The sequence below is a fragment of the Kutzneria buriramensis genome (genome assembly GCF_003387475.1).
In the GTDB taxonomy this organism is placed as follows: Bacteria; Actinomycetota; Actinomycetes; order Mycobacteriales; family Pseudonocardiaceae; genus Kutzneria; species Kutzneria buriramensis.
In genome coordinates this window covers 1-230,686 of the sequence record NZ_QUNO01000015.1, presented here as the reverse complement: position 1 = coordinate 230,686, position 230,686 = coordinate 1, and the positions used below count along the sequence as shown (strand labels likewise).

The window sequence follows — 230,686 nt, the reverse complement described above, 5'->3', positions numbered from 1 at the left end:
ATGATGACGCCCTCGTCCTTGCGGATGGTCACGCCGCCGACCTCGATGTCGTCGGTGGCCACCCGGGAGGTCGCGCTCTCCACGATGCTGAAGTAGCGCAGCATCTCCTCGATCGCCGCCGGCAGCAGCGACGGGTCGGCCACCACCTGCGCCTTCTGCCCCGGGTTCTCCAGCAGCGCCACCGTGCCCAGCGAGATCATGTTCGCGGTGGTCTCGTGGCCGGCGATCAGCAGCAGGATCGCGGTGCCGACGATCTCGTCGTGCGTCATCACCGGGTTCTCCCGGTTGCGCGCGATGAGCCGGCCGATCACGTCGTCGGTGGGCTCGCCCTGCTCCTTCTCGGTGACCAGGGCCTCCAGGAAGTCGTTGAGCTTGTCGGCGGACGCCCGGCGCTCCTCCGGCGCGGTCCTGCGGCTGATCAGCTTGCGCGTCCACTCGTGGAAGCCGTGCCGCTGCTCGTAGGGCACGCCCAGCAGCTCGCAGATCACCAGCGAGGGCACGGCCAGCGACACGTGCTCCACCAGGTCGGCCGGCTGGGGCGCGGCCAGCAGGTCGTCCACGCACCGGTCGACGATCTCCTGGACGCGGGGGCGCAGCGCGGCGATCCGGCGCACGGAGAACTCGCTGATCAGCATCTTGCGGTGGGGGCCGTGCTCGGGCGCGTCCAGGCCGATCATGGACCGGCGGATGCTGAGGCGGCTGTTCTGCTGGAACGCCTTGCGCTGCTCGGTGGTCAGCGCCAGCGGGAACGCCGGATGCGTGCGGTCGGAGCTCATCCGCGGGTCGGCCAGCACCTGACGGCTCAGCTCGTGCCCGGTGACCAGCCACGCAAGCTGCCCGTCGGGCATCCGGACCCGGCTGACCGGCGCCTCCTGGCGGATCTCCTTGTACTCGGCCGGCGGGTGCATCGGGCACTCGCGTGCCATCGGGAAGGACGGCAGGTCGGTGTCAAGCATGTCGGTCATGTGGACCACTCCCCAGGTACGGTTGCCTGCTACAACCAACGTACCCGAAGCGGAGGAAAATCGTCCACATAAATCGTCACAGCCAGTCGGCGCTCCGTGACCAGGTGAGAAGATTGTCCAGTTCGCCGTCCACGGGATAGCGGGTGTCGGTGGCCGCGTACGCGCCCCGGTAGAACAGCAGCGGCTGACCGTCCCGGCACTCGCCGAGCTCGGTCACCCGGCCGACGACCACGTGGTGGTCGCCGGCGTCGTGCACGTCCTCGACCTTGCAGTCGATCCAGGTCAGCACGCCGTCGAGCACCGGACAGCCGGCCGGCGACGGCCGCCAGCCGGTGCCGCTGAACCGGTCCGCGCCGCGCGTGCCGAACAGCTTCGACACCTCGCGCTGGTCCTCGGCCAGCACGTTCACGCAGAACAGGCCGGATTCCCTGATGGCGGGCCAGGTTCCGGAGCGCTGGTCGGGGCAGAACAGCACCAGCGGCGGGTCCAGCGACAGCGCCGCGAACGACTGGCAGGCGAAGCCCACCGGCACGCCGTCGGCGACGGTCGTGACAACCGTCACACCGGTGCAGAAGTGGCCGAGGACGTGCCGGAAGCGGTCCATCTACCGGTTGCCGACCGTGAAGTCGTGCCCCCACAGGCTGACCGCCGTGCTCTCCCGGGCGATCCAGCTCTCGTCCTCCACCTGCCGGCCCTCGGTGCCGAACTCGACGTCGAAGCCGCCGGGGGTCTTCATGTAGAAGCTCAGCATCAGGTCGTTGACGTGCCGGCCCAGCGTCGCCGACATCGGCACCTTGCGCCGCGCCGCCCGGTCCATCGCCAGGCCCACGTCGTCGGCGTTGCCGACCTCGATCATCAGGTGCACGATGCCGCTCGGCGTGGGCATGGGCAGGAACGCCAGGCTGTGGTGGCGGGGGTTGCAGCCGAAGAACCGCAGCCACGCCGGCGCGCCGTCGGCCGGGCGGCCGACCAGCTGCGGCGGCAGGCGCATCGAGTCCCGCAGCTTGAAGCCCAGCACGTCCCGGTAGAAGCGCAGCGCCTCCTCGTCGTCACGGGTGCTCAGCACCACGTGCCCCAGACCCTGTTCTCCCGTCACGAAGGTGTGCCCGTACGGGCTGACCACGCGCCGGTGTTGCAGGGCCGCGCCGTGGAAGACCTCCAGCGTGTTGCCGGACGGATCCTCGAAGCGGATCAGGCCGTTGACGCGGCGGTCCGCGAGGTCGGCGTCGCTGGCCTTCTCCACGGCGACGCCGGCGGCGTCGAGCGACGCGGCGACCCCGGCCAGCTCGCCCTCGTTGGCCACCTCCCAGCCGGCCTGGGCCAGCCGGTCCCGCTCGCCGGGGAAGATCACCAGCCGCGCCGGGAAGTCGTCCATCCGCAGGTAGAGGGCCTCGGGGTCGCTGCCCTTGCCCTCGACCATGCCCAGCACCTTCAGCCCGAACTCCCGCCACGCGGCGATGTCCGTCGCCTCGATCCGCAGATACCCCAGGGACCTGATGCCCATGTGTCAGTCCTCGCTCAGGAAGTCGCCTCAAGAAGGAAGTCGATCGCGAGCCGGTTGAACTCGTCGAACTTCTCCAGCTGCGCCCAGTGGCCGCAGCCGCCGAACACGTGCAGCTGCGCCCGGCGGATGACCTTCAGCGCCACGAGCGCGCCGTCCAGGGGGTTGACCCGGTCCTCACGACCCCAGACCAGGAGAACCCGCTGGCGCAGGCGGTGCGCCTCGCGCCAGAGCATGCCCTCCTCGAAGGTGTCCGGCCGCGAGAAGGAGGCGCCCATGGCCGCCATGGCCTTCAGCGAATCCGGTTGGCTGGCCGCCTCGAACCGCTCGTCCACCAGCTCGTCGGTGATCAGCTTCTGGTCGAACACGAGCGTGCGCAGGAACGCCTTGAGCGCTTCCTTCGACGGCGCCATGCCGAACGCGCCGAGCCGCTTCACGCCCTCGGTCGGATCCGGCGCGAACACGTTGAGCCCCAAGCCGCCCGGGGCCATCAGCACGAGCCGGCCGGCCCGGTCGGGATACTTCAGCGCGAACCGCACCGCCGTGCCGCCACCGAGCGAATTCCCCAGCAGGTCGGCCTTGTCCACGTCGAGTTCGTCGAGCAGCGCCTTGAGCGCGTCGGCGCTGTGCGTGAAGTACTGGCCGTGCTCGGTCGGCTTGTCGGACAGGCCGAAGCCGGGCTGGTCGGGGGCGATCACCCGGAAGTGCTTGGCGAACACCGGGACGTTGCGGCCGAAGTTGCTCCAGGCCGACGCGCCGGGGCCGCCGCCGTGCAGCAGCACCAGCGGTTTGCCCTCGCCGGCGTCGTGATAGTGCAGCTTGATCGCGGCTTTTTCGGTGTACGTCATAGCATCGCGTCCTGCACCGGGATGCCGAACTCGCCGTTGCCGAACATGGCGAGTGCGCGCTCGGGGTCGTTGATGGCGTGCACGCGGCCGGCGTGGGCGTCGCGCCAGAACCGCTGGATCGGCGTGCCGACGCGCAGCGCCCGGCCGCCGGAGTTCTCGAACAGCAGGTCGATCGCCTCGATCGACCGGCCGGTGCCGCGCACCTGGTCGCGACGGATCCGCAGCCGCAGCGGCAGCGGGATCCGCTCGCCGCGGTTGGCGTGGCCCATCAGCTCGGTCATGTTGTTCTTGAGCTGCAACCAGGCCGCGTCGATCTCGCTGGCGGCGGTGGCGATGCGGACCTTGGCGAACGGGTCCTCATTGGACCGTTCGCCCTTGTAGGAAGCCCTGACCCGGGCCGACATGTGCTCGACGTGCGCCTCGTACGCGCCGGTGGCCATGCCGATGATCGGCGTGGTGATGGCGTAGGAGAACAGGGAGGCGAACGGCAGCTTGTACAGCGGCGCGGTGTTGAGTTCCTGGCCCGGGCACACGCACCTGGACGTGGCGGCGAAGCTCAGCGCGCGGTGCTCGGGCACGAAGGCGCCGTCCACGATGATGTCGTTGCTGCCGGTGCCGCGCAGGCCGACCGTGTCCCAGACGTCCTCGATGACGTAGTCCTTGCGCGGCAACAGGAACGTGCAGAAGTCGACCTGCTTGCCGTCGCCGTCGGTGACGATGCCGCCGAGGAACACCCAGCTGGCGTGGTCGCAGCCGGAGGAGAAGCTCCAGCGCCCGGAGAACTCGTAGCCGCCCTCGACCAGCTTCGCCCGGCCCATCGGCGCGTACGAGGAGGAGATGCGGGCGTCCGGGTCGTCGCCCCAGACGTCGCGCTGCGCCTCGTCCGGGAACAGGCCCAGCTGCCAGGGGTGGATGCCCACCACCGAGCTGACCCAGCCGGTGGAGCCGCACGCCCCGGCGATCAGCCGGACCGTCTCGTAGAAGGTGATCGGATCCGCCTCCAGCCCGCCGTAGCGGGCCGGCTGGAGCAGCTTGAACACCCCCGCCAGCTGCAACGCCTTGATCGACTCGTCCGGCACCCGCCTGCGGTCCTCGGCGTCCTGGGCCCGCTCGCGCAGCGCCGGCAGGACCTCTCGGACCGCCGCGGTCACCTGCTCGCTCATGGGCCCTAGACTAGAACGTGTTCTCGTTTGTGTCGACCGCTGGCGGTAGCCATCCGCCGCCGCAAAACTATAACCTGTTCCAGTAGTCGCCTCTGGAGGTGTGATGGGTACCGACGTCCGCACGATCGAGGCCGGCGCGCCGCCGTCCCGGTTCGCACGGGGCTGGCACTGCCTGGGGCTCGTCGAGCAGTTCGCCGACGGCAAGCCGCACGCGGTGCAGGCGTTCGGCACCAAGCTGGTGGTGTTCCAGGGCTCCGACGGCGAGCTCAGCGTGCTCGACGCCTACTGCCGGCACATGGGTGGGGACCTCACCCAGGGCACGGTCAAGGGCGACGAGGTCGCCTGCCCGTTCCACGACTGGCGGTGGGGCGGCGACGGGCGCTGCAAGTCGATCCCGTACGCCAAGCGGGTGCCGCTGCGGGCCCGCACCCGGTCCTGGACCACCTGCCAGCAGAACAAGCAGCTGTTCGTCTGGCACGACCCGCAGGGCAACCCGCCGCCGCCCGAGCTGGCCATCCCCCGCATCGAGGGCGCCTTCTCGGACGAGTGGAGCGACTGGACCTGGGACTCGGTGCTGATCGAGGGCGCCAACTGCCGCGAGATCGTGGACAACGTGGTGGACATGGCGCACTTCTTCTACGTGCACTTCGCCTTCCCCACGTACTTCAAGAACGTCTTCGACGGGCACACCGCCAGCCAGTACCTGAACTCCAAGGCGCGGCCCGATGTCAGCGTCGGCTCGACCTACTCGGGCACGGACGACCTGGCGACGCGGTCGGAGGCCTCCTACTACGGGCCGTCGTACATGATCGACTACCTGTGGAACGACGTGCGCGGCACCACGGTGGAGACGGTGCTGATCAACTGCCACTACCCGGTCACGCCCAACTCGTTCGTGCTCCAGTGGGGCGCGATCGTGAAGAAGTTCCCGGGCATCGACGACGCCACGGCCAACAAGATCGCCGCCAGGTTCGCCAAGAACACCGGCGTCGGCTTCCTCCAGGACGTGGAGATCTGGAAGAACAAGGCGCGGATCGACAATCCTCTGCTGTGCGAGGAGGACGGGCCGGTGTACCAGCTGCGGCGCTGGTACGAGCAGTTCTACGTGGACGTCGAGGACGTCCAGGACGACATGGTGCGGCGGTTCGAGTTCGAGGTGGACACCACGCGGGCCAACGAGGTGTGGCACGCCGAGGTCGCCGAGAACCTGGCCCGGCGCGGCGGCTGAGCCGTGCGCGAGTCCGCCCGGTACCTGACCGAGGGGCTGCGGCCGCACGTGTGCGACGGCTGCGGCACCACGGTGCTGGTCAAGAAGAACAGCCCCCAGCACACCAGTGTGCAGTGGCAGAGCGACACCTCCGCCTGCCCGCGGCTCGGGCCGCTGGTGGCCGGCTGCTCGGCGCTGCGCGACAGCATCGAGCGGGCCGTGCGGGACGGGACGATCGAGGTGCCCGCCGATGAATGAGATCCGGGTGGCGGAGGTGATCGAGGAGACTCCCGACGCCGTGTCGCTGGTGCTGGACGCCGATTTCCGCTACGAGCCGGGACAGTTCGTCACGTTCCGGCTGCCGAACGGGCTGGAGCGGTGCTACTCGCTGTCCAGTTCCCCTTACACCGGCGAGAAACCCACCGTGACCGTGAAGCGGATGCCGGGCGGTGAGTGCTCCGGGTGGATCTGTTCGTCGGTGGTCGCCGGGACCGTGCTGGAGGCCCGGCCGCCGGCCGGCATGTTCACACCGTCCTCTCTGGACCACGACCTGGTGCTGTTCGCCGGTGGCAGCGGGATCACGCCGGTGATGTCCGTCATCAAGTCGGTGCTGTGCCGCGGCTCGGGGCGGGTGGTCCTGTTCTACGCCAACCGCGATCCGGCCTCGGTGATCTTCGCCGCCGAGCTGCGGCGGTTGGCCGCCGAGCATCCGGAGCGGTTGCAGGTGACGCATTGGCTGGAGTGCCTGCAAGGCATTCCGTCGGCGGCGCAGCTGGCGGCCTGGGTTGCGCCGTTCGCGCGGCGGGAGGCGCTGGTGTGCGGGCCCGGGCCGTTCATGGACGCCGTGCTGGGGGTGCTGCCGACGGCGCGGGTCGAGCGTTTCGACGTCGTACAGGAGGTTGTCGAGGACACCGGCGATTCCTCCACCGTGGAGGTTTCCCTGGACGGCGAGCGCAAGCGTTTGGCGTGGCCGTCGCATCGGCGGCTGCTCGACGTGTTGCTGGAGAGCGGCTTGGACGCGCCGTACTCGTGCCGACAGGGTCAGTGCAGCGCCTGCGCGTGCCGGGTGGTGCGCGGCGAGGTTCGGCTGCTGCACAACGAGGTCCTGGACTCCGACGACCTCGCCGACGGGTACGCCCTGGCCTGCCAGGCGCTTCCCGTGACCGACGAGGTGGAGATCACGTACGAGGACTGACCTTCAGCTGTGTCGCCTGGCCTCCGCCAGCAACTCCACCTGCTTGAACCAGTCGCCGCCGGCGAAGCTCACCACCAGTTCCTCCGCGCCGGCCGCGAAATGGCCCGCCATCCGGTCCGCCGCCTCCCGTCCCACCCCCGTGATCGGGATCGACTCCGCCTGCTCCAGCGGCATCTTGAACCCGTTGGCCAGGCTGGAAACCAGCGCCTGGCGGCTCGGCGCGCCGTCGCCGAGCGAGGCCACCACGCCGGTGGTGATGCCGGGGGCCTTGCGGCCGCGCTGCTCCGCTCCCTCGTGCAGGATCGTGCGCACCGCCGCCACCGACGTCGGCGTCACCATCGACGGGAACCACGCGTCGCCGTACTCGAGGGTGCGCCGGATCGCCACCCGGCCCGCGCCGCCCACGATCACCGGCGGCATCGGCGATCCCGGCGCCAGCGTGATCGTCGGCGTGCCCGGCAGGTGCGTCAGCTTCGTCGGCTTGCCCGTGACCAGGCCCGGCAGCACCGCCAGCGCCGCGTCCGTCAACCGGCCCCGGTCGCCCTGCGGCACGCCCACCGCCTGCCAGGAGGAGACGCCGTGCGGGGTGCCGCCCGAGCCCACGCCCAGCAGCACGCGGTTGCCGGAGAGCTGTTGGAGGGCCGTGACCTGCTTCGCCACCGCCGCCACCGGCCGTAGCGGCAGGATCAGCACGCCGAAGCCCACGCGGAGCTTCGTCGTCACCGCCGCGGCCGTGGTCAGCACGATCATCGCGTCCAGCATGGGGGTGCCGGAGCCGACCACGATCTGATCGCCGGCCCACACCGCGTCCAGGCCGTGCTCCTCCGCGTGTCGTGCATATGCGACGACATCGCCCGGACTGCCGCCCCGACCCACGGTCGGCAGGAACACACCGACCCGCACGCGGTGATTCTAGCCGGGGCCGTTCAGGTCCAGCCGCATCAGCCAGCGCGGCCGGCGGTCCGAGACCGCCTGCGTGCGCTCGACCCGGCGGAAGCCGGCCGCCTCGAACACCGAGGTCGTGCCGACGTAGGCCGCGGCCTGCTGGATCCGCTCGCCGCCGGGGTCCACCGGGTAGCCCTCGATCGCCGGCGCGCCCTGCTCCCGCGCGTACTCGACGGCGCCCCGGAGCAGGGCGTGCGTGACGCCGCGGCGGCGGTATCCCGGGCGGACCACGAAGCAGACGACGCTCCACACCGGTCGGTCGTCCAGCTGCCGAATCGTGCGCGAGCGCACCAACCGGGCGTACCGGTCCCGCGGGGACACCCCGCACCAGCCGGCCACCTGGCCATCCACGTACGCCAGCACACCCGGCGCCGGCTGGTGGCCGCAGAGGTCGCGCACCCAGTCCGCCCGGCGCTCGCCCAGCAACGCGCCGTTGTCGCGGGCGGCGAGCCGGTAGGACAGGCACCAGCAGGCACGGTCGTTGCCGCCCGGGTTCAGCACCGCGGCCACGTCCTCGAACCGGCTCGCGTCCGCGGGCCGCACTTCCGTCGACATGCGGCCACGCTAGCGCTTGGCCGTCACCGCCACCGTCACGTAGGGCAGGGTGAATCCGTCGCCGAGCGCGGGCGCCACGCCGGCCAGCACCTCCGCGCGCCTGTCGTCGGACAGCGCCGTCATGCCGCCGTGCGTGGACAACAACTCCAGCCATTCGTCCCGGGTGTAGTGGCACTCCCAGTCGTAGCGCCACTGCTCCGGCTCGTCGAAGCCGGCCTGTCGCATGGCGTCCGCGGTCAGGTCGAACTGCCGCTGGTAGAGCTCCAGCATCGTCTTGCCGGTGTCGAAGTCGAACGGCGCGTCGGGGACGGCTCGCTTGTAGACGGTCGCGAAGGCCTGCGCGATCGGCTTCGGCAGGTCGAACACGTGCCAGAACGTCGCCAGCCGGCCACCGGGTTCGAGCACCTCGGCGGCCTTCCGCGCGCCTGCGACGGCATCCACCCAGTGCCAGGCGGTGCCCGAGACCACCCCGTCGAAGCGGCGGCCGCACGGTTTCCAGTCCTCGAACCTGGAGACCTCCGTCTCGACGCCGGAGGTGCGGGCGAACTCGGCCATCCTGGCGTCCGGCTCGACGCCCAGGACCGTGCAGCCGAGGGCCTGGAACTGCCGGGCCTCGATGCCCGTGCCGGCACCGACGTTCAGCAGCCTCGGGCCGGGGCTGCCCTGGGCGATCCGCGCGATCAGGTCGTCGGGGTAGGGCGGGCGGTTGCGGTCGTAGCGGACCGGGTCGACGCCGAACGACTCCGCGACCGAACGTGGCGTAATGGGCATGCGCCCACTCTAATGGGCACTCGCCCACTTGGATAGGGTTCCGTGCGTGCCTACCGGCGTGCATATCCAGGACGCTCGCGCGCAGCTGTTCGACGCCGCCGAGCGCGTGCTGCTGCGCGAGGGGCCGCACGCGCTGACCAGCCGCGCCGTGACCACCGAGGCCGGGGTCGCGAAGGGGGTGCTGCACCGGCACTTCCCCGACTTCGACGGGTTTCTCACCGAGCTCGTGCTGGACCGCATCGCGCGGCTGCCGTCGCTCGGCCCGGAGCCCGGTGTCGGCGAGATCGTCGACAACCTGACCGAGTTCCTGAGCGCGGTGTTCACGTCCGTCGCCGTGTCGATCGTCGCGCTGATCACCTTCCGTGACGACCTGCGGCGGCGGCTGCGGGCGGTGCGCGGGCCGGGTGTTCCCCTCGCCTCCGAGGCCGGCGCGCTGCTCCGGCAGTATTTGCGGGACGAGCGCGAGCTCGGCCGGCTCGCCGCCGACGCCGACATCGACACCGTGGCCCCGACGTTGATCGGCGCCGGGCACCTGATCTTCGCCGACCGCGAGTCCGGGCCGCCGTCGGAGGATGCCGTGCGGCGGATGGTCCGTACGGTGCTGGCCGGTGCGACTACCGACCGCTGAGCCGGCGCACCAGATCCGCCGCCTTGCCGAGATCCGCCAGCTCCTGCGCCGACATCGAGGGGTTCGTCTCGCGGAGTCTGACCGCCGCCGGCAACTCGGTGGTGATGTCCAGCCTGGGCGCGAAGACTCGCAGCAGGTCGTGTGCGAGGTCGGCCAGGTCCGTGCCGCCGACCGACACCTGGGCGAGGATCAGCGCCGAGATCGCCGGGTCCAGGCCGGGCGGCCCCTCGGTGCAGTTGCTCCAGTCGATGAGGACCGGGCCGTTCGGGCTGAGGATGACGTTGTCGGGGTGTAGGTCCAGGTGAAGGATGTCGGCCTGGCGCAAGCGTGTGTGCAGCGTGGTCATGATCTCGGCGGCGGTGGTGACGTCGAGGTCTTCGGTGAGCAGGGCGGTGAGCATGCTCGGGCCCTCGACGCGCTCCATGACCAGGTCACGGCCGGCGGCATGGTGCACCGCCGGCACCGGAAAGCCCTGCGCCGCCAGGCGAATCATCACCTCCGCCTCCCGTTCGACGCCCCGGTCGTCGCGGCTGCGCCGCAGCACCCGGTTGTCGCCGATGTCGAAGACATCGGCCTCGCGGCCCGAGGCAAGAAGTTCCACGACGTGGATGGTATGGGGTCGCAGCTCGCCGCCACCGCGATTTTGTGGCGCCGGGATCACTGACCCAGGAGCTTGAGCACCTCGGCGACGGGCAGGTCGAGGTCCTTGGCGGGGTCCCAGTGGGCCATCACGGCGGCGGAGCCGGCGGCGAGGTCCGCGGGTAGGCCGGCGGCGCGGAGGGTGGCGGCGGCTTCGAGCATCTCGGGGGCCCAGCGCCAGCCCCGGGCGGCCATGGACGGGTAGGACTCGACCTGCAACAGCGGGCGGGCGTGGAGGCGGCCGGCCTCCTCCAGGAGCACGTCGCCGACGCCGTGGGCGGCGGCGAGGGCGTGCGACACGGCGGCGAGGGCCCAGGTGGTCTTCTGGTACGTGGCGTAGGCGATCTTCAACGCGGAGGCGACGCCGACGTCACCGGGGAGGACGACGACGTCGAGGGCGGTGCCGGCGAACAGCTCGGGCACGCCGGTGGCGTCGCCGGAGAGGCACAGGCGGGTGGTGCCGGGCTGGGACGGCGGGCCGCCGATGATGCCGCCGTCGACGACGCGGGCGCCCGGCAGCGAAGCCGCGATCCGTTGCGAGCGCTCGGGGGCGATGGCGTTGGCCTCGACGTAGACGCCGTCAAAGCCGGCTACCTCATGTGCAACGTCCTCGGCGAACGCGGGCGGGCAGATGGACAGCACGACCGAGGATTCGGCCAGGGCGGAGGCAAGATCCGGGCGCTCGACCAGGCCGGCTTCGGCGGCCCGGCGGCGGGTCGCCGCGCTGCGGCCGGCGCCGACCCAGAGCACGGTGGCCCCGGCGGACACGGCCTGCCGGCCGACGGCGGCGCCCATCGCGCCGGGGTGCAGCAAGGTGACGACGGTCATGCACCAAGTCTTACCGGCCGCGAAGCTCCAGCGCGATGTCGATGAGCTGGTCCTCCTGCCCACCGACGAGCCGCCGCTGCCCGGCGCGCACGAGGATCTCCGGGCCCGAGACGCCGTAGCGCTCGGCCTGACGGTACGCATGGCGCAGGAAGCTGGAGTACACGCCGGCATAGCCCATGAGCAGGGCCATCCGGTCGAGCTGGCACTCCTGGTCCATCACCGGCGCCACGACGTCCTCGGCGGCGTCGAGCATCTTGAAGAAGTCGATGCCGGTGTCGATGCCGAGCTTGTCGCAGACGCCGACGAACGCCTCGACAGGAGTGTTGCCGGCCCCCGCGCCGAATCGCCGTGCGCTGCCGTCGATCTGACGAGCGCCGGCCCGCACGGCGATGATCGAGTTGGCGACGCCGAGGCCGAGGTTCTCGTGGCCGTGGAACCCGACCTGGGCGTCCTCGCCCAGCTCGGCGACCAGCGCCGACACCCGGTCGCCGACCTGGTCCATGATCAGCGCCCCGGCGGAGTCCACCACGTACACGCACTGGCAGCCGGCGTCGGCCATGATCCGGGCCTGCTGGGCCAGCTTCTCCGGCGGCTGGGAGTGGGCCATCATCAGGAATCCGACGGTCTCCAGCCCCCTCTCCCGCGCCAACCCGAAGTGCTGCACGGAGATGTCCGCCTCGGTGCAATGCGTCGCAATGCGGCAGATCTGCGCGCCGTTGTCGGCGGAGACCAGGATGTCGTCCTTGACGCCGACGCCGGGCAGCATCAGGAACGCGATGCGGGCGCGGGACGCCGTGGCGACGGCGGTCTTGATCAGCTCCTGTTCGGGCGTGTGGCTGAAGCCGTAGGTGAACGACGAGCCGCCGAGCCCGTCGCCGTGGGTCACCTCGATCACCGGGACGCCGGCATCGTCAAGCGCGCCAACGATGTTGCGCACATCGTCCACGGTGAACTGGTGCCGCTTGGCGTGCGAACCGTCGCGCAGCGAGGTGTCGGTGACACGGACGTCCATCGCTCAGCCCTTCGCCAGTTGCTCGCCGACGCGCGTCGCCGCGGCGGTCATGATGTCCAGATTCCCGGAGTACGACGGGAGGAAGTCGCCGGCGCCCTCGACCTCGATGAACACGCACACCCTCGCCATGCCGCCGGTGGCGGCGGACGGCGGGTCGAACTGCGGCTCGTCGAGCAGCCGGTAGCCGGGCACGTAGCCGGCGACCTCGTTGACCATGTCCCGGATCGACACCGCGACCAGCTCGGTGTCGGCGTCCTCGGGAATGGCGCAGAAGATGGTGTCCCGCATGACCATCGGCGGCTCGGCCGGGTTCAGCACGATGATCGCCTTGCCGCGTGCGGCCCCGCCGATCACCTCGATGCCGTGGCTGGTGGTGCGGGTGAACTCGTCGATGTTGGCCCGGGTGCCGGGGCCGGCCGACCGGGACGACACGGTGGCGACGATTTCCGCGTAGCTGACGGGAACCGCGCGCGAGACGGCCTTGACGATCGGGATGGTCGCCTGCCCGCCGCAGGTGATCAGATTGACGTTGGGGGCGGTCAGGTGTTCACCGAGATTGACCGGCGGCACGACGTACGGGCCGACGGCGGCGGGCGTCAGGTCGATCGCCTTGATCCCGGCGGCCTCGTAGCGCGGCGCGTTGGCACGGTGCACGGCGGCGGAGGTCGCCTCGAACACCAGGTCCGGCAGCTCGTCCTGGGCGAGCAGCCAGTCCACGCCGTCGACCGACGTCCGCAGGCCGTGTTCCCGCGCCTGCGCCAGGCCCTCGCTCGCCGGGTCGATCCCGACCATCCACTGCGGATCGACCAGGTCCGAGCGGAGCAGCTTGTACATCAGGTCGGTGCCGATGTTGCCGGAGCCGACGATCGCGGCCGTGGCCGTCACTGCGCACCTCCGTTGAAGTTCAGGGAAACCATGCCCAGGCCGGTGAAGTCGGCCTGGAAGCGATCACCCGCGCGGGCGTCGATGGCCTTGGTGCACGAGCCGGGCAGCACGATGTTGCCGGCGCGCAGGCGCACGCCGAAGTCGGCGACCTTGCGCGCCAGCCACGCGACCGCGATGACGGGATTGCCCAGCACGGCGTCGGATCTGCCCTCGGCGACCACTTCCCCGTTGCGCCGCAGGGACGCCTCGATCTTGCGGAGGTCCAGCGCGCCCGGCGGCACCCGGGCCGGACCGAGCACGAAGCCGGCCGAGGAGGCGTTGTCGGCGATGGTGTCGGCCAGCCCGATCTTCCAGTCGGCGATCCGGCTGTCGATGAGCTCGATCGCCGGCGCGAGCGCGGCGGTGGCGGCGAGCACGTCGTCCTCGGTGCAGCCGGCGCCGGGCAGGTCCGCGCCGAGCACGAAGCCGACCTCGACCTCGACCCGCGGCTGGCAGTACTTCCGCGCCGGCACCGAATGCCGCGAGTCCAGGGCCATGTCGTCGAGCAGGTGCCCGTAGTCGGGCTCGTCCACGCCCATCATCTGCTGCATGACCGGCGAGGACAGCCCGACCTTGTGGCCGAGCACCGGCCGGCCGCGGCGGCGGATGTTGAGCAGCTGGATCTCGTACGCGTCGACGACGTCGATCTCCGGCCAGACCGCGGTGAGCGGCGGGATCGGGGCCCGGTCCCGCTCGGCGGCACGCAGCCGGTCGGCCGCGTCGAGGCGCTGGTCAGCGCTGAGCACCGGACCTCCTCACGGCGGCGACGTGCCGCCCGGCGCGTCGCCCTGAGTAGACGCAGTCGGCCAGGGACAGGCCGCTGACATAGGAGTTGGAGCAGATGCCGACGGCGTTGCGGCCGGCGGCGTAGAGCCCGGGGACCGGTGTGCCGGCGTCCGAGAGCACCGCGCCGGTGTCCTCGTCGACGACCAGGCCGCCGAGCGTGAGCATCGGGCACGGGTAGCCGACGCTGCGCTTGACCGACACATCGATCAGCGAAAACGGCGGTGCGCCGTCGAAATCCTTGATGGTGACGCCGGTTCGTCGCGACAGCTCGTCCAGGCTTCCGGCGGTCGTGCGGGCGCGGGCGAACAGGTAGTGGGTCTGCAGCCGCTGGAACCATGTTGTCTGGGACGGGATCTGCCGTTTCGCCTCGGCCAGCGTCGGCCCGTCGACGAGCAGCCAGCCCTTGCCGCCGTGCTCGGTGATCATGGCGTGGCCGACCGCGGCGCCGTAGCGGTTGAGGTCGCAGATCTCGTCGCCGCTCTCGTTGATCAGCCGGCCCTTCATCAGGGCGCTCGGCGGTGTGACGAAGCGCCAGGCCGACACGTGGTCGAGCTTGTCGGTGGCGCCGCCGACCTCTGCGCCGAGGCGGATGCCGCTGCCGTCGTCGCCGAGGGTGCCGAGCGGGAGACCGCGCCGATAGGCGGGCGCGTGTTCCTTCATCATCACGGGGTTCGCGACGAAACCGCCGGCACAGAGGATCACGCCCTCGCTGGCGTTGACGGTGATCTCCGTGCCGTGCCTGGCCTCGATGCGGCGGATCGACCGGTGCAGGCGTCGCCGCAGCGACGGCACGTACAGGCCGGGTTTGGCGGCGAGCCTGCCGAGGAACCGGTGCAGCCGCGCCGGAAAGCCGGTCAGCTGCCGGCAGACCACGCCCACCACCCGGCCGTTCGGGTCGGTGATCAGCCGCTGCGCGGTGGTCCGGCGCAGGATCCGTACGCCGCGGTCGATCGCCGCGCGCTCCAGCCGGTGGAACAGCAGCTTGCCGGAGGTGCCCCGGCCGGCGGTGCGGTGGCCGCGCGGGGCCGGATTGTCGTACAGCGTCTCGCTGCCGGAGTAGTACAGGTAGTGCCGGTTGGTCGGATAGGACGTCTTGTACGGGCAGACGCTGGCCGCGAACGGCACGCCCTTGTCCTGGAGCCAGGCCAGCATGTCGGGGCTGCCGTCGCAGAAGGCGCGCAGGGTCTGGGCCGTGACGGCGTCGCCGACCTCGTGCGCGAGGTAGTCGTACATGGCGTCGGTCGTGTCCGCGATGCCGGCTTTGGCCTGCTGGGCGGTGCCGCCGCCGGCGTAGACCACGCCGCCGGACAGCGCGGTCGCCCCGCCGCCGTCGAACCGGTCGAGCACGACCACGTCCGCCCCGGCCTCGGCGGCCTCGATCGCGGCGCACGCGCCGGCCGCCCCGAACCCGACCACCACGACCCCGGCGAGCACCCGACCTCCCGAGTAGAACGTGTTTCAGTTTCTACGTCCCCAACCATAGCGTTCCCGGCGTTGTTGTCTATAACCTGTTCTACATGCCCGAGTTCGACACCGTTGTCGTAGGCAGCGGGGCAGCCGGCATGACCGCCGCGCTGACCGCGGCCGCGCGCGGCCTGAGCGCCGTCGTGCTGGAGAAGGCCGACCGGTTCGGCGGCTCGACCGCCCGCTCCGGCGGCGGCATCTGGATCCCCAACAACGAGGTGATCGCCCGCGACGGCGTGCGCGACAACGCCGACGACGCCCGCGCCTACCTGGCGTCGATCGTCGCCGGCCGCTCGTCCGCCGAACGGCAGCGCGCCTACCTCGACCACGGGCCGGCGATGCTGTCGTTCGTGCTGGCCAACACCCCGCTGCGGCTGCGCTGGGTGACCGGGTACAGCGACTACTACCCCGAACGCCCGGGCGGGCGGCCGCGCGGGCGTTCCGTCGAGCCGCGCCCGTTCGACGGGAACCGGCTCGGCGAGGACCTCCGGCTGCTGGAGAAGCCGTACCTGCCGAGCCCGCTGCCGATCACCCAGGCCGACTACAAATGGCTGACGCTGATCGCCCGCAACGTGCGCGGGCCCGTCCGCGCGGCCCGGGTCGGTGCGCGCGGGATGATCGGACGCCTGCGCGGGCAGCGGCTGTTGACCATGGGGCAAGCGCTTGCGGCCGGGCTGTGGGTGGGGCTCCGGCAGGCCGGCGTGACCGTGGAGCTCGGCACGCCGATGGTGTCGCTGCTGACGGAGGACGACCGGGTCGTCGGCGTCGTCACGCCGTCGGGCACCTACCGCGCGCGCTACGGGGTGCTGCTGGCCAGCGGTGGCTTCGAGAACAACGCTGCCATGCGGTCGAAGTGGCAGGACATCGGTACGGAGTGGACGGTCGGCGCGGCGGCCAACGAGGGCGACGGCATCCTGGCCGGGCAGGAGCTCGGCGCGGACGTCGACCTGATGGACGACGCCTGGTGGGGGCCGTCGATCCCGCTCAACCGCGGGCCGTACTTCTGCCTGTCGGAACGCACATTGCCCGGCTGCATCCTGGTCAACGGCGAGGGCGAGCGCTTCGTCAACGAGGCCGCGCCGTACGTGGACGCCGTGCATGCCATGCGGGACACCGGAAGCGTGCCGGCCTGGCTGATCTCCGACCAGCGCTACCGCGACCGCTACGTCTTCGCCGGCATCCCGCCCCGGCGGCCCCTGCCGGGCCGCTGGTACAAGCACGGGGCCGTGTACAAGGCGGAGTCGTTGGCGGAGCTGGCAGCCGCGATCGGCATGCCGCCGGCGGCCCTGCGCGACACCGTCGCCACCTTCAACGGCTACGCCCGAACCGGCAAGGACCTGGACTTCGGCCGCGGCGACAGCGCGTACGACCACTACTACGGGGATCCGCGCGTCCGCCCCAATCCCAGCCTCGCCGAGCTGGTCAAGCCGCCGTTCTACGCGGTCCGGATCGTGCCCGGCGACCTCGGCACCAAGGGCGGCCTGTGCACCGATGTCTCCGGACGGGTGCTGCGACCGGACGGTTCCGTGATCCACGGCCTGTACGCCGCCGGCAACGCCAGCGCGTCCGTGATGGGTCACACCTACGCCGGCCCCGGCGCTACCATCGGTCCGGCCATGACCTTCGGTTACCTTGCGGCGCTTGCCATGTCCGCGGTGAAGGAGCAGCCCGGTGTCCATTGATCCCGAGATCGCCGTCGGCGCGTCGCTGGGCAGCCGCGAGTTCGAGTGGTCGGCGTCGGACGTCATCCTCTACCACCTCGCCCTAGGGGCGACTGAATTGAAGTACGCCTTCGAGCCGCAGCTGACAGTGCTGCCGACGTTCGGCATCGTCGCACCGACGTTCCACGCCAGCGAGCCGCCGGCCGTGGTGTTCCCCGGCATCGACATCGACCTCAAGGACACCCTCCACGGTTCGCAGCAGATCACCGCCCACCGCCCGCTGCCGGTGAACGGCAAGGCGCGCATCACCGGCCGGATCGCCGACGTCTACGACAAGGGCTCCGCCGCCGTGATCGTCACCGAGTACGACGTCGACGACCTCGACGGCACTCCCCTCTACACCACGCGTTCCGAGATCTTCGCCCGCGGCCACGGCGGTTTCGGCGGCCAGCGCGGACCGTCGGCTCGGAGCACGCCTCTGGAGGGGTCACCCGACGCCGTGCTCGTCACGGAAACCCTGCCGCAGCAGGCGTTGTGGTACCAGCTCTGCGGCGACCGCAATCCCCTGCACGTCGACCCGGCCTTCGCCGAGCGCGCCGGCTTCCCCCGGCCCATCCTGCACGGCCTGTGCACGTACGGGATGGTGTACCGGTCCATTGTGGACCATCTCGGCTCGACGGTGCCCTCCTACCAGGCCCGGTTCGCCGGGGTGGTGTTCCCCGGCGACACGTTGCACACCAAGCTGTGGGGTGAGCGGTTCGAGACGTACGTGGATGATCGGTTGGTGCTCACCGGAAGCGTGGGATCAGCAGCGGCGCCAGCGTGATCAGGCCCAGGGCGATCGGCAGCATTCCGCTCAGCCCGTTGAGGAAATGGTCGACGCTGGAGTTGCTGCCACTGTTCGAGGCGACAATGAGCGTGGTTGCCGCGACCGCGGCCATCGCCACGGCACGGACCCGGTCAAGAGGCCGCCCGAAGAACTCCACGACGGCCGCGACCAGCCAGAACAGCACAGCCGGGGCGAACATGTGCACGCTGAAGACCCAGATCCCGGCCAGGAGGCCCAGGCCGCACAGCCCCCACACGCAACGCCGCCGAATGGCGCCGATGTCGGTCCGGAACGACTCGATCAGGCGGAGCACCGCGTAGGCCAGGATCCCGTAGCCGAACCACGAATTGGTCGGCGCGGTGCCGCCGACCACGGTGAATCCCAGCACGAGGCCGACGATCGCGTAGAGGACCGCCACCGGCGCCTGCCCCGGCCACAGCTGCCCCGTGAACCGGCCCGGATCCGGCGGTTCCGTCACCGGTTCCCGGCTCGGCCGGCGGGGCGGAGGAGTCGGGGTCGGCGCGGATCGCGGCGCTGACACCCTGCTGGCGACCACCGGGATCGTGAGGTCTCCGGCGATGCTCGTCAGCCGGATCTCGCCGCGCAGCGCGACTCCGGGCGGCACCGACACCTCCAGGCCGTCCGGCACCGGCCGGACCTGGATCCGCGGATCGGTGATCTTCCAGGACCCGGACCGGGTGATCGGCGGGCCGTCCAGCCGGACCAGGCAGGTCGGGGTCTGCTCGGTCAACTCGATCATCCTGGTCGACGGGACCAGCACCAGTTCCCGCAACGCCGCCCGGGCCGGCTCGGACACCTGCGGCAGGTCGCCGCCGGCGATCCGCTCCAGCTCCCGCCGAGCCACCGCGGCCAGCTGGACGTCTTTGCCCAGCAACAGTTCCCGCAGCCCGCTGACCGCCCCGAGGCGGGTGAAGACGTTCGGCTCCGCGAGTGCGGCGAGCAGTTCGTCGGGCAGTCGGCGGCGTCGTCGGCTGCGGGCCAGGAACAGGTCGCCGGACATCTCGACGTTCTTGGTCGGTGTCTGCGCCGGATTGCGTTCGCGGACCCGGTCGAAGACGTAGTCGTACAGCTCGTCCAGCGAGATCAGGCCGTCGCCGTCGAGGTCCGCCTCGCCGGTTCTCAGACCCTCCACCAGCGCCGACGTGAACACCGACGGCGTCGGGGAGTTGTCGTCGGCGAGCTCGTCGCCCTCGAACGCGTACTCCATCGCGCTGGACGCCGTGATCACGGCCCGCCCGCGACCGACCGGAAAGCTGTCCATGACTGGGATGTCGCCGGCCGCGCGCACCCGCACACCCTTGGCGAACGCGCCGCCGTAACAGCAGTCCAGCAGCACAACGATCGACCTGGACCGGCTCATCCGCAGGCAGTGCTGAACGAAATCGGCCGAGATCGCCGTCGACGCCAGGCGCTGCGGACGAGTGTCGCGCGCAGTGAAATACAGGTCGCCGGACTCGCTCTTCAAGCCGTGGCAAGACAAGTGCAGCAACAACAAGTCACTTGGCTGCCGATCGGCGAAGAAGTCCTCGACACGGGACCGAACCTCGTGCGCGCTGCCGTCCCGCAGCACGTCGACGGCGAAACCGCCGATCCCCGGATCTTGCAACACGCCGGCCAGGGCGGTCGCGTCGGCCGCCGCGGAGCGGAGATCGCGCAGGCCGTCGTGCTCGTACGCACCGGTGGCGATGATCAGTGCGTCCCGCCGATCGGCCATGGCCGCGTCCTCCAGTTCGGGGCATCCGAACAGGAATCGACCGAACCGCCCGGAACGTTAGCCCGCCGCGACCAGGACGGCGAGGTCCGCCGGCAGCATGTCCTTCGCGTGCGCGGGGCGCGGCGCGAGTGGCAGCCGGCGCAGCGCGACCGGCACCGACTCGAGGCCGAGCCGCACCGCGACGGCGATGCGGTGGTTGCCGTCGAGGGTGGCGAACTCCTCGTTGAAGGCCAGGTCGAGCGGCGTCAGGATGCCGTTACGACCGATGTCGACGGTCAGTTCGTCCAGGTGCCGCGGCGTGTCGACGACCCATGCCGGGGCGCCGATGAACTCGCGGTCGACGGCCCGGTAGCGCACGACCAGGGCGGTCGGCAGTTCGATCATCAACGGTCCCTGGTCAGCACGAGACCGCTGGTCGGGACGCCGGTGCCGGCGGTGACGACCACGTTCTCCACGCCCCGGACCTGGTTGACCGAGTTGCCCCGGATCTGGCGGACAGCCTCCGCGATGCCGTTCATGCCGTGAATATAGGCCTCGCCGAGCTGGCCGCCATGCGGATTCAGCGGCAGCGTGCCGGTGAGCCCGATCCGGCCGTCGGCGATGAACTCCTTGGCCTCGCCACGGCCGCAGAAACCGAGTTCCTCCAGCTGGATCAGCACGTAGGGGGTGAAGTGGTCGTAGAGCACGGCGACGTCGATCTCGTCGGGACCGAAGCCGGCCTGCCGCCACAGCTGCCGGCCGACGAGTCCCATCTCGGGCAGCCGGCTCATCTCGTCCCGGAAGTAGCTGGTCATCACGTACTGGTCGGCGGAGCTGCCCTGCGCCGCGCCGGCGATGACCGCCGCCGGCTGAGCGAGATCACGGGCCCTGGCCAAGCTGGTCACGACGATCGCCACCGCGCCGTCGCTCTCCTGGCAGCAGTCGAGCAGGTGCAGCGGCTCGGTGATCCACCGGCTGGCCTGATGCTCCTCCAGGGTGATCGGCCGCCGGTGGAACCACGCCTTGGGGTTGGTGGCGGCGTGATCGCGCATGGTCACGGCCACGCGGCCGAAATCCTCGCTGGTGGCGCCGAATTCGTGCATGTACCGCCGGGCGACCATGGCGACGGTCGACGCGGGGGTGCCGAGGCCCATCGGATAGGACCAGCTGTTGTCCACCCCGGACGAAGTCGGATTCGTGGCCGCGGCCGAGGAGAACTGGCCGAAGCGGTGGCCCGAACGCTCGTTGAAGGCCCGGTAGCAGACGACGACCTCGGCGATGCCGGTCTCGACGGCCATGGCGGCGTGCTGAACGGTCGCGCAGGCCGCGCCGCCGCCGTAGTTGATGCGGCTGAAGAAAGTCAGCTCCGGCACGCCGAGCTCCCGCGCCACGGCGATCTCGGCGTTGCTGTCCATGGTGAACGACACGAGCCCGTCCACATCGGACGGTTTGAGGCCGGCCTCGGCCAGCGCCGCCGACACGGCCTCCACTGCGAGCCGGAGCTCGCTGCGGCCGGACTCCTTGGAGAACTCGGTCGCGCCGATGCCGACCAGCGCCGCGCTCATGGCAGCACCACCCGGACCGTGCCGGTGACGTGGTTGCCGATGCTGTTCCGGCCGACCACTTCGACTGTCGCCTCGGATCCCTCCTGCTCGGTGACATGGCCGCTGAAGGTCAGCGTCTCGCCGGCGTAGCACGGGACCCCGAGCTTGATGGCGACGCTGCGCACGAATGCGTCCGGGCCGGCCCAGTCGGTGACGAACCGCTGCACCAAGCCGGTGGTGGTGAGGATGTTGAGGAAGATGTCCTTGGAGCCGCGCTGCACGGCCTTGTCCCGGTCGTGGTGCACGTCCTGGAAGTCCCGCGTCGCCAGGGCGGTGCTGATCACGAACGTAGGCGTGACGTCGAGGACGAGCTCGGGCAGCTGCGTCGTCATCGGACCTCCCAGGCCGGCAGGGTGAACTCGCCGGACGGCACGAACCGCACCCGCACCGGCATCCCGATCTTGACCTGCTCGGGGTCGACGTCCAGCAGCTCGCCGAGCATGCGCACGCCCTCCTCCAGCTCCACCAGGGCGATCACGAACGGAGTGCGCTTTCCCGGCACCTGCGGATGATGGTGCACGACGTAGCTGTACACCTCGCCCAGTCCACCTGAGACGATGAACGTGGGGTCCAAGGCGTTGCAGCGCGGGCACATCGGTCCGGGTGGGTGCCGCAGAGCACCGCACGCGGCGCACTTCTGGATCCGGAGCTCGCCGATTTTCGTCCCGACCCAGAAGAACTCGGTGTCCTTGCTGACCATCGGCGTGACGGCGGCCCTGGCGACGGGCTTCGGCCTGAACTTCAGGATCCGGAACATCATCTCGGCCACGGGCTCGTCGCCGACGCGCCAGATGCTGCGGGTGGTGACGAACCACCCCTCGCCCAGCGCCGTCTGCTTCGGGCCGACGACCTCCTCCAGCCGGCTGGTCACCGCGACCCGCTCGCCCGGCTTGAGGTGCCGGTGATAGGTCTGCTCGCTGTTGGTCGCCACCACCGAGGTGTACCCCTCGGCGTCGAGCACCTCGCTCATCCGCCCCAGCGGATCGTCGTCGGGGTTGGGGTGCAGGCCGCGCATGGTCCACACCTGCACCATCGCCGGCGGCGCGACGGCCGGATACGCGGGGTTGTCGTCCCCCAACGCCTCCGTCCAGTTGTTGATCATCGCCTCGTTCACGGGATCGCGGGCGACGCGCGGGGTGCACTCGCCCTGCGCGGCCATCTCCCGGGCCACGGCGCTGATTCCCTTGGGGGCGGTCATCGCGGCACCCGCGGCAGGCCGAGCCCGGCGGTGGCGATCAGTTCCCGCTGCACCTCGTCCACGCCTCCTCCGAAGGTCAGCACCAGGTTCCGCTTGGCCTGCACGTCCAGCCAGCGCACCAGCTCCGCGGTGTCCTTGTCGGCCGGGTCGCCGTGGCGGCCGACGATCTCCTCCAGCTCGGCGGTGATCGTCTGGGTGCGGCCGGACGCGAACACCTTCGTCGCCGACGCGTCGGCGATCCGGTCCAGGCCGGTCGACTCGGAGCCGGCGACCTGCCAGTTCAGCAGCTCGTTGACGCGGACCACGGCCCGCACCCGGGCGAGTGTGGTGGCAACGTCCACATGGGACAGCAGGTCGTGTTTGGCCGCCCACTCGTGCACGTGGTCGTGCAGGGCGGCCATCCGGCCGGCGGGGCCGAGCATGACTCGCTCGTGGTTGAGCTGCGTGGTGATCAGCCGCCAGCCGGCGTGCTCCTCGCCGACCAAACGGGTCACCGGCACCCGGACATCGTTGTAGTAGCTGGCGTTCACGTGGTGCGCGCCGTCGCAGGTGATGATCGGCGTCCACGAGAAGCCGGGGTCGGCGGTGTCCACGATCAGGATGGAGATGCCCTTGTGCTTGGGCGCCTCGGGATCGGTGCGACAGGCCAGCCAGACGAAGTCGGCGTCGTGCGCGCCGGTGGTAAAGATCTTCTGCCCGTTGACGACGTAGTGGTCGCCGTCGCGGACCGCCTTGGTACGCAACGAGGCCAGGTCGGTGCCGGCGCCGGGCTCGGTGTAGCCGATGGCGAAATGCAGTTCGCCGGCGAGGATCCGGGGCAGGAAGTAGGACTTCTGCTCGTCGGTGCCGAACGCCTGCAGCGTCGGGCCGACGGTCTGCAATGTCACGTACGGCAGCGGGACATCCGCCCGCGCGGCCTCGTTGACGAAGATCTGCTGCTCTATCTCGCCGAAGCCGCGGCCGCCGTACTCGACGGGCCAGCCGACGCCGAGCCAGCCGTCGCGGCCCATCCGCCGCACGACGTCCCGGTACACCTCGCCGTGCCGGACCGTCAGCATCACCTCGCGCTCGGCCGGCGTCAGCACGCCGGAGAAGTAGGCGCGCAGCTCGTCGCGGAGTTTCCGCTGCTCGGCGGTCAGTTCGATATGCACAGCGCCTCCAGCCGGTGCCGGGCGCCGCCGATCGAGCGCACCAGGTCCTTGGCGAGCGAGTAGTAGCGGTGCAGCGGGTAGGTGACGTCCAGGCCGAGGCCTCCGTGCAGATGGTGGCAGGTCCTGATGGCCGGCAACAGCTCCTCGGCGACCCAGTGCGCGGCGATGTCCACATCGGACTCGAGGCCCTCGGCGAGCTGCCAGCACGCGGACCAGGTGGCCAGGTGCAGGGTTCGCGCCGAGATGTAGACGTCGGCGATCTGCTGCGCGACGGCCTGGAACGTCGCCAGCGGGCGGCCGAACTGCTCCCGGGTGGCGACGTGCTTGCGGGTCAGCTCCAGCGCGGCGGCGAGCAGGCCGTCGGCGGTCGCGCAGGCGCCGGCGAGGGCGAGTTTGTGCAGGTCGGCCAGCCCGTCGAAGGTCCGCTCGTACGGCACGTCGACCAGGTGCAGGCTGAATTCGGGGCTGCCGCTGGAAGTGGGGGCGGGGTTTAGCGTGACGCCGGGTGAGGCCGGGTCGACGAGTGCGACGGCGGCACCCTCGTCGGTGGTCACCGGCACGAGGATCCGGTACGCCCCTTCGGCTTCCGGCACCCCGATCTTCACCCCGTTGATCACGCCGCCACGGGCCGTGGCGCGCGGCCGCGCCGTCATCGGGTCGGACGGTTCGTGCAGGGCGGCCGTGACACGGCTGCCCGCCGGCACCTCGATGCCGTGCCGGGCCAGCGGCAGCACGCCCAGCGCGAGCCCGGGCAGCGGCACGGCGGCACGGCCGGCCTCGGCCAGCACCACCATCGCGCTCAGCACGTCCATCTCGGGAGTGACCAGGGTCTCCCAGGCCGCGCCGGCCGCGTCCCGGAACACGTCGGCGGCTACCTCGCGCAGGGTGACCCGCGTGTCGTCGAGTGTGAAGTCCACCCACACCCCCTCAACTGGAACGTGTTCTAGTTCTAGCGCAGTGTCAGGCCCGCGGCAAGCCCAGCAGCCGCTCCCCGGCCAGTGTGAGCAGCACCTGCTCGGTGCCGCCGGCGATGCTCAGGCAGCGGGTCAGCAGGAACTCGTGGCTGTGCTCGCCGGCGATCGCGCCGAGCGGGCCGTCCAGGTCCAACGCCGTCTCCGCGACTCGTTGCCGGTGCCGCACGCCGACCAGTTTGCGCACGCTGGAGGCGGCGCCGGGGTCGAGGTCGGCCAGCCGCTGGAGGGTGGCCCGCAGGTCGAGCAGGGACACCGCCAGCCCGTCGGCGACCAGCGCGCCGATCCGCTCGTCGGGCTCGGCCGAGGCCAGAACACGTTCCACTTCCTCGCCGATGGACGAGCCGCGGCTCATCGCCACCCGCTCGTTGGCCAGGGTGGTCCGAGCGAGCTTCCAGCCTCCGTCGACCGGGCCGACGACGTGCGAGTCCGGCACGAAGACGCCGTCCAGGAAGACCTCGTTGAACACGGCGTCGCCGGTGATCTCGCGCAGCGGCCGGATGTCGATGCCGGGGGTGCGCATGTCCACCAGGAAGTACGTGATGCCACGGTGTTTGGGCACGTCAGGGTTGGTGCGGGCGAGGCAGATCGCCCAGTCCGCCTCGCGGGCCACCGACGTCCACACCTTCTGGCCGGTGATCCGCCAGCCGCCCTCGACGCGTTCCGCCCTCGTCCGCAGCGAGGCCAGGTCGGAGCCGGCGCCGGGCTCGCTGAACAGCTGGCACCAGGCGATCTCGCCGCGCAGGGTCGGCAGCGCGAACTGCTCGCGCTGGGCGTCGCTGCCGTGCGCGAGGATCGTCGGCACCGCCCACCAGCCGATCACCAGGTCGGGTCGTTTCACGCCGGCCGCGTCGAGCTCCTCGTCGATGATCAGTTGCTCGGTCGGGGTGGCGTCGAGGCCGTAGGGACGGGGCCAGTGCGGGGCGAGAAAACCGCTGTCGGCCAGCTGTCTGCGCTGGTCATCGGCCTGGGCGATGGCCTGGGCCCGAGCCCTGATCGACGTGCGGTCAGCGTCGATGGGCAGGGTGAGCGTGCGGCGTCGACCGGCCTTGGCGAGTTCGGCGACGCGGCGGCGCCAGTGGGCGGTGCCGCCGAGGAGTTGGCGCGTGGAGACGGCGCGGCGCAGGTAGCGGTGGGCGTCGTGTTCCCAGGTGAAGCCGATGCCGCCGAGAACCTGGATGCAGTCCTTGGCATTCTCGACGGCGGCGTCGAGGGCGATCGCCGCGGCCGTGGCGGCGGCCAGCGGGAACTCGTCGGGCTCCTGGTCGTAGGCACGGGCAGCGTCCCAGGCGACGGCGGCGGCACGCTCCGACCGGCACAGCATCTCGACGCACAGGTGCTTGACCGCCTGGAAGGCGCCGATGGGTTGGCCGAACTGGGTGCGGATCTTGGCGTACGCGACGGCCGTGCGCAGGCACCAGTCGGCGATGCCGGCGGCCTCGGCCGCGGCCAGCGCGGCGAGGATGTCCTCGACCGGCAGTGGTCCCAGTCGCTGATCGTCGCCGATCGTGCCCGGCGCCGGGAAACCGATGGGGCGCCCCAGGTCCACCGGGTCGGCGGGGGTGATCTCGACATCCTGCCGCAGCGCCCAGTCGTCACCGATCTTGACCAGCAGGTTTCCGGATTCTCCACTGGCAACGGGTCCACAGTGGACACCGACGGCGGCGGTGCCGTTGGCGATGGCCGGCAGCAGCTTGGCGGCCAGCGGGTGGTCGGGGACTCTGGCCAGGACGAGGCCCGCGGCGAGGGTGGTGAGCACGGGGCCGGGGGCGAGCAGCTCGGCCGCCGCCTCGACGGCCACGGCCAGGTCGGCGACCGGGTTGGCCAGGCCGCCGACGGATTCCGGCAGGGCCAGCCCGAACAGGCCGAGTCCGGCCAGGTCGTCCCAGGCCGGACCGGCCTCGAGCACGGCGTCGCGGAGTTGTCGCCCAGCGCTGTCGATGACCATCGCCATCGGCCGATAATAGAACGTGTTTCAGTTACGTGGACTGCTCCGGGCGGGCGACGGGCGTCCGGGTGACCGCCCCGGACCGGCCGCCCATCGTGTGACCTGGCACTAACGTGAAAATGAAACACGTTCCGATCGTGTAAGTTGTGGGCGACAACGAGCACAGCAGGGGGCCTTGATGGCTGCGACGCCACGCCAGATCGCCGAGGAGGAACTCGGCTCGTCGGCCCAGCGGGACCGGCGGCGGCGGATCATCGACGCCACGATCGCGCTGGCCTCCAAGGGCGGCTTCGAGGCCGTCCAGATGCGGGCCGTCGCCGAGCGGGCGGACGTCGCCCTCGGCACGCTCTACCGGTATTTCCCGTCCAAGATCCACCTGTTGGTGTCCGGGCTGGGGGCACAGCTGGAGCGGGCGCTCGACCGCATGCGGCGGGCGCCGATCCCCGGCGACACGCGCGGCGACCGGATGCTGTACGTGCTGAGCCGGATCACCCGGGGCATGCAGCGCGACCCGCACCTGACCGAGGCGATGACGCGGGCGTTCATGTTCGCGGACACGTCAGCCGCCGCCGAGGTGGACCTCGTGGCCCGGCAGATCGAGGAGCTGTTCACCCTCGCGCTGGGCAAGGAGGAGCCGTCCGAGGAGGACAAGGCGGTCGCACGGGTGATCGGCGACGTGTGGCTATCCAACCTGGTGGCGTGGGTGACCCGCCGGGCGTCGGCCACCGATGTGACCAACCGGCTGGAGTTGACGGTCCGGCTGCTGATGCGGGACTAGCCTCGACGGGGTGACGCGCACGCTGCTCCGCTCCGCCGCCTATCTCGACGTCGCCGCCGGCGAGATCGTCCACGACGACGTGCTGATCGACGGGGACGTGATCGGCTCCGGCGCCGAGGCCGACGAGACCGTCGACTGCCGGGGAATGCTGCTGGTCCCCGGCTTCATCGACTGCCACACGCATGTCGCGCTGACCGAGGTGCTGTCCGCCAACTGGCTGGACTTGCCGCGCTCGGCCCGGGCGCTGTCGGCGGTTCCGGTGCTGCGCACGCTGCTGAGCCTCGGCGTCACCACCGTGCGCGACGCGTGGGGCGCGGACGCCGGGCTGCGGCTGGCGGTCGAGCGTGGCTGGATCGACGGGCCGCAGCTGCTGATCTCGCTGCGCCAGGTCTGCACGACCGGCGGCATCGGCGACCACTACTCCGTGGCCAGCGGCCCGGTCGGCGGCTACGCCGAGCCGTCCATGCCCGACCCGGTGTTCGACGGGGCCGACGGCGCGCGGGCGGCGGTGCGCCGCATGGTGCGGGCCGGCGCGGACTGGATCAAGGCCGCGATCACCGGGTCCATCGCCGCCGGCACCGGCGTGCACGACGTCCAGTTCACCCCGGACGAAATGCGCGCCCTCGTGGAGGAAGCCGCCGCCCGCGGCCGGGACGTCATGGTGCACGCCCACGGCGCTCGCGGCGCGGAACTCGCCGCCAGCTGCGGCGCCCGGAGCATCGAACACGGCGTGTACCTGGACGAGCAGGCCGTCGAAGCCATGGCTGTCAACGGAACCTTCTACGTGCCAACGCTTTCGTGCAGCAAGATCCCCGAGCACCGGCGGTCGGTGCGGCTGGCCGTCGATGCCGGCGTGCCGATCGCCATGGGCACCGACAATCCCGTCACACCCCATTCCACCGTCCTGGACGAGATCTCGCTGCTGGCCGAGGTCGGTCTCGGCGCCGTCGGCGCGCTGCGGGCGGCCACCATCAACGCCGCGCAGCTGCTGCGCCTGCCCGACCGCGGCGAGATCGCCGTCGGCAAGCGCGCCGACCTCGTCCTGCTCGACGGCGACGACCTCGACGTCTCTCACCTCGCCGACCGGGTCAAGGCCGTGTGGCACAACGGAAAGAGGTACCGCTGACGATGGCGACGATCAAGGACATAGTCCTCGACTGCCGGCATCCCGCCTCGCTGGCCCGGTTCTGGGCCGCGGCGCTCGACGGCCACAGCGTCGCCCCGTACGACGAGGCCGAGCTGGAGCGCCTGCGCGCCAAGGGTATTGACGACCCGGAGGACGATCCGACCGTCCTGCTCAACGGCACGCCCCGCATCTGGTTCCAGCAGGTGCCGGAGGCCAAGGCCGTCAAGAACCGCATGCACCTCGACCTCAACGCCGACGACCCCGAGCGGGAGCTGGTTCGCCTGACCGGACTCGGCGCGACCGTCATCGAGCGCCTCGAACACTGGGTCCAGCTCGCCGATCCCGAGGGCAACGAGTTCTGCCTCATGACCGGCTGAAGAACCGCCACATGGTGTGCGTCGCGCCCGGTGCCCACCGATGTCCCATGCCCGCAACGGAAATCAGCTCCACCCGCAGGCCATCCGGGCACGACGCCACCGATGTCGTAGACGTGCCGGCCGTGGACACTGTCGGCGGCGGACACTTGTCCACCGCGCGCCACTGGGCATCCAGCGCCGGCGCAGACGGGCCGTCGATGCTCGCGACACCGTCGCCGACGCCGCCGTCGTAGGGGACGTTGTGGTCCGCGGTGCCGTGAATGTGTATCACCGACAACGGTTTCGGCGACGGGCAGTCCCCCAGCTGCGTCGCCGACCCGGGGCCGATCGCCGCGAAAATCGTTGTGTGGCAGGCCAGTGTGTACGCCATGATCCCGCCGTTGCTCATTCCGCTGGCGTACACCTTGTGCGGATCCACCGGTGCCGTACGGGAAATCGCCGTCACCATCGCCGTGATGAACCCGACGTCGTCCACCCCGTCGCGCGCCGGCACGCCGCAGCACCCGCCGCCCGTGTTCCACGCCCGATCCACGCCGTCCGGGTAGGCGACCAGGAAGTGCCCGGCGTCCGCCTCCGCGTCCCAGCCGTACGTCTTCTCCGCCTGCTCCCCGGTGCCGAAACCGCCGTGCAGGAACACCACCAGCGGCGCCGGATCCGCCAGATCCGCCGGCCGGTACAGGTGGTACGTCCGGTCTCCGATCGAGTACTGCGTGGAGCCGGACGGCTGCTGACACGCCGTCAGCAGGCAGGACATCAGCACAACCACCATCAGCCGGATCACCATGCCCGGTAGTACAGCGAGTCAACGTCAACGGCAGCCCCGGAGCAATGTTCGGGAACGGTAAATCACCCGAAGAGCGCGGTCAGTTCCCGTACGAGGTCGTCCGGGCGTTCCTCGGCGAGGCGGCGCCCCGCGCCTGCGGGTTCTGGTGAAAGCCGACCCCGATCCACGCCGCCTCGTCGCCGCCGTGGATGCCGAGCTGATGTCCCTCGCGGCGGTCCGTTGGCGCTACCGCGCCCACCGTCTCATCGCCGGCGCGGTCCCGACGAGGCACTCGATGTCCGCCGGGAAGCCCGCGAGGGCGTACGCCGTCAGGCGCAGGTTCCCTTCTAGGCACACCAGTTCGTCCCGCCTCTCGCCGACCAGGATCAGCGGCGGAAACCCGCTTCTGGCGTCGGCCGCCTCCAGGAACGGTTCGTTGGGCACCTCGAACGCCCTCAGCCCAGCCCTGATCCGTTTCGCCGCGTCTGTCGGCCGGCGACTGCCACCCGACAGTTCGATCCAGTACGAGTAGTCGATGTAGCGCACGCCGCTGGCCTCTTCGTTCGACAACAGCGCCCTGATCCACGTGACGCCCGTCGGGAAGTTCTCGAACAGGTCGCGGTTCTCCCCGTATCCCCGCGTCGCCGCCAGCAGAGCGCGCCGCGCCCGGTTCGCCCCCTCATCGGCGAGGTCCGGCCGCGCCAGCAACCGTTCCTCCCCTACCGCCAGGTGGGATCGCAGCTTCGGCCCGAACCGCCGGCTCGCCAGCTCCCCGCGCAGGAAACAGGCGACCATCTCGTCCTCGCTGCTCGCACCCAGCACCCGCATGCCCGTCATCCTAGGAATGCCGGCGATCTACCCCAGCACCTGCCGCGCCACCCCGGCAACCGCCGCCCGCAGCCCCGCGAGGTCGTGATCCACCAACTCACCGCCCCGCTTCACCACGCGCCCATCCACCAACACCGTGTGAACGTCCCCCACCCCACCCGTCGCCACGATCCCGCCGGCGACCATCTCCGACGACAGGTGTCCGAACCCCGACAGCAACACCACATCCGCGCGCCTCCCCACCTCCAGCGAGCCCGTCACCGCACCGAGCCCGATCGCCCGAGCCCCGTCCGCGCTCGCCGCCCGCAACAGAGAACCCGCCTCCAACTCCGCACCCCGCAACCGTTCCAGCCACAACGCGGCCCGCATCTGCTCGAACATGTCCGCCGACGAATTGATCACCACATCGACCCCCAGCGCCGGCGCGCCCCCGGCCGCCAGGAACCGGCCGTAGACCGCCGGCCCATGCCCCATCATCGACTCGACCGCCGGCGTCACGGTCAGCCCGCAACCGGCATCGGCCAGCATCTTCAACTCGTCGTCCGCACACACGTTGCCGTGCACGAAATGCAGATCCGGCCCCAGCAACCCGGCGTCGTACAGCCGCGCAACCGGCCCGGCAGACGTCACATGCATCGTGGTCGGCAACCCCAACCCCCGCGCAACCTCGATGTCCCGGGCATTGTCCTCAAGGGGCAGGCTCGGCCCGAACGACGCGACCGCCCCGGTGACGAGCCCGGCGGGCGAGAACCCGCCGGCCTCATCCACCCCAACACCGAGAACCGCCCGGATCCCGGACTCAACCAGCGCCTCGACCTCCACCGAGGCCGCGCCGAAGTGGCCCCAGTCGACCACGGTCGTCACACCGGCGTTCAACGCCTCCACCGCACCCAGCAGCACCGCCGCACGAACGTCGTCCGGCGACAGCGAAGCCATCCGCGGCAGCACATCGGCCAGGAACGCCCCCAGCGTCAGGTCCGCTCCGGTCCCCCGCATCGGCGCCTGCACGAGATGCCGATGGGTGTCCACAAACCCGGGCAGCACAACCAGACCCGAGGCGTCGATCACCGAATCCCCGGAGAACGACCCCACCCCCGCGATCGCCCCGTCCGAGATCAGCACGTCGGCCACCCCGACCCCGACCACATGCCCGCCCTTGATCACCAGCACCGCGGAACTCCTCTCACTTGAAAGCTTTCACAAAAGCTATATCGAAAGCTTTTCGGACGCAAGCTACCCTGAGTGACATGCGGGACGTGGTCGACGGCATCCTGGACTCCTGGCGCGGCCAGCTGCCCGAGATCGCCGGCATCGAGCTGGAGCTGAGCAAGCGCGCGGGCCGCCTGCACACGCTGCTGTCCAACGCCACCACCGCCCAGCTGTCCCGGTTCGGCCTCACCAAGGCGGAGTACGACGTGCTGGCGGTGCTGCGCGCCAGCGGCGAGCCGTTCCGGCTGCGCCCCACCGACCTCGCCGCCCGCCTGCTGCTCTCCTCGGGCGGCACCAGCAACGTGCTCCGCAGGCTCACGACCGAGGGCCTGATCACCCGCGAGGCCGACCCGTCCGACGCCCGCAGCACCTGGGTCCAGCTCACGAAACACGGTGTCGACACCGCCGAAGCCGCGGTCCTGGCCAGCACCGAGGCCCAACGCGCGCTGCTCAAGGACGTGCCGCCGAAGACCGCACGGGCCGCCGCCGACGTGCTCCGAGACCTGCTGCTGGCGCTCGGCGACCGCCCCTGATTCGCATCCGACCCGACCGACAGGGCACGATCAAACCACCATGACGCTCACCGACCAGCTGCCCGGCGACAACGACCCGGACGCACTCTACGAAGCCTTCTCCGCCTGGGCCGACGGGCAGGGCCTGTCCCTGTACCCGCACCAGCAGGAGGCGCTGATCGAGGTCGTCTCCGGCTCGAACGTCATCCTCAGCACCCCGACCGGCTCCGGCAAGAGCCTGGTCGCCGCCGGCGCGCACTTCGCCGCACTGGCCAACGGCGTGCGGACGTTCTACACGGCGCCGATCAAGGCGCTGGTGTCGGAGAAGTTCTTCGCGCTGTGCGAGACCTTCGGCGCGGACAAGGTCGGCATGCTCACCGGCGACGCCAGCGTCAACGAGACCGCGCCGATCATCTGCTGCACGGCGGAGATCCTCGCCAACATCGCGCTGCGCGACGGCGCCGACGCCGACGTCGGCCAGGTCGTGATGGACGAGTTCCACTTCTACTCCGAGCCGGACCGCGGCTGGGCCTGGCAGGTGCCCCTGCTGGAGCTGCCGAGGGCGCAGTTCGTGCTGATGTCGGCCACGCTCGGCGACGTCACCCGGTTCGAGAAGGACCTGACCCGCCGCACCGGCCGCGCCACCGCGGTGGTCAAGAACGCCGAACGGCCGGTGCCGCTGCACTTCAGCTACGTGCTGACGCCGCTCCAGGAGACGCTGGAGGAGCTGCTCCAGACCAAGCAGGCGCCGGTCTACGTCGTGCACTTCACCCAGGCCGCGGCGATCGAGCGCGCGCAGGCGCTGATGAGCATCAACGTGTCGACCCGCGCCGAGAAGGACGCGATCGCCGAGCTGATCGGCCGGTTCCGGTTCAGCTCCGGGTTCGGCAAGACGCTGTCCCGGCTGGTCCGGCACGGCATCGGCGTGCACCACGCCGGCATGCTGCCCAAGTACCGCCGGCTGGTGGAACGCCTGGCCCAGGCCGGCCTGCTGAAGATCATCTGCGGCACGGACACCCTCGGCGTCGGCATCAACGTGCCGATCCGGACCGTGCTGTTCACGGCCCTGTCCAAGTACGACGGGGTGCGCACCCGCCACCTCAAGGCCCGCGAGTTCCACCAGATCGCCGGCCGGGCCGGCCGCGCCGGCTACGACACCGTCGGCATGGTGGTCGTGCAGGCGCCCGAACACGTCGTGGAGAACGAGAAGGCGCTGGCGAAGGCCGGCGACGACCCGAAGAAGCGGCGCAAGGTGGTGCGCAAGAAGCCGCCGGAGGGCTTCGTGTCCTGGGGCGAGGCGACGTTCACCCGCCTGGTCGAGGCCGAGCCGGAGCCGCTGACCTCCAGCTTCCAGGTCAGCCACTCCATGCTGCTCAACGTGATCGGCCGGCCCGGCGACGCGTTCCAGGCGATGCGGCACCTGCTGGAGGACAACCACGAGGACCGCAAGTCGCAGATCCGCCTGATCCGGCGGGCCATCGCGATGTACCGGGCGCTGCTGGCGGCCGGCGTCGTGGAGAAGCTGGACGAGCCCGACGAGCAGGGCCGCACCATCCGGATCACCGTCGACCTCCAGCTGGACTTCGCGCTCAACCAGCCGCTGTCGCCGCTGGCCCTGGCCTCGGTGGACCTGCTGGACCGCGACTCCCCCACGTACGCGCTGGACGTGGTGTCGATCATCGAGGCGACCCTGGACGACCCCCGCCAGGTGCTGTCCGCGCAGCAGTTCAAGGCGCGCGGCGAGGCCGTGAACGCGATGAAGGCCGACGGCATCGAGTACGACGAGCGGATGGCGCTGCTGGAGGACGTCACCTACCCGAAGCCGCTGGAGGAGCTGCTGCTCGCCGCGTACGACGCGTACCGGCGCGGCCATCCCTGGGTGCTCGACCACCACCTGTCGCCCAAGGCGGTGGTCCGCGACATGTTCGAGCGGGCCATGACCTTCACCGAGTACGTCGGCTTCTACCAGCTGGCCCGGTCCGAGGGCCTGGTGCTGCGGTACCTGGCCGACGCGTTCAAGGCGCTGCGCCAGACCGTGCCCGACGAGGCCAAGACCGAGGAGCTCACCGACCTGGTGGAGTGGCTCGGGGAACTGGTCCGGCAGGTCGACTCCAGCCTCATCGACGAGTGGGAGAAGCTGGCCAACCCCGAGGACGAGCTGGTCGCGAAGCCCCTGGACGAGCGGCCACCGGCCGTCACCACCAACGAGCGGGCGTTCCGGGTGCTGGTGCGCAACGCCATGTTCCGACGGGTGGAGCTGGCGGCGCTGCGCCGCTACTACGACCTGGGCGAGCTGGACGCCGAGTACGGCTGGGACGCGCAGTCCTGGCAGGAGGCGATGGAGCCGTACTTCGAGGAGTACGACCGGCTCGGCACCGGGCCGAACGCGCGCGGGCCGCAGCTGATCCAGATCGAGAAGGAACCGGAGCGCTGGCTGGTCCGGCAGGTGTTCGACGACCCCGAAGGCGACCACGACTGGGGCATCACCGCCGAGGTCGACCTGCTCGGCTCCGACGAGTCCGGCACGGCGGCGATCACGGTGACCGATGTCGGCCCTCTGACGACGGCCTGACCACCGACCTCCGACATCGGCCCCGTCCCGAACACCTCCTGACGTCCGCCTGTAGCTCGGACGTCCACCTGAAGGAGGCTCCGGCGCCCACCCGACGCGTCGGAACCTCCTTCAGGGCGCTCCCGACCGACCCTCCCGACCGGTCAGGAGATCGCGGCGTCGACCCGGCGCTCGATGAGCTCGAGCACGCGCTCCGGGTCGAGCCCCGGTTGGACGGCGGCCAATGCCTTGACCGCCTCCAGGGCGGCGGTGGCCATCGCCTCGGCCCGGCCGGCCCGGACGGTCGACCGCACCAGCCACTCCGGGAAGGAGTAGGTCTCCTGGCTGGTCGGGTCGCTCGGGTCGTGCTCCGGGTTGACCAGGCGCCAGCCGTTCAGCGCGCTGATCATCGTGGCCGGCAGGGCCTGGACCGATTCGTCGAGTCCCGCCACGGCCCGCGCCACGTCGTGCGATGCCATCCTTCGCCCTCTTTCCCCTCACCCCGTGTTGTGCCCAGTCCCCCCGGGCACGGCAATGGTGCTGCCTCACGCGTGGTCACGACATCCGGGAAACCCCGTACATCCGGAAGTAGGGATGTAGACTCAGTATTTGATACCCTGAATATGTGACACCCGAAGCAGTCGAACCGGGCATGGTGCTGGCCCGCCTGGCCAGGGTCGCCGAGCGCGCCCTGCTGAGCGTGGAGCTGACACTGCCGCAGTACCGGATGCTGTCGGTGCTGACGAAGGCGAGCCCGGCGACGCCGTCGAAGGTGGCGTGGATGCTGTCGGTCAAGCCGGCCACCGTCACCGCGGTGATGGACGGCCTGGTCGCGGGCGGGTACGTCCGGCGCGAGCCGGATCCGACCGACCGGCGCAAGGTCACGCACGTGGTCACCGAAGCGGGCCGGCACCTGCTGGCCGCGGCGAACGACGCGATCCGCGGGCACCTGGCCGGGCTGGCCGCGTTCCTCGACGAGGAGCAGGCCGGGCAGGCCATGGCGGCGCTGTCGCTGTGGCACGAGGCGCTGGGGCGCGCGAGACAAGCCGAATGGGCCGCCCGCGAGGGCGCGCAGAGGGGGGAATGCAGGTGAGCAAGACCTATCCGCCGCCGACCGCCGCGATCGATCCCGATCCGGACCGGTCCTGGCTGCGACGGGCGTGGCCGCTGGTCCAGGCGCACAAGTGGATGTTCGGCACCGCACTGACCTGCTCGGCGGTCAGCCTGCTGGTGGCCGTGCAGGTGCCGAAGCTGATCCAGGACTCGCTGGACAACTCCATCGTCACCCACCGGGAGCCGCTGTCGGGGTACCTGTGGTGGCTGGTCGGGCTGACGGCCGTCATGCTGGTCGCCGGGTTCTTCGCGCGGCAACTGCTGTTCCGCACCGCGTACAAGATCGAGTACGACCTGCGCAACATCATGTACGAGCACCTGACCGGGCTGTCGTTCCCGTTCTACGACCGGGTGCAGACCGGGCAGCTGATCTCCCGCGCCAACTCCGACATCCGCTCGGTGCAGATGTACCTGGCGTTCGCGCCGTTCATGCTGGTGCAGTGCGGCATCTCGCTGGTGTCGTTCGCGTACATGCTGGCCATCAACGTGCCGCTGGCGATCGTGGCGATGCTGCCGATGCCGCTGGTGTTCCTGACCAGCCGGCGCATGCAGCGGTCGATGTTCCCGGTGTCGTGGCTGATCCAGGCCCGGCTGGCGGACGTCGCGACCGTGGTGGACGAGAACATCAACGGCGTCCGCGTGGTCAAGTCGTTCGCGGCCGAACGGCGCCAGCTGTCGCTGCTCCAGAAGGCCGCGGTCAAGGTTCGGTGGGCGTACGTCAAGGACGCCGACCTGCGGGCGCGGTGGACGCCGGCGGTGCAGAACCTGCCCCGCGTCGGCATGGCGATCGTGCTGCTGTTCGGCGGATACCTTGCCATTCAAGGGAGTCTGGGCGTCGGCGCGATCCTGGCGTTCAACTCCTACCTGCTGATGCTCCAGGTGCCGTTCCAGATGCTCGGCATGCTGATCATGATGGGCCAGCGGGCGTCGGCCTCGGCCAAGCGCCTGTACGAGGTGCTGGACGAGCAGCCGGAGATCGTGGACGCCCCGGACGCGGTGGAGCTCACCGAGGCGCAGGGCGACGTCGAGTTCCGGGACGTCCGGTTCGGCTACGGCGACGGACCCGATGTGCTGGAAGGGTTCTCGCTGCGGCTGGACAGCGGCGAGACGGTGGCGCTGGTCGGCCGGACCGGCAGCGGAAAGTCCACTGTGGCCAGGCTGCTGCCGCGTTTCTACGACGTGCGCGAGGGTTCCGTCACGATCGACGGGCACGACGTTCGGTCGCTGACGCTGCACAGCCTCCGCGACGACGTCGGCATCGTGTTGGACGAGCCGTTCCTGTTCTCGGCGTCCGTGCGGGACAACATCGCCTACGGGCGGCCGGACGCGGACATCACCGACATCGAGCGGGTGGCCCGGCTGGCCGGGGCGCACGAGTTCATCACCGAGCTGTCCGAGGGCTACGACACGGTGATCGGCGAGCGCGGCTACACGCTGTCCGGCGGGCAGCGGCAGCGCATCGCGATCGCCCGGACGCTGCTGGTCAATCCGCCGGTACTGGTGCTCGACGACGCCACCAGCGCCATCGACGTCCAGGTGGAGCAGGAGATCCACGCCGGGCTGCGCACGCTGTTCGCCGGCCGGACGACGTTGATCATCGCGCACCGGCTGTCCACGATCAGCCTGGCCGACCGGGTGGTGCTGCTGGACGGCGGGCGGATCGTCGCCGACGGCACGCACGCGGAACTGCTGGAGAGCACGCCGCTCTACGCCGAGGTGCTGGCGCAGGCGGACGAATTCTCCAAAGAAATTGACACAGCGGAACTGGGGGGTGTGGCGCGATGACGTTTCCCGGAGGAGGTGGCGGCGGCCCGTTCGGCGCCGCGCGGGGCGGCGCGGCCGGGCTGCCGTTCGCGGGTGTCCCGCCGGAGATGCAGGCCGGCGTGGACAAGCTGGTCAAGACCGAGCCGGAGCACCCCGAGCCCGAGGTCGTGTTCGACCACGGCCGGCCCGATCCCGACGGCGCCCGCCTGAGCCTGCGGCGGCTGGTGCGGCCGTACCTGGGCATGACGCTGCTGGCCGGCGTGCTGGTGGTCGTCGAGGCGCTGTCGTTGCAGGCCGGGCCGAAGCTCACCCAGCTCGGCATCGACAACGGCATCATCGCCAAGAACTACGGCGTGCTGGTGCTGGTCGCGGCGGTGTACCTGGCCAGCCTGCTGATCACCGGGTTCGCGCAGGCGGCGCGGGTGAAGGTGACCGGCCGGATCGCGGCGTGGGTCATGAACGACCTGCGGGTGCGGGTGTTCACCCAGTTGCAGCGGCTGTCGCTGGACTACTACACCGGCGAGAAGGCCGGCGTGATCATGACCCGGATGACCAGCGACATCGAGAACCTGCAACAGCTTCTCCAGGACGGCCTGGTGCAGTTCGCCATCCAGGGCCTGACCATGGTCGTGGTGACGGTGGTGCTGTTCACCTTCGACGTGCGGCTGGCGCTGATCACCGTGGTGCTGGTGGTGCCGATCCTGACCGTGATGTCGCTGTGGTTCCACCGCGCGTCCAGCAAGGGCTACGTGCGGGTGCGGGACGCCATCGCCAACGTGCTCGCCGACCTCTCCGAGAGCCTCCAGGGTGTTCGCATCGTCACCGCGCACAACCGGCAGCGGCACAACACCAAGCACCACCGGCAGGTCACCGGCGAGTACTACGAGACGAATGTCCAAACCGGACGGATCAACTCGATCTACGGACCAGGGACCCAGGTCGTCGGCGTCGCCGGGCAGCTCGCGCTGCTGGCGATCGGCGCCGGCATGGTCGCCGACGGGCAGTTGACCATCGGCGAGCTGGTGGCGTTCCTGCTCTACCTGGGGGCGTTCTTCCAGCCCATCCAGCAGCTGGTGCAGCTGTACAGCACGTACCAGCAGGGGCAGTCGTCCATCACCAAGCTGAAGGCGTTGCTGGGCATGGCTCCCGACGTGCGCGAGGGCGCCCAGGCCGTCGACCTGCCGCCGGTCGAGGGCGAGATCACCTTCGCCGACGTCACCTTCGGCTACCTTCCCGGCAATCCGGTGATCTCCGATGTGTCGCTGGACATCCGCGCCGGCGAGACCGTGGCGTTCGTCGGGCCCACCGGGGCCGGCAAGTCGACGCTGGCCAAGCTGGTCACCCGGTTCTACGACCCGACCGCCGGCCGGGTGCTCATCGACGGGCACGATCTGCGGGACGTGCGGATCGAGTCGCTGCGGCGACAGCTCGGCGTCGTGCCGCAGGAGCCCTTCCTGTTCGCCGGGCCGCTCCGGGACAACATCCGGTTCGCCAGCCCCGACGCGTCCGACGACCAGGTGTGGGAGGCGCTGCGGGCCGTCGGCCTCGTCGAGGTGGTGGAGCGGATGCCGCAGGGGCTCGACACCGTCGTCCAGGAGCGGGGCCAGTCCCTCTCCTCCGGCGAACGGCAGCTGGTCGCCCTGGCCCGCGCTTTCCTGGCCCAGCCCCGGGTCCTGGTGCTGGACGAGGCGACGTCCAATCTGGACCTCCAGTCCGAGACCAAGATCGAGGACGCGCTGGACGTGCTGTTGGAGGGCCGGACCGCGATCCTCATCGCGCACCGGCTGTCCACCGCCATGAAGGCCGACCGGATCGTGGTCGTCGACGAGGGCCGGATCGTCGAGGTCGGGTCGCACGACGAACTCGTTGCGGCGGGCGGGAAGTACACCCAGATGTACGCCACCTGGACCAGCCAGACCGTCGACGCCCACTGATGAACCCCCGCGAGTCGCGCTCACGGACACACCGAAATGCGGCGTCAGGCAGAAACGAGCCTGAGGTCTCAGATCTGCCTGAGAACGTGTTTCGGCGTGAAGCTGGGCGTGACTCGCGGAGGTTCCGGTGTGACGGGTCTAATCGTCGTCGGCGTAGTCGGCTCGGGGTTGCTTCACGGTCAGGCCGCCGGTGTGCGGCAGCGGCACGTGTTCCTCCGGCGGCGTCGGCAATGCTTCGACGCATGTCGTCGAGCACGCGTTCACCAGCAGCGGCAGCACATCGGTCGCCACCCGCAACGAGATCCACACCTGGTGGACCCGCTCGATCGGGCCGTCGCACACGCTGCACGCGGCGGTCACGTGCTCGGTGCCGTCCAACTCGGGGAACGGTGGTCTGATCTTGAAGTTCCCGTACAGCGATCTCGTGCTCACCGTGCTTCTGACCAGGTTCGGGCAACGCGTGATCTCGTACGGGAACCAGTGCAGCCGGTGTGAGGTGTACGGGACGAACTCCACCAGGCCGGCCATCGCCCCGATCGCCGGCGGCACCGAGACCAGGTTGCTGCGGTAGATGGTCAACTTTCGCACCGCCGTCAGCTTGGCGATGGTCGGCGGCAGCGTGATCACCTGCCGGCGCTGCTCCGGGGTCATCTGCCGTAGCGGAGCGAACTCGGTCCGGCCGTCCGCGGCGGCTTCATCGATGAGCGCCAGCAGCCGGAGCCAGCCTTCCGCCTCGGTGTCCTGGCGCTCCCGGTGGAACCGCACCTTCCTCGGCGGCCGCACGTCACCCTGGTAGAAGCACTCGCAACGGTCCATCACCGACGTCATCGCCGCCCCCCATGGCTTGTTGGCGGTCATTGTGCCGAAAGGATTGGACAGGACCGACCTCGGCCCGCTAGCGTTCCGGCCGCCGTGAACCACTCAGGGAGGTGAGACCCATGTACGCAGGACACAGGTGGGTGCTCCCCCTCATCGTCGCGGCCGGGGGTATGGCGTAAAGGTCGCCGGGAGCGCCTAAGCCCTCCCGAAAGGCGATGCGCCATGAACACCTTGCGCTTCACCACCCAGACGTCGTCGAACGGCGTCCGCGAACGCGATTTCACCGTCGGCGACGTTCCCGGCGTGCTCTGGTCCCCCGAATCCGGCCCCGATCACGCGCCGGTCGTGCTGATGGGTCACGGCGGCGGTCTGCACAAGAAAACCCCCGCGCTCAAGGCCCGTGCCGTCGAGGCCGTCACCACTTGGGGCTTCACGGTCGTCGCCATCGACGCCCCCGGTCACGGCGAACGCCCACGTTCTCCCGAAGACGACCAAGCCCGCGACGACATGCGCCAAGCCATGACAACCGGCGACGTCAAGGGTTTCAAGTCGGTCAGCATCGACTACACCCTTTCCCTGGCCGAACGTGCCGTGCCGGAATGGCGGGCGACCCTCGATGCCCTCCAGCACCTGCCGGAGATCGGCGCCGAAACGCCGATCGCCTACGGTGGCGGCATTTCCATGGGCACCGCCATCGGCATGCCCCTCACCGCGACGGACCCCCGGATCAGCGCCGCGATCTTCGGCGGCGGATTCTTCGTGTACCCCGAACTGCTCGAAGCCGCTCGGCGGATCACCGTCCCCATTCAGTTCCTGCTGCCGTGGGACGACGAGTACGTCGACCGCAGCGACACGCTCGGCCTGTTCGACGCCTTCGCCTCCACCGAGAAGACGTTGCACGCCAAACCCGGCGACCACCGCCGGATCCGCTGGACCGGCGTGGACCAGGAATTCCTCCCCCGCCACCTCGGCGTGATCTGACCCTGCGGAGCACCTGGGGGTACTCGGAATCGCCCCTTGGGGCAATTCCGGGTACGCCCGACAAACCGTTCGGAGTAGGCAAAATCGGATGCCCTACACTGCGGCCGTCCGTACGCTGGCGCCACTCGTGATGATGGCTGACAAACGGTTTGTGGTGTGTCCTGATGAGACAGATCGGCGATGGCCGCTACGTGCCGGTGCGCGAACTCGGGCGCGGCGGCATGGGTGTGGTGTGGCTGGCGGAGGATCGCCTGCTGGGGCGCGAGGTCGCGGTCAAGGAGCTGACCGTCTCGGGCAGCCCGGAACGTGTCGTGCGGGAGGCGCGGACGGCGAGCCGGCTGCGGGATCCGGGCGTGGTCACGGTGTACGACCTGCTGATGGACGGCGGCCAGACCTACATCGTGATGGAGTTCGTCGACGCGCCGACGCTGGCCGACCTGGTCGGGCGGGACGGGCCGATGTCGGCGTCGCGGGCGGCCCGGCTGGGCGGGGAGCTGCTGTCGGCGCTGGAGGCGGCGCACGAGGCGGGGATCGTCCACCGGGATGTCAAGCCCGGCAACGTCATGGTGCCGCCGAAGGGCACGGCCAAGCTGACGGACTTCGGCATCGCGCAGTCCTTCGAGGACCCGCGGCTGACGTCCACCGGCGTGCTGATCGGCTCCCCGCCGTACATGTCGCCGGAGCGCCTGTCCGGCGGCGAGCCGGCGGCGGCCTGGGACCTGTGGGCCCTCGGCGCGACCCTGTTCTTCGCGGTCGAGGGCTACGACGCGTACCAGCGCGCGACGAACACCGCGACCATGCTCGCGGTGTTGAACGAACGTGCCGAGGTCACGCAGTGCCGGGGCCCGCTGGCCGAGGTGATCACGGGCCTGATGGAGCCGGATCCGGCGCAGCGGCTGACCGCCGCGGCGGCGCGTCGGCTCCTCGACCAGGCCGCCGGAACGACCCGCCCGAAGCCGACCGCCGCGTTACCCGACCCGGGCAACCCGAGGCCAACGGCCGTCGCCGCCGAGCCGGGCCAGCCGAACCCGACGGCGGTCTACACGTCAGACCCCAGCCAACCGAAACCGACCGCGATCTACATGTCCGAGCCTGGCCAGCCGAACCCGACCGCCGGCTACGAACCGGGCTCCTTCACGCCCGATCCGAGCCAACCGAACCCGTTCGCCCCCGGCTCGAACCCCTTCGCACCGGGCGCGGACCCGTACGCCAATCACCCCCACCGCGAGCGGGTCATGGCGCAGCAGGCGCAGGCGATGGCCCGGTTCCGCCGCCTGCGGACGTTGACCAGGATCGCCATGGTCGCGGGCGTGGTCATCATGGTGGCCGCGCTCGTGCCGGTGATCATGAGCGCCATCGACATGAACGCCGCGTTCAACCAGCCGATCATCACGCCCGGCGCGACCACGCCGAACGCCACCGCGACGACCACCACCCGCACCACGACGCCGGCGGTCATCGCGGCGATGCAGCAGCCGATCCTGACCTACGGCGCGGGCGGCGACATCACCTCCGACACGGTCCCTTCCCGCAACGCGGCCTGTTACGCCTGGACCCCGACCAAGGGGAAACCGGCGCCGAAGACCTTCGACTACGTCGACTGCGACGCGCCGCACGGGGTGCAGTCCATCGACTACGGCATCATCACGCCGGAGGCGGACGCCCCGTACCCGACGCCGGAGCAGATGACCTCGCGGGCGGTGGCGCTGTGCACCAAGCAGTTCCTGTCGCGGGTAACCGTCGCCGACAAGGAGCGGTCGCTGCGCTACTGGGTGCTGGTGCCGTCGCCGGCGGCCTGGTCCTCGCCGGAGCACGCCTTCGGGGAGCGGTCGTACTGGTGCGTCGCCGGCAAGGCCGACGGCACCGATCTGACCCGGTCCATCGAGGAATAGATGTGCCCGAAACGCGCATTCGGTGTGTCCGACAGCGCGACTCGCGGGGATGGCTAGGGTGTCCGGGGTGACGAGCATGTCCCGTTGGTCGGACGAGAACGGTGGCCTGGACTTCGGGCTGCTGGCGCTGCGGCTGCTGGTGGCGGTGGTGATGGGGGCGCACGGGCTGATGCAGGTGTTCGGCCTGTTCGGCGGCCCGGGCATGGCGAAGTTCGGCTCGCTGCTCCAGGGCTACGGGTTCACCCGCAACATCGAGTTCCTGACCTGGCTGACCGGGGTCACCGAGGTGGCCGGCTCGGCGCTGCTGGTGATCGGCCTGTTCACGCCGCTGGCGGCGGCCGGCCTGCTGGGCGTGGGCATCAGCGCGGTGCGGGCCAAGTGGGCCGGCGGCTTCTCCGACGGCGCCGGCTTCGAGCTGGAGCTGACGCTGACGGTGATCGCCTTCGCGCTGCTGCTGACCGGCCCCGGCTGGTACGCGCTGGACCGGCACACGGCGTGGCGGCGCAAGCCGCTGGGCTTCGCGATCGGCGGGATAATCCTGGCCGCAGGCGGGGCGGTGGCGGTCGCGTCGCTCTTCTGACGGCGAAGCCCGACAGAATGGGCCCCATGGATGATCAGCTGGTAGAGCTGGCCGACGCCCACGGGGTCGCCACCTGGTACGAGGGCAGCGAGCGCCGCCGCATCGACGTCGAGCCGGACGTGGTGGTGGCGGTGCTGGCCAAGCTCGGTGTCGCGGCGGACTCGCCGGCGGCGATCAGCCAGGCCCTGGCCGAGGTTCGCGCCGACGACCTGCCGCCGACGATCGTGCTGCGCACCGGCCGGACCCGGAAGCTGCCGGCGCAGGCGACCGTCCGCACCGAGGACGGCGACACCCTCGACATCGGCGACGAGATCCCGGGCGACCTGCCGCTGGGCTGGCACACGCTGATCGCCGACGGCCGCGAGATCACACTGGTCGTCGCCCCGGCGAGCCTGCCGGAGCCGCCGCGGACCTGGGGCTGGGCGCTCCAGATGTACGCGATGCACTCGCGGGACTCCTGGGGCGTGGGCGACCTCGCCGACCTCAGCGACTTCGTCACCTGGTCGAGGGACACCGGGGCGGGGGTCGTGTTGCTGAACCCGATGCACGCGGTGGCGCCCGTGCACCCGGTCCAGCCCTCCCCCTACTCCCCCTCCAGCCGCCGCCACACCAACCCCGTCTACCTGCGGGTCACCGCCACGAATGCGTACCTCGACGCGGACGACGCCACGAAGGCGGCCGTGGACGCGCTCCGGCCGGACCGGACGACCGAGCTCATCGACTACGACCAGGTCTGGGACGCCAAGATCGCGGCGCTGGAGCTGCTGAAGCCGGAGACCATCCGGGAGGGTGACGACTTCGCCCTGTACTGCGCCCTCGCCGAGGTGCACGGCGCGGACTACCGCGAGTGGCCCGAGGAGCTGCGCCATCCCGACAACCCTGCGGTCCGCGAGCAGGCCGACCCGGCCCGGGTGTCCTTCCACGCCTGGCTCCAGGAGCTCTGCGACGAGCAGCTGGCAACCGCGCGCCGGGCGGCCGAGGACATGACCATCGGCATCGTGCACGACCTCCCGGTCGGCGTCGATCCGGGCGGCGCGGACGCCTGGGCGTTGCAGGACGTCCTCGCCCCGGGCGTGACGGTCGGCGCGCCGCCGGACGCGTTCAACCAGCAGGGCCAGAACTGGTCGCTGCCGCCGTGGCAGCCGCGCAAGCTGGCCGAGGCCGGCTACCAGCCGTACCGACGGCTGCTCCAGGCGGTGTTCCGGCACTCGCACGGCCTGCGCATCGACCACATCGCCGGCCTGTGGCGGCTGTGGTGGATCCCGTCGGGCGACGCCCGCCGGGGCACCTACGTCCGCTACGACGCCGAGGCGATGACCGGCATCCTCGCCCTGGAGGCGCACCGCGCCGGGGCGGCGGTGATCGGCGAGGACCTCGGCACGGTCGAACCCGTTGTCACGGAAACGTTGCACGCCAACAACATGCTGTCCTCGGCGGTGCTCTGGTTCGAACGGGACGAGCACGGCAACCTGCGCCCGCCGCAGGACTGGCCGGAGCGGGCGACGGCGAGCGTCAGCACCCACGACCTGCCGACGGCGGCCGGATTCCTCCGCAGCGAGCACGTGCGGGTCCGGGCCGAGCTGGGTGTCCTCGCCGATGACGTGGACGCCGAGTACGCCAACGCCGCCAAGGAGCGCCGCGAGCTGCTGGAGATGCTGAACCTCGACGAGTCCGCCGCCGAGGAGGACGTGATCGTCGCGATGCACGCGCTGCTCGCCGGCACCCCCTGCCGGCTGGTGCTGGCGTCCCCGTACGACGTGATCGGCGAGACCCGTCAGCCCAATCTGCCGGGCACCGTCGACGAGTACCCCAACTGGCGGATCCCGTTCCCGGTCGATCTCGCGGCGTTCACGGCCGACCCCCGTGTGTCACGGGCCGTGAGCACGATGCGCGATCGCTGACCCCACATCTGCCCTGCATTAGTTGCCCGGGATCCCCAGTTCTGTTGATTGTTACCGGTACCGGTCCATACCATGCGGAGTTAACACAATGTAACAACGGCGAAGGGGCGGCCATGTCTGTTGCCCAGCAAGCAGTTCCGCGGCCCCCGGCGGTCCACCGCCCGTCGTTGCACTGGTTCCTGAGCGAACCGGTGCGCGGGGCGATGACGTTCGGCGCGCTCCCCTTCGCCATCCCGGTGCTGCGCCGCGCGCCGCGAGGCGACGGCCACGGCGTGCTCCTGTTGCCCGGCCTGCTGGCCGACGACGCGAGCAACCAGCCGCTGCGCCGGTACCTCGCCGCGCTCGGCTACGCCACCCGCGGCTGGGGCCTCGGCCGCAACATCGGCCCGACCGACGCCGTGCTCGACGGCATGCCGCTGCTGCTGCGGCGGCTGGCCGCCGAGACCGGCGGCCCGGTGTCGGTGATCGGCTGGAGCCTCGGCGGCATCTATGCCCGTGAACTCGCCCGCGACCACCCGGAGCTGGTACGCCAGGTGATCACCATGGGCAGCCCGTTCGCGCTGGTCGACCCGCGGCAGAGCCGGGCGGAATCCGCTTTCCGCCGCGGCTCCCGCAAGCATGCGAGCCCCGAGCGGGTGCCCGGCCGCGAGCGGCTCGGCCTGCCGATTCCGGTGCCCTCCACCGCGATCTACTCCCGCTGCGACGGCATCGTCGACTGGCGGGCGTGCATGCAGACACCCGGCGCCGACCGGGAGAACATCGAGGTCACCTGCGGTCATCTCGGCTTCGGCGTGGACCCGGCGACGCTGTGGTCCATCGCCGACCGCCTGGCCCAGCCGGTCGAACGCTGGCGGCCGTTCCGGCCGACCGGCTGGGCGCGCGCCTTCTACCCGGCCGCGCGATGAAGGCGGCGCCGTGGACGTTCGCCGAGCCGTGGGGCGCGAGCGGCTGGGTCAGCGACCTCGGCGGCCCGGTGCACTGGATCGACTTCGGCGGCGAGGGCGACGGCGCACCGATCGTGTTCGTGCACGGGCTCGGCGGCTCGCACCTGAACTGGGCGCTGGTCGGCACGGCGCTGGCCAAGGGCCGCCGGGCGGTGGCGCTGGACCTGCGCGGCTTCGGCATGACGCCGGGCGCCCCGCGCAGCACGTCGATCCGGTCCAACGTGAGCCTGGTCGACGCCTTCATACGGGAAGTCGTCGGCGGGCCGGCGGTGCTCGTCGGCAACTCGATGGGCGGCGTGATCTCCGTGCTGCAGGCGCACAACAGCCCGCACAGCGTCGCCGGCCTGGTGCTGGTCGACCCCGCGCTGCCGCCGGCGACGATCCGCCCGGACCTGCGGGTGGCGGCCATGTTCATGACGTACATGACGCCCGGCATCGGCGAGCTGTACATGCGGTTCGCGCAGAACCGGCTGTCCTCGCGGCAACTGGTGCGGCGCATGAACGAGCTCTGCTTCGCGGATCCGAGCCGGCTCGACCCGAAGCTGATGGACGCCTCGGTCGCGCTGACCGACCAGCGCCGCGAGATCCCGCGCAAGGAGGAGTCCTTCCTGGGCGCGACCCGTTCGCTCATGCGGTTCCTGGCGCGGCCGGACCGCTACCGCGACATCATGGCGGGCCTCAAACCACCGGTGCTGCTGATCAGCGGCGACGCCGACCGACTCGTGCCGATCACCCTCGCCCGCGCCGTCGCCAAGGCCAATCCTCACTGGGACACGGCGTTCATGACCGATGTCGGCCACACGCCACAGCTGGAAACACCCGCGGCGGTCGTCAACGCCGTGACGGACTGGCTCGCCCGGACCCCGACCACCGCCGGAAAGTGAGGGTGTCATGCAGCAACTCACCGGACTCGACGCCGCCTTCCTCGCCCTGGAGACGACCAACTCGACCGGCCACGTCGGCGGTGTCTGCCTGCTCGACCCGGCCGACGCCCCGAAGCCGCTGGACCTGGCGTTGCTCACGGACACGCTGGCCCAGCGGCTGCCGCTGGTGCCGGTGCTGCGCCGCAAGCTGCTGGAGGTGCCGCTCGGGCTGGACCAGCCGTACTGGATCGACGACCCCGACTTCGACATCGAGTACCACATCCGCGAGGTCGGGCTGCCGACGCCGGGATCGCAGGCGCAGCTGACCGAGCAGCTGGCCCGGCTGCACGCCCGCCCGCTGGACCGGCGGCGGCCGCTGTGGGAGATGTACCTGATCAGCGGGCTGGCCGACGGCATGGTCGCCGTCTACACCAAGGTGCACCACGCGGCGATCGACGGCGTGTCCGGCGCCGAGCTGCTGACCGTGCTGCTCGACCTGTCGCCCGAGGGCCGGAAGCTGCCGCCCGCCGAGGACTTCGTCGCCGCCAAGCCGCCCGGCTCGCTGACGCTGATGGCCCGGGCCGCCGCCCGGCTGGCCTGGCGGCCGGTGCAGACCGTGCAGCTGGCCGGCGAGTTCGTGAAGAAGGTGCCGTCGATGGCGCCGCTGGTGAGCCCGTTCATCGGCGAGATCCTCGGGCTCAACCGGGGCGACGGCAGCGTCATCCCGACCACGCTGGGCCTGGCGCCGAGCACCCCGTTCAACAAGAAGATCACCCCGCACCGCCGGGTCGCGTTCCGCAGCGTCAGCCTGGCCGACGTCAAGACGGTCAAGAACGCCTTCGGCACCTCGGTCAACGACGTCGTGATGGCGATGTGCGCCGGGGCGCTGCGGCACTGGCTGATCGACCACGACGCGCTGCCGGCGAGCGCGCTGAACGCGATGATCCCGGTGTCGGTGCGGGACGAGGCGGCCAAGGGCAAGCTGGGCAACCGGGTGTCGGCGATGCTGGCCGCGCTGCCGACCAATCTGGACGACCCGGAGCAGCGGCTGGCCGTGGTGCACGAGGCGACGAAGATCGCCAAGGCGCAGCAGGCGGTCATCCCCCAGGGCCTGGTCGACGACATCTCCGACTTCGCGCCGCCGGCGCTGACCGCCCGCGCCGCGCGGGTCGTGTTCGCCACCGGCATGATGCACCGGCTGCCGCCGTTCAACATCACCATCTCCAACGTGCCCGGGCCGAACGTGCCGGTGTACCTGGCCGGGGCGCGGATGCTGGCGCAGTACCCGCTGTCGGTGATCCTCGACGGGCAGGGGCTCAACATCACCCTGGTCGGCTACCTCGGCCAGCTGCACTTCGGCCTGGTCGCGTGCCGCGAGCTGGTGCCGGACATCGACACCCTGGCGGGGTATCTGATCGACGAGCTGAACCTGCTGCTGAAGGCGGCCGCCGCGAAGGGGTGAGCGCTTCTCAAGGCCGCCTGCCGCCGTTTCCGAGGTCGCGGGCGGGTGCTCTTTGTTGACACCCCCTCTCCCAGCTCCTAGCCTCCGATAGAAAGGCTTTTCTACCAGCTGGGAGGTGTGCGGTGGCGCGGAGGACCGTCGGCGTGGCGATGAACGGGGTGACCGGGCGGATGGGCTACAACCAGCATCTGCTCCGCTCCGTGCTGGCCATCCGCCAGCAGGGCGGCGTCGCCGTCGCCGACGGCACGGTGATCTGGCCGGAACCGGTGCTCATCGGCCGCAACGAGGACCGGATCCGGGCCATCGCCGAGCGCCACGGCATCGAGCGCTGGACCACGGACGTGGGCAAGGCGCTGGCCGAACCGGACGTCGAGGTCTACTTCGACGCCCAGGTGACCTCCGCCCGGCGCGAGGGCGTGCTCGCGGCGATCGCCGCCGGCAAGCACGTCTACTGCGAGAAGCCGACCGCCGAGTCGCTGGAGGACGCCCTCGACCTGGCCCGGACCGCGGCGACCGCCGGCGTGAAAACCGGTGTGGTGCAGGACAAACTGTTCCTGCCGGGCCTGCGCAAGCTGAAGCGCCTGATGGACGGCGGCTTCTTCGGGCGGGTGCTGTCCGTGCGCGGCGAGTTCGGCTACTGGGTGTTCGAGGGCGACTGGCAGCCGGCGCAGCGCCCGTCCTGGAACTACCGCGCCGAGGACGGCGGCGGCATCGTGCTCGACATGTTCTGCCACTGGCAGTACGTGTTGCGGGACATCTTCGGCCCCGTCCGCTCCGTGCAAGCGCTTACCGCGACCCACATCCCCGAACGGGTCGACGAGCACGGCAACGCCTACGCCGCCACCGCCGACGACGCCGCGTACGGGATTTTCGAGCTGGACGGCGGAATCGTGGCGCAGATCAACTCCTCCTGGGCCACACGCGTCAACCGGGACGAGCTCGTCGAGTTCCATGTGGACGGAACCGAGGGCAGCGCCGTGGCCGGGCTGCGGCACTGCCGCGTGCAGCACCGGTCGATCACGCCGAAGGCGGTGTGGAACCCGGATCTCCCGTCGCCGGTGGACTTCCGCGCGCAGTGGCAGGAGGTCCCGGACAACACCGAGTTCGACAACGGCTTCAAGGAGCAGTGGGAGTTGTTCTTGCGGCACGTGGTGCTGGACGAACCGTGGCAGTGGGACCTTCTCGCCGGCGCGCGGGGCGTGCAGCTGGCGGAGTTGGGCCTGCGGTCGGCGGCCGAGGGCCGGCGCGTCGAGGTGCCGGAGCTGACGCTGTGAGCAGCCGGACGTTCTTCGCCGCCGCGCACGTCGTCGCCGACCCCGACGACAACAACAAGGTCGACTGGGACAGCACGCTGGCGTTCCGCCGACACCTGTGGCGACTGGGCTTCGGCGTCGCCGAGGCGATGGACACCGCGCAGCGCGGCATGGGCCTGGACTGGACGACCGCGGCCGAGTTGATCCGGCGCAGCGCCGCCGAGGCGTGCGGGGAGGGCGGCGTGATCGCCGCCGGCGCGGGCACCGACCAGCTGACCGGCGAGGTCGTCAAACTGGACCAGGTCATCGACGCGTACACCGAGCAGCTGGCGGTGGTGGAGGCCGCGGGCGCGCAGCCGATCCTGATGGCCAGCCGGCACATGGCGGCGCTGGCACAGGACGCCGACGACTACCGCGAGGTGTACGGACGGCTGCTGTCGCAGCTGTGGGACAAGGCGATCCTGCACTGGCTCGGCCCCATGTTCGACCCGGCGCTGACCGGGTACTGGGGCAGCGAGGACCTGGACGAGGCCACCGAGACGTTACTGTCGGTGATCGAGGCCAACGCCGACCGCATCGACGGCGTGAAGATCTCGCTGCTGGACGCCAAGCGCGAGATCGCCCTGCGCCGACGGCTGCCGGCGGGCGTGCGCTGCTACACCGGCGACGACTTCAACTACCCGCGGCTGATCGCCGGCGACGAGCACGGTCACAGCGACGCGCTGCTGGGCGTCTTCGATCCCCTCGCGGTCGTCGCCAAGCAGGCGCTGGATCGGCTGGACGCCGGCGACACCGAGGGGTTCCTGGCGCGGTTGGAGCCGACGGTTCCGTTGGCGCGGCACGTGTTCGAGGCCCCGACCCGGTACTACAAGACCGGCGTGGTGTTCCTGGCCTGGCTGGCCGGCCACCAGGACCACTTCAGCATGATCGGCGGGCTGGAGACGGCGCGTTCCCGCGAGCACCTGCTCCGATGCTACGAACTGGCCGCCGAGCTGGACCTGTTCGCCGATCCGGAGCTCGCCGCGAGTCGGGCGGCCCTGCTGTGAGCGACCTGGCGCGGCTGTCCATCAACTCCGAGACGATCAAGCAGTGGTCGCTGGAGGAGCTGGTCGCCGGGTGCGTCGAGGCCGGTGTGCCGGGCATCGCGCCGTGGCGGGAGCCGGTTCAGGAGTACGGCGTGGAGCGCGCCGCATGGCTGATCCGGGACGCCGGGCTGACCGTGACCAGCCTGTGCCGGGGCGGCTTCTACACAGCGGCCGAGCCCGTCCAGCGACGTGCCGCGCTGGACGACAACCTGCGGGCCATCGACGAGGCGGCGGCGCTGAACTGCCCGGTGCTCGTGCTGGTCAGCGGCGGTCTCGGAGCCGACGACCGGGACCTGGTGGGCGCGCGGCGGCGGGTCGCGGACGCGCTGGCGGAGCTCGCGCCGTATGCCGGCGAACGGGGCGTGCAGCTGGCGATCGAGCCGCTGCACCCGATGTACTGCTCCGACCGCTGCGTGGTCTCGACGCTGGCGCAGGCACTGGACCTCGCCGAGCCGTTCCCGGCCGAGCAGGTGGGCGTCGTGGTCGACACGTACCACTCCTGGTGGGACCCGGAGCTGGACGTCCAGGTGCGGCGGGCCGGCGAGACCGGGCGGCTGGCGCTGTTCCAGGTGGCGGACTGGGTCACGCCGCTGCCCGAAGGCGTACTGCTGGGGCGTGGCCAGCTCGGCGACGGCCACGTGCCGCTGCGCGAGATCCGCGAGCTGGTGGATTCCACCGGCCACGACGGGCCCGTGGAGGTGGAAATCTTCAACCCCGCGCTGTGGGCTCGCAACGGGGCCGAGGTGCTGACCGAGGTCATCCAGCGCTACCGTGATCACCTGGTCTAACAGGACGAAAACCCGGGAGTCCGCATGCCCGTCACGCTGGTCGAGGTGGCCGCCCGCGCCGGCGTGTCGCCGGCCACGGTGTCCCGCGTGCTCAACGGCAACTACCCGGTCGCGGAGAGCACGCGCCAGCGGGTGCAGCAGGCCGTCCGCGAGCTGGACTACGTGGTCAACGCGCACGCCCGGGCGCTGCTGCACAGCACCAGCGGCATCGTCGGCGTGGTCCTCAACGACGCCTCCGACCCGTTCTTCGCGGGCATCGCGCGGGGCATCCAGGGCGCGGCGGCGGAGACCAGCCGGCTGTCGGTCATCTGCAACTCCGAGGGCGACCCCGAGCAGGAGTTCGCGTTCCTGGAGCTGCTGCGCGGGCACCGGGCCGACGCGGTGATCCTGGTCGGCGCGGCCCCCGAGGACCCCGAGTACCTGGCCGAGGCCACCGCGCGGGCCAAGGGCATGCTCAGCCACGGCACCCGGCTGGTGCTGTGCGGGCGGCCCGCGCCCGGCGAGGACGCGCCCGGCGCCGTCGTGGAGATCGACAACGCCGGCGGGTCGGCGGCGATCACCCGGCACCTGCTCGACCTCGGCCACCGGCGCATCGCGTACATCACCGGCCCGGACGGCCGGACCACCACCACGTCCCGGCTGGCCGGCTTCCGGTCGGCGCTGGCCGAGGCCGGCGTCGAGCTCGCGCCGGACCTGGTGGTGCACGGGGACTTCAGCCGGGAGGCCGGGCGGGCGGGGGTCGAGCGGCTGCTCGCCGCCGACGCCGACTTCACGGCCGTGCTGGCGGCGAACGACCTGGTCGCGGCCGGCGCGGTGCACGCGCTGCGGGCGGCCGGGCGGCGGGTGCCGGACGACGTGTCCGTCGCCGGCTACGACGACCTGCCGACCGCCGTGGACGTGTGGCCGAACCTGACCACGGTGCACGTGCCGCTGGAGGAGATCGGGCGCAAGGCCGTGGAGCTGGCGTTCGGCCCGTCCGATCAGGACTCCGTCGTCACAGTGCCAACTGCTCTGGTTCCTCGGGAGTCGACGGCCGCGCCAGCAGCAGGCTGAGCACCACCAGCAGCACGACGACCACCGCGGTCGCCGGCACCGCCCACGGCGTCAGCGGCGTGAGCACGATCAGGACCACCGCCGCCAGATGCGCGGCGTCCAGGGCGTGTTCGTGGCGGGGCCGCACCTGCAGCGCCCAGGCGCCGAGCACGTAGACGGCGACCGGCACGGCGATGGCCCAGCCGATGTGGTCGTGCGCCTCGACGGCCTCCTCCAGGCCCGCGCCGACGGCCGCCGCCGAGGCGAACACCGCGAAGTGGCTGTAGCCCCAGATGAGCGAGGTCCGCAGCGAGGTCAGCAGGTAGTGGGCGGGGCGGTCGAAGTACAGCCACCACATGCCGAACACGATCAGCAGCCCGCTGGCGGCCAGCACGGCAAGGTCGCCGAACTTGGTGCCGGAGTCCAGGGCCGCCTGGGTGGCCGTGGTCGCGGCCAGCACCGACTCGCCCAGCACGATCAGCGTGAACAGGCTGTAGCGCTCCATGATGTGGTGCGGGTGCCAGCTGGTCGGCGTCGTGTGCTCCGCCCACGGCGGGATGGCCAGTTCCAGCAGGACGAACACGCCGAACATCCACACCGGCAACAGCGGCAGGCACACCCAGAGCAGCTGCACCCCGAAGATGCCGCCGGCGTAGCGCAGCGCCGTCCGCCGGCGCTCCGGGTCGGACCTGGCGGCACGCAGCCACTGGCTGACCATGGCCAGCCGCATCACGACGTAGCCGACGATCACGATCCGGAAGTCGTCGCCGAACGCCCTCGGCACGCCGGCCGCCATGATCAGCACGCCGGTGATCTGCACCAGCGTGGTCGCCCGGTAGACGCCGTCGTCGGTGTCGTAGGCGGTGGCGAACCAGGTGAAGTTCATCCACGCCCACCAGATGCCGAAGAAGATCATCACGTAGTGCAGCACCCCGTTGGCGGGGTGGGCGCTGCCCAGCGCGTGGTGCAGCTGCGCCGCCGCCTGCGAGACGGCGACGACGAAGCAGAGGTCGAAGAGCAGCTCGAGCGGGGTCGACACCCGGTGCACCTCGTGCATGCCCCGGGCCCGCATCGGCCGGTACCACGTAGTCACGGACATACTCTCGCTCACCGACACGATTCGGGCACCCTCACCCCCGCGAGTCGCGCGCTCGGGCACCCCGAATGTGCTTTTCGGACACGCTCAGGTGGTGGCGGCGCGGACGCCGAGCGCCACCAGGACGACCGACGTGACGCGGCGGGTCCACCGGCGGAAGGCGTCGGTGGTGGGGATCCGGCGCAGGACGAAGGCCCAGAGGGACAGCCAGGTGATCGCCAGCAGGGCGTGCGCGGTGACCAGCACGTAGATCTGGCCGGCGAGATTCTCTTGCGGGGCAACGAACTGAGGCACCAGGGTGAGGTAGATGGAGGCGGCCTTGGGGTTCAGCACGTTGGCCAGCAGCGCCCGCGTGTAGGTGGGGTCGGTGCGGGCCCTGGCGACGCGAGAGCCGGTGGCGAACCACGTCCACAAACCGAGGCCCACGAGGTACACGGCGCCGACGACCCGCACCACGGCGAAGGCCTCGCTGGATTCCATGACCAGCGCCGACAATCCCAACACGGCGAGCGTGGCGTGCACGTACAGCCCGGTCACGGTGCCGAGGATGACGGGCACGGCCCGTCGCCGGCCGCCCTGGATCAGCAGGGCGACGCTCGCGCCGGGCGTGGCCGTGATGGGAAAGACCGCCGCGAGGAACCCCAGCACGGCGTACGGATGGATCACGCGACCCGGAAGTGCGTGATGATCCGGGAGTCGTCGATCACGTGGAAGGCGACGCCCGGCGGCTGGTCCCAGTTGCGGATGTCGCCGCCCTCCCACGGCATGCGCAGCGCGTAGGTCACGGCCGGCGCGATGACGAGCGGCCGGCCGGCGAACGTCGAGGCGGCGGCGGTGTGGGCGTGCCCGGTGAGCACGGCGATCACCTGCGGATGCGCCGCCACCAGCGCCTCGAGCCGGTCCGGCGAGTGCAGCAGGATCTTGTCCAGGGACGGCTCGTGGATCCGAACCGGCGGGTGGTGAAGGGCGATCAGCGTCGGCGAGGGATCCCGCAGCTGCTCCTCCAGCCACGCGATGGTCTCGTCGTCGACGTAACCGTGTCCCTGGGCCGGCACGGTCCCGTCCACCAACAGGACGGTGACGCCGGCGACGCGGTGCCGGCGGTTGATCGGGCCGCCGACCGGTTCCTCGTCGAGCAACGCCTTGCGGTACGGCCCGCGCACGTCGTGGTTGCCCGGGCACGGCAGCACCGGCACCGACATGGTGGCGAACAGCCGCGCGGCCTCCTCGTATTCCGCCTCCGTCCCGTGGTCGGCGATGTCGCCGGTGACGAGCACCGCGTCCACCGGCCGGGCGAGCCCGTTCAGGTAGCCCACCACCCGCCGCGCGCGGTCGGTGGCACGTACGGTGCCGTCCAGATGTAGATCGCTGATCTGCGCGAACAGTGCCGTCATGCCATCCTCCTCCGTGCCCGACGCATTGTCCGTTGTGAACAATGTGGCGGGAGGTCTTGTTCGGACCCGTTTTTACCACCGTAGGTGCGCAGACACCGGTGGTGATCGCCGCTACGCTGCGGCCCATGACCGCTTCCTCCCTGCCGGAGACGGATCCTGTCGCCGCGCGGCGCCCCCAGTACCTCGCCGACATCGAGGCCGGGCTGGACCGCTTCTACGAACCCCGCCGCGACGACTGCGCCTGGTGCGGCGGCGGCAACCTGGCCACCCGCCTGCGCACCGTGGACCTGTTGCAGCACAAGCCGGGCCGGTTCGAGCTGTCCGAGTGCCAGGACTGCCATCACGTCTTCCAGAACCCCCGGCTGAGCCTCGCCGGCCTGGAGTTCTACTACCGCGACTGCTACGACGGCCTCGGCGAGAAGCAGATGGCGGCCATGTTCGAGGGCAACACGGCCGGCCTGAAGGACCGCGCGTCGCTGCTGACCAAGCACCACGCGCCCAAGCGCTGGCTGGACGTCGGCACCGGGCACGGGCACTTCTGCAAGGCGGCCGCGGAAGTGTTGCCGGACACGGAGTTCCACGGCCTGGACATGAGCGCGGGCGTGGAGCTGGCCCAGGAGCACGGCTGGATCAGCAAGGGGTTCCGGGGGAACTTCCCGGAAATGACCGGCGAACTGGCCGGCAACTACGACGTGATCAGCATGTTCCACTATCTGGAGCACACGCTGGACCCGAAGGCTGAGCTGTCCGCCGCAGCGGCGGTGCTGCCGCCCGGCGGGCACCTGGTGATCGAGCTGCCGGACCCGGAGTCGCGCTGGGGCCGGATCCTCGGCCGGTACTGGATGCCGTGGCTGCAACCGCAGCATTTGAACATGATGCCGATCGGCAACCTCAAGAAGGCCGCCGAGGAACTGGGTTTCACCGTGCTGGACGAGCAGCGGGCCGAGCCGCACGGCTCGATGGACATGGTGGCGGCGCTGGCGCTGTGGGCGAACTGGGTGGTCAAGGGCAACGACGTGCCGTGGCAGCCGAAGCCGCCGAGCGCGCTGCGCAAGCTGGTCCGCAAGCTGAGCATGGTGATCTCGGTGCCGCTGCTGGTGCTCGCGTTCATCGCCGACAAGCTGCACGCGCCGTACGGGCGCAAACACGGCTACTCCAACGCCTATCGCGTGCTGCTCACCCGGAACTGATCAGTCCGGTGCGGACGGCGTGCAGCGCCGCCTGGGTGCGGTCCTGCACGCCGAGCTTGGCCAGGATGGCGCTGACGTGCGTCTTCACCGTCTTCTCGGACAGCACCAGCGACCTGGCGATCTCCCGGTTGGACCGGCCACGGGCCAGCTCGGCGAGCACCTCGCGCTCGCGGCCGGTGAGGTGCACGCCGTGCGGCTGCGCCTCGCCGGCGGCCAGCAGCCGTGCGACATCGGGGTGCAGCAACACATGTCCGGCGTGCACCGCCCGGATCGCCGCCGCCAGGGCCGGCGGATCCACGTCCTTGTAGACGTACCCGGCGGCGCCCGCGCGGACCGCCGGCAGCACGGCGGTCGGGTCGGTGAAGCTGGTGATCACCAACACCCTCGCGGCGCTGCCGTTCGCCCGAAGGCCTCGCAGCGCCTCCACTCCCCCGCTGCCGGGCATCTTCAGGTCCAGCAGCACCACATCCGGTTCCAGCTCGGCCACGGCGTCCACACAGGACTCGCCGTCGGCGGCCTCGCCGACGACGGCGATGTCGTCCTGGAGGTCCAGGAAGGTGCGCAGTCCCTGGCGCACCACCGGATGGTCGTCCACCACAAGGACTTTGATCGGGTCACCCACCGGTCGCCACCTCCACCCGCACCGTCGTGCCGCCGCCGGGAGTCGAGGTGACGACCAGCCGGCCGCCGACCGACCGCGCCCGCTCCCGCATCGACGACAGCCCCAGCTTGCGCGCGGCCTGCTCGGACCGTTCCGGCTCGAAGCCGACGCCGTCGTCCCGGACCTGCAACGCCACCTGACCGCCCCGTTCGGACAGGTCGATCTCCACCCGGCTCGGATCCCCGTGCCGCAACGCGTTGTGCAACGCCTCCTGCGCGATCCGGTACAGGGCCTCGCGTCGCGCGGACGTCAGCTTCGACACCGGGCAGCCGACGAACACCACCTCGGCGTCGTGCACCCGGTCCAGCAGCTCGGCCTGCTTGCGCAAGGCGGCGTCCAGGCCGTCGCCGGAGAGATCGACCGGCAGCAGGCCGACCACCACCGCCCGCAGCTCGGCGCTGACCTCGGACGCCAGCCTTCGCACGGTGTCCAGCTCGGCGGCGGCCCGCTCGGCGTCGCGGTCGACCAGGGCCGCCGCCGCGTCGGCGGTCAGGCGCAGCGAGAACAGCTTCTGTGTCACGGCGTCGTGCAGCTCGCGCGCGATCCGGTTTCTTTCCTCCACAATGGACAGCTCCCGGCTGCGCTCGTAGAGGCGGGCGTTGACGATCGCGATGGCCGCGTGCGCGGCCAGCAGCCGCAGCATCTCCTCGTCCTCGGCGCTGAAGCCGCCTGGCGTGTTCTTGTTGGCCAGGAACAGTTCGCCGAGGATCTCGTCGCCGTCGGTGATCGGCATGCCGAGGAAGTCGGTGAGCACGGGGTGCGCCGCCGGCCACCACTCGAACTGCGGGTGCCGGCGGATGTCGTTCAGCCGCACCGGGTTCGGGTCGCGCAGCAGCACGCCGAGCAGCCCGTGCTGGCGCGGCACCGGGCCGATCGCCTTCCACTGCTCGTCGCTGATGCCGTCGGCCAGGAACTCGGCGAACGACCCGTTCTCGTCCGGCACGCCCAGCGCCGCGTAGCGGGCGTCGAGCAGCCGCCGCGCCGCCGTCAGGATGGTCTGGAGCACCTCGCGCACCGACCGCCGCGCGGTCACGGCGAGCACCGCCGCGCTCAGTTCGCGCAGCTCACCCCGGTCGCACGTGCCCATGTACGCACCGTACCCACATCCGCGCCGGCGCGGATCGGGCGGCGGTCCTAGGTCCAAGGTCGTAGGCCGGCCGGGTCCCGAGCCCGATGGTTCGGCCGCGCCCGCCGCCTAGCGTCGATGACGAGCGGAAACGACGTTTCGAGGAGGTGGCGGGGATGCCCGTCGCGATCATCACCGGCGCGTCCCGGGGCCTGGGCCTCGCGCTGGCCCACGGCCTGTCCGACGCCGGCTGGAGCCTGGTCCTCGACGCCAGGGGGGCCGAGGACCTGGCGGCCGCCGCCGAGCAGCTGCCGGGGCCGGTGCGCGCGGTGGCCGGCGACATCACCGACGCCGGCCACCGCGCCGACCTGGTGGCCGCCGCGGCCGAGCTCGGCGGCCCGGACCTGCTGGTCAACAACGCCGGCGTGCTGGGCCCGAGCCCGCTGCCGGCGCTGTCCGACTTCCCGCTGGACGGGCTGCGCGAGGTGTACGAGGTGAACGTGCTGGCCCAGCTGGCGCTGACCCAGGAGGCGCTGCCGGCGCTGGTGGACCGGGACGGCGCGGTCGTGTTCGTGACGTCCGACGCCGCCGTCGAACCGTATCCCGGGTGGGGTGGGTACGGCTCGGCCAAGGCCGCGCTGGAGCAGATCGGCAAGGTGCTGGCGGCGGAGGTGCCCGCGCTGCGGGTGTGGGTCGTCGACCCCGGCGACCTGCGCACGAAGATGCACCAGGACGCGTTTCCCGGCGAGGACATCAGCGACCGGCAGCTGCCGGAGGCCGTGGTGCCGGCGTACGTGAAGCTGCTGACCGAGCGGCCGGAGTCCGGCCGGGTCCGGCTGTGACACCGATCGCGCTGTGGTTGCCGTACGAGGTCGAGGACCTCCAGGCGGCGACCGAGTTCTACACAGTCCGACTCGGGCTGTCCGAAGTGGATCGATTCGAGGGCGGGGTCGTGCTGCGGGCCGCCGACGGCGCGTACGTGGAGCTGGCCGCGGCGGGCTCGCCGCGGCCGGCGCCGCTGGCGTTCGAGCTGGCCACCGATGCCGAGGTGGACGCCGCCTTCGCGGGGCTGCACGGCGTCGAGGTGTTGCGCGGGCCGGGCCGCTATCCCCGGGGCCACTACGGCTTCGAGGTGCGCGGCCCGGCGGGGGCGACCGTGATGATCTGGAGTGAGCGATGACTGCGACCGTGGAATTCACGCTGCCGACCGAGCTGGAGGCGCACGAGCCGCCGGAGGCCCGGGGGCTGGCGCGGGACGGCGTGCGGCTGATGGTGGGCCGCCGTGCGTCCGGGGAGATCAGCCACCACCGGTTCGACGAGCTGCCGACGCTGTTGACGCCGGGCGATGTGCTGGTGGTCAACACCTCGGCGACGCTGCCGGCGGCCGTGCCGGTGGTGAACGCCGACCTGCGGCTGCACGTGTCGACGCAGCAACCCGACGGCAGCTGGCTGGTCGAGCTGCGCACCGCCGACGGCCCGTACGGGAACGCCGTCGCCGGCCAGCGGTACGAACTTCCCGGCGACGCCTCGGTGACGCTGCTGGAGCCGTACTCGCGGGGTCGACTGTGGACGGCGCTGTTCGACGTTGCCTCGGTGCCGCAGTACCTCCTGAACCACGGCGTGCCCATTCGCTACGGCTACGTGCCACGGGCGTGGTCCTTGCCTTACTACCAAACGGTTTTCGCCACCCATCCCGGCAGCGCGGAGATGCCCAGCGCGGGCCGACCGTTCACCGACCGGATCGTCACGCGGCTGGTGTCGGCCGGCATCCAGTTCGCGCCGATCCTGCTGCACACCGGCGTCGCGTCACCGGAGGCACACGAACGTCCCTACCCGGAGCGGTTTTCCGTGTCGGCGACGACCGCCCGCGTCGTCAACCAGGCGCGCGCGGCCGGCAACCGGATCATCGGCATCGGCACCACCGCCGTGCGGGCGCTGGAAAGCGCCGTCGAGGGCGACCGGGTGGTGCCGGCGAAGGGCTGGACCGAGCTGGTGATCACGCCGGAACGGGGCGTGCGCGTGATCGACGGACTGCTCACCGGCTTCCACGAGCCGATGGCCTCGCACCTGGACATGCTGGCCGCGATCGCCGACGAGCCGCTGCTGCTGGCCTGCTACACGGAGGCGGTCCGGGCCGGCTACCTGTGGCACGAGTTCGGCGATGTGAACCTGCTGCTGCCGTAGCCCGCGCGTGACCGTCTCGGTCACACGCCGTGATCAGGCGGTCGCCGCACTGCTCACCACCGGCCGCCACCACGTCGTCGCGAAGGGTGACACCGGCATCGATCCAACGACCAGACTGGTGACGGTCGGTGATCGGACGGTATCCCCACGGCGACTTGGTGAACTGGATCTCACTGGACGATCCGGCCCTCACCGACGCCGCCGTCCAGATCGACGCCGTGTCGCCGAATCCCCTGCGCCACAGGGACTTCACCGCTCGGCCGCCGGCGGCCCAAATGCCCGACCGGATCGCCACTCCGCCGGCCCGTCACGTCTTCCGACACCCCGAACCGGATACGGCACTACGCCGTTTGCACGGTCGCAAGTAGGGTTGCCCGGTGCGAGTAAGCAGCGAAGGAACGGAGACCGTGGTCCTCGCCGTGGCCGGCGAGGTGGATCTGGGCACCGCGCCGAGTCTCGAGGAGGCCGTCACCGCGGCTGTCGAGTCCGTCGGCGCCAAGGCGGTCAGAATCGACCTGGCCGAGGTCTCCTTCATGGACTCGACCGGCCTGCGGGTACTGCTGTCCGGCCGCCAGCACGCCGAGCGGCTCGGCATCGGCTTCACCGTCGCCAATCCACGCCCGCACCTGCTCAAGGTGATGCGGGTGACCGGCATCGACGGCCTGCTCGGCGTGTCCTGACTCACCCCGCCAGGTCGTCCAGCGCGGCCACCACGACATTCCAGGCAATACGGACGAAGTCCTCGTCGGGCCGGTAGCCGTCCATGTGCTGCCGGCGCGGGTGCACGAGGTTGCGGTGGCCGCGCAGCACGTGCGCGTAGTCGACCACGTCCCGGGCGATCCAGCCCCGCTCGCCGGCCAGGTCGATCAGCGCCTCCGATGACGGGGAGGTCGACCACGCTCAGGGGTAGAGCCAGCAGATGCCGTAGCTGAAGCCCTGTTCGGGACGGTCGAAGCGGGCGTGGACCTCGTCGGCGCGGTCGAGGGGAAGGATGGGTCCGTCGGGAACGCCGTGGTGCGGGAGGGTGCGGGGGAAGGCCCGCTCGGTCTGCCAGACGGCGACGGGCCGGCGCGCGGCGGAGAAGCGGACGCGGGTCTCGAACAGGGTGCAGCTGACCAGCGGGCTGAAGACGTAGTGGTCGGAGATGGGCAGCCCGTCCCGGACCTGGAAGACGATCGAGTACGTGTGCGACTCGTTGCGGGCGAGCGGTCGCGGCAGTTCGAGGATGTACCGGAAATGGCTGGTGCCCTGGCGGTTCTGGGCGACGATGCGGGCGCCGTGCTGGATGTCGGCGTGCACGTCGCGGTCGACGTCGGCGCCGTCGGGAGGCCGCGGCACGCTGAAGCGGGCCACAATGCGGTCGAGGCCGTCGCGGGTGGCGACGATGGTGCGCTCCTCGATGACCTCGGGGGCGGGACGATCCAGGCGCACGAGCACCCGTAGCTGACGGACGGCCCACCCGCGTTCCGGATCGGACGGATCGACGCGCCGGGCGATGACCTGGGCCAGCTTGACGAAGGCGTCGTCGATGCGCCGCCGGGCGGTGCGCTCGGACCAGTGGAACTCGCTCGCCAGCAGCTCGGTCCGGGCGGACAGCTTGGCGGCGTAGCGATCCCGGTCCAACGCAAGGGCCACCAGGACGACTCTGCGTTCCTCCGCAAGGAGATCCGCCTCGGGAATCTGCGCGACGGCGGCGTCGACGAGCCGCCGGATCTCGGGGTTCGGGCAGTCTGGCGGGATGTCGGCCCACCGCGCGACGGCGGGTCCGATCAAGCTGTGCACGGCCGGCCGGTGCAGCCCCCGCCCCCGCCGCAGCACCAGGAACTCACCGGTCAGATCGGTCTCGTACCGCGTCATGCCCCCTCCATGACGAATGGCCGGCCCCGACCGGGATCGGCCAGGAATTGGCCAGTTCCGGCGCGGAGGCCACGCGACCATCCACCCGGACAGGCTATCCGGATGGCCGAGGAGATGGTCGGTGTCGGCAGCGCACACTCCCGTCGTCCCGCTGGGCGACCTCGATGAGCTGCGCGAACTCGCCCGCGGCGGGCGGCTGGGCGCGCAGCTGTCCAGCCCGGCCAATGCTAGGCAGGCAAGGCTGTTCGCGACGTTGTATTCACTCGTGTGGCCGATCGTCTTCGACCGGCTGACCAGACCGCTGGAACTGCGCCGCGGCCACCGCCGGTGCGCCAGCCGGGTGACGCAGCTGTCCCCGGACTGCGTGGACGGTTTCCATGACGACGTGGAGGCGGTGGTGGACGGCGTGCGGCGCCGGGCGACGGTGCCGATCAACGACCTGGAGGCGTGGATCGCCGGCATGGCAAGGGCGGCGACGGTCGACGGCTACCGCCGACGGCGCGGTCAGCTCGGGGCGCCGCAGCGGCCGAGGGTGCCGGGGTGGCTCTCGGAACGGCTGCGGCACGACCCGTGGCTGACCGCGCTCTCCTTGCACATCATGGAATGGGTGGGCGTTCCGATGACGGCGGGCCACCAGCTCTGGCCGCTGGACAGCTGGGCGGACCGCCGTGCGCACGTGACGGGAGACTGGGCGGGCAGCACGCCGGAGGCGACCGCGTGGGACGTGGAGCGGGTGCTCGCGGCGATGCGCACGCGGCCGCTGTGGTACGAGAGGAACGTCGAACAACCGTTGGGGCGCAAGCAGACGCCGGCGCCCATGCACCCGGTGTCGACGCCGCTGGCGCTGGCCCCGGAGCGGGACGAGGAGGGCGTGGCGGAGTGGGCGGTGTGGGCCATCTGCCGCCGCGTGGACGCCGGCGAGGACGTCCGAGAGGTGGCGGCGGACGTCGTGCGCCGGGCGTTCCACGGCCGGCTATCCGCCCTCCGACTGGCCCGGATCGTCGACGCTGTCGTCGAGATCCTCGGCTGATGCGGCGTCGGCCAGCTCCCGGCGGAACAGATCCAGCAGCAGCTGGCATTGCCCGGCGGACACCGGCTGTGCTCGTCTGGTCATCAGCTTCCTGTCCCTCCCACGACGACGTCGCCGGTCACTGACGGACGTGACGGGCGCACAGCGAAAGGAGGTGGGGCCCATGCGGTTGCTGGCGGCTCCGCTGCACGTCCGGGTGTCGTTCTCGGCGATCCTGCGCATCCGGGACGACGAGGGGATCGTGCTGTTCGAGGCACGCTCGCGACCGGGGGCGTTCACCCCGCCCGGCGGCGTGTTCAAGTACTACGGGCCGGCGGCGGATGTGTTGGAGGCGCTGGATTTCCGCGGTGACCGGTGGACCGATCGGGAGTCCGACATGCGCCGGGACCTGCGCGGCCTGCTGCCGGCGCGCTCGGTGCCGGGCTTCCTGCGCTGGTTCGAGAGCGGCGCCTACCGCGAGGACGCCGAGGAGTGCCTTCGCCGCGAGCTCACCGAGGAGCTGACGGAGGTCGGTTTTCCCGATCTGGCGGCGGATGTGCGATATGTGAGCTTTGCTCACCTGCGCACGGAGATCGAGGGGCCGGATCCGGTGCCGGGCAAGCCGTACCGCCAGCTGCGCCGGTTCGAGTTCCACGACCTGGTGTGCGCCAACCAGCGTTCGGTGCGATTACGGGACCGGATCATCGCGCTGGCGGCGGATCCCCGCGTGCACACGGTGTTGGCCGCCGGCGCGGAGGACATCCTGCACGGCCGCGCCGGCCGGGCGCTGATCGCGCCGCACACCGCGTACCTCACCGGGGGCGCCCGCACCCGGTCCGACATCCCGTCGCTGCGATGACCCCGAACCTGGCGACGGTGGCCTGCCTGCCGGTCACCGTCGCCGACGACACGGCGGCGCTGTCGGTGGTGCTCACGCCGGGGCCGCCCGAGCCGGGCTGGCACCGGATCGTGACGCACGTTCGGGGCCAGCTCTCGCCTTCCGTACCCGTCGCCGACCTGTCCGGCCCCTCGCTGAGCGCGGTCGCCGGCATCGGCGAGTCGACCTTCGGCTGGACGCTCGGCCGGTTCGACGGCCCGGCGCTACCGACGGAAGCCGTTGCGCTGCAGGCATTCCTGCCGATCGAGTCGTCGCCGCGGGAGCTCGATCTGACGGTCCGCGTGGACATGTCCTTCGCCCGCAAGGGTTTGCGCCGGCGGATCGATCACCACCGCGCGCCGGCACCGTGGCGATTCCGTGTGGTGGTGCCGTCCCGGCGCAGCGCCGCCGCGGACAAGCCGCGCGTGCGCTTGTGTCTGGCGGCGGACATCGAGCGCTACAGCCGGTTCGGCAATCCGGAGGCGATGCTGGCGCAGGAACGGCTGCTCATCGTGATGCGGCGCGCCCGGGCGCACGCGGGTGTGGACGAGTCGGCCGTGCTCACGGAGGGCGCCGGCGACAGCCAGTTCGCGATCCTGCCGGAGGGCCTGGACGAGACCCGGGTGGTGCCGCTGCTGATCGAGGGGCTGGCGCAGGCGCTGCGGGACGTCAACCGCGACCTGGACGACCACCATCGGCTGCGGATCAGGATGGCGATGGACCGCGGGCTGCTCACGCCCAGCGTCAACGGCTGGGTCGGCTCGTCCACGATCGCCGTGCACCGGCTGCTCGACTCGCCGGCGCTGCGGACCGCGCTGGCGGCCGACCGCGGCGTGGACCACGCCGTGATGGTGTCGCGGACATTGTTCCAGGACGTCATTCGGCACGGCTATCACGGGCTCACGCCCGGCGCCTTCGCCGAAATGGACGTGGATATTCCGGGAAAGGGATTCAGCGAGCGGGCTTGGCTGCACGTGCCGCGCTGAAGACGCTCGCCGACCGGATAGGCCCCGGTCGGCGAGCTCAGCGAGGCGTGTGCGGCGATCAGGCGCGGGCGACGCCGGCGATCCACACGATGACGTGGCTCTCCATGGTTTTCCCCTCCCTCGTCATTCGAATCGGAAATCCGATCCGAATTCAGAATGGGCGGGAAGGGGCGGGAACTCAGCGCCGCGTGGCACACCGCGAACGTGCCATGTGGCTCACACGCGGGCCAGCGACCGCAGCACCTCCGGGCGGCTGACCACGATGCGCCGGCGGCCGGTGCTGACCACGCCGCGGCTACGCAGCATCGCCATCGCGCGGGCCACCGCCCGTCGGGAGGCCCCGAGCTGTTTGGCCAATTCCTCCTGCGTGAACGGCGTGTCGATCACGACCCCCTCGGGCGTCTGCCTACCCCGCTCGGCCATCAGGCGGGCCAGGTGCGCGGCCAGGCGGTGACCGACGTCCAGTTCCACGGCCCCGACGCGGGCCTTCTCCGCCTGCCGCAGCCGCACCGCCAGCGTCTTGATCAGCGCCATGGCGATCTCGGGCCGTTCGCGCAGGCAGGCCTGGAACCGAGCGGCCGTCAGCTGCGCCACCGTCGTCGGCTCGATGCTGCGAACCGAGGCCGACCGCTCCCACCCGTGCAGCGCCGCCAGATCCCCCAACACATCCCCCGGCCCGCGCAGCGCGTAGACCAGCTCCCGGCCGTCGTCCAACAGCGTCGACACCCGCACCCAGCCCGACACGATCACGTGCAGGAAGTCCGACGGATCCTCCTCGCGGATCAGGACCTCGTCCGCCGCGAACGACCGCTTCAGGCCGGCATCGAGCAGGTAGGTCCGGTCGGCCGGGCCCAGGTAGGCGAGGAGGCTGCCGTCGACGTCCATGGCTACGCGGCCTGGGGCCAGGCAAGCACGGTCAGGGTGGGCCATTGCCGACGCCAGCGGGCGGTCTTCGCCTCGTACACGTCACGAGGAGCCAGCACCGGGTTCGGACGCACGACGAGGTTGAACGCATCCGAAAGGCCGTGCGGCGCATAGACCCGCCACCGCCCACCGGAGTCGACCCGGATGCCGATGCAGCAGGTGGTGGCGGCGAACGAGTCGATGGCGGCTTCGGTCGAGTCGTACGGCTGGCAGGGCACGCCGAACTTCTGCTCGTACCACAGGTGCACGCGCGCCTCGTTGCGGATCTCGACCTCGGCCGGGATGTCGGCGAACGCCGTGCGGCCGGCCTGGATGACGGTGTCCTCGGCCTCCCAGGACAGGTCGGCGCCGTCGAAGTAGAACAGGTCGTAGTCCAGGATGCCGTCGGTGGCGGGGCGGCCGGTGACCACGTTCCACACGGTCTGGAACACGCAGCCGGCGGTCAGGTACCAGCCGGGCAGATTCAGCTCGGCGGCGCGGGCCAGCACGTCGGTCAGGGCGGTGTTGTGGCTGAGGATCTCGCGCAGCGCATCGACCTGCTCGTCGACGGGCAGTCGGCTGATCGGCATGCCGGTTGTCTACCAGCTGCCGGCCGCGCGGGCACGCACAAACGCCGAAACGGTTGGCCCGCATGGCTGCGGGCCAACCGCTCCCTCGGATCAGCGCTTCAGGTACACGCAGGTGATGTGGAAGGTGGCCCCGTAGTCGTGGAAGTACGACACCAGGCTGTACCCCTGGGCGACCAGGGACGCATTCGTGAAGCGGCAGGCGGCATGCAGGTCGAGCGGATACAGGGTGTTGCCCGACCGGCAACGCCAGCCGCCGACGTTCTTGTAGGCGACGTAAGCGTCCTGGTACCCCAGCGACCGGCAGTAGTCGCCGATGCGGTTCAGGTCGGTGCCGACCCCGTAGCTGTTGGCGTTGAGCGCGGAGCAGTTGCCGTTGCCGGCGTAGGTGACGTTGAACCCGGCGGCCCCCAGGTCCCGGAACTGCCAGCGGCAGGCGCCGAACAGGTCCAGCGGGGTCCAGTACTGGCCGCCGCCGTAGTAGCACACCCACGGGTTGGACTGGCCGTTGTCGGAGACCTCCGCGCCCTGGTAGCCGAGCGCGATGCAGTACTCGTTCAGCATCATGCCGCCCAACGGGGCATTCACCGTCGCGGGAGCGGCCGGCGCGGCGTCGGCGATCGGCTCGACGCCGAAGACCGTGAGGCCGAGTCCGAGTGCCATCAGGGCGAGCCGGGCAAGGGTGCGTCTCATCGAGGATCTGCTCCTTCGGTTGGACCGTCGGCGGCCAGCCTGGTGGGCGACACCGTTGCGCAGGCGCGATTCCGAACACCGCCGTACAACGGCGAACACGCGCCCGGTGATCACGAACACAGAACAGGTACGGGCAATACCTCTTTTGGCTAGCGTTGCCCCGTGCACCTCAGCCGAGCCACCGACATCGCCTTGCGGATCCTGATGTTGGCGGCCGCCCAGCGCCGGCAGTTGACGATCGACGAGCTCGCGGCGGCACTCGACGTGCCGCGCAACCACGTCGCCAAGGTCGTCCAGCGACTGCAGCGCCCCGGCTGGCTGACCACGACGCGCGGACGCGGCGGCGGCATCACGCTGCCCGACGCCACCCTGGGGGCCTCCGTCGGTCGCATCGTCCGCGACTTCGAGGGAGTCGCCGAGGTCGTCGACTGCGACACTCCGCCCTGCCCGCTGCGCGCCGCCTGCCGGCTGCGCGGCGCGCTGCGGAACGCCCAGGAGGCCTTCTTCGCCTCCCTCGACGACGTCGTGCTCCAGGACCTGATCGCGCCGCCCACGGGCACCACTCTGCTTACTCTGACCTAGGGGTACGACGATGCTCTCCTCGTCATCGACCACGATCGTGGCCGCGACGCTGCCTGCCGTCCGCACGGCGGCCGTCGACATCAGCACATCCTTCTACGCCGCCATGTTCGCCGAGCACCCGGCGCTGCTCGACGTGTTCAACCGGGGCAGCCAGGCCAACGGCGACCAGCAGAAGGCCCTGGCCGGCGCGGTGATCGCGTACGCGCAGAGCCTCGTCGGCGACGGTGTACCCGTCGACCCGGTGGTGCGGCGGATCGCGCACAAGCACGCTTCCCTGGGCATCCGTCCCGAGCAGTACACGATCGTCGGGCGGCACCTGCTGGCGGCCGTGGCGCGTGTCCTCGGCCCCGCGGTGACACCGGAGGTGGAAGTCGCCTGGGACGAGGTCTTCTGGCTGTTCGCGGTCCGGCTCATCGCCGCCGAAACCCGCCTCTACCAAGAGAAAGGCGTCGACCCGGCCCAGCCCCACGCGCCGTGGCGGGTGGTCGGCAAGTACGACGAGGCACACGAGGCGGTTTCCCTGCTGCTGGCGCCGGAATCCGGCGCTGTGCCCGAGCACCGGCCCGGCCAGTACGTCACCGTCACCGTCGATCTCCCTGGTGCGGGAAGGCAGTCACGCCAGTACACGATTTCCCACGCCGCCGGGCACTCGGCGCTGCGGATCACCGTACGTCCGGCGCGCGGGACCGGCGGCGCGCCGGACGGGCTCGTGTCCTGTCACATCGCGGATCGCCTCAACGTCGGCGACACCGTCGGCGTGAGCCGGCCGTTCGGCGATCTCACGCTCGACGAGGAGATGACGCCCCTGCTCCTCGTCAGCGCCGGCATCGGCATCACGCCGATGGCGGCGATGATCGAGCACCTGGGCAGGGAGCAGCCGCTGCGGCCGGCCGTGGCCGTCCACGCCGAACGCGACCCTGGCCGGCACGCGCTGTCCGGGCACATGACCCGACACGGCGCTCGGCTGCATTCGTTCGAGCACATCAGGTTCTACGAGTACGAGGCCGGCCCGACCTCGCGCGCCGGCCTCGTGCGGCCGGACGAGATCCCGCTCGCGGCCGGCGCGGCCGCCTACCTGTGCGGCCCGCTGCCGTTCATGCGAGACGTCCGCGCCTCCTTACTGCGCCGTGGCATGCCGGCCGACCGCGTGCACTTCGAGGTGTTCGGCGCGGACCTGTGGTCCACCGACGCCGACCGCCTGCCGAGCGGCGACCCGACGCCCATCGGCTGACAGCCGCGCCGGTTCCACAGGTGGTCGTCGAAGCCGTCGGCTCCCGCACCCACCGACGTCGATTGCCTTCAGGCATGCTGCCGGCAGCATGCCTGAAGGCACTGGTCACACGTTGGGAAGGGGGACCCGCGGCATGAACGGAACGGTGGACGTGGTCTTCAAGGAGCTGACGTCGGACGATGTCCCGCTGCTGAGGTCCGATCTGCTGCCGCTGCTGCGCCGCTTGCGGCCGGCCATGAGCGACGAGCTGTTCGCCGAGCTGGTGACCGACGGCTTCGAACAGGGATTGCGCTACCTGGTCGCCTACTCGCCATCCGGGCTGCCGCTGGCTGCGGCGGGCTACCGGATACTGGTCACCAGCCGTGGACGCGTCCTGTTCGTCGATGACCTGGTCACCGCCGAGGAGTCCCGGTCGCGGGGCTTCGGCGCCCGCGTGGTGGACGAGCTGACGGAGGTGGGACGCCGCGCCGGTTGCGACCGCATGGAGCTCGACTCCGGCGTCGTCAACACCGCGGCCCACCGCTTCTACCTCCGCCACCGGTTCGACATCAGCGCCTTCCACTTCGCCCGGCCGATCGCACCGTGAGGAACACCGTCGCACAACGCCGGACATCCACGGACGCCCTCGAACCAGCCGGGAGTGACAACCGCACGTCAGGCGGTCACTCCGCGCCGTCGAGGTGCAGGGACTCGCCGTTGAAGATGCCCAGCTCCTCGGCATAGAACTCCAGGCCGACACCGTTGGGGTCGCGGACGTAGATGCTGTCCTCGACGCCGCGGTCGGGGCCGAGGTAGTCGATGCCCTCGGCGTCGAGCTTGGCCTTGATGGCGGCGAAGTGCTCGGCGTCGACGGACAGCGCCAGGTGCTGGACGGCGCCGATGGTCTCGATGTAGTCGGGCTGCTCGTGGCCGGGGAAGTCGAAGAAGCCCAGCAGATTGCGGTTGCCCAGGTCGAAGAAGAAGTGGCTGGAGCCGGCGTAGTCGCGGTTCTCCACCAGCTCGACCAGCGGGAAGCCGAGGAACTCCTGGTAGAAGCGGATGGTCGTCTCGACGTCCTTGGCGACCAGGGCCAGGTGGTGCACGCCCCGGACCGGGGTGGCGGGCCGCTCCCCGACGGGCCGCAGGTACTTGTCCTTGAGCTCGGCGCGGCGGGCCCGCACGGCCTCCAGCTCGGCGCCTTCCGGTTGCGGCATGACGGTCTCCTCTCGGGTCCCCACCACTATAGTTGAACGCTCAATGACTTGCTAGCCCCGAACGGCCTCGATGAACGCCCGGACCTTGCCGTGGTCCTTGATGCCCTTGGACGCCTCCACGCCGGAGCTGACGTCGACGGCGAGGGTCCGGCAGAGCGGCCGCAGCGCGGCGATGCCGTCCGCGACGTTGTCGGGGGTGAGCCCGCCGGACAGCACGAGGTGCGCGTCGGGCGCGGCCGGCAGCAGCGACCAGTCGAAGGTGCGCCCGCCGCCGCCGTAACCGGGGACGTGAGCATCCAACAGAATCGCCTTGGCCCGGTCGAAACGCTTCGAGAAACCGATCAGGTCGAACGGCGGGCCGTCCGGATCCAGCGGAATGCGGGCCGCCCGCAGGAAAGCGCTGTGCCCCTGCCGCGAGGAGGCCCAGCACTCCTCGGGCGTCTCGTCGCCGTGGAACTGAAGCAGCGCGCCGGGAATCGCCGACGCGGCGGCGATCACGTCGTCGGCTGGCGTGTTCACGAACAGCAGCACCGGCGTGACGAACGCCGGCAGCCGCGCGGCCAGCTCGGCGGCTCGTTGCGGCGTCACGTATCGGGCGCTGGGCGGGTAGAAGACGAAGCCGATGGCGTCGGCCCCCGCCTCGACGACCGCGTCCACGTCCTCGGGCCTGGTCAGACCGCAGATCTTCACGGGCGTTCTGGTCCCCATGTGTCCGCACCGTACACGCCCTCGCGGCCTTCCCCCATTCGAGTTCACCCCGCTAACGGACTCGTCCCGGCGGCGAACTAAACGCCATGACGGCATGCCCGAAGTGCGACCGGGACAACGCCCCCACCGCTCGGTTCTGCGGAAAGTGCGGCACGCCGCTCGCGCCGCCATCGCTGGAGCCGCAGACGATTCCGCATCCCGTACCGCCGCCGGTCGCCCCGCAACAGTCACGCCATCGGTCACAGGGCAGCCTGCTGGTGCCGATCGTCGCGACGGCCGCTGCGGTCACGCTCATCGCCACCGGCGTCGTCGTGTTCGTGTTGCCGCACTTCACAAACGAGGCCACGCCGACGGTCACGGTCGGCGCGCCGCCGCTGTCGTCGACGGCTCCCAGAACGACCACCACGGAGCCCACCACCACGACCGAGCCGACGACCACCACCACGACGGGGCCGGCCACCGTGGCGGACCTCCAGGCGCAGGCGGCCGCCGACCACGCGACGGCGGAATCCCTTGTCGGACAGTGGGCGCCGCAGATCTCGTCCAAGCGGCCCGGCCTGGTGGTGAACGGCGTGAGCTACGACTACCCCAGCATCATGGCCGACTTCCAGACGCTGCGCGCCCGCTACCCGAAGTCGATCCTGCTGTACTCCGGCGACTACACCAACTACAGCGGCCGCGACTTCTGGGTCACCATGGACGCGGACGCCTTCCCCACCGCCGCGCAGGCCAACGCCTGGTGCGACCAGCAGGGCTTCGGTGAGAAGGACTGCTACGCCAGCCGCCTGGAGCACACCGGCGGCCCGGACGGCAACTCCCAGCTCCGCTAGGGCGAACTCAGGCCAGGAACGTGGCGATGAGCTTGGTGATCTCCATGACGGGCTCGCTGAGCACACCGACCACGGCGGCGATGCGCTGCCACGCCCCGCGCACGACCTCCTTGTCCGGACGGGAGGCGCGCAGCTGCGCCTCGATCGCGTCCAGGCGCTCCCGCACCTCGTCGCGGCCGCTGCCCGGCGCGTCGCGCAGCAACGCGTCCCTCTGGTCGACCAGCGCGTCCAGCAACGGATTCACGGAGCTGTTGAAGCTGACGACGTTCCCGCTGCCGATCGCGCTGCCGGTCATGCTGGTGTTCTTGACCTCGTACGTGTCGCCCACCGTCATCGTCCCTTCGTGTTGATGGTGTTCCCGGTGCCGATCGCGGAGTTCTGCAACGTGGTGTTCTGGAGGTTGTAGTTGTTGACCACGGGGTCGGCCAGCTTCATGAACTCCACCGCCGAGTAGCCGCGCTCCTGGAGGTACTCCCCCACCGCGCGGAACAGCGTGGAGTCCAGGATCCGCACGTACCGCTTGACGTCCACGTCCTGGAAGTAGCTCTGCACCCGGTCGGCCTGGGCGAACTCGCGCAGGCTGCGGTCGGCGCCGTACTTGGCCGGCACGACCTCGTGCAGGCCCTGGTCCAACGGCCGGAACCGGCGGAACACCGACGCCAGCCGCCGCACGATCGTCCCCGGCAACACGAACAGCTCCACGACCGTCGCGTTGATGGGGCTCAGCCACGGATCCCGGTACTCGTCGATCTCGCGGAACTCCGGCGCGATCGGCAGCAGCGCGAAGAACCGCCACTCCAGGTACAGCATCTTCTGGTCGGTGCCGGCGTGCAGGTAGCAGGACGTGGTGAGGTCCCGGTCCCACGCTTCCACGCGGTAGCAACGGTAGTAGCGCGCCCACTCCACGGCGGCGTCGGCCAGCGACCGCGCCTGCTCCACCGAGATCTGCGACGCCGGCGCGTGGTGGAGGTCGGCCAGGATCTCCGGCGCGATCCGGTGGTCGATCACCAGCCGGTCGGCGGCCAGCAGCACCTGCTCGCGCGTGGTCAGGTCCTCCAACCGGCGGCCGGGGCCGAGCGTCGAGGTGGCGCGCAGCCGGTCGATCGCGGCGGCGACGTGCTCGTGCAACCCGTTGACGTCGATGGGATCCGGCTCGACGTCCTTTTTGGATGGTTCGAGGGCCATCGCGATCAGCTGGTCGTACACGGGCACGCCCGCGCCGATGAACGGCGAGAAACCCCGGTGCACCACCACGTCCGCCCGCTCGACGTCCTCGTCCACGCGCCCGACGGCCACCTCGACCCGGTTCAGCGGGAGGTGGAAGGCGGCCAGCCCCATGCCGCGCAGCCGGCGCTCCCACTCGTGCCGGCTGGACCGGCCGTCGGGAATGAACTCGTTGCGGCTGAACCGTTCGTGCACCAGGTAGTGCTCCGCGAACTTGTCCACGGCGACCACCGCGACGATCAGCAGCAGCACGATGACCGTCAGGATCAGTGCCACGCTGAGGAAACCGCCCGACGACGACGGCGGTGCCGTCGGGGCGGTGTCGTAGAGGCCGCCGCTGCCTGAGGAACTCGATCCGCCGAGGCCGGAGGACGACAGGACCGAGTAGAAGCTGACCACGCCGATGATCGTCAGCACGATGCCCACGCCGAGCACCACGGCGAGGCCGATGAGGACGTTGCGGGCGGTCAGCCGGGAACGCCCCAGCAGCAACGCCAAGGCGAGCCCGAACACCAGCCACGCCCCGAACACGAGCGGGTTGGTGAACAGCAGCGCGGTCAGCAACAGCAGCAGCACGCCGTCGCGGAGCCGCCGACGCGTCAGCGCGGCGACCGATTCCCGGAGCACGGCGGTCGTGTCCACACCGGGCGCCGGCGGAATCGCGCGCAGCGGCTCCACCAGGAACTCGCGGATCGCTTCGTTGGCGTAGTCCTCACTCAGCTGCGCGGCCGCGCACAGGTAGCGCGTGGTGTTGTCGCGCTGCACCAGCGAGGCCCCGCAGCCCTGGCAGTACTTGTCACCGGCCGGATTCACCGTGGCGCAGCGCCAACAGTGCTGGTTCCGTTCGGTGATCCCCGCAGCCATGGCCGCTCCCTCCGGGCCTGTGTCTCGCCCAGAGATCGCGGTCACGGCCGCGAGGTGTTAGCCCATGTCACTCGTTCGCGGCAACGCTCGCGTAGCCGACCTGGGCCGCGATCCAGTCCGCCACCACGTCGACCCTGGTCGTGGTCTCGGGCGTGGTGTGCGGGCAGTCCGGTCCGTCGCTCTCCACCGACACCAGCACGCCGGCCGTCAGACCGGCCGGCACGAAGTACGGCGCGCCCGAGTCGTAGAGGCAGGCGCTCGTGTCGGCGGCCGGCGACACGCCGTGCACCTCGAGCATCGGGTCGGCGACCGTGCTCACGGCGACCTGGCCGTAGGTCATGTGCGTGCCCGGCGTCGGGTTGACGGAGTCGGTCGCGCCCCAGCCGGCCAGGTCCAGCTTCTGCCCGACCCTCGGCTTGTGCCGGTTCACCAGCAGCGGCGCCACGTCGGTGACCGGGCTGGCCAGCTTGGCCAACGCGATGTCGCCCTTCGGCGCCTGCCGCACCTCGGTGACGGCCACCGTGTGGCCGCCGCTCTCGGCGAGGTCGACCTTGCCGAGCGTCGCGGTGGTCGGATACGGCACGGGGCCGCTCACCGGATTGCGGTTGACGTCGTGGAAACAATGGCCGGCGGTGATGACCCACTGGGGCGCGATCAGCGAGCCGGAACACGCGCTCGACCGGGTCGTGCCGTCCGGATTCGGGATATCCGTCATGGTGAACTTCACGGTGAACGGAAACGCGCCGGGAGGGGCGTTGTGGCCGTCGGCCACCGCGTTCGCGGGGGCGGCGGCCAGCAGCCCGGCGGTCACCGAGGCCGCGGCGGCGGCGACCGCCGCGACGACTCTGCGCTTGTGCGCCACGAGAACTGGTCCAATCTCACGGGAATGTCGACCCCATCCGGCGGAATCGACACCGCCGGACGGGCGTTTCGCACGCTAGGAACACAACACAATAGTCACAAGGGACTCGGGCGGGTGACCATCGATGCGTGCCCGGAATGCCGTCGACCTAAGATCCCCGCAGAGACCGTGGCGGGAAGGGTGGCAGGGTTGCGGGTGCTGCTGGTCGAGGACGACGACGGTGACGCCGTGCTGGTCACCGCGCTGCTCGACGAGGTGGGCGCGCCGGTCGACGTGACCAGGGTGCGCACGGCGCGCGAGGCGGTGGCAGTGCTGCCGGGCTTCGACTGCGTGCTGCTGGACCTGGGGCTGCCCGACGCCAGCGGGCTGGACGGCCTGCGCCGCATCCTGGAGCGGGCCGGGCAGGCGGCGGTGCTGGTGCTGACCGGCCACGACGACGAGGAGCGCGGCATCCAGGCGCTCGCCGTCGGGGCGCAGGACTACCTGGTCAAGGGCCAGGTCGACGGCTCGCTGCTGCTGCGCGGGATCCGGTACGCGATCGAGCGCCGCCGCGCCGAGGACACGCACCGCCAGCTGCGCGAGGAGCGGCTGCTGGCGCAGGAGACGGCCCGGCTGGAGCGCGGCCTGCTGCCGTCGCCGCTGCTCACCGAGAACTCGCCGCGGCTGACCTCCCGCTACCGGCCCGGCCAGCGGCGGATGCAGCTCGGCGGCGACTTCTTCGACGCCGTCACCGGCGCGGACGGCTCGCTGCACGTGGTGATCGGCGACGTCTGCGGGCACGGGCCGGACGAGGCGGCGCTGGGCGTGTGCCTGCGGATCGCGTGGCGGACGCTGGTGCTGGCCGGGCTGCCCGACGAGCAGGTGCTGAACACGTTGCAGGAGCTGCTGATCCACGAGCGCCACCGGGAGGGGATCTTCACCACCCTGTGCATGGCGACGATCCAGCCGGACCAGGCGGCGGCCGCGGTGTACCTGGCCGGGCATCCGTCGCCGATCCTGATCGACGACGGCGGCCCGCGGCCGCTGCCGCGGGACCGGGCCGGCCTGCCGCTGGGCGTGCTCAGCGACGCCAAGTGGTCGGCGCTGGAGCTGGCGCTGTCGCCGGGCTGGTCGCTGCTGCTGTACACGGACGGCCTGATCGAGGGGCGGATCGGCGCGGGCTCGGACCGGCTGGAGACCGAGGGCCTGGTCGAGCTGGTGGCCCGCTGCGACCGGCCGAACCTGGTGCGCGAGCTGGTGGCGGCCGTGGAGCGCACGACCGTCGGCGACCTGGACGACGATCTGGCGCTGGTGCTGCTCGAAGACACCAGGTGAGGCTCGCGCTGCGTCCGCCGGCCGGCTGCCCGATGCTGGAGAGATCATGGACGAGCGAATGAGGCCGGGCTGGCCGCTGCGGCGCTGGTACCTGGCCGTGGTCGTGGTGATGTTGCTGGTGGTGGGGGCGGCCGTCGGTGTCGGGGCGTGGGCGCTGCACCGCCTGGACAACGCCCGCGCGCTGGTCGTGGACCAGGTCGACCCGGCGTCGCGGCAGGCGCTGACGCTGTCGACCGCGCTGGTCGACGAGGAGACCGGCGTGCGCGGGTACGTGCTGACCGGCCAGCAGGACTTCCTCCAGCCGTACCAGGACGGTCGGCAGCAGGAGGCGCAGGCCGTCGAGGCGCTGCGCGGGCTCCAGACCGGCGACCTGGCCTCGGCCAACGCCGCCCTGGACGACGTGCAGCGGGCCGCCGACCAGTGGCGGACCCAGTACGCCGAGCCCGCGTTGAAGCACGCCAGCGCCGGCGACATCGACCGCGGCAAGACCCTGTTCGACCAGGTCCGGGCGTCGTTGACGGCGCAGCAGGCGCGGCTGGCGGCCGCCCGCGCGGACGGCCGGACCGTGCTCGCCGACGCGTACGACAACCTCATCGTGGTCGGCATCGTCGTGGCGGTCGTGCTGTTGGCGCTGATCATCGTGCTGGCGCTGCTCGCCCACTACGGCATGGTGCGGCCGGTGTCGCGGCTGGCCACCGAGGTGCGGCTGGTCGCCGACGGCCAGTTCCAGCGGCCGGTGACCGGCAGCGGGCCACGGGAGATCGTCAGCCTCGGCGCCGACGTCGACCAGATGCGGCTGCACATCGTCGACGAGCTGGACACGTTGCAGCAGGTGCACGACGAGTTGGAACGGTCCAACCGCGAGCTGGAGCAGTTCGCCTACGTCGCCTCGCACGACCTCCAGGAGCCGCTGCGCAAGGTCGCCAGCTTCTGCCAGCTGCTGGAGCGGCGGTACAAGGGGCAGCTGGACGAGCGGGCCGACCAGTACATCGGGTTCGCGGTCGACGGCGCCAAGCGCATGCAGGTGCTGATCAACGACCTGCTGGCGTTCTCGCGGGTCGGACGGCTGACCCGCGAGCAGGTGGTCATCGACTGCGACGAGGTGCTGCGGCAGGCGCTGGCCAACCTCGCCACGATCATCGAGGAGTCCGGCGCGGAGGTCGACGCCGGGCCGCTGCCGTCCGTGCGCGGCGAGCCCGCGCTGCTCACCGCCGTGTTCCAGAACCTGGTCGGAAACGCCGTCAAGTTCCGCGGCGACGAGCCGCCGCGGGTGACGCTGTGGGCGGTCCGCGACGGGGACTTCTGGACGTTCACCTGCGCCGACAACGGCATCGGGATCGAGCCGGAGTACGCTGAGCGCGTCTTCGTGATCTTCCAGCGGCTGCATCCGAAGGACGCGTACCCGGGCACCGGCATCGGCCTGGCGATGTGCCGCAAGATCATCGAGTACCACGGCGGACGGATCTGGCTGGACACCGACGCCGACCGGGGCACCACGTTCCGGTTCACCCTGCCGGTCGTCGAGGAGGAACAGTGACCAAGGAGGAGGGTCGGTGACCGAATCGTTCGTCGACGTCATCGACGTGCTGCTGGTCGAGGACGACCCGGGCGACGTGCTGATGACCCGCGAGGCGTTCGAGCACCACAAGCTGCGCAACAAGCTGCACGTGGTAGCCGACGGCGTGGAGGCGCTCCAGTTCCTGCGCCGCGAGGGCGAGCACGCCGACGCGCCGCGGCCCGGGCTGGTGCTGCTCGACCTCAACCTGCCGCGCAAGGACGGCCGCGAGGTGCTCGCCGAGATCAAGTCGGACGAGTCGCTGCGCAGCATCCCGGTGGTGGTGCTGACCACGTCCGAGGCGGAGGAGGACATCCTGCGCAGCTACTCGCTGCACGCCAACGCGTACATCACCAAGCCGGTGGACTTCGACCGGTTCATCGAGGTGATCCGCCAAATCGACGACTTCTTCGTCACGGTCGTCAAGCTGCCCCGCTGACGTCCTCGGGCGGTGATCAGCGCCAACTGGGCAGCCACAGCTCGGCCTGCCACCGGGCGGCGCTGATCGGGTCGCCGTTCAGGATCGGCCACAGCCAGACGAAGTCGGCCACCACCAGTCCGGTGTAGACGGCGACGAGCAGCAGGCCGGTGCCGCGGCGTTCGCTGCCGGCCTTCGCCCGGCCGAGGACGTCGCCGCAGGCCAGCACCAGCCCCAGCACCAGGAACGGCGCGAGCGGGGTGACGTAGAAGAAGTACATCTGCCGGTCGATGTCCACGAACCAGGGCAGCAGGCCGGCCATGTACCCGACCATCACCGCCGCGTGCCGCCAGTCGAACCTCACGAAGGCCCGCCACAGCGACCAGCCGATCATCGGGAACGCCAGCCACCACATCGCCGGCGTGCCGATCAGCATCTGCGCGCTGAGGCCGCCGCCGGTGTTGCTCTGGTAGAAGAAGAGTTGTGGCCGCAGACCCATCGGCCACGTCCAGGGCTTCGATTCCCACGCGTTGGGCGGCACACCCGGCGCGCCGGTGATGAGGTTCTCGTGGAAGTGCAGGACATTGGCTTCGTAGAACAGGAACGAGCTGAGCGCGGAGTCCCTGGTGTGCCGGTCCACGCCCGTCTCGCTGCCGAACCACGCCCACCAGTCGGCGACGTAGACCAGGACCGGAATCGCCGCCAGCGACCACAATGCCGGCAGCACGTCCCTTACGATCGCGCCCAGCCACGGTCGTTCCACCCCGGCGGCGCGGCGCGCGGTGGCGTCCCAGATCACCGACAACAGTCCGAACGCGACGACGTAGTACAGGCCGTTCCACTTCACGCCGGCGGCCAGTCCCAGTGATATTCCGGCCGCGAACCGCCACCAGCGGAACCCGAGTCGCGGTCCCCACCGGGATTCGTCGGCCCAGCCTTCCGTCACCGCTGTGGCCAACCGGTTTCTCGTCGCGTCCCGGTCGACCAGCAGGCAGGCGAAGGCGATCAGCACGAAGAGGGCGACGAAGACGTCCAGCAGAGCCATCCTCGCCATCACGTGGCTGACCCCGTCGCAGATCAGCAGAATCCCCGCCAGCGCGCCCAGCATCGTCGAGCGGGTCAGGCGGCGGGCGATCCGGACGATGAGGAGGATGCAGACGGTGCCCGCGATCGCCGACGAGAACCGCCAGCCCCAGCCGTCGTAGCCGAACAGCCACTCCCCGACCGCGATCAGGTACTTGCCCACCGGCGGGTGCACGATGAACTCGTAGCCGGGATTGTCCTCGTAACCGCCGTTGCGCGGCATCTGCCACGCTTCCGGCGCGTAGTACTTCTCGTCGAAGTCGGGGGTGCCCAGGTCGGTCGGCCGGCCCAGGTCCCAGAACCGGATCAGGCCGCCCAGCAGCGTGATGCCGATCGTCACGTACCAGCCGCGGGCCGTGTCGGTGGGTCGCCACACCGCCAGCCGCTCCAGCGGCCCGGCGGCGGAAGGTCGCTGGAGCGGCGGGACCTCGCCGACGTCCACCACTGCTGCCATGACCCCGATCATGGCGTAGGCGGCGTGAACCCGAGGTCAGAGCGCCGGCTCAGGCCGCCCGACGGGCCGGCACGGAAGGCGAGTCGGGCTCGGTTTCACGGAGGGCGGCGTCCATCTCCTCCTGCTCCCGGTACACCCGCTCCAGCACGTCGCCGATGTCGTGGAATATGTCGGTCATGGTCCCAGGGTGAGCGGCCGTTCTTCACGTCTTCTCCACACGGACTCGACGCCTCTGACGTGCCGCCCAGCCGTCTGCCCGAAACCGACATTCGGTGTGTCCCTGAGCGCGACTCGCGGGGGTGAGGTCAGGCGGGGGAGCCTATGGAGCGGGAGAAGCGGGTGGGGTCGGCGACGGGGCCGGTGGCGGCGCGGAGTTTGGCGGCGTCCTCGAGGTGGGTGAGCTGGTCGCCGCCGCCGATCTCGCCGAGCAGGACTCGGTTGTCGTGCACGCCGAGCACCTGGAAGCGGGTGCCGGGGAGGAAGACGATGGGCTCCAGCTCCGGCTCCAGGTAGCCGGTGCGCCGGCCGCTGTCGGACCAGACGATGAACTCGGCGTCGCCGGGCAGGGCGACCTCGGTGGCGGTGACGGCGTTGAGGAAGCTGACCTCGGTGAGGATCGCCCCGGCGCGGTGGGTGTCGGGGTCCAGCGACCCGCCGCAGAAGGCGACGCCCTCGTACACCGGCAGCCGTTGCAGGCCGGAGATCACGCAGCTGAGGAACGGCAGCAGCGCGTCGACGTCGCCGGACAGCAGCGCCTCGTCGGCCTTGCGCTCCCCCGCCGACAGGTAGACCAGCACCGCCACCAGGTCCGTGACGACGGACTGGAGCTCGCCCTCCCGCAGCTCGGGGTGCTGGATCAGCAGCCGCAGCACCCGGCTGGCGTAGGCGTCGTACTGGTCGCCGAGGGTCCGCCGCATCCAGCCCCGGTGCTCGTCCATGGCGGTCTCGGCGGCCACCAGGGTGTCGAGCAGGGTGTCGACGTCGATGCCGGGATCGACGAGGAACGGCTCGATCCGCGCGGGCACGGGCGGCGGCTCGACGGGCGTCCACTTCTCGGCCGGGGCGGCCTGCCCCAGCTCCAGCTGACGGCGCAGCAGCACCATGGTCGGCAGGTCGTCGTCGATGTCGTAGTTGACGTCGGCCTCGGCCGGCGCCTCCACCGACACAGCGACCGGTTCAACCGGCTCGGGCTCGGGTTCGGGCTTGGCCGGGGCCTCGCCGAACACGAGCCGCACCACCCGCTGCGTGTCGGCGTCCAGACCGGCGAACAATCGCGCGCCGGCGACGCTGACCTCGTCGATGACGGGCTCCCCCGGCACACCGACGGTCAGCCGCGCCCACTCGGGGTCGACGGGCAGCGCCCGCACCGAGGCGGCCTCGGCCGGCGCGGGCCCGGCGGCGCGGACCCACAGCCCGGAGGCGACGGCCTCGACGACCACGGTCGGCGTCAGCTCCCACAGCCCCGGCCGCAGCGGCTTCATCCCGGCGATGGGCGGCCGCGCGGACACCACCTCGGGCGCCTTGCCGGGCCGGTACCGCAGCTCGATGGCGTACGCGCGCCAGGTCGCCCGGCCGTCGCCGGCGACGATGCTGACCTCGATGCCCCGCTCGGTGGTCACCGGCAGCCCGTTGAAGGCGATCACCGGCCGGCCGATGGTCTCGGCGGCGAACCGCCCCAGGTCGACCCCGAACGACGCGAAGCGCACCCGGCGGCGGATCTCCTCGGGCAGCGCCTCCCACAGGGCCCGCAGGTCGGCGGCCGGCAGCGCGGGCTCCTCGGGTCCGCCGAGGATGACCGTCAGCACGTCCATCCGCACCGGCACGCCGAACGCCAGCGTGGAGTGCCGGCGGGTGGCGGCGGTCGGGGTGGCGTGCAGCCACAGCCCGGTCGGCACGGGTTCGGCGACGGTGCCGGCCCCGGCCCGCCAGGGCGCCGTCGTCATGAACGACTCCCACTCCGGGGAGGGGAACCGCGCGCCCATGGCCTCGCTGGGCTGGTCGGGCTGGAACCGCCGCCAGGAGCCGGTGGCGTGCGCGTTGGCGACGAACGTGGAGCCGCCGGGGATGGGCACGAGGGTGCCGTCGGGGGCGATGACCTCGGCCTTGAGCTGCTCGGACAGCCACTGCGCGGCGATGGTGCGCGCGGGCGCGCCGGCGACGGCGCTGCCCACGCCGGACACCGCCAGCCGCACCGGACCGCGGCCGCGCAGCGCCTGGACGAGGGCGTTCCAGTAGGTGCCGTCGCCGTCGGGCGGGAAGTCGACCACGACCACGGTGCGCCCCGGGTCGCCGGGCATCGCGCCGGCCAGCGCCATCGCCTGCCAGCCGGGGCCGGGCGGCGCGGACACGACCAGGGCCGAGGCGACCTGCCGGGTCTGGAACTCCACGACCGGCTGCCGCGTCTCGGCGACCGGGCGCTGCGGCGCGGGCTGCTTGGCCTTGCGCGACTTCAACCAGTTGATCATGAGGTCGGCAGCTCACCGGGGTCGGAGGACAGGCGCACGCCCCCGATACTGCCAGGTCCACACCGCACGACTCACCCGGCAGGATGAATTGCCGCGTCGGCAACCATCGCCGCCGGCAGTCGCGTCGACGTGCTCGCGCCGGGGTTGACCAGGGCGTCCACCTCGTGCTTGGCGAGCAGGCCGGCCAGTTCCTCGGCGTTCACCACCCGCCACGCCTCCGCCCGCACCCGGGCGCGATGCCCGGGCGCGGTCGTTACCAGCAGGGACGGCGCGTCGTCCGGGCCGGGGGCGATCAGCGGCCGCTGGTGCTCGTCCAGCGCCACCCCGAACTCCGACTCGCGGATCACCGCGAACAGGGCGTCCGGATCCGCCTCGGTGCGCAGCGCGGCGTCGACCGCGTCGGTGGCCGACTCCGGTGTCGGGGGCTCGTAGTCGGGGTTGGGCTCGAACCGGCAGACGGCGCCGTCGACCAGCAGCCAGCCGCCGACCACCGCCTCGGCCGGCGGGTTCTGCCCGTCCGCCGCCGGCTCCCACGCCGGGTCGACCAGGAACACCCACTGGTCACTGGGCATCGGCCTCAATCCCCTCGGTATTCACCTCGGCGAAGCCTAGCCCGAGGCGCTTCATGTCCTGGGCGACCGCGGCGGCAGCCGCCGCATTGCCGCCCTGCGCCCAGGCTCTTGCCACACCCTCCATCACGTGCGAGAGCGTGAGCCCGGCCGTCACCGCGTCACCCGCCTGGCGCAGGAGCTTGGTCACCGCCCCGGCCTTCTCCAGCAGCCGCATGGCGTGCGGCATCGCGGCCGCGAACCTGCCGGCCGCCTCCTCGCCCTCCAGGGACCGGGTCGCGTCGACGGCGTCCTTGGCCGCGTCCACGACCAGCCGGCTCGTCTCCTCGTGCGCACCGTGGTCGGCGAGCGTGGCCGCCAGCCCGTCGGCGTCCACCGTCGCATGAGACGTCGCGAGGTCGGGGATCGGTTCCAGCAGATGCGGGCTGAGTTCCGGCGGCGCCGGCCGGGTCTCGACGTCCTCGTGGTGCTCGGGTGGCGCCGGCCGGTGGTCGGCCGGGGTGCCGTCGAGGTTGATCTGGCCGCGGAGGAAGGCGTCGAAGTCGAAGTCGTCGGCCAGCGCCGGGCCGGTGTGGTCGGCCGGGTCGAGCGCGTCCACGTGGTGCGACGAGCCGGCGCCGGCCGAGCCGGCGGGCGGCTCGGTGGCGGCGAAGTGCTGCGCCCAGCCCTGGTAGTCGAAGTCGTCGTGTGCCGGTGGGGCGAGGACCTGCTCGGACAGCCACTGTGAGAGGTCGAAGTCGGCCGGGGCGTGCGGCTGGACCGGGGCGGCGTGCGGCAGCACGGCCTCCGCCGGCGTCGGGCCGAGCAGGTCGGCCAGCCAGTCGTCGCCGCCGTGCAGCAGGGCCGGGTCGAACAGCGCCGGGAAGATGCCGTTCAGCTCGCCCAGCCGGTCCGGCAGGGCCAGCAGCAGCCCGACGCTGTGGTTCAGGTTCTGTTCCCGTTCCAGGAAGCCCAGCGCCTGCGGGTTGCCCTCGGCCAGCCGGCGCAACTCGGCCAGCGTCTCGTCCTGGGTCAGGCCGCGGCCGAGCACGTCGAGCACGCCGCGCTGGAGCTGCCGCTCCATGTCCGCGAACGTGTGGTCCACCATCAGGTGTTCGTTCTGGCGCACGGCGTTGTCGGTGGTGCGGATGCCGTCGGGGAAGCCGTTGCCCGGGTGCGGGAAGCCGTACGCGTGCATGTCGGTGATCACGGAGACGGCGCCCAGCGGCAGCCGCTGGGTGCCCTCGGGCGTCCACCACTCGGGGTGGTCGACGCTGTTCTGGTGCAGCAACGCGCTGATCTGCGGCAGCGGCGCGTGCAGCGGCTCGGAGATGCCCGTGACGCCGGTGCGCTCCAGCCAGTCCTGCGCGCTCATCACGCCCTCGCGCATGGCCGGGTCGAACACCGCCCACGACTCGTTGCCGGCCTCGTCGTGCACCCGCACCACCGGCGCCACGTGGTAGCCCCAGTTGACCTCGACCGGGTGCTCCCGGGTCGCGCCGGCGGCGGTCGCCGACCGGATGGACAGCAGCGGGCCCGTCCGCGCCACGAAGATCTTCTGCACCGGCGCGCCGAGCTGCTTGAGCCGCAGCGCCCACAGATGGGCCCGCAGGTAGCAGCCGTCCTCCGGGTGGCCGGTCGGGATCGGCAGGTCGCCGAGGAACTCGTGCTGGAAGGTGGCCCGCTCCAGCTCGCCGAACCACTGGTCGGCCACCCGCCGCGGCACGGCCCGGTTGCTCACGCCGCCGAGCAGGTGGTCGAGGAACGCCTGGTGCGCTGCCGGCATCTGGTGGTGCAGGTCGGCGTCGAGATCCGAGTGGTACATGTCGCGGTACGCGTCGTGCACCGCCCAGGTGGCGCGCGGATCGCGGTTGACGCCGCCGAGCAGCGCCAGCGCCTCCTCGTGCCGACCGTTCTCCAGGTGACCGCGCATCGCCGTCGCCACTCCGACCACCGAGGGGTTCGCGCTGGGGCGGGCGCCGGCGGTGCTCGTGACCCGCACGTCGTGCGCCGGGTCGGCGAACATCGTGTTGCCGTGGCCGAGCAGGTGCAGCGCCTGCTGGTACTCGTCGTCGCTGAGACGCCCGTGCTCGTGGGCGCCGGTCAGTGCCTCGGCCAGCGAGGTGTTGTGCGCCGCATGGAACGCCTGGTCGAGCGCGCGGACCGACCGGTCGTCGCGGCCGTTGCGGTGCAGCTGGTTGAACAGCTCGGGCACGTTGTGGTGGTCCGGGCCCAGCGCCGCGCCGATGGTGCGGGCCATGTCGCCGCGGGCGGCCACCTCCTGTTCCGACGGTTCCTCGTCACGGCGCTGTTCGCCCAGGCCCCAGTCGTGCTCCTCGCCGTGCTGGGTGTCGTCGCTGCCGTCCACGGACATGTCGTCGTCGGAGTCGTGTGGTCGGGTGGGCTCGTCGGCCAGGCGCTCCACGCGCGGGTTCTCGCGGCCCAGGTTCAGGCCGTCGTAGTCGTGGCCGAGCCGGGTGTCGGGCACCGCGACCTGGTCGTGCGAGACCCGCTCCACGTGCCAGAGGTTGCGCGGCTTGAGCTCCACGTCGCCGCCACGCACCTGACCGCCCAGCAGGCCGTTGTCGTTGTGGACGGCGGACTTCCGGCCGTCGTCGAGGAACACTCGGCTCGGGTCGCGGTACTCGTCGCCCGGGCCGAGGTAGTGCAGCACCTCGTGGGCCAGCACGTTCGGGTTCTCGCCGGCCTTCCAGTGTGTCTGGTCGGTCGCCCTGTCGCCGACGTGGACGGTGGAGTGCGCGTCCTTGGCATTGTCCGGGAACTCCAGGCGCAGGTGGAACTGGTCGCCGGAGGGCAGCCGGTAGCCCTTGTTCAGCATCTCGTCGACGGCCCGCCTGGCGTCCGCCTTGGCCTTCGCCACCTGCGCGGGATCGCCGTCCAGGTGCAGTTTGACGGTGTGCTCCTGGACGAAGCGGCCCGGCTCCACCTCGATGCGGCGCAGGTCGTAGCGGACGAGGCCGGTGTAGCGCTGGAACTGCGGCCGACCGTTCGCGCCGATCGTGCTCGACGTCTTCACATCGGCGATCTCGGTGTGCACGGTCCGGGCCATGTCGTCGCGGCGCAGGTTCTCCCACTGCGTCGGGTGCAGCGGCCGCTCGGGCGCGAACCACGGGGCCGTGCGCTCCTGGCTGTGCCGCCAGGACTCGTCGTCGATGACCGGCTTGTTCTGGTTGTGGGCCTCGGGGTTGTAGTCCTGGCCCCGGTTCGGCTGTGTGCCGTTGTCGTGCGCGGGCGCGGGCCGGTTCGGGTCGTTGTCGTTGTCGTGCGCGGGCGCGGGCCGGTTCGGGTCGTTGTCGTGCGCGGGCGCGGGCCGGTTCGGGTCGTTGTCGTTGTCGTGCGCGGGGGCGGGGCGGTTCGGGTCGTCCTCGGCCGGCGGGCGGTTGACGTCGGCGATGGCGTTGTCCCGCGCGCGCCGGGCGTCCCACCACGCGTCCTCGGCGGTCCGCGCGGCCTGGTGGGCCTGCTGCGCCTGCTGCTGCGCGTCCCGTTGCGGCTGCTGGAGCTCGTCGATGCGGCGCTCGATCTCCTGCCGCTCCCGGGTCAGCTCCGCGCCGCGCTGGTGCGCCTGGTCCAGGCCGGTCTGGAGGCGGCTCATCCCGGCCTGGTCGCCGCGGACGCTCGCGTCCCACATGTCGTTGCGCAGCGCGGTGGTGTTGTTGAGGTGCACGGCCTCGTTCTGCCGCACCTGCGCCAGCTCCGTCTGCCGGTCGGCGATCTCCTGCCGCGCGGCCAGGTACGCGTCGTCGATCTTGTGCCGGGCGGTGAGCAGCTCCTTCTCGGCGTCCTTCCACGCCTCCTCGGTCGTCTTGACGCGATCCTGCGCCTGCTTGACGGTGTCGGGCAGGGCGCCGTCGTCGGCCATCCGGATCCGCGCACCGTCCTTGAACACCAGCGACGCGCCGCGGCCATCCTTCTGGAACCGGATCTCCGTGTCGTACACCAGCACCTTGGACCGCCGGTCGCTGGTCGTGGTGGTGGCCGGCGTCGCGGGGTGGGTGTCGCCGGTGGACGGGAAGGTCCGGGTGCTGTCCAGGCCGGACCGCTTCACGTCGGCGCCGCCGAAGTTGGCGTTGACGTCCCGGTGGTGTTCGGGCGTGGCCGGGGTGTCCCGGACCCCGCCGCCACCCCCGGCCACCGTGGCGTTCACCGAGCCGGTGACCGACGTGGACACCTCTGTGTCGATCTTGGACGAGTGGCTGGTCGCGCCGCCGACATCCACCGAGTCGCTGACCGCGACCAGCCGGGGGTTGGTGAGCTTGGCGTACGCCGTCAGGCCCGTGTCCTTCAGGCCGGGCAGCTCCACCGGGCCCTTGAGCATCGCCGGCAGGTTGGCCTTGATCACCTCGGGGGTGAGCGAGGTGTCCAGCGCGTGGCTGCGGGCCGGCCGCAGGTCGCCGGTCAGCGCGTGCGCCTGCGTCCGGAGTTCGCGGATGTCGCCGGTGAAGTCGTCGACGTGCACCTGGGCCGGCAGCTGCTCGCCGTCCCGCTGCCACTGCCTGACCTGCTCCGGCCGCACGTCGTCGGCGCCGAGCGGGCGGAGCACCCTCGGCCCGCCGGTGGCGTGGTCGCCGGCGGTCGACACGTCGTCGGCCAGCTTGCGCACCACGAGCTCGTGCGGATCGACGGCGGAGCGGCCGATCTCCACACCGTTGCGGCGGATCTCCAGGTGGAAGTCGACCGGCAGCCGGTAGCGGGCCTGCGGGCCGCTGGAGGAGCTGGTCTGGGTCGCCGAGACCGTGTCGGTGTGGGTGATCTTGCTGCCGGTGGTGCGGGTGATGGACGCGCCGACGGAGTTGGGCAGCGCGGCGCTGACCGCCTTGTCCTGCGTCTTGGGCATGCCGGTGCCGGTGAACTTGCCGGTCAGGCCGGAGTTCGCCTCCTTGCCCGTCATCGCGGCGTCGTTGGTGGTCGACGTCGACTCGTGCGACAGCGTCGTGCCGTCGTGGGTGACGCCCAGGTAGGTCGGCGCGCCGGTCGGCGTCGCGTGCAGCACGACCTCGTACGTGTCGTGGGAGAAGGTGTTGGCCTTCGGCGCGAGCAGCGACACGCCGCCGTTGAGCGCACTGTCCACAAGGGACCGCACGCCCTCCTGTGAGGACTGCGTGCCGATGCGGCGCAGGTTGCCCATCGAGTCGTCGAGCACCGACTCGGGCAGCAGCTTGCCGCCCAGGTCGCCCAGGTTACGCCGCAGCGACGGGACCAGGGCGGTCAGGTCGCCGGTCGGCTCCACGTGGCCGAAGCCGACGGACGCGTGTGGGCCGCCCAGCGTCGTCGGCGCCGGCAGCACCGGGCGCGGGGCCGCGGCCGGCTGCTGGGCGTCGAGGCCGTGCTCCGGCAGCAGCCCCATGGTCCGGGCCTGCTGCTCGGTGACCCGCACGAACACGCTGTCCGGCAGGTTGACGGTACGGCCGGCGGTGCGGACCTCGGTGTTGTGCAGGACGTTGTTCTGCCGCGACTCCGCCACCACGTGCGCGATGGCGTCCATCTTCACCAGCACCGTGCGGCCATTGCCGGACGTGACGCCATGCTCCACGGAACCGCCGAGCGAATGGCTGGTCTTGGCCGACCACTTCCAGCCGCGCAGCGTGGAACTGGCGCTGAAGGTGGCCGAGCCGTGCGCCGGCGTCACGTTCGGACGGGCCGCGACCGCCTCGCCGACGGTCAGGTCCAGCGAGTGGTCGGTCTGCTTGCTGCCGGTGACGGTGTAGCCGCCGGTCTGGGTGTGCGTGAGGGAGATGTCGTCGGAGACGGCGACGATGCGGGGGTTGCCCAGCTCCATCGTCATGCCGACGGCGCCGACCCGGTCCGCGATGCGGCGGTTGTACTGGAGGCCGTCCACCTGCAGGCCGCGGCGCATCACCTGCGGGTCGCCCTCCAGCACCTCGGGGCTGAAGGCGTGGTGCAGTTCGTCCGCGCTGACCCGGCCGGACAGCGACAGCGCGGTGTCGCCGCCACCGGCCTCGCGCAGCGCGTCGACCGCGGCGGCGTGGATGTGCTCCGCGCCGATGACCGCCTCCACGCGCTGGAACTCCGGCGGTCGCCGCAGGCCGGCGTCCTGGCGCAGCTGCGTGATCGAGCGCGGCGCCGGCTCCGGCGTGGTCACGTGCCGGTCGACGTGCGCGGTCGGCTGGGTGTGGCTGGTCAGGCTCTCCGGCACCAGCACGGTGACCTGGCCGTCGATGTGGTGCGCCGCGCCGCGGTGCACCTCCGGCACGTGGTTGCCCGGCAGGCCCGGCGTGATCCGGCGGACCCAGGAGCGGTTGCGGCTGTGCTCCTCGATGGTGACCTCGTAGCGCAGGTTCGAGTGGAACGCGTGCGCCGTCTTCTCGCCCGAGGTGCCCAGCTTGTCGCCGATCTCCGGGCCGGTGTCGGTCTTCCAGGTGCGGGTGTAGCCGTAGCGGCCGCCGGCCGAGGTGGTCGGCGTGGTCACCGCGCGCGAGTCGGTGACCGGCGTGTTGACCCGGCCCTCCAGCGCGACCGAGCCGCCCTTCTGCGCGGTGTCGGACACGGACAGCTTGGCCTTGCTGGAGCCCGAGCCGCGCACCTGGTGGTCCGCGGCCTTGCCCAGGTGGTCCAGCGGGCCCATGGTCGCCTTCACGGTGACCGTGACGTAGTGGTTGCGGCCGAGGCCCGGCTGCTTGAGCCGGAGCTTCATGCCGCCGGCCAGCATGCTGTTCAGGTTGGACGACAGGTTCTCGTGCGACAGGTGCGTGTCCAGCAGTCGCCGGTTGTTCATCGCCTCGGCGATGTCCGACCGGGAGCGGCCGGCCAGCCGGTCGCTGCCGAACTCCGGCGCCAGGTCCCGCAGTGTCTCGTTGCCGCGCAGCGCGTTCTCCACGTGGTCGCGGACACCGTCGGTGCCGCTGAGGTGGAACACGGAGCCCAGGCCGATGGACTTGCCGGACTCCAGGTACTCCGGCGCGTAGTGCCGCTGGGGCGTCGCCTCGAAGTCGCTGTGCCCGCCCTCGGGCACCTGCAGGCCCGCGTGGCCGGCCTCGATGTCGGACATCCGGATGTGCGCGCTGGCCCCGCCAACCGTGTGCACGTCGTGGCCGATCGCCTGGACGTGCAGGCGGAAACCCATGTTGTACAGGCCGGTCGTGCCCTCGGTGCGCAGCGACGACTTCCACTTGGCGGCGTCGCCGAGCGAGCTGGCCAGGCTGTCGCGCTGCGTGTAGCCGACGGTGAGGCCGCCGCCCGCGCTGACCTTGCTCACCGGGTGCGGCGCCGCGGCGCCGCCGAACGTGCCGCTGATGTCGAAGCCGGACTTGGTCGTCGCGCCCCGGCCGGCGGTCGCCGAGCCCTCGGTGTTCGCGTTGACCTTGTAGCCGCCGACGCTGCCCTCCAGCCGCGCGCCGACCGGCTCGATGCGCATCCGCACCGCGCCGATCCGCGTGCCGTCGGCGCTGACCAGGTCCGGCGAGTAGATCCAGTCCTTGGCCATCGACGGCAGGTTGCTCCGGATGTTGTCCGCGGACAGGAAGTTCAGCAGCTCCTGCCGGCCCGGCGAGCCGATCGCGGTGATCTTGCCGTGCAGGTCGCCGGCGAGGTGCTCGAACGCGCCGCCGACGCCGCTGACCGCCTCCGCGCCGAAGACGTTGAGGTGGTCCGGGCGGACGTCGGTGACGTGGGCGTGCGCCGGCGGCGTGCCGACCGCGTCGGTCGGCAGCGCCAGCGTGACGTCCCGCCGGAACTCCACGTGCCCGGCCGGGTGTGTCGGCGCGCCCTTGGCGTCCGTCAGCGACACGTGGAAGTCGACCTTGGCGTGCATCAGGTCGGCGCCCTCGTGGCTGAGCGAGTGCGACTGCGTGACGCCCGCGCTGGAGTCCAGCGAGATCGTCGGCCGCGCGGAGACGACCTTGCCCGACACGGTGCCGCCGGGGCCCACGACCGAGGACACCGTCACCGAGCCGGACAGGTCGTGGGTGCGGGTCTTGGTGGTGCTGGCCGCGGCCGTGCGGGCCGTCGAGCCCGCGAGATCGAGGGTCTGCTTGGGCACCGTGGTCCGCTGCGCGTCGGTGAAGTCCAGGCGGGCCCTGACGGTCGCCTCGTAGGTCTTGCCGTTGACCTTCACCTCGAACTTGCGGCCGTCGCCCAGGAACGAGCCCAGGTTCTCGGTGATCGCGTGGTGGATCGTGTCCGTGCCGGTCAGGCCGCGGCGCTCCGCCGCCGTCATCGGCAGCTGGTCGTGCACGCTCGTGACGACGTCGTCGGCCAGGTGCTCGGCATCGACCGCACGGCCCAGGCCCAGCGACCGGCTGTCCCGGACGTAGCTCGGCAGCTGCGCCGGATCGACCGGACGCGGCGCGTCGGGATCGGGTTCCGGGTCCTGGCGGTGCTCCTGCACCTCCAGCGGGTGGTCCTCGGGCGTCGCCTGGAGCTGCGGGCGGAACCGCGTGGTGCGCAACGGATGCGGCTCGCGTTCGGACTGCCGTTGTTCCCGCTCGGCCACCCGCTGCTGGCGGCGCTGCTCCGCCTCCTCCCGCGCCCGCCGCTGCTGGTCGGCCAGTTCCTGCTGGCGGCGCTGTTCCTCGGCCTGCCGCTGCTGCTGTTCGGCCTGGTGCTCGCGCTCCAGACGGTCGTGCAGTTCCATCGCCCGGCGCTGGTTCTCCTCGTGCACGTCCATCGGGGCGGGCGCGGGGCGGTGCTCGCTGGGCGCGTTCGAGGGGGCGTGCGTGCCTTCGCCCTCGTGCTCCTGCTCGTGTGGCGTCCATTCCGAGACCAGCTTGTCGAAGAACGCGGCCCGGTTCGGCGCCTCGGCGCGCAGCTTGTCGGGGTCGAGGAAGTAGTACTTGGCCGCCTCGGCCATGTCCTCGTTCAGGTTCGTCGCGCCGTACTTGGTGATCGGCCGCTCGCCCTGGAACTTCGGGAAGCCGTCGTGGTCCCAGTAGCCGGACCGCTCGTTGAACTCCCGCTGGTTGTCCTTGCCCAGCGCCTTGAAGATCCGCTTGGCCCGCTGGCCGGACAACTCGCTGCCCTGCTTGGCGAACACGTCCGGGTGGTCGTGCTCCAGCTGGTCGATGAACGCGGACCGCTTCGGCGCCCGCTCGGCGAAGGCGTCCTTGCCCAACAGGTGCGACTTGATCGCGGCCTCGAAGTCGGCGTCGTGGCTCTTGATGTTGGCGGCGCTCGGCGGCTCGGCGTCGGGGGCGCGGTTCGGTGTCCTGCCGTCCTCGCCCCAGCTGCCGATGTGCTTGCCGTAGTCCTCCAGCGCGTACTTGAGCAGGCCGTGCGACAGCTCGTGCGTCGCGGTGCCCTCGAAATTGCGCGGGCCGGAGCCGAACTCCTTGTTCAGCACGCCCAGCGCGTACAGGTTGACCGTCTTGTGGGACGCGATGTACTCGCCGCCCATGCCCGGGCTGACCTTGTTGTTCTCCAGGCCGAAGTTGGCCGCGCCGAAGTGCTGCACCTCCTGCTCGACGTGCGCGCGGCTGGAGGTGGCCCGCCGGTCGCCGGTGATCGGCGCGTAGTGCTTGAGCGCGTTCTGGATGCCGTGCACCTCGTCGGCGGTGAACGCCCGCTGCTTGACCTTGGCCAGTTCGGTGGCCGGCGCGTTCGGGTTGCTCTCCCGGATCGCGTTCACGCCGTGCTGGCCGTCGTCGGAGATGTGCACGCCGTGCTCGCCGGCGACGTCCGACTTGATCACGGCCAGGTCGTCGCCCGGCTCGTGCATCGGGGCCGGGTGGTGGCCAGAGCCGCTGTGGTCCGACGTGTCGTCGTGGCCGGGCGTGCCGTGGCTGGTGGTGGTCCACGGGTCGGCGACGTCCCGGTGGTTGCCGGTGTGCGCGCTCTCCGGCAGGCCGTGCGAGCCCAGCGGCAGGTCGTGTTGCACCACGCTGGACTGCGCGACGTCCTCGATCGTCTTGAGGTGCTGCGGCGTCAGCTCCGGCGCCTTGGTCAGCACGTCGCGACCCATCGGACCACGCACCGCGGCGTCGTCCACGTTCTTGCGGAAGATCGCGCCGGTGTCCTTGTACTCGTCCTTGAGGCCGAGGTTGTGCAGCACCTCGTGGGTGAGCACTGAGCCGGAGGCCTTGGTGGACCAGCGGGCCTGGTTGGTCTGGTCTCCATTGTGGACGGTCACGTTGCCGTGCACCGGCCCGTCGTGCACGGTCTTGCCGGTCACCGGGTCCTTGGCTCCGAAGTCGGGCCGGATGTGCAACTGGTCGCCGTTCGGCAGCTTGTAGCGGCCGTTGATGTGGTCGTTGATCGTCTTCGTGACCCGGTCCTGCACGGCCTGCACGTCGTGCGGGCCGACGCCCTCACCCTTGGTGTCCAGCCGGACGGTGAACTCCCGCACCCACTTGCCCGGCGAGACCTCCATCCGCCGCGACTCGTAGCCGATGCGCGTCATCCAGCCGTCCAGCAGGTGGTTGCTGCTGCTGCCGGGCTTGCCCGGCTGGAAGTGTTGCTTGGCGCCGGGATCGAACCGCTCCGAGTTGGCCTGGCCGACGGGCGCGTGTCCGCGCAGGTGCTCCCAGTCCTTCGGGGACGCCAGCGACGGGTCCTTCACGGCCGGCGGGTGCTCGATCGGGCCGTCCCCGTGCGGCGCGGCCGCGGCCAGGTGCTCGGCCGACTCGTTGACCGTGGCCGGCCGCGTGGTCTCGCCGAGGTTGAGCCGCTCGCCGTCGGGCGAGATGTTCAGCATCGACCGCACCGACTCCGGCAGCTGCACGTCGTGGTGCTCGCCGTTGATGGTGCGGCGGTCGGTGATCGTGCTGATCTGGTGCGACAGGTCGGGATGCGAGGTCAGGTACGAGATCGCCGCGTGCCAGACCAGGTCCGGGTTCGGGTGCTTGCGCACGGCCGGTTCCACGGCGGTCAGGTGCAGGTCGCCGTCGCGGTTGTGCATGCCGCGCACCAGCGACTGGACCACGTTCTTGGTCAGGTCCAAAGTGGACGCCCGGTCGTACGGCCGCGGCGCCGACGCGCCCTCCGGCGGCGGCTTCAGCCAGCTGCCGTCGCTGTTCATCCGGATGTTGCCGATGCCCGGCAGCTCGGTGTGGCCCTTGTAGCCGATCCGCTTGGCCACCTGGTTGAGCGCCTCGGGGCCGGTGCGCACCATCACCGAATTGCGGTGCACCTTGCCCATCGGCGAGTCGAAGAACTGCTGCCCGAACGAGTTGATGCCCCGCGGCATCATCTCCTGCTGGTTCTTGCCGTAGTTCTCCCGCAGCTGGTCCAGGTAGGCCTGGGCGAACGGGTGCCCCTTGGACATCACGAACGCCGAGTTGCCGGTGCCGTAGCTGGTCTTGTGCACCGCGAAGCCCTTGTCGGACTGGGCGGTCAGGATCAGGTCGTTGACGTTGTGGATGACGTTGTCGCCGTCGGAGTACATGCCGCCGAAGCGGTGCATGATCTCCATCCGCAGGATGTCGCTGGCCGCCGCGTAGCCGGGGCCGACGCCCTTGTTGGCCTCGGAGTTGTAGAACTCCTGCAGCTGCATGGGGTGCTCGCTGTTGAACACCTCGTGCACGTTGACCACGCGGATGTTGTGCTGCTTGGCCCAGTCGGCCATGTCCCGCACGTCGCGCAGCGGGTCGGGCGAGCCGTCGGTCGGCGCGTGGGTGGTCAGCGCCTCGTTGAACTGCTCACGCGGCACGTCGGTCCACAGCACCGGCACCGACGACTCGTGCCAGTTGTCGCCGAACTCGCCGAAGTTCTTGCGGAACGAGGCCTGCGTGCCGGCGTCGCGCAGCGGGCCGCCCAGCCAGATGGAGTGCGTCAGCAGCGGCGTGGTGGTGTGCTTGTCCAGCGGCGGCAGATGCTCGGCCGGCGCCCACGAGTGGAGCTGGTCGTCGCCCCGCTCGTGCGGGATCGTCCAGTCGGAGTTGTCCCACAGGTGCTCGCCGTTCGGGTCCATGTGCTCGTGCTCGAGCTGGTAGCCCTTGGTCATGTCGAGCATTTCCACGAACTGCATCGACTGGCCGGCGGTCAGGTTGCGGTGGTCGTGGCCGGCCATGAACGACGGCGGCTCTTGGGCCTGGTGCAGGCCGAACAGGTCCGGCCCGAGCAGCGGGGCGTGCGCCGAGGCGGGGCCGTGGCCCACGGAGTCGGCGTGCAGGTCGGCGAGCAGCTCGTCCGGCGAGTTGTAGGGCTCGTGCGGCGCGAGCGCCGGCGCCGGGGCCGGCCGGTGCTCGGCCGGGACGTGCTCCTGCGCCGTGTCATGACCGGCCCGGTGATCGATCAGCTGCTGCGTGAAGTCCACGAACTTCTGCAGGTGCTCGGTCGAGTGGCCGCCCTCGCGCGCGTGCTCGATCTGCTGCTGCACATGGTCGTGCACGGTCCGGAGATCGGCGTCGCCGTAGCCCTGCCAGCTGCGCGCGGTCAGGTCGTTCTCCTGCCGCAGCGCGTGCACGGTGATCGCCGTGTCGCGCTCGTTCCTGAGCTGGGTCAGACGGTCCTCGAGGCGCTGCACCTCGCGGTCGGCCGCCTGCCGCCGGTTGGCCTGCTCGTCCGGCCGGAACAGGTCCGACACGGATCGCTGGTCACGCTGGGCCCGCACGTCGGCCAGCCGGTCCTCGACCATCCGCACCCGCTGGTCGACGATGTCGGGCCGGGCCGCGTGCTGCGAGGCGTCGATCATCTTCTGGATCGCGGCCGACCGCTCCGGGTCGCGGGCATGGGTCTGGTGCATGTCGTGCAACGTGCGGCTGTCCAGGCCGTACAGCGAGGCCTCGAACGACCGCAACGGTGTGCCGTGGTGCACCGGGCCGAAACCGCCGGGCACCACCATGTCCAGGTCCGGCGCGGTGGACCGCGTCGGCGGCTCCTGCCGCATGAACGGCTGCGGCCTCGGCTCGACCCGCCGCACGGGCGCCGGTTCGTGGCCCGCCTCGTGGTGATCGGCGCCGTTGCGCGGGGTGTTCAGGTCCTCGTAGCCCCGATCGCGGCCCACCTGTTCGGTGAAGTCCACGAACTTCTGAAGGTGCTCGGTCGGGTGGCCGCCCTCCCGCGCGTGCTCGATCTGTTGCTGCACATGGTCGTGCACGGTCTTCAGGTCGGTCTCGTCGTAGCCCCGCCAGCCGTACGAGGCCGGATCGTCCTCCTCCCGCAGCGCATGGAGGGTGATCGCCGCGTCGCGGTCGCCGCGGAGCTGGGCCAGGCGGTTCTCCAGGAACTGCACCTGGCGGTCGTCCGCCTCCCGACGGGCCTCCCGCTCCTCGCGCGCGGCCTTGGACGTGAACGCGTCGCCGAACCGACCCGGCGCCGACCGCTCGTCGCGGCGGGCCTTGGCGTCGGCCAGGCCCTCCTCGGCGGCCCGCACCCGGCGGTCGAACAGGTCCGGCCGCCCGGCGATCCGGTCGAGGTCGATCATCTTCTGGATCGCGGCCGACCGCTCCGGATCGTGGGCGTGCATCTGCTGCATCTCGGTCAGCGCGTTGTGGTCCAGGCCGTACAGCGACGACTCGAACGACCGCAGCGGCGTCCCCTCGTGCACCGGGGCGAACCCGCCGGGCACGACCATGTCCATGTCCTGGCCCTCGGACCGCGTCGACGGTCCCGGCCGCATGAACGGCTGCGGCTTCGGCTCGGGCGCGGGCGTCGACTCCGGCCCGTGGTTCGGGTGCAGGTCCTCGTAACCCCGGTCCTTGAGCAGGTCCCCGGTGAAGTCCGTGAACTTCTGCAGGTGGTCGGTCGGGTGCCCGCCCTGCCGCGCCGGCTCGATCTGCTGCCGCGCGTGGTCGTGCACGGTCTGCAGATCGGCGTCGCTCATGTCCCGCCAGGCCGGCGCGGTCGGGTCCTCCGGGTGCCGCATCGCCTGTATGGTCAGCGCGGTGGCGCGGTCGTGGTTGACCTCGGCGAGGCGCTCCTCGTGCTGCTGCACCCAGCGGTTGGCCGTCGGCCCGGGGTTGGCCTGCCCGTCGCGGCGGGCCTGCGCGTCGGCCAGGCCCCGCTCGACCGCCCGCACCTGGTTGTCGAAGACCTCGGGCCGCCCGGACTGGCGGTTGAGGTCGATCATCCGCTGGACCGCGGTCGACCGCTCCGGATCCCCGGCGTACGCCTGCCGCAGGTCGCTCAGCGCGTTGTGGTCCAGACCGTACAGCGAGGACTCGAACGACCGCAGCGACCGCTCCTCGTGGACGGCGCCGATGCTGCCGGGCATGAGGTGGTCCACGCCCGGGGTCCCGTTGTGCGGCGACGGATCCTGCCGCATGAACGGCCCCGGCGGCGGCGTCGGCTCGTGGGCCGGGCTGTCGAACATCGAGTGCGCGGGGGCCGAACCCTCGAGCTGGAGGTCCCGCACCTGGTTGTACACCCCGTACAGGCGATCGGTCGGGTGCCCGCCCAGGCGCGCGTCGTGCATCAGGTCGTTGACGTGGTCCTCGACGGCCACCAGATCGTCGTTCGACAGCTTCCGCCAGCCGGGCGCCTTCGGGTCGTCCGGCTGCTGCAGCGCGTACGCCGTGAGGGCGTCGGCGCGCTGCGACTCCAGCCGCCGCACCTCGTCGGCGAGCTCGCGCTGATGCTGTGCGAGCCGCTCCTGGTCCTCGCGGTGCTGCGCCTGCTCCCGCTCGGTCTGCGACTCGTCCGGCCGCACGTCCTGGGCCTGGTAGAGGTCATCGAGCTGCTTGCGCTTCTCGTCGAGCTCGCGCGTGAGGTCGCCCAGGTGGTGTTCGAGACCGCCGTCCTGATAGCGGCTCATCCGCTCGATCTCGTCGGTCCGCTCCTGATTGCCGCGCCACGACTCGGCCTGCTCCCGCAGCTGGTCGGCGCTCATGCCGTGCAGCGAGGCCTTGAACGCCGCGTGGTTCTCCTCCGCGGTGAGGTGCGGGAGGTCGCCGGGCCGATGCGCCTGCCCGTCCGTGAGGCTGCTGTGGCTGATCTGCTGCTGGAACTGGGCGTCACGGCGCTGCTGGCGCTCCGCGAGGCCGTCGGTGAAGCGATCGAACTTCTGGATCCCGTCGTTCAACTTCGAGGCGCCGGCGAAGCGGTCGCGGTAGTCGTCGTGCTCCGTCAGCGACAGCGTGTGTTCGAGCTTGTTCACCAAGTCCTTGGCCTCGCCCATGGCCGCACGGTGCGGGGCGAGATCCTCGGTCGGCCCGAACAGGTTCCGCGCACGGTAGCCGAGGCTCTCGCGCTGCGCGAAGCCGAGCTCGTAGCGCTCCACCGTCTGCTTCGCCTCGTCCAACGCGCTCCGCAGCGCGTCGACGCCCTCCCGGGCGACCTGGACCCAGGCCCGGCGCACCGCCGGCTCGTTCTGCACCCGCTCGTGCAGCTTGCGCAGGTCCGAAGGGTCGAAGCCGGCCCGCTCGGCGTCCGAGATCTGCTTGGCCAGGTGCTCTTCGAGCTGGCCGAGCGCCGGGTGCTTGAACTTCTTCAGCCCGTCGGCGTTGGGGCCGGCCACGTACCGGTCGACAAGGTGCGTCACGCGCGCCTTGTTGTGGTTGGCGTCCAGGTGGGCGATCTGCTGCCTGGCGGTGTTGAGGCGGTGTTCGAGTAGCTGGACCTCCGTCCTGCGCTTGGTCTCGGCCGCTTCCTCGGCGGCGCTGCGCAGCGCCTTGGGCTTCCAGGTGGCCTTGGACTGCGCGTCCTTGAGCCGGCTTTCGAGGTTCGCGGCCCGGTCCTGGAGAACCTTCCTGTACCCCTGCGGACCGTCCGGGTGGGCGGCCGCCTTCTTGAGCAGGTGCGTCTGCTGCGCGACGTCGGACACCGCCCGGTCGTTGCCCTCGAGGACGTCGTCGAAGGTGTGCGCGACCTCGTCGACGGACTTGCCGCTGAGCCACGCCTCCATGCCGTCGAGCATCTCCTGGCGGGTCTGCTCGCCGAGCGCGGAGTAGTGGCCGTCGTGCGACTGGATCTCCACCGGTGGCGCGGTTTCCGGGCCGTGGTGGGTCAGCTCGCCGTTGTGGTCGACGACGACGTGCAGGCCGAGCGCGTCGGCCACGGTGCTGGGCAGGTGCTCGCCGACGTGCGAGTCGTGCCACGACGGGGTCTGCAGGCCCTTGCTGACCAGGTCGGCCGAGGTCGGCAGGGCGCCGTGCTCCTTGACGGAGTTGGCGATGTGGTCCACCAGCTCGTGGTCGCCCGGGCGCAGGGGCTCGTTGTGCAGCGCCGACCGCACGATCGGCCACCGCCGCTGCGAGCCGCCGGCCAGGTCGTCGGCCAGCGCCGACCGCCACTGCTGCATCTTGGCGTCGTGGCTGAGGCCCTGCTGCCGCGGCTCCAGGTCGGGGGCGAACTTCTCCAGCGTGCCCTCGCCGACGTGGTCCGCGGCCCACCGCGAGAGTCCCTGCGCGCTGAGACCCTCGTACTCGAACTGGTGCGGGTTCTGGTTGACCTTGTCCAGCACCGAGTTCGTGGCGGCGTCGAGCGCTTCCCGACTGCCCAACGGCGAGGAGTGCTCGGTTTCCACGTGCTGCATGGCCGAGCTGCGCAGGATCGACTCGACGAGCCCGTTGCCCTCCAGGCTCTGCTGGTGCGCCTGCTTGGGCGGCGCCGGCGGCGCTTCCTCGTGGTGGTTGCCCGAGGGCTCCGGGTCGAAGGCGCCCGGCATGCGGAACTCGTTGCCGTGCTGGGTCATCGGGGCGCTGGTCGAGTGGTGCCCCGCCGCCGGGTCCTCGATGCCGGCCTGCCGGTGCACCTCGTCGATCGCCTGCTGGTGGCCGGCGTCGGCCAATGCGTGCAGGGCGTTCCGGTCGCCGCCCTCCACCTTCTGGACCAGGTGCTCGGTGGCAAGCGCGTTGCCGTTGTGGGCCAGGTGGGACAGCCCGTCCAGGTCGTTGAGGTCCGACAGCGAGCGGATGGCGTCCCGGTTGCCGTTGCCGGCCAGGTCGCGCAGCGCCGTGTTGGCGCCGTCGACGCCCCGGTCGGCCAGGTCGCGCAAGGTGTTGACGTCGCCCGCGTCGCGGACCTGGTGCAGCGCGTTCTGGTCGCCCTGGCCGGCCAGGTGCTTGACGCCCTCGTAGCCGGTGGGCGCCGGGACGTGGTCGCCGCCGTGCTGCAACTGCTGCGTGAAGTCCAGGAAGTTCTGCAGGTGCTCGGTCGGGTGGCCGCCCTGCTGCGCGTGCTCGATCTGCTGCTCGACGTGGCTGCGGACGGCGTCCAGGTCGGAGTCGCTGAAGCTGCGCCAGCCATGGGCGGTCGGGTCGTCCGGCAGCCGCAGCGCGTGCACGGTCAGCGCCGCGTCGCGGTCGTTCCGGAGCTGCGCGATGCGGTCCTCGTAGTACTGCACGCGGCGGTCGTTCTGCGCCTGGCGGGCCGCGTGCTCGTCGATCATCCGCTGGGTCTTGACCGCGTTGGGCACCAGGTCCGATGCCGACCACCGGTCGCGGCGGGCCTGCGCGTCGGCCAGCCCCCGCTCGGCGGTCTGCAGGCGGCGGTCGTAGACGTCCGGCCGCCCGGCGTCGCGGTCCAGGTCCAGCATCCTCTGCACCGCGGCCGAGCGCTCCGGGTCGCGGGAGTACGTCTGCTGCATGTCGTGCAACGAGTTGCGGTCCAGGCCGTACAGCGACGCCTCGAACGACCGCAGCGGCGTCCCCTCGTGCACCGGGCCGAAACCGCCGGGCACCACCATGTCCAGGTCCGGCGCGGCGGACCGCGTCGGCGGCTCCTGCCGCATGAACGGCTGCCGCGGCTCAGGCCGGGGCTGGGGCGCCGGCTCGTGCGGTGCCTGCTCCTGGCCGTGCTCGGACGGCGTCGGCTCCGGCTCGTGTTCCGACGGCGTGGGCTCGTGCTCGGACGGCGTGTGGACCTCGTCGGCCGGGATGTGCGCGCCGCCCTCGTCGCCGATCCGGATGTCCCGCACCGTGCCGTACAGCCGGTCCAGGTGCTCGGGCTCGTACCCGCCGAGGCGCGCGTCGTGGATCAGGCTCTCGACGTGGTCCTCGATGCGCGCGATGTCGTTGGGCGACAAGCGTTCCCAGCCCGGCGCCCGCGGGTCGTCCGGCAGGTGCATGGCGTAGGCCGTCAGCGCCTCGGTCTGGTCGTGCTCCAGCCGGCGCAGCTCCTGGGTGAGGTTCTGCTCGTGCCGCGTCAGTCGCTGCTGCTCGGCCTGCCGCTCCTCCTGGTTGCGGCGCGTCAGGTCGGACTTCCACGCGTCCGGCAGCGCGTCCGTCACCCGCTTCAGGTCGTTGACCTGGCGGTGCGTCTCGTCGATCTCCTTGTGCAGATCGCGGACGTGCTGCTCGATGCCGCCGTCCTTGTTCGCGATCTCCTGGTACCGCTGCATTTCCCGGATCTCGTGCAGCCGGTCCGGGTCGTGCTGGTGCTCGTCGGCCAGGTTCCGCAGCTCGTCCCCGCTCTTGCCGAACAGCGAGGCCTTGAAGGCGGAATGCGCCTGCCGCGGGGTGATCTGCGGCGCGTGGGGGTCGGCGTCGTGCGAGTGGACGCTGGACGCGTCGTCGTGCGGCTGGAACTCCTGGTGCGGCTGGAATTCCTCGTGCGGCGCGTACAGGCCCGAGTCGGAATCGCGCGGCCCGTGCAGGTCCGAACCGGCGTCGTCGTGCGGCGCGTACAGGTCGGAGTTGTTGTCGTGCGACGAGTGCTGGCCGAACTCCTGCTCCGCCTGGGCGTCCCGGACGGTCTGCTCCGCGGCGTAGCGGCGCTGCTGGGCCTCTCGCAGCTGGGCCTCGATCGCATGCCGGCGGTCCGTGGACGCCTGCACGTTCTCCTGGATGCGCTGGATGTTCTGCATCTTCTGGTGCAGGTCGGCCGCGCGGTCGAAGCGGTTGCGGTAGTCGGGGTGGTTGGCCAGCTCCAGGTCGCGGCCGTGCTGGTCGACCAGGTCCTGGGCCTCGCGGATCTTCGCGTCGAAGTCGGTGTGGTCCGGGGTGGCGCCGAACAGCCGGTTCAGGAAGCCGTTGATGCCGGTGTTGGCCGACTTGCCCTCGCGGTAGTTGTCCAGTGCCTCCCGCGCGTCGTCGTAGCTGGACTTCAGCCCGTCGAGGCCGCGCAGCGAGGCCTGGGCCAGCACGCGGCGCACCGCCGGCTCGTTCTGCACGCGGTCCTGCAGCTTCTGCAGCTGCGAGGTGTCGAACCCGGCCCGCTGGGCGTCGGCGATCTGCCGGTTCAGGTGGTCGCCGATCTGGTTGAGGGCGTTGGGCGTGAGGTGCGCGAGCCCGTCGGCCTGCTCACCGGCCACGTACTTGTCGACGACGTGCATCATGCCGAGCTCGGGCCCGGCCGCCTTCAGGTCGGCGATCTGCTTGTCGTTGTCCTTGAGCAGCGCGTCGAGCTGGTCGATGTTGGCCTTGTGCTGGGCCGTCTCGGCCCGCTCCTGGGGCGTCTGCAGCAGGTCGGGCTTCCAGGTGGTGGCCGAGCGCTCCTGGTGGATCCGGTTCTGCAGGTCGGCCGACCGGTCCATCAGGTCGTGCATGTACTCCTGCGGGCCGCCGGGGTGGTTGGCCGCGATCTTGAGCTTCTGCATCCGCTGCGTGAGGTTGTACAGGCCCTCGTCCTGGCGGCCGTGCACGAGGTCGGCGACGTCGTGGCCGACCTGCTCGGTGCTCTTGCCGCCGAGCCAGGCCTTCATGCCGTTGAGCAGTTCCTGCCGGTTGGGCTCGCCCAGCGCGGAGTACTGGTTGTCGTGCGAGCGGATGTCGACCTGCGGCGCGCCGTCCGGCCCGTGGTGGGTCTGCTCGCCGTTCTTGTCGACGACCAGGTGCACGTCCAGCCCGTGCGCCACCGCGTCGGGCAGGTGCTGGCCGACGTGCGAGTCGTGCCACGACGGGGTCTGCAGGCCCTTCGTGACCAGGTCGGCCGACGACGGCAGCGCCCCATGGTCCGTCACCGACTTCGTGACGTGGTCGAGGACCTCGTGGTCCCCCTTGGACATGTTCGGGCCGTCAGCGGCGGCCCGCACGACCTGCCAGCGCTTCGCCGACGGCGCGGCGAGGTCGTTGGCCAGCGCCGAACGCCACTGCTGCACCTTGGCCTCGTTGCTGAGACCGGGCTGGTGCGGCTCCAGGTCCGGCGCGAGCTTCTCCAGCGAACGCTGGTCCACGTGCTGCGAGGCCCAGTTCGAGATGCCCCGCGAGTCCAAGCCCGGGAAGGTGAAGCGGTTCGGGTCCTGCTGGATCTTGTTCAGCACGGTGTCGGTGGCCGACTTCACGTCGCCGCGGCCGACGAACGGCGACGCGTGCTCGACCGGCGCGTGCTGGAACGCCGAACTGCGCAGCACCGACTCGACCAGCCCGATACCGTCCATGTTCGGCTGGTGCGGCTGCATCGGCCGGTTCTCGGGCGCATCGCCGTGGTGTCCGACCGCCGGCTGCGGGTCGAAGGCGCCCGGCACGTGGAAGTTGGTCGACGGGGCGCCGCTCGCGTGGTGCCCGCCGCCCTGGTTGGCGCCGGACTGCTGGTTCAGGTAGTTGATCGCGTCCTGGTGGCCGGCGTTGGCCAGGGCCTGGATGGCCTTGTGGTCGCCGCCGTTGGCCATCTGCAGCAGGTGCTGGCCGGCCTGGTTGTTGCCGTTGCGGGCCAGGTCCGACAGGCCGTCGTGGTCCTTCAGGTTGGCCAGCGAGTTCACGGCGTCGTGGTTGCCGTTGGCCGCCAGCTGCCGCAGCGCGGACCCGGAGTTGGCGACGCCCTTGTTGGCCAGGTCGTTGAGCGTGTTGACGTCGCCCGCGTCCCGGACCAGGTTCAGCGCGTCCTGGTTGCCCTGACCGGCCAGGTGCTTGATGCCGTCGTAGCCGGACATGTTGCCCTGCTCGGCCACGTGCCGCAGGCCGCTGACGTCGTTGCCGTGCACCAGCGCGTCCACCGCCGGCTGGTGCTTGTCGACGGCCAACTGCCGGAGGTTGTCGTAGGCCTGCTGGTGCTTGTGGTTGGCCGCCAGGTCCACCAGCTTCGGCACGTCGTGCTTCTCGGCGACGTGGTTGATGGCCTCGTGGTTGCCCTGGTCGGCGAACTGTTTCACCTTGTCGTAGGCCGGCAGCGAGTTGTTCTTGCTCGCGTCCACCAGGCTCTTGACGTCGCCGTGGTTGCCCAGGTGGTCGACCGCCGGCACGTTTCCTTGCCCGGCAAGGTGTTTGATGCCGTCGTAGCCGGCCTGGTTGCCGAGGCCGTGGATCTTGTCCAGCGCGCTGACGTCGCCGCGGTCGACGAAGCCGCGCACGGCGTCGTTGTTGCCGTGGCCGCCCAGCTGCACCAGCGTGTCGTGCGCGCTGTTGTCGCCGCGCTTGGCGAACGCCTCCAGCGCCGGCACGTTGTTGTCGTGCCCCAGCTGCTTGAGCAGCGACTGGGCCACCTCGTGCGGGCCGGGGCTGCGGTGCGCGAGCTCGTCCAGCACGTCGATCGGCCGGCGGTTGGCCATCGAGCCGTACTGGTTGTTGTCGCCGGCCCGGACCAGCCCGTCCAGCGCGTGCACGTGGCCCTTGTCGGCCAGGTCGACCAGGGCCTGGTGCGCGCCCGGATCGCCGTTGCGGGCCAGGTTCGTCAGCGTGGTCATGGCCTCGCGGTTGCCCTCGTCCGCGAGCTGGGTCAGCGCGTGGCCGTCGCCGTTCGCGGCCCGGTCGTACACCGAGGGGCCGAGGTTGGGCTGCTTGCCGCCGTGCAGGTCCTGCCAGTGGGTGTCCCGGACGATCGCGCCCGAGTGGTCCAGATGCCGTTCCAGCAGCCAGAGTTCGCGCGGGTTGATCGCCGCGTCGGCCCGGTACAGGCCGTTGGTCATCATGCCCTTGTCCGTGTCGGACACGACCCGGTTCTGCACGGGGGCGACGTCGTGCTTGGTCTTCGTCTTCGGGTCGAAGCCCTGGTGCTGCGAGCCGTGCGCCTTGTCCTGGAACACGACCATGTCGTTCTTGTAGTGGTCGTAGAAGCCCAGGGTGTGGCCCAGCTCGTGGGCCAGGGTGTGGTCGGTGTCCTGGGAGGTCCAGCCGAGCTGGTGGGCCCGCGCGCCGTCGGGCAGCCCCTGCACGGTGACGTGCTCGCCGCCGCCCTTGGGCACGAACTCGGCCCGCACGTGCAACTGGTCGCCGCTGGGCAGCCGGTTGCCCTGGTTGTAGAAGCGGTCGACGCCGCGCTGCATGCCCTTCTGGATGTTGTCGACCAGGTGCGGCGGGGTGCCCGGCGGGACGTCGAGGTGCACCTTGACGGTGAACTCCTTGACCCACTTGCCCGGCTCGATCTCCAGCCGCCGCACGTCGTAGGTCGTCGGCGCGAGCTCGGCGTTCAGCGTGATCTTCGGACCCTTCTCCTGGACGATCGTGGCCTTGGGGCCCTCGTCGTCCTTGGGCGGGGTCTTGGTGTTGGCCGCGTCCTTCGCGTCCTTCGCGTCCTTCGGCGTGCTGGTGCCGGCGTCCTTGGGCTGCGGGGTCTTGTCGCCGCCGGTGGTGGTGTCGTCCTTGGCCGCCGGCGGGTCGTCGTACTTCCGCCGGTTCACGTCGGTGATCTCGACCTTGGAGTTGGTCAGGAACGCCGGTCGTTCCACCTTGACCGTCGCCTTGGCGTTCTCGTACGCCGGCGTGCCGCGCAGGTGCGACCACTGGTCGTTGTGCAGCGGGTTCTTCGGGACCATCCAGTCCGCGGTCTGCGCCTCGCTGTGGCGCCAGCTCTCGTCGTCGGAGACGCGTTTGATCGGCTGCTTGATCGGGGCGGTGTCATCGTCCTTGGGCGTGTTGTTCTCGGGGCCCTTGTTCTCCGGGTCCTTCGCCTCCGGAGCCTTGGTCTCCGGAGCCTTGGTCTCCGGAGCCTTGGTCTCCGGGGTCTTGGTCTCCGGGGCCTTCGTGTCGGGGCCCTTGGTCGCCGGCCCCTTCTCCGCCACCGGGGCCGCGGTGGACTCGTGGCTCTTGACGCCGCCGGTGGTCGTCGGCGACTTCGGCTTCGGCGTCACACCGCCGTCGTGCTCGGTCTTCGGCCGCGGCATCGGGTCGTTGGACCGGCCGGCGCCCCGCTCCGACGGCGGCTTGCGGGTCGGGTCCTCGGTGCGGGTCTGCGGGCCGGTGTCGGTCCGGTCGCCGACACGCGGCTTCGGCCCGGAGTCCACCGTCGCGCCACGCTCGTTGTTGCCGCCGCCGCGCGAGTTGCCGGCCGGCGCCTCGTGCGGCTGGCCGCCGCCCATCATCGGCGGCGGGACGGCCTCGTTCTGGTGCGGGGCCGGCGTGTTGTCCTTGGCCGTGACCGGCTCGTCGTGCGGGATCGGCTGCTGGTTCGAGACCTGGCGCGGCGGGTTCTGGGTGGAGTCGTGCGGGGCCGGCTGGTTGGTGGTCGTGTTGTCGTGCGGGACGGCCGTTTCGTGCGGCGCCGTCGGCGCGGCCGGGGTGTGCTCGGCCGACGGAGTGTGCTGGGTGACCGGGGTGTTGTCGGTCACCGGCATGTGTTCGGCCGGCGGAGTGTGCTGGGCCGGCGGGGTGGACTCGGCGGGCGGGGTGTGCTGGACCGGCGGCGCCTGCTGGGTGGCCGGCTCGTGCGTGGTGGTGGTGGTGGTGTTCTCGTGAGTGGTGCTCGGGGTGTTGTCCCGGGGCAGGCCGCTCTCGGTGTTGATCTTCGGGGCGTCGACCTTCGGCGTGTTGTCGACGGTGACCGGACGGTCCGTGCCGCGAGGCGCCGGGGTCGGCGACGACTGTGTGGGGGTGTTGGTCGTCGTGGTGCCACGGCTGGGCGGCGGGGTGTTGCTGACGCCGCGGTCGCCGCCGGTGTTGCTGGTGTTGTTGCCACGGTTGTCGGTGGCCGGGGCGTCGTGCTGCTGACCGCCCATCATCGGCGGCGGCGTGGACTGCTGCTGGGTGTGCGGCTGCTCCTGCGGACCACGGGCCGGGCCACCGGTGTCGGTGCTGGTGGTGCTGGTGGTCCGCGGACCGCCGCCCAGGTTGTGGGCAGCGGTGTCCGTGCCGGTGTTGTGCTGCTGCGTCGACGAATCGTTCTGGTGCTGCTGCACCGGCGGGGCCTGGTGCTGCTCGGCCGGCGGCGGCGAGCTCTGGTGCTGCTCCACCGGAGGCGGAGTGTTCTGGTGCTGCGACACCGGCGGGGCCTCGTGCGACACCGGAGGCGCGCTCTGGTGCGACACCGGCGGCGCAACCTGGTGCTGGGTCGGCGGCGCCTGCTGCACCGGCGGCGCCTGGTGCTGTTCGGCCGGCGGGGCCTGGTGCTCCGCGGGCGGCGTCTGGACGTGCTGCGCCGGCGGCGGCGCGGACGTCTCGGTGCTCTGCTGCACCGGCGGCTGCTCGTGGCTCTGCGGCGGGGTTTCCTGAGTCTGCGGCGGTGGGGTCTGCGAACCCTCGCCACGTGGCGGCGCCTGCTGCGCCGGCGGCGTGTTGGTACGCGAAGGAGGCGGCGTCGCGGACGTGTTGCCCTGGCTGCCACGCGGCGGGGCCTGCGGCGGCGGCGTGGAGTCCTGGGTCTGCTGCACGGGGGGAGGCGGCGCGGCTTCCTCGTGCTGTTGCACCGGCGGCGGAGCGCCCTGGGAGCCCGTGTTCTCCGACGGCGGCGGCGGCACGTTGTTCTGCGAGCCGGAGTTGTGGTCCTGCGAACCGCTCGGCGGCGGCGTCTCGCTCCTGACGTTGGGCGGCGGCCCCTCCAGACCCTCCAGGCCGGAATGGTTCCCGTTGCCGTTGCCGTTGCCGGTGGTGAAGTCGTTGTGGCCACCGGTGAAGCCGTTGCCGTTGCCGGTGTTGAGGTTGTTGCCGCCGCCGGTGTCGAACTTGCCGCCGCCACCGGTCTCCGGCGGCGGCGTGAAGTCGCTGCTGAGATTGGGCTTGTTGAAGTCGCCGGTGTCGAACTTGGGCGTGTTCACGTCGTCGACGTGAATGTCGCCCATGTGCGGCTCGCCGCCGCCGTGCCCGCGCCGCCCACCGCCGCCGAGCGCGCCGGCCAGGCCGGAGGTGAGGCCGAAGCCGAGGTTGGCGTCGTCGTGGTTCATCAGGTTGCTGATCTCGGTCATGCCGAGGCCGGTGGCGCCGCCGGTGAACAGCTGGCCGCCGAACGTGTCGCCGAAACCGGTGGTCTTGAACTTGTTCAGCCCCATGCCGATGCCGCCGCCCAGCGCCCCGCCGATCGCGCCCATCTCGGCGGCGCTGGCGGTGTTGCTCCAGTTCCACGTGAAGTCGTCGCCGTTGAGCTTGGCCTTGATCGCCTGGATGGTCTGGATCGCGACGTCCAGCGCCACCTGCGAGACCACGCCCGTCAGGATCGCCATGGCCAGCCGGCGCAGGATCATCGACACGGTGAGCCGGGTGGCGGCGATGAAGGCGGGGGTCATCGCCTCGCTGGCGCCGAAGGTCCAGAACGCGTTGGCCGCGGCCCACGCCAGCTCCGCCGCCAGCAGCACCAGCTGGCCGATGATCATGTACTTGGAGTACTCGACCTGCTGCGCGGTCTGCGAGGAGAGCTTCGCGACCTGCTTGCCGGCGTCGACCATCGCCGGCAGCTGCTTGTGCATCTGCGTGACGAACTGCTGGAAGGACTCGGCCGGGCGACCGCTCAGGTTGCTCGTGACCAGGTTGAACATCGGCTCGAAGTCGCCGGAGATCTCCTGCACGGACGTGGAGAACTCGGTCCACGCACGGCCGAGCTCGCGCAGCTTGTCCTCGTCGCCCTTGGGCCATTCCTGGCCGGCCAGCAACTTGAACAACCAGTCAAGCTCGGAGGGCATCTCCAGACTCATGGCCTGTCCTTCGGTTCTACGGCGATCACGCGGCCAGGCCCGGTCCGCCGGCGGCGGACCGGGCCCGTGGTCACTGCGCCGGCTCGGCCGGCGTCTCGGGCAGCAGCGGTGTGTACCGCTCGGGTTCCAGCTCCGCGAACCCTTGCGGCTCCGCCGGAATCGCCTGCTCCCGCTCGTACAGGCGGGGCTCCAGCGGCGCCTCCGACCGGACGAACTCGCGCGGCTGCTCCACCGGGGTGCCCTCGTGGACGCTCTCGTAGTGGACCGGCTCGGCCGGCACGGACTCGCGGACCGCCTCGAACCGCGCCGGCTCGGCGGCGATCGTCGGCTGGAGCGGCAGTGCCTCCTCGGTCCGGGCGTACACATGGGTGGGCTGCAACGGCTCGACCGGGATCCCCTCGCGCACCCGCTCGAACGCCTGGGTGGGCTGGAGCGGCGTCACCTCCTGGGCCCGGGCGTACTCGTGGGTGGGCTGGAGCGGCTCCGCCTGGACCCGGTCATACATGTGGGCGGGCTGCAACGGCTCCGCCTGGACCCGGTCATACATGTGGGCGGGCTGCAACGGCTCCGCCTGGACCCGGTCATACATGTGGGCGGGCTGCAACGGCTCCGCCGGGATCCGGTCGTACGCGCGCGTCGGCTCCAAGGGCATGACGTCGTGCATCGGCGTCATCCGGACGTGCTCGGCCGGGATCGCCGGCTCCTCCGGCAGCAGCCGGCCCATCGGCACGCCCTGCCTGGTCCCCTCCATCGGCAGCAACGGCTCCTCGCCGGTGTAGGCCGGCTCGGCCGGCATGTAGCTGGCCGGAATGCCGCGCTCCGCGGGCCGCAAGGCCTCCATCGGCTGTAGCGGCTCGGTGCCGTATTCCCGCGGCCGCAGGGCTTCCATCGGCCGCAACGGCTCGGCCGGCAGGAGTTCGCCCTCCCGCCGTTCCGCGCGCATGAGCGGCTCGGCCGGGACGTCGTCCAGCCGCCGCAGCGTGCCTTCACGCAACGTTCCGCGCTGGAGCGGCTGAAGCGGTTCGCCGTTCTCGTCGGTCGCCGGCACGCCCTCGGTCGGCGCGAGGGCGTCCACGCGCCGCCGCGCCTCCATCGGCGCCAGCCGCCGCTCGGCCCGCATCAGCGGAGCGCCGTCGGCCGCCCGGTACAGCTGCCGCTCGCCGGAGCCCGAACCGTCACCGTAGTTGCCGCCACCGCCACCGGAGTAGTCGCCGGAACCGTCGTACGTGCCGAGGTTGCGCGCCCTCTCCTTGGCGTTGTCGTTGATGTTGTTGTAGCCCTTGATCATCGTGTTGATGCCGGTGGCCACGCCGTGCGTGGCGTCCGTCATCGACGCCATGCCGGTGAGCACCTGGTCCCGGCTCTTCCCGTACTGCTGGAAGAAGTTGTGGCCGTTCTTGTCGTCACCCCAGGGCTTGCCGAGTCCGTCCAACCTGGACTCCAGGTGCTGGGTGATCTGCCCGAGCCGGTCGCCGAGGCTCTTGAGGCCCTCGACGGCCGGGCCCATCGCGTCGGCGTTGACCGAGAAGTCGCTGTCGGACACGGGAACCTCCTCAGTCGTCCATGCCGGGCACGCGGCCGTTGTCCACGTACTCGCGCACCTGGTCGGTCATGATCGGGTCGCGCGGCAGCACCTTGCCCAGGTCGGCGTTGTCGCCGAACATCTTCGACAGGTCCATGCCCATCGGGGCGTTGGCCGTCATCAGCTCGCGCTGCTGCTTGAGCACCTGCGTGCGGGCCGCCGCGAACACCTCGGCGATCACGTTGGCCAGCTCGGCCGGGGCCATGTCCCGGTAGGCGTCGGTCGGGAACTTCAGCTCGAGCAGCTGCCCCTGCGCGCCCAGCGTGACCGACACCGACTTGCGCTGGGAGGTCGCCGTGGCGGTGATCTCCGACATCCTGCGCTGGTGCTCGGCGAGCTGGTCGAGCTGCCGGTGGTAGTCCGCCATCAGCTGTTCGACGGCCTCGTCGTACTGCGACGACATGGTCAGCCCCTCTCCCTCGTCGGGTTGGTCATCCCAGCACCCCCGGCACGTCGGAGCTGCGGCTGTCCCACTGCTCGGACCGGCGGTCGAGCAGGTCCGCGGAGGTGCGCTCGGGCTCCTCCTCTTCCTCGCCGTCGGCCGCGACGTCGGGGTCGGCCTCGGGTTCCGGCTCCGGCTCCGGCATCGCGGCGGAGCTGCGCATCACCGGCTGCTCCACCGCCGCGCCTCCGACGACCTTCTCCGGCCGCCACGTCGCCAGGTGCTGCTGCTCGGCCGGCGCGGGCACGCCGCGCATGTCGCCCTGCACCCACTTGTCGTTGTCCTCGGCCGGCGCGTCGGTCTGGAGGTCCTCGTCCTCTCCGTCGCGCCTACCGCGCCGGCCGAGCAGCCACGGCAGCACGGCGGCCGACGCCGCGCCGCCCGCGTCCCAGGCGGTGAAGTCCTCCGCGCCGGCGCCGTCGTCCACCCTTGCCACACGGTCGGGAGACGCCGCCGGTTCATCCTCGGCCTGGTGGTGTTCGGTGCCACCCGGGTGGACGTGGTGCTGGAGCGGCTGGGCGCCGCCCTGCGGCTGGCCGACGAGGGCATTGTGGTCGGCGAACGTCGATCCGTCCGGGGTCAGCAGGCCGGAGGCGTCGGACCGCTCCCCCTCCTTCGAACCCGGCTGCTGGGCGCCCATGCCCCCCATGCCCGGCATCATCGGCATGCCCGGCATGGCCTGCTGCGGCTGCTGAGCGGCCTCCTGCACGGGCAGGCTCGGATTGTCCACGGAGATGCCGTTGTCGGGCAGGCCGATCGGCGCGGGGTCGCCGGGGAACTGCTCCTGCGGCAGGTCCAGACCGGACAGTCCGCCGGAGCCGCCGGACGCACCCGCGCCGCCGGCCAGCAGCACCGACGGGTCGCCGGCGTTGTCGACCGTGCCGCCCGGGAACAGCATCGGGTTGAGCAGGCCGCTGGCGTCGGACTTGCCGGGCTCCTTGTTCCCCTGGCCGGCGCCGCCCATGCCCCCCATGCCACCGGGCGGCATCATCGGCATGCCGGAACCGGGCCCGCCGGCCGTGCCGCCGCCGGCGAGGCCCTCGGTGCTCAGGCCCGTGACGTCGGAGCCGAGGCCGTTCTCGCCGCCGAGGTTGGCCAGTGCCGGGTCGCTGACGTCGGTGCCGCCGGGGAAGCCCGACAGCGGCAGGTCCGCCCCGCCGCCGCCCGGGAAGGACTCCAGGTTCTTGGCGCCGTCGAGTCCGTCCAAACCGGACAGCCCACCGCCGCCGCCGGACGCGCCGCCGCCCCCGTTGAGCAGGCCCGACGGGTCGACGGCGTCACCCAGGTCGCCCGGGAACTTGATCGGGTTGAGTAGGCCGCTGGCGTCGGACTTGCCGGGCTCCTTGTTCCCCTGGCCGGCGCCGCCCATGCCCCCCATGCCACCGGGCGGCATCATCGGCATGCCGGAACCGGGCCCGCCGGCCGCGCCGCCCAGGCCGCTCGTGGTGGTGTCGCCCAGGCCCGGGAACTCGCTGAGCGGCGGCGCGGTGGACGCCAGGTTGTTGGCCAGGCCGCTGTCGCCGAGCCCGCTGCCGCCGAGCCCGCTGTCGCCAAGTCCGCTGCCGCCGACGCCGCTGTCGCCGAGGCCCGGGAAGCTGCTCACGCCGGGCTTGTCCAGGCCGCTGGTGTCCAGGCCGCTGCCGTCCTTGAACGGGTCGCTGAGGTTGTTCAGCCCGCTGTTGCTGCCGCCGAGGTCGCTGTTGCCGCCGAGGTTGCTCAGGCCGGGGAAGTTCGACAGCGCCGGCGGGGTGAAGCCGTCGGTGGCGCCGCCGTTGGCCCCGTTGTCGCTCAGGCCCGGGAAGTTCGACAGCGGGGGCGGATTGAGGCCGCCGGGGCCGTTCGCGCCGTCGCCGCCGGGAAAGTTGCTCAGGTCGCTCGGGTTGTTGCCGCCCGGGAAGTTGGTCAGGTCGGCCGGGTTGCCGCCGCCGGGGAAGTTGGACAGCGGGGGCGGGGTGAAGTCGCTGCCGCCACCGCCGCCGGCCCCGCCACCACCGGAGCCGTCACCGCCCGGCATGTTGAAGTCCTTGAGGGGCGGTGGCGTGAAGTTGCTGCCACCACCGCCGCCGCCTCCACCACCGCCGGTCGGGTCGAAGTTCGGATTGCTCCCGAACGGATCGTTGCTGCCGAAGGGATTGTTGTCGCCGAACGGATTGGGCCCGTTGCCGAACGGGTTGTTGTCGCCGCCGGGTGGCGGCGGGATGTCGCCGCCGCCGGGTGGCGGGGTGTTGGGCCCCGGGTTGTTGTCGGTGCTGGGCGGCGTGAACCCGTCGTTGTTGACCTGGTAGTGGCTGGACAGGTTGGTGATGACGGTGCGCATGTCGTGCGTCATCGCGTCCACCACCTGCTGGTCCTCGTGCACCATCACGAGGCCGTTGACGACGTGCACGCCGCGGGCGATGGCCTGCTGGGCGTACCAGTGGTCGATGGCGTGGATGGTGTTGATCGCGGTCTCGAGCCGCTGGCCGTTGGCGTAGACCTGGCTGGGAATGTCGTCCGCGGCCACGTCGCCGGCCAGCACCTGGGCGTTGGCCTTGATGTTCTGACCCAACTGGTACATCAGGGTGTTGAACGACTCGGCCGCGGCGCCCTTCCACGGCGCGTCGTCGCCGTAGGACAGCGCGTCGGCCTGGTCCCGGATGCTCTGCGCGACCATCGTGAGCGCGTTCTTCACGTACTCCAGCGTGTTGGCCGCGGTGTACAGCGTCGTCGGGTTGGACAGGCCGGTGTCGGTGGCGTCGCCGTAGTAGCCGACGATCGCCGTCATGATCTTGTGCCAATCCCACGTGGTGAAGTCGTCAGCCGTGCCTTCGCCAGGGTTGTTGTTGTCCTCGCTCGGGTCAGGCATCTCTCATCCGTTTCTCGATCACAGCATGGGACTTGCAGGGGGGAGATCGGCCGTCCGTCCGGTGTGGACGGACGGCCGATCGGTGCTACGAGCCGGAGCCCGAACCGGACCCGTCGCCGAACTTCGAGCCGACCGAGCCGACGGCGGTGATGTCGCCGCTGACGTTGTGGTCGCCGAGGACCCGGCTCAGCTGCTGCCCGGTCATCTTGTTCAGCTCATCGATGTTGTCGTAGTCGCGGGCCAGCTTCAGCACGGCCTCGTGCGTGTCGGTGACCGACTTGACGCACTTCTTGAGCACCGTCTCGAAGCCCGACTGCATCATGCCGTCGCCGGCGTCGCCGGTGAGCATCGTCTTCATGACGTGCCCGGTGTGGAAGTCGCCCGCCGCCACCTTCGGCATCGCCTGCACGAGCGCGAGCGCCTTGTTCAGCGGCTCGATCAGCGTGCCGATGTTGTCCGCGAAGATCTTCATCGAGGGGGTGCTGACCGCCGTGCTGCCGTTGCTGCCGTTACCCTTGCCCGGCACGTTCGGCGGCGTGAGCGACGGCGTTCCCTCCGGATTGGTCGGACCGCCACCGGTCACCGGCGGGACGCTGTTGGGGTCCCAGTTCTGGATGTTCGGCTTCGGCGGCGGAGTGTGCGTGCTCGTCGACTCTCCGTACATGGTGAGCCCCCGTTCACATCTGCCAGGTCTGGGTGCCCCGGCGCTCGCCCTCGACGATGATCTCGTGGATGTGGGTGAGGTCGGTCTGCGCCTTGTTCAGGTGCTGGATCATCTGCTCGTGCGCCTGGTTGTAGCGCTGCTGCACCTGCATGAACTCGTCCTTGGTGGCACCGTCGAAGTTGGCGGTGTGCGCGTTGATCGTCGCCACCAGGCCCTCGCCGACGTCGGTCAGCTCGGTGGCGATCCGCTGGAAGTTGGCGGCGATCTCCGGCGTGGTGTCGAGCTGCATGGAGTAGGTCATTGGTCTTCTCTCTTTCTTGCGCGTCGAGGGGGGAGGGGAAGGATCACAGACCGTGCAGGCCGCCCATGGCGCTGCCCGTGCCGCTCGCCACCGAGCCGATGTTCTCGTGGGTGCTGCTGAACAGGCCGTGGGTGTTGACCATCTTCTCGTGCATCTCCCGCAGCGAGGCCAGCACCTGGTTGGCGCCGTCCTGGAAGTTGCTCATCGCGTCCTGGAACAGCCGGGCCGCGTCGCCCGTCCAGGCCGCCGCCAGCGTGTCGCACTCGGACACGACGTTCTGCAGGTCCGTCTGGACGCTGTCGATGGCCTGTTGCTGGCCCTGCGCCGTCTGGACGAGGCCCGAGAGTTCGACCTTCGAAATCGCCATCGAGTTCACTCCTCACAGCTGGTGGTGCGCTAGGTCACCACGTTGGGTTTCGTTCGGTGTCGCACCGGTTTCACGCCGGCACGGGCACCGCCTTTCGCTCCTCGATCGACGGCCTTGCGCTGTCGAGGTCGGCCGTGGTGACCGTCCTTGAGGTCGAGCCCGCCGCGACCACCGCGGCGAACTGCCGCGCCTCGCGCACGCCGACCGCCGCAAGCCCGGCCGTCAGCGCAGCGACGACGCCTTCCCCCGCCTGCCAACCGTTCTCCGCCCACCAACGGACGACGAGTTCGGCCCTCTCGGCCGGCGAGTAGTCGGTGAGACGCAGGTGCTCGGCGAAACGACCGGCGAGGTCGGTCCGGCCCAGCAACGCGCCGATCAGCTGCTGCTGCCCGGTCAGCAGCAGCACGGTTTCCGTTGGCGCGGCGGCGAGAACCTCCCGCACCGCGGCCACGACACGCCCCTTCTCCGCGTCGGACCGCCGCAGGAACAGCTGGTCGATGTCCACCAGCAGCGCGCCGCCGGCCGACTCCGCGACCGCCGCCCGCACCCGGATCTCCGCCTGCCCGTCGAACGTGCACGGGATCGCCGACAGCGGCAACTCGGTGACCGCGCCGGACGCCAGCAGCCCGAGCTCGGCCAGCGACCGGGCGAACAACCGCGCCATCGTGCGACGGCCGCTGCCCAGCGGGCCGTCGAACACCAGATTGGCCAGCCCACCCAACGGCTGCCGCCGCCGGCTCAGCGCGATCAGACCGCTGAGCCGGGCCAGCAACGCCTCCTTGACCGTGGCCTGTCCGACCAGAGTGGACAGTCGGCGGGCACTCGGGCCGGGCGGCAGGTTGTCCTCGGGGGTGTCGGTGCCGTCGTCGCCCTCGGCCAGCGGGACATCGCTGACGGCGAACCGGCTCAGCTCGTTGTCCGCGCCGCCGGAGATCGCGAGCCGGGACGCCTGCGTCGAGATCATCGACTCGAACAGCTGGCGCGCCACGCGGCCGTTGCCGAACGTCTTGCCCTTCGGCGTCTTGTCGAAGTACCGGTGCAGCGCGTTCAGCACGTCGTCGTCGAGCTCGTAGTAGTGCTTGGCCGCCATGCCCCGCACGATCGTGACGAGCTCGTCGACCGTGTAGTTGGGGAATTCCACGGTCTTGGTGAACCGGGACGCCATACCGGGGTTGGAGGCGAGGAACTGCTCCATCTGGTCGGTGTAGCCGGCCACGATCACCACGATGTCGGACCGGTGGTCCTCCATCAGCTTCATCACCGTGTCCACCGCCTCCTGGCCGAAGTCCGGGCCGGAACCGCCGGACTGGCTGGTCAGCGTGTACGCCTCGTCGATGAACAGCACACCGCCCAAGGCCTTCTCGAACACCTCGGTCGTCTTGATCGCGGTCGCGCCGATGTACTGCGCCACCAGATCGGCCCGCGCCACCTCGATCATGTGGCCCTGACGGAGAATCCCGAGCTCCGCCAACACGGATCCGTACAACCGAGCCACCGTCGTCTTACCGGTGCCGGGCGGGCCGGCGAACACCAGATGCCGGCTCACCGACGGCATCGGCAACCCCAACTGCTCCCGCCGCTGGGCCATCCGGTTCAGGTTGATCAGACCGGTGACCTCGGCCTTCACCGACTCCAGGCCGACCAGGCTGTGCAACTCGGCCAACGGGCCGTCGCCGCGGTGCGCGGCCTGGTCATCGGCCTGCTCCGCCGGGGCGGCTGGCGCGGAGGCCGCGGAGGCCGCGGGCGCGGGCGGCTGCGCGGGCGCGGCCGGCGTCGGCGCAGGCGCGGCGGGGGCCGGCGGCGCGGAGCCGTCGTTGTCGAAGATCTCGCAATTGTCCAATTCGGACATCGCGCTGCCCTGGACGTCGATACCCGGCCCGGAGTTGTGGTGCACGCGGCAGCGGGTCGCCCGCAGCGTGCCGCCGTCCGCGACGACGATGCCGGCGCCGCGGACCTCGGTGACCTCGCTGGCCTCCAGGGTGAGCACACTGCCGGAACCGATCTCGACCGGGCAGCCCTGGGCCGCCGCGGAGCTCACCGTCGCCCGGGCCTGCCCGGTCAGCAGCAGACCCGCGCCGGACGCCGTCCGGACCCGCATCTCGTCGATACGTCCGGTGGACGAGCCCTCCAGCGCGACACCGACGCCGCCGGCAAGCTCGACGACCGCGCGCCGCAGGTCGATGCCGGAGTCGACGACCCGCACTCCCCCGGTCACCGAAAGGCCGTCGACACGGGCCTTTCCGCCGCCGCTCACCAACACCGCCGACTGGTCGGCCTTGGTGACGGTCAGCATCCGGACCGCCGGGTCGGCGGCGGCATCGACCAGCAGGCCGATCGGGCTGTCGGTGATGGTGCAGCTCTCGATCGTCGGCGACGAGCCGCCCGTCACGTGCACGCCCTGACGCGACGCGCCGGAGAACGTGCAGCCATGCAGCGTCGGCTTCGCGCCGTTGGCGATGTGCACGGACTGGCCGCCGGAACCGGAGAACTCGCAGTCGGTCAGCGTCACCTCGCCCGCGCTGGTGAGGTAGGCGTCCAGACTGGCGCTCTCCGTGATGACGACCCGGGTCAGCTCCGCCCGGCCCTCCTGCTCGATCACCACCGCCGGCTTGCCGCTGCCGACGATCCTGGTGTCGGAGACCTGCCCGATGCCGGAACCGTTGACGCACAAGCCGTTGCCCTTGACGTGGTCGAAGACGCAGCCGCGCACCTGCACCCGGCCGCTCTCCGCGACCACCATCGCCGACGACCCGACCTCGGCGATCACCGTCTCCTCGACGGAGCTGTTGCCGACGGAGGTGACGACCACGCCGGCGCCGGTCGGGTTCTGCACCCGGCACTGCCGCATCGCCAGCACGCCGGTCTGCCTGGCCAGCACGGCGGTCCACGCCGCGCCGCCGACCCGGCAGTTGTCCAGCGCCGCCTCGCCGTTGCGGACGTCCAGCACCGGCAGCTCGGCGTCGTCGCCGGTGATGTCCAAACCGGACAGTTGCACCGCGCCGCCGGCGACCACCAGCGTGCTGCCGGTGGCCGAGTGCAGCCGGACCGTGCCCGGGCCGTCCTCGGCGTTGATCGTCACGACGCCGGTGATCGCCAGCGACTCCTCGTACCGCCCCGAGGCGACGTTGACCACCGAGCCGTCGGTGGCCTTGGCCAGCGCCTCGGCGATGGTGCGGAAGGCGCCCGGCACCTGAAGGACCTGGCGGGTCATGCGCTTGTCCTCTCCATCGCGACGGAAAGCAGTCCGGGCGGGGCGCTCGCGGTCGGCCGCGCCGCGTCCGCGCCGGTGACCTGGGCCCAGGCCTGCGCGGCCTGGTCGAGCCCGCCCAGCGCCAGGTCGTCGAACATGCTGCGGCCGGTGTTGACCTGGCCGTCCTCGCCGATCTCGGCGGTGGACAGCTCGCGCAGCAGCACCACCGGGTGCGGCTCGTCGCGGACCTCGAGCACCTTGAAGTTGGTGCCCGGCACGAACAGCACCTGGTCCTCGACGGACGGGTCGATCAGCTGGGTCCGGCGGGCGGTCATGGACCACACCCGGAACTCCACCTCGCCGGCCAGGACCGGCCGGCCCGCCGTGGTGGCCGTCAGGAAGGCCCATTCGCTGACCAGCATCCGATTGCGGTACCAGTCCAGTTCGGACGGTCCGGCCACCGCCCACAGCTGCGTCGCGCCGCGGTAGGACGGCAGCCGCTTCAGGCCGGAGGTGACCACGCGGGCCAGCGGCACGTGCGGGCCGGGGGCCGCCGTGCGGACCGCCTCGTCCACGCCCGCGCTGTCGCCGGTCAGGTAGAGCCGGACGCCGACCAGGTCGGCCAGCACCTCGTCGGCCTGCATGCCCACGCGCAGGCCCGGGACCTGCGACAGCATCCGGGAGACGGTGCTCGCCGCGACGTCGTACTGGGAGCTCAGGGCCTTACGCAGCCAGGCTCGTTCCTCGGTCAGGCCACGGGTCGGCGGCACCGCGCAGGCACCGGAGGCCGGAACCGGCTGCACCGCAACGCTTCGGGCACCGGCTGCCGGCTGCTCCGGCGCCGCCGCCGGGGCGGGCATCGGATCCGGCGCCGGCTCGGGCTCCAGGATCGCCGCCGCGTCGGGCTGCGCAGTGGCGGTCGGCTGTTGCGGGGCCGGCGCCGGGACCGCGATGGCGGCGAAGTCGATGCCGAAGTCCGGCACCGAGGACTCCAGCCGGAGGCCAGTCGGCATGGCCGCCGGCGGCGCGTCCACGGCCGAGGTGACGATCGGCTTCGGGGCCGCGGACTCCGGCAAGGCCTGCACCGCGGCGGCGCCGGCCGATTCGGCGGGCGTGGCCGGCGGCTCGGCGGCGGTGGCGACCGGCCCGGCGGACTCCGCGACGACCGGCACCGGGGCAACCGGCTCGACAACGATCGGCTCGGGGACCACTGGCTCGGCAACGGTAACGATCGGCTCGGCAACGGCAGCCGTGACGATCGGCTCGGGAGCCACCGACTCGGTGACGGCGGCCACCGGAAGGGGCTGGGCCGGCTCGATGGCGGTCGGCTCGACGGCGGCCGGCTTGGCGGCGGTGACGATCGCCGCCGGGGCCTCGACCACCGGCTGGGCCACCACCGGCGACTCCAGCGTCGGCTCTTCGGCGACCGGCTCGGGCTCCTCGTCGAGGGCGCCGCCGGCGAGTCCGATGACCGCGGACTCCAGAACGACGGACGCGGTCGGCGAGTCCAGATAGTCGACGACGTCGGCGTCCACGATCATGTCGGCGGACACCACCACCGTCGCCTCCACCGGACCGGCCGGCAGGGCCGGCAGCGACAGCCGCGGGGCCATCAGCTCGACACCGTGGTCGGCGGGCAGTTCGACGGTCTCCGACGAGGTCCACTGGCCCGGCACGGCCTCCACGACCATGCCGTTGGCCGGCAGCGCCGGCACGTGGTGGCTGTTGGCGATCAGCACGGCGGCCGGCAGCACCCGGAACATCCGGCGCATCGCCGGGTCCATGGTCGCGAGGATCTCCCCGGCCAGCGCCTGCATCCGGTCGCTCACGTGCCGCGACGAGGTGTCGAACACGACGGCGGCGTGCCGCGGGTCGATGGGCGCGGTCCGCACGTGGTCGGCGTTCACGGGGGCCACCGGCGGCCGCAGCCACAGTCCACTCTGGACGATCTCGACGACGGCATCGTTGGCGTACCAGTAAACCCCGGGCGCCAGCTCCGAGGCGCCCGGCACCGGAGACTCGTACTGGAGCAGCTGCGGCGGCAGGATCCGGCCGGCGGCCGCGGCGCGCGGCAGGTACCGCAGCTCACGGGCGAAGGAGCGCCAGCCGAGGCCGCCTTCCGGGGCCACCACGTGCAGAGTGCCTTCGGTGGACGGCATTCCGCCGTAGAAGGTGACAGCCGCGCCGAGCTGGTCGGCGAGCGCCTGCCCCACCGAGGAACGCAGCACCTCGACCGGTCCGTACTGGACGAAGCGAACCTTGTCCCGGCTCTCCGGCGGCACCGAGTGGCAGAACCGGGCGATCTCGCTCATCGGCACCGGCCGCGAGTTCGGCGACCCCAGTACCACGGTCATCATGTCCGACCGCGGCACCAGCCCGGAGATCAGCAGCGCCCGCTGGTCGTCGGCGGACTCCAGCGGCCGGATCCACACGCCGGACGGCAGCGGCTCCACCACGCTGACCGGGCCGGGCTGCCAGATGTGCTCGGTGCCGGGGTAGCTCCAGTCCGGGATCGGGAACCGGCGCGAATCCTGCTGCGGCGCCCGGCCCCGGCGGAACCGGACCCAGCCCACGCCCTGCAGCGCGGAGCTGAACAGCGCGCCGCCGGGCGCCATCACGACGTCGCCGTCGGGCACGAGAACGGGGCAGTTGAGCCGTTCCGCCAGCCACTGGCCGGTCATCACGGCGGCGTCGCGGGAGTGCTTGCCCAGCACCAGCCGGTAGCCGCCGCGGCGGCGGCCCAGGTGTGCGGCGACGGTGTGCCACAGCTCGATCGGCCCGTCCGGCGGCACGTCCGCGACCACCACGGTGTGGTCGGGGTCGTGCGCGATCATGCGGGCGAAGGCCAGCGCGCGAGGGTTGAGGTGTCCCTCGATGTGCAGCAGCAGCGCGTGCCCCGCCTCGACGCAGGCGACCTGCGGCAGCGCCGTGGATTCCGACGCGCCGACCGCCCAGGTGCGCAGCCTTTCGCCCAGCATCATCTCACTGCCCTCCTCGGGTGTTCGCCGTCAGCACGGCCGGTCCCATCACCAGGTCGGGCCCGGACGGCATCGCGTCGAGCACCTCCTTGGGAACGCCGATCGCGTTGCCGCCGATCTGGAGCGGACCGAACGCCTGCTGCGCGACCCGGAACTTCTCGCCGAGGTCGGTGATCAGGTAGTACACGCGGTTCTGCGCCTGCTGCGGCGCGGGCTCGCTGACGGCGATCGCGCCGCGCCCGCCCGGCACGTGCATGGTGGTCCGCCCCGGGGACGGCTTGAGCGGCTCGGTGACCAGCGAGCCTAGGCCGACGGAGTCGCCGACGGACCGCTGCCGCACGCACACCGAGGAGTCGCCGGCGTCGTAGGTCTTGGAGGTGACCATGTTCGGCATGCCCTGCAGCGTCGAGGTGTCCGCGGACTCCGGCAGCTGGGTCAGGCCGGCGGTGCTGATCTCCCGCGGCTGGTGCGCGCCGGGCCGGCTCAGCAGCAGCGCCAGCGCGGTGTCGTTGACCGGCGCGATGCCGTCCTTGCGCAGCACGAACACCTGCGTGTCCGCGCCGACGACGGACTTGAGCAGGTCGCCGATCCGGGTCGGGATGCCCTCCACGGTCGGGCCGGGCTGGCCGGTCCCGTCGATCACCGGCACCTCCAGGGTCTGCCCGGTGTGCAGCTGGTGGATCCAGGACGTCGGCACGAGCGTCGGCGCGGTGTTGCCCAGACCCAGCGCCACCAGCGCGTTGTGCGAGCCGATCGGGTAGATCGTGTTGCGCCACACCACGTAGTTCACGTGGTCCTGGCCCTGCACCAGGAACTTCGCGTCCGTGGGCAGCTGGCCGGTCGGCGTGTTCGGGTCCAGGTCGATCAGCATGGACGGCTGGTTCGCGCCCGGGTCGGCGCACAGCGACCACTGGGCCGGCAGCATGTCCTTGGCCTGCGGCACCGAGTCCGGCGCGCCGGGGATGCCGACCGCGCGGCCGTGCGGCACGCCGTCCAGCGACGCCCGGGAGACCGGGGTGAAGGTGCCGGAGATGTTGCTGCCGGCGAAGAACAGCATCGCCGAGGCGCTGTTCAACGTCGGGTACAGGGTGCCGTTGATGTAGAGGTACCGGTTGCCGGTCTCCTTCTCCACCACGATCGCGCCGGGCTTGCGGTACGCGTCGTTGCCGCCCGGGTTGATCAGGCCGTACACCGCGAACCCGCCGCACAGCAGCACGGCGACCAGCACGCCCCACATCAGCCCGAGCGAGGACCGCCGCAGCGGCGGCTCGCCCCGGCCGGGGTCGCCGGTGGTCAGGGCGCTGGCCAGCCGCGAGGTGACGAACTGGTAGGCCTGAACGTGATCGCGTCGAGTCTGCATCTGCCTCAGCCCGCCAATGCCCGGAAGAAGTGGTAGGCGTCCAGCACGACCAGCAGCAGCGGCACCAGCGCGATCGCCGTCCAGAGCTCGGCGATGTCGGCGACCTGGGCCCAGATGGGCAGCAGCCGGGTCTCCGGCAGCCGCCACGCGCCGATCACCAGCGCGGCCACCACCAGCACCAGGCCGACGAGCAGCCCGATGCGGCCGGTGGGGGCGAGCGAGAAGGTGTAGGCGAGCACGACGGTGGCGATGATCAGCGCGCCGGCCCAGACCGTGGCGCCGCGCTGCCACACCGACAGCAGGGACTTGGCCCGCAGCAGGCAGGCCAGCCCGAACACCAGCGGCAGCACCCAGGCGATCCAACCGTCCACTGTGGTCAGCACGATGCTGTCCACCAGGGCCAGCGCGGACGAGCCGACGACAACGGCGGTGAGGTAGCCGTCCGCGAGCGCGGCACGGGTCGCGATCATCGACGCCGGCGCGGGATCGATGTCCTGCTGGAGTTCCTCGGTGGTACGGGGCAAGGTCGGCACGCGCAGCCGGGCGAGCCGGGCGGCCACGCGCGCGCCGAACGTGGCGAACAGGAACAGCGTCACCGCGACGATGCTGACGGCGCCGGCGGTGTCCGCGGCGGTGCCGGTCCGCAGCACGGAGCCGAGGATCGCACAGATGCCGAGCAGGCCGGCGGTGCCGTAGACGGCAACCCCGCCCCGCGTCGCCGCGGCGAGCGCCCCGGCGACCAGCACCACGCAGACCCCCGCCAGCAGCACCCCGGACGGCTGCGGCGCGAGCAGGTCCACCGTGTCCTGCTGGCCGATCAGGCCCGCGGCCGCGGCGAAGGAGCAGGCCGCGATTCCACCCACATAGGACAGTGGCCCGTCGCCGGTGACGTGGCCGATGGCGACCGCGCCGCCGCCGAGCGCCAGCGTGATCACTCCACAGTAGAGCGCGATCAAGCCGCCGGGGCCGCCGGCCAGGATCGTGGCGACGCCGAGCGCGGCGGCGGCCAGCACGGCGAGGCCGATCAGCGTGCGGCGGGTCGACTCCGGGCGCCAGCGGTCCGGACGCGCCGCGATGGCGTCGCCGACCCCGTCGGCGAGGTCGTCGTAGGTCAGCTCGGGAATCGGCGCCTGCGCCGCCCGCAGGTAGAGCACGTCGCCGTCGTGCAACTCGGCCTGCTCGGGCGTGGCGTCCAGGTTCAGCGGCGGCTCGCCGAGCCGCTGCAGCACCCAGTCCTTGCCCTCCTCCTGGCCGCGGTTGACGTGCCTGGCCAGCACCGGCACCAGCAGCCCGAACGTGGCGGCGCTGGGGATGGCGAGGTCGGCGCGGCCGTCCGGGCCGTGCACGGTGATGCGGCACAGGTCGGCCGGGCCGGATCCGCCGCCGCCCAGGGTGATCGGGTCGAGCGACGCGTCCACGCCGATCGCCTCCGTTGGCCTCATGCTGACGTCGCTCCTGTCGCGGATCCGTGGATGTTCGGACGGTGGTCGGTCATCACGCCATCCCCGTCTGCAGGAGGCGGACGTCGCGGCGGGTCACCAGCTGGGCCCGGCCCGGCGGCAGCTGCCGCGGCTTGGCCTCGCCGAGGAACTTGCCCTCTTCCTTGGGGTAGCTCAGCAGCACGCCCGGGTTGCCCAGCTCCCACATCCGGCGCAGCAGCGGGTCCATCATTGCCCGCATCGCGCCGGACGTGCTGCGCGCGATGATCACGTGCAGGCCGATGTTGGCGCCGTGCGCCAGCAGCGGGATCAGCGGCTGCATCGGGGAGGCCATGCCGCCGCCGGACATGAACAGGTCGTAGTCGTCGACCAGGACGAACAGCTGCGGCCCGGTCCACCAGTCCCGCTTGGCCAGCCGGTCCGGGGTGATCTCCGGGCCGGGCATCCGGCGGGTCATGGACACGCCGGCGTTGCCGATCAGGTCGGTCAGCGCGTCCGGGTCGACGGCGTAGCCGATCCGGTACGGCTCCGGCACCTCCTCGTGCAGCTGGCGCCGGGTGTCGGCGAGCAGGATGCGCGCCTCGGTCGGGCTGTAGCGGGAGATCACCGTGCGGGCGATCAGGCGCAGCATGTTGGTCTTGCCGGTCTCGTTGTCGCCGAAGACCGACAGGTGCGGCGTCTGGTCGAAGTCGTGCCACACCGGGGCCAGCCGCTGCTCGTCGATACCGATGCAGAACTTGGCCTCCTGCGCGGCCGGCAGGTCCGCGATCGGCAGCCGGGTCGGCAGCAGCCGCACCTCCGGCGCGGTCGGGCCGGCCCAGAAGGTCGCGATCTCCTCCACCGCCGCCTTGGTCGCGGTGGTCAGGTCGTCGGTGGCCGACGAGCTGTCGATACGGGGCAGCCCGGCCAGGAAGTGGAACTTGGTGCTGGTCAGGCCGCGGCCGGCCTGTTCCGGCACGCGGGCCGCGACGCGCGCGCCGAGCTCGGACTCCATCGGGTCGCCCAGCCGGAGCTCCAGCTTGGTGCCCAGCACGTCCCGCATCGCGGGGCGGATCTCCGACCACCGGTTGGTCGCGACCACGACGTGCACGCCGAAGGCGAGGCCGCGGGCCGCCAGCTCGGTGATGCGCGGCTCCAGGTCCGGGAAGTCGGCGCGGACCGTGTTCCAGCCGTCCACCATGAGGAAGACGTCGCCGTTGGGGTCCTGGATCGCGCCGCTGGTGCGGCCCTGCCGGTAGGCGATCATGGAGTCGATGCCCATCTGGGCGAAGATCTGCTCGCGGCGTTCCAGCAGCTGGGCCAGTTCCTCGACGGTGCGCAGGATCCGGTCGCGCTCCAGGCGGGTGGCGACCGAGCCGACGTGCGGCAGGCCCGCCGTGGAGACCAGGCCGCCGCCGGCCAGGTCGAGGCAGTAGAACTGGACCTCCTCCGCGGTGTGCGTGAGGGCCAGCGACAGCATCAGGGTCCTCATCAGCGTGGACTTGCCCGACTGCGGCGCGCCGACGAGTCCGATGTGGCCGTTCGCGCCGGACAGGTCCGCCACCAGCAGCTCGCGGATCTGCTCGTACGGGCGGTCGACGATGCCCAGCGGCACGCGCAGCGACCGGGTGGCCGGGTGGTCCAGCGCGGTCATGCCGCGCACCGGGTCCGGCACGATGCCGGGCAGCAGCTCGTCCAGGCTCGGCGACTCCGATAGCGGCGGCAGCCACACCTGGCGGGCCGGCGGGCCCTGGTCCACCAGCCGGTCGATGAGGACGTCCATCAGGCTGTCCTCGCCGTCGCCGGCCGACTCCACGCGCGCCTGTTCGACCTGCGCCGGCTCGTCGTCCTCGGGACGGCGGATGCGGCCGGGCAGGATGCCGAACGGAGCGACCTCGCCCACCGCCTTGGACTGCGCCGCGGGCGAGGTGTCCGGGCCGTCCGGGCACGGGCCGGACACGTAGGCCGCCTTGAACCGCACCAGGTTGGTGGTGTCGATCTTGAGGTAGCCGTGGCCCGGCGCGGAGGGCAGCTCGTACGCGCTCGCGACGCCGATGACGCTGCGGGACTCCATGGCGGAGAAGGTGCGCAGCGCGATCCGGTAGGACAGGTGGCCCTCCACCCGGTGGATGCGGCCCTCGTCCAGGCGCTGCGAGGCCAGCAGCAGGTGCACGCCCAGCGACCGGCCCAACCGTCCGATCTGGACGAACAGGTCCATGAACTCCGGCTTGGACGACAACAGCTCGGAGAACTCGTCGACGACCACGAACAGCACCGGGAACGGCGCCAGCTGGGTGCCGGCCGCGCGGGCCTTCTCGTAGTCGTACAGGGAGGAGTAGCCGTGCTGGCGCAGGAACTCCTGCCGCCGGTTCATCTCGCCCTGCAGCGAGTCCTGCATGCGGTCCACCAGCGGCAGCTCGTCCTGCAGGTTGGTGATGACCGCCGAGGTGTGCGGCAGCTTCTCCATGCCCATGAACGTGGCGCCGCCCTTGAAGTCGACGAGCACCATGTTCAGCACCTCGGACGAGTGCGTCGCCGCCAGGCCGATCACCAGCGTCCGCAGGAACTCCGACTTGCCCGAGCCGGTGGCGCCGATCAGCACGCCGTGCGGGCCCATGCCGCCCTGCGCGGACTCCTTGATGTCGAGCTCGACGACCTCACCGTTCTCGGTGACGCCGACCGGCACGAGCAGCCGGGCCCGCTGGTTGCGCCGCGGCCGCCACTGCTGCTGCACGTCGAAGCCGCGCGCGTCCCGGATGCCCAGCAGCGTGGTCAGGTCGAAGTTGCTCTCCAGCGGCTCGTCGACCAGGTCGACGGTGCCACTGGTGCGCATCGGGGCCAGCAGCCGGGCCACGTTCTCCGCGCCGGCCGGGCTCATCTGGTCGACGGCCGCCTTACCGGTGGACTCGCCGGCCGGGAACTCGACCTCGTCGCCGGAGACGGTCAGCCGCAGCACGTCCGGGCCGCCGTGCATGCCGCCGGTGACGTCCAGCAGCACCAGGTTGCGCAGACCGGTGTCCAGCAGCCGGGAGTGCTCCGGGATCTGCACGCGGTGCGCGACGACGACATGGAACGGCTCGTTCGGGCCGGGCGGCACCGTGCGGTCGAAGTCGGGGCGGTCGGTGACCGACGGGCCCAGCAGGTCCATCAGCACGTCGTGGTCACTGGCGACCATGCGCAGCGGCCCGGCATCGTCGCGGGCGCTCGCGTGGGTCAGGTGCGGCAGCCACTTGCACCAGTCCCACTCGGCGCTGCCCGGCTCGTCGGTGAGCACGGAGATGCGCAGGTCGTCCGGCGAGTGCAGGACGGCCAGCTGGCAGACCATCGCGCGCACCAGCGCCAGCACCGCGCCGGCCTCGCCGGCGAACTCGACGCTGGTGAAGCTGCGCAGGCCGACGGCGATGGGCAGTTCGGACACCGTGCGGTAGGCGCGGATGAAGCGGCGCAGCGCGATCGCGGTCAGCGGCTCCAGGTCCTCGATGGGACGGGTGCGCGGCGGGACGAACTCCAGCGAGGCGCGCTGCGCGCCCAGGCCGATCCGGACCCGACCGAAGTCCTCGTGGCTGGCGCGGCGCTCCCACAGCCGGGGGCCGGAGACCAGCGACCAGAGTGAGGAGGGCTCGGGATTGTCCCAGCGGGTGGCGGCGCGCTGCTCGTCGGCGGCGGCGCGGGCCTGACCGCGCAACTGGGCGAGGTAGCGGAGGTAGTCGCGGCGCTCGGCCCGCATCTTGCGCTTGCGCTCCATACCCTGGCGGCCCAGCTGGGTGACGCTCATGGACACCATGGAGACGCCCATCATCCCGGACATCATGTAGACGGTCGGGGAGCTGCCGGCGATCGAGAACATCATGACCATCGCGGCGGAGCCGAGACCCATCGGCAGGTAGACCATCGCCGAGCCGAAGTCGAGGCTCGCCGGCTCGCCGAGCACGGGCGGCTCGGCCAGCTCCACCTCTCCGGAAGGGAGGGCAGGACCGGCGACGCGCTGCGATCGTTTGACGATCACGATGCTCATCAGTCTAACTCCAGGGCTAGCGGCGGCAAGCTCGTCAAATGCTATGTGAGGCTTTAGCGCACTGTTGTACTTCCGGCACCTACGGCAACCGATGAGTGCCCTAACTTCCCCATGCAGCGCACGTCACAGTAGCGACAGATATGGACTTCTTCCTTGCAGGGTAGGGCGAAGCCGTGAGCAGCCGAAACTTTCGAACGGTTCTTCTTCGCGACCCAGAAGGCACCCAGGAAGAACTTCACAACAATGTCGTACCGTTTCCGTTACGTAGTTTTTTCACTCATCGACGACGCATGCTTCCCACACGGGCGGGCGGCGAAACCGGTTCGCCCATGTGACCTGCTTCACACTCCGACGAGCGTTCGAACCGCAGTCGAGCGCGGCGCCAGACTTCGACGCACACCCGGAGTCCTATGGGTTCGATCGCGCCGGCGGCGCGGCCGACGCGCGATCCTGCCCGGGAAACCGGTCAGGGCTGCACGTTCGGCTCCGGACTTGAGGAAGGCTTGATGGGAGCGCTCCCCCTCTCACCCGTTCCAACCATGGCCAATGTCTATCAACGCCATCTCCACAAACTCTCTACAGCCGTCCAGGGCTGCGAGAGTCCGCAGCTCGAGGCCCGTTTCCCGGTGACCGGGCGGCGCCGCGCCGGCAGTGCGTGCACGTGCACCGGAGGGTTCGCGGCGGTGCGGCGGGACGCCTACTCATGTCAACCGTCCCGCGCGCCGACCGAGTGAAGGGTGGCACTCGTCCGGCGGTCCCCGCCGCCGCGCGGGCCGCCTGTCATGGACGTCATGACGACCGAAATAACCTTTTTACGCGACACCGCCCACGGCGGCGCGGCCGCCCAGCCGTCGACGATCGCCGCCCAGCTCGCCGCATTCGTCGGCGCCGCCCGCAGCAGTGTGCACATCGCCATCTACGACTTCCGGCTCGGCGACGCGCTCGCCAAACCCGTCGTGACGGCACTCACCGACGCCGCCGCGAACGGCGTCGACGTCCGAATTGCCTATGACGCCAGCAAACCCAGCACCGGCTTCGCCGCCCTCGGCGCCGACCCCGCGCCGCCGGGCACCGCCCAGTGGCTTAATTCGCGATTTGGCGGAAGTGGGGTCGCGCTGAGACCGGTCACCACCCCCTCCGGCAAGCTGATGCACGACAAGTACGTCGTGGTCGACAACCGGCGGGTGTGGACCGGATCGACGAACTTCACCGACGACGCGTGGACTCGTCAGGAGAACAACATCCTGCGTTTCACCTCAAGCGCGCTCGCCGCCGCGTACGAGCAGGATTTCGACCAGCTCTGGGAGTCCGGCGACATCCGGCGCACCGGCCTCGACGACCGGGGCACCACCACCATCGGCACCGAGACCGTCGGCTGGTCCTTCGCGCCGGGTGAGGGACCGGCGATGGACGCCGACCTCGTCGGCCTGGTCAGCGGCGTGCGCAACCGGCTCGTCGTCGCGTCCATGGTGATCACCTCGCACGCCCTGTTGGCCGCGCTGGCCAAGGCGGTCAGCACCGGCGTGCACGTGAGCGGCATGTACGACGCCGGGCAGATGGGGCCGATCGCGCACGAGTGGGCGTCGAGCAAGTCCTCGGCGCAGACGCTCGCCGACTGGCAGACCGTCGCCGCCAAGCTGGTCGGCAAGAGGTCGACGCCGTACTCGCCGACCGGGGTGCACGACTTCATGCACCTCAAGGTGTTGGTCAGCGACGACACCGTGGCCACCGGCTCGTACAACTTCAGCGCCAACGCCGAGGGCAACGCCGAGAACCAGTTGCGCCTGACGTCGGGCCGGATCGCCGACAGCTACGCCGCCTTCGTGGCCACCCTGGTCGAGGCCTACTCGGCCGGCTGAGGCGCGGCCGTATGCTGCCACGCCATGGGAGATCCCGACCGCGTGGACGTCGAGCGGACCCGGCGACCGGGGCTCGACCCGGCCTTCGTCGACGAGGAGATCAAGGCCCGGGCCGCCCTGCTGGCGGGTGACTTCTCCCGGTGGGAGCGCGCCGACGGGCACTTCCTGCACGAGGAGCTCACCCGCCACCCCGAGCGCCTGTTCCTGTTCCGGCTCGGCGACGTCCTGCACGTCGGCTACAAGACGATCTCGGATCTCGTCGTCGAGCACGGCATGCCCGGCGTGTTCTGCAGCCGCGTGCACTGGCACAACGTGGTCGGCGTGCTGACGTCCCTGCGCACCTCGGACGCCGACGTGCGGATCGGCTTCCGGCCGCTGGACGAGCCCGGCCGCCGGGCCGCGTTCGACGCGATCACACCGCTCACCGAGCTCGTGCACCCTTTCGCCAAGCAGCGCGAGCCGGGGCAGGAGACGACGAGTTCGGCCGAGGGCTGGCAGATCGACGAGCACGACGCCGTCCTGCTCAACCTCGGCGAGGAGCACATCCGCCGCTACACCCGCGACCTGTTCCGCCCGCGCTTCGCCGACCTCCGGGCCGACGTGCTGGCGTACGATCCGGCCTGCTCGACCGGCCGTTTCCTGGCCGACTTCGCCGACCTGAACCCGGCTCGCATCCGCACCGTCGGCCAGGACCTCAGCCAGCAGATGGTCGACCTCGCCGCCGCGCACGTGGAGCGTGTGCACGTCGGCGACGCGCTGAACCCGGCCGTCGCGCCGCTCAGCGTGGACATCCTGTTCAGCCGCTTCCTCAACTCCGAGGTCGTCTCCACCGCTCAGGCGCGCCAGATCCTGCCCCGGCTGGCCTTCACCCTCAAGCCCGGCGGCACCATGGTGTTGCTGGGCCACAGCCCGCTCCTGCTCGACACCGCCGACCTGCTGGGCGCGGGGCTGCGCGTGCTGCAGACAACCGCCCGCCAGGACGACCACGTGTTCCAGTACTACGTCTGCGAAATGCGCCGCCTGCGCTCCGCCTGAGCGCCGGCGATGTCAGCCCGATCGGGCACCGCGGTTGGCACTAGCGTTGGTTCCCATGGCGGAATCCGACGAGCAGTACGACGCGCTCGGCCAGACCTACGAGCGCGCCAAGCACATCCCGACCGGCCTGGCCGAGCAGGCCACCTTCCTGTCCGCGCTGCCGCCGCTCACCGGCCGGTCCGTGCTGGACGTCGCGTGCGGCACCGGCTTCTACCCGCGCAACTTCGTCGACCTCGGCGCGACCGAGGTGGTCGGGGTCGACTCATCGGCCGAAATGATCGCGTACGCCGAGTACGTCGAGGGCAAGCAGCCGCGTGGGATCGCCTACCGGCGGCTCGACGCCGGCGACCTGCCGGTGCTCGGCCGCTTCGACGTCGTGACGGCGGTATGGCTGCTCGGCTACGCCGAGGATCCCGCCGCCCTGGACCGCATGGTCGCCAACCTCGCGGCGAACCTCGCGCCCGGCGGCACCCTCGCCGTCCTGGTCCCCAATCCCGACGCCGATTTCGACGTGTTGGCGGGGCCGTACGGTCGCTACGGCTACGACGTCGTCCGGACCGGCCCGCTCACGTTCCGGCAGCCGGTGTCGGTGCGGGTCCTCGACGAACCGGCGTTCGCCTTCGACTCGTATTTCTGGCCCGTCGGCGCATTCGACGGCGCGTTGACGCGAGCCGGCCTCACCGATGTCACCCGTGCGCCGACGGTCGTCCCGTCGGACGAACGCGGCGACGAGTTCTGGGCCGATCTCCGCCGCAGCCCCAGTTTCGCGGTATTCACGGCGAAGAGCGATTCCTAGGCCCTGGTGTAGGTCATGCAGTTGGTGGCGTTCCCACCGTCGCCGGGCGCGACTCGCACGCCGCCCGGCGACGTGCACTCGAGGTCGCGGTTGTGCATGCAGTCCATCCGGGAACAGGCGCCGACCTGGGCAACCGCCATCGGCAGGCCGCCCTTGCGGGCCAGCGGAATGAAGGTCGCGCAGTCGGCGTGGCCGTTCTCGCCGCTGACGGTGATCGCGAAGGCGTGGCAGCCGTCGTGGTTGTACGAGCAGCCGGTGACGGTGCATTCGCTGACGGCGGGCATTTCCGTGGTGGTCATGAGCACTCCTCATGGCGTCGTTCGGCGATTCCGACCGTGCCAGCGGATACCCAAGATCGCAACACGAAAACAATTAGGCGAGCCTTAGCTAAACGCCCGAAAAGAGGATTCGCATTCCCACGCCCGAACGAGGAACAGCCCCCGCCCATCCCTGGGGGCCGGCCCCGCACCCAGCCTACAGGCGACCCCCTGCCGATGATCTTGGCAGGGGGTCACCTGTGGATAACTGCGTCAGCTCAGAGCTCTATCCCCAGCAAGGCGTCGACGGCGGTGCGGATCAGGCCCGGGGCCTCGGTGTCCGAACCCCCGTGCGTCAGCGCCTGCTCCGCCCAGGCGTCCACGGCCGCCAGCGCCTTCGGCGTGTCGAGGTCGTCGGACAGGTGGTCACGCAGCCGGGCGACCGTGTCCGAGGCGTCCGGCGCCGACTCCAACGCCACGGCCGAACGCCAGCGAGCGAGCCGGTCCTCGGCGGCGGTCAGCAGGTCGCTCGTCCACGCCCGGTCCTGGCGGTAGTGACCGGCGAACAGCGCCAACCGGATCGCGCCCGGGTCGACGTCGTCGGCCCGCAGCCGCGAGACGAACACCAGGTTGCCCCGGGACTTGGACATCTTCTCGCCGTCGAGGCCGATCATGCCGGCGTGCGCGTAGTGCCGGGCGAACGGGTGCCGGCCGGTCAGCGCCTCGGCGTGGGCGGCGCTGAACTCGTGGTGCGGGAACACCAGGTCGGAGCCGCCGCCCTGGACGTCGAAGCCGTCACCGAGCCGGTTCAGCGCGATGGCGCTGCACTCGATGTGCCAGCCGGGCCGCCCGGCGCCGAGCTCGGAGTCCCACGACGGCTCGCCGGGACGGGCCATCCGCCACAGCAGCGCGTCCAGCGGGTCCCGCTTGCCGACGCGGTCCGGGTCGCCGCCGCGCTCGGCGAAGAAGCCGGTCATCGTCGGGATGTCGTAGTTCGACTCGTATCCGAAGTGCCCGGAGGCGGCGCGGTCGAAGTAGACGTCCGGGTACTCGGCGTCGTCCGCCCGGTACGCGGCGCCGCTGGCCAGCAGCTTGGCGATGGCCTCGACGATCTCCGGGATCGCCTCGACCGCGCCGACGAACTCCCGCGGCGGCAGCACCCGCAGCGCGACCATGTCCTCGCGGAACAGGGCGGTCTCCCGCATGCCGAGCACCACCCAGTCGTCCTGGTCGCGCTCGGCCCGCTCCAGCAGCGGGTCGTCGATGTCGGTGACGTTCTGCACGTAGTGCACCTGGTGGCCGTTGTCCAGCCACTGCCGCTGCACCAGGTCGAACGCCAGGTAGGTGGCGGCGTGCCCGAGGTGGGTGGCGTCGTACGGGGTGATCCCGCAGACGTAGATGGTCGCCGTCTCGCCGGGGGCGGTCGGCCGGACCTGCGCGGTCGAGGTGTCGAACAGCCGCAGGGGCCGGGGCGTGCCGGGAACCCGGGGTACCGGGACTGATGACCAGGTCTGCATGCCTTTGACACTAATCGCGGCAACCGGCCTGGTCAGCAGCGCCCGTCCGACCGGCCCATGTGTGCGTCCAGCATCTGGGACGTGACCGGATCCGGGAATGCCGGCCGGGTCTGGTACAACGCATGCCGTGACTAGCCGTGTGGAGACCGTCGGCGACTTCGACCTGCCGGTGTGGCTGCCGGCGAGCGGGCGGGGCCCCGCCCTCGTGCTGGTCCAGGAGATCTTCGGCCTGGACGACTACCTGCGCTCGGTGGCCACCGAGCTGGCCGCCGCCGGGTACGTGGTCGGGGTGCCCGACCTGTTCTGGCGGACGGATCCGGGCTGGTCGTCGAGCCACGACGAGGCCGGTCTGAACGCCTCGCTGGCGGTGGTCGGCGAGTTCGACCACGAGCTGGGGCTCGCCGACGTCGTCGCCACCCTCGAACACATGCGGTCGCTGCCGGAGGTCACCGGCGGGGCCGGCGCCCTCGGCTTCTGCCTCGGCGGTTGGCTGGCGTACCGGCTGGCGGCCGCGGCCGACCCGGATGTCGTCGTCTCGTTCTACGGCTCGGGGGTCCCCGACCACCTGGACCTGCTGGACGAGATCACCTGCCCGCTCCAGTTCCACTTCGGCGGGCAGGACCCGTACATCCCGCGGGACGCCGTCGCGCGGGTGGAGGCGGCGGTCGCCGGCCGGCCGAACGTCGAGATCCACGTGCAGGAGCAGGCCGGCCACGCCTTCCACAACCACGCCGCCCCCATGTTCCACCACCCCGAAGCCGCCGCCGAGGCCTGGCGCCTGGCAACGGCCTTCCTGAACGCAAATCTCACCCCCGGGGGCAACCGAGAAACCGGGTTGCGTGAGCGGGGATGATCGGGGGCGTGGAAGCGATGGACGAGGGTGCCATTCGGGCATCCTTTGTGAACTGTAGTAAGGGCGAGGCGCGGCGGTTGAGCCTGCCGGCCAAGTTGGCCGACGTCGACTGGGACGACCTGGACTTCCTGGGCTGGCGCGACCCGAAGGCGCCGTCGAACGCCTACCTGGTGCTGCCGCGTGAGGGCCGGCTGGTCGGGCTGGCGATGCGCGCCGCGACGCCGAACGCGAGCCAGTTGAAGCGGTCCCTGTGCGCTCTGTGCATGACCACGCACGCCGCGTCCGACGTGACGCTGTTCGCGGCGCGCCGCACGGGCAACGCGGGCAAGCTCGGCAACACCGTCGGCACCTACATCTGCGCCGACCTGGCGTGCAGCCTGTACCTGCGGGGCAAGCGCAAGCCGTCCACCCCGAACTTCAAGCCGTCGTCCACCGTGGACGAAGACGTCACCCGGATGATGGCCAGCCTGAACAAGTTCGTCGACGAGGTGCTGACGGACAACGCCTGACCCTTGCGACGAGTGGATCAAGGTTCAGCGCGGACTCGGCAACTCCGGCTACCGTCCGCCGCGTGGAGACAATCGACGAACTCGGCCCGGTGCTGAGCACCCACCGCGTGGACAACAGACGCCGCCTGGTGACCGGCTTCTGGGCGCTGGCCATCGGGGTGGTGGTCGGCGCCGCCGGCGTGTTCCTGTTCGGCATCACCGATCCGAGCGACGGTTACGGCCCCAACAAGACGGTCGGCGTCGCGATCGGTGTCGGCCTCTGCGGGCTGGTGATCGGCGTGCTGCAGCTGTCGAAGGCCTGGCGCGGCGGTTCGGACGAGTACTTCGAGGTCCGCGAGCAGGGCCTCGTCCACGCCACGGCCAACCAGGTCCGGGCCTGGCACTGGGACGCCGTCACCAACGTCACGATCGCCGCCCGCCCACGGGAGAACAACCTGTCCCGGGTCCTGGGCACCGGCTTCCGGTGCGTGATCAGCTTCGAGGACGGCAGCAGGACCCGCCTGGACGGCCTGGCCGCGAACACGCCGGCCGTGACCAACGCCCTGCGCGAACACTGCGACCCCGCCCTGTTCACCGACGGCATGAACGGCGTCCGCCGGCTCGGCGCGTGGTGGCTGGCGTTCGCGGCCGTCTTCCTCGGCGCCGGCATCTGGATGGTGCTGACCATCGCCAACTCCAGCTACGAAGAACTCAGCGCCGACGGCTCCACCGCGACCGAGGTCCAGACGGTCAGCGACACCGGCTACCTGTTCCTGGCGGTGGGCCTGCTCGTCTGCTTCGTCGGCCTGATCAGCAGCGTCGCCTTCTACCTCACCGCCCGCAAGCGGTGAGGTAGAAGGAAGTCAGCGCTGGCGACGGTTGCGGAGGTAGTCGCTGACCACCGCCGCACCCAGCCCGTCCAGGTCCGGTGCGATCACCCGGCCGCCGCTGCGGCGGGCCACCACGTCGACGAAGTGCGCCAGCCGCGGGTCGTCGCCGAGCCGGAACACCGTCACCGACGCGCCGAGCTTGGCCAGGTTGTCCACCTCGACCAGGGTCTTGCCCAACGTCCGCTGCATCGGCGGGTAGTTGAACACGGCCTCGCCGTCGGACTCCAGGTGCGCGGTCGGCTCTCCGTCGGTGACGACCAGCACCACCGGCTGCGCGTCGGGATGCCGCCGCACGTGCCGGCCGGCCAGCAGCAGCGCGTGGTGCAGGTTGGTGCCCTGCTCCCACGCGCCCTCCAGCGCCGTCAGCTCGCCGATGTCCACAGTGGACGCGTGCCGCCCGAACGTGATGAGCTGCAACGCATCCGTTCGGAACCGGGTCGAGATCAGCTGGTGCAGCGCCAGCGCGGTGCGCTTCATCGGCAGCCACCGCCCGTCCTGCACCATCGACCACGACGTGTCCACGCACAGCGCGACCGCCGCCCGGGCCCGCTGCTCGGTCTCGGTGATCTCGACGTCCTCGAAGGCCAGCCGCACGCGCCCGCCGCCCGAGGACGCCGTGCGCAGCACGGCATTCCGCACGGTCCGCGACACGTCCCACGGCTCGGTGTCGCCGAATTCCCAGGCCCGCGTGGACCCTGTCGGCTCACCGGCCGCACCGGCCTTGTCGCTGTCCCGCTCGCCACGCCCCCGCAGCTGGTCGACGACCTGCCGCAGCGCCGTCTCGCCGAGCCGCCGCAAGGCCTTGGGCGTCAACCGGAGCGAGCCGTCGGCGGCCCGCTCCAGCAGCCCCTGCTGACGCAGCTCACGCTCCAACTGGGACAGTCGACGGGCGTCCACACCGGACTCCGCGCCGAGCTGCCGGACCAGCGCCTCGGCGTCGATGTCCTCCAGCGAGGCGCCCGGATAGGACTGCGCCAGCTGTTCGGCCAACGCGTCCAGCTCGGCCAGATCCGCCATGGCCTGGGCGCCCTCGCCCAGTCCCATCGGGTTCTTGCCGCGGAAGCGCGCCGAGCCGGTCCAGTCCTCCCCCGGCCGCAGCTGCTGGAGGTGCGCGTCGAGCAGGTCCAGCTGCGCCCCGAGGCCGGCGTCGCCGAAGGCCTGCTGGCCCAGTTGAGCCAACTCCGCCCGCTGCTCGTCGGTCATCGAGTTCAGCATCCGTTGCGCCGCGGCGGATCGCTGCGCCAGCGCGTCGATCAGTTCGTCGGTGTTCTGCGGGTTCTCCGGGAAGAACTGACCGTGTTTCCGCATGAACTCCTGGAACTGCTCGGTCGTGTCCTGCCCCGCCGCGTGCGCGGACAGCAGCGAGTTCAGGTCGGACAGCATGTCCCTGATCCGCTGCACGTCCTCCGGCGTGGCGTTCTCCATCGCCTGCTTCATGCCCTGGAAGCGCTGTTCCAGCATCTCCCGGCCGAGCAGGTCCTGGATCTTCTGGTACGACTCGCGCGCCTGCGTGGACTGCCAGTCGTACTCGGCGAGCTCGGTGACCGCCGCCGCGGTGCCGGACGGCAGCGCGTCCAGCTGCGCCTCCCGGAACCGCGCGTCGTCGGACGGATTCGGGAACAGCTCGCGGCGTTCGGCGGTCAGCGCCTCGTTGAGCAGCCGCTGCACCTCCCGCATGGTGCCGTCCAGGTTGTTGCGGCGCTGGATCTGCGACCGCCGCTCCCAGACCCGGCGCGTCAGGTCGTCGAGGCCGCGCGTGCCCTCGACGCCCCGACGCATCAGCTCACGCAGGGCCGCCTGCGGCGACGAGCCCTCCATCACCTCGCGCCCCAGCTCGTCCAGCGCCGCCCGCAGATCCGGCGGCGCCGCGAGCGGATCCGCACCACCGAGCCACTCGTGGTAGCGGTAACGCCGTGCCGGGGTCGCCATCAGCCGTAGACCGTCATCTCGTCGTCGGCGTCCTTGCCCAGCTGGCGGCTGAGGTACAGGTACTCCAGCGCGAACTCGACCGCCGACGCGATCCAGCCCGCCGGCTGGTCCGCCTTGACGTCCAGGCGCGCCGCGACCTCGTGCAGCACGGGCAGTTCCGGCAGCGCCGCAAGGACCTCGGTGGCCGGCACGCGCTCGCCGGTGGACACCGGGTGCCCCTCGGTGACGGCCTCGGCCAGCGACCGCAGGTTCAGCCCGGCCAGCTTGCCGCGCGCCGTGTCGGCGATGGAGCGGCGCAGCAGGTGCTCCAGGATCTCGTGCTCGCGGCCCTCCTCACCGGACTCGAACTCCAGCTTGCCGCGCAGCACCGCCGGCACCGCCTCCAGGTCGACGGGACGCGCCACGGCCGGCGACTCGCCGGTGAGCGCGGCCCGGCGCAGGGCCGCGGCGGCGACCGTCTCGGCCGCCGCGATGGCGAACCGGGCGGACACGCCGGAGCGCTGGTCGACCGACGCCGACTCGCGCAGGTGCCGCACGAACCGGGCGACGACCTCGACCAGGTGGTCGCCGACCTCGGCGACGAGCTGGGCCTCCTGGCGGATCAGGTCGATCTCGCCGGCGACCTCCAGCGGGTAGTGGGTGCGGACCTCGGCGCCGAACCGGTCCTTGAGCGGCGTGATGATGCGGCCGCGGTTGGTGTAGTCCTCGGGGTTGGCCGTGGCCACGAGCAGCACGTCCAGCGGCAGCCGCAGCGTGTAGCCGCGGACCTGGATGTCGCGCTCCTCCATGACGTTGAGCAGCGCCACCTGGATGCGCTCGGCCAGGTCGGGCAGCTCGTTGATGGCCACGATGCCGCGGTGCGCCCGGGGCACGAGTCCGAAGTGGATGGTCTCCGGGTCGCCGAGGCTGCGGCCCTCGGCCACCTTGACCGGGTCCACGTCGCCGATCAGGTCGCCGACGGAGGTGTCCGGGGTGGCCAGCTTCTCGGTGTAGCGCTGGGACCGGTGCAGCCAGGACACCGGCAGGTCGTCGCCCAGCTCCGCGGCGCGGCGGCGGGAGGCGGGCGTGATCGGGTCGAGCGGGTGCTCGGCGAGCTCGGCGCCGGCGATCACCGGCGTCCACTCGTCCAGCAGCCCGGCGAGCGTGCGCAGCAGGCGGGTCTTGCCCTGGCCGCGCTCGCCGAGCAGCACGACGTCGTGGCCGGCGATGATGGCCCGCTCCAGCTGCGGCAGCACCGTGCGGTCGAAGCCCACGATGCCGGGCCACGGGTCGCGCCCGGCGCGCAGCGCGCCGAGCAGGTTGTCCCGCAGTTCGGCCTTGACGGAGCGGGGCTCGTGGCCGGCGGCGCGCAACTGGCCCACGGTCGTCGGCAGCGAGTGGGGTGGGGTCGGAACAACTGTCACCCTTACGAAGCTAATAGCCGTTGGCAAATAGGTCGACGTGGAGCAACTCCACCGGCAGACTTCGCCAGCATGATCGATCTCGACGCGCTGGCGGCCCGGCTGGCGGACGTGCCCGGCGTGATCGGCGTGGTGCTGGGCGGATCCCGCGCCCGCGGCACCGCCGACGAGCACTCCGACACCGACCTCGGCGTGTACCGGCGGGGCCCGATGGACCTGTCCGCTCTCCGCGAAATCGCCGCCGAGCACCCCGGATCGACCGTCGCCGGGCCCGGCGAGTGGGGTCCGTGGGTGGACGGCGGGGCGTGGCTCAAGACCCCCGGGACCAAGACGGACCTGTTGTGGCGGGATCTGGACCGGGTCGAGGCGGTGTTGGACGAGGCGCTGCGGGGCGTCGTGCGCTGCGAGCAGCAGGTCGGGCATCCGCTGGGGTTCTTCTCGTACGCCTATCTCGCCGAGCTGGCCACCGCGCGTGTGCTGGCGGATCCCGCCGGGGCGCTGACCGACGTCCGGGCGCGGCTGGATCCCTATCCGCGGGAGCTGGCGGCGGCGATCGACCGGGTTTACGGCTTCGAGGCGGGATTCTGCATACAGAACGCAGAAACCCCGGCACTGCGCGGCGACCGGTTCTCCGCCACGGGATTCCTGTTCCGGGCCATCGGGTGCCTCGTGCACGTGCTGCACGCCCGGGCCGGCACGTGGCTGGCGACGGAGAAGAACGCCGTGGCGAGCGCGGCGCGGCTCCCCGGCGTGCCCGGCGACTTCACGGCGCGAGTGGACCGGATCCTGGGGAGCGCGGACGTCCACGAGGCCAAGGCGCTACTCGCCGACTGCGCGATCGGGTAGCGATCAAAGACTGCGTGGTGACGCGAACCGGCCCCACGCTGGACCGCAGGTGACGGGCCCAGGGTGCGCACCAGTGAGTTGCCCTGGGGCGACCGGGGTGCGGGCCGGGCGAAGCTTTCCCCTGTCCGAAACACCGAGAAAGGGCAGGAAAAATGTCCGTCACGCGCTTCCACCTCGTCTCCACGCTCAGCCCCGCCGAGGCCCTGGCCGTGCTCACCGACTTCGGCCCCGACCGCCCCCAGCACTGGCCGTCCATCGACGCCGAGCACTTCACCGTGCACGACCGCGGCGACAACTGGGCCGAGGTGACCGAGGGCACCGCCGCCGCCTGGGAACGTGCCCGGTACGACTGGGACGCCACCAAGGTCACCGTCACCACCCGTGAGTCCAAGCTGTTCGGCGAGGGTGGCGGCTGGGTCATCCAGCTGACGCCGGAGGGCGAGGGCACCCGGGTCGAGGTCGAGCTGACCCGGAACCCCCACAACGTCAAGCAGCGGCTCCTGGCGGCCGCGCTGCCGCTGGTCGGACCGGCGAGCCTGCGCAAGTCGTTCGCCGTGCCGCTCAAGGGCAGGTGAGGAGTGTCAGCGCAGCGCGCCGGCCAACTCCCTTCGCGACCCGATGCCCAGCTTGGTGAACACCTTGCGCAGGTGCCATTCCACCGTGCGGGGACTGAGGAACAGCGTGGCGGCGATCTCCGGGTTGGTCCGGCCGGCGACGGCGAGCCGGGCGATCTGGGCCTCCTGCGGGGTGAGTTCCTCGACGGCGTCGGCGGATCGCTTTCGTACGGTCTCGCCGGTCGCGGTCAGCTCGCGACCGGCACGGTCGGCGAAGCCGGTGGCACCGGCCGCGGTGAAGGCCGCGTGGGCCAACCGCAGCTGGGCACGGGCGTCGACGCGCCGGTTCTCGCGGCGCAGCCACTCGCCGTAGAGGAGCCGAGCCCGCGCGGTGAGCAGCCCGAGGTGGGTGGCGTCGAGGCGCTCGATCGCCTCGGTGTAGCGGTCCTCCGCGGACGTGACGAGCGCGTCGGCGAGGGCCTGCGTGCCCAGGGCCCAGTTGGTGCCGGCGGCGGAGGTGCGTTCGGCGAGGCGATCCCGAGCCGTTGCGGCGACGGCGGTTTCGCCGGCGTGGGCGGCGGCCTCGACCAGCTCGGCCAGCGCCCAGTTGGTGACGCCGAGATCGGCGCGTTCGGCGGCACGCGTCGCCGCCTTGACAGCGGCCGCGTACTGGCCGAGGCCGTTGCACAGCACGGCCCGGGCGTGGCTGGCCACGGCCGCGAGGCGTCCTTCGGCGGCGTCGACCGGCTGGTCCTCACCGCGCAGCGCGGCCAGGATGAGCCCGGCGGCAGGGTCGCCGGCGAGGCCCGTGGCGTCCTGAATGGACTTCGCCTCGTCGAGAAGCGCTGAGGCGTCGGCGAAACGCCCGGCATGGATCAGGACATCGGCACGGAAGGTCAACGCCGACGCCAGAACCGCGAGCGCCCCGGCTCGGCGCGCGGCGTCGACGGCGAGTTCGGTACGGCGATGCCACGCCCCGTCGTCCCACACCTCCTGGGCGACGGGAACGGTCAGCCGAAGCAGGCTCAGATCGTCCTCGGGAACGGGGGACAGCGAGGGCAGCGAGCCGTCGAGGACCCAGGTCGCCAGGCCGGTCAGCAACGCACCGGCCGGTTCGGCGCCGGCCGGCGCCGCCAGTCCGGCCTCGGCCGCCATCCGCGGATCGTCCGTGTCGACGCACTGCAGGGCGGCGCCGAGCGCCCACAGGTAGGTCTCCCGCGCGGCGACCAGGTCCAGTTCCTCCAGCCGACGGGCGGCCGCGAGCAACGGGCCCACCGTGAACGAGATCTGGGCGCGCAGGCGTTCGACCTCGGCCCGCTGCAACGGATCCAGCGGCCCGATCTCGGCGGCGGCCAACAGCTCCGGCACCTTCGCCGGCTCGCCGGCGGCGAACCGGGAACGCGCGGCCGCCAGCGCACGGGCGGCCCTGGCCTTCGGATCGGACGTCAACTCCGCGGCGCGTTCGAGGAACGTCGCCGCCGCGGCGTGCCCGCCCCGCGAACGGGCCCGATCCGCCGACTGCTCCAGCTCGGCGGCGACCTCCTCGTCGAGACCGAGGACGGCGTGGGCACGGTGCCAGGCCCGCCGGTCCGGATCCTGTTGCGGATCGGTGACTTCGGCAAACGCCCGGTGCACGTCGCGGAGCAGCGCCGGCGGCGCGGACCGCCAACTCGCCGACCGCACAAGGGGATGCCGGAACCTCACGCGTGCACCGAGCTGGATAAGGCCCGCCGACTCGGCCGGCACCGCGGCGTCCGGCCCGACGTTCAGGCGCTGAAGTGCCCGCCACAGCAGCGGGACGTCGCCGAGCGGCTCGACCGCGGCGGCCAGCAGCAGCACCCGGGTGTCCTCCGGCAGCACGGCGATGCGCCGCTGGAAACCGTCCTCGATCCGGCTCACCAGTGGCGTCACGCTCTGGCCGCCGAAGCCGAACGCCAGCTCCGCCGGCGTCAGATCGCGCGGAAGTTCCAGCAGCGCCAACGGATTGCCGCGGGTCTCGGCGATGATCCGGCCGCGGACCCGGTCGTCGACCGGCCCCGGCAGCACCGAGTCCAGCAGCGCGCGAGCGTCCACATCGGACAGTCCGTCGACGCGGAGCTCCGGCAGGCCGCCGAGGATCTCCTCGTCGCCGGGGCTGCGGGAGGCGAACACCAGCGCCACCGACTCCGCGTCCAGCCGCCGGGCGACGAAGGTCAGGATCACCTCGGACATCCGGTCCAGCCACTGCACGTCGTCCACCACGCACAGCAGCGGCCGCTCCGCCGCGGACTCCGCGAACAGGCCGAGCACCGCCAGCCCGACCAGCAGCGCGTCCGGCGCGTCGCCGGTCCGGAGCCCGAAGCCGACCGCGAGGGCGTCACGCTGAGGCTCCGGCAGCCGGTCCAGCCGACCCATCAGCGGCGCGCAGAGCTGCTGCAACGTCGAGTAGGCGATCTCGCTCTCCGACTCCACGCCCACCGCCCGGCACACCTGGCCGGCACTGGCGGAGATCAGATGCTCCAGCAGCGCCGTCTTGCCGGCCCCCGCCTCGCCCCGCAGCACCAGCACCCGGCTCCGCCCGCCACGCACGTCCCGCAGCAGCCCGTCCAGCGCCTCGACCTCACGACTCCGACCCCGCAACACCCCAAAACCCTATCCCCCGCGAGTTCGCCCAGAAATGAAACACAGTCAGACAGGGCGATTGCAGGTTTCGGGCAGAAACGAGCCTGGGGTCTCAGATCTGCACGACACCGGAAATGGGTGTGACGCTGGGCGGGATTCGCCGGGGTATGCCTCAGGCTGACATTCGTTCTGGTGCTGGGCGCGACTCGCGGGGTGTGCCCCAGACGTGCATTCGGTGTGCCCGAGGGCGCGACTCGCGGGGGTTCTAGCGGGGGCGGCGGACGCCGGCGGCGGCGTCTATGGCGGCGAGGCGGCGGCGGACCTGTTCCACGCGGTGGTCGCCGACCTCCTCGAGGATCGCCAGCGACTGCTCCCAGGACTCCTTGGCCTCGTCCAGCCGGCCGTCCTCGTGCAGGACGCTGGCCAGCTCGTGCAGGGACCACGCCTCCCCGGGCCGGCCGCCGGACTCGCGGAACAGCCGGACGGCGCCGCGGAAGCAGTCGGCAGCCCGGTCGAGCTTGCCGAAGTGCCGGTGCGCCTCGCCCAGCTCCCGGTACACCTTGATCGCCCCGGCCCGGTCGTCCATCTCCACGAACAGCCCCAGCGCCCGGTCGAAATCGGCCACGGACTCCTGGTACCGGCCCAGGACCCGGCAGTACGACCCGAGGTGGCTCAGCGCCCAAGCCTCGCTCCACCGGTCGCCGATGTCGCGGGCGGCGGTCAGCGCGCGGTTGGTCAGCTCGAACGCCTCGTCCACCCGCCCGGCCCAGAAGTACGCCGGCCCCAGCGAGCCCTCGACGACGTGGTCGAGCGGCCCGCCGGCCAGCGGCTCATACACGACCCGGGCCCGCTCCATGCACTCCAGCACCTGCATGTGCCGGCGCAGCTCGTTGTAGCAGTAGCCGAGTCCGATCAGCAGCCGCACCTCGCCGTAGCGGTCGCCGGCGGCCACCGCCGCGCCGATTCCCGTCTGGTGACTGGAAATCCACTCCGGCCACGGCGTGCGCAGCGCGAAGAACGCCCACATCGAGGCGGGAATCCCGGTGGCGTGGTAGGTGTCGCCGAGCTCGGCTGCCTGCGCGGTGGCGGCGACGAGGTTGGCCAGCTCCGCCTCGCACCACGCCAGCGCCGCGCTGCTGTCGGTGAACGTCGCCGGCTGCCCGCCCGGCACCGGCGGCGGCAGCTCGGAGCGCCGCCGGAACGGCGCCAGCATCTCGTCGACGGTGTTCGCGGTGTGCAGGTAGAAGTCCAGCAGCCGGCTCACGGCGGCGATCCGCTCTGCCCGGCTGTCGTGCTCGGCGGCGCACTCCGCCGAGTACACGCGCAGCAGGTCGTGGAAGCGGTAGCGGTCGCGGCCGACGCCCTCCAGCAGGTGTCCGCTAGCCACGACGTCCAGCAGCCGCCGGGCCCGCACCACCGGCACATTGGCCAGCGCGGCCGCGGCGGCGACGCTGATCTCGGTGCCGGCGTGCAGCCCCAGCATGCGGAACATACGGGCCGGTTCCGGCTTCAACGCGTGGTACGACCACGAGAACACCGCCCGCACGGCCGTGCTCTCGTCGTCCACCGCCAGCACGTCCAGGCGGGCCCGCTCGTCGGCCAGCTCCTGGCAAAGATCGTCCAAGTCCAGGTGCGGCCGGTCGTTGAGCTGCGCGGCGGCGATCCGCAGCGCCAGCGGCAGGTGCCCGCACAGGCGGGCCAGCTCGGCGGCAGCCTCCGGCTGCGCCTCGATCTGCGCCGCCCCGACGCCGGCGGCGAGCATCTCCAACGACTCCGGCTCCGCCAACACGTCCAGCGTGACGCGATGCGCCCCGTCACGGGCGACCAGCCCGCCGAGGCGGCTACGACTCGTCACGATCACCGAACAGCTGGGGCTGCCCGGCAGCAGCGGCCGCACCTGATCGGTGCTGGCGGCGTTGTCCAGCAGCACCAACATCCGCTTGCCGGCGATCAGGCTCCGGTACAGGCCCGCCTGCTCGTCGGTCTCCGCCGGGATCGCCGACGCCTCCACGCCCAGGCCGCGTAGCAGCTGCCCCAGCGCCGCCGCCGGCTGCAGCGGCGGCTGCTGCGGGTCGAACCCGCGCAGGTTCACGTAGAGCTGGCCGTCCGGGAACTGCTCGGCGACGCGGTGCGCGACGTGCACGGCCAGCGCCGTCTTGCCGATGCCGCCGCTGCCGTCGATCGCGGAGATCACCGCCACCGTCCGGTCCCCGCCGACGAGAACCTCCTCCAGCTGCGCCAACTCGTCCACGCGGCCGGTGAAGCCGGGGACGTCGTGCGGCAACTGGGCCGGCTTCGGCGTGGTCGCGACGCCGGTGCTGACGGGCGCGGCGACCGGCGCCGGCGCGGCCGGCCTGTCCGCGACCAGGTCGCGGTGCAGGTCCCGCAGCTCGGGGCCGGGCTCGATGCCGAGTTCGTCGACGAGCACGCGGCGGCCGTCCTCGAAGACCTCCAACGCGTCGGCCTTGCGGCCGGAGCCGTAGAGGGCGGTCATCAGCAGCGCCCGCGGCCGCTCGCGCAGCGGCTGCTGCCGGACGACCGGCGACAGCTCGGCGACGGCGTCGTCGTTGCGGCCGAGCGCGATCAGGGCGTCGGCCAACGACTCCACCGTGGCCAGCCGTAGCTCGTCGACCCGGGCTCGTTCGCCCGCGACGAACGGGCAGGAGATCCCGTCGAACGGCAGCCCCCGCCACAGCCGCAGCGCCGACTGGAGCTGGACCACCGCGCCGTGAAGATCGCCTGAACTTCGCGCGATTCTTGCCCGTTCACGCAGCTGTTCGGCCTGGTCCGAGTCCAGCGCGCCGCTTTCCAGCCGGAGCATGTACCCGGAATTCGCGCCGGCGGAGACCAGAAGCGCGCTCGGCGCACGGCTCGGACGGTCCGGTTCGAGGGCCCGCCGCAGGGCCGAGAGATAGGTGGAGACGCTGCCGCCGGCGGTGGTCGGCGGGTCGTCGCCCCAGAGGGCGTCGACCAGTTCCGTGCGGCCGACGGCGCGATTCGCGCGCAGCGCCAGCAGCGCGAGCAAGGCGCGCTGCATCGGGGGACCCAGTGCGATCTCGCGATCCCCGAGCAGCGCCCGCACCGGTCCCAGCACCTCGACCCGCAGCGGAACCCCGTTCGCCGCGTGCACCTTTCCACCACCTGCCCCAGCAGAGCCGCGCCGGGAGCATACAGCGCGAAAGAGAATGCGAACCGTTGTCAGTTCTATTACGGACGGTCCAGGCCGATGACGCTCGGCGAACATGGACGACCGCCCGGCGCGCCGAAGTGGCAATCGATCACTCTTCCGGAGCAGACTGGCGCATCCGCAGTGTGACGTAGATTACGGAGGCGCCAGTGCGCGTCGAGTTCTCCTGGGAGCCGGAGCCGGCCGATCGCCGGGACGCGCTGCGCGCCGTCGCGCCGGCCGTTCGCTTCGCTCCCGCTTTCGCGGTCTGCCTGGTGATGCTGGCGGCCGTCCTGCTGCTCGTCGACAACCCGTCGGCGGCACTGTTGTGCCTGGTGGCGGCCGGTGCGGTCGCCATCGGCGTGCCGTGGCAGGCCCGCCTGCTCTACCGGGACACCGTGTCCGCGAACCAGCGCGTGCGGGCCACCGCCGACGAGTACGCGCTGCGCCTGCACGGCACCGGCCTGCCGGGCGAGCTGGCCTGGTCCTCGCTCCAGGCGTGGCACGAGACCGAGCACGGCATCGTGCTGCGGGCCGGCGCGCGGGCGCACGGCCCCGTGTACGCCGTGCCGCACCGCGCCTTCGCGCTCCCGTCCGATGAGCACATGTTCCGTGAATTGCTGATCCGCCGGGTGGGTCCGACCGGTTGATCCCGCTCGCGTCTGTAATCTCGGTAGGCGTGTCCTGTCCGAGTGCGACGCTGGTCGTCTGGACGTCTGCCTGGCTGCACGGCGCGGCCGCCGCCGACGACGTCCTTGACGCCCTCCAGATCTGGGCCGAGCTGCACGAGGTCGTCGCCGACGACGACGGCACCGCCACGGCCCTCGACCTACCCGGCCCCGACGAGATGCCGGTCGCCCCGGCGCTGCTGCTCGCGGCGCTGCGGCGCACCCAGGCCGGCGACGGCCGGCTGGTGCTGCCGGTGGCCGGCGACGTGCGTGGACTCGGCGGCAACGGGCCGCTGAGCGCCACCGCGCTGCGCGCCGGGCAGGCGGTCGTGCTGCCGGAGGCCGGGCTGGGCATCGTGCCGCGACTCGTCGCCGACCAGGTGATCCGCTGGACCGTGTTCGACCTGCCGGAGATCCTGCCGCCCGAGCACATCCCGCTCGGCGAGGCCGAGCACGCGCTGGCCGGCGCGATGCGGGAGGCCGCCAGCGCGCTCGTCGACCTGGACGTGGCGCGGCACCGCCCGAACGTGCGCAAGGAGATCGAGTCGGTGATGGCCGCGCAGCCGGTGCCGGCGTGGCCCGACGGCATGCCGCCGCGGTCGCTGCGGGTGTTGCAGCGGGCCACGGAGGTCGCAGCGATCCTGGAGGTCGCCGCCGGCGACGCCCCCGGCGGCGCGATGTCGGCGTCCTCGACCCGTAAGCGCGAGGAGGCGCTGCGCCCGCTGTCGGACGCCGTGCGCCGGGCCCGCCTCGCCGCCGTCGAGGAGGCGGTCCGGGTGCTCGGGGAACACGCCAACAAGAGTCGTTGAGTCGGTCGCCGGCCGCCGGTTGTGGCGGCCGGCGACCACTATTACTGCTGCACGCCGACGGCGGCGTAGTCGTACATGCCGTAGCCGTCGCTGACGAACAGGTTCGTCACCTTGCTCGGCCGGTACAGCAGTGCCTTCGCGACCACGCCGGGCAGGATGTAGGCGTCGGCCATGACCTTCTGGTCGATCTGGTCGTACAGCTTCTCCCGCCCGGCGGTGTCCTCGGTGGTGGTGGCCTGGTCGAGCAGCGCGTCCACCGCCGGGTCCTTGACGCCGAAGTTGCTGTTGCCGCCCGAGGCCCGGATAACCCGGCTGTCCACGATCTGGCTGAGGAAGCCGAAGCCCTCCGGCCAGTCCGCCTGCCAGCCGTACACGATCAGGCCGAGGTTGTTGTTCTTGGCGTAGTCGGGCTTGCCGGCGTAGAGCTTGCCGTAGTCGTTCTGCGGGAACGGCTTGATCGTCAGCTGGATGCCGACCTTGGACAGCGACTGCTGGAGCGCCTCGGCCACGTTCTTCTCCTTGGGCCGCTCGGCCCGGTAGGAGATGGTGGTCGTGAAGCCGTCGGGCTTGCCGCAGGCCTGCAACTCCTGCTTGGCCTTGGCCTGGTCGCCGGTGTTGTCCGGAGACGGGTAGGGGTTGAACGCCTTCGCACCCGGGATGACCGGCGGCAGCAGGTTGCTGGCGACGTCGCCGCCGAGCGAGCCGCCGTACGCGGCCTGGTACGACTTGCGGTCGGCGGCGTACTCCACGGCCTGCCGGCAGTGCACGTTGTCCAGCGGCGCGACGTCGCCGTTGATAGCGGTGTACCAGAGCCGGGCGCTGGACGGGTTGTCGGCGTTGGCCTTGAGCCGCTGGTCGGCCACGACCTTGCCCTGCGCGGCGGCCTGGAGCCCGTTGCCGGTGATCTCGAAGTCCAGGTCGCCGGCGATCAGCCGCTGGTCGATGTCGTCGGCGTTGACGTTGAGCGAGACGTCGAACTCGTTGGGCAGCGCCTTGCGGACCGGGTCGGTCTTCGGGTCCCAGTGCGGGTTGCGGACCAGCGTGAAGCCCTTGCCGAGCGTGTTCGTGCCGAACATGTACGGCCCGCTGGACACCACGTGCTTCTTGTAGTCGCTGCCGCTGTCCTTGGACCGCTCGACCGGCATCGTCGAGGGCAGCATGGCGAAGTAGTCGAAGCCCGCGAACGCGCGGCTCAGGTGGAAGACGATGGTGGTGTCGTCGGGGGTCTCGATCGCCGACAGACCCAGCTTGTCCGGCGACGGGTCCTTGTACGGCGAGGTATAGCCCTTGAGGTCGAGGTAGTCGTTGAAGTAGGTGGGCCCGTCCGGGAACACCGTCTTGTCCAGCGACCGCTCCACCGCGTACTTGACGTCCTTGGTGGTGACCGTCGTGCCGTCCTCGAACTTCACGCCGGTGCGGATGTGGTACGTCCAGGTCTTGTCGCCGTCGCTGGCCGTGCCCATGCCGGTGGCCAGGTCCGGCACCAGCTTGGTGCCGTCCTTCCCGGGCGCGGGGGCGAAGGTGAGCAGGCTCCGGCCGAACAGCCGGGCGAAGTCCCACTCGTAGGAGTAGTAGGACTCGGCCGGGTCGAGCGAGTCCCAGTCGCCCGGGTTGGCCATCCGGATGACGCCGCCCTTGGCGTCGGACGGCCGGTGCACGGTGGCCACGGCGGCGTTGAACTGCTCGCCCGAGCCGCTCGACGCGCCGGAGCCGCCGCAGGCGGCCAGGCCGGTCACCAGCGTGGCGGCGACCGCGACCGCCGCCATGATCCGCAAGTTGGTCATGATCTTGGAAAACCCCCAACGTCCTGTCACCGAATCGTGTGAGGCCGCCCATTCTGACGTAGCCTCGATACGGTGGGGTCAACGCGCAAAATCGCGGGCGCTGGGGCGGCCCGGAACGGGCGTACGCTCAAGCCGTGAAACGGTGGGTGTTCGTGGTGCTCGGCGTGGTGCTGGTGCTGCTCGGCGCGCTGTGGACGGCGCAGGGCCTCGGCTACGTGACCGGCAGTTTCATGACCGGTTCGCGGCTGTGGGCGACGATCGGTCCGATCGTGGTGATCCTCGGGTTGTGGTCGCTGGTCACGGGAGTCCGGCGCGCCCGCTCCTAGAGCCCGAGCAGAGTGCGGCAACCATCGAGGCCGTCGATGGTCACCGGCGCCTGCCGCCATGCCTCGCGGGTGAGCCGCATCCGGTAGTCCATGGTCAGCTTGCCGTCGATGACGTAGCGGTCGACGCCGTTCGGCTCGTAGCCGAGCTTGCGGGAGACGGCCATCGAGGCGTCGACGCCGGCGAAGGTCAGCGAGACCGCCTCCTCCGCGTCGAGGCCGGCGAACGCCAGGTGCAGCACGGCGGTCCGCATCTCGGTGCCGATCCCCCGCCCCTGATAGCGCTTGCCCAGCCACGATCCGGTCTCCACCTGCCGGGTGATGGCGAAGTCGCGGCCGCTGATCCGCTGCTGGCCGACGACCACACCGTCGAGGAACACGGCCAGCCGCAGCGTCCAGTCCCGCGGCGACCAGGCGGCGAGGGACTGCCAGTGGTCCTGGAGGACGCGCAGCGCCACCTCGCCCGGCGATTGCAGCGCCCAGGCCGTCGGGAACGGCGTGACGTCGGCGTCGTGGATGCCCTCCACGGCGAGGTCGGCCAGCTCGCCGAGTTCCTCGGACGACGGCAGCCGCAGCTCCAGCCGGGGCGTCCGCAGCCGCAGGCCCAGCAGCGGGAAGTGGTCGGCCAGCATCGGTTTCTCCTTCACGGTCGTCGGTCGCGGCGCACGAGGGCGAGCGCCGGCAGGGTGGCGGCGGCGGTGAGCAGGAAGATCGCGGGGTAGCCGACCTCGGCGACGACCAGGCCGGCGGCGAGCGCGCCGGCGGCCATGCCGAGGTCGTAGGCGGCGTTCCAGATGGCGCTGACGGACCCTTCGCCGCCGGCCGGCACACGGGCGTACATCAGCGCCTGCGAGGCGTTCTGCATGACGCCGAAGCCGGCGCCGAACACGAGCGCCCCGCCGATCACCGCGGCCGGTGAGTCGGTCATCGCGATGGCGGCCATGCCGATTGCGGTCAACAGGATGCCGGGCCCGAGCAGGCGACCCGCGCCGAACCGGTCGCCGAGCCGGCCGGCGATCAAGCGGGTCGCGGTGGCGGCGGCGGGCTGGGCGAGCAGCGCGGCGGCGGCGATCCCGGGAGCCGTGGCCAGCGGGAGGAAGGTGACCAGCACGCCGGTGGCGGCGGTGGACACCGCGAAGATCGTCGCCGGTCGCATGATCGGCGCATGGCGCAGGCCATCGACAAGACTGTGCGGTTCGCGCACGGGAGCCTTGCGAGGCAGGCCCGGCAACGACAGCAGAGCCAGCAGCGGGGCCACACCCGTGGCGATGAAGACCGGATCGAAGCCCCAGCGCGCGGCCGCCCAGACGCCGGCCGGCAGCGCCAGCATGCTGGGCACACCGCTGACGAGCCCGACCACCGCCAGCCCCTCGCCGCGTCGCTCGGACGGGATCAGCACCGCCGTCACGGCCCCGCCGGCCACCACCGCGATCGCGAAACCCGCGCCGCGCACGATGTTCACGGCGACGATCAGCCACATGTCGTTGCCGACGGTCAACAGGAAGGTCGGCGCGCCCAACAGGATCAGGCCGAGCGCCAGCGACCAGCGGTAGCCGACGACGCGGATCAGCGCCGGCGTGACCAGCTCGCACGCCACCGTGGCCAGCAGCAACGCCACTGTCACGAACCCCGCGCCGGATTGCTTGGCGTACAGGGGAACCACGGACAGCGGCAGGGCGAAGCCCACCGACGCGCCGAAGATCGACACGAACCGCAGCAGCAGGGCGCGGGACAGGAGCGCGGGTCGGGCGGCGAGATCGGTGGTCATGGCTTCGACGCTAGGGCGTGACCGGATCACCAGTAAGGTCCAGTTCCATGGCTGTGGAGTGGTCCGGTTCGGGCCCGGAGCTGCTGATCAGGATCGACCGGGACGGTGGCGCCGGGCTCCGGTCGCAGCTGGAGGACCAGCTCCGGGACGCCATCCGCGACGGCCGGCTGGCCGCCGGGGAGCGGCTGCCCTCCTCCCGCGAACTCGCCCGCGCGCTGGGGTTGTCGCGCGGGCTCGTCCAGGACAGCTACGCCCAGTTGCAGTCCGAGGGCTACCTGACCAGCCGTCCCGGCTCGGCGACGCGCGTCGCCGCCGGCGCGGTCGCACCGGCCGTGTCGTCACGGCCGGGCCCGGTGGTCAGGGAACGCCCCGAGATCGCCGACTTCCGCCACGGCGTCCCCGATCTGCGGCTCGCGCCGCGCGAGGACTGGGCGTGGGCGATCCGGGAGGTCTGCCGCACCGCCCCGAATTCCGCCTTCGACTACGGGGATCCGATCGGCGAGCGGCGGCTGCGGGAGGTGCTCGCCGCGTACCTGCGTCGGGTTCGGGCCGTCGCCGCCACCGCCGACCACGTGGTGGTGTGCACCGGCATGGCCCAGGGCCTCGGCCTTGTGCTGCGGGCTCTCGCCGCCGACGGCATGGACGCCTTCGCGTTCGAGGATCCCGGCGCCATCGGCCCTACCCGCGCCGCCGGCATGACCGCCGTGCCCGTCCCCGTGGATCAGGACGGCCTCGTCGTCGCCGCCCTCGACCGCAGCGGCGCGCGGGCCGTCGTCGTGACGCCCGCCCACCAGTGGCCCACCGGCGTCGTGCTCACCGGGCAGCGTCGCCAGGAGCTCATCGCGTGGGCCCGGCGGCGCGGCGGCGTGATCATCGAGGACGACTACGACGCCGAGTTCCGCTACGACCGCGAACCCGTCGGCTCGCTCCAGGGTCTCGGCCCCGACTGCGTCGTTTCCCTTGGCACCGTGAGCAAATCCCTCGCCCCGGCGCTGCGCCTGGGCTGGCTCGTGGCGCCCGAGCGGCTGCTCGGCGCGTTGGCGCACAGCAAGCTCGTCACCGACCGCGGCAGCCCCAGCCTGGACCAGCTCGCCCTCGCCCTGCTCATCGAGTCCGGCCGCTACGACCGCCATTTGCGTCGGTCCCGCACCGTCTACGCCGCCCGCCGCGAGACACTCGTCGCCGCCGTCGCCACGCATGCGCCCGGCCTGCGCATCACCGGCCTGGCCGCCGGCTTCCACGCCGTGCTGCACCTGCCTCCCGGCACCGACGAGGCCCGTCTCATCGCGGAAGCTCGGCAGCGCGGCGTCGGCGTCTACGGCCTGGCGCCGATGTGCCACTCACCGTCCGCCGAGCCCCGGCTGGTGCTCGGTTTCGGCGACACTCCCCAGCACACCATCGAGCCCGGCATCGCCGCCATCGCGGATCTGTTGCGCTAGCAGGATCTCCGCCAGCTCGTCGGCCGCCGCGGCCATCACGTCGTGCCCCACCGGCAGGGTGTGCACGTGCCACGCCGGATCCTGGGACAACCGCTCGTACAGATCGGTGAAGGGGCTGCCCGTCCAACCCGAGAGGTAGACGTAGTCGCGGCGGCGGAACCGCTCCAGCGAGCCGGTGAGCCTGATCGCCTGGAGGAACGTCGCCAGCGGCTGCGCCGTCGTCCGCGGGTCGCCGCCTTGACGCGGCTGCACCGAATGCCCGTCGCCTCGAGACTGCTCCAGGAACACGGCCCGGTACGCGTCGGAGGTCAGCGTGAAGCAGGAGTCGCCGTCCTCGGGAACGTAGGCGTCGACGTACACCACGGAGTCGACCCGTTCCGGCGCGCGGTCCGCGACGCCGCTCACGACCATGCCGCCGTAGCTGTGCCCGCAGAGGACGACGTCATGGAGATCCTCGGCCGTCAGCACGTCGATGACGTCCTGGATGTGCGTGTCGAGGTTCACAACCCGGTCACCGACACCCGACAGCGTCACCGGATACGCCTCGTGCCCCTCGGCGCGCAGCCGCTGGGCCAGCGGCTCGAACCACCAGCCGCCGCGCCAGCCACCCGGCACGAGCACATAAGTCGCCATCGATCCCCCCTCGCGGCCTTGGCGGCTCCAACCACCATCGGCAACATTATTCTCTCCGGCTGTGGAGGATCATTTCGCCGCGGCGATCCGCCGGTTCCGGTTGCGCGCGGGGCTCACGCAGGAGGCTCTGGCCGAGCGATCGGGCGTGTCCATCAGCACGATCCGCGGCCTGGAGACCGGCAAGCGCCGCAACCCGCAGCTCGCGTCCGTGCGCCAACTGGCCGCCGCTCTCGACCTGAAGCCGGCGGAACAGGACGAGCTGTTGGCCGCGGGCGCGGCCGAGCCATCGCCGATCCCGGTGCCGCGGCAGCTGCCGTCGCCGCCCGCCCCGTTCGTGGGCCGCGAGCGCGAACTGGACCGGCTCGACGCCGCGCTGGGTGCGGCGAACACCGTGGTCATCTCCGCGATCGCCGGTGCCGGCGGGGTGGGCAAGTCCTGGCTGGCGCTGCACTGGGCGCACCGCAACGTCGACCGCTTCCCCGACGGGCAACTCTTCGTCGACCTCCGGGGTTTCAGCCTGGACAGCGACCCTATGGACCCGGCTGTGGCGGTGCGAGGATTCCTCGACGCGCTGGGCGTCGAACCCGGCCGCATCCCCGTCGCCCCGCACGCGCAGGCGGCGTTGTTCCGGAGCCTGGTGGCGGACAAGCGAATGCTGCTTATGCTCGACAACGCCGCCGACACCGCCCAGGTCACGCCCCTGCTGCCGGGCGGCGACACCTGCACCGTCGCCGTCACCAGCCGCAACCGGCTGTCGGGCCTGATCACCGCGCACGGGGCGCATCACGTGCCCGTCGACACCCTCACCGACGCCGAGGCCCGCACGCTGCTCGTGGCCCGGCTCGGCGCGGAGCGGGTCGACGCCGACCCCGAGGCGGTGCGCGAACTCGTCCGGTTGTGCGGCGGTTTCCCGCTGGCGCTGAGCATCGTCGCCGGCCGCGCCCACACCAACCCGCACCTGTCGCTGGCCGATCTCGCCGACGAGCTGCTGGATGACGCCCTCGCCGTGCTCGACGACGCCGACCCCGCCGCGAGCCTGCCCGCCGTGCTTTCGTTGTCCCACCACACGTTGAGCGCGGAGGACGCCGAGGTGTTCGGGCTGCTCGCCATCGCACCCGGCTCCGATATCAGCCCGAGTGCCGCCGCCAGCCTCACCGGCCTCGGCCGGAGCCGGACCAGAACCGTGCTGCGCCGGCTGGAACAGGCGTCGCTCATCGGCCAGGACGCCGCCGGGCGCTACCGTATGCACGACCTGATCCGCCGTTACGCCGCATCGGCCCACGACCTGACCGACAGCACACAGCAGGCGGCTTTGCGACGGTTGCTCGACTTCTACACCCACACCGCGCACGCCGCCGCCCGCCAGCTGGATCCCCACCGCCCAGCCATCGAGATCGCCCCGCCGGTCCACGACTGCCAGCCGCGGGCGCTGCCCGACATCCCGTCGGCAATGGAGTGGTTCGACGCCGAGCACCACAATCTGCTCGCCGCCCAGCGCACCGCCGCCGCACAGGGGTTGCACCGCACGGCCTGGCAGCTGGCCTGGACGTTGAACGACTTCCACTACCGGCGCGGGCACCGCCACGACCAGCTCGCCGTGTGGCAGATCGCCGTCGAATCCGCGGGCCACCTCCCCGACCCCGGTACCCAGATGATCTCCCTGCGGCTCCTCGCCCGCGCCCAGGTCGTGCTGGGACATCATCAGGAGGCGGTCGAGACCCTGAACCGGGCCCTCGCCCTGAGCGAGCAGCACGACGACCGCGCCCACCAGGCCAAGGCGCACTACACGCTGGCGTCGATCCTGACGGACGGACGGCAGGCCCTGCAGCACGCCAGGCACGCACTTGCCCTCTACCAGGGTCTCGACCAGCCGATCGCGGAGGCCAACGCACACAACGCCGTGGGCTGGTTCGCCACGCTCATCGGCGACCACGACACCGGCCGCGAGCACTGCCGGGCCGCGCTCGCCGTCTTCCGACACCACCAGGACGAGAGCGGCCAGGCGCAGGCCCTGGACAGCCTCGGCCACATCGACCACCACAGCGGCCACCACCACGACGCGGTCCGGCACTATCGCGAAGCCATCGCCCTGTACCAACACCTCGGCAACACCTTCGAAATCGCCGACACGCTCGACCGGCTCGGCCATCCCCATGCCGCCCTCGGCGACCTCGACCGGGCCCGCGCGGTGTGGCAGGAGGCGCTCGACCTGTACCGGCAGCAGGGCCGTGACGACGAGGCCGAACAGGTGGAGCAGCAGCTCGACGGCCTCAACCGGTCACACGTGAACGGTTCGTGATCTGTTCGCCCGCGTCGCCCGCCAGCACGATGGTGCCTGAAACACCACGGCGGGCGGTTCAGGGGGGACCGCCGCGGGACGAGGAGAGGCCGGCATGCAGTCGATCACCAGGTTCGGAATGGACTCAAGCCTGCGGGCATTCCGCGATCGGGCGTAGTTCCGAACGCCACGAGCCCCCGCCCGCACGGCGGGGGCTCGCTCCTGTCAGCCGAAAGCCGATCCGACCCGTGCTAGCGCGGTCGGCGGGCCGGCGGTTCGCAGCAGGCGACGGCGCAGAACTCGCCGTTGACGGTGCAGCCGGCGGTGCCGAACGGGGACAGCTTCCGCGGCACCACACCGGAAAGGTGCTCCTGCACCAGCTCCACCACCATGTCCGCGAACCGCGGGTCCGGCCCGGGGGTCGCGGCGCGGGCGAAGCCCATCCCGTGCGACTCGGCGCGCTCCCGGGCCTCGTTGTCGAGGTCCCAGATGACCTCGAGGTGGTCGCTGACGAACCCGACCGGGCACACCACGACGTTGTCGACTCCCTTGGCGTGCAAGGCATCGACGTGATCGACGATGTCGGGCTCCAGCCACGGGATCTGCGGCGGCCCGGAGCGGGACTGCCAGACGACGTCGTACTCGGCGACGCCGACCTCCAGGGCCACCAGCCGCGCGGCCTCGGCGACCTGGCGCGAGTACAGGTGACCGCCCCATTCGGCGGGCCCGGCGGTGGCGTCGAAGGAGTTCGGGATGGAGTGCGCGGTGAAGACCAGCCGGTAGGAGTCGAAGCCGGCTGCCGCCGCGCGCACGGCGTCGGCGAACGGCAGCACGAAACCCGGGTGGTCGAAGAAGTGACGGATCTTCACCAGCTCGGGGGCATCGTCGCCGACGGCGGCGCGGGCGCGCAGGATGTCCTCGTCGTACTGGCGGCAGGCGGAGTAGCCGCCGTAGGCCGAGGTCGGGAAGACCAGCGCACGACGGACACCGTCGGCGCGCATCGCGCCGACGGTGTCCTCGATCATGGGGTGCCAGTTGCGGTTGCCGAAGTAGACCGGCAGGCCCACGCCGGCCGCGCGGACGGCCTCGATCAGGTCCCGGTTGAGCCGGTTGATCGGGGACACCCCGCCGAAGTGCAGGTAGTGCTGGGCGACCTCGTCCAGCCGCTCCGGCGGCACGCCCCGTCCTCGGGTGACGTTCTCCAGGAACGGCCGGACGTCGGCCTCGCCCTCCGGCCCGCCGAACGACAACAGCAGCAACGCGTCGACACTCACCGGGCCATCTAACCAACCGCTACCGCTCCGGGATGACCGACCCGGCACTGCGCTTGCCCACCCTGCTGTTGCGCCGCACCACCGGGACCACGATCGCGATGCCGGCCATCAGCGCGGCGATCACGAACACCCCGATGCTGCTCTGGTTGTTCGACGTGACCTGCGCCGCGGTGGTCACCGGGGTGACCGGCGGCGCGGTCGGCGACGGCAGCGCGCTGTAGTTCACCAGGCCGGTCTGCTCCAGCACGGTGATGTGGTCGAGCACGGTCGACATGCACACGTTGGCGAAGTCCCGGATCAGCGAGTTCCGGGTGCCCGTCCGCACCTGCGAGAGCAGCTGGTAGACGGCGCCGTGCTGATCGCGCAGCGGTCCGACGAACGCCCGGTCGAAGTCGATGCCGGGCTGCGCGTTCTGCATGTTGGTGAGGAAGCCCTGCTGCTCGGGCAGCGGCTTGGTCGGGATCGTCACCCCCAGCTTGGCCGCGATGTCGACGTTCATCTTGTTGAGCATCGTGTGGCCCTGGATGAGGTGCTGCCCGGCGGTCCGCACCGCCGGAGTGTTGGTCATGGTCTGCGCCATCTCGCCGCTGGGCAGCTCCCACGAGCCGGCGAGCGCGACCTTGACCAGCATCAACCGGTCCGCCGGCCCCACCGGTCCCCACTGGCTCTGCGTGACTTGGGTACCGACGTCCAGCGGGTTGTTCGGGTCCACCTGCCCCGGCGGCGTCGCGGCCTGCGACGTGCCGATGGAGCAGCCGGAGAGCGGCAGCAGGGTGCCGATCCCGAGCACGACGAGGACGGCGGCCTTGCGCACCGCGCGAGAGATCACCGGTCCGACCACCTTTCCTGGATGGCTATTGCTATCCGGCATTACGGGGGTCGGCCGGTGAACCGATCACTCGCGGACTGCGCCGTTACCTAACCGTGACCTGAATCGCTTCAGTGAGCACGTCGAGGCCGTCATTCAGGACATCCTGGGGGATCACCAGGGGTGGCAGCAGCCGCAGCACGTTGCCGTAGGTGCCGGCGGTGAGCACGACGACTCCCCTTGCGTGGCAAGCCTTCGCGATGCGCCCGGCGAGCTCCGCGTCCGGGTCGACCGTTCCCGGCTTCACCAGCTCCACGGCCAGCATCGCGCCCCGCCCGCGCACGTCGCCGATGGCCGGCACGGTCGCCGCCAGCTCCCGCAGCCGCGGCAGCGTGACGTCCTCGATGGCGCGAGCGGCGGCATTCAGGTCCTGGTCGCGCATGATGCGGATCGACGCCAGCGAGGCGGCACAAGCGACCGGATTGCCGCCGTAGGTGCCACCAAGGCCGCCCCCGTGCACCGCGTCCATCACCTCGGCGCGCCCGGTGACGCCGGCCAGCGGCAGGCCGCCGGCGATGCCCTTCGCGGTGGTGACGAGGTCCGGCACCACGCCGTCGTGATCGCTGGCGAACCAGGCCCCGGTGCGGCAGAAGCCGCTCTGGATCTCGTCGGCGATGAGCAGCACGCCCTTGTCCCGGCACCACTTCTCGATCGCCGGCAGGAACCCGGGCGCCGGCACCACGAAGCCGCCCTCGCCCTGGATCGGCTCGATCAGCACGCACGCCACGTTGTCCGCGCCGACCTGCTTCTCCAACTGGTCCAGCGCCCGCGCGGCGGCCTGTTCGCCGGTCAGGCCGGCCGGGTCGCGGAACGGGTAGGACATCGGCAGCCGGTACACCTCCGGCGCGAACGGCCCGAACCGGTGCTTGTACGGCATGTTCTTGGCGGTCAACGCCATCGTGAGGTTGGTGCGGCCGTGATAGGCGTGGTCGAACACCACGACCGCCTGCCGCCCGGTGGCGTGCCGGGCGATCTTGACGGCGTTCTCCACCGCCTCCGCGCCGGAGTTGAACAGCGCCGAGCGCTTCTCGTGCGAGCCGGGCGTGAGCTCCGCCAGCTGCTCGCACACCTCCACATAGGCGTCGTACGGCGTGACCATGAAGCACGTGTGGGTGAACTTGGCGACCTGCTCCCGCACAGCCGCCACGACCTCCGGCGCGGCGTTGCCGACGCTGGTCACGGCGATGCCGGAACCCAGGTCCACCAGGGTGTTGCCGTCGATGTCGTGCAGCAGGCCGGCACTGGCGGACTCCACGAACACCGGCAGCGTGCTGCTGACGCCGGCGGCCACCGCCCGCTGCCGGCGCAGCTGGGCGGCCTGCGACTTGGGGCCCGGGATCTCCGTGACGAGGGTGCGGGCGAGGGTGGGCGTGGCCACGGGCCTTCCTTCCTGTTGGACGGGTTCGCCTGTTCACGGTGGTCGGCGCGGCCGTCACGGCCAAGTAGCCTGTTTGGACAAGTCCGCCCGCATTGTTCGCCGAACTGTCGAGGACCGCCCGGTGACACCCACTCTCGCCGCGCTCGTGGACCGGCCCGACCTGGGCCTGCTGGTCCGGGCCGGCGCCGAGCACCTGGACCGGCCGGTGCAGTGGGTGCACACCAGCGAGCTGGCCGATCCGACGGCGTTCCTCGAGGGCGGCGAACTGCTGCTGACCACCGGGTTGTGGGTGCGGACGGGCGCCGCCGACTACGTGCGGCGGCTGCACGCGGCCGGCGTCGCCGGGCTCGGCTTCGGCACCGGGCTGACCTGCGCGACCGTGCCGAAGGCGGTGATCGCGCAGGCCGAGGCCCTGGGGCTGCCGGTGATCGAGGTGCCACGGCAGGTGCCGTTCATCGCGATCAGCAAGGCGGTGGCGAAGGCCGTGGCGGCCGAGGAGTACGCCGCCGTCACCCGGGCCTACCAGGCACAACGCGCCCTGACCTCGGCGGCCGTGCGCGCCGACGGCGTGACGGCGGTGGTCCGGCAGCTGGCCCGGCGGCTGGACGGCTGGGCGGTGCTGCTCGACCCGCGCGGCACGGTGCGCGCCGGCGACAGCCCGGTGCTCGGCCAGCTCCGCAGCGAGCTTCCCCGGCTCCAGCCCGGACCCGCCAGCCTCACGTTCGAGCTGGAGGGGGCCGAGATCGCCGTGCAGACACTCGGCGTCGGCCGCCGCATCCGCGGTTACCTCGCCGTCGGCCGGGGTGCTCGCCTGACCCGGGCCGATCAGCAGGTGCTGACCACCGCGGCGTCACTGCTGACGGTCGGTTTCGAGCAGTCCCAGGTCGTGGAGGCCGCCACGCGGCGGCTGCGTGGCGGGGTGCTGCGGCTGCTGCTGGCCGGGGAGACCGAGCTCGCGGCGGAGATCGCCGCCGAGCTGTGGGGCGACCTGCCGGCGGCGCCCGTACGGGTCGCTTTGGCCTCGGGGCCGTCCCGGCAGCGGCTGGCGGCGGTCGAGCAGGCCGGGGACGCCTTCCACGCCCCGTACGAGGATTCGCTGCTGCTGGTCGTCGGCGCCGACGCCGAGTTGGCGTTCACCGGCCTGCACGTCGGCGTTTCCGATCCCGGCGAGTACGCGGCGCTGGCCCAGGCCCTGCGGCAGGCGTCCCGCGCGCTGGCCACCGCCGTCCGGGCCGAGCTGCCGGTGGTGCGGTTCTCCGAGCTCGCCGACGACGGCGTGCTGCGGCTGGTCGATCCGGAAGTCGCCGGCATATTCGCGGACCGCTTGCTCGCCCCGCTCGTTGAACACGATGCGACCGGCCGCGGGGAGCTGATCGCGTCGCTGCGGGCGTGGCTGGCGCACAACGGCCAGTGGGATCCGGCCGCGGCGGCGCTCGGCGTGCACCGGCACACGCTGCGGCACCGGATCGCCAAGGTCGGGCAGCTGCTCGGCCGGGACCTGGACTCGGCGGACACGCGGGCCGAACTGTGGTTGGCCCTGCGCCTGAGGGATTGAACCTGAGGGACTGAGATGGACGAGAAGGCGGCGCGGACGCTGGCCACCGGAGTGCTGGCGCGCGTGCCGGAGCTGGCCGACGAGCTCGTGCGCACCATCGGCGAGCAGAACCCGGGCTATCGGCGGGTGAACGTGGTGCCCGACGACGACCTGCGCCAGTCGTGCCACGACAACATGTCCAGCGTGCTGCGGCTGATCGGCCGGGACGGCGCCGACGGGGACCTCTTCGCCGCCGCGCGGTGCACCGGCCGGCGGCGCGCCGAGCAGCGCATGCCCCTGGACGACGTGCTGCGGTCGTTCCGTCTCGGCGGCCGGCTGCTGTGGCAGGCGCTGGTGGAGCAGGCACGGGCCGACGGTTCGGTCGACGCCGAGGGCCTGTTGGAGGTCGCGACCTGGCTGTGGGAGGTCGTCGACTCGACGTCCGCACAGGTCGCCGCGGCCTATCACGCGGCGGAGCGGCAGCTGGTGCGGATCGACGAGCAGCGGCGGGCGACGCTGTGGGAGGGGCTGCTTCGGGGGCGTGGCAAGGACTTGGCGTTCGCGCACGAGGCGGCGCGGATCATCGGCGTGCCGGTCGACGGGCCGTACGCGGTGGTCGTGGCCGACGGCGACGCCCCGGACTCGCTGAGCCGGTTGCTGACCGAGCACGGCGTCGCCTCCGCCTGGCAGCTGCGGGCGCACACGCAGGTCGGGCTACTCTCGTTGGATTCACCCGAATTGGGCATTGTGCTGAAGGTGCTGCGGGACTGCCTCACCTCGCCCGCCGGCGTGTCCCTGGTCGTGCACGGTCTGGCCGATGTGGACGTCGCCTACCGCCAGGCCACCCTCGCCCGCCGCTCCGTCCAACCCGGCCAGATCGAGGTCGCCGCGCTCGCCGACCGGCTGCCCGAGGCGCTGGTGCTCAGCTCGCCGGAGCTCGCCGAGCACCTGATCCGGCTGCGGCTCGGGCCGTTGCTCAAGATCCCGGTCGGCGAGCGCCGGATCCTGCTCGACACCCTGGAGACGTGGGTGGCGACCGCCGGCTCCGTCAGCCGCACCGCGGAACTCGTGCACTGCCACCGCAACACCGTGATCAACCGCCTGACCCGCATCGAAGCCATCACCGGCAACGACCTCAGCGACGTCCCCCACCTGGAGCTCTCCCTCGCCCTGCGGGCATCACGACTGCTCCCCCCAGGACCTCTGGCGTGAACCCCCGCGAGTCGCGCTCTCAGGCACACCGAATGTAAGTCTCAGGCACCTTGTGCATCGTGCACAGTTTGACTACGCCAGAAGTAGGCAGCTGCGTCATGGCGACGGCATGTGATCGGTGCCACACTCCGCGCCATGGCCGAAGACCTCCGCCGCCGTAGGTTCCTCGCATATCTGGTTGCCGCACCGACTCTCGCCGTCGCCGTGCAGTGGCTGGACCCGCAGCGAGCCGACGCCGCCGTGCCCACCCTGCCGCAGCCCGAGGAGATCTTCGACCTCGGCGACCTCCAGAACCTCGCCGCCGCCCCGACCGCGAATCTCGTGTCCGTGCAGGTGAATCCGGACGGCACGGCGTCGTTCGCGGTGCCGCGGGCCGAGGTCGGCCAGGGCATCACCACCGCCGTCGCGATGATGGTGGCCGAGGAGATGGACCTGCCGCTCGACAAGATCCATGTCTCCCTCGCCGACGCCCGGCCGGAACTGCTCATGAACCAGCTCACCGGCGGCTCCAACTCGGTGCGCAGCATCTACACGCCGGTGCGCACCGCCGCCGCGATCGCCCGCCAGCGGCTGGTCGACACCGCGGCGAAGCAGTGGGGTGTAAGCGCTTCCGATCTGACGACGAGCGGCGGCGTGATCAGCCATCCCAGCGGCAAGACCGCCACGTACGGCTCGCTCGCCGTCGCGGCGGCCAGCTCGACGGTCCAAGCGGCGACGGTGCAGCTGAAGTCCACCTCGGACTTCAAGGTGCTGGGCACTCCGCAGAACCGCATCGACGCGCGCGACATCGTCACGGGGCGCAAGACGTTCGGCATGGACATGCAGGTGCCCAACGCGCTGCCGACGATGGTCCGCCGCCCGCCGACGATCAACGGCACGGTCCGGTCGGTGAACAACGCCGCGGCCGTGCTGGCGATGCCCGGCGTCACCGACGTCGTCGCGGTCTCGCACGGAGTCGCCGTGCGGGCGCAGACGTTCGGGCAGTGCATCGACGGCCTGCGCGCGCTGGACGTCAGCTGGGGACCGGGCACTGTGGACGGCGAGTCGGACGCGACCGTGCTGGCCAAGCTGAAGGCGGCCGAACTGCCGATGGTCGTGCCGGGTCTGCTGACGCAGGTGCTGGACGCCGAGTTCACCTTCGCCTTCGCCAGCAACAGCCCGCTGGAGCCGGACAACGCCATCGCGGACGTGCGCAAGGACTCCGCCGAGATCTGGTCCAGCCTGAAGGTGCCGATCGTCGCCCAGGAGGACATCGCCGCGCAGCTGGGGCTGCCGGTCGGCGCGGTGAAGGTGCACGTCGCGCAGGGCGGCGGCTCGTTCGGCCGGCACCTGTTCCACGACGTCGCCGCCGAGGCGGCGGAGATCTCGCAGAAGCTCGGCAAGCCGGTCAAGCTGATGTGGTCGCGCACCGACGACTTCCGGCAGGGCCGCACGCACCCGATGTGCACGTCACGGGTGCGCGTGACCTACGCCCTGGGCAACGTCGTCAGCTACGAGCAGCGGCACACCAGCGTGCAGACCGAGTTCAGCCACGGCCTCGGCGAGATGCTCACCTCGTTCGCGGCCAAGCTGCCCATCGCCGGCAACCTCAGCTTCGCCGAGTCGATCTTCCTGCTGACCCAGTCCTCGCCGTACAACTTCGGCGTCACCACGCAGCTGCTCAATGAGATCCCGGTCAAGTTCAACACCGGCAGCATGCGCAACATCTACTCGCCCAACGTGGTCACCGCGCAGGAGCTCGTCGTCGACCAGCTTGCCGCGAAGATGGGCAAGGACCCGGTGTCCTTCCGCCGGTCCTTCCTCCGGGACGCACGCGTCAAGGCCGTCTTCGAGAAGGCGGTCTCGGTCGGGCAGTGGGGCCGCGCGCTGCCGGCCGGCGTCGCGCAGGGCATCGCCGTGCACTCCGAGTACCAGGGCGCGGTCTGCTGCCTGGTGGAGATCGACTGCCGGCCCGCGACCGTGAACCGGCCCGTCACCGACGGCGTCACCGGGCCGCGGGTCACCAAGGCGCTGATCGTCGTCGACCCGGGTTTCGCGGTGAACCCGCGCGGGCTGGAGGCACAGATGATCGGCGGCATGAACGACGGCATCGCGCTCGCGCTGACGTCCAGCCTGCACATGAAGGACGGCCTGCCGCTGGAAGGCAGCTGGGACAACTACTTCTACACCCGGCAGTGGAACACGCCGCTGGACATGCAGGTCGTGATCGCGCCCAGCGGCGGCGACCCCAGCGGCGCCGGCGAGCTCGGCGTCGCCCCGGCGATGGCCGCCGTCGCCTGCGCCTACGCCCGCGCCACCGGCACGTTGCCCACGTACTTCCCGATCAACCACGGCACCCTCGGCTTCGAGCCGTACCCCGCCGAGCCGTCCACGCCCCAGTCCCCCACCAACGGCCTCGACTCCTGAGGAGCCTCCCGCATGTCCAGTCACACCTTCGTGCTCAACGGCGAGCGGGTCACCGTCGAGGTCGCCGACGACGTCCGGCTGCTGTGGGTGCTGCGCGACCTGCTCGGCGTCACCGGGCCCAAGTACGGCTGCGGCCTCAACGTCTGCAAGGCCTGCACCTCGCACATCAACGGCAAGGCGTTCAACCCCTGCTCGGTGCCGGTGTCCGCGATCAACGCCGACGACGAGATCACCACCATCGAGGGGCTGCCGGCCACCGTCGGCAAGGACCTGCACCCGATGCAGGAGGCCTGGCTGGAGCAGGACGTCGCGCAGTGCGGCTACTGCCAGCCCGGCCAGATCATGAACGCCGTCGCGCTGGTGCGGCGGGTTCGCGCCGAGGGCCGGGCCATCACCGACGATGACCTCGACCAGATCCGCAACATCTGCCGCTGCGGCACGTACTCCCGCATCCGCACCGCCATCAAGTCCGGCGCGGCGAACATGTAGCCCCTCTTTTTGCCACATGCGCTTCCCATTTGCGTTCAGGTGACAAGTACGAAGCGCATGTGGCACCAAGAGCACATGCGCTTCCTACTTGCGTCCAGGTGACAAATAGGAAGCGCATGTGGCATCAAAGCTGTAGTTCGGTGGGCGGGAAGTCGATGGCGGACCATGCCGCCCGCCGCCCCTCGCCCGGCCCGGGATCCGTGACGAGACCGTCGGCACGGTCCCAGATCCGGACCGGTGTCGCGTCCGCGGTCACGGCCGGCCATCCAGGATTCGCCCGTGGCCGCGAAATCGGCCCACGCCCGCACCATCCGCTCGGCCACCGCCGGTGTAGCTGCCGCCGTAGATCCAGACGAGCACCGGCAGGTGCGTGTCCCGCAGCGAGGGCCGCCAGACGTCGACGATGTCGTCCCCGTCGCCGGGCGTCCACACCGGCATGCCCGGAAACGGTGCGGGCGGCTGCGGCGGGATCGGCCCGAACGCCGTCGCCGGCAGCACGCCCTCCCACGGCGTCGGCGGCGCGGGAGCCTGGAACCGGCGCGCGCCGGTCGGGGCGAGGGCGTAGGAATGCCGCGGTAGGACACGACGCCGTCGTCGAACGCCACGCCGCTCACCCGGCCGCCGGTCGTCGTGACCACCTGCCGTGGAGTCGCCATCTTCCGATCGTGCGTCAGGACGGCCCTGCCCACTCGGCCACCCGCCAATGTGGACGGTCGTCGGTGCCCGTTCACCCGCAGCGGGTCAATTCTCGGTCGCCGGACGTCGGTAGACGCCGTACCACCAGGTCCGGGCCAGCTCTCGGGCGAAGGCGGCGTCGGTGTCCGGCGCCGAATTCGCCACGTGATGGAGCATGGCCCGCTCCCCGCCGAGAACGATGATCTCGGACGCGTGGACCACGTCGATGTCGGCCGGGGAGCGCCCGGCGTCCTGCTCGGCGCGCAGCACCTCGATCGTCCGGTCGACGAACTGCACCAGCCCCTGACCCCAGAACTCCCGCACCGTCGGCTCGTACGCGGCGACCTCGGTGACCGCCTGCAACACGCCCACGTGCTCGCGCCAGACGCCCAGCACGCGCAGGAAGTCGGCCGCGAGGCCGTCGACACCGACCGCCGGCTCCCATGCCGAGGCGATCGAGAACGAGGCCTCGACCATCCGCGCGGCCAGCCGCATGAGCAGTTCGGTCTTGTCGCGGAAGTGGCTGTAGAAGGTGGAGCGGGCGACGCCGGCCTCGTCCGAGATCTGCTGGATGCCCAGCTCGGTGAAGGTCGCGCCGCCGGTCAGCAGCCGCCGCGTGGCCGCGAGGATGTCGTCCTCGGCTCGTCGCCCGGTGGCCGGGGTGCGTCGGCGGGTGATCGAAGGCATGTCCGAAATCTAGTGCACGTCCGTACACGATGACGCTACGCCGCGTCCGGACACCATGTAGTGTTTTATTCGGACATGATGTCCGGACATGGTGTCCGGCACGACGCGAGGAGTGACCAGTGAAATACCGCCAGCTGGGGCGCACCGGGGTGTGGGTCTCCGAGATCGCCCTGGGCACGATGACGTTCGGCGGCGCCGGCCACCCGGTGTTCAGCACCATCGGCGCGCTCGGCCAGCAGGACGTGGACCGGGTCGTCGGCGCGGCCCTCGACGCCGGCGTCAACCTCGTCGACACGGCCGACGTCTACGCCGACGGCGAGTCCGAGGAACTGCTCGGGCGGGCACTCGGCCGGCGGCGCCGGGAGGTCGTGCTCGGCACCAAGCTGCTGGCGCCGATGGGGCCCGGACCCAATGACCAGGGCCTGACCCGGCTGCACATCATGCGGTCGCTGGAGGACAGCCTCCGCCGGCTCGGCACCGACTACATCGACCTGTACCAGATCCACAACTACGACCGGATCACGCCGCTCGAGGAGACGCTGTCCGCGCTGGACGACGCCGTGCGGCAGGGCAAGGTCCGCTACCTCGGCTGCTCCAACCTCGCCGCGTGGCAGATCAGCAAGGCCCACGGCATCTCCGCCCGGCACAACCAGGCGCGCTTCGTCGCCAACCAGGTGCACTACTCGCTGGTGTCCCGCGACGTCGAACGCGACCTCGTGCCCATGGCCGAGGACTCGGGGCTGAGCATCACGGTGTGGAGCCCGCTGGTCGGCGGCCTGCTGACCGGCAAGTTCGACCGTGACGGCGTCGCCCACCCCGACACCCGCCGCGCCCGCGCCGGCGGCGAGGAGTTCATCCCGTACGACCGGGAGACCGCGTTCAAGATCGTCGACGTGCTGCGGACCGTCGCCGCCCGCCACGATGTGAGCCCCGCTCGCGTCGCCATCGCCTGGCTGCTGGCCCAGCGGGCCGTCACCAGCGTCATCGTCGGCGCCCGCCGGCTCGACCAGCTCGCCGACAACATCGCCGCCGGCGACCTCGTCCTCACCGACCAGGACCTCGCCGAGCTGGACGACGTCAGCCGGCAGCCGCCGTCCTACCCCAACTGGATCCAGGACGCCTTCGCCCCCGTGCGCATCCCTGCCTGACCGCGTCACTCACTCGGACAGCCCTGACGCCACGCCCCGGTCGGGAGCAACCATCGACAGGTGCCCGGTCGCCGTCACGGCAACCACCTGCGAGCCGACAGCCGTGTCGGCTCGGCCGTTCAGGCACACACCATCGAGGGCGGCGTCCACTACTACGACTCCCCGCCGCGTCACCACGTCGTGCCGCGGCAGCTGCCGGCCGCGCCCGGGCGGCTGGTGGCCCGGGACCACGAGCTGCGGGTACTCGACCGGACGGTCGGCGGGCAGTCCCGGGTGGTGGCGGTCGAGGGACCCGGCGGGGTCGGCAAGACCTCGCTCGTGCTGCATTGGCTGCACCGCAACGTGAACCGCTTCCCGGACGGTGAGCTGTACGCCGACCTGCGCGGTTTCGACCCGACCGGCACCCCCAACTCCGCCGGCGCCGTGCTGCACGCGTTCCTGCTCGGGCTCGGCGTCGCACCGGAGGCCGTGCCGACCGATGTCGACGCCAGAGGCGCGCTGTACCGCACCCTCGTCGCCGGCAAGCGCATCGCCGTGGTGCTGGACAACGCCGCGGACACCGATCAGGTGACCGCGCTGCTGCCCGGTTCCGAGACCTGCCGCACGGTCGTCACCAGCAGGAATCACCTCACCGGGCTGGCGATGAGCGGGGCCGAGGTCGTGAGCCTGGACATGATGCCCGACTCGGACGCGCGCAAGCTTCTGGCGCGCAGCCTCGGCGAGCAGCCGCTCGGCGAGGAGCCCGAGGCCGTCGCCACGATCCTCGCCTCCTGTTGCGGGCTGCCGCTCGCGCTGGCGATCGTCGCCGCCCGCACCTCGCGTCACCTCGGACTCGGCGTGATCGCCACCGAGCTGCGGGATTCCGCCACTCGCCTGGACGCCCTCGACACCGGCGAACGCGCATCCAACCTGCGGGCGGTCATCTCGTGGTCCGTATCCGCCCTGGACGACCGGCTTTCGGACGTGTTCTCGCGACTGGGCATCGCGCCGACGTCGACGATCACCGCGGCCGCCGCCGCGAGCCTCACCGCGCTGCCGCCCGCCGCGGTCGGCGCCGCACTGCGGGAGCTGGAGCGTAAGAACCTGCTGCACCAACGGATGTCCGGCCGGTTCGGCATGCACGACCTGGTCCGGCTCTACGCGAAGGAGCTGGCCATGCACGACCATCCAGCCGCGGAGCGGGACCGGACGTTGCGCCGGCTCGTGGATTTCTACCTGCACAGCGCGTTCGCCGGCGACCGCAAGCTCTATCCGCACCGGGCGCCGGTCCGGCTCGACCCGCCGCAACCCGGCTGCCATCCGCTCGATTTCGCCGGCGAGACCGATGCGCTCGACTGGTTCGCCGCCGAGCACGCCAACCTCGTTGCGGCTCAGCAGGCCGCCATGGAGCGCCGGTGGTATCGCGAGGTCTGGCTGTTGTCCCGCGCGCTGGACACCTTCCACTACCGCCAGGGACTCGTCGCCGACAACGTCACCTGCTCACGCCTCGGCACCGTCGCCGTCGAGCACCTCGCGGACCCGTCGGCGCTCGTCCTGGCCTACCGCCAACTCGGCCGCGCCCACACTTTTGCCGACGAACTCCCCGATGCCGTCACGTGTTTGCAGCGGGCCCTTTCCCTTGCCACCAGCGACAACGAGCGCGGCCACTGCCGTCATGACCTCGCCCGGGCCCTCACCCGTCAGCACCAGTTCGCCGCCGCCGTGACCCACCTCGAAGCCGCCATCGAGTCGTACGTTCTCGCCGCCAACCCCGTCGGCGAGGCCCATGCCCGCAACGCCCTCGGCCGCTGCCACCTCGAACTCGGCGACCTCGACACCGCCCGCTCGCTCTGCGAACAAGCCCTCGCCCTGCACGAACGGCACGGCAACCGCAGCGGCCAGGCCGTCACCCTCGACAACCTCGCCACCGTCGCCGCCCGAACCGACCACCGTGCCGAGGCCATCTCCCTCTACCGCCGCGCCATCGCCACCTGCCAGGACATCAGCAACATCTACTTCGAAGCCGCCTGCACCGAGCGCCTCGGCTCCGCCCTCGCCGCCGACCACCAGACCGCCGGCGCCCGCGACGCCTGGCGGTCCGCCCTGTCCCGCTACACGACTCAACACCGCCTCGCCGACGCCGACCGCGTCCACCGCCTCCTGACCACCCTGGACACGCGGCCCGGCTAGTTCTCGAACTCGTTCGGCCGCACGAACAGGCTCCAATCGACCTTGGCGGTCACCGCGTGGCCGCCGGCGCGCCACTGGTGCTGCCGCTCGAGGTCCGCGATGGCCAGCAACCGCGCACAGGGATCGACGGTGAGGTGCTCCAGCTTCACCATGTCCTCGTCGGTGAGCCGGACCAACGTGCTCACCGATTTCGGATTCTGCCGGGCGATAGCCCATTTCGCCGCCGCGGCCGGGTGGTTGAGCCCGATCCGCTCGAAGATCTGCTGGCATTCCTGGAGGTCACGCCGCGCGTCGGCGCGGCCGCGGCTGCCCGGGTACAGGTTCGCGCGGATCATCCTGGCCCGCCCGTGGATCTCCGACCGACCGGCGCCCGGGATGGACAGCAGGTGCTCGATCACCTCGTTGATCATCCGTCTCGCCGGCACCGGGGAGCCGGTCAGGGCCAGCAGTTCCACCTTCAGTATCAGGAGGTCGAAGTAGTTCTTGCCGGCCGCGGGCAGCAGCAGTTCCTCCGCCCTGTCCACGAGCCTCCACGCCCGGGTCAGCACGCGGTCGTCCGGAACCATGAGATGACTGCTCAGGCACGTGCGCGCCGTCAGGCTGTAGCACGAGCCCACGTCGTGCTCGCAGCCACCGATCGTCGCGAACTGCTCGGCCGCCCGTTCCAGCGACGACACGCTCGTCCGCAGCAGGTGCTCGGCCTCGGCGCCGCGGCGTGCCCGTTCGGCGTTCAGACGTTGGATCCGCCCCAGGTTCTTGTGCCCGTGGGCGATTCCGTAGTGATCGTGCAGCCGGTCGGCCAGCGCCATGCCCTCGTTGGTGTACTGCAAGGCGGTGGCGAGGCGGTACTCCCTTTGCAGGCACCATCCGGCGCCGCAGATCAGGATTCGCCCCTCCATCCTCGACTCGTCGACGAGTCTCTCGTCCCCCTTGCGTAACGCGGTCAGGCACTTGTCCGAGATCTGACGCACCAGCTGAACGTCGCCGGCGGCCTTCGCGACCTTCGCCGCGGCCGGGAAGGCGGCGGCGAGCTCCAGCGCGTGATCCGGCTCGTCCGGAACGCCGAGAAACTCGTAGACGGTGTCGACCGCCCGCGCCGACATGGGCTCGGCCTTTTCCAGGTCAAGGTGAATCTGCCGCAGCGACCGCTCACTGCTCATCGCGCTGACCTCCCTCCTACGTCTGAAGGCGACGTCTCTGATGTGCGCCAGCAGCTTCTCCGCGCCGGCGCCGGTGACCGGGTCGAAGCGACGCACCACCATCGCCGCCAGGTCGAGCGGCAGTTGGTCGACGTCGAAATCCGGGGTCGCCACCAACACCACCGGAACGCTGTCGTGCAGCGAGTGGTTGCGATAGTTCTGGACGCGCATCAGCGTCGCTTCGAAGGCCACGCCCTGTCGCGGAGAGTGCTCGCCGCCCTGGCCGTCGAAGGCCCGAACGTAGTCCGCGGTCAGCGCGACCACGATGATCCGCGTGGAGAACATGCCGACCATCCACCGCTGGAGCGAGGCGGCGCCCAGCAGGTCGCGGTCGGACACGACATCGAAACCCGCGTCGGACAACACCCGGTGCAAGGCTCGCTCCAGCACCCGTCCCGGGGGCTCATGGGCGTAACTGATGACGACTTTCGGCACGTTCTCGGCGGTCACTGGCGGCCTCCCGGGCTGACCCTGGAGCGGAGTCGGCACCGGCCGCGTCCTTCACCCGAAAGAACGCGGGACTGGCCACAATCGGGACTCGGCTGGCGCGTAGTCTCGACTACCGGCGGCGATCCACTGCTTCATTGGTGTGGGGCTCTGGTTTCCGTCCTCCGGGCGGTCGTTGTTGGCGCAACGACCGCCCGCTCTCCGTCATCGCTCAGGTCTTGTCCTCCAACTCCGCCAGGCGTCGGTCGATGATCTTCACGGTCTCGCCGGCGGGTAGCGCGACCTTCTCGAGCTCGGCGAAGACATGCACGTACTCGTTGGTCTCGTCGGACGGGTCGACCAGCAGCCGGTCCTTGACAGCGCCGTCCATCTGGAGCGCGTAGTCGTTGGGCTCGTCGGACAGCTCGTAGATGGAGAACGAGCTTTCCATTCCCTTGTGCACACCGCCGTCGAACGGCAGCACCCGGACCGAGACCTTCGGCCGGGTCGCCACCACTTCCCGCAGGTGGCGCAGTTGTTCCCGCGTCGTGGCCACGTCACCGATCACGCGGTGCAGCGTCACCTCGTCGAGCACGAACGACATCTCCGGTCCGTCGTCGAGCTCGATCAGCTTCTGTCGCTGGAGACGCAGATCGATGAAGCGCTCCTTCGTCTCGGGCGCCGGTGAGCCGAGCGCCATCAACGCCCTGATGTAGCCCGGGCTCTGCAACAGACCGGGCACCACCAGGTTCTGGAACTGGCAGATGCGGATCGCCGACCACTCGATGCCGAGCCAGGCGAGCCAGGTGCTGTCGCCCAGGTCCCGGTACTTCTGCCACCAGGCCGACTGCTTGCTGAACCGCAGCATCTGGACGAGCTCGTCGACCCTGACGGTGTCCGTGACGCCGTAGTGCAGCAACAGCGCCTTCAGGTCGGTCACGGAGATCCCGACGGCCCCGTTCTCGATCCTGATCAACTTCGACGGGGACCAGTCGAGGGCGTCGGTCACGTCCTTCTGCGTCATCCCCTTGCCCTCGCGGGCCTGGCGCAGAACTCGACGGAGTTTGCGCTGCTCGCTGAGCGGGGTCTTGGCGCGCGGTGGCACTGCGGGGCCTCCTTGATCTGGCCAGATAGCCTACCGCGCGGTGGCGATCTGCTATGTGGCAATATGGTAGCAAGCGTTTTGGCTTGTGGATGATTGCAGTATGCGCACGACGCGCGATCTTCGGGGGTGGCCATGCGGCCGAGGTACCACGAACGGATGGTTTGCGCGGCCGGCCCTCAAGTAGCGTCGACCAACTGACGACGAGGCTGCGATCTCCTCGCGGCGCGCTACCCCGCGCACGCGACAGGGGTTGTCGGCATGCAGCGCGTCGGGGCTCATGGCCGGCGCGGCCCACGCCAGAGATTCATCCACGGGTCTGCGGGACCACGGGAGAGCCCGTCGGCGTTTACGGCGTTCGTACGGCCGGTCGCGCCTGGCGACGGCCGGACAAGATCCACGCGAGATGGTTAGTCAGCAGCCGCGGCGAGTCTCGGCGAGAAACGTCAGCCAGGCCGCACGCGGGAAGGACAATCTCGAACCGAGGCGGTCACGCGAGCAGCGCACCACGATTCGGTCGGCCATGACGGCCTGCTCCACACAGTTTCCGCCGACACTGTTGCTGTAGGAACTCTTCACCCAGGTGAGACCCTCGGCGTCGACTTCCACGATATACGCCGCACGATGCTCCACCACGCGCTGCCCCCGATCGTCGCCGCCAGACGAGGCCCGATCCCAGGGTAAAGCGCCGCTGATCAGAGCCTCTACCGCCGCCAGGGCGAGCAGAGGCGAACACTCTCCCGCAAATCCGGGAGAAACTGACGATCACCTCGACCGAAAGACAGACTTCACACCGCGAACGGCCTAGCGGAAATGATCAGAAAGCGCCCGGCGAGGAGGTGACGTGGAGGGCCAGCTGGGTTCGGTCGCGGAGGCCCAGTTTGCGCAGCGTGCTGGAAACGTGATTCTTGACGGTGCCTTCGGTGATGAAGAGCTGGGAGGCTATCTCACGGTTCGAGGCGCCGGCGCCGACCAAGCGGGCGACTTCCACTTCACGGGAGGAAAGCGCCGGCTGCACCGGCGTCTCGCCGCGGAGCTGAGCGACGACGCGGCCGGCGACCTGGTCGCTCAACACGGTTCCGCCGCCGGCGGCACGGCGAATGGCGGCGACGAGCTCCTCGGGGGAGGCGTCCTTGAGCAGGAATCCCCGCGCGCCGGCCTTCAAGGCCCCGAACAGGTACTCGTCCTCGTCGAAGGTGGTCAGGACGATCGACGCCACCGACGGGAACTGGGCGGTGAGCAGGGTGATGAGCTCGATGCCGTCCATGCCGGGCATGCGCGCGTCCACCAGGGCGACGTCGGGGCGGCAGGCAGGGACGACCGACAGCGCATCCGGTCCGCTGCCGACGTCGGCGACGATCTCGATGCCGTCCTCGATCTCCAGCAGCTTCCGCAGCCCGCTGCGCATCAGGATCTGGTCGTCGACCAGCAACACCCGCACGCTCATCGGCGCCGCACCGGCAGGTCGGCGAGCAGTTCGAAACCGCCGGAGGCGGCATTGCCGGCGACGAGCACCCCGCCAGCGGACTCGGCCCGCTGCTCCAGCGACAGCAGCCCGAAACCCCTGGTCAGGTCGGGCGCGCCGTGCCCGTCGTCGCCGACACGCAACCGCACGCGGTCCTCGCTGAACGACAGCGTGGCCTCGGCCCGCTGGGCCCCGGCATGCCGCAGCACGTTGGTCAGCCCCTCCTGAAGCACCCGGTACAGCACCACCTCAGTGTCGCCCAGCAGCGGCAGCTCCGCGCCGTGCACCTGGAACCGGACCTCGATGCCGGTCCCGTCGAACGTGCGCGCCAGCTCGGCGAGCGCCTGGCTGCCGGTCCGCCCCTCCAACGCCAAGGGCCGCATCGCCCGCACCCACCGCCGGGTCTCGGCCAGCGCGTCCCGGGTCAGCTCCTTGGCCTGGGCGACCTCGGCCCACGCCTGCTCGGGCCGTTTGTCACGGAAGCGTTCGGCATTGGTGAGCCCGACCTGGATCACGGTGAGGTAGTGCCCGACAGAGTCGTGCATCTCGCGGGCCATCCGCGCCCGCTCCTCGGCCACGGACAGCTCCCGCACCTGGTCGGCGTACGCGCGGAGCTCCTGGTGCGCCTCGGCCAGCTCGCCGAGCAGCCGCTGCGTCTCGGCCCTCCGCCGCCGCGCCTCGGTGACGGCGGACGCCAGCCCGGTGACGAACACCGTCAGCATGATCACGACGAGGCTCTGGATGGAGGCCTCGAGCACCGTGTAGCCGGGAAGGTCGAGGATGTCGACGAAGGTGAAGGCGACGAAACAGGCGGCCATCGCCACGGTCACCCGCAGCCCGAACACGAACATGCAGTTGGCCAGGGCCAGCAGCAGCCAGATGTCGGCGGAGTTGTACGGGGACAACAGGCTCAGCCCCACCATGCCGGCCAGGAACGGCAGCAGCGCCAGCTTGCGCGGCACTGGGGCGGCCGGATCCCACGCCATGCCCGGCCAGGCCAGGACCATCACGCCCAGGCAGGCCAGCGGCCACAGGCCGTAGGGCTGCGGCTGGCGGGCGAAGTTGGTGACCTCGGCGGCGGAGACCACCACCACCGCCACCCAGAACATGGCCCCGTACAGGGCCGGACGGCCAGCGGCCCGGTCGGGGGGCCACCCTACCCGACCGGGCCGTCGAGACTCCTGCGCTGGCGATGATGTCGACTGTTCGGAGCCCACGGCGAGTACCGTAGCCAGCGAGGGCCCCGGAAAGCATCGCCCCGGCGGCATGGTGGCGTCCCATGACCAAAGTCATGGGTCACCGGGACTTGGAGCCCTACATGCCGACGGCGTGCACGCCCCCGTCGACCCACACCATGGAGCCGGTGGTCGCCGGCAGCCAGTCGGACAGCAGCGCGCAGACGGACTTGGCGACCGGCTCGGCGTTGGTCGGGTCCCAGCCCAGCGGCGCCCGCTCCTCCCACGCCTTGTCCAGGTCGATGAAGCCCGGGATGGACTTGGCGGCCATGGTGCGCACCGGCCCGGCGGCGACCACGTTCACCCGGATGTTGCGCGGCCCCAGGTCGCGGGCCAGGTAGCGGGTGACGGACTCGAGCGCCGCCTTGGACACTCCCATCCAGTTGTACGCGGGCCACGCCACCCGGGCGTCGAAGTCGAGGCCGACCACCGAACTGCCCTCGGTCATCACCGGCAGCAGGGCCTTGACCAGGGACTTCAGCGAGTACGCGGACACCTGCACGGCGGTGGCGACGTCCTCCCACGGCGCCTCGAGGAAGTCGGCGCCGAGTGTGGAGGGCGGGCCGTATGCGATCGAGTGCAGCACGCCGTCGACGCCGTCGAGGTGCTCGCGCACCTTGCCGGGCAGCGCTTCCAGGTGCTCGGGGTTGGTGACGTCCAGCTCGATCACCGGCGCCTCTTCGGGCAGCCGCTTGGCGATCCGCTCCACCAGGCTGAGCCGGCCGAACCCGGTCAGCACCACCTTGGCGCCCTGCTCCTGCGCCACCCGGGCCACGTGGAAGGCGATCGAGGCGTCGGTGATCACCCCGGTGATCACCAGGCGCTTGCCGTCGAGCAGTCCGGTCACGTGCTTTCCTCTCCTGGGGTTTCTACGAGGTGAATTCAGTGGCCCATGCCGAGGCCGCCGTCGACCGGCAGCACCGCGCCGTTGACGTAGGCGGCCCCGTCGGAGGCCAGGAAGGTGACGGCGGCGGCGATCTCGGCGGCCGCGCCGAAGCGCCCGGACGGGATCTGGGCGAGCGCCTTGCCCTTGACGTCCTCGGACAGCACCGCGGTCATGTCGGTCTCGATGAAACCGGGCGTGATCACGTTCGCGGTGATGTTACGCGAGCCCAGCTCACGTGCGATGGAGCGGGCCACGCCGATCAGGCCGGCCTTGCTGGCCGCGTAGTTGACCTGGCCGGGCCCGCCGTTCAGGGCGACCACCGAGGAGATGTAGATGATCCGGCCGAAGCGGGCCTTGAGCATGTTGCGGGTGGCGCGCTTGGTGACGCGGAACGCGCCGGTCAGGTTGGCGTCCACGACCCGGGTGAACTGCTCCTCGGTCATGCGCATGAGCAGCGTGTCGTCGGTGATGCCGGCGTTGGACACCAGCACCTCGACCGGCCCCTGGTGGGCCTCGACCTCGGCGAACGCCAGGTCGACCTGCTCGGCGTCGGTGACGTCGCACTTCACCCCGAACAAGCCCTCCGGCACCGCCGAGCCGCGGTGTGTGATCGCGACCTTGTCGCCCTGCGCGGCGAACGCCTGCGCGATCGCCAGGCCGATGCCGCGGTTGCCGCCGGTGACCAGAACGGACCGTGCCACTGATGCTCCTCGTCTCGGGTGTCGATGCGAGGCTATCTGTTACCGGCCGGTCAGCCCGCACCGGTGTTAAGTGATGGTCATGACGTCGAGGCTGGTCGAGCGGCTGCGGGCCGAGGTGGACGGCGAGGTGCTGGCCGATCCGGGGACGCGTGCGATGTACGCGGCGGATGCGTCCAACTACCGACACGTTCCGTTGACGGTGGTGCGCCCGCGGACGGTGGACGCTGTGGTGGCGGCGGTCGGGGTGGCGGCGGAGCTGGGCGTGCCGATCACGAGCCGGGGCGCGGGCACGAGCATCGCGGGCAACGCCTGCGGCGAGGGCCTGGTGCTGGACTTCTCCCGCCATCTGAACGCGGTGCTGGACGTGGATCCGGCGTCCCGCCGAGCCGTGGTGCAGCCGGGGGTGGTGCCGGACGCGCTGAACCGGCTCGCCGGGCGGCACGGCCTGCACTTCGCGCCGGATCCTTCGACGCACGCGCGGTGCACGATCGGCGGGATGATCGGCAACAACGCGTGCGGGGCGCACTCGGTGGCCTGGGGCAAGACGGTCGACAACGTCGAGTCGCTGGACGTCCTGCTGCCGGACGGCACCCGCTTCGACGCCGGACTGGCCGAAAGTCCGCTGCACGGCGAGCTGCGGACGCTGCGTGATCAGGTGATGGCGGCGGTGCGGACGGGGTTCCCGAGGATTCCGCGCCGGGTGTCGGGCTACAACCTCGACCAGCTGCTGCCGGAGAACGGTTTGCACGTCGGACGGGCGCTGGTCGGCAGCGAGGGAACCTGCGTGACGGTGCTACGGGCGACGGTGAAGCTGGTGGAGGTCCCCACGAGCCGCGCGCTGGTGGTGCTGGGTTTCGCGGACACGTACGCGGCGGCCGACGAGGTGGTGGCGTTGCTGTCGCTGGACGTGCTGGCGATCGAGGGCGTCAACGACGACATCGTCAAGATCCTCCGGCAGCGCAAGCCGGGGACGCCGGGGCTGAAGGCGTTGCCGGCGGGCCGGAGTTGGCTGTTCGTGGAGACGGTCGATCCGGACGCCGTCGTCAAGGCGATGCCGGGTGCGACGGGCTCGGTGGTCGTCACGGATCCGGCACGGATGCGGGAGTTGTGGCGGATCCGCGAGGACGGCGCCGGCCTGCTGACCCGGATGCCGGACGGGGCGGAGGCGTGGTCGGGGTGGGAGGACGCGGCGGTTCCGCCCGAGCGGCTGGGCGCGTACCTGCGGGACTTCGACAAGCTGCTGGGCAGGCACGGCCGCCGCGGGCCGACGTACGGCCACTACGGCGACGGCTGCCTGCACGTCCGGATCGACTTCGACCTGCACGGGCCCGGATACCGGACGTTCATGGAGGAGGCGGCGGATCTGGTCGTGTCGCACGGGGGATCGCTGTCCGGCGAGCACGGCGACGGGCAGGCGCGGTCGGAGTTGTTGCCGCGCATGTACTCCCCCGAGATCATGGCCGCGTTCCGCCGGTTCAAGGCGATCTTCGACCCACGGGGGCTGATGAACCCGGGCCGGATCGTGGACCCGCTGCCGCTGGACGCCGACCTCCGGGTGGTGGTCGCGCCGGCGCGGATTCCGTTGCGTACCAAGCTTTCCCTGCACGCCGACGGCGGCGATCTGGCCGCCGCGAGCCGGCGGTGCATCGGCGTCGCCAAGTGCCTCACGGCGTCCGGCGGCGTGATGTGCCCGAGCTACCGGGCGACCCGCGAGGAGAAGCACTCCACCCGTGGCCGGGCCCGGCTGCTGTTCGACATGCTCAACGGATCCGTTGTGCGCGGCGGGTTCCGGTCCGCCGAGGTGCGCGAGGCGCTGGATCTCTGCCTGTCCTGCAAGGGATGCAAGCGGGACTGCCCGGTCGATGTGGACATGGCCACGTACAAGGCGGAGTTCCTGCACCAGCACTACCGCGGCCGGCTGCGGCCGGCGTCGCACTACTCGATGGGTTTCCTGCCGCTGTGGCTGGCGATCGCGCCCGGTCTGGTGCGCAGGCTCGGCGACCGGCCGCTGGTCAAGCGCCTCGGCGGCATCGATCCGGCCCGAGCCATGCCCACGGTGCACGATCGGTCGCTACGGTCCCGGCTCAAGGGTCGCATTTCTCCAAGCGGGGATCCGGTGGTGCTGTTCACCGACACGTTCACCGACCACTTCGACCCGCAGGTCGGTGTGGACGCCGTCGCCGTGCTGGAGCACCTCGGGTTCGCTGTCACCTTGCCGCGCAAGCGGGTCTGTTGTGGACTGACGTGGATGTCCACCGGCCAGCTCGGCGTGGCCAAACGCGTTCTGCACCGCACCGCCCGGATCATGGACGGGTCCGACGTCCCGGTGGTCGGCCTGGAGCCGAGCTGCACGGCCTTCCTCCGCAACGACGCCCTGGAGCTGACCGACGAGCCGGCCGTGCAGCGGCTCGCCGGCCGGGTGAAGACCTTCGCCGAACAGGTCTCCCCCGGCATGGAGCCCTTGGGCGACACGAAGGCCGTCATGCAGCCGCACTGCCACCAGTACGCCGAGCTCGGCGTCGACGCCGACCGTGAGGTGCTGCGCACGGCCGGCGTCGACACCCAGGTGCTCGACGCCGGCTGCTGCGGCCTCGCCGGCAACTTCGGCTTCGAAGCCGGCCACTACGACGTGTCGGTGGCGGTCGCGGAACACGCCCTGCTGCCCGCGATCCGCGCCACCGACGCGACCGTGCTCGCCGACGGTTTCAGCTGCCGGACCCAGCTCCGCCAGCTCACCGACCGCGACCCCGTCCACCTGGCCAGCCTGCTGGCCACCATGATCAGGGAGTGACCCGCGTCTTCCCCCGCTAGATCAGGTCCCGGTCCCACCACCAGGCGATGGACGGGATCGCCGGCGGCGTGTCCACCGGCGGCACGTCCGTCCACGAGCCGACGGTGTGCACGGCGTCGGGGTGGCGGCCGTCCGGGTTGCGGTAGCGCTGCGCCAGCAGGCCCCACTCCATGTTGCCGCGCAGCAGCCGGGACAGGCAGTCCAGGTAGTTGCGGAGCTCCTCGCTCGCGGTCGGCAGCACGGCGTCCCGCACCCTGATGAACCGGTGCGTGAGCCGGTTGACCAGCTCCACGGACTCCGCCAACGCCTGGTCGACCGAGCATCCCCGCTCCTGAGCCACGATGTCGATCAGGTTCAGCTTGCAGTTGGACGGCGTCGACTCGCGCTGGGCGAACCAGGTCTCCTTGCCGTACGAGAAGAGGTCGTCGTCCCAGGCGGCAATCGTGAACGACAGCTCCGACAGCGCCCGCACCGCCGGCGAATCCAGCTCGTACGCGGGAATCTCGCCGCCGTCGACGATCTCGATCCAACTCGTCGTGGCCAGCCCGCCGGCGGTGTGCTGGCGCATGTGGGCGTAGTCGTTGAGGCTCGGCGTCACGTCGGTGAGCCGGCAGCGCAGCTCCCACAACACGCCGAGGTACCAGGCGCGGTGGCCGTCGACCAGCCGCCGCAGCTGCGTGGGCGTGGCCGAGCGGTGGGCCCGCTGGGCCAGGTCCCGCACCGGGGCGAGGAACAGGTCGGCGGTCGGCCCGAGGTCGACGTCGGGCACCTCCAGCACCCGCACCACCCGGGTGGCGATGTCCACGAACTGCTTGCCGGCGGCGTCGGGCACCACCTCGTCGCAGTTGATGTCGTCGAAGGCGAACATCAGGAAGCACCAGTCGACCGCCATCTGGAGCCGCTCGGTGACCCCCTTGGGCATGATCCGGCCGTAGAACCCGGCGCAGTCGTTGGCGCGCAGCCGGGGCCCGGCCAGGCCGTAGGCGGTGAGCCAGTCGGCGCCCTGGCCCTCCAGCAGCTCGGCGTCGGGATGGGTGTCCACCTGCACCGGGCAGTACCGCGGCGGCAGTTCCACGAGCAGCTGGTCGTCGGTCATGGCGGCCAGCCTGGCCCCCGCCCCGCCCGGTTCACATCACGCGATCGCGTAGGTAGCCACCCTAAGCGGATGTAAAGCGTTGACCGTTCGCCTTGTCGCCGCCCGGATTCCACCCGACATTGAGCCCCATGACTGTGAACGTCAACGAGGACGTGCGGCCCGGTCGTCGGGTGATCGGCAACGTGCTGCGCGGGTCCATCGGCAACCTCATCGAGTGGTACGACTGGTACGCCTACACCGCGTTCAGCCTGTACTTCGCCAAGGTGTTCTTCCCCTCCGGGGACGCCACCGCCCAGCTGCTGAACACCGCCGGCGTGTTCGCGGTCGGCTTCCTGATGCGGCCCATCGGCGGCTGGATCATGGGCCGCTACGCCGACCGCTACGGCCGGCGGGCTGCCCTGACCCTGTCCGTGGCGATGATGGCGCTGGGCTCACTGGTCATCGCCTTCACCCCCGGCTACGCCTCGATCGGCGTGGCGGCGCCCCTGCTGCTGGTGGTGGCCCGACTGGTGCAAGGGATCTCGGTCGGCGGGGAGTACGCCACTTCCGCCACGTACCTGTCCGAAGTGGCCACTCCCGGCAAGCGGGGCTTCTACTCCAGCTTCCAGTACGTCACGCTGACGGCCGGTCAACTGGTGGCCCTGGGTGTGCAGATCATCCTCCAGAACACGCTGTCCGCGGCCGAGATGGCGTCCTGGGGCTGGCGAATCGCCTTCGTCATCGGGGCGTTCGGCGCGGTGATCGTGATGTACCTGCGGGCCACCATGGACGAGTCGGAGGCGTACCTCACCGAGGGCAGGACCTCCGCCGAGCGGGGCAGCCTGCGGGTGCTGCTGCGGTACCCGAAGGAATGCCTGCTGGTGTGCGGCCTGACGCTCGGCGGCACGGTGGCGTTCTACACGTACACCACGTACCTCCAGAAGTTCATGGTCAACACCAGCAAGATCGACATCAACGCGGTCACCTGGGTGAACTTCCTGGCGCTGCTGGCCTTCGTGGTGATCCAGCCGCTGGCCGGCGCGCTGTCGGACCGGGTCGGGCGGCGGCCGCTGCTGCTGTTCTTCGGCGTCGCCGGCACGCTGCTCACGGTGCCGCTGCTGTCGCTGCTCGCCGGCACGCGCACCCCGGCGCTGGCGTTCCTGATCATGCTCGGGTCGCTGGTGATCGTCACGGGCTACACGTCGATCAACGCCATCGTGAAGGCGGAGCTGTTCCCCACCAACGTGCGGGCGATGGGCGTCGGCCTGCCCTACGCGCTGACCGTGGCGATCTTCGGCGGCACCGCGGAGTACATCGCGCTGTGGCTCAAGCAGGCCGGGCACGAGTCGGTGTTCTTCTACTACGTCGCCGGGTGCATCCTGGTGTCCCTGATCGTGTACGCCACCATGCGGGAAACCACCAAGCAGTCGGCGTTGGATGGTTAGGTGAGGGCTGTGCGTGTGCTACTGGTCGAGGACGACGACGGCGTCGGCAAGGCCCTGGTCGAGGCGCTGGCCACGGCCGGTCACCGGCCGACCAGGGTCGAGCGGGGCGCGGACGCCCTGACCGGCCACCACCACGCCGACCTCGTGCTGCTCGACCTGGGCCTGCCCGACATCCACGGCCTTGAGGTGCTGCGCAAGCTCCGCAAGGTCACCGACCTGCCGGTGCTGGTGCTGACCGCGCACGGCGACGAGCGGTCCGTCGTGCGCGGTCTGCGCCTCGGCGCGGACGACTACCTGGTCAAACCGGTCCGGCTGGCCGAGCTGCTGGCGCGGATGGAGGCCGTCAGCCGGCGCGCGGCGGCGCGGGCCACGCCACCGCCGTCGGTGGTGGAGATCGACGACGTGCGGATCGACCTGAACGCCCGGCTCGTGCACGTGGCCAGCGAGCTGATTCCGTTGACGTCCAAGGAGTTCGACGTGCTCGCGGCGCTGGCCGTGCGGCACGGGGCGGCGGTCAGCCGGCAGCAGCTGATGGACGAGGTGTGGGGCGACGCGTACCTGGCGATCTCGCGGTCGCTGGACGTGCACGTCGCGCAGCTGCGGGGCAAGCTGCGGCGGCCGGGGCTGCTGACCACGATCCGCAACTTCGGCTACCGGCTCGGCGGCTGAGGCGTGCGGGCCCGGTTGCTGGTGGTGCTGCTGGCCTTCTCGGTCACGGCGGTGGCGGCGTTCGCGTGGCCGCTGCTGACCGTGACGGCCCGTGAGCGCACCCAGCAGCTCGCGATCGGCCGGACCGCCGACCTGGACCGGTTCGCCGGGTTGGCCCAGCAGGGCGACCGGGAACAGCTGGTCAGCGAGGTGAACCGGTACACCACGCTGTACGGCGAGCCGGTGATCGTGGTGAACGCCCAGCGGCAGCCGATCGTCGCCGCCGGCGGCATCTCGGTGTCGGACGCCCAGGTGGCGCCCATGATCGACGCCGCCCTCCGCAACCAACCCGCGCCGACCCTGGACGACGTGCTGCCTTGGTCCACTTCGGACGTTCTGCTGGCCCGTCCGATCGGCGTGGGCGCCCGGGTGGTCGGCGCGGTCGTCATGCGGGCGTCGGTGCAGGCCGCCGCTGCCGACGTTTTTCGGGGCTGGGCGGTGATTTTCGCCGGGGCATTCGTGGCGTTGATCGGCTGCGTGCTGTTGGCGCTGGTGGTGGCTCGCTGGGTTCTGCGGCCACTCGCCGAGCTGTCCGGCGGGTTGCGCGCCGTCACCGCCGGCGAGCCGCACGCGCACGTTCGTGGCCGTGAAGGGCCCCGTGAGCTGCGGGAACTCGCCTCCTCCTTCAACCGCATGTCCGACGCCGTCAGCGAGGCCGCCGAGCAGCAACGCCGGCTGATCAGCGACGCCTCCCACCAGCTGCGAAACCCCTTGGCGGCGCTGCGTTTGCGTGTCGACTCGTTGGCACCACGGGTCGTTCCCGACGGCCAGGCCTCGTACAGGTCCGCCGTGGCCGAGGTCGAGCGGCTGGAGTCGTTGCTGGACAGCCTGTTGGCCATGGCCCACGCCGAGCACACCGCCACGCGGCTCGCCGTGGACCGGGATCTCGACACCTGTGTGCCGGCCGTCGTCGTCATGGAACGCATCGACGCCTGGTCGGTCGCCGCCTCGGAGGCAGGGGTGACGTTGGTGACCGGTTCGGTCGACACCTCGGTGGAGGTCCGGTGCCCCGAGCACGACCTCGGGCAGGTGCTGGACGTCGTGCTGGACAACGCCATCAAGTACGGTGGGGACCGGGTGGAGGTGTCGTGTGGCGCCACGGCGATCACCGTCGTCGACAACGGTCCCGGGCTGAGCGCCGAGGAGCTTCCCCTGGCCACCACCCGGTTCTGGCGGCCGCGCCGCAACGGGCATCCGCGTGGCAGCGGTCTCGGGCTGCCGATCGCCGAGCGCCTGGTGACGGCTCGCGGAGGCCGGTTTTCCTTGCAGGCAGGCGAATCCGGCGGATTGGCCGTGACCGTCGAGCTGCCGACATGATCACCACCAACTCACGTCCTGCCGGATCGGCCGCCGCCGGTCTGAACCGCCGCACCTTGTTGAAGGCCGCCCTGGTCGGCGCGCTCACCGCCGGCTGCACCGGGCCCGGGCCCTCCCGCTCCCTCACCATCGCCACCGGCGAGCCCGGCGGCTTCTACCTCGCCTTCGGCCGGCTGCTGGCCGCCCAGATCGACGCCGTCGAGCCCTGGTTGCGGTGCACCGTCACGGAAACCACTGCCAGCGTCGCCAACATCGACCTGCTGCGCAGCGGCAAGGCCGACCTCGCGCTGGTGCTCGCCGACACCGCTCGCGCCGCCAGCGCCGGCCAGGCCCCGTTCACGACCGCCGTCGATCTCCGTGCCATCGGCCGCGTGTACGAGAACTACCTGCAACTCGTGGTGCGCAACGACTCACCAGTGCATGCTTTGTCCGATTTGGACGGACGCCCGGTGTCGCTGGGCGCCACCGGTTCCGGCGCCGCGCTCACCGGCGACCGGATCGTCTCCGTCGCCGGCATCACGCCCCAGGTGCGGCACCTTCCCTTGGCCGACGCCGTTTCCGCGCTGGCGTCCGGGGACATCGACGCCCTGCTCTGGTCGGGCGGCGTGCCCACCCCCGCGCTGGCCCAGCTCGATTCCACCGTCGGCATCCGGCTACTGCCCCTCGACGGCGTCCTGTCCGGACTTCGGGCCCGCTACGGCATGCTGTACGAGCAGCTTCCGGTGCCGTCCGGCGCGTACCGGTTCGTGCACGAGGTGCCCACCGTCGGCGTCGCCAACCTGCTCGTCGCCCTCCCCACCCTGCCCGACGACGTCGCCGGCGCGGTCGTCGACGTCCTCATCGACCGCGCCGACCAGCTGGTCCCCCACGACGCCCTCGGCACCCAGTTCCTGGACATCAGAACCCTCATCGGCACCGACGACCTCCCCCTCCACCCCGGCGCCGCCCAGTCCTACCGCCACCACCACGGCTGAACCCCCGCGAGTTCACCCAGAAATGAAACACAGTCGGACACACCGAATGTAGGTCCGAGGTAGATCAACAGCGCAGAGCAGCACCAATGTCAATCCGTCGGCTGCACATCCGGTGGGAGATCCGTGACGACATTCACGAGGCGTTTCTCCGTTTGGCGTGCGCGATCATCTGCTTACGCCGACTGATCGACATCTCCGAGCGCCGGGAACGTCGACCTGTGGAGCGAATCAGGGCACGAACCGGATGTCAGCGGCATGGGCAACGACGTCGATCTCATCACCCAGTGCCCACTCCGCCACCCGCGAGACCATGGCGTGTGGCACCTGGTCTGCGAGCCCCTCGACCGCTGGGATGTCGTGGGTCGCGTGGGCATCATGGGGCAGCACCACGTGGTAGCCCAGTGCCAGAGCCGAGCGCGCCGTCGCGCTCACGCACATCTCCGACATCACACCGCATATCGCCAGGCGCCTGACACCACGCCCGGCCAGCAGACCCGCCAGTTCGGTCTTATGGAAGCCGTCGTCGGTGTTCTTGCGAACAACGACCTCGTTATCACGGTGCTTGACGGGCAGTGACAGCTCCCAGCCGGGCGAGCCCGGTTCGTCCACGGCACCCGCTGGCCCGTCGTTCTGCACGTGGACCACGAGGGCGTCACATTCTCGAGCGATCCGAACAAGGCCGTCCACCGTCACCACGAGCTCACCTGCCGCAGGGACAGCGCCCGGTCCCGAGACGAACGCGCTCTGCATGTCGACGAGGATCAGCGCCTGGACACCTCGATACTCGCTCACGACGAGAGCGTACGTCCGAGATCCATTCTGTTAGGAGTTCCCACGGACAGACCGAATGTAGGTTTCAGGCAGGTCGCAGGTGCCAGACCACCGTCATCGCCGCGACCTGCACGCCTTCCTCGTCGGTCAACGTCACCGCCACCGGCACGTCGACCTTCCCCCTGACCTCGACATCCGCATCGCACGTCGCCGCGGCGGTGATCGGCCCACGCGCCGGCCGCAGATACCGCACCTCGGCTCCCCTGGCGACGAAGCTGACCTCGTCGACCCGGTCCCACACAAGGGGCAGCACGGCGGCCCCGGCCGCCACATCCGCCAGGGTGAACAGCGCGCCGGCGTGGACGGTGGCGGCGTGGTTGAGCAGGTGCGGATGCGCCGGCAGCAGGGCGCGGCCGTCGCCGCGGCGCGCGTGCAGGACGCGGATGTCCAGGTTGGCGTGGAACGGGATCCTCGCGCTGAGCTCGGCGATCGTCATGACACCCCTCCTCGGCTATGACAGTCGTCATAACCGTGTACTATGACGGCTGTCATGGTCAAGCGAACGCCACGTGAACTGGGGACCCGGGACCGCATGATCGCCGGGGCGGCGGACCTCGTCCGCATGCACGGCGTGCACGCGGCGGGCATCCGACAGGTGGTCGCGCACGCGGACGCCCCGCGCGGCTCGGTGCAGCACCACTTCCCCGGCGGCAAGGACCAGCTCATCGCCGAGGCGGTCGCGTGGGCCGGGCGCCACACAGAGGTGGCGATCCGCGACGCCGAGCCGTCCCAGCTGATTCCCAAGGTCTGCGGCTACTGGCGCAAGTCGTTGCGGGACACCGACTTCCTCGCCGGCTGTACGGTGTTCGCGGCCGCGGTCGACGGCTCCGACCCGGTACGGGAGGCGATCGACGCCGCCGTGACGAGCTGGCGCGACGCCCTGGTCGCGAAGCTCGACGGCGTCCCCGAGCCGGCCCGTCTCGCCACGCTGATCCTCACGGCCGTCGAGGGCGCGATCCTGCTGGCCCGGGCGCAGCGCTCGGTCGCGCCGCTCGACGACGTCGAGGCAGAGCTCGGCTTCCTGTTGCGAAGCCGTACACAGACCGGGTTCAGCAATTCGGCGGCAGACCGACCCTGACCTGCCAGCCCGGGCCGAACAGCGGATCCAGCGCGTCGAGCAGCGCCTTGGTCTGTTCCGGGGTGAGCCGGTCGAACAGCAGTTGGCGGACGTTCTCGACGTGGCCGGGGGCGGCGTCGACAAGCTTGCGCCAGCCCTCCTCGGTCAGCGTCGCCATGGTGGACCGGCGCTGCCCGGGCGCGAAGTCGCGGGTGATGAACCCGTTCGCCTCCAGCTTGGCCGCGGCGTGCGACAGCCGGGACAGCGAGCCGTTGGTGGCGGCCGCGAGGTCGGACATCAGACGCGAGCGGTCCGGCGATTCGGACAGGATCACCAGCACGTAGTACTCGTACCGGGTCAGGCCGGCATCCCGGCGCAGCTGGGCCTCCACCGCGTTCGGCAGCCACTCGCCGATCACCTGGAGGCGCATCCACACCGCCCGTTCGTCCTGGTCCAGCCACCGCGTCGTCACGTCCGGGATCCTAATCAACCTTTGCACAAGCAATACCGACTCGGACGACACCGCCCGGAATGGAGTTGAGCGCGCAACAGTTGAACACGATAGTGTTGCGGCTCACCGGTCCAGGAAGGGACAGCAATGACCGACTTCAACACCCAGATCATCGAGGAGTTCCGGGCGAACGCCGGCGTGGTCGGCGGGCACTTCGAGGGCAAGCGGCTGGTGCTGCTGCACCACGTCGGCCGCAAGAGTGGCACCGAGTACGTCACCCCGCTCGTCGGCGCCGGCGACGGGGACGCCTACCTGGTGTGCGGCTCCATGGGCGGCGCGCCGGCCGACCCGACCTGGGTGGCCAACATCGAGCAGGGCTCCGGCGAGACCACCATCGAGGTCGGCACCGAGACGCCCCGGGTGCGCACCACCGTCATCCGCCCCGGCACGCCCGACTGGGAGCGGGTCTACGGCATCTGGGCCGCCTACTGGCCGGACGCCAAGGAGTACGAGAAGAACACCGACCGCAAGTTCCCGATCATCAAGCTCGAGCCGATCGCCTGACGGGACCGGTTGGGCTGCGGGCCGCCACCCGCAGCCACCCTCCCCGCGCCGGCCACACAAAAGGCTGAATTCGATCAACACTGAAGCCCCAGACCATCCTGCACACGTTAAATTCCGCACTGTGCCCCGCTGGCTGAAGGTCGTCGCGCACGTGATCGAGCCCGCCCACAACGCGGCCGGCGCGGTGCACGGGACGGCGATCTGCGCGGCGCTGATCGCCACCGTGCAGGAGCACTCGACGCTGCTGACCACCGTCGTGGCCGTGCCGGCGACGCTGCTCGTGTACTGGATCGCCTTCTCCTACGCGCACTTCCTCGGCGAGGGCATCGCCGGCGGCTCGCCGTCGTGGCTGCGCGGCCTGCGGCACTCGCTGGCCGAGGAGTTCAGCATCGTCGAGAACGCCCTGCTGCCGCTGATCGTGCTGCTCCTGCTGGCCGGCTTCGGCGTGCCGATCGACAGTGCGGTGTGGATCTCGCTGGCCACGGCGGTGGCGCTGATGTTCGGCTGGGGCCTGCTCGCCGCCGGCCGCAGCGGGCACTCCGGGCGCGCCAGCGTCGGCATCGGGCTGACCAGCGCGCTCGTCGGGGCACTCGTCATCGTGCTGAAGGTCGTGGTGAAGAGCCTGTCCTGACCGGTTCTGGTTAGCTGGATCCCATGGAGCCGACCGACCTGTCCGCCCGGGTGTTCCAGAACGCCGTCGGCGCGCTTGAGCTGTACACCATGTACCTCGGCGAGCGCCTGGGCTACTACCGGGCGCTAGCCGAGCACGGCGCGCTGACCGCGGCGGAACTGGCCGCGCACACCGGCACCGCCGAGCGGTACGCCCGCGAGTGGCTCGACCACCACGCGGCGGCCGGGCTGGTCGAGGTCGTCGAGCCGGGGCGATATCTGTTGCCCGAAGGGCACATCCCGGTGCTGGCCGACTCCGCGAGCCTGCTGTTCGGCACGCCCATGAGCATCGAGCTCGTACGCGCGGCCCGACGGCTCGGCGATGTGGTCGACGCCTACCGCGCGGGCGGGGCACCGCCGCCGATGATGTGGGAGCCCGAGGGGCGCTGGCCGTCCAACCGGGCCGCTTACCTGAATCTGCTCGGCAAGGAGTGGCTGCCCGCGATTCCGGACGTCCACAAGCGATTGTCCACTTCGGCCAGTGTCGCCGATGTCGCCTGTGGCCTGGGCTGGTCCAGCATCGCGATGGCCCTGGAGTACCCGGAGATCACCGTGCACGGCCTGGACCTCGACGAGCGGGCGATCGAGGCGGCGCGGGAGAACGCCGCGGAGTCGGGGGTGGCCGACCGGGTGCGGTTCTCCGCCGCCGATGCCGCCGGGCTGTCCGACGGTTCGTACGACCTCGTCACGATCATCGAGGCCCTGCACGACATGTCCCACCCCGTGGCTGTGCTGCGGGCGGCCCGGAACTCCTTGACGGACGGCGGTTTTGTGCTCGTCGGCGACGAGCGTACCGACCCGGAGCCCACCACGCCCGCGTCGCCGCGCGAGCAGTACCTCTACGGGTGGAGCGTCATCTCCTGTCTGCCCGACGCGATGGGTACGCCCGATTCCGCCGCCACCGGCACCGTCATGCGCCCCGACACGCTACGCCGCTACGCCACCGAGGCCGGCTTCCGAAACGTCGAACTGCTCTCGATCGCCGCCGACAAGTGGCAGTTCTACCTGCTGTCGGACTGAAGAAGCCAGTTCCGGCGCTCGTAGAGCGGTTCGAGGCCGGCCCGCGTGAGGTTGTTGAACGACGAGTTCTTCCCGTCGCGGGTCGGCTTTCCGGTCTCCGCGACGAGCCGCGCGCAGCCTGCCGCCGCGGCTTCCTTGGCCCGCCTGCTGATCAGCGCGGACTGGATGCCCCGGTCGCGGTGCGACGCCAGCGTCGCCGTCGTCGTCAGGTATCCCAGCTCGCCACGCTGATACAGGCAGGCCGCGCCGACGGCGGTCGCGCCGTCCCAGGCCACGAAGTGCCGGGCGTGCGGCCGTCCCACGGATCGCGCCAACACCGGCTCCAGGTGGCCGGCGATGCCGAATCCTTGCGCGACAACCGAAGCCCAGTCATGAGCCTGGCCGGTCCCGATCTCGGTGATCGAGAACGCGGTGTCGTCGCTGTGCCGGATCGCCTCGATCGGGCCGCCCAGCTTGAGCCACGGTGTCGTCTCGGTCAGGTCGCGGCGGAACTCGTGCCAGCTCGGCGGCAGCGCCCACGGCGGCAGCTGCAGCAACGCCGATCCGCCGCGGTAGAAGTCCAGGATGCCGGCGAACTCGTCGTCGGTGAGCCGGGCGTCGAACCCGAAGGCCCGGGTCCAGAAGTGGCGAGGGTCGCCGCCGGCGGCTGCGGCGACCCCACTTCCCACTCGATGCGTCGAGACGCCGTCGGACAGGCACTCCGTCACGAAGGCTGCTTCCACCCGCTCGGCTTCCCGCTGCACCTCGACGACGGTAACCGAGATGTGCTCGGGTATCGGCTACGCCTGACCGGTTGTCAGCAGTATCTTGCCCACAAAGCGGCGGCCGGCGATGTCCTCGTGCGCGGTGGCGGCCTGCTCCAGCGGGTAGATCCGGCCGATGATCGGGGTCAGGCGGCCCGCCGCCGCCTCGTTGAGCACGTACCGCATCCGACGGGGCGCGTCCGGCCAGAACTCCTGCAACTGCTCCATTCCCACGACGCTCGCCAGCCGCCGGCCGTCCGCGGCGCCCACGGCGACCTCGCCGCCGGCGGCCATGCCGTACCGGGAGAACCGTCCCCCGTCCTTGACCAGCTTGATCGCGGTTGTCCCCAACTCGCCGCCGATGCCGTCGAACACCACGTCCAGTTCGCCGACGCTGTCCAACTGGTCGTACTCCACGGCGACGGCGCCCAGCTTCTCCGCGAGGGCCCGCTTCTGCTCGCCACGAACGGCCGCGATGACGGTCGCCCCGGCGGCGTTGGCCAGCTGCACCAGCAGGCTGCCGGCGCCGCCGACGCCGGGCATCACCAGCACCTTTTCCCCCGCGTGAACGGGGGTTCGCTCCAGCAGGGCGAGGGCCGTGCTGCCGTCGAACAGCACCGCCAGCGCGTCGGCGGAATCCAGACCTTCCGGCACTACGAGGGCGTCCGCCGCCTTCGCGACCGCCATCTCCGCGTACGCGCCGCCCTCCACCCGCGTGACCACCTTCGCGCCCAGCCACGCGTCGTCCACGCCGTCGCCGACGGCGACAACCGTGCCGGCCACGCCGCTGCCCGGCACGTACGGTGGCGTCACCGGGAACACCGCCGGGCCGCGGCCCAGCCGGACCATCGTGTCCACCCAGTGCACCCCCACCAGGTCGACCCGCACCAGCAGCCGGCCGGTTCCCGGTTGTGGCGTGGGAAGCTCGGCCGGCTCCAGCACGTCGGGCGGTCCGAAGCTCGTCGCCATGATCGCTCTCATGGCGTCCAGTCTCGGACCTCGACCTTACTTGAGGTCAAGCTCGCGGACGGCGTCGTCGATCAGGTCCACGATCGGCAGCGGCTGCGAGGCCAGCGAGGCGTGCCCGGACGCCAGCTCGATCGTCTTGCGCGGGTTCATCCGGGCCGCCATCCGGCGCTGGTTGTCCGGGGCGATCATCCGGTCCTCCGTGGACACCTGGTACCACACGGGCTTGGCGCGCCAGGCCGGATCGCTGGCCGGGGCCACGTAGGCCGCGCCCAGCGGGGCCTTCTGGGCCACCGCCATGACCAGCGCCTCGTCGTCCGGCAGGTCCTGGCAGAAGCTCTCCTGGAACTTGTCCTGCCTGATCCACAGGTAGCCGTCCGAGTCCGGCGCGATGTTCGCGCCGCCCGGCGCCGGCGCGGCCTCGCCGATGGAGGCCAGGCTCTCGCCCTTGTCCGGGGCGAACGCCGCCACGTACACGAGGCCGACCACGTTCGGCAGGTCGCCCGCCTCGGTGATCACCGCGCCGCCGTAGGAGTGGCCGACCAGCAGCACCGGCCCGTCCACCTGCTTGATCATCTGCTGCGTGCGGGCCGCGTCGTCGGCCAGCGAGGTCAGCGGGTTCTCCACCGCGTGCAGCGAGTCGTAGCCGCGCCGCCACAGCTCCACGATCACCTTCGCCCAGTGGGCCGCACCGCCCCAGAATCCGTGCACCAGCACCACCGTCGGCTTGGCGGACATCTCGGGTTGCCTCCTCGGTTCGTATCCGGTGGACTCAGGCTATTGAGAGGATTGGACAAGAACCATGCCCCCAGCGCCGGAGAACTTTGCCGATTCCCCACCCGATGCCCTGTCGGACCTGTTGCAGGCCGTCCACCTGCGCGGCGGCGAGATCACCCGCTCGGTGGCCGACCGGCCGCGCCGCGATCGCCACCCCGCCGGCCGGCGGATGCTGCACATCGTCGAGCACGGCGCCGTGCGCCTGGAGTTCCGCGGCTCGGACCCGGTCGATCTCGGCTCCGGCGACATGGCCCTGCTCGCCCGCGGCGACGCCCATGTCGTCCGGGCCGCCGACGCCGGCTGGATGACCGGCGGCTTCGTCGTCGACCATCCGGTCGCCGACCCGCTGCTCACGGTGCTGCCGGCGGCCATCGTCATCCGCGCCGACTCCCCCGGCGTGCCGTGGCTGACCATGGGGCTGCGGCTCATGCTCGACGAGTTCACCGATCCCCGCCCCGGCTCGCGGGTCATGCTCTCCCGGCTGCTCGACCTGCTGTTCATCCGGGCGCTGCGGGTCTGGGCCGCCGCCGGCCAGCAGTCCAGGCCCGGCTGGCTCACCGCCGCCATGGACCCGGCCGTCGGCCCCGTGCTGTCGGCCATCCACCGCGACCCCACCCGCGACTGGTCCGTCGACGACCTCGCCGCGCTGGCGTCCCTCTCCCGCTCCGCCTTCGCCACCCGGTTCGCCGCGCTGCTGGGCCAGCCGCCCGTCGCCTACGTCCACCGCCAGCGCCTCGACCGCGCCGCCCACCTGCTCGCCTCCACCACGGAATCCGTGGCGCGCATCGCCACCCGGGTCGGCTACACCTCCGACGCCGCCTTCAGCCGCGCCTTCACGCGTGCCTACGGCGAATCCCCCCGAACCTGGCGCAAAACCGCGCAGCCGCCCCCGTGAGGGCGGCCGCGCGTGGCTCACTTCAGGTGCCGGCCGAAGAACCGGTCCCCGTCGTCGCCCTCGAACTGTGGGACGCCGGTGTGCCCGCCCATGTTGGCGTGCAACGTCTTCTCCTTGGAGCCGAAGGCGTCGAACAGGTCCAGGGCCAACTGCCGGTCGTTCCCCTCGTCGTCCCACTGCAACAGGACCAGCAGCGGAATGGTGACCTGCCGGGCATCGTCGAACATGCTGCGGGGCACATAGCTCCCCGCGAACAGCGTGGCGGCCGCGATACGCGGCTCGACCACCGCCAGCCGCACGGCGATGGCGATCACGCCGCCGGCGAACCCGACCGGGCCGTCGATCTCGGGCAGCGCCAGCAGGGCGTCCAGGGTGGCCCGCCATTCCGGGACCCCCTGGTCGACCAGCGGGAGGATGAGCCGTTCGACGATGTCGTCGCCGACCGGCTCGCCGGCCTGCACCGCCCGCCGCAGGTCGGCACGGGCCTGATCGACATCGGCGAGACGCGGCCGGTCACCGCTGCCCGGGAGCTCGATGGTGGCCGCGGCGTACCCCAGCGCCACACAGCGCTGAGCCCGGGCCACCAGTCGGGGATACATCCTGCCCACTCCGCCGGGGTGGCCGAGCAGGATCAGCGGGACGGGCTCGGACGCCGCTTCCGACGTCCACAGGATGCCGGGGATCTCCCCGAGGGTGAATTCGCGTTCGCGGACGCCGTCGTCGAGGCGCCGCTCAGAGGTGAAGTCCATGGTCGTGCCTTTCGGGAGTGCTCGTGAAACGGCGCTCCCGGACGACCTATCGCCCGACCGTGACCCCAGAGGGGAGCACCCATGTCGCAGTGTTCACGGGTACCACCTCCTCGGTCTCTCGCACGGCCGCCGGAAAGCTAACAGAGCCCGCCGCGATCCGCCAACGGCTTTCCCGTGTGGCGCCGAACACCGGCGCCACACGGAAACCCGTCAGTAGCCGTGGCCGGCCAGCGCCGCCAGTTCCGGCACGAACCGGGCCGCGTCGATGGTGCCGACGCCCGAGGCCAGGTCGTAGCCGCGGCCGGCCTTGAAGCCGGGCACGGTGACCTGCTTGCCGTCCTGGGTGAACGTCACGGTGTTGTCGCCCGAGGTGACGTCAACCAGGCCGGGCGCGTGCGCCACGGACATCTGGTACAGCGCCCGGTTGATCAGGCCGAGCGGGTGGCCGGCCTGCTGCGCGGCCAGCGCCACGATGCCGGCGAACAGCGGCGTCGCCTCGCTGGTGCCGCACGACAGGCTCCAGCCGGCGGCCTGGCCGGGGAAGCTCTGGTAGACGTTGACCGCCCCGCTGCACGCGCCGCTCATCGAGATGTCCGGCACGCCGCGCTGGCTGCCGACGACCCCGGCGACCAGGCCCTGGTAGGACGGCCGCTGGAAGAAGGTCGACTTGCCGCTGCCGGTGCCGAGCGCATTCGGCCCGGCGTTGCCAGCGAACGCCTTGTTGGTCGGCACGTCGTAGGTGTCGTTCCACACGACGTCCGGCGCGAGCCGCCTGCCGTTGGCGTCCAGGCTCAGCTTGGTGCCGCCGACCCCGGTGATCAGCGGGTCGCTGGCCGGCCAGGACGTGACCGGCATCGGGTAGAGCTCACCGGGCTTGTCGGTCGCGTCCGTGGCCCCCGCGTCGCCGGTCGCGGTCAGCACGGTCACGCCGGTGCGGGCTGCCTCCTCGTACGCGCCGCGCAGCGCCAGCATCGACTCTCGGCTGGGGAAGGTCTGCTCGGTGGCGGCGAAGCTCTGGCTGATCACCGTGGCCAGGTGGTGGTCGAGCACGTACTTCTCGGCGGTCTGGATCTCCGGGAAGCCGGCGGTGCCCTCGGTCTCCGAGGTCGGCGTCTCGACCAGCAGCAGCCTCGCGCCGGGGGCCATCGCGTGCGCCCACTCGACGTCCAAAGTGGTCTCGCCGGCCCAGCCGGCCATGTCCGAGTTCGGGTCGTACGGCGGGATCGGGCCGGCCGGCCGGATGATGTCCACAGTCGTGGCCGGCAGGCCGTAGGTCTGGTCGAACACGTCCAGGTCGTGCTGGATCGTCGGGGAACCGAACGAGTCGACGATGGCGATCGTCTGCCCCCGGCCGTCGTTGCCGCGCGCGAACAGCGGGGCCAGGTCGTACGCCTGCTGGAACTGCGCCGGACCGTAGCAGGAGAGCTGGTACTTGGCCTGGCACTGGTCCGTGGTCGGCGGCGTCACCGTGGCCGTGCCGATGTGGTGCGCGGTCGGATGCACCTTCACCAGATCAGGTGACGGCGAGGCGGTGTTCCCCGGCGCCGCGCCGACCGCGCCTGCGGCGAGTGCGGTCGCGGAGAACAGCAAGGTCAATCGGGACGCACGCATGGAACCCCCGGAATCCGTTCCGCCGACGCCCGGTGGCGTCGTGCCGACGGAGGCTACCAATGTTCACAGTGGACGACGGGTTGTCGGGGACCGGTCGTACGGCAGTGGCTTTGTGCACATTGCAGTGATTTCTCAGGCACGCGCTCGATCGGTGGCGCCAGGCGTGGCGCGCACTTGCGCTGGAGCGCACTCCAGGTGGTGGGATCGAGGGCCATGACGGCAAAGCTACGGGTGGCGTTGGTGACCGACGCCGACGAGAAGATCGCACGAGGGCTGGCGCAGCTGGGGTTCACGGTGTTGGTGTCGGCGCGGGCCCGGCAGCACGGGATGGTGGCGGAGTTGGCCGACGATGGGCTGGACGTGCGGTTCCAGCGGTTGGACGTGACCGACGAACCATCGATCTACGCGGCGGTGGACCGGATCGAGGAGGAGTTCGGGCGGCTGGACGTGTTGGTGAACAACGCCCGCGTCGCCAACGAGCCGGCGGTGGCGCCGAGCATGACGTCGGTCGACGACATGCGGCGGGTGTTCGAGACGACCGTGTTCGGCGTGGTGGCGACGACCAATGCGATGCTGCCGCTGCTGCACCGGGCGGGGGCGGCTCGGATCGTGAACGTGTCGAGCCGGCTGGGGACGTGCATGGCTTACGGCAGCGCCGAGCCGGCGCTGAGCGCGATCACCGGCGCCTACGCCCGGGAGCTGGCGGACACGCCGATCAAGGTCAACGCCTGCGCGACCGATCCGGACGACGACACCGCCGCGAAGATCGCGATCGAGCTGGCGGTGTTGGCGGCGGACGGCCCGAGCGGCGGCTTCTTCGAGGACGGCCCGGTCAGCTGGTAGGGACGACGTCCTTGCGGGCGAGGCGATCCCCGCACGAGGAGCAGTCCAGCGCGGCGACGAAGGCGGAGTCGCACGGGAGGTGGCGGTGCACCAACGCCGGCCCTTCGGCGGCGCGGAACCAGCGCTGGGCCCAGCCGACGAGGCACATGACGACCGGGAAGAACGCGAGTCCCTTGGCGGTGAGGCGGTAATCGTCGCCGAGCACCCCGAGGGAACACAGGGTGCGGATACGGTCGGCGACCATGGTGGGCGGGGCGTTGAGGCAGCGCTGGAAGTCGGAGAAGCGGTGCACGCCCTGGAAGGCGGCGCCGACGAGGGCGGCCGACCAGCGGTTGCCGATGAGGGCGGCGGTTTCGGGGAAGAAGCCGGCATCGGCCGAGTCGCCGGACCGGCGGCGGGTGGTCGCGGCGGGGACCGACCGTTCCCACGAGCCGCTGGGACCGAAGCCACCGGCCAACGTGTGGTCGATGGCGAGAACCGTTCCGTCGCAGGCGGAACACACCAGCACGGGGTCGAAGGGCTTGCCGCACAGGCGATGCACGCGGACGGGCAGGCGCTCGACGTGGGCGGCGACCCAGCGGTCCTCCCAGGCCCAGATGCTCAGCAGGATGGACCACACGTCGGCGCCGCGCTCGGTGAGCCGATATCCGTTGCCCCGCACGAAGAGACCGGACTCGGTGAGGCGTGCCAGCCGGGCCGTGAGGACGGCGTTGGAGATGGGCAGCCGGGACCGCCAGTCGACGAAGCGGCTGGCGCCGAGCAGCGCCTCGCGCAGGATGAGCAGGGCCCACTCGTCGCCGAGCAGACCCAGGGTCACCCCGATGGCGTTGCGCTGCCCGGCGGGCAGCTCCGTCACCTCAAGCACGCCAACCCGGCAGCGAGGATCCGGGCGCCCACGTGGAGTGGGTGCCGCTGGAAACACGTTCGGGCAGCCGGATTCGAGCGATGGGACCGTCGGAAAGGCGCTGGGCGGCGAACACGAGGCACTCGGAGCGGTCGTTGACCATGTCGGTGGTCAGGGTGACCAGGTAGCCGTCGTCCTCGGACGTGGAGCCGACGCGGGGCGCGACGGCGGTCTCGCTGCCGTAGACGCCTTCTCCGAAGGAGATCCGTTCCTCGGTGCCGGAAACCAGATCGTGCTTGACGAGGCCGTCGAACAGGAACCAGCCGGGTTTGCCGGTGGCGGCGTAGGTGTAGCGGTACGGCCGCCCGCCGGCGCCGGGGTTGATCATGCCGAACTCGGTGATGGACTCGGTGAGCTGCTCCTCCTTGCACTGCCCGGTGGCGAGGTTGAGCCGCCAGCGGTGCAGCCGCGTCTGGAGCCGGTCCAGGGCGAGGAAGCGGAAGATTCCCCGAAGACCTGCTTGCAGGGTCGAGCGTTGATCCAGCACGGAGCCGGGCTGCCCGTTGTCGGCGGGCATGGGGTCGTGCTGGAAGAAGCCGTCCAGCACGATCTCGTCGCCCTCCTCGTACGCGTTGACCCAGTGCAGCACGTACGTCGGCTCGGCCTCGAACCACAGCACATCGTCGGAGCCGCCGCGGCGCGGAATGACGCCGAGCCGCAGCGGCAGGTCCCGGTGGAACCGCGGCACGTGCACGCCCTTGGCCATCAGGTCGGCGTCCCAGAACATGGGGCAGTCGTTGAGGATCGCGTAGTTCTCGGTGTATGCCATGTCGTGCGGCAGGCGCGGCCCGGGCAGCGGCACGTCGACGTAGTGCACCAGCGAGTCGGCGGCGTCCACGACGCCGTAGTGCAGATACGGGGCCTCGGTGGAGTAGTTGAAGAACAGCAGCTCGCCGGTGTGCTCGTCGACCTTGGTGTGCGCGGAGACGCCACAACTGGGGGTCCACGGCGACTTGCCCAGGGTCTCCAGCGTCAACGGGTCGAGCCGGTACAGATCTCCACATTGGTAGAAGCTGCTCAGCGCGATGCCGTTGTGCACGACGATGTCCGTGCTGGACGAGTCCTTCATCCGGCCCCGCGCGCCCCAGCCGTCCCGTGTGGACTGACCGGCGCGCTCGGCGATGCCGGCCCACAGCGGGCCGCCGGCCTCGTTCTCGGCCAGCAACCCGTCGGTGCGCACGAACCGGTTGCGGTAGAAGGCCTTCCCGTCCCGGAAGCCGACCATGTGGATCATGGCGTCGCCGTCGAACGGGTGGTACCGCTCGATCGCCGGGTGCACCGGGTTCTCGGTGTTGCGCAGGTACACGCCGTCGAGGTCGGCCGGCAGCTCGCCGATCACCTCCAGGTCGTCGGCCCGCCACTCGGTGTGCTGCGGCCGCCACGGCCCCGTCCGGTACGGGTGGTCGTCGTCCGCGGGCAGCGTCGACAGCATCCGGCCGACGATCTCAACGTCCATCGGTATCAACCCCCATTTGGGCCACCACAAAAGTCACGGTTGTCGTCGTGCTGCCGCCGATGTTCAGGGTTCCGATCCGCCGCGCGCCCTCGATCTGGCACTCGCCGGCCCGCCCGGTCACCTGCCGGCTGGCGTCCAGCAGCATGCGCACGCCGGTCGCGCCGACCGGGTGCCCGCCGCCGATCAGGCCGCCGCTCGCGTTGACCGGGATCCGGCCGCCGCGCTCCAGCTCGCCGTTCTCGATCGCCTTCCAGCTCTCCCCCGGCTCGGTGATGCCGAAATGGTCGATGGCCATGTACTCGGACACCGCGAAGCAATCGTGCGTCTCGATTCCGTCGACGGATTCGACGCCGGCCCGCCCGAATGCGTCGAGAACGGCCTGCCGCACGTGGGGCAGCACGTACCGCGAGTCCCGGCTGCGATCGAACTTGGGTTGCAGGGCGAGGCCGACGGTGCGGTGGCCCCAGCCGTCGATCCGCGCGGCGCCGGCCGAGCCGGCCCGGGCGTGCCGGTCGGAGACCAGCACTACGCCGGCGCCACCATCGGTGACCTGGCTGCATTGCTGGCGGCGAACGCGGCCTTCGACGCACGGATTGGCGGCGTCGTCGGAGGTGAAGCTGGCCGGCTCGAACTCCCACGCGCGGGTCTGGGCGCGGGGATTGGACCGGGCGTTGCGGAAATTGAGCTCGGCGATGGCGTTCAGATGCTGGTCGTCGATGCCGTAGCGGCGGTCGTACTCGTCGGTGAGCAGGGAGAACATGTGCGGCCACATGAACTTGGCCTGCTGCCCCTCGTGCCCCACCCACGCCGCGGCGCCGAGGTACTGGGCGCTCTGATCGCCGGGAACGGTCTTCTCCAACTCCACGCCCAGCACGAGCGCGCAGTCGTAGCGACCGGCCTCGAGGTCGGCCATGGCGGACAGGATGGCCACGCCGCCGGACGCGCAGGCGGCCTCGTGTCGGGTGGCGGGCACGCCCCACAGCCGGTCGTCGACGGTCGCCGGCATGCCGCCGAGCTGGCCCTGCCCGGTGAACAGCTGCCCGAACGCGTTGCCGACGTGGATCACGCCGACGTCGGCGGCGTCCACCCGGGCGTCGTCGAGGGTCTCCCGCACCACCTCGCCGACCAGGTCGGAGACCTCCAACCCGGCCCGTGGCCAGTTGCGGGCGAAGTCCGTCTGGTAGCCGCCGAGCACCCACACCATGCCGGCGATGCTACAACTAACAGAGTGACCCGGGTTACCTCCGAACCGGTGGCGCCGTCCGCGGCGGGTCGAAGTGGTGCCGCGCCGCCACCGCGCCGAAGGCGGCCAGCGCGGCCAGCAGCAGCACTCCGGCGGCCAGCGCGGTGCGGCCGGTGAGCTGGAGCTGGCCGAGGTGGCCGGTCACGAAGCCGGCGTACAGGCCCCAGCTGACCATTGCCGTGCCGAGTGCGGCGGGCAGCGTGGTGATGGCCGCGACGGCGGCGGTGACGCAGGCCAGGGCGACCAGCGCCACCAGGGGGTTGGCGGCCGCGGCGCAGGCCAGCACGACCACGGTCGCGGCGACGATGCCGAGCGGGAAGCCGAACCCGCCGGCCAGCAGGTGCTTGTCCGACATGGCTCCAGTGCAGCCCCGCAAGCCCCGCGACGACCCCGCCCTTGACGCGGTCGATACACCTTCGACCAGGGCTTTGACGGGTTCCTGACACAGCCGAACGGACTATTTGTAGGCTGTCCGGGTGACATCGATTGGGGAGGACCCGCAGCAGGGTCAGCAGAGTGGGCGGCATGCCGCGGCCGAGGGGGCCGAGCGGCATCCGCTGATCGACATGGACCGGGACCCCACGCCCGGCAAGGCCGACCACGCCCGCCCGGGCGAGGAGGACGACTAGGCCGACCGAGGCCGGTCAGGAGGGTGGCGGCGGCAAGACCCGCCGCCCACCGCCTGGACGGCAGGCGACCGGCCAGCACGGCGACGGCGGGGCGAACCCGCTGCTCAGCGGCCTGGACCGGTCAACCGTGGGCGGCGAGCCTGGCTCGCTGCCCGTCCACGGCGACCACGTCGCCGTCGACCAATTGACGGCCGCGCCGGGACTCGGCGCGGCCGTTCACCGTCACCGCCCCGTCCTCGAGCAGCTCCCGCGCGTGCGTGCCGTCCTCGGCGAGATCGGCGAGTTTGAGGAACTGGCCGAGCCGAATGGTCTGGTCGGTGATCTCGACGGTCCGGATGGGTGACGTGGGCATTCCGACATGATCGCGCACCCGCGTCCGGGACTAGGCTCGGCATGTGGCACAGGAGCATGTGGTCCTCCTGGACGAGGACGGCAACAACATCGGCACCACGCCGAAGGCGACGGTCCACCACGGCGAGACGCCGCTGCACCTGGCGTTCTCCTCGTATCTGGTCAACGACGCGGGCCAGGTCCTGCTCACCCAGCGGGCGCTGGGCAAGAAGACCTTCCCCGGCGTCTGGACCAACAGCTGCTGCGGCCATCCGGCCGACGGCGAGTCCATGGCCGACGCGGTGCGCCGGCGCGTCAAGGACGAGCTGGGCCTGGACGTGGGCCAGGTGGAGCTGATCCTGCCGAGATTCCGGTACGTCGCCGAGCAGGACGGCATCGTCGAGAACGAGCTGTGCCCGGTGTTCCGGGCGCGCGCGTACGGCGAGGTCGCGGCCGACCCGAGCGAGGTCGAGGCGGCCCGCTGGGTGGACTGGTCGGAGCTGCTCGGCATGATCGACGACCCGCGGCTGTCCACGTGGTGCCGGCTTCAGCTGGAACAGCTGCGTGAGCTGGGCGAACACCCGGACGACTGGCCGGTCGGCGACCCGGTGCAGCTGCCGGCGGCCGCTACGCCCTGACGAGCGAACGCAGGCGCGCCATCGCGGCCGCCCCGAACAGCGGGCCGATGGCCAGCAGCGGCACGGCCAGCCGCCAGCCGACCTGGTCGGCGAGCACCGGCAGCGCCTGGATCGTCAGCACGCTGACCAGGAAGCCGATGGCGGTCTGGGCGGTCAGCGCGGTGCCGACGTACTCCTGATCGGCGACCTCGGTCAGCGCGGCGGAGAACTGCGCGGAGTCGGCGATGACCGTCGCGCCCCAGACCGCGAGCACGATCAGGAACAGCACCGGCACGTCGAAGACCAGCGTGGACAGCAGGCCGCTGGCGGCGCTGAGCAGCATGGCGAGCATCGCCACGTACGCGCGGCCGTGGCGGTCCGCCCAGTAGCCGCCGGCGAGGCAGCCGACGAGCCCGCACACTCCAGCGACGAGGAACGCGGCGACGCCGACCCCGAGCCGGCCCTGCACGGCGTGGCTCGCCACGAGGTAGGTCGGCAGCCACGACCAGAGGGCGTACAGCTCCCACATGTGGCCGAAGTAGCCGAGATTGACCAGGCGCTGCCGGCGGTCGTGGAACATCCGCACCACGTAACGGGGATCGGGCACCCTGGCGGGTTTCATCGCGGGGCCCGATCGGACCAGCAGCAGGGAGATCGCCGCGCCGACCACCGCGAGCAGGGCGGCGGCCAGCAGCACGCCGCGCCACGGCAGCGTGGTCAGGCCGTTGATCAGCTGCGGCGCGGCCGAGCCGACGGAGAGCGCGCCGACCAGCAGGCCCAGCGCGACGCCACGGGCGTTCGGGAACCAGGACACGACGATCTTCATGCCGGGCGGGTAGACGCCGGCCAGGCTGATGCCGGTGAGCAGCCGCAGCGCCAGCACCGCCGAGGCGGCGTGGGCCAGCGCCAGCGTCGCCGTCGCGGCCGCGCCGAGCAGGGCGCTGAGCGTGATCAGGACGTTCGGCGGGATGCGGTCGGCGAGGTTGGCCAGGGCCGAGACGACCGCCCCGACGGCGAAGCCGACCTGCACGGTGGCGGTGAGCCACACCGCCTGCGTGCCGGTGAGCGCGAAGTCGGCACGGAGCGCGGGCGCCACCGCGGACGCCGAGAACCACAGCGCCAGCACCAGAACCTGGACCAGCGCCACCAGCCCCAGCTGCCACCGATGAGCCATTCGGAGGAGGCTAGTCGGCCACCCGGCCGACTAGCGACCCGCCCCCGAGTAATCGCCCCCTTTTGCAGGGAAGCTGGCTTTCCCCGCATTCAACGCGGGGAAAGCCCCCTTCCCCGCACCACGGGGTCAGGTGCCGGGGGCCTGGAAGAGGACCGGCGGGACGGGGGCGGTGCGGGGCTTGTCGGCCGTCGGTGCGTACGCCACCTGAGGCTCGGGCTGCGGCTCGGCGTCCGCGAAGGGCGAGGAAGCGGGCTTGGCGACAGCGGCCGGCTTCACCTCGGCGGCCGGCTTCTGCACAGGCTTCGCCTCGGCCGCCACCTGCTCCACCGGCTTTTCAGCCGCCACCTTTTCCGCGGACTTCTCGACCGTCGGCTCCGCGGCCACCTTCTCGACGAGCTTCGCCTCCACGGCGGGCTTCTCCGCCGCCTTGTCCGGCGAGGCGTCCAGGATGGCCCGGGCCTGGTCGATCCACATCGTCCACATGACCTCGTCGCGGGTGCCCTTGACCTCGGCGCGCAGCGCGGACAACGCCCCCCGGACCTGGGCCGCGAGCACCGAGTTGGCCCGCACGTGCGCCCAGATCTGCTTGGCATCGGCGTCCCGGCGCTTGACCACCTGGCGGACCTTGTCCTGCAACACCGTCCTCGGCAGGTTGTGCCACTGCTCGACAACGGAGGCGGGAGTCGGGGGCATACGACAGCCATCCTTACAACGCTCGTGAAAACCTGTCCGGGCTGGACAAATGGCGCCGCCCGGCCCTGCCGCGATTCTAGCCGCCGTTCGCGGAGCGTGACGCCACGCCAGCCGGAATCGGCAAACAACTTGCATGAAGTCTACCTTGTAGGCAAATTATCGACCTCATGAGGCTGACCCCGCTCTCCGCGGTCACCGCGCTACTCGTCGTCGTCTCTCTGACAACTCCCGTTTCCGCGACAGCGGACCCACCAACCCCCGACGCCCCCGTCCAGGTCGACGGCCCGTCGAAGCCGGTCGGTCCCGGCACCAGCTTATCCAGCTTCACCCGCGTCGATCCCACCGGCTGGATGCGCGGCAACGTGCTCACCGCGGACCTGAGCGATCCGCGCCTGACCGTCGGCCTGCTGACCCCGCCGCACGTCGGCGAGGTCCAGACCGTGACCCGGATGGCCACCCGGCAGCAGGCCTTCGCCGGCGTCAACGGCGATTTCTTCGACATCAACAACACCGGCGCCCCTCGGGGCATCGAGGTGACGAACGGGCAGCTGCTCAAGGGCCCGTGGACCGATCCGACGCCGTGGCGGCAATCCGTCGGCGTCGACATGAACAAGGTCGGTCGACTCGTCAACGCCTATCTTGACGGCACGGTGACATTGCCGAACGGCAAGTTCCCGCTGGACGGGCTGAACCAGGAGCAGGCGCCGCCGAACGGTTTCGCGGTGTTCACGCCCGCGTGGGGCACCGCCTCCCGCGCGTTCTACAACGTGACCAAGGTGCACGAGGTCACGGTGGTGAACGGCGTCGTCACCGGGCACGCGACGAATTCCGGCTCGGGACCGATCCCGGACAACGGATTCGTGCTCGCCGGCACCGGATCCGACGCGGACGTGCTGGCGGCGCTGAACATCGGCGACCCGATCGCCGTGACCTACGCGCCGAAGACCGACCCGGTCGACACCTTCCAGGCGCTGCTGGGCGTGCGGGACGTGCTGGTGCGCGACGGCCAGGTGCAGACCCTCACCGACCCGACGCCCAATCCCGACACGGCGATCGGCTTCTCCCAGGACGGCAAGCACATGCAGCTCGTCGTCATCGACGGGCGGTCCACCGCGAGCCGGGGCGTGACCGAGCAGCAACTGGCCGTGCTCATGCAGCAGCGCGGCGCCTACAACGCCGTGGTCATCGACGGCGGCGGCTCGTCCACGCTGGTCAGCCGGGACGCCGGCACGCCGGACGTGTGGCAGCGCAATGTGCCGTCGGACGGTGTGGAACGCGAGGTGGGCAACGGCCTGGGGCTGTTCGCCGCGCCAGGCAGCGGCCACCTCACCGGCATCGACCTCGAGACCGGCGACAAGGTGTTCACCGGCCTGCACCGCCGGCTCAAGGCGACCGGATTCGACGAGGAGTACGGGCCGGCCGACCTCGGCACGCCGCACTGGTTCGGCGCCGACGCGACCGGCATGGTCACCGGCGGCGCGCCGGGCTCGCTGGATGTCGGCGTGGCGTCGAAGGACGTGTCGGCGCGCGGCAAGATCCAGGTGCTGCCGTCGCTGAGCCGGATCGCCGCCACGCCGCAGACGGTGTCGCTGCTGGCCGATCAGACCGGCCTGGTGCGGGTGACCGGCTACGACTCGATCGGCGAGTCGGCGTCCGTCGATCCCGTCGACACGCGGCTGGACTACGACCACTCGCTGTTCGACATCGCGCCCGATCCCGATGGCACGCTGAAGATCACGCCGAAGGCCGCTGCCGGCACCGGCGTCGTCACCGTGCATGTCGGCGGCCGCGTCACGGCGTTCGGCGTCGCGGTCGGCCTGGTGTCCCAGCCGGTGACCGGTTTCGACGACGTGACCGGCTGGAAGGTCAACACCGCCCGCAGTTCCGCGACCATCTCCTCGGCGCCCGGCCAGACCGCGAACGCGTTGCGGCTGAACTTCGACTTCACGCAGTCCACCGACATCCGGACCGCCGCGGCGCTCGCGCCGAGGCCGATCCCGATCGCCGGCACGGCCCGTGAGCTCGACGCGTCCGTGAACGGCGACGGCAAGGGCGAGTGGCTGGCGGCGCTGGTCGTCGACAGCACCGGCACGCCCACCACCGTCTTCGGCGATCACGTGACGTGGAACGGTTGGCAGCGAACAAGTTTCCCCGTGCCGGCGACGGTGAAGTACCCGATCGCGGTGCTCGGCGTGACCGCGATCGAGGCGACCCGCACGAAGTACAGCGGTCAGCTGGACTTCGACGACATGACCGCCGGCGTTTCCCCGCCGGTGGCCGTGCCGCCCGACCCACCTGTCTATGATCCGCTCATCCGCGAGCAGTCCACTTCGGACGGTGGCGTCGCGGTTCTGTCCGGCGTGACCGACAAGGCGCTGGCCGAGGCGGTCGCCTCGCACCCCAAGTTCCTGGTGGTCGACGGGAACGCGGCCACGACGTCGTCGAAGGCGGATCTCCAGCAGGCCAAGGCGAAGATCGACGCCGCGGTCGGCGGGCGGTTCCCGGTCTACTACTCCCCCGGCAAGCTGGACAACGGCCCCGACTGGACGAGCGTGTTCGGACCGGATCACCAGACGTTCGTGTGTGACGGCGTCCGCTATGTGCTGCTGAACTCCGCCACCGGTGCGCTGCGGACGTCCGACTACGCGCAACTGGCGTCGCTGCAAGGGGAACTGACCGGCAAGGTGGTGGTGATCACCGCCGGGATCACCGATCCGAACGAGCGGCGAACGCTGGATGAATGGTTGCCGCACGACGCGCGGCTGATCGACGCCGGCACGCCGACCGGGGTGGAGCGCGACGACGGCGTGCCGTGGATCCACGTGCCGACAACGCCGACGGGGTGGGCGACCGTCGCCGGCAAGGCCCAGTTCCGGCCGGTCGTGGACGGGATCTCGATCACCGTCGGCACGGACAAGATCACCGCGGCCAGCACCGGCGGCCTGCCGCTGCGCTACCCGATGAGCGTCGTCTGGACCGGCAGCCCGGGCGTTCGCGTCGGCGATGCCCAGTGCCGCAACGGTGACATCGTGGCGTTCGATCCGACGAGCGGCGCCTACCAGCGCTGCGGACCGGGCGTGGCGACGCTGACGATCACCGCCAACGACGCCAGCCAATCGGTGACGCTGTAAAGAAAACGGCCCCCTGCTCGTCGTCGAGCAGGGGGCCGTTTCCGTTTCTCACGCCTCGGCGGCGACCCGGCGCTTCTGCACGAACAGCGAGCCGATCGCGCCGATCACGCCCAGGCAGCCGGCCACGATGAACGCGGCCCGCAGGCCGCCGGCGTCCGGCCCGGTGGTCCCGGCGACCGTGGCCAGCGTGGCCACCGCGACGAACAGCGTCGTGCCCAGCGCGCCCATCACCTGCTGCAACGTGGACATGATCGCGCTGCCGTGCGAGTACAGGTGCTCCGGCAGGTCGTTCAGGCCGTCGGTGAACAGCGGCGTCATCATCAGGCCCAGCGCGGCCATCAGCAGCACGTGGATGCCGATCACCGCGATCAGCGGCGAGTTCGGCCCCAGCGCGGCGAACAGCCACAGGGACACCGCCATCGCGAACGCGCCCGGAATCACCAGCGGCCGCGCGCCGATCTTGTCGTACAGCGCGCCGACCGGCCGGCCGAGCAGGCCCAGCACCAGGCCGCCGGGCAGCACCGCAAGGCCGGTGACGAACGTGCTCTGGTGCAGCACCGTCTGGAGGTACAGCGGCAGCATGATCGCGGCCGCACCGATCAGGCACATGAACAACACGCTGGTCAGCACCAGCGAGACGACGAAGCTGCGGTGGGTGAACGGCCGCAGGTCGAGCAGCGCCCGGTCCTGCCGCTGCAACACCAGCTGGCGCCACGTGAACACGACCAGCGCGACCACGCCGACCACGACCGACACCCACGGCGGCAGCGGCTGGCTGGTCGGGTCGCCGCTGCCGGACAGGCCGAACAGCACGCCGCCGAAGCCCAGCGCGGACAGGATCACCGACGGTACGTCCAGCGGCACCTGTCGGGTCTCACTGTCGATCTTCAGCAGGACCGCGCCGGCGATCAGCGCGGCCACCGCCAGCGGCAGCACGATGCCGAACATCCAGCGCCAGCCCAGCGACGACAGCACCGCGCCGCCGATCGTCGGGCCGATCGCCGGCGCCACCGCGATGACGATGGTGATCGTGCCCATGGTCGCGCCGCGGCGCTCCGGCGGCACCAGCCGCATCACGGTCGTCATCAGCAGCGGCAGCATCACGGCGGTGCCGCACGCCTGTACGACCCGGCCGATCAGGAGCATCGGGAAGCCGGTGGCGACCGCGCACAGCAATGTGCCGATGCTGAACGCGGACAGCGAGATGATGAACACCTGGCGAGGCGTCAGCCGCTCCAGCAGGAAGCCGGTGGTCGGGATGACCACCGCCATCGTCAGCAGGAAGCCGCTGGTCAGCCACTGCACGGTGGTGGTGGCGATACGCAGGTCGACGGTCAGGTCCCGCAGCGCGACGCTCAGGATGGTCTCGTTGAGGATCATCACGAACGCCGACAGCACCAGCACGCCGATCAGCAGCCATGTTCGCTCCGGCGCCCGGCTGTCGGCGCGCGCGTTCTGCACGGTTTCGGTCATCAAGGGGTCCCCCCGTCGGCAGCGTCCTGGGTCGATGGCGGCTGGACACTGGCAGCGGTCACAGCAAAGGCCTCGAAGCCATCATGTCACGCACGACGCGACACGCCGTCCCATTTATTCCGTTAGTACACAGTGTCAACCGCACCTCACGCTGCGGGGTCCCCCAAACGCAGGGAAGGACGCCTTACCCTCGTTCAACGCGGGTAAGGCGTCCTTCCCTGCACAAAGACTTACTTCTGGGCGAAGTCCGTGCGGCTCAGCATGTTGCTGATCTGGCCGGCGTCCAGGGCGCGGGGCTCGGCGACGTGCACCATGGACACGACCTCGCGGCCGAGCAGGCCGTGGCCGATCCAGCCGAACAGGATGCGCACCTTGCGGTTGAAGGTCGGCATCTTGGCCACGTGGTACGCGCGGTGCGCGGCCCAGGCGGTCCAGCCCTTGCCCTTGGTGTTGTAGACGTCGGCGACGCCCTTGTGCAGGCCCAGGCTGGCGACCGCGCCCACGTTCTTGTGGAAGTAGTCGACGACCTTCTTGTCCCGCAGCGAGGCCAGGATGTTGTCGGCGAGCACCTTGGCCTGGCGCACGGCGTGCTGCGCGTTCGGCGGGCAGGTGGCCTCCGGGTCGGCGTCCCGCTTGGACAGATCCGGCACGGCGGCGCAGTCGCCGGCCGCCCAGATCACGCCCTCGTGGCCCTGCACCTGCATGGCGGCGTTGGCCACCACGCGCTTGCGCTGGTCCAGCGGCAGGCCGGCCTCGGCCAGCACCGGGTTGGCGGTGACGCCGGCGGTCCAGATGATCGTGTCGCTGTCGTACTCGGTGCCGTCCGACAGCTTGACCCGGCCGTTCTCCACGCTCTGCGCGAAGGTCTTGAGGTAGACCTCGATGCCGCGCTGGCGCAGCTTGTCCACCGTGTACACACCGAGGCTCTCGCGGACCTCGGGCAGGATCCGCGGCGCGGCCTCGACGAGCACCCAGCGCATGTCGTTGGGCTCGATCGTCGTGTAGTACTTCAGCGCCGAGCGGGCCATGTCCTCGAGCTCGCCCAGGGCCTCCACGCCGGCGAAGCCGCCGCCGATGACGGTGAAGGTGAGCAGCTTCCTGCGGGTGGCGGCGTCGGTGGTGCTGGCCGCCAGGTCCAGCCGCGACAACACGTGGTTGCGCAGGTAGACGGCCTCGCCGATGGTCTTGAGGCCGATGCCGTGCTCGGCCAGGCCCGGGATCGGCAGCAGGCGGGTGACCGCGCCGAGCGCGACGACCAGCGTGTCGTACGCGACCTCGTCGACGGTGCCGCTCTCGGTCTTCACGGTGACGACCTTGCGGTCGGGGTCGACCGCGGTGACCCGGGCGGTGCGCACGTGGCAGCGGTCCAGGGTCCGGCGCAGCGGGACGGTGACGTGGCGGGGCTCGATGGAGCCGGCCGCCGCCTCCGGCAGGAACGGCTGGTACGTCATGTGCGGCTGCGGGTCGATCACCGTCACGGACGCCTCGTTGGAGCGCAGCTTCTTCTGGAGACGCAGCGCGGTGTAGAGGCCGACGTAGCCTCCACCGAGCACAACGATTCGAGTGGGCTGCTTCCTGCTGGCCACGGCCAATCCCCTCCGGGTTGGATACACCAATGCACTGAATGCACCGACGTACTGAGTGTAGAGCTGTATCGTGTCAGTCATGGGCCTTTCTGACAGTGACGTCAGCCACGCTACGGATGCACCGCCACGCAAACGGGTGCACACGAAGGCGCGACTACTCCGTGCGGCGGTCGAGGTCCTTGCGGAGCGTGGTTACCACGCGTCGTCCATCGACGAGATCTGCGCCCGGGCGGGCTACACCCGGGGGGCGTTCTACTCCAACTACAGCAGCAAGGACGAACTGGTGGTGGAGGTGTTCGACCAGTACGCGACCCAGCGCCGGGAGCGGCTGGCGGCGCTGGCCGCCAGCGAAGTGACGCCGGACATGCTGGCCAGGGAGCTGCTGGAGCTCAACGAGCAGGACTCCGCGCTGAGCACGGTGATCCTGGAGTTCCGCATCCACGCCGTCCGCAACCCCGACCTCGTCGCCCGGTTGGACCAGCACGACGACGAGGCCTCCACGGCGTTCGGTGAACTTCTGGCGAAGGTCCTGCCGGCCGACTCCGCGCTGGCGACGGTGCCGCCCAAGCAGCTGGCCACCTTCCTGCTGGCGCTGCGGGCCGGCACCCTGACCCGCATCCTGCACGGCGGCACCAGCGCGGTGCAGGCCAGCGACGCCTTCCACACCGTGCTCAGCACGCTGATTTCGATCAGGTGAGCGGATCCGACGATCCGACTACCCTCTGTGGAGATGCATCCCCAGGTAAGAGGTAGGATGGTGGACGGCTCGCGGCTGCCGTCGGCTGACTCGCGGGTATTGGCCCGTCTGGCACACTGTTTGAGTGGAAACCCACTCGGGGGTACGCCTCACATGATCAAACAGCAGAACACTGCTTGCCCCGCCACCGACGAGTTCCTCGCCGCGGTGGACATCCGTGCAGGTCAGCGCGTTTTGCAGGTAGCGGTCGGCGATCGTCTGCTCGATCCGGACGAGATCACCACCGTCACCGGCGACGCCGCGTACTTCGGCGACCCGTCGGGCGCCCCGTACGACCGCATCGTGGTCACCGCGGGGGTGGCCGGCATCTCGCCGCACTGGTTGGATCAGCTGGCTCCGGGTGGCGTCATCTACGCCCCGGTGGCCCACGGCGGCATGCACCCCGTGCTGGCCGTCACCAAGCGCGCCGCCGGCCCGCACGCCCGCCCGGTGCTGTGGGGCGACTTCCCACCCGCCACCGGCCCGCTGCGCCCGGACGCGCTGTTCCACGACCCGCACCGCGTGCTGCGCGGCCCCGCCACCTACCGGGTGCCCGGCGGCCACCTGGCGCTGACCGAGGACAACTACCAGGACCTCTGGTTCTTCCTGGCCGCCCGCGACGCCCGGATCACCCGCGCCGAGCTGGACGACCCGGACTTCGACCCGGACCGCGGCTGCCTGGCCAAGCACGAGCCGTCGCACGGCACCGCCTGGATCCAGACCGACGGTTCGATCATGGCGATCGGCGACAGCACCACCGTGCTGAACCTGCTGCTGGCCCAGGCGACCCAGTGGGACAAGACCCTGGACCGGCCGCAGTTCACCCAGTGGCAGTGCGGTTTCCAGCTCGACGAGCTGGTCAGCCACCCGCTCTGGTTGCCGCACCGCTGGCAGCTGTCGCCGTCGGCCGCGACCCGGTTCAGCCCCGTCGAGCCGCGAGCGCGTCGCTGGCCGTCAGCGACGCGGCCAGCGGTGACGTCGCCGCCCCGACCGCGACCAGCTGCGGCCCCCAGCCGCTGAGCGTCAGCTCGACCTCCGTTCCGCGAAGCGCCCGGCGGATTCCGTCCTGGTAGGGCGGCGCCGCCCTACCAGCCAGTACGACGCGGTCCAGGTCGAGCAGGTTCACCAGGTCCTTCACGGCCACGCCGAGGATGTCGCCGGCCCAGTCGACCTCGGCGTGGTCGAGCTGCGCGAAGCGGGTGAGCACCAGGGACTCCGGCACCGGCTCGCCCGCCGCCCGCGCCACCACCGCGGCCGGCCCGCACAGCGCCTCCAGGCAGCCACGCCGCCCGCACACGCAGGCCGGGCCGTCCAGCGCGATGATCATGTGCCCGAACTCGCCGGCGTTGGTCCGCGCGCCGCGGTAGACCCGGCCGTCCAGGACCAGTCCCGCGCCGATGCCGGTGCCGACGTAGATCATCGCGGTCTGCCTCGGCACGTCGGTGGCCCACAGCTCGGCCAGCACCGCCGCGTTGGTGTCCTTGTCGACGATCACCGGCAGCTCCAGCGCGGCCGTCAGCATCGGACCGAGTTCGGCGTTTTCCCATCCAGGCAAGCGATTCGCCCGGTGCAGCACGCCGGTGCGGTGGTCCACCGGGCCCGGGCAGCCGACACCGACGCCGGCCAGCGTCGCCGAGTCCACAGTGGACGCGAGCGCCCGGATCGGCTCGGCCAGCTCGCCGATCGAGGCGACCAGGCCCGGCCGGTGCTCGGCGGCGATCACCCGGCCGGCCAGGTCGACCAGCACCAGCCTCAGCTCGTCCCGGTCGAGATGGACGCCGATGGCGTGCCGGGCGCTCGGCACGAGCCGCAGCAGCGTCGTCGGGCGGCCGACCGTCGGGGCAACCTGACCGGACTCCGCGACCAGACCGCCGTCGATGAGCCTCGTCACGATTTTGGACACCGCCTGGGCGGTGAGGCCGCTGGAGTTGGCCAGGTCGACGCGGCTGATGCCGTCGCGACGACGGATCAGGTCCAGCACCACCGCGGCGTTGTGGTCACGCAGTGAGCCGAGATTCGCTCCGGGTTTGCTTTGCATTTACACAACAGTGTTGATTAACTCGGGCCATGCACGCAAGCACCGATCTGCGGGTGGGTCTGCTCGGCTACGGCATCGCGGGCGCCGTCTTCCACGCCCCGCTGATCGCGGCCACCCCCGGCCTGCGGCTGTCCGCCGTGGTCACGGCCAACCCGGAACGCAAGGCTCAGGTCGCCGCCGACCACCCCGGCGCCCTCGTGCTCGACCACGCCGACCAGCTCTGGACCGAAGAGCTGGACCTGGTCGTGGTCGCCACCCCCAACCGCACCCACGTGCCGCTGGCCACCGAGGCGCTGGACGCCGGCTTCGCGGTGGTCGTGGACAAGCCGTTCGCGCCGACCGCCGAGGAGGCGCGCAAGCTCACTGAGCACGCCCGCGAGCTGGGGCTGCCGCTGTCGGTGTTCCACAACCGCCGGTGGGACAACGACTTCCGGACCGTGCGGCAGCTCATCGAGGCCGGCGAGCTGGGCACCGTGCACCGCTTCGAGTCACGCTTCGAGCGCTGGCGGCCCGTGCCCAAGGCCGGCTGGCGGGAGCTCGGCGACCCGGCCGAGGCCGGCGGCGCCCTGTACGACCTCGGCTCGCACCTGATCGACCAGGCCCTCCAGCTGTTCGGCCCGGTCCGGTCCGTGTACGCCGAGCTGGACCGGCGGCGCGCCGGCGTCCAGGTCGACGACGACGCGTTCGTCGCCCTCACGCACAAGAGCGGCGTCCGCTCGCACCTGTGGATGGGGGCCGTCACGCCGCAAGCCGGGCCGCGGCTGCGGGTGCTCGGCGACCGGGCCGGCTACACCAAGTACGGGCTGGACGGGCAGGAGGACGCCCTGCGCGGCGGCAACCGGCCCGGCGGCCCGACGTGGGGCGTCGAGCCGTCGGAGCTGTCCGGCCAGCTCGGGGTCGACGGCACGCTGCGCAGCGTGACCTCGGTTCCCGGCGCGTACCAGGACTTCTACGCGCTGATGCGGGACGCCGTGCGCGGCGAGGGGCACGTGCCGGTCACGCCCGAGGAGGCCATCGCCGTGCTGGAGGTCATCGAGCAGGCCCGCGCCGTGGCGTGAGAGTCTGTCGGCTGAACTCGTTCGGCGGCAGGAGATCACATGGCACGGCGGCTGTTTCCCGACACCAAGCGCACCATCGGCGCCGGGACGCTGGCGGCGCTGATCGTGATCGGCGTCGAGGTGTTCGGCCGGCTCGACGCCGGAGCCATGCTGTGGCAGAAGGCAGTGTCCGTCGGCGGGGCGCTGCTGTTCGTCGGCGTGATGGCCGTGGCCATCCGCAACCTCGGCAACGTCATCGTGCGGCACACCCAGTCGCACATCGGGATCAGCCACGCGGGCATCATCCGTCTGGGCATCTCCCTGGTCGGCTACCAGGTCGCCGTGGTGACCGCGCTCGGCATGCTCAACGTCGGCATCGGGCAGCTGCTCGTCGGCGGGGCGCTGACCGGCGTCGTCGTCGGCATCGCGTGCCAGCAGTCCCTGGGCAACCTGTTCGCCGGGCTCGTGCTGCTGATGTCCCGGCCGTTCACCATCGGCGACCAGATCGTCGTGCACTCGGGGGCGTTGGGCGGGCCGCACCTGGGGATGGTCATCGAGATGGGGCTCGTGTACGTGGTGCTGGAGACCGACGACGGCGTGATCCGGCTGCCCAACAGCGCCGTCCTGGCCGCCGGCGTCGGACCACGGCCCGTACGCGATCCCGCGCCCGCGCCGCACGTCGCCCCCGACCCGGCCAAGGGTCTCTCGGAGTGAAGGTTCGCCCGGTTTCCTTCTCGGTTCTGGTCGCCGAACTCGCCGATCGCATTGTCGCCCTTGGTTCTTCCAGGCTGCGGGTGGTGATCGACGCCGCCCCCGCCGCGCAGCCCGCCGTCCTCGCCGACGCGCTGGTCGATCCCCTGCGGCTGCGCGGACGTTCCGTGCTTCGGGTGTCCGCCCGGGACTTCCTGCGGCCGGCGTCGTTGCGGTTCGAGCACGGGCGCACCGATCCCGACTCGTACTTCGAGGACTGGCTGGATGCCGGCGGCCTCGCCCGTGAGGTGTTGGATCCCGCCGACCCGGCCGGCACCGGCTCCGTGCTGCCGTCGCTGTGGAACGCCGACACCGACCGGGCCAGCCGAGCATCCTATGTGGAGGTTCCGTCGGGCGGAATCGTCGTGGTGGAGGGCGCTTTGCTGCTCGGCCGGTGGCTGCCTTTCGACCTCACCGTCCACTTGGACATGTCGGCCGCCGCGTTACGGCGGCGGACTCCCGTCGAGGAGCACTGGACGCTGCCCGCCTTCGACCGCTACCGCGCCGAGGTCTCCCCCGGCGATGTCGCGGACGTCGTGGTCAAGTTCGACGATCCCAACCACCCGGCGCTGATCAAGCCCTGAACTCGCGGCCATGACGGAGGAATGGTCCTTCGAGACTGCCCGCGAGCCGGCCGCGTTCGCAGCGGCCATCGCTCCCCGTGAGCACACCCAGCACGCGTACGACGGCGAGAACCACACGCTGTGCGGGCTCAGCACGGAGCCGATGGAGCTTTACCTCCACCATTTCGACCGCTATCACGACGAGTCCTGTCCAGAATGCGGCACTCGGGCGGCCGCCGCGCCCACCGAGCCGTGCGGCCAGGAACGACTGTACAACCGGCTGCTCGAGGCCGACGCGAGCCCGGCACGGGAGAACCTTCTCGCCGCGCTCCGCCGGGGCGCGTACATCCGCCTGTGGATCACCGGACCGGGCCGGCAGATGGCCCAGTACTACCTCAAGCCCGATCGGATCACCGAGGGCCGGGACGCCGTGGCCGCCGCGTTCGACACCGACGACTCGGTCGGCCTCGCCCGCGCCGAGAGCCCGACCGGCAACTTCGTCGTGGCCCTTGCCTTCGACGCCCCGCCGGTGATCGCGCGATCTGCCTGAACACGCAATTCGGTGTGACGCCGGGCGGACTCGCCGGACTGCCTGAAACCTGCATTCGTTCTGTCTGTGGGCGCGACTCGCCGGGGTTGGCGGGAGTGTCAGGGGTCGTCGGTAGGGTGGAAATCGGGGGCTGCTCAGGCGCGTTTGCCGGTGGGTGGGGAGGAACAGGTGGCTGTGGGTGGGTTCTCGTCGAGCGGGCTGGTTCGGGTGCGGGAGATGCTCGCACGGCATGTGGACGCCGGCTCCATACCCGGTGCGGTGGTAGTGCTCGCCCGGCACGGCGAGGTGCACGTTGAGGCGATCGGGACGCTGGCGTTCGAGGGCGTGGGATCGGCGACGCCGATGGCCACCGACACCCTCTTCCGCATGGCCTCCATGACCAAGCCGATCGCCGCCGCCTGCGCGATGACGCTCGTCGAGGACGGCCCCCTTCGCCTCGACGACCCGGTCGACGAACTCCTCCCCGAGCTGGCGCACATGACCGTGCTCGCCGATCCCCACGGGCCGCTCGACGACACCGTCGCGGCGAAACGCCCGATCACGGTGCGGGACCTGCTGACCTTCACCGTAGGCACCGGAATGGTCCTCGCCGAGCCGGGCACGGCCCCGATCGCCGATGCCCTGAACGCGCTCCGCGCGCCGTCGCCGGACGAGTGGATTCGCGGGCTCGGCGCACTTCCGCTCGTGCACCAGCCCGGCGAGCGGTGGATGTACGAGACCGCCGCGAACGTGACGGGCGTGCTCATCGCGCGGGCCACGGGCACGTCGTTCGGGGACGCCTTGCGGGAGCGGATCTGCGATCCACTCGGGATGAAGGACACGGCCTTCGCCGTGACCGGCGCGAACATCGACCGGTTCGCGACGGCGTACGAATTCGAGAGCGCCGACGCCGGCAGGCCGGCCGTTGTGGACGGCCCCGACGGGCGGTGGAGCCGGCCGCCGGCGTTCGAGGCCGGTGGCGGCGGGCTCGTCTCCACCGCCGACGACTACCTCGCCTTCGCCACGGCGCTCCTCACGGGCGATTCGGTCCTGTCACGGCGAGCGGTGTCGCTGATGACGTCCGATCACCTGGCCCCGGCGCAGAAAGCGGTCTCCGGATTCTGGCCGGGATACTTCGACACCATGGGCTGGGGCTTCGGGATGTCGGTCCGCACCCACCGCACGCACCTCGGGCCCTCGGTCGGGAGCTACGGATGGCCCGGCAAGTACGGCACCGCCTGGTACAACGATCCCGCCGAGGCGATGACGACCATCGTCCTGATGCAGCGAGAGCACGCCGGCGACCAGACCCTGCCGATGTGGGCCGAGTTCTGGACCACCGTCTACCAGGCGATCGACGACTGACCAGGCCTGTGGGGACTCGCGGGGTCTGCCCGAAACCTACATTCGGTGTGTCTGAGAGCGCGACTCGCGGGGGTGTCACCAGGGGGAGGGGGCGTAGTCCTTGAGGAAGCAGCCGTGGAGGTCCTCGCCGGACTCGCCGCGGACGATGGGGTCGTAGACGCGGGCGGCGCCGTCGACGAGGTCCAGCGGCGCGTGGAAGCCCTCGTCGGCGAGGCGGACCTTGGTGGGGTGGGGGCGTTCGTCGGTGATCCACCCGGTGTCGACGGCGGTCATGAGGATGCCGTCCTGGAGCATCTCCCCCGCGCTGGTGCGGGTGAGCATGTTCAGCGCCGCCTTGGACATGTTGGTGTGCGGGTGCCCCGCGCCCTTGTAGCCGCGGCCGAACTGTCCCTCCATCGCGGACACGTTCACCACGTACTTCCGACGGGCACGAGCCGCGGCCATCGCCGGGCGCAGGCGGCTGACCAGAATGAACGGCGCGGTCTGGTTGCAGAGCTGGACCTCGAGCAGCTCGATGGGGTCGACCTGGTCGACGGTCTGGGTCCAGCTGTTGACGGGGGCCAGGTCGGGCTGGAGGCCGGCGGCGTCGATGGCGGTGCCGGCGGCGACCCGCGCGGGCGAGGCGGAGCCGGCGGTCAGGGCCAGCGCGGTCACGTCCACGGCCAGCGACGTGAGCTCGGCGCCGGCCAGGGCCACCGGGTGGGCGTCGTGGGGGCTGCCGAGGGTGATCATCTCCGGCAGCGGCCCGGCGGGCAGCGGGTCGGACTCGGCCTCCACCAACAGCGAGTACGAGCCGGGCGAGCGCCGCACGGTCTGGGCGGCGTTGTTGATCAGGATGTCCAGCGGACCGGCCTCGGCGACGGTGTCGGCCAGCGCCACGACCTGGGCGGGGTCGCGCAGGTCGACGCCGATCACCCGCAGCCGGTGCAGCCAGTCGGCGCTGTCCGGCATGGCCGCGAACCGGCGCACGGCGTCGCTGGGGAACCGCGTGGTGATGGTGGTGTGCGCGCCGTCGCGCAGCAGCCGCAGCGCGATGTACATGCCGATCTTGGCGCGGCCGCCGGTGAGCAGCGCGGTCCGGCCGGTGAGGTCGGTGCGGGCGTCCCGCTTGGCCCGGTTGAAGGCGGCGCAGTCCGGGCAGAGCTGGTGGTAGAAGGCGTCCACCTCGACGTACCGGATCTTGCAGACGTAGCAGGAGCGGGGCCGCAGCAGGGTACCGGCGGTCGCGCCGACGGCGGTCGACACCAGCGGGATGCCCTGCGTCTCGTCGTCGATACGGTCCGTCGCGCCGGTCGCGGTGGCCGACGTGACCTCGCGGTCGGCGGCCGTCACGGCTCTGCGGGCGTTGCTGCGCCGCTCGCGGCGGGCCTCCTTGGCGATCTGGGAGGAGGCCCTGCGCACCTGGATCGCCGTGGGGTGGTCGGACGGCAGCGCGGTCACCGCGGCCAGCACCTTCAGGCACGTCTCCAGCTCGGCGGGGTCGATCTCGGACATGACCAGCACTCTAACCTTGGCCCGGTGACGCTATTGACCGGCAAGGCCGCACTCGTGACGGGCGCCACCGGCGGGATCGGCGCCGGCATCGCGCGCCGGCTGGCCGCGCACGGCGCGCGGGTGCTCGCGCATTACCGCTCGCGCCCGCCCGAGCTGCCGGATGTCCTTGCGGCGCAAGCGGATCTGCGTGAACCGGCCGAGGTGGACCGGCTCGTCGCCGAGGCCGTAGACCGGCTCGGCGGGCTCGACATCGTGATCAACAACGCCGGGGTGCAACCGGTGCAGCCGCTTTCGGAGCTCACGCTGGCCGACTGGCGGTCGGTGTTCGCCGGAAACGTCGACACGGCCTTTCTCGTCACGAAAGCGGCCGCAAACTCCATGGTCGAGCGGGGTGTCCGGGGCGCGATCACCGCCGTCGGCTCCATCGAGGGCAGCGTGCCGGCCGTCGGCCATGCGCACTATGCCTCGGCCAAGGCCGCGCTGCTCATGCACACCAAGGCCGCGGCGCTGGAGTACGGGCCGCATGGCATCCGCGTGAACGCCGTCTCCCCCGGCCTGATCTCCCGCCCGGGCATCGAGGAGGCGTGGCCGGAGGGCGTCCACAGCTGGGTGAGCAACGCCCCGCTGGGCCGGCTCGGCACTCCGGAGGACGTCGGCGACGCGTGTGCGTTCCTCGCATCCGACCTGGCCGGCTTCATCACCGGTCAGAACCTGGCAGTCGACGGCGGCATGGGGGTGCGGCCGGCATGGTGACCGCGTCCGACATCGTCACGGCGCTCGGGCTCCAGCCGCTGCCCGTAGAGGGCGGGCACTGGGCGCAGACCTGGCGTGACGCCAACGGCACCGGCATCTACTACCTGCTCGCCGCGCCGGAATTCTCGGCGCTGCACCGGTTGCGGCATCCCGAGATCTTCTGCTTCCACGCCGGCGCGCCCGCCCGGATGCTGCTCCTGCACCCGGACGGGACGGTCACACGACCCGTGCTCGGCATCGACCTCGCCGCCGGTCAGCGCCCGCAGGTCGCGGTGCCGGCGGGCGTGTGGCAGGCGACGGAAACCACCGGCGAGTGGACGCTGCTCGGCACGTTCATGGCCCCGCCGTACACCGACGACTGCGTGGAGTTCGGGGACGACCAGCTGGCGGCGAGCCATCCCGAAGCCGCCGGCGACATCGAGCGGCTAGCCCCGCGCCGGGGCCGTTGAGCCCCGCACCACGAGTTCCGGCTCGAACAGCAGCTCCTCGGTGGACACGGCGGCCCCCTCGATCTGGTTGACGAGGAGTTCCACCGCCGCGCGGCCCATGGCCTCGATGGGCTGGCGCACGGTGGTCAGCGGCGGGTCGATGCAGTTCATGAACGCCGAGTCGTCGTAGCCGACGACCGACACGTCGCCGGGCACGGTGAGCCCCTTGCGCCGCACGGCCCGGATGGCGCCGAGGGCCTGCGGGTCGCTGGCGCAGACGATGCCGGTGATGTCCTGGTTGAGCAGCTTGGTGGTGGCGGCATGGCCGCCTTCCAGCGAGAACATGGTGTGCTGGATGGCGTCGTCCGGAATTTCCACGCCGGCGCGGGCGGCATGCGCGAGGAAGGCCGCCTGCTTGCGGCGTGACGGCACGTGGTCGGGCGGCCCCAGCACCATGCCGACCCGGGTGTGCCCGAGCGACAGCAGGTGCCCGAGGGCCTGCTCGGCGGCTACGGCGTCGTCACAGGCGACCTTGGGAAAGGCCAGGTCGTCGACGGCGGCGTTGACCAGCACGGCGGGCAGCTTGCGGTTGGTCAGCCGCAGGTAGTGCTCGTGCGACGCGTCCGCCTGGGCGAACAGCCCGCCGGCGAAAACGACCCCGGACACGTGCTGCTGGAGCAGCAGTTCCACGTACTCCGCCTCGGACACGCCACCGGCGGTGCGGGTGCACAGCACGGGGGTGAAACCCTGCTGGGCCAGCGCGTTGCCGACCACGTCGGCGAAGGCCGGGAAGATCGGGTTCTGGAGCTCGGGCAGCACCAGGCCGACCAGCCGGGCGCGCTCGCCGCGCAGCTGGGTGGGCCGCTCGTAGCCGAGCACGTCCAGGGCGGTGAGCACGGCGGCCCGGGTGGCCTCGGAGACCCCGGGCTTGCCGTTGAGCACGCGGCTGACGGTCGCCTCGCTGACGCCGACCTTCTGAGCCACTTCCGCAAGGCGTCGTGTCATGCCGCAACTATACGACAGGTGGCGCAAGTGCTTTGCAGTCACTTGCGGTGAGTCGACGGCCCGCAACGCCATACGGGGGAATCACGTCACGATCTTGCGTTTTGGTGTCAACATCTTGCGGCTCCGTGTCCAGAAGATCTATGGTGTGCGCCACACTCCACCGCGTCAGGGGAGATCACCTGATGACTACAGACAGATTCCGGACGACGACCGCGTTAGCGCTGGCCACCGGCCTCGTCATCGGCCTCACGGCGGCCTGCTCCGGCGGCTCCGACCAGCAGGCGGGCGGCCCGGTGACGATCACCATCGACGGCCAGCCGCCGCAGACCCAGCCGTTCGACCGCAAGATCTTCGACGCCGACGTGGCGGCGTTCGAGAAGGCGCACCCGGACATCAAGGTCCAGGCGCACGAGGGCTTCATGGACCCGAAGACGTTCTCCGCCAAGCTGGCCGGCGGCCAGCTCGAGGACGTCTTCTACGTCTACTTCACCGACCCGGCCAACCTGATCGCGCGCCACCAGGCCGCGGACATCACCGACTACGTGAAGGACGTGCCGCACGTCGGCGACATCCAGCCCGCGCTGCTGGACGTCTTCAAGGACGCGCAGGGCCACGTCTACGGCCTGCCGACCGCGAACTACTCGATGGGCCTGCTCTACAACCGCGCCCTGTTCACCAAGGCCGGACTCGACCCGGACAAGCCGCCGACCACCTGGGACGAGGTGCGCGCGGACGCCAAGAAGATCACCGCGCTGGGCAACAACACCGTCGGCTACGCCGACTACTCGGCCAACGGCCAGGGCGGCTGGCACTTCACCACGTGGATGTACGCCGAGGGCGGCGACATCGCCAAGAAGGACGGCGACACGTGGAAGGCCGACTTCAACAACGACAAGGGCAAGGCGGCCCTCCAGACGCTGCACGACATGCGCTGGACGGACAACACGATGGGCAGCAAGCAGCTGCTCCAGATCGCGGACGTGCAGGGCATGATGGGCGCCGGCCAGCTGGGCATGTACCTGGCGGCCCCGGACAACATCCCGACGCTGGTCAACCAGTTCAAGGGCAACTACGCCGACTACGGTCTGGGCGCCATGCCCGGCGGCAAGGGCACGCTGATCGGCGGCGAGGGTTACATGATCAACCCGAAGGCCACGGCCGCCCAGATCAAGGCCGGCCTGACCTGGATCCAGTGGAAGTACCTGAACCCGGAGCGGGTCACCTCGGACGTGCTCAACACGTACAAGCAGCAGGGGCAGCCGGTGGGCCTGCCGGTGCCGCCGGTGCCGGACCTGTGGACCGGCTCGGTGCGTGACCAGCTGGAGCAGGCCAAGGAGAAGTACGCCACGGTCCCGGTCTCCAACTACAAGCCCTACGTGGATGGCGGGCAGTCGCTCAAGGGCAGCCTGGAGCCGCCCAACGCGCAGCAGCTGTACACGATCCTCGACACCCTGATGTCCACCGTGCTCACGCAGCAGGACGCCAACATCGACCAGCTGCTGTCCGACGCGAGCCAGAAGGCGGACGCCGTGCTCGCGACGGTGAAGTGAGCACCGCCGTCCGGTTGCCGTCGGCCGCGCTCGGGGTGCGGCCGACGGGCCGGCTCCGGCGGCGCGTTCGCGAGAACGTCACCGCCTACGGCCTGCTCTGCGCGGCCCTGCTGGTGTTCGCCGGATTCTCCTGGTACCCGATCGTGCGGGGCGTGCTGCTGAGCTTCCAGCAGGTCAACTTCGTCACCGCGCCGACCTGGGTGGGCCTGGAGAACTTCCAGAAGCTGTTCGCGGACCCGCAGTTCTGGCAGGCCTGGCTCAACACCCTGCTGTTCACCGGGCTGGCGCTGGTGTTCGGCTTCGCGGTGCCGTTCGCGGTCGCCGTGCTGCTCAACGAACTCCGGCACGGCAAGGCCTACTTCCGTTTGGTGGTCTACCTTCCCGTGATGCTGCCGCCGGTGGTGGTGGCGCTGCTGTGGAAGTGGTTCTACGACCCGGGTCCGGGCCTGTTCAACACGGCGCTGCACGCGGTGGGCCTGCCCGGCCTGAGCTGGCTGAACTCCCCGACCACCGCGATGCTGTCCCTGGTCCTGGTGTCCACCTGGGCGAACATGGGCTCGGCGACGCTGATCTACCTGGCGGCGCTGCAGACCATCCCCGGCGACCTGTACGAGGCGGCGGAGCTGGACGGCGCGGGCCTGTGGCGGCGGCTGTGGCACGTCACGGTGCCGCAGACCCGGTTCGCGCTGCTGGTGATGCTGCTGCTCCAGATCGTGGCCACCATGCAGGTGTTCACCGAGCCGTACATCATGACCGGCGGCGGCCCCGGCGACTCGACCGTCACGGTGTTGCTGCTGCTGTACAAGTACGCCTTCTTCTACAACGACTTCGGCACGGCCAGCGCCCTGAGCCTGTTGCTGTTCGTGGTGCTGGGCGTGTTCGGCCTGTTCTACGTGCGACTGACCCGGAGGGCCGACTGATGCGCACCCTCGTGTCGGAGTCCCAGCTCAAGAGCCCGCGCGGCAGGGCCGTCTACTGGACGGTGTTCACCGTGGTGGCGGTCGCGTTCACGGTGGCGTTCGTGTTTCCGTTGCTGTGGATGGTGTTGGGGGCCATGAAGACCGCGCCGGAACTGGCGCGGGTGCCACCGACGCTGTTGCCGCACAGCGCGAACGTCGGCGCGTACGTGGAGGCGTGGGACTTCATGAGCCTCGCGCACTTCTTCGTCAACACGGTGATCGTCGTGCTCGGGGCGTGGCTGTTCCAGCTGGCGGTCGACGTGCCGGCGGCCTATGCCCTGTCGAAGCTGAAGCCCAAGCTGGGCAACGTGGTGCTGGGCATGATGCTGGCGACGCTGATGCTGCCGGCGTCCGCTCTGCTGGTGCCGACCTATCTCACCATCACCGACGTGCCGCTGCTGGGCGTGAACCTGGTCAACTCGCCGCTGGCGATCTGGCTGCCCGGCGCGGCCAACGCGTTCAACATCTATCTGCTGAAGCGGTTCTTCGACCAGATCCCGGGCGAGCTGATCGAGGCGTCCACTCTGGACGGAGCGGGACCGGTGCGCACGATGTGGCGCGTGGTGCTGCCGCTGTCCCGCCCGGTGCTGGGCGTGGTGTCCATCCTGTCCGTGGTGACCGCGTGGAAGGACTTCATCTGGCCGCTGCTGGTGTTCTCCGACCCGCAGGCGCAGACGCTGTCGGTGGCGCTGCAGCGGTTCGCCCCGGACACCCCGATCAACCTGCTGCTGGCCGGGCTGGTGCTGGCCAGCGTGCCGACCGTCGTCGTCTTCCTGATCTTCCAGCGGAACATCCTCGCTGGGCTGACCGCAGGCAGCGTCAAGGGCTGAGGAGTGAAATGACCGACCGTGGATCAGCGTGGTGGCGTGGTGCGGCCATCTACCAGGTGTACGTGCGCAGCTTCGCCGACGGCAACGGCGACGGCACCGGGGACCTGACCGGGCTGCGCCAGCACCTGCCGCACATCGCCGGCCTGGGGGTCGACGCGATCTGGCTGTGCCCGTGGTACCCGTCGCCGATGGCCGACTCCGGCTACGACGTGTCGGACTACCGGGACATCGAGCCCGCGTTCGGCACGCTGGCCGAGGCCGAGAAGTTCATCGAGGAGGCGCATTCGCTGGGCCTCAAGGTGATCATCGACATCGTGCCCAACCACTGCTCCGACCGGCACCGCTGGTTCCTCGACGCGGTGGCGGCCGGTCCGGGCTCGCCGCAGCGGGAGATGTTCTGGTTCCGCCCGGCGAGCCCGGAGCCACCCAACGACTGGCAGTCGCGGTTCGGCGGCTCGGCGTGGAGCAGAGTGCCCGACGGCGAGTGGTACCTGCACCTGTACGCCCCGGAGCAGCCGGACCTGAACTGGGAGAACCCGGTGGTGCACCAGGAGTTCCGGGAGGTGCTGCGGTTCTGGTTCGACCGCGGGGTGGACGGCTTCCGCATCGACGTGGCCGACGGTCTCGTGAAGGATCCCGCGTTACCCGACGTGAACGGGCGTTCTCCCGAAGATAATGGGTCGGCGCAACTCCCGTTCTCGGACCTTGACGGCGTGCACGAGATCTACCGGGAGTGGCGGCAGATCGCCGACTCCTATCCCGAGCCGCGGGTGTTCGTCGGTGAGATGTGGCTGCCGGACCAGGAGCGGTTCGCCCGCTACCTGCGGCCCGACGAGCTGCATTCGGCGTTCAACTTCGACTTCCTGTCCTGCCCGCTGGAGGCCGACAAGCTGCGCGCGGTGATCGACTCGACGTTGGCGGCACACGCCCTGGTCGGCGCACCGGCGACGTGGGTGCTGTCCAATCACGACACCACCCGCCACGTGACCCGCTACGGCCGCGCCGACACGTCGTTCAGCTTCGCCGACCGGCAGCAGGGCGCGCCGACCGACCTGGAGCTGGGCACCCGGCGGGCGCGGGCGGCGGCGCTGCTGAGCATGTCGCTGCCCGGCGGCGTGTACATCTACCAGGGCGAGGAGCTGGGGCTGCCGGAGGTCGAGGACCTGCCGGACGAGGTGCGCCAGGACCCGGTGTTCAGCCGCACCAACGGCGCCGACCCCGGTCGGGACGGCTGCCGCGTGCCGCTGCCGTGGGGCGGGTCCGCCGCGCCCTATGACTTCGGTGGCGACGAGACGTGGCTGCCGCAGCCGGCGGGCTGGGAGCGGTACACGGTGGCAGCCGAGGCGGCGGACGAGGGCTCGATGCTGCGGCTGTACCAGCAGGCGCTGCGGCTGCGGCGGGCGTTGCCGTCGCTGGGCGACGGGCCGCTGACCTGGCTGCCGTCGGCCGAGGGCGTGCTGGCCTTCGCCCGGGACGATCACTTCACCTGCGTGGTCAACCTGTCGGGGGCCGCGGTGGCACTGCCCGAGCACACCGAGATCCTGCTGGCCAGCGGCCCGCTCGACGAGGGCTCCCTGCCGTCGGACACGGCGGTGTGGTTGGCGCGCTGAGCTGACGTGTAGGGGGTGGTCCCCCCGGACCGCCCCCTACATCTGTACCGAATCAGCGGCGAGCGAGCCTTCTCACAAGCTACGCATAAGTAACTTGCCCTACCATCGGGTCGCATGACGACGCCGTCCACAACCGGACCGGCGGAGCTGACGCTCGCCGGCGAGTTCCCGGAGGCCGATCGCGCGCAGTGGCGCAGGTCGGTGGAGGCAGTGCTGCGCAAGTCGGGGGTGCTCGGCGAGGGCGAGCACCGTGACAGTCCGGAGGATCTGCTCGCCACCGAGACCTACGACGGCATCACGATCAGCCCCCTGTACACGGCCGAGGACGCCGCCCCGGCGGCCGGCTTCCCGGGGCTGGCGCCGTACGTGCGCGCCGGCACCGCGCAGGGTTCCGCCGCCGGCGGCTGGGACGTGCGCCAGCGGCACGCCGATCCCGATCCGGCGGTGACCAACCGCGAGGTGCTGGCGGATCTGGAGAACGGCGCCGCCTCGGTGTGGCTGGTGGCCGGCGACGGCGGCGTGCCCGTGTCCGGACTCGGCGACGCCCTGAACGGCGTGTACCTGGACCTGGCCGGGGTCGTGCTGGACGCGGGGCCGGAGTTCGAGGCCGCCGCCGACGCGTACTTCGATGTGCTGGACGTCCAGCCGAGCGCGGCGATCGGCAACCTCGGCATCGACCCGCTCGGCGTGCACGCCCGCACCGGCGTCTCCCCCGACCTCGACGCGGCGGTCGCGCTGGCGGTGCGGGTCTCGCGGTCGCATTCCAAGCTGCGGGCGATCGTCGTGGACGCCCTGCCCTATCACGACGCCGGCGGCAGCGACGCCGAGGAGCTGGGCTGCTCGATCGCGGCCGGCGTGACGTACCTGCGGGCGCTGACCGCCGCCGGTCTCGACGTCCCGACGGCCGCCCGGCTGCTGGAATTCCGTTACGCGGCAACGGCCGACCAGTTCATGACCATCGCCAAGCTGCGCGCCGCCCGGCGGCTGTGGACCCGGGTCACGCAGGTCAGCGGCGCGGCGTCGGCGCAGGTGCAGCACGCCGTGACGTCGTCGGCGATGCTGACGCAGCGGGACCCGTGGGTGAACATGCTGCGCACGACGCTGGCGTGCTTCGCGGCGGGCACCGGCGGCGCGGATGCCGTGACCGTGCAGACGTTCGACGCGGCGATCGGCCTGCCCGATCCGTTCTCACGGCGCATCGCCCGCAACACGCAGGCGTTGCTGCTGGAGGAGTCGCACCTGGGGCAGGTGATCGACCCGGCCGGCGGCTCGTGGTACGTGGAGCGGCTCACCGACGACCTGGCCCGCGCCGGATGGGCGTGGTTCCAGGAGATCGAGCGCGCCGGCGGCCTGGTCGAGGCGTTTCCCCTTGTGCGGGAGCGATTGGCGGCGACGTGGGAGCGGCGCAGCGACAACATCGCGCACCGGCGGGACGCCCTGACCGGCGTCAGCGAGTTCCCCAACCTCGGCGAGAAGCCGGTGTCGCGCAAGCCGTTGCCAGTGCTTCCTGAAGGTGGCCTGCCGCGGCTGCGTTATGCGCAGGCGTTCGAGGAGCTGCGGGACCGGTCCGACGCCCTACTGGCGGAAACCGGTGCCCGGCCGTCGGTCTTCCTGGCCACGCTCGGTCCAGTGGCCGTCCACACCGGACGGTCGACGTTCGCCGCGAACCTGTTCAACGCCGGCGGCATCGAGACGCCGGCAGGCGCGGTGGCGGACTTCCCCGGCGGCGTCGCCTGCGTCTGCTCGTCGGACAAGTTGTATGCGGAGGAGGCCGCCTCGGTGGTCGCCGCGCTGAAGGAAGCCGGCGCGACGCACGTGTTCCTGGCCGGCAGCCCGAAGAAGTGGGCGGAAAGCGGCGCGGACGCGTTCATCTTCGCCGGCTGCGACGCGCTGTCCGTGCTGCACTCGGTGTATCGCCAGTTGGAGGGTGCTCGATGATCCCGAACTTCGCGGACGTCCCGCTCGGCGACCCCGAGGCCGCCGGCGGCGCCGACGACTGGCGCAAGGCCCTGCACGAGGCCACCGGCAAGGACACCGACGCGCTGGTGTGGGAGTCGCCGGAGGGCATCGGCGTCAAGCCGCTGTACACCGCGGAAGACCTTGCGGGGCTCGACTTCCTGGGCACCTACCCGGGCATCGCGCCGTACCTGCGCGGGCCGTACCCGACGATGTACGTGAACCAGCCGTGGACCATCCGACAGTACGCCGGCTTTTCCACCGCCGAGGAGTCCAACGCCTTCTACCGGCGCAACCTGGCCGCCGGCCAGAAGGGCCTGTCGGTGGCGTTCGACCTGGCCACGCACCGCGGCTACGACAGCGACCACCCCCGGGTGGCCGGCGACGTCGGCATGGCCGGCGTGGCGATCGACTCGATCTACGACATGCGACAGCTGTTCGACGGGATCCCGCTGGACCGGATGAGCGTGTCGATGACCATGAACGGCGCGGTGCTGCCGGTGCTGGCGCTGTACATCGTGGCCGCCGAGGAGCAGGGGGTGGCCCCGGAGCAGCTGGCCGGGACCATCCAGAACGACATCCTCAAGGAGTTCATGGTCCGCAACACCTACATCTACCCGCCGCAGCCGTCGATGCGGATCATCTCCGACATCTTCGCGTTCACCTCGCAGCGGATGCCCAAGTACAACTCCATCTCCATCTCCGGCTACCACATCCAGGAAGCCGGCGCGACCGCCGACCTGGAGCTGGCCTACACGCTGGCCGACGGCGTGGAGTACCTGCGCGCCGGCGTGGACGCGGGGCTGGACATCGACATCTTCGCGCCGCGGCTGTCGTTCTTCTGGGCCATCGGCATGAACTTCTTCATGGAGGTGGCCAAGCTCCGCGCGGCCCGCCTGCTGTGGGCCAAGCTGGTCAAGGGCTTCAACCCCGCCAATCCGAAGTCCCTTTCCCTGCGTACCCATTCGCAGACATCCGGCTGGTCGCTGACCGCTCAGGACGTCTACAACAACGTGGCGCGGACCTGCGTCGAGGCGATGGCGGCGACGCAGGGACACACGCAGTCGTTGCACACCAACGCCCTGGACGAGGCGCTGGCGCTGCCGACGGACTTCTCGGCGCGCATCGCCCGCAACACCCAGCTCGTGCTGCAACAGGAATCCGGCACCACGCGGGTGATCGACCCGTGGGGCGGCAGCGCGTTCGTGGAGCGGCTGACCTACGACCTGGCGCGGCAGGCGTGGGCGCACATCGCCGAGGTGGAGCAGGCCGGCGGCATGGCCAAGGCCATCGACGCCGGCATCCCGAAGCTGCGGGTGGAGGAGGCGGCGGCGCGGACGCAGGCCCGGATCGACTCGGGCCGGCAGCCGGTGATCGGCGTCAACAAGTACCGGGTGGACGCCGACGAGGAGATCGAGGTCCTCAAGGTCGACAACCACGGCGTGCGGGCGCAGCAGATCGAGAAGCTGCGGCGGCTGCGCGAAGAACGCGACGAACAGTCCACTCAGGACGCGCTGAGGGCCCTGACCGCGGCGGCTTCTGCCGACGGGAACCTGCTGGAGCTGGCCGTGAACGCGGCCCGCGCGAAGGCCACCGTCGGCGAGATCTCCGACGCGCTGGAGAAGGTGTACGGGCGGCATGCCGGGCAGATCCGTACCATCTCCGGTGTGTACCGCGACGAGGCCGGCAGCGCCGGGAACGTGTCGGCCGTGCTGGAGCGGGTCGCCGAGTTCGAGCGCGAAGAGGGCCGGCGGCCGCGCATCCTGGTGGCCAAGATGGGGCAGGACGGGCACGACCGCGGGCAGAAGGTGATCGCCACCGCGTTCGCCGACCTCGGCTTCGACGTGGACGTGGGCCCGCTGTTCCAGACGCCGGCGGAGGTGGCGCGGCAGGCCGTGGAGGCCGACGTGCACATCGTCGGCGTGTCGTCGCTGGCCGCCGGGCATCTGACCCTCGTGCCGGCGCTGCGCCAGGAGCTGGACGCGGTGGACCGGTCGGACATCATGATCGTGGTGGGCGGTGTCATCCCGCCGGCCGACTTCGACGCGCTCTACGAGGCCGGTGCGGTGGCGATCTTCCCGCCGGGCACGGTGATCGCGGATGCGGCGCTTGGGCTGATCGACCGGCTGGCGACGTCGCTGGACCACGCGGCCGATGGCGCGTAAGCCGGTCGATGTCCGCGAGTACGCGAAGGGCGTGCTCGACGGGTCGCGGACGGTGCTGGCGCGGGCGATCACGCTGGTGGAGTCGACCAAGCCCGCGCACCGGGAGCTCGCGCAGCAGCTGCTCGTCGAGCTGCTGCCGCACGCCGGCGGGGCGCAGCGGGTGGGGATCACCGGCGTGCCCGGGGCCGGGAAGTCGACCTTCATCGAGGCGCTGGGCACGTCGCTGACCGCCGCGGGGCATCGGGTGGCCGTGCTGGCGGTGGACCCGTCGTCCAGCCGCAGCGGCGGCAGCATTCTGGGCGACAAGACCCGGATGGCTCGGCTCGCCGTGGACGAGAATGCCTTCGTACGGCCGTCGCCGACGTCCGGGACGCTGGGCGGGGTGGCTCGAGCCACGCGGGAGTCGATCGTGCTGGTCGAGGCCGCCGGCTATGACGTGGTCCTGGTGGAGACCGTCGGCGTCGGGCAGTCCGAGATCGCCGTGGCCAACATGGTCGACTGTTTCCTGCTGCTCGCGCTGGCTCGGACCGGGGATCAGTTGCAGGGCATCAAAAAGGGCGTACTGGAGCTCGCCGATGTCGTCGCCGTGAACAAGGCCGACGGGCCGCACGAGGCCGACGCGCGGAAGGCCGCTCGGGAGCTGACCGGGGCCCTGCGGCTGCTGCGGGGTCCCGAGGCCGCGCCGAAGGTGTTGACGTGCAGCGGTTTGACGGCGTCCGGATTGGACGACGTGTGGGGCGCGGTCCAGGCGCACCGGGCGGCGTTGGAAAGTTCCGGCGAGCTGGATTCGAGGCGGCGGCAGCAGCAGGTCGACTGGGCGTGGTCGATGGTGCACGACCAACTGCTGGCGTCCCTGCACGGAAGCCCGGAGGTGCGGGCGGTCGTGCCGGAGTTGGAGCGGCGGGTCCGGGACGGCCAGCTGACGGCGACGCTGGCGGCGGAGGAGATCCTGCGGGTGTTCCGTTCGCTGGGGTGATGTGCTGGGGGTTGGGCGGGGATGGTTGGGGCGGGATTGGTCGGTTGACGGCGGCTGTGTGGGTTTCGCGGCGCGAATCGGAGTCGCCGGTTAGCGGTTTCTGGTGGCACGGCTCGCGGAGGCGGAGCGGCAGCGGTATTTGGCGCGGCTCAGGAATGCCGGAGAGCGGGCGCTCCATGACTCGGTGACGGGGCGTGGGCTGGAGCGTCTGGCGGGTTTTGGCGGTTCCGAGCTGGCTGACCAAGGCGCGGATGGTCCCGGTTTTGACGGCAGGGTTCGGGTCGATTTTGTGTGGAGCCTCTGGACGATGGCCTTCGAGGAGCCTTTCCGGGGCAGGCTTCGCCTGCCCCTCGCGCCGGAAAGCTTAGGCCATCGTCCACCTCCACACAAAATCGACCCGAGACGGTGGTTGCTGGTGGTGTTTTGGCGGGTTTTTGGTTCGCTGTGGAATTGTCAAGGAACGTGGGGGTGGTATTGGGGTGGTTGGGTGGTGGGAATGGGGTTGGGGAGGTGGCTTGGTTAGGCGGTGGAGCGGTTGGCTGGTGGCTTGGCGAATTGGTGGCCCAGTGAGGTGGTAGCCCAGTGGGTGGTGGTCCGGTGGGGTGGTGGCCCCGGTAGGGCGATGGGGGTGGGGTGGTGGGGGTGGCCCGATTGGGGTGGATGGCCGGTGTGGGGCGGCCCCCCGGTGGGGCGATAGGGGTGGCCCGAGGGGGCGGCCCCGATGGGGGTGACTGGCCGGTGTGCGGGTCTGTGGCCCGGTGGGGCGGAGGTCTGGTGGGGCGGAGGTCTGGTGGGGCGGAGGTCTGGTGGGGCGGAGGTCTGGTGGGGCGGAGGTCTGGTGGGGCGGAGGT

The 230,686-nt window shown here is 71.1% G+C and carries 191 protein-coding genes (1 of these 191 cut by a window edge); 89 read left to right on the top strand and 102 right to left on the bottom strand.

Annotated features, from left to right (window positions below; genetic code table 11):
• From BCF44_RS38040 to hsaA, 5 genes are all read right to left on the bottom strand, one after another.
• On the bottom strand, positions 1–965 hold the 5' portion of the coding sequence (locus tag BCF44_RS38040) for a cytochrome P450 (protein WP_116179333.1). Its footprint begins 268 nt before the window's first position; only the first 965 of its 1,233 coding nucleotides appear in the window; its start codon is at positions 963–965; its stop codon lies off the left edge, out of view.
• A 76-nt stretch (positions 966–1,041) separates the two neighbouring features.
• Positions 1,042–1,569: a 3-hydroxy-9,10-secoandrosta-1,3,5(10)-triene-9,17-dione monooxygenase reductase subunit gene (hsaB, locus tag BCF44_RS38035; RefSeq protein WP_116179332.1), complete on the bottom strand. Its 528-nt coding sequence runs from the start codon at positions 1,567–1,569 to the stop codon at positions 1,042–1,044.
• Positions 1,570–2,469 (bottom strand): iron-dependent extradiol dioxygenase HsaC, encoded by a 900-nt coding sequence (gene hsaC, locus BCF44_RS38030; RefSeq protein ID WP_116179331.1) that lies wholly within the window; start codon positions 2,467–2,469, stop codon positions 1,570–1,572.
• A gap of 14 nt (positions 2,470–2,483) precedes the next feature.
• Positions 2,484–3,314, bottom strand: coding sequence for a 4,5:9,10-diseco-3-hydroxy-5,9,17-trioxoandrosta-1(10),2-diene-4-oate hydrolase (gene hsaD, locus BCF44_RS38025; protein ID WP_116179330.1), 831 nt, complete (start codon positions 3,312–3,314; stop codon positions 2,484–2,486).
• A complete protein-coding gene (gene hsaA / locus BCF44_RS38020) occupies positions 3,311–4,477 on the bottom strand; it encodes a 3-hydroxy-9,10-secoandrosta-1,3,5(10)-triene-9,17-dione monooxygenase oxygenase subunit (RefSeq protein WP_116179329.1) in 1,167 nt (388 codons plus the stop codon). The genes hsaD and hsaA overlap by 4 nt, the downstream gene beginning before the upstream one ends.
• A gap of 103 nt (positions 4,478–4,580) precedes the next feature.
• Here hsaA and BCF44_RS38015 point away from each other — a divergent pair, with 103 nt between their 5' ends.
• From BCF44_RS38015 to BCF44_RS38005, 3 genes are read left to right on the top strand one after another with little or no spacing between them, the layout of a single operon-like run.
• A complete protein-coding gene (locus tag BCF44_RS38015) occupies positions 4,581–5,705 on the top strand; it encodes a 3-ketosteroid-9-alpha-monooxygenase, oxygenase component (protein WP_116179328.1) in 1,125 nt (374 codons plus the stop codon).
• 3 nt (positions 5,706–5,708) lie between these two features.
• Positions 5,709–5,942, top strand: a complete 234-nt coding sequence (locus BCF44_RS38010; protein ID WP_116179327.1) for a hypothetical protein — start codon at positions 5,709–5,711, stop codon at positions 5,940–5,942.
• Positions 5,935–6,879: a ferredoxin--NADP reductase gene (locus tag BCF44_RS38005; protein ID WP_116179326.1), complete on the top strand. Its 945-nt coding sequence runs from the start codon at positions 5,935–5,937 to the stop codon at positions 6,877–6,879. The genes BCF44_RS38010 and BCF44_RS38005 overlap by 8 nt, the downstream gene beginning before the upstream one ends.
• A gap of 3 nt (positions 6,880–6,882) precedes the next feature.
• On the opposite strand, the gene BCF44_RS38000 is transcribed toward BCF44_RS38005, so the two are convergent.
• Genes BCF44_RS38000 through BCF44_RS37990 form a run of 3 tightly spaced genes read right to left on the bottom strand, consistent with a single transcriptional unit; the run spans position 6,883 to position 9,150 of the window.
• On the bottom strand, positions 6,883–7,782 hold the full coding sequence (locus BCF44_RS38000; RefSeq protein ID WP_116179325.1) for an LLM class flavin-dependent oxidoreductase: 900 nt from the start codon (positions 7,780–7,782) through the stop codon (positions 6,883–6,885).
• Between the two features lie 9 nt (positions 7,783–7,791).
• Positions 7,792–8,379 carry a GNAT family N-acetyltransferase gene (locus BCF44_RS37995; RefSeq protein ID WP_116179324.1) on the bottom strand — a complete coding sequence of 196 codons (588 nt, stop codon included), beginning with the start codon at positions 8,377–8,379 and terminating at the stop codon, positions 7,792–7,794.
• 9 nt (positions 8,380–8,388) lie between these two features.
• Complete coding sequence (locus BCF44_RS37990; RefSeq protein WP_116179323.1) at positions 8,389–9,150, bottom strand: class I SAM-dependent methyltransferase; 762 nt, start codon at positions 9,148–9,150, stop codon at positions 8,389–8,391.
• Between the two features lie 46 nt (positions 9,151–9,196).
• Between BCF44_RS37990 and BCF44_RS37985 the strand changes: the two genes are divergently transcribed.
• Positions 9,197–9,778: a TetR family transcriptional regulator gene (locus BCF44_RS37985; protein WP_116179322.1), complete on the top strand. Its 582-nt coding sequence runs from the start codon at positions 9,197–9,199 to the stop codon at positions 9,776–9,778.
• Here BCF44_RS37985 and BCF44_RS37980 read toward each other — a convergent pair.
• From BCF44_RS37980 to BCF44_RS37955, 6 genes are read right to left on the bottom strand one after another with little or no spacing between them, the layout of a single operon-like run.
• Complete coding sequence (locus tag BCF44_RS37980; protein ID WP_211353401.1) at positions 9,765–10,379, bottom strand: phosphotransferase; 615 nt, start codon at positions 10,377–10,379, stop codon at positions 9,765–9,767. The two genes, BCF44_RS37985 and BCF44_RS37980, sit on opposite strands and share 14 nt — an antisense overlap.
• A gap of 56 nt (positions 10,380–10,435) precedes the next feature.
• Positions 10,436–11,245 (bottom strand): DUF1932 domain-containing protein, encoded by an 810-nt coding sequence (locus tag BCF44_RS37975; RefSeq protein WP_116179321.1) that lies wholly within the window; start codon positions 11,243–11,245, stop codon positions 10,436–10,438.
• Between the two features lie 10 nt (positions 11,246–11,255).
• A complete protein-coding gene (gene dmpG / locus BCF44_RS37970) occupies positions 11,256–12,257 on the bottom strand; it encodes a 4-hydroxy-2-oxovalerate aldolase (RefSeq protein ID WP_116179320.1) in 1,002 nt (333 codons plus the stop codon).
• 3 nt (positions 12,258–12,260) lie between these two features.
• On the bottom strand, positions 12,261–13,142 hold the full coding sequence (locus BCF44_RS37965) for an acetaldehyde dehydrogenase (acetylating) (RefSeq protein ID WP_281283187.1): 882 nt from the start codon (positions 13,140–13,142) through the stop codon (positions 12,261–12,263).
• A complete protein-coding gene (locus BCF44_RS37960; RefSeq protein ID WP_116179319.1) occupies positions 13,139–13,927 on the bottom strand; it encodes a 2-keto-4-pentenoate hydratase in 789 nt (262 codons plus the stop codon). Before BCF44_RS37960 ends, BCF44_RS37965 begins: the two co-directional genes overlap by 4 nt.
• Complete coding sequence (locus BCF44_RS37955; RefSeq protein WP_116179318.1) at positions 13,914–15,401, bottom strand: FAD-binding protein; 1,488 nt, start codon at positions 15,399–15,401, stop codon at positions 13,914–13,916. The genes BCF44_RS37960 and BCF44_RS37955 overlap by 14 nt, the downstream gene beginning before the upstream one ends.
• An 83-nt stretch (positions 15,402–15,484) precedes the next feature.
• On the opposite strand from BCF44_RS37955, the gene kstD reads away from it, so the two are divergent.
• Together kstD and BCF44_RS37945 are read left to right on the top strand one after the other, a co-directional pair.
• A complete protein-coding gene (gene kstD, locus BCF44_RS37950) occupies positions 15,485–17,113 on the top strand; it encodes a 3-oxosteroid 1-dehydrogenase (protein ID WP_211353400.1) in 1,629 nt (542 codons plus the stop codon).
• Positions 17,103–17,918 carry a MaoC/PaaZ C-terminal domain-containing protein gene (locus BCF44_RS37945; protein ID WP_116179316.1) on the top strand — a complete coding sequence of 272 codons (816 nt, stop codon included), beginning with the start codon at positions 17,103–17,105 and terminating at the stop codon, positions 17,916–17,918. Before kstD ends, BCF44_RS37945 begins: the two co-directional genes overlap by 11 nt.
• On the opposite strand, the gene BCF44_RS37940 is transcribed toward BCF44_RS37945, so the two are convergent.
• From BCF44_RS37940 to BCF44_RS37905, 8 genes are read right to left on the bottom strand one after another with little or no spacing between them, the layout of a single operon-like run.
• Positions 17,881–19,656 (bottom strand): caspase family protein, encoded by a 1,776-nt coding sequence (locus tag BCF44_RS37940; protein ID WP_116179315.1) that lies wholly within the window; start codon positions 19,654–19,656, stop codon positions 17,881–17,883. The genes BCF44_RS37945 and BCF44_RS37940 overlap by 38 nt on opposite strands.
• A gap of 57 nt (positions 19,657–19,713) precedes the next feature.
• Positions 19,714–20,040: a ParB N-terminal domain-containing protein gene (locus BCF44_RS37935; protein WP_116179314.1), complete on the bottom strand. Its 327-nt coding sequence runs from the start codon at positions 20,038–20,040 to the stop codon at positions 19,714–19,716.
• Positions 20,040–21,200: a lipid-transfer protein gene (locus BCF44_RS37930; RefSeq protein WP_116179313.1), complete on the bottom strand. Its 1,161-nt coding sequence runs from the start codon at positions 21,198–21,200 to the stop codon at positions 20,040–20,042. The genes BCF44_RS37935 and BCF44_RS37930 overlap by 1 nt, the downstream gene beginning before the upstream one ends.
• Positions 21,197–21,571, bottom strand: coding sequence for a MaoC family dehydratase (locus tag BCF44_RS37925; RefSeq protein ID WP_116179312.1), 375 nt, complete (start codon positions 21,569–21,571; stop codon positions 21,197–21,199). The genes BCF44_RS37930 and BCF44_RS37925 overlap by 4 nt, the downstream gene beginning before the upstream one ends.
• On the bottom strand, positions 21,568–22,437 hold the full coding sequence (locus tag BCF44_RS37920; RefSeq protein WP_116179311.1) for a bifunctional MaoC family dehydratase N-terminal/OB-fold nucleic acid binding domain-containing protein: 870 nt from the start codon (positions 22,435–22,437) through the stop codon (positions 21,568–21,570). The genes BCF44_RS37925 and BCF44_RS37920 overlap by 4 nt, the downstream gene beginning before the upstream one ends.
• On the bottom strand, positions 22,434–23,588 hold the full coding sequence (locus BCF44_RS37915; RefSeq protein ID WP_116179310.1) for an acyl-CoA dehydrogenase family protein: 1,155 nt from the start codon (positions 23,586–23,588) through the stop codon (positions 22,434–22,436). Before BCF44_RS37915 ends, BCF44_RS37920 begins: the two co-directional genes overlap by 4 nt.
• Complete coding sequence (locus BCF44_RS37910; RefSeq protein WP_116179432.1) at positions 23,573–24,505, bottom strand: acyl-CoA dehydrogenase family protein; 933 nt, start codon at positions 24,503–24,505, stop codon at positions 23,573–23,575. The genes BCF44_RS37915 and BCF44_RS37910 overlap by 16 nt, the downstream gene beginning before the upstream one ends.
• 43 nt (positions 24,506–24,548) lie before the next feature.
• A complete protein-coding gene (locus BCF44_RS37905) occupies positions 24,549–26,513 on the bottom strand; it encodes an acyl-CoA dehydrogenase family protein (RefSeq protein ID WP_379798915.1) in 1,965 nt (654 codons plus the stop codon).
• A 172-nt stretch (positions 26,514–26,685) separates the two neighbouring features.
• Here BCF44_RS37905 and kstR point away from each other — a divergent pair, with 172 nt between their 5' ends.
• The 3 genes from kstR to BCF44_RS37890 are packed head-to-tail and all read left to right on the top strand — an operon-like array spanning position 26,686 to position 28,788.
• The gene (gene kstR, locus BCF44_RS37900) at positions 26,686–27,285 is read left to right on the top strand and encodes a cholesterol catabolism transcriptional regulator KstR (protein ID WP_116179309.1); all 600 of its coding nucleotides are present in this window, start codon (positions 26,686–26,688) and stop codon (positions 27,283–27,285) included.
• A 10-nt stretch (positions 27,286–27,295) separates the two neighbouring features.
• The gene (locus BCF44_RS37895; protein ID WP_116179308.1) at positions 27,296–28,411 is read left to right on the top strand and encodes a metal-dependent hydrolase family protein; all 1,116 of its coding nucleotides are present in this window, start codon (positions 27,296–27,298) and stop codon (positions 28,409–28,411) included.
• Positions 28,412–28,413: 2 nt separating this feature from the next.
• On the top strand, positions 28,414–28,788 hold the full coding sequence (locus BCF44_RS37890) for a VOC family protein (protein WP_116179307.1): 375 nt from the start codon (positions 28,414–28,416) through the stop codon (positions 28,786–28,788).
• Here the strand turns inward: BCF44_RS37890 and BCF44_RS37885 are convergent.
• The 3 genes from BCF44_RS37885 to BCF44_RS37875 form a co-directional block, all read right to left on the bottom strand.
• Entirely contained in the window at positions 28,775–29,572 is a 798-nt protein-coding gene (locus BCF44_RS37885) for an extracellular catalytic domain type 1 short-chain-length polyhydroxyalkanoate depolymerase (RefSeq protein ID WP_116179306.1), read from the bottom strand. The two genes, BCF44_RS37890 and BCF44_RS37885, sit on opposite strands and share 14 nt — an antisense overlap.
• 225 nt (positions 29,573–29,797) lie before the next feature.
• Positions 29,798–30,379 (bottom strand): hypothetical protein, encoded by a 582-nt coding sequence (locus tag BCF44_RS37880; protein ID WP_211353399.1) that lies wholly within the window; start codon positions 30,377–30,379, stop codon positions 29,798–29,800.
• 27 nt (positions 30,380–30,406) lie between these two features.
• The gene (locus tag BCF44_RS37875; RefSeq protein ID WP_116179304.1) at positions 30,407–31,549 is read right to left on the bottom strand and encodes an amidohydrolase family protein; all 1,143 of its coding nucleotides are present in this window, start codon (positions 31,547–31,549) and stop codon (positions 30,407–30,409) included.
• Between the two features lie 77 nt (positions 31,550–31,626).
• On the opposite strand from BCF44_RS37875, the gene BCF44_RS37870 reads away from it, so the two are divergent.
• Positions 31,627–32,121 carry a MarR family winged helix-turn-helix transcriptional regulator gene (locus tag BCF44_RS37870; protein WP_116179303.1) on the top strand — a complete coding sequence of 165 codons (495 nt, stop codon included), beginning with the start codon at positions 31,627–31,629 and terminating at the stop codon, positions 32,119–32,121.
• Positions 32,122–32,161: 40 nt separating this feature from the next.
• Positions 32,162–34,672 (top strand): DEAD/DEAH box helicase, encoded by a 2,511-nt coding sequence (locus tag BCF44_RS37865; RefSeq protein ID WP_116179302.1) that lies wholly within the window; start codon positions 32,162–32,164, stop codon positions 34,670–34,672.
• A 143-nt stretch (positions 34,673–34,815) separates the two neighbouring features.
• On the opposite strand, the gene BCF44_RS37860 is transcribed toward BCF44_RS37865, so the two are convergent.
• Positions 34,816–35,130 (bottom strand): hypothetical protein, encoded by a 315-nt coding sequence (locus BCF44_RS37860; protein ID WP_147328780.1) that lies wholly within the window; start codon positions 35,128–35,130, stop codon positions 34,816–34,818.
• Between the two features lie 146 nt (positions 35,131–35,276).
• On the opposite strand from BCF44_RS37860, the gene BCF44_RS37855 reads away from it, so the two are divergent.
• The 3 genes from BCF44_RS37855 to BCF44_RS37845 are packed head-to-tail and all read left to right on the top strand — an operon-like array spanning position 35,277 to position 39,462.
• Complete coding sequence (locus tag BCF44_RS37855) at positions 35,277–35,744, top strand: MarR family winged helix-turn-helix transcriptional regulator (RefSeq protein WP_147328779.1); 468 nt, start codon at positions 35,277–35,279, stop codon at positions 35,742–35,744.
• On the top strand, positions 35,741–37,549 hold the full coding sequence (locus tag BCF44_RS37850; protein WP_116179430.1) for an ABC transporter ATP-binding protein: 1,809 nt from the start codon (positions 35,741–35,743) through the stop codon (positions 37,547–37,549). The genes BCF44_RS37855 and BCF44_RS37850 overlap by 4 nt, the downstream gene beginning before the upstream one ends.
• Positions 37,546–39,462, top strand: a complete 1,917-nt coding sequence (locus BCF44_RS37845) for an ABC transporter ATP-binding protein (RefSeq protein WP_116179299.1) — start codon at positions 37,546–37,548, stop codon at positions 39,460–39,462. The genes BCF44_RS37850 and BCF44_RS37845 overlap by 4 nt, the downstream gene beginning before the upstream one ends.
• 138 nt (positions 39,463–39,600) lie before the next feature.
• Here BCF44_RS37845 and BCF44_RS37840 read toward each other — a convergent pair whose 3' ends face one another.
• Positions 39,601–40,320, bottom strand: coding sequence for a leucine-rich repeat domain-containing protein (locus tag BCF44_RS37840; RefSeq protein WP_246016036.1), 720 nt, complete (start codon positions 40,318–40,320; stop codon positions 39,601–39,603).
• A gap of 183 nt (positions 40,321–40,503) precedes the next feature.
• Here BCF44_RS37840 and BCF44_RS37835 point away from each other — a divergent pair, with 183 nt between their 5' ends.
• From BCF44_RS37835 to BCF44_RS37785, 11 genes are all read left to right on the top strand, one after another.
• Complete coding sequence (locus BCF44_RS37835) at positions 40,504–41,262, top strand: dienelactone hydrolase family protein (RefSeq protein ID WP_116179298.1); 759 nt, start codon at positions 40,504–40,506, stop codon at positions 41,260–41,262.
• Positions 41,263–41,426: 164 nt separating this feature from the next.
• Positions 41,427–43,154 carry a serine/threonine-protein kinase gene (locus BCF44_RS56930; RefSeq protein ID WP_211353398.1) on the top strand — a complete coding sequence of 576 codons (1,728 nt, stop codon included), beginning with the start codon at positions 41,427–41,429 and terminating at the stop codon, positions 43,152–43,154.
• Between the two features lie 76 nt (positions 43,155–43,230).
• Positions 43,231–43,734: a DoxX family protein gene (locus tag BCF44_RS37825; protein ID WP_246016035.1), complete on the top strand. Its 504-nt coding sequence runs from the start codon at positions 43,231–43,233 to the stop codon at positions 43,732–43,734.
• 26 nt (positions 43,735–43,760) lie between these two features.
• The gene (malQ, locus tag BCF44_RS37820; protein ID WP_116179296.1) at positions 43,761–45,635 is read left to right on the top strand and encodes a 4-alpha-glucanotransferase; all 1,875 of its coding nucleotides are present in this window, start codon (positions 43,761–43,763) and stop codon (positions 45,633–45,635) included.
• A 113-nt stretch (positions 45,636–45,748) separates the two neighbouring features.
• A complete protein-coding gene (locus BCF44_RS37815) occupies positions 45,749–46,540 on the top strand; it encodes an esterase/lipase family protein (RefSeq protein WP_147328778.1) in 792 nt (263 codons plus the stop codon).
• The gene (locus BCF44_RS37810) at positions 46,537–47,463 is read left to right on the top strand and encodes an alpha/beta fold hydrolase (protein ID WP_116179294.1); all 927 of its coding nucleotides are present in this window, start codon (positions 46,537–46,539) and stop codon (positions 47,461–47,463) included. Before BCF44_RS37815 ends, BCF44_RS37810 begins: the two co-directional genes overlap by 4 nt.
• 7 nt (positions 47,464–47,470) lie before the next feature.
• Complete coding sequence (locus BCF44_RS37805) at positions 47,471–48,904, top strand: WS/DGAT/MGAT family O-acyltransferase (RefSeq protein WP_116179293.1); 1,434 nt, start codon at positions 47,471–47,473, stop codon at positions 48,902–48,904.
• A 149-nt stretch (positions 48,905–49,053) separates the two neighbouring features.
• Entirely contained in the window at positions 49,054–50,178 is a 1,125-nt protein-coding gene (locus BCF44_RS37800) for a Gfo/Idh/MocA family protein (RefSeq protein ID WP_379799016.1), read from the top strand.
• On the top strand, positions 50,175–51,203 hold the full coding sequence (locus BCF44_RS37795; protein ID WP_211353397.1) for a dihydrodipicolinate synthase family protein: 1,029 nt from the start codon (positions 50,175–50,177) through the stop codon (positions 51,201–51,203). Before BCF44_RS37800 ends, BCF44_RS37795 begins: the two co-directional genes overlap by 4 nt.
• Positions 51,200–52,030 (top strand): sugar phosphate isomerase/epimerase family protein, encoded by an 831-nt coding sequence (locus tag BCF44_RS37790; RefSeq protein WP_342775690.1) that lies wholly within the window; start codon positions 51,200–51,202, stop codon positions 52,028–52,030. Before BCF44_RS37795 ends, BCF44_RS37790 begins: the two co-directional genes overlap by 4 nt.
• A gap of 24 nt (positions 52,031–52,054) precedes the next feature.
• Positions 52,055–53,083 (top strand): LacI family DNA-binding transcriptional regulator, encoded by a 1,029-nt coding sequence (locus BCF44_RS37785; protein ID WP_116179289.1) that lies wholly within the window; start codon positions 52,055–52,057, stop codon positions 53,081–53,083.
• On the opposite strand, the gene BCF44_RS37780 is transcribed toward BCF44_RS37785, so the two are convergent.
• The 3 genes from BCF44_RS37780 to BCF44_RS37770 form a co-directional block, all read right to left on the bottom strand.
• Complete coding sequence (locus BCF44_RS37780) at positions 53,025–54,161, bottom strand: low temperature requirement protein A (RefSeq protein ID WP_116179288.1); 1,137 nt, start codon at positions 54,159–54,161, stop codon at positions 53,025–53,027. The genes BCF44_RS37785 and BCF44_RS37780 overlap by 59 nt on opposite strands.
• 84 nt (positions 54,162–54,245) lie before the next feature.
• Positions 54,246–54,824, bottom strand: coding sequence for a LysE family translocator (locus BCF44_RS37775; protein ID WP_116179287.1), 579 nt, complete (start codon positions 54,822–54,824; stop codon positions 54,246–54,248).
• Positions 54,821–55,552 carry a metallophosphoesterase gene (locus tag BCF44_RS37770; RefSeq protein ID WP_116179286.1) on the bottom strand — a complete coding sequence of 244 codons (732 nt, stop codon included), beginning with the start codon at positions 55,550–55,552 and terminating at the stop codon, positions 54,821–54,823. The genes BCF44_RS37775 and BCF44_RS37770 overlap by 4 nt, the downstream gene beginning before the upstream one ends.
• Positions 55,553–55,677: 125 nt before the next feature.
• Between BCF44_RS37770 and BCF44_RS37765 the strand changes: the two genes are divergently transcribed.
• Positions 55,678–56,742: a class I SAM-dependent methyltransferase gene (locus tag BCF44_RS37765; protein WP_116179428.1), complete on the top strand. Its 1,065-nt coding sequence runs from the start codon at positions 55,678–55,680 to the stop codon at positions 56,740–56,742.
• Here BCF44_RS37765 and BCF44_RS37760 read toward each other — a convergent pair.
• Positions 56,729–57,364 carry a response regulator gene (locus BCF44_RS37760; RefSeq protein ID WP_116179285.1) on the bottom strand — a complete coding sequence of 212 codons (636 nt, stop codon included), beginning with the start codon at positions 57,362–57,364 and terminating at the stop codon, positions 56,729–56,731. The genes BCF44_RS37765 and BCF44_RS37760 overlap by 14 nt on opposite strands.
• Positions 57,357–58,490, bottom strand: a complete 1,134-nt coding sequence (locus BCF44_RS37755) for a GAF domain-containing sensor histidine kinase (RefSeq protein ID WP_116179284.1) — start codon at positions 58,488–58,490, stop codon at positions 57,357–57,359. Before BCF44_RS37755 ends, BCF44_RS37760 begins: the two co-directional genes overlap by 8 nt.
• A gap of 155 nt (positions 58,491–58,645) precedes the next feature.
• Here BCF44_RS37755 and BCF44_RS37750 point away from each other — a divergent pair, with 155 nt between their 5' ends.
• The 4 genes from BCF44_RS37750 (at position 58,646) to BCF44_RS37730 (ending at position 61,333) form a co-directional block, all read left to right on the top strand.
• Positions 58,646–59,311: an SDR family oxidoreductase gene (locus BCF44_RS37750; protein ID WP_116179283.1), complete on the top strand. Its 666-nt coding sequence runs from the start codon at positions 58,646–58,648 to the stop codon at positions 59,309–59,311.
• The gene (locus BCF44_RS37745; protein ID WP_116179282.1) at positions 59,308–59,649 is read left to right on the top strand and encodes a VOC family protein; all 342 of its coding nucleotides are present in this window, start codon (positions 59,308–59,310) and stop codon (positions 59,647–59,649) included. Before BCF44_RS37750 ends, BCF44_RS37745 begins: the two co-directional genes overlap by 4 nt.
• Positions 59,646–60,653: an S-adenosylmethionine:tRNA ribosyltransferase-isomerase gene (locus BCF44_RS37740; RefSeq protein WP_116179281.1), complete on the top strand. Its 1,008-nt coding sequence runs from the start codon at positions 59,646–59,648 to the stop codon at positions 60,651–60,653. The genes BCF44_RS37745 and BCF44_RS37740 overlap by 4 nt, the downstream gene beginning before the upstream one ends.
• A gap of 377 nt (positions 60,654–61,030) precedes the next feature.
• Positions 61,031–61,333, top strand: coding sequence for an STAS domain-containing protein (locus BCF44_RS37730; protein ID WP_116179279.1), 303 nt, complete (start codon positions 61,031–61,033; stop codon positions 61,331–61,333).
• Position 61,334: 1 nt separating this feature from the next.
• Here BCF44_RS37730 and BCF44_RS55965 read toward each other — a convergent pair whose 3' ends face one another.
• Both BCF44_RS55965 and BCF44_RS37725 read right to left on the bottom strand, forming a co-directional pair.
• Complete coding sequence (locus tag BCF44_RS55965; protein ID WP_170217960.1) at positions 61,335–61,481, bottom strand: hypothetical protein; 147 nt, start codon at positions 61,479–61,481, stop codon at positions 61,335–61,337.
• 72 nt (positions 61,482–61,553) lie between these two features.
• Positions 61,554–62,510, bottom strand: coding sequence for a hypothetical protein (locus BCF44_RS37725; RefSeq protein WP_116179278.1), 957 nt, complete (start codon positions 62,508–62,510; stop codon positions 61,554–61,556).
• Between the two features lie 121 nt (positions 62,511–62,631).
• On the opposite strand from BCF44_RS37725, the gene BCF44_RS37720 reads away from it, so the two are divergent.
• From BCF44_RS37720 to BCF44_RS37710, 3 genes are all read left to right on the top strand, one after another.
• A complete protein-coding gene (locus BCF44_RS37720) occupies positions 62,632–63,540 on the top strand; it encodes a hypothetical protein (protein ID WP_116179277.1) in 909 nt (302 codons plus the stop codon).
• A 163-nt stretch (positions 63,541–63,703) separates the two neighbouring features.
• Positions 63,704–64,378, top strand: a complete 675-nt coding sequence (locus BCF44_RS37715) for an SMODS-associated NUDIX domain-containing protein (RefSeq protein WP_116179276.1) — start codon at positions 63,704–63,706, stop codon at positions 64,376–64,378.
• The gene (locus BCF44_RS37710; RefSeq protein ID WP_116179275.1) at positions 64,375–65,382 is read left to right on the top strand and encodes a hypothetical protein; all 1,008 of its coding nucleotides are present in this window, start codon (positions 64,375–64,377) and stop codon (positions 65,380–65,382) included. Before BCF44_RS37715 ends, BCF44_RS37710 begins: the two co-directional genes overlap by 4 nt.
• Before the next feature lie 216 nt (positions 65,383–65,598).
• Here the strand turns inward: BCF44_RS37710 and BCF44_RS37705 are convergent, their stop codons facing one another.
• The 3 genes from BCF44_RS37705 to BCF44_RS37695 form a co-directional block, all read right to left on the bottom strand.
• Complete coding sequence (locus tag BCF44_RS37705) at positions 65,599–66,267, bottom strand: Crp/Fnr family transcriptional regulator (protein ID WP_116179274.1); 669 nt, start codon at positions 66,265–66,267, stop codon at positions 65,599–65,601.
• A 2-nt stretch (positions 66,268–66,269) separates the two neighbouring features.
• Positions 66,270–66,875 carry a nucleotidyltransferase family protein gene (locus BCF44_RS37700; RefSeq protein ID WP_116179273.1) on the bottom strand — a complete coding sequence of 202 codons (606 nt, stop codon included), beginning with the start codon at positions 66,873–66,875 and terminating at the stop codon, positions 66,270–66,272.
• A 90-nt stretch (positions 66,876–66,965) separates the two neighbouring features.
• The gene (locus BCF44_RS37695; RefSeq protein WP_147328777.1) at positions 66,966–67,565 is read right to left on the bottom strand and encodes a hypothetical protein; all 600 of its coding nucleotides are present in this window, start codon (positions 67,563–67,565) and stop codon (positions 66,966–66,968) included.
• 162 nt (positions 67,566–67,727) lie between these two features.
• On the opposite strand from BCF44_RS37695, the gene BCF44_RS37690 reads away from it, so the two are divergent.
• From BCF44_RS37690 to BCF44_RS37680, 3 genes are all read left to right on the top strand, one after another.
• On the top strand, positions 67,728–68,147 hold the full coding sequence (locus BCF44_RS37690) for an RrF2 family transcriptional regulator (RefSeq protein WP_116179271.1): 420 nt from the start codon (positions 67,728–67,730) through the stop codon (positions 68,145–68,147).
• 10 nt (positions 68,148–68,157) lie between these two features.
• On the top strand, positions 68,158–69,378 hold the full coding sequence (locus BCF44_RS37685; protein WP_116179270.1) for a globin domain-containing protein: 1,221 nt from the start codon (positions 68,158–68,160) through the stop codon (positions 69,376–69,378).
• Between the two features lie 133 nt (positions 69,379–69,511).
• Positions 69,512–69,964, top strand: coding sequence for a GNAT family N-acetyltransferase (locus BCF44_RS37680; RefSeq protein ID WP_116179269.1), 453 nt, complete (start codon positions 69,512–69,514; stop codon positions 69,962–69,964).
• Between the two features lie 76 nt (positions 69,965–70,040).
• Here the strand turns inward: BCF44_RS37680 and BCF44_RS37675 are convergent, their stop codons facing one another.
• Positions 70,041–70,571: a VOC family protein gene (locus BCF44_RS37675; RefSeq protein ID WP_116179268.1), complete on the bottom strand. Its 531-nt coding sequence runs from the start codon at positions 70,569–70,571 to the stop codon at positions 70,041–70,043.
• A 51-nt stretch (positions 70,572–70,622) separates the two neighbouring features.
• Positions 70,623–71,279, bottom strand: coding sequence for a phosphoribosylanthranilate isomerase (locus BCF44_RS37670; RefSeq protein ID WP_116179267.1), 657 nt, complete (start codon positions 71,277–71,279; stop codon positions 70,623–70,625).
• 86 nt (positions 71,280–71,365) lie between these two features.
• On the opposite strand from BCF44_RS37670, the gene BCF44_RS37665 reads away from it, so the two are divergent.
• The gene (locus BCF44_RS37665) at positions 71,366–72,109 is read left to right on the top strand and encodes a zinc ribbon domain-containing protein (RefSeq protein WP_116179266.1); all 744 of its coding nucleotides are present in this window, start codon (positions 71,366–71,368) and stop codon (positions 72,107–72,109) included.
• Between the two features lie 7 nt (positions 72,110–72,116).
• Here BCF44_RS37665 and BCF44_RS37660 read toward each other — a convergent pair whose 3' ends face one another.
• The 3 genes from BCF44_RS37660 to BCF44_RS37650 all read right to left on the bottom strand — a co-directional run bounded on the left by BCF44_RS37660 (position 72,117) and on the right by BCF44_RS37650 (position 75,059).
• Entirely contained in the window at positions 72,117–72,443 is a 327-nt protein-coding gene (locus BCF44_RS37660; RefSeq protein ID WP_147328776.1) for a hypothetical protein, read from the bottom strand.
• Complete coding sequence (locus tag BCF44_RS37655; protein WP_116179264.1) at positions 72,440–74,197, bottom strand: zinc ribbon domain-containing protein; 1,758 nt, start codon at positions 74,195–74,197, stop codon at positions 72,440–72,442. The genes BCF44_RS37660 and BCF44_RS37655 overlap by 4 nt, the downstream gene beginning before the upstream one ends.
• A gap of 67 nt (positions 74,198–74,264) precedes the next feature.
• On the bottom strand, positions 74,265–75,059 hold the full coding sequence (locus BCF44_RS37650; protein ID WP_116179263.1) for a S1 family peptidase: 795 nt from the start codon (positions 75,057–75,059) through the stop codon (positions 74,265–74,267).
• 195 nt (positions 75,060–75,254) lie between these two features.
• Between BCF44_RS37650 and BCF44_RS37645 the strand changes: the two genes are divergently transcribed.
• The 3 genes from BCF44_RS37645 to BCF44_RS37635 are packed head-to-tail and all read left to right on the top strand — an operon-like array spanning position 75,255 to position 78,367.
• Positions 75,255–76,373 carry a PP2C family protein-serine/threonine phosphatase gene (locus BCF44_RS37645; protein ID WP_246016047.1) on the top strand — a complete coding sequence of 373 codons (1,119 nt, stop codon included), beginning with the start codon at positions 75,255–75,257 and terminating at the stop codon, positions 76,371–76,373.
• A 46-nt stretch (positions 76,374–76,419) separates the two neighbouring features.
• On the top strand, positions 76,420–77,910 hold the full coding sequence (locus BCF44_RS37640) for a sensor histidine kinase (RefSeq protein WP_246016033.1): 1,491 nt from the start codon (positions 76,420–76,422) through the stop codon (positions 77,908–77,910).
• 16 nt (positions 77,911–77,926) lie between these two features.
• Positions 77,927–78,367 (top strand): response regulator, encoded by a 441-nt coding sequence (locus BCF44_RS37635; protein ID WP_116179260.1) that lies wholly within the window; start codon positions 77,927–77,929, stop codon positions 78,365–78,367.
• A 16-nt stretch (positions 78,368–78,383) separates the two neighbouring features.
• Here BCF44_RS37635 and BCF44_RS37630 read toward each other — a convergent pair whose 3' ends face one another.
• The 16 genes from BCF44_RS37630 to eccCa form a co-directional block, all read right to left on the bottom strand.
• Positions 78,384–79,883, bottom strand: a complete 1,500-nt coding sequence (locus BCF44_RS37630; protein ID WP_116179259.1) for a dolichyl-phosphate-mannose--protein mannosyltransferase — start codon at positions 79,881–79,883, stop codon at positions 78,384–78,386.
• 49 nt (positions 79,884–79,932) lie between these two features.
• Positions 79,933–80,061, bottom strand: coding sequence for a hypothetical protein (locus tag BCF44_RS58725; RefSeq protein ID WP_281283186.1), 129 nt, complete (start codon positions 80,059–80,061; stop codon positions 79,933–79,935).
• 127 nt (positions 80,062–80,188) lie between these two features.
• Positions 80,189–82,348 carry a hypothetical protein gene (locus BCF44_RS37625; protein ID WP_116179258.1) on the bottom strand — a complete coding sequence of 720 codons (2,160 nt, stop codon included), beginning with the start codon at positions 82,346–82,348 and terminating at the stop codon, positions 80,189–80,191.
• Positions 82,349–82,419: 71 nt separating this feature from the next.
• The gene (locus tag BCF44_RS37620) at positions 82,420–82,920 is read right to left on the bottom strand and encodes a type VII secretion system-associated protein (RefSeq protein WP_116179257.1); all 501 of its coding nucleotides are present in this window, start codon (positions 82,918–82,920) and stop codon (positions 82,420–82,422) included.
• Positions 82,910–108,460 (bottom strand): WXG100-like domain-containing protein, encoded by a 25,551-nt coding sequence (locus tag BCF44_RS37615; RefSeq protein ID WP_116179256.1) that lies wholly within the window; start codon positions 108,458–108,460, stop codon positions 82,910–82,912. The genes BCF44_RS37620 and BCF44_RS37615 overlap by 11 nt, the downstream gene beginning before the upstream one ends.
• Positions 108,461–108,530: 70 nt before the next feature.
• Positions 108,531–110,003 carry a hypothetical protein gene (locus BCF44_RS37610; RefSeq protein WP_116179255.1) on the bottom strand — a complete coding sequence of 491 codons (1,473 nt, stop codon included), beginning with the start codon at positions 110,001–110,003 and terminating at the stop codon, positions 108,531–108,533.
• A gap of 10 nt (positions 110,004–110,013) precedes the next feature.
• Positions 110,014–110,445 carry a YbaB/EbfC family nucleoid-associated protein gene (locus BCF44_RS37605; RefSeq protein ID WP_116179254.1) on the bottom strand — a complete coding sequence of 144 codons (432 nt, stop codon included), beginning with the start codon at positions 110,443–110,445 and terminating at the stop codon, positions 110,014–110,016.
• 28 nt (positions 110,446–110,473) lie between these two features.
• Positions 110,474–113,329: a WXG100 family type VII secretion target gene (locus BCF44_RS37600; protein WP_116179253.1), complete on the bottom strand. Its 2,856-nt coding sequence runs from the start codon at positions 113,327–113,329 to the stop codon at positions 110,474–110,476.
• A gap of 85 nt (positions 113,330–113,414) precedes the next feature.
• On the bottom strand, positions 113,415–113,993 hold the full coding sequence (locus tag BCF44_RS37595) for a hypothetical protein (protein WP_116179252.1): 579 nt from the start codon (positions 113,991–113,993) through the stop codon (positions 113,415–113,417).
• Between the two features lie 13 nt (positions 113,994–114,006).
• Positions 114,007–114,294, bottom strand: coding sequence for a WXG100 family type VII secretion target (locus BCF44_RS37590; RefSeq protein WP_116179251.1), 288 nt, complete (start codon positions 114,292–114,294; stop codon positions 114,007–114,009).
• A gap of 43 nt (positions 114,295–114,337) precedes the next feature.
• Positions 114,338–114,661 carry a WXG100 family type VII secretion target gene (locus BCF44_RS37585; protein WP_116179250.1) on the bottom strand — a complete coding sequence of 108 codons (324 nt, stop codon included), beginning with the start codon at positions 114,659–114,661 and terminating at the stop codon, positions 114,338–114,340.
• 70 nt (positions 114,662–114,731) lie between these two features.
• A complete protein-coding gene (locus BCF44_RS37580; protein WP_170217959.1) occupies positions 114,732–117,872 on the bottom strand; it encodes a right-handed parallel beta-helix repeat-containing protein in 3,141 nt (1,046 codons plus the stop codon).
• Complete coding sequence (locus BCF44_RS55960) at positions 117,869–120,832, bottom strand: hypothetical protein (RefSeq protein WP_170217958.1); 2,964 nt, start codon at positions 120,830–120,832, stop codon at positions 117,869–117,871. The genes BCF44_RS37580 and BCF44_RS55960 overlap by 4 nt, the downstream gene beginning before the upstream one ends.
• A 1-nt stretch (position 120,833) precedes the next feature.
• Positions 120,834–122,189, bottom strand: a complete 1,356-nt coding sequence (gene eccB, locus BCF44_RS37575; protein ID WP_116179248.1) for a type VII secretion protein EccB — start codon at positions 122,187–122,189, stop codon at positions 120,834–120,836.
• A 5-nt stretch (positions 122,190–122,194) separates the two neighbouring features.
• Positions 122,195–123,631 (bottom strand): type VII secretion integral membrane protein EccD, encoded by a 1,437-nt coding sequence (gene eccD / locus BCF44_RS37570; RefSeq protein ID WP_116179247.1) that lies wholly within the window; start codon positions 123,629–123,631, stop codon positions 122,195–122,197.
• Between the two features lie 52 nt (positions 123,632–123,683).
• Entirely contained in the window at positions 123,684–127,622 is a 3,939-nt protein-coding gene (gene eccCa / locus BCF44_RS37565; RefSeq protein ID WP_116179246.1) for a type VII secretion protein EccCa, read from the bottom strand.
• A 791-nt stretch (positions 127,623–128,413) separates the two neighbouring features.
• Between eccCa and BCF44_RS37560 the strand changes: the two genes are divergently transcribed.
• From BCF44_RS37560 to BCF44_RS37550, 3 genes are read left to right on the top strand one after another with little or no spacing between them, the layout of a single operon-like run.
• Positions 128,414–129,481 carry a phospholipase D-like domain-containing protein gene (locus BCF44_RS37560; protein WP_170217957.1) on the top strand — a complete coding sequence of 356 codons (1,068 nt, stop codon included), beginning with the start codon at positions 128,414–128,416 and terminating at the stop codon, positions 129,479–129,481.
• Positions 129,482–129,505: 24 nt separating this feature from the next.
• Positions 129,506–130,516 carry a class I SAM-dependent methyltransferase gene (locus tag BCF44_RS37555; RefSeq protein WP_116179244.1) on the top strand — a complete coding sequence of 337 codons (1,011 nt, stop codon included), beginning with the start codon at positions 129,506–129,508 and terminating at the stop codon, positions 130,514–130,516.
• 55 nt (positions 130,517–130,571) lie between these two features.
• Complete coding sequence (locus BCF44_RS37550) at positions 130,572–131,312, top strand: class I SAM-dependent methyltransferase (protein ID WP_116179243.1); 741 nt, start codon at positions 130,572–130,574, stop codon at positions 131,310–131,312.
• On the opposite strand, the gene BCF44_RS37545 is transcribed toward BCF44_RS37550, so the two are convergent.
• Both BCF44_RS37545 and mshC read right to left on the bottom strand, forming a co-directional pair.
• Positions 131,309–131,611: a DUF1540 domain-containing protein gene (locus BCF44_RS37545; RefSeq protein ID WP_116179242.1), complete on the bottom strand. Its 303-nt coding sequence runs from the start codon at positions 131,609–131,611 to the stop codon at positions 131,309–131,311. The genes BCF44_RS37550 and BCF44_RS37545 overlap by 4 nt on opposite strands.
• 236 nt (positions 131,612–131,847) lie before the next feature.
• Positions 131,848–133,086 carry a cysteine--1-D-myo-inosityl 2-amino-2-deoxy-alpha-D-glucopyranoside ligase gene (mshC, locus tag BCF44_RS37540; RefSeq protein WP_116179241.1) on the bottom strand — a complete coding sequence of 413 codons (1,239 nt, stop codon included), beginning with the start codon at positions 133,084–133,086 and terminating at the stop codon, positions 131,848–131,850.
• 127 nt (positions 133,087–133,213) lie between these two features.
• Here mshC and BCF44_RS37535 point away from each other — a divergent pair, with 127 nt between their 5' ends.
• From BCF44_RS37535 to BCF44_RS37525, 3 genes are all read left to right on the top strand, one after another.
• A complete protein-coding gene (locus BCF44_RS37535) occupies positions 133,214–133,939 on the top strand; it encodes a dienelactone hydrolase family protein (RefSeq protein ID WP_246016032.1) in 726 nt (241 codons plus the stop codon).
• Complete coding sequence (locus tag BCF44_RS37530; RefSeq protein WP_281283185.1) at positions 133,936–134,448, top strand: FBP domain-containing protein; 513 nt, start codon at positions 133,936–133,938, stop codon at positions 134,446–134,448. Before BCF44_RS37535 ends, BCF44_RS37530 begins: the two co-directional genes overlap by 4 nt.
• Positions 134,449–134,510: 62 nt before the next feature.
• Positions 134,511–135,278 carry a hypothetical protein gene (locus BCF44_RS37525; RefSeq protein ID WP_116179239.1) on the top strand — a complete coding sequence of 256 codons (768 nt, stop codon included), beginning with the start codon at positions 134,511–134,513 and terminating at the stop codon, positions 135,276–135,278.
• A 12-nt stretch (positions 135,279–135,290) separates the two neighbouring features.
• On the opposite strand, the gene BCF44_RS37520 is transcribed toward BCF44_RS37525, so the two are convergent.
• Positions 135,291–137,246, bottom strand: a complete 1,956-nt coding sequence (locus tag BCF44_RS37520) for a VWA domain-containing protein (protein WP_116179238.1) — start codon at positions 137,244–137,246, stop codon at positions 135,291–135,293.
• The gene (locus BCF44_RS37515; protein WP_116179237.1) at positions 137,246–138,649 is read right to left on the bottom strand and encodes an ATP-binding protein; all 1,404 of its coding nucleotides are present in this window, start codon (positions 138,647–138,649) and stop codon (positions 137,246–137,248) included. Before BCF44_RS37515 ends, BCF44_RS37520 begins: the two co-directional genes overlap by 1 nt.
• A gap of 69 nt (positions 138,650–138,718) precedes the next feature.
• On the opposite strand from BCF44_RS37515, the gene BCF44_RS37510 reads away from it, so the two are divergent.
• Both BCF44_RS37510 and BCF44_RS37505 read left to right on the top strand, forming a co-directional pair.
• Complete coding sequence (locus BCF44_RS37510) at positions 138,719–139,492, top strand: nucleotidyltransferase domain-containing protein (RefSeq protein ID WP_116179236.1); 774 nt, start codon at positions 138,719–138,721, stop codon at positions 139,490–139,492.
• Positions 139,493–139,644: 152 nt separating this feature from the next.
• The gene (locus tag BCF44_RS37505; protein ID WP_116179235.1) at positions 139,645–140,067 is read left to right on the top strand and encodes an SRPBCC family protein; all 423 of its coding nucleotides are present in this window, start codon (positions 139,645–139,647) and stop codon (positions 140,065–140,067) included.
• A gap of 6 nt (positions 140,068–140,073) precedes the next feature.
• Here BCF44_RS37505 and BCF44_RS37500 read toward each other — a convergent pair whose 3' ends face one another.
• On the bottom strand, positions 140,074–142,668 hold the full coding sequence (locus BCF44_RS37500) for an ATP-binding protein (RefSeq protein WP_116179234.1): 2,595 nt from the start codon (positions 142,666–142,668) through the stop codon (positions 140,074–140,076).
• 244 nt (positions 142,669–142,912) lie between these two features.
• Entirely contained in the window at positions 142,913–145,777 is a 2,865-nt protein-coding gene (locus BCF44_RS37495; protein WP_170217956.1) for an AfsR/SARP family transcriptional regulator, read from the bottom strand.
• A gap of 206 nt (positions 145,778–145,983) precedes the next feature.
• Here BCF44_RS37495 and BCF44_RS37490 point away from each other — a divergent pair, with 206 nt between their 5' ends.
• Positions 145,984–146,463, top strand: coding sequence for a YcxB family protein (locus BCF44_RS37490; protein WP_116179232.1), 480 nt, complete (start codon positions 145,984–145,986; stop codon positions 146,461–146,463).
• Between the two features lie 29 nt (positions 146,464–146,492).
• Positions 146,493–147,290, top strand: a complete 798-nt coding sequence (locus tag BCF44_RS37485) for a hypothetical protein (protein ID WP_116179231.1) — start codon at positions 146,493–146,495, stop codon at positions 147,288–147,290.
• Between the two features lie 41 nt (positions 147,291–147,331).
• On the opposite strand, the gene BCF44_RS37480 is transcribed toward BCF44_RS37485, so the two are convergent.
• Complete coding sequence (locus tag BCF44_RS37480; protein ID WP_116179230.1) at positions 147,332–149,074, bottom strand: ABC transporter substrate-binding protein; 1,743 nt, start codon at positions 149,072–149,074, stop codon at positions 147,332–147,334.
• A 134-nt stretch (positions 149,075–149,208) separates the two neighbouring features.
• On the opposite strand from BCF44_RS37480, the gene BCF44_RS37475 reads away from it, so the two are divergent.
• On the top strand, positions 149,209–149,400 hold the full coding sequence (locus tag BCF44_RS37475; RefSeq protein WP_116179229.1) for a hypothetical protein: 192 nt from the start codon (positions 149,209–149,211) through the stop codon (positions 149,398–149,400).
• On the opposite strand, the gene BCF44_RS37470 is transcribed toward BCF44_RS37475, so the two are convergent.
• Both BCF44_RS37470 and BCF44_RS37465 read right to left on the bottom strand, forming a co-directional pair.
• Complete coding sequence (locus tag BCF44_RS37470; protein WP_116179426.1) at positions 149,397–150,029, bottom strand: GNAT family N-acetyltransferase; 633 nt, start codon at positions 150,027–150,029, stop codon at positions 149,397–149,399. The genes BCF44_RS37475 and BCF44_RS37470 overlap by 4 nt on opposite strands.
• Positions 150,030–150,040: 11 nt before the next feature.
• Entirely contained in the window at positions 150,041–151,165 is a 1,125-nt protein-coding gene (locus BCF44_RS37465; protein WP_116179228.1) for an MFS transporter, read from the bottom strand.
• Positions 151,166–151,212: 47 nt separating this feature from the next.
• Between BCF44_RS37465 and pdxR the strand changes: the two genes are divergently transcribed.
• Positions 151,213–152,604, top strand: coding sequence for a MocR-like pyridoxine biosynthesis transcription factor PdxR (gene pdxR, locus BCF44_RS37460; protein ID WP_170217955.1), 1,392 nt, complete (start codon positions 151,213–151,215; stop codon positions 152,602–152,604).
• Here the strand turns inward: pdxR and BCF44_RS37455 are convergent.
• Positions 152,506–153,237 carry an alpha/beta fold hydrolase gene (locus BCF44_RS37455; protein WP_116179227.1) on the bottom strand — a complete coding sequence of 244 codons (732 nt, stop codon included), beginning with the start codon at positions 153,235–153,237 and terminating at the stop codon, positions 152,506–152,508. The two genes, pdxR and BCF44_RS37455, sit on opposite strands and share 99 nt — an antisense overlap.
• A 61-nt stretch (positions 153,238–153,298) precedes the next feature.
• Between BCF44_RS37455 and BCF44_RS37450 the strand changes: the two genes are divergently transcribed.
• On the top strand, positions 153,299–155,536 hold the full coding sequence (locus tag BCF44_RS37450) for an ATP-binding protein (protein ID WP_170217954.1): 2,238 nt from the start codon (positions 153,299–153,301) through the stop codon (positions 155,534–155,536).
• Between the two features lie 230 nt (positions 155,537–155,766).
• On the opposite strand, the gene BCF44_RS37445 is transcribed toward BCF44_RS37450, so the two are convergent.
• The 3 genes from BCF44_RS37445 to gabT form a co-directional block, all read right to left on the bottom strand.
• The gene (locus BCF44_RS37445; protein ID WP_116179225.1) at positions 155,767–156,789 is read right to left on the bottom strand and encodes a ferrochelatase; all 1,023 of its coding nucleotides are present in this window, start codon (positions 156,787–156,789) and stop codon (positions 155,767–155,769) included.
• 19 nt (positions 156,790–156,808) lie between these two features.
• Positions 156,809–157,618 carry a DUF4142 domain-containing protein gene (locus BCF44_RS37440; RefSeq protein ID WP_170217953.1) on the bottom strand — a complete coding sequence of 270 codons (810 nt, stop codon included), beginning with the start codon at positions 157,616–157,618 and terminating at the stop codon, positions 156,809–156,811.
• Between the two features lie 85 nt (positions 157,619–157,703).
• Positions 157,704–159,035, bottom strand: coding sequence for a 4-aminobutyrate--2-oxoglutarate transaminase (gene gabT / locus BCF44_RS37435; protein ID WP_116179223.1), 1,332 nt, complete (start codon positions 159,033–159,035; stop codon positions 157,704–157,706).
• Positions 159,036–159,156: 121 nt separating this feature from the next.
• On the opposite strand from gabT, the gene BCF44_RS37430 reads away from it, so the two are divergent.
• The 4 genes from BCF44_RS37430 (at position 159,157) to BCF44_RS37415 (ending at position 164,676) form a co-directional block, all read left to right on the top strand.
• Positions 159,157–160,590 (top strand): PucR family transcriptional regulator, encoded by a 1,434-nt coding sequence (locus tag BCF44_RS37430; protein ID WP_116179222.1) that lies wholly within the window; start codon positions 159,157–159,159, stop codon positions 160,588–160,590.
• A 15-nt stretch (positions 160,591–160,605) separates the two neighbouring features.
• Positions 160,606–161,781, top strand: a complete 1,176-nt coding sequence (locus BCF44_RS37425) for a PucR family transcriptional regulator (protein ID WP_116179221.1) — start codon at positions 160,606–160,608, stop codon at positions 161,779–161,781.
• Positions 161,782–161,916: 135 nt separating this feature from the next.
• Entirely contained in the window at positions 161,917–164,187 is a 2,271-nt protein-coding gene (locus BCF44_RS37420; protein WP_116179424.1) for a molybdopterin cofactor-binding domain-containing protein, read from the top strand.
• Between the two features lie 12 nt (positions 164,188–164,199).
• Positions 164,200–164,676, top strand: coding sequence for a (2Fe-2S)-binding protein (locus tag BCF44_RS37415; protein ID WP_116179220.1), 477 nt, complete (start codon positions 164,200–164,202; stop codon positions 164,674–164,676).
• A gap of 124 nt (positions 164,677–164,800) precedes the next feature.
• On the opposite strand, the gene BCF44_RS58720 is transcribed toward BCF44_RS37415, so the two are convergent.
• Genes BCF44_RS58720 through BCF44_RS37405 form a run of 3 tightly spaced genes read right to left on the bottom strand, consistent with a single transcriptional unit; the run spans position 164,801 to position 166,038 of the window.
• A complete protein-coding gene (locus tag BCF44_RS58720) occupies positions 164,801–164,932 on the bottom strand; it encodes a hypothetical protein (protein ID WP_281283183.1) in 132 nt (43 codons plus the stop codon).
• Positions 164,929–165,381: a carboxylesterase family protein gene (locus tag BCF44_RS37410; protein WP_116179219.1), complete on the bottom strand. Its 453-nt coding sequence runs from the start codon at positions 165,379–165,381 to the stop codon at positions 164,929–164,931. The genes BCF44_RS58720 and BCF44_RS37410 overlap by 4 nt, the downstream gene beginning before the upstream one ends.
• A gap of 36 nt (positions 165,382–165,417) precedes the next feature.
• Entirely contained in the window at positions 165,418–166,038 is a 621-nt protein-coding gene (locus BCF44_RS37405) for a TetR/AcrR family transcriptional regulator (protein ID WP_116179218.1), read from the bottom strand.
• 119 nt (positions 166,039–166,157) lie between these two features.
• On the opposite strand from BCF44_RS37405, the gene BCF44_RS37400 reads away from it, so the two are divergent.
• Entirely contained in the window at positions 166,158–167,186 is a 1,029-nt protein-coding gene (locus BCF44_RS37400) for an aldo/keto reductase (protein ID WP_116179217.1), read from the top strand.
• A 60-nt stretch (positions 167,187–167,246) separates the two neighbouring features.
• Positions 167,247–169,355, top strand: coding sequence for an ATP-binding protein (locus tag BCF44_RS37395; RefSeq protein WP_246016030.1), 2,109 nt, complete (start codon positions 167,247–167,249; stop codon positions 169,353–169,355).
• Here the strand turns inward: BCF44_RS37395 and BCF44_RS37390 are convergent.
• The 7 genes from BCF44_RS37390 to fabG form a co-directional block, all read right to left on the bottom strand.
• Positions 169,352–171,004 carry a hypothetical protein gene (locus BCF44_RS37390; protein WP_116179216.1) on the bottom strand — a complete coding sequence of 551 codons (1,653 nt, stop codon included), beginning with the start codon at positions 171,002–171,004 and terminating at the stop codon, positions 169,352–169,354. The genes BCF44_RS37395 and BCF44_RS37390 overlap by 4 nt on opposite strands.
• 208 nt (positions 171,005–171,212) lie before the next feature.
• The gene (locus BCF44_RS37385) at positions 171,213–172,085 is read right to left on the bottom strand and encodes a helix-turn-helix domain-containing protein (RefSeq protein ID WP_246016029.1); all 873 of its coding nucleotides are present in this window, start codon (positions 172,083–172,085) and stop codon (positions 171,213–171,215) included.
• Positions 172,086–172,496: 411 nt separating this feature from the next.
• On the bottom strand, positions 172,497–172,718 hold the full coding sequence (locus tag BCF44_RS37380) for a DUF397 domain-containing protein (RefSeq protein ID WP_211353396.1): 222 nt from the start codon (positions 172,716–172,718) through the stop codon (positions 172,497–172,499).
• A 181-nt stretch (positions 172,719–172,899) separates the two neighbouring features.
• A complete protein-coding gene (locus BCF44_RS37375; protein WP_116179214.1) occupies positions 172,900–173,529 on the bottom strand; it encodes a response regulator in 630 nt (209 codons plus the stop codon).
• Positions 173,526–174,656 carry a sensor histidine kinase gene (locus BCF44_RS37370; protein ID WP_116179213.1) on the bottom strand — a complete coding sequence of 377 codons (1,131 nt, stop codon included), beginning with the start codon at positions 174,654–174,656 and terminating at the stop codon, positions 173,526–173,528. The genes BCF44_RS37375 and BCF44_RS37370 overlap by 4 nt, the downstream gene beginning before the upstream one ends.
• A gap of 205 nt (positions 174,657–174,861) precedes the next feature.
• Positions 174,862–175,629, bottom strand: a complete 768-nt coding sequence (fabI, locus tag BCF44_RS37365; protein WP_116179212.1) for an enoyl-ACP reductase FabI — start codon at positions 175,627–175,629, stop codon at positions 174,862–174,864.
• 35 nt (positions 175,630–175,664) lie between these two features.
• Positions 175,665–176,369 carry a 3-oxoacyl-ACP reductase FabG gene (fabG, locus tag BCF44_RS37360; protein WP_116179211.1) on the bottom strand — a complete coding sequence of 235 codons (705 nt, stop codon included), beginning with the start codon at positions 176,367–176,369 and terminating at the stop codon, positions 175,665–175,667.
• Positions 176,370–176,442: 73 nt separating this feature from the next.
• Here fabG and BCF44_RS37355 point away from each other — a divergent pair, with 73 nt between their 5' ends.
• Positions 176,443–179,160 (top strand): FAD-binding and (Fe-S)-binding domain-containing protein, encoded by a 2,718-nt coding sequence (locus tag BCF44_RS37355; RefSeq protein ID WP_116179210.1) that lies wholly within the window; start codon positions 176,443–176,445, stop codon positions 179,158–179,160.
• 16 nt (positions 179,161–179,176) lie between these two features.
• Here the strand turns inward: BCF44_RS37355 and BCF44_RS37350 are convergent, their stop codons facing one another.
• Complete coding sequence (locus tag BCF44_RS37350; protein ID WP_116179209.1) at positions 179,177–180,256, bottom strand: terpene synthase family protein; 1,080 nt, start codon at positions 180,254–180,256, stop codon at positions 179,177–179,179.
• Positions 180,257–180,384: 128 nt separating this feature from the next.
• On the opposite strand from BCF44_RS37350, the gene BCF44_RS37345 reads away from it, so the two are divergent.
• The 4 genes from BCF44_RS37345 to BCF44_RS37330 are packed head-to-tail and all read left to right on the top strand — an operon-like array spanning position 180,385 to position 184,679.
• On the top strand, positions 180,385–181,680 hold the full coding sequence (locus BCF44_RS37345; RefSeq protein WP_116179208.1) for an MFS transporter: 1,296 nt from the start codon (positions 180,385–180,387) through the stop codon (positions 181,678–181,680).
• 9 nt (positions 181,681–181,689) lie between these two features.
• A complete protein-coding gene (locus tag BCF44_RS37340) occupies positions 181,690–182,349 on the top strand; it encodes a response regulator transcription factor (RefSeq protein WP_116179207.1) in 660 nt (219 codons plus the stop codon).
• A gap of 3 nt (positions 182,350–182,352) precedes the next feature.
• On the top strand, positions 182,353–183,705 hold the full coding sequence (locus BCF44_RS37335; protein ID WP_116179206.1) for a sensor histidine kinase: 1,353 nt from the start codon (positions 182,353–182,355) through the stop codon (positions 183,703–183,705).
• Positions 183,702–184,679: a TAXI family TRAP transporter solute-binding subunit gene (locus BCF44_RS37330; protein ID WP_116179205.1), complete on the top strand. Its 978-nt coding sequence runs from the start codon at positions 183,702–183,704 to the stop codon at positions 184,677–184,679. Before BCF44_RS37335 ends, BCF44_RS37330 begins: the two co-directional genes overlap by 4 nt.
• A 228-nt stretch (positions 184,680–184,907) precedes the next feature.
• On the opposite strand, the gene BCF44_RS37320 is transcribed toward BCF44_RS37330, so the two are convergent.
• Both BCF44_RS37320 and BCF44_RS37315 read right to left on the bottom strand, forming a co-directional pair.
• On the bottom strand, positions 184,908–185,471 hold the full coding sequence (locus BCF44_RS37320; protein ID WP_246016027.1) for an isochorismatase family protein: 564 nt from the start codon (positions 185,469–185,471) through the stop codon (positions 184,908–184,910).
• Between the two features lie 64 nt (positions 185,472–185,535).
• On the bottom strand, positions 185,536–185,946 hold the full coding sequence (locus BCF44_RS37315; RefSeq protein WP_116179204.1) for a PaaI family thioesterase: 411 nt from the start codon (positions 185,944–185,946) through the stop codon (positions 185,536–185,538).
• A gap of 54 nt (positions 185,947–186,000) precedes the next feature.
• Between BCF44_RS37315 and BCF44_RS37310 the strand changes: the two genes are divergently transcribed.
• Positions 186,001–186,588: an LmrA/YxaF family transcription factor gene (locus BCF44_RS37310; RefSeq protein WP_116179203.1), complete on the top strand. Its 588-nt coding sequence runs from the start codon at positions 186,001–186,003 to the stop codon at positions 186,586–186,588.
• On the opposite strand, the gene BCF44_RS37305 is transcribed toward BCF44_RS37310, so the two are convergent.
• The gene (locus tag BCF44_RS37305) at positions 186,560–187,039 is read right to left on the bottom strand and encodes a MarR family winged helix-turn-helix transcriptional regulator (protein ID WP_116179202.1); all 480 of its coding nucleotides are present in this window, start codon (positions 187,037–187,039) and stop codon (positions 186,560–186,562) included. The two genes, BCF44_RS37310 and BCF44_RS37305, sit on opposite strands and share 29 nt — an antisense overlap.
• Before the next feature lie 126 nt (positions 187,040–187,165).
• Between BCF44_RS37305 and BCF44_RS37300 the strand changes: the two genes are divergently transcribed.
• From BCF44_RS37300 to BCF44_RS37290, 3 genes are all read left to right on the top strand, one after another.
• Positions 187,166–187,582 carry a nitroreductase/quinone reductase family protein gene (locus BCF44_RS37300; RefSeq protein ID WP_116179201.1) on the top strand — a complete coding sequence of 139 codons (417 nt, stop codon included), beginning with the start codon at positions 187,166–187,168 and terminating at the stop codon, positions 187,580–187,582.
• 121 nt (positions 187,583–187,703) lie between these two features.
• Complete coding sequence (locus BCF44_RS55955) at positions 187,704–188,213, top strand: hypothetical protein (RefSeq protein WP_116179200.1); 510 nt, start codon at positions 187,704–187,706, stop codon at positions 188,211–188,213.
• A gap of 23 nt (positions 188,214–188,236) precedes the next feature.
• The gene (locus tag BCF44_RS37290; RefSeq protein WP_116179199.1) at positions 188,237–189,271 is read left to right on the top strand and encodes a class I SAM-dependent methyltransferase; all 1,035 of its coding nucleotides are present in this window, start codon (positions 188,237–188,239) and stop codon (positions 189,269–189,271) included.
• On the opposite strand, the gene BCF44_RS37285 is transcribed toward BCF44_RS37290, so the two are convergent.
• From BCF44_RS37285 to BCF44_RS37275, 3 genes are read right to left on the bottom strand one after another with little or no spacing between them, the layout of a single operon-like run.
• Positions 189,253–190,014: a GNAT family N-acetyltransferase gene (locus BCF44_RS37285; RefSeq protein ID WP_116179198.1), complete on the bottom strand. Its 762-nt coding sequence runs from the start codon at positions 190,012–190,014 to the stop codon at positions 189,253–189,255. The genes BCF44_RS37290 and BCF44_RS37285 overlap by 19 nt on opposite strands.
• A gap of 36 nt (positions 190,015–190,050) precedes the next feature.
• The gene (locus BCF44_RS37280; RefSeq protein WP_116179197.1) at positions 190,051–190,995 is read right to left on the bottom strand and encodes a zinc-binding dehydrogenase; all 945 of its coding nucleotides are present in this window, start codon (positions 190,993–190,995) and stop codon (positions 190,051–190,053) included.
• A 24-nt stretch (positions 190,996–191,019) separates the two neighbouring features.
• Positions 191,020–191,718, bottom strand: a complete 699-nt coding sequence (locus BCF44_RS37275; protein WP_116179196.1) for an alpha/beta hydrolase — start codon at positions 191,716–191,718, stop codon at positions 191,020–191,022.
• Between the two features lie 64 nt (positions 191,719–191,782).
• Here BCF44_RS37275 and BCF44_RS37270 point away from each other — a divergent pair, with 64 nt between their 5' ends.
• Positions 191,783–192,652, top strand: coding sequence for an AraC family transcriptional regulator (locus BCF44_RS37270; RefSeq protein WP_116179195.1), 870 nt, complete (start codon positions 191,783–191,785; stop codon positions 192,650–192,652).
• A 17-nt stretch (positions 192,653–192,669) separates the two neighbouring features.
• Here the strand turns inward: BCF44_RS37270 and BCF44_RS37265 are convergent, their stop codons facing one another.
• Both BCF44_RS37265 and BCF44_RS37260 read right to left on the bottom strand, forming a co-directional pair.
• A complete protein-coding gene (locus tag BCF44_RS37265) occupies positions 192,670–193,401 on the bottom strand; it encodes a dienelactone hydrolase family protein (protein WP_116179194.1) in 732 nt (243 codons plus the stop codon).
• Between the two features lie 210 nt (positions 193,402–193,611).
• Positions 193,612–195,012, bottom strand: a complete 1,401-nt coding sequence (locus BCF44_RS37260) for a S53 family peptidase (protein WP_116179193.1) — start codon at positions 195,010–195,012, stop codon at positions 193,612–193,614.
• A 213-nt stretch (positions 195,013–195,225) separates the two neighbouring features.
• Here BCF44_RS37260 and BCF44_RS37255 point away from each other — a divergent pair, with 213 nt between their 5' ends.
• On the top strand, positions 195,226–195,855 hold the full coding sequence (locus BCF44_RS37255; protein WP_116179192.1) for an SDR family NAD(P)-dependent oxidoreductase: 630 nt from the start codon (positions 195,226–195,228) through the stop codon (positions 195,853–195,855).
• On the opposite strand, the gene BCF44_RS37250 is transcribed toward BCF44_RS37255, so the two are convergent.
• Genes BCF44_RS37250 through BCF44_RS37235 form a run of 4 tightly spaced genes read right to left on the bottom strand, consistent with a single transcriptional unit; the run spans position 195,845 to position 199,813 of the window.
• The gene (locus BCF44_RS37250) at positions 195,845–196,711 is read right to left on the bottom strand and encodes a winged helix-turn-helix transcriptional regulator (RefSeq protein WP_246016026.1); all 867 of its coding nucleotides are present in this window, start codon (positions 196,709–196,711) and stop codon (positions 195,845–195,847) included. The two genes, BCF44_RS37255 and BCF44_RS37250, sit on opposite strands and share 11 nt — an antisense overlap.
• A gap of 1 nt (position 196,712) precedes the next feature.
• Positions 196,713–198,215, bottom strand: a complete 1,503-nt coding sequence (locus BCF44_RS37245) for a carotenoid oxygenase family protein (protein WP_116179191.1) — start codon at positions 198,213–198,215, stop codon at positions 196,713–196,715.
• A complete protein-coding gene (locus tag BCF44_RS37240; protein WP_116179190.1) occupies positions 198,205–199,419 on the bottom strand; it encodes an acetyl-CoA acetyltransferase in 1,215 nt (404 codons plus the stop codon). The genes BCF44_RS37245 and BCF44_RS37240 overlap by 11 nt, the downstream gene beginning before the upstream one ends.
• Positions 199,420–199,453: 34 nt before the next feature.
• Positions 199,454–199,813, bottom strand: a complete 360-nt coding sequence (locus tag BCF44_RS37235) for a hypothetical protein (RefSeq protein WP_116179189.1) — start codon at positions 199,811–199,813, stop codon at positions 199,454–199,456.
• Between the two features lie 121 nt (positions 199,814–199,934).
• Between BCF44_RS37235 and BCF44_RS55950 the strand changes: the two genes are divergently transcribed.
• A complete protein-coding gene (locus BCF44_RS55950; RefSeq protein WP_170217952.1) occupies positions 199,935–200,087 on the top strand; it encodes a hypothetical protein in 153 nt (50 codons plus the stop codon).
• 121 nt (positions 200,088–200,208) lie between these two features.
• Here the strand turns inward: BCF44_RS55950 and BCF44_RS37230 are convergent, their stop codons facing one another.
• The gene (locus tag BCF44_RS37230) at positions 200,209–200,439 is read right to left on the bottom strand and encodes an RNA-binding S4 domain-containing protein (protein ID WP_116179188.1); all 231 of its coding nucleotides are present in this window, start codon (positions 200,437–200,439) and stop codon (positions 200,209–200,211) included.
• A 43-nt stretch (positions 200,440–200,482) separates the two neighbouring features.
• Between BCF44_RS37230 and idi the strand changes: the two genes are divergently transcribed.
• Positions 200,483–201,055, top strand: coding sequence for an isopentenyl-diphosphate Delta-isomerase (gene idi, locus BCF44_RS37225; protein WP_116179187.1), 573 nt, complete (start codon positions 200,483–200,485; stop codon positions 201,053–201,055).
• Here idi and BCF44_RS37220 read toward each other — a convergent pair.
• Together BCF44_RS37220 and BCF44_RS37215 are read right to left on the bottom strand one after the other, a co-directional pair.
• Positions 201,045–202,208 carry an MFS transporter gene (locus BCF44_RS37220; RefSeq protein WP_116179186.1) on the bottom strand — a complete coding sequence of 388 codons (1,164 nt, stop codon included), beginning with the start codon at positions 202,206–202,208 and terminating at the stop codon, positions 201,045–201,047. The genes idi and BCF44_RS37220 overlap by 11 nt on opposite strands.
• Before the next feature lie 126 nt (positions 202,209–202,334).
• Positions 202,335–202,901, bottom strand: coding sequence for a hypothetical protein (locus BCF44_RS37215; RefSeq protein WP_116179185.1), 567 nt, complete (start codon positions 202,899–202,901; stop codon positions 202,335–202,337).
• Positions 202,902–203,068: 167 nt separating this feature from the next.
• Here BCF44_RS37215 and BCF44_RS37210 point away from each other — a divergent pair, with 167 nt between their 5' ends.
• On the top strand, positions 203,069–206,032 hold the full coding sequence (locus BCF44_RS37210) for a phosphodiester glycosidase family protein (protein WP_116179184.1): 2,964 nt from the start codon (positions 203,069–203,071) through the stop codon (positions 206,030–206,032).
• A 48-nt stretch (positions 206,033–206,080) separates the two neighbouring features.
• Here the strand turns inward: BCF44_RS37210 and BCF44_RS37205 are convergent, their stop codons facing one another.
• Both BCF44_RS37205 and BCF44_RS37200 read right to left on the bottom strand, forming a co-directional pair.
• Positions 206,081–207,505 carry an MDR family MFS transporter gene (locus tag BCF44_RS37205; protein ID WP_116179183.1) on the bottom strand — a complete coding sequence of 475 codons (1,425 nt, stop codon included), beginning with the start codon at positions 207,503–207,505 and terminating at the stop codon, positions 206,081–206,083.
• Positions 207,506–207,735: 230 nt separating this feature from the next.
• A complete protein-coding gene (locus BCF44_RS37200; RefSeq protein WP_116179182.1) occupies positions 207,736–209,091 on the bottom strand; it encodes an NAD(P)/FAD-dependent oxidoreductase in 1,356 nt (451 codons plus the stop codon).
• 79 nt (positions 209,092–209,170) lie between these two features.
• Here BCF44_RS37200 and BCF44_RS37195 point away from each other — a divergent pair, with 79 nt between their 5' ends.
• Together BCF44_RS37195 and BCF44_RS56925 are read left to right on the top strand one after the other, a co-directional pair.
• A complete protein-coding gene (locus BCF44_RS37195; RefSeq protein WP_116179181.1) occupies positions 209,171–209,788 on the top strand; it encodes a TetR/AcrR family transcriptional regulator in 618 nt (205 codons plus the stop codon).
• Between the two features lie 153 nt (positions 209,789–209,941).
• Positions 209,942–210,847 (top strand): protein-L-isoaspartate O-methyltransferase family protein, encoded by a 906-nt coding sequence (locus tag BCF44_RS56925; RefSeq protein WP_246016025.1) that lies wholly within the window; start codon positions 209,942–209,944, stop codon positions 210,845–210,847.
• Here the strand turns inward: BCF44_RS56925 and BCF44_RS37185 are convergent.
• Positions 210,747–211,865 (bottom strand): ROK family transcriptional regulator, encoded by a 1,119-nt coding sequence (locus BCF44_RS37185; RefSeq protein ID WP_116179180.1) that lies wholly within the window; start codon positions 211,863–211,865, stop codon positions 210,747–210,749. The two genes, BCF44_RS56925 and BCF44_RS37185, sit on opposite strands and share 101 nt — an antisense overlap.
• A gap of 29 nt (positions 211,866–211,894) precedes the next feature.
• On the opposite strand from BCF44_RS37185, the gene BCF44_RS37180 reads away from it, so the two are divergent.
• From BCF44_RS37180 to BCF44_RS37160, 5 genes are all read left to right on the top strand, one after another.
• Positions 211,895–212,923 (top strand): Gfo/Idh/MocA family protein, encoded by a 1,029-nt coding sequence (locus BCF44_RS37180; protein ID WP_116179179.1) that lies wholly within the window; start codon positions 211,895–211,897, stop codon positions 212,921–212,923.
• Between the two features lie 39 nt (positions 212,924–212,962).
• Entirely contained in the window at positions 212,963–213,616 is a 654-nt protein-coding gene (locus BCF44_RS37175; protein WP_116179178.1) for a mechanosensitive ion channel domain-containing protein, read from the top strand.
• The gene (locus tag BCF44_RS37170) at positions 213,613–214,236 is read left to right on the top strand and encodes a nucleoside/nucleotide kinase family protein (protein ID WP_116179177.1); all 624 of its coding nucleotides are present in this window, start codon (positions 213,613–213,615) and stop codon (positions 214,234–214,236) included. Before BCF44_RS37175 ends, BCF44_RS37170 begins: the two co-directional genes overlap by 4 nt.
• 10 nt (positions 214,237–214,246) lie before the next feature.
• The gene (locus BCF44_RS37165) at positions 214,247–214,765 is read left to right on the top strand and encodes a hypothetical protein (protein WP_116179176.1); all 519 of its coding nucleotides are present in this window, start codon (positions 214,247–214,249) and stop codon (positions 214,763–214,765) included.
• Positions 214,766–214,933: 168 nt separating this feature from the next.
• Entirely contained in the window at positions 214,934–216,109 is a 1,176-nt protein-coding gene (locus BCF44_RS37160; RefSeq protein WP_246016024.1) for a serine hydrolase domain-containing protein, read from the top strand.
• A 75-nt stretch (positions 216,110–216,184) separates the two neighbouring features.
• On the opposite strand, the gene BCF44_RS37155 is transcribed toward BCF44_RS37160, so the two are convergent.
• A complete protein-coding gene (locus tag BCF44_RS37155; protein ID WP_116179418.1) occupies positions 216,185–217,603 on the bottom strand; it encodes an SDR family NAD(P)-dependent oxidoreductase in 1,419 nt (472 codons plus the stop codon).
• A 24-nt stretch (positions 217,604–217,627) separates the two neighbouring features.
• On the opposite strand from BCF44_RS37155, the gene BCF44_RS37150 reads away from it, so the two are divergent.
• Together BCF44_RS37150 and BCF44_RS37145 are read left to right on the top strand one after the other, a co-directional pair.
• A complete protein-coding gene (locus BCF44_RS37150; protein WP_116179175.1) occupies positions 217,628–218,356 on the top strand; it encodes an SDR family NAD(P)-dependent oxidoreductase in 729 nt (242 codons plus the stop codon).
• Positions 218,350–218,805: a cupin domain-containing protein gene (locus BCF44_RS37145; RefSeq protein ID WP_116179174.1), complete on the top strand. Its 456-nt coding sequence runs from the start codon at positions 218,350–218,352 to the stop codon at positions 218,803–218,805. The genes BCF44_RS37150 and BCF44_RS37145 overlap by 7 nt, the downstream gene beginning before the upstream one ends.
• Here the strand turns inward: BCF44_RS37145 and BCF44_RS37140 are convergent.
• Complete coding sequence (locus tag BCF44_RS37140; RefSeq protein WP_116179173.1) at positions 218,782–219,861, bottom strand: LacI family DNA-binding transcriptional regulator; 1,080 nt, start codon at positions 219,859–219,861, stop codon at positions 218,782–218,784. The genes BCF44_RS37145 and BCF44_RS37140 overlap by 24 nt on opposite strands.
• Before the next feature lie 110 nt (positions 219,862–219,971).
• Here BCF44_RS37140 and BCF44_RS37135 point away from each other — a divergent pair, with 110 nt between their 5' ends.
• The 7 genes from BCF44_RS37135 to meaB all read left to right on the top strand — a co-directional run bounded on the left by BCF44_RS37135 (position 219,972) and on the right by meaB (position 229,835).
• Positions 219,972–221,339 carry an ABC transporter substrate-binding protein gene (locus BCF44_RS37135; protein ID WP_116179172.1) on the top strand — a complete coding sequence of 456 codons (1,368 nt, stop codon included), beginning with the start codon at positions 219,972–219,974 and terminating at the stop codon, positions 221,337–221,339.
• The gene (locus BCF44_RS37130; RefSeq protein WP_116179171.1) at positions 221,336–222,259 is read left to right on the top strand and encodes a carbohydrate ABC transporter permease; all 924 of its coding nucleotides are present in this window, start codon (positions 221,336–221,338) and stop codon (positions 222,257–222,259) included. The genes BCF44_RS37135 and BCF44_RS37130 overlap by 4 nt, the downstream gene beginning before the upstream one ends.
• Positions 222,259–223,128, top strand: a complete 870-nt coding sequence (locus BCF44_RS37125) for a carbohydrate ABC transporter permease (RefSeq protein ID WP_116179170.1) — start codon at positions 222,259–222,261, stop codon at positions 223,126–223,128. Before BCF44_RS37130 ends, BCF44_RS37125 begins: the two co-directional genes overlap by 1 nt.
• 8 nt (positions 223,129–223,136) lie before the next feature.
• The gene (locus BCF44_RS37120; RefSeq protein WP_116179169.1) at positions 223,137–224,738 is read left to right on the top strand and encodes a glycoside hydrolase family 13 protein; all 1,602 of its coding nucleotides are present in this window, start codon (positions 223,137–223,139) and stop codon (positions 224,736–224,738) included.
• Positions 224,739–224,852: 114 nt separating this feature from the next.
• Positions 224,853–226,676, top strand: coding sequence for a methylmalonyl-CoA mutase family protein (locus BCF44_RS37115; protein WP_116179168.1), 1,824 nt, complete (start codon positions 224,853–224,855; stop codon positions 226,674–226,676).
• Positions 226,673–228,859 (top strand): methylmalonyl-CoA mutase, encoded by a 2,187-nt coding sequence (scpA, locus tag BCF44_RS37110; protein ID WP_116179167.1) that lies wholly within the window; start codon positions 226,673–226,675, stop codon positions 228,857–228,859. The genes BCF44_RS37115 and scpA overlap by 4 nt, the downstream gene beginning before the upstream one ends.
• On the top strand, positions 228,849–229,835 hold the full coding sequence (meaB, locus tag BCF44_RS37105; RefSeq protein WP_116179166.1) for a methylmalonyl Co-A mutase-associated GTPase MeaB: 987 nt from the start codon (positions 228,849–228,851) through the stop codon (positions 229,833–229,835). Before scpA ends, meaB begins: the two co-directional genes overlap by 11 nt.
• Positions 229,836–230,686 lie beyond the last annotated feature (851 nt).

What these genes read in the sequence shown, in the direction of transcription:
- eccB (WP_116179248.1), bottom strand. Translation starts at nt 122,189, where the DNA reads ATGCAGACTCGACGCGATCACGTTCAGGCCTACCAGTTCGTCACCTCG.
- BCF44_RS37220 (WP_116179186.1), bottom strand. Translation starts at nt 202,208, where the DNA reads ATGGCTCATCGGTGGCAGCTGGGGCTGGTGGCGCTGGTCCAGGTTCTG.
- BCF44_RS37480 (WP_116179230.1), bottom strand. Translation starts at nt 149,074, where the DNA reads ATGACCAACTTGCGGATCATGGCGGCGGTCGCGGTCGCCGCCACGCTG.
- BCF44_RS37600 (WP_116179253.1), bottom strand. Translation starts at nt 113,329, where the DNA reads ATGCCTGACCCGAGCGAGGACAACAACAACCCTGGCGAAGGCACGGCT.
- BCF44_RS37235 (WP_116179189.1), bottom strand. Translation starts at nt 199,813, where the DNA reads ATGTCGGACAAGCACCTGCTGGCCGGCGGGTTCGGCTTCCCGCTCGGC.
- BCF44_RS37115 (WP_116179168.1), top strand. Translation starts at nt 224,853, where the DNA reads ATGACGACGCCGTCCACAACCGGACCGGCGGAGCTGACGCTCGCCGGC.
- BCF44_RS37120 (WP_116179169.1), top strand. Translation starts at nt 223,137, where the DNA reads ATGACCGACCGTGGATCAGCGTGGTGGCGTGGTGCGGCCATCTACCAG.
- BCF44_RS37230 (WP_116179188.1), bottom strand. Translation starts at nt 200,439, where the DNA reads ATGCCCACGTCACCCATCCGGACCGTCGAGATCACCGACCAGACCATT.
- BCF44_RS37415 (WP_116179220.1), top strand. Translation starts at nt 164,200, where the DNA reads ATGTCCAGTCACACCTTCGTGCTCAACGGCGAGCGGGTCACCGTCGAG.
- BCF44_RS37125 (WP_116179170.1), top strand. Translation starts at nt 222,259, where the DNA reads ATGCGCACCCTCGTGTCGGAGTCCCAGCTCAAGAGCCCGCGCGGCAGG.
- BCF44_RS37700 (WP_116179273.1), bottom strand. Translation starts at nt 66,875, where the DNA reads ATGCCGATCAGCCGACTGCCCGTCGACGAGCAGGTCGATGCGCTGCGC.
- BCF44_RS37300 (WP_116179201.1), top strand. Translation starts at nt 187,166, where the DNA reads ATGACCGACTTCAACACCCAGATCATCGAGGAGTTCCGGGCGAACGCC.
- BCF44_RS37815 (WP_147328778.1), top strand. Translation starts at nt 45,749, where the DNA reads ATGTCTGTTGCCCAGCAAGCAGTTCCGCGGCCCCCGGCGGTCCACCGC.
- BCF44_RS37765 (WP_116179428.1), top strand. Translation starts at nt 55,678, where the DNA reads ATGACCGCTTCCTCCCTGCCGGAGACGGATCCTGTCGCCGCGCGGCGC.
- BCF44_RS58725 (WP_281283186.1), bottom strand. Translation starts at nt 80,061, where the DNA reads ATGACCGACATATTCCACGACATCGGCGACGTGCTGGAGCGGGTGTAC.
- meaB (WP_116179166.1), top strand. Translation starts at nt 228,849, where the DNA reads ATGGCGCGTAAGCCGGTCGATGTCCGCGAGTACGCGAAGGGCGTGCTC.
- BCF44_RS37560 (WP_170217957.1), top strand. Translation starts at nt 128,414, where the DNA reads ATGACGACCGAAATAACCTTTTTACGCGACACCGCCCACGGCGGCGCG.
- BCF44_RS37425 (WP_116179221.1), top strand. Translation starts at nt 160,606, where the DNA reads ATGGACGAGAAGGCGGCGCGGACGCTGGCCACCGGAGTGCTGGCGCGC.
- BCF44_RS37800 (WP_379799016.1), top strand. Translation starts at nt 49,054, where the DNA reads ATGAACGGGGTGACCGGGCGGATGGGCTACAACCAGCATCTGCTCCGC.
- BCF44_RS37685 (WP_116179270.1), top strand. Translation starts at nt 68,158, where the DNA reads ATGCTCTCCTCGTCATCGACCACGATCGTGGCCGCGACGCTGCCTGCC.
- kstD (WP_211353400.1), top strand. Translation starts at nt 15,485, where the DNA reads ATGCCCGAGTTCGACACCGTTGTCGTAGGCAGCGGGGCAGCCGGCATG.
- BCF44_RS37195 (WP_116179181.1), top strand. Translation starts at nt 209,171, where the DNA reads ATGGGCCTTTCTGACAGTGACGTCAGCCACGCTACGGATGCACCGCCA.
- BCF44_RS37665 (WP_116179266.1), top strand. Translation starts at nt 71,366, where the DNA reads ATGACGGCATGCCCGAAGTGCGACCGGGACAACGCCCCCACCGCTCGG.
- BCF44_RS37740 (WP_116179281.1), top strand. Translation starts at nt 59,646, where the DNA reads ATGACTGCGACCGTGGAATTCACGCTGCCGACCGAGCTGGAGGCGCAC.
- BCF44_RS37640 (WP_246016033.1), top strand. Translation starts at nt 76,420, where the DNA reads ATGGACGAGCGAATGAGGCCGGGCTGGCCGCTGCGGCGCTGGTACCTG.
- BCF44_RS37405 (WP_116179218.1), bottom strand. Translation starts at nt 166,038, where the DNA reads ATGCCTTCGATCACCCGCCGACGCACCCCGGCCACCGGGCGACGAGCC.
- BCF44_RS37920 (WP_116179311.1), bottom strand. Translation starts at nt 22,437, where the DNA reads ATGACCGCCCCCAAGGGAATCAGCGCCGTGGCCCGGGAGATGGCCGCG.
- BCF44_RS37270 (WP_116179195.1), top strand. Translation starts at nt 191,783, where the DNA reads ATGCCCCCAGCGCCGGAGAACTTTGCCGATTCCCCACCCGATGCCCTG.
- BCF44_RS56925 (WP_246016025.1), top strand. Translation starts at nt 209,942, where the DNA reads ATGATCAAACAGCAGAACACTGCTTGCCCCGCCACCGACGAGTTCCTC.
- BCF44_RS37930 (WP_116179313.1), bottom strand. Translation starts at nt 21,200, where the DNA reads ATGAGCGCGGCGCTGGTCGGCATCGGCGCGACCGAGTTCTCCAAGGAG.
- BCF44_RS37845 (WP_116179299.1), top strand. Translation starts at nt 37,546, where the DNA reads ATGACGTTTCCCGGAGGAGGTGGCGGCGGCCCGTTCGGCGCCGCGCGG.
- BCF44_RS37825 (WP_246016035.1), top strand. Translation starts at nt 43,231, where the DNA reads ATGTCCCGTTGGTCGGACGAGAACGGTGGCCTGGACTTCGGGCTGCTG.
- BCF44_RS37350 (WP_116179209.1), bottom strand. Translation starts at nt 180,256, where the DNA reads ATGACCGACGACCAGCTGCTCGTGGAACTGCCGCCGCGGTACTGCCCG.
- BCF44_RS37290 (WP_116179199.1), top strand. Translation starts at nt 188,237, where the DNA reads ATGGAGCCGACCGACCTGTCCGCCCGGGTGTTCCAGAACGCCGTCGGC.
- BCF44_RS37840 (WP_246016036.1), bottom strand. Translation starts at nt 40,320, where the DNA reads ATGACCGCCAACAAGCCATGGGGGGCGGCGATGACGTCGGTGATGGAC.
- BCF44_RS37255 (WP_116179192.1), top strand. Translation starts at nt 195,226, where the DNA reads ATGACGGCAAAGCTACGGGTGGCGTTGGTGACCGACGCCGACGAGAAG.
- BCF44_RS37860 (WP_147328780.1), bottom strand. Translation starts at nt 35,130, where the DNA reads ATGGCATCGCACGACGTGGCGCGGGCCGTGGCGGGACTCGACGAATCG.
- BCF44_RS37280 (WP_116179197.1), bottom strand. Translation starts at nt 190,995, where the DNA reads ATGAGAGCGATCATGGCGACGAGCTTCGGACCGCCCGACGTGCTGGAG.
- BCF44_RS37805 (WP_116179293.1), top strand. Translation starts at nt 47,471, where the DNA reads ATGCAGCAACTCACCGGACTCGACGCCGCCTTCCTCGCCCTGGAGACG.
- BCF44_RS37625 (WP_116179258.1), bottom strand. Translation starts at nt 82,348, where the DNA reads ATGATCAACTGGTTGAAGTCGCGCAAGGCCAAGCAGCCCGCGCCGCAG.
- kstR (WP_116179309.1), top strand. Translation starts at nt 26,686, where the DNA reads ATGGCTGCGACGCCACGCCAGATCGCCGAGGAGGAACTCGGCTCGTCG.
- BCF44_RS37370 (WP_116179213.1), bottom strand. Translation starts at nt 174,656, where the DNA reads ATGTTCTGGGTGGCGGTGGTGGTGGTCTCCGCCGCCGAGGTCACCAAC.
- BCF44_RS37595 (WP_116179252.1), bottom strand. Translation starts at nt 113,993, where the DNA reads ATGTACGGAGAGTCGACGAGCACGCACACTCCGCCGCCGAAGCCGAAC.
- BCF44_RS37455 (WP_116179227.1), bottom strand. Translation starts at nt 153,237, where the DNA reads ATGGCGACTTATGTGCTCGTGCCGGGTGGCTGGCGCGGCGGCTGGTGG.
- BCF44_RS37940 (WP_116179315.1), bottom strand. Translation starts at nt 19,656, where the DNA reads ATGGCCGATCGGCGGGACGCACTGATCATCGCCACCGGTGCGTACGAG.
- BCF44_RS37785 (WP_116179289.1), top strand. Translation starts at nt 52,055, where the DNA reads ATGCCCGTCACGCTGGTCGAGGTGGCCGCCCGCGCCGGCGTGTCGCCG.
- BCF44_RS37995 (WP_116179324.1), bottom strand. Translation starts at nt 8,379, where the DNA reads ATGTCGACGGAAGTGCGGCCCGCGGACGCGAGCCGGTTCGAGGACGTG.
- dmpG (WP_116179320.1), bottom strand. Translation starts at nt 12,257, where the DNA reads ATGGACGTCCGTGTCACCGACACCTCGCTGCGCGACGGTTCGCACGCC.
- BCF44_RS37585 (WP_116179250.1), bottom strand. Translation starts at nt 114,661, where the DNA reads ATGGCGATTTCGAAGGTCGAACTCTCGGGCCTCGTCCAGACGGCGCAG.
- BCF44_RS37465 (WP_116179228.1), bottom strand. Translation starts at nt 151,165, where the DNA reads ATGACCACCGATCTCGCCGCCCGACCCGCGCTCCTGTCCCGCGCCCTG.
- BCF44_RS37715 (WP_116179276.1), top strand. Translation starts at nt 63,704, where the DNA reads ATGCGGTTGCTGGCGGCTCCGCTGCACGTCCGGGTGTCGTTCTCGGCG.
- BCF44_RS37210 (WP_116179184.1), top strand. Translation starts at nt 203,069, where the DNA reads ATGAGGCTGACCCCGCTCTCCGCGGTCACCGCGCTACTCGTCGTCGTC.
- hsaD (WP_116179330.1), bottom strand. Translation starts at nt 3,314, where the DNA reads ATGACGTACACCGAAAAAGCCGCGATCAAGCTGCACTATCACGACGCC.
- BCF44_RS37355 (WP_116179210.1), top strand. Translation starts at nt 176,443, where the DNA reads ATGGTCATGACGTCGAGGCTGGTCGAGCGGCTGCGGGCCGAGGTGGAC.
- BCF44_RS37890 (WP_116179307.1), top strand. Translation starts at nt 28,414, where the DNA reads ATGGCGACGATCAAGGACATAGTCCTCGACTGCCGGCATCCCGCCTCG.
- BCF44_RS37870 (WP_116179303.1), top strand. Translation starts at nt 31,627, where the DNA reads ATGCGGGACGTGGTCGACGGCATCCTGGACTCCTGGCGCGGCCAGCTG.
- BCF44_RS37660 (WP_147328776.1), bottom strand. Translation starts at nt 72,443, where the DNA reads ATGACGGTGGGCGACACGTACGAGGTCAAGAACACCAGCATGACCGGC.
- scpA (WP_116179167.1), top strand. Translation starts at nt 226,673, where the DNA reads ATGATCCCGAACTTCGCGGACGTCCCGCTCGGCGACCCCGAGGCCGCC.
- BCF44_RS37520 (WP_116179238.1), bottom strand. Translation starts at nt 137,246, where the DNA reads ATGGCGACCCCGGCACGGCGTTACCGCTACCACGAGTGGCTCGGTGGT.
- BCF44_RS37590 (WP_116179251.1), bottom strand. Translation starts at nt 114,294, where the DNA reads ATGACCTACTCCATGCAGCTCGACACCACGCCGGAGATCGCCGCCAAC.
- BCF44_RS37620 (WP_116179257.1), bottom strand. Translation starts at nt 82,920, where the DNA reads ATGCCCAGTGACCAGTGGGTGTTCCTGGTCGACCCGGCGTGGGAGCCG.
- BCF44_RS37695 (WP_147328777.1), bottom strand. Translation starts at nt 67,565, where the DNA reads ATGAGACGCACCCTTGCCCGGCTCGCCCTGATGGCACTCGGACTCGGC.
- BCF44_RS37145 (WP_116179174.1), top strand. Translation starts at nt 218,350, where the DNA reads ATGGTGACCGCGTCCGACATCGTCACGGCGCTCGGGCTCCAGCCGCTG.
- BCF44_RS37925 (WP_116179312.1), bottom strand. Translation starts at nt 21,571, where the DNA reads ATGACGACGCAGCTGCCCGAGCTCGTCCTCGACGTCACGCCTACGTTC.
- BCF44_RS37780 (WP_116179288.1), bottom strand. Translation starts at nt 54,161, where the DNA reads ATGTCCGTGACTACGTGGTACCGGCCGATGCGGGCCCGGGGCATGCAC.
- BCF44_RS37345 (WP_116179208.1), top strand. Translation starts at nt 180,385, where the DNA reads ATGACTGTGAACGTCAACGAGGACGTGCGGCCCGGTCGTCGGGTGATC.
- BCF44_RS37755 (WP_116179284.1), bottom strand. Translation starts at nt 58,490, where the DNA reads ATGGGCACGTGCGACCGGGGTGAGCTGCGCGAACTGAGCGCGGCGGTG.
- BCF44_RS37135 (WP_116179172.1), top strand. Translation starts at nt 219,972, where the DNA reads ATGACTACAGACAGATTCCGGACGACGACCGCGTTAGCGCTGGCCACC.
- BCF44_RS37810 (WP_116179294.1), top strand. Translation starts at nt 46,537, where the DNA reads ATGAAGGCGGCGCCGTGGACGTTCGCCGAGCCGTGGGGCGCGAGCGGC.
- BCF44_RS37510 (WP_116179236.1), top strand. Translation starts at nt 138,719, where the DNA reads ATGATCGATCTCGACGCGCTGGCGGCCCGGCTGGCGGACGTGCCCGGC.
- BCF44_RS37180 (WP_116179179.1), top strand. Translation starts at nt 211,895, where the DNA reads ATGCACGCAAGCACCGATCTGCGGGTGGGTCTGCTCGGCTACGGCATC.
- BCF44_RS37140 (WP_116179173.1), bottom strand. Translation starts at nt 219,861, where the DNA reads ATGGCGTTGCGGGCCGTCGACTCACCGCAAGTGACTGCAAAGCACTTG.
- BCF44_RS37555 (WP_116179244.1), top strand. Translation starts at nt 129,506, where the DNA reads ATGGGAGATCCCGACCGCGTGGACGTCGAGCGGACCCGGCGACCGGGG.
- pdxR (WP_170217955.1), top strand. Translation starts at nt 151,213, where the DNA reads ATGGCTGTGGAGTGGTCCGGTTCGGGCCCGGAGCTGCTGATCAGGATC.
- BCF44_RS37530 (WP_281283185.1), top strand. Translation starts at nt 133,936, where the DNA reads ATGATCGGGGGCGTGGAAGCGATGGACGAGGGTGCCATTCGGGCATCC.
- BCF44_RS37770 (WP_116179286.1), bottom strand. Translation starts at nt 55,552, where the DNA reads ATGACGGCACTGTTCGCGCAGATCAGCGATCTACATCTGGACGGCACC.
- eccCa (WP_116179246.1), bottom strand. Translation starts at nt 127,622, where the DNA reads ATGAGCATCGTGATCGTCAAACGATCGCAGCGCGTCGCCGGTCCTGCC.
- BCF44_RS37275 (WP_116179196.1), bottom strand. Translation starts at nt 191,718, where the DNA reads ATGTCCGCCAAGCCGACGGTGGTGCTGGTGCACGGATTCTGGGGCGGT.
- BCF44_RS37260 (WP_116179193.1), bottom strand. Translation starts at nt 195,012, where the DNA reads ATGCGTGCGTCCCGATTGACCTTGCTGTTCTCCGCGACCGCACTCGCC.
- BCF44_RS37470 (WP_116179426.1), bottom strand. Translation starts at nt 150,029, where the DNA reads ATGCTGGCCGACCACTTCCCGCTGCTGGGCCTGCGGCTGCGGACGCCC.
- BCF44_RS56930 (WP_211353398.1), top strand. Translation starts at nt 41,427, where the DNA reads ATGAGACAGATCGGCGATGGCCGCTACGTGCCGGTGCGCGAACTCGGG.
- BCF44_RS37675 (WP_116179268.1), bottom strand. Translation starts at nt 70,571, where the DNA reads ATGCCGCAACCGGAAGGCGCCGAGCTGGAGGCCGTGCGGGCCCGCCGC.
- BCF44_RS55960 (WP_170217958.1), bottom strand. Translation starts at nt 120,832, where the DNA reads ATGATGCTGGGCGAAAGGCTGCGCACCTGGGCGGTCGGCGCGTCGGAA.
- hsaB (WP_116179332.1), bottom strand. Translation starts at nt 1,569, where the DNA reads ATGGACCGCTTCCGGCACGTCCTCGGCCACTTCTGCACCGGTGTGACG.
- BCF44_RS37680 (WP_116179269.1), top strand. Translation starts at nt 69,512, where the DNA reads ATGAACGGAACGGTGGACGTGGTCTTCAAGGAGCTGACGTCGGACGAT.
- BCF44_RS37505 (WP_116179235.1), top strand. Translation starts at nt 139,645, where the DNA reads ATGTCCGTCACGCGCTTCCACCTCGTCTCCACGCTCAGCCCCGCCGAG.
- BCF44_RS37605 (WP_116179254.1), bottom strand. Translation starts at nt 110,445, where the DNA reads ATGTCGTCGCAGTACGACGAGGCCGTCGAACAGCTGATGGCGGACTAC.
- malQ (WP_116179296.1), top strand. Translation starts at nt 43,761, where the DNA reads ATGGATGATCAGCTGGTAGAGCTGGCCGACGCCCACGGGGTCGCCACC.
- BCF44_RS37905 (WP_379798915.1), bottom strand. Translation starts at nt 26,513, where the DNA reads ATGGCGATGGTCATCGACAGCGCTGGGCGACAACTCCGCGACGCCGTG.
- BCF44_RS37165 (WP_116179176.1), top strand. Translation starts at nt 214,247, where the DNA reads ATGACGGAGGAATGGTCCTTCGAGACTGCCCGCGAGCCGGCCGCGTTC.
- BCF44_RS37630 (WP_116179259.1), bottom strand. Translation starts at nt 79,883, where the DNA reads ATGGCAGCAGTGGTGGACGTCGGCGAGGTCCCGCCGCTCCAGCGACCT.
- BCF44_RS37835 (WP_116179298.1), top strand. Translation starts at nt 40,504, where the DNA reads ATGAACACCTTGCGCTTCACCACCCAGACGTCGTCGAACGGCGTCCGC.
- BCF44_RS37885 (WP_116179306.1), bottom strand. Translation starts at nt 29,572, where the DNA reads ATGGTGATCCGGCTGATGGTGGTTGTGCTGATGTCCTGCCTGCTGACG.
- BCF44_RS37420 (WP_116179424.1), top strand. Translation starts at nt 161,917, where the DNA reads ATGGCCGAAGACCTCCGCCGCCGTAGGTTCCTCGCATATCTGGTTGCC.
- BCF44_RS37185 (WP_116179180.1), bottom strand. Translation starts at nt 211,865, where the DNA reads ATGCAAAGCAAACCCGGAGCGAATCTCGGCTCACTGCGTGACCACAAC.
- mshC (WP_116179241.1), bottom strand. Translation starts at nt 133,086, where the DNA reads ATGCAGACCTGGTCATCAGTCCCGGTACCCCGGGTTCCCGGCACGCCC.
- hsaA (WP_116179329.1), bottom strand. Translation starts at nt 4,477, where the DNA reads ATGAGCGAGCAGGTGACCGCGGCGGTCCGAGAGGTCCTGCCGGCGCTG.
- hsaC (WP_116179331.1), bottom strand. Translation starts at nt 2,469, where the DNA reads ATGGGCATCAGGTCCCTGGGGTATCTGCGGATCGAGGCGACGGACATC.
- BCF44_RS37705 (WP_116179274.1), bottom strand. Translation starts at nt 66,267, where the DNA reads ATGGACGTCGACGGCAGCCTCCTCGCCTACCTGGGCCCGGCCGACCGG.
- BCF44_RS37990 (WP_116179323.1), bottom strand. Translation starts at nt 9,150, where the DNA reads ATGCCCATTACGCCACGTTCGGTCGCGGAGTCGTTCGGCGTCGACCCG.
- BCF44_RS38005 (WP_116179326.1), top strand. Translation starts at nt 5,935, where the DNA reads ATGAATGAGATCCGGGTGGCGGAGGTGATCGAGGAGACTCCCGACGCC.
- BCF44_RS37315 (WP_116179204.1), bottom strand. Translation starts at nt 185,946, where the DNA reads ATGACGATCGCCGAGCTCAGCGCGAGGATCCCGTTCCACGCCAACCTG.
- BCF44_RS37880 (WP_211353399.1), bottom strand. Translation starts at nt 30,379, where the DNA reads ATGCGGGTGCTGGGTGCGAGCAGCGAGGACGAGATGGTCGCCTGTTTC.
- BCF44_RS37375 (WP_116179214.1), bottom strand. Translation starts at nt 173,529, where the DNA reads ATGAGCGTGCGGGTGTTGCTGGTCGACGACCAGATCCTGATGCGCAGC.
- BCF44_RS37155 (WP_116179418.1), bottom strand. Translation starts at nt 217,603, where the DNA reads ATGTCCGAGATCGACCCCGCCGAGCTGGAGACGTGCCTGAAGGTGCTG.
- BCF44_RS37175 (WP_116179178.1), top strand. Translation starts at nt 212,963, where the DNA reads ATGGCACGGCGGCTGTTTCCCGACACCAAGCGCACCATCGGCGCCGGG.
- BCF44_RS37865 (WP_116179302.1), top strand. Translation starts at nt 32,162, where the DNA reads ATGACGCTCACCGACCAGCTGCCCGGCGACAACGACCCGGACGCACTC.
- BCF44_RS37265 (WP_116179194.1), bottom strand. Translation starts at nt 193,401, where the DNA reads ATGGACTTCACCTCTGAGCGGCGCCTCGACGACGGCGTCCGCGAACGC.
- eccD (WP_116179247.1), bottom strand. Translation starts at nt 123,631, where the DNA reads ATGAGGCCAACGGAGGCGATCGGCGTGGACGCGTCGCTCGACCCGATC.
- BCF44_RS37330 (WP_116179205.1), top strand. Translation starts at nt 183,702, where the DNA reads ATGATCACCACCAACTCACGTCCTGCCGGATCGGCCGCCGCCGGTCTG.
- BCF44_RS37215 (WP_116179185.1), bottom strand. Translation starts at nt 202,901, where the DNA reads ATGCCCCCGACTCCCGCCTCCGTTGTCGAGCAGTGGCACAACCTGCCG.
- BCF44_RS37975 (WP_116179321.1), bottom strand. Translation starts at nt 11,245, where the DNA reads ATGACCGTCGTCACCTTGCTGCACCCCGGCGCGATGGGCGCCGCCGTC.
- BCF44_RS37655 (WP_116179264.1), bottom strand. Translation starts at nt 74,197, where the DNA reads ATGGCTGCGGGGATCACCGAACGGAACCAGCACTGTTGGCGCTGCGCC.
- BCF44_RS37710 (WP_116179275.1), top strand. Translation starts at nt 64,375, where the DNA reads ATGACCCCGAACCTGGCGACGGTGGCCTGCCTGCCGGTCACCGTCGCC.
- BCF44_RS37935 (WP_116179314.1), bottom strand. Translation starts at nt 20,040, where the DNA reads ATGATCGAACTGCCGACCGCCCTGGTCGTGCGCTACCGGGCCGTCGAC.
- BCF44_RS37240 (WP_116179190.1), bottom strand. Translation starts at nt 199,419, where the DNA reads ATGGTGTGGGTGCTCGGCGGCTACCAGACGGACTTCGCCCGCAACTGG.
- BCF44_RS37670 (WP_116179267.1), bottom strand. Translation starts at nt 71,279, where the DNA reads ATGGGGACCAGAACGCCCGTGAAGATCTGCGGTCTGACCAGGCCCGAG.
- BCF44_RS37580 (WP_170217959.1), bottom strand. Translation starts at nt 117,872, where the DNA reads ATGACCCGCCAGGTCCTTCAGGTGCCGGGCGCCTTCCGCACCATCGCC.
- BCF44_RS37310 (WP_116179203.1), top strand. Translation starts at nt 186,001, where the DNA reads ATGGTCAAGCGAACGCCACGTGAACTGGGGACCCGGGACCGCATGATC.
- BCF44_RS37205 (WP_116179183.1), bottom strand. Translation starts at nt 207,505, where the DNA reads ATGACCGAAACCGTGCAGAACGCGCGCGCCGACAGCCGGGCGCCGGAG.
- BCF44_RS37545 (WP_116179242.1), bottom strand. Translation starts at nt 131,611, where the DNA reads ATGACCACCACGGAAATGCCCGCCGTCAGCGAATGCACCGTCACCGGC.
- BCF44_RS37550 (WP_116179243.1), top strand. Translation starts at nt 130,572, where the DNA reads ATGGCGGAATCCGACGAGCAGTACGACGCGCTCGGCCAGACCTACGAG.
- BCF44_RS37245 (WP_116179191.1), bottom strand. Translation starts at nt 198,215, where the DNA reads ATGGACGTTGAGATCGTCGGCCGGATGCTGTCGACGCTGCCCGCGGAC.
- BCF44_RS37725 (WP_116179278.1), bottom strand. Translation starts at nt 62,510, where the DNA reads ATGACGCGGTACGAGACCGATCTGACCGGTGAGTTCCTGGTGCTGCGG.
- BCF44_RS38015 (WP_116179328.1), top strand. Translation starts at nt 4,581, where the DNA reads ATGGGTACCGACGTCCGCACGATCGAGGCCGGCGCGCCGCCGTCCCGG.
- BCF44_RS37615 (WP_116179256.1), bottom strand. Translation starts at nt 108,460, where the DNA reads ATGAGTCTGGAGATGCCCTCCGAGCTTGACTGGTTGTTCAAGTTGCTG.
- BCF44_RS37750 (WP_116179283.1), top strand. Translation starts at nt 58,646, where the DNA reads ATGCCCGTCGCGATCATCACCGGCGCGTCCCGGGGCCTGGGCCTCGCG.